Below are 229277 nucleotides of genomic sequence, written 5' to 3' on the forward strand. Positions count from 1 at the left end.
GAGCAGGCGCTGGACGTCTACCGCGGCTACGCCGGCACCCAGCAGCGCAGCTACATCGATCCCGACCTGGTCAGCAGCGTGACCGTCGACAAGGGTCCCTCGACCCGCTCGGGCGCGATCGGCGGCAGCGTGGAAATGCGCACCATCGGCGTCAAGGACATCCTGGTGGACGGTAAGGACCTCGGCGTGCGCTTCACCGGCAACGTCTGGAACAACGGCGTCGCCCCGCAGCACCGCAGCGCCAGTTCGAAGACCGAGAATCTCAGCAGCGTGCCGCACGATGACCGCGGCAGCCTGTTCGGCTCCCAGGCCAAGTCCGGCAGCGCCGCCTTCGCCTACCGCAACGAGCATCTGGACCTGGTCGCCGCCTATGCGCAGCGCAACCAGGGCAACTACTTTTCCGGCAAGAAAGGCCAGGACCGCTATCGCGTCTACAACCGCTACGGTCGCGAGGAAAGCAGCGTAGCCAAGGTCTACAACGCAGGAGAGGAAGTGCTCAACTCGTCGTCGGAGACCGAGTCCTACCTGCTCAAGGCGACCTGGCGCATCGCCGACGAGCACACCCTGGACCTCGGCTATCGTCGCTACGACGGGCGCACCGGGGAGATCATGCCGTCGGACATCTTCCGTTTCGGCACCGCCGGCATCTACCAGTACCCATTGAGCGAAGTGAAGATCGACACCTACACCGCACGCTACCGTTACCTGCCCGAGAACAATCCGCTGGTGGACCTCAGCACCGGCCTGTGGATGACCGAGGCGAAGAGCGACATGCTGACCTCGGTGCTGGCACCGCGCTCCCAGGCCTATCGCTCCGACCGCAACTGGACGCGCCAGGACAACCGGCGCATCGGCGGCGACCTGAACAACGTGGCGCGCTTCGAAACCGACTTCGGCGATTTCAAGCTCGACCTCGGCGGCTCGTTCCAGGTCGAAGACATCCAGCCGCAGAAAAGCGTGGTCACCACCCTCCACGACATCAACGCCAACCGTACCCTGAGGGACGCCACCCGCCAGGAATACGGCCTCAACGGCAAGCTCGAGTTCAAGCCGGTCGAGCGCCTGACGCTATGGGGCGGCGGCCGCTACAGCCACTTCAACAGCAAGGACAACGGCATCTCCGCCTCGCCGCGGCGCGAGGATCGCGACATGCGCTTCATCACGGTGAGCAGGCCCGGCTACTACGGCTCGATGATGTGGTTCCCCGACCAGAACGGCCAGTACACCGACGCCACCGATCCGCGCCTCAACAACGGCATCGTCACCAACAACACCAACAATCCGTTCGAAGGCATTCCCTTCGACGAGTTCGGCCCGGCCAACGTGACGGTCCATCCCTCGCGGGTCACCAACGTGGTCACCGGCTACAACTACAGCAAGAAGGGCAGCAGCCGCGGCGGCGGTTTCTCGCCGGCATTCGGGATCAATTTCGAGCTGGCCCCGGATACCTTCGTCTACGCCTCCTACACCGAAGGCCTGCGTCTGCCGTCGCTGTTCGAGACCAGCCAGGGCACCCTCCAGGTCGAGCCGGGCAAGGACCTCAAGCCCGAGCGTTCGCGCAGCTGGGAGATCGGTGCCAGCGCGCTGCGCGACAGCCTGTTGGCCGACGGCGACTCGGCGGCGATCAAGCTGGCCTACTTCAACAACACCATCAAGAACTACATCACCCGCTATTACGATCCGGGCCAGATGGGCCTGATGACCTTCAGCAACACCGACAGCTACCGCACCAGCGGTCTCGAATTGCAATCGCACTACGACGCAGGGCGGGTGTTCGCCGACCTGTCGGCGACCTACTACCTGAAGACCGAGACCTGCGACGCCGCCTTCGCCGCCAGGCTGCGCGCCGGCGCCAACCGCTACCAGCGCACCGAGAACACGCCGAACTGCACGCCGGGCAGCTTCATGGGCTCCTATACCAACACGCAGAACCCGCCGCGGCTGGCGACCAACCTGACCGCCGGCCTGCGCTTCTTCGACCAGGCCCTGACCCTGGGCGGACGCATGACCTATACCTCCGGCCCCACCGCCACGGCGGACAAGCCCTGGCAGGTCGGCGCCACCACACCGCAGATCGAGTACCGCTCGGTGCAGTTGTTCGACCTGTTCCTCAAGTACAAGCTGTTCGAGCACACCGAACTGAATGCCTCGCTGCAGAACCTCACCGACCGCTATTACCTCGACCCGCTGGCACAGAGTTTCATGCCCGCGCCCGGGCGTACCCTGCGGGTGGGGATGCAGGCGAAGTTCTGAGCCGCCCTCTCCCCCTCCAGGCGTTGTCGGCGGAGCGCCGCTCCGGTAGGGCGGATAACCGCCCAGCGGTTATCCGCCGAAGCACCGGGCCTCCCGCTCCCCGTCCCTCCGGAACTGTCCGGAGGAGCGGCGAGACAGCGTCCGTCACCACGACAACGGATAACTCACCACCAGCCGCGTCTGGTCGAAGTCGCTGTTGAAGCTGCGTCGGTTGCTGGCGTGGTTGAGGCGCACGTTGAGCCGCGCCAGCGGACCGCTCTGCACGGTGTAGCCGAGCTCGACATCGCGCTCCCATTCCTTGCCGCCGCTACCGGCCTTGGTGGTGGCGTTCGAGCCATGGCCGTAGCGGACCATGCCGATCAGGCCGGGCCAGCCGAGGCCGACGAAATCGTAGTCGTAGCGCACCTGCCAGGAGCGTTCGTCGGCGTTGGTGAAGTTGCCGTTGAACATGTCGTTGCCCATGCTCCGCCCACTGCTGCCGTAGACCGATTGCCAGCCGCTGTCGCCGCCGACCTTCTGCAGGCCAAGGTAGAAGGTATGCAGGCCGATGCCGGCGGAAAACAGGCCGTAGAGGGTATGGCTGTCGATCTCTCCGGCGCGCGCGGCGCCGTCGTCGCGGTCGACGAACAGGCCGAGGTTGGCGCCCAGGGTCCAGTCGCCGACACGCTGCTTGTGCAGCAGGTTGGCGTAGCTCTGCCGGTAGACGTCCTCCAGTTGCCCGTGCCACAGGCCCAGTTGGGTGCGCTCGCGGTTGAAGCGGTACTCAGCGCCGGCATAGTTGAAACCGTCCGATTTCTGCGTCGGCGCGCTCCAGGCCGATAGGTCCTGCATGTCCGCCGAATTGCGCAGGCTCACCGCGTCGAAGCGTCCGGCCTGCAGAGCCAGGCCCGGCAGCTCGCGGGAAACCACGGCGAAACCGCGGAACGTCTGCGGCAGCAGGCGTCCGTCGTCGTAGCGCAACAGCGGAATGTCCGGGAGCATCTCGCCGATCTTCAGTTCGCTGGCCGAAACGCGCAGCTTGGCGGCCACGCCGACGCGCCCATAGTTGTCCGCCGCGCGACCGTCATCGTGCAACGGAAGAAGCTCGGAATTGCTGGTGCCACGTCCGCTGTTCAGCTTCACGCCGAACAGGCCGATGGCGTCGAGGCCGACGCCGACCGTGCCCGGGGTATAGCCGGAACTGAACTTGAGGATGAAGCCCTGCGCCCACTCGTCCACCAGGCTCTTGCCGGCATCGTGGTCGCGGAAATCGCGGTTGAAGTAATAGTTGCGCAGGACCAGGTCGGTCTTCGCATCCTCCAGGAAGCCGCCCTCGGCAGCTTGCGCGGCAAGACAGGCGAGCATCGGCAGGACCGCCCCTGCATTGCGCGGGACTGCGGTTTTACGACGGATTTTCATTGTTATTGTGCTCCGTTTTTCAGGGACGACCGAGCCCCGGCAGCCTCTGCGGGCCACCTGGCGACGACGGTCGGGTCAGCAGCGGGGCGCGGGCCCCGCCGCCAGGGTCAGAACGGGTACTGGCGCGGCGCGTGCTGCACGCTGATCCAGTGGTCGGTGGTGAATTCCTCGATGGCCCAGTCGCCGTTGAAGCGGCCAAGTCCGGAGTTCTTCTCGCCGCCGAAGGGCGCGTTGGCCTCGTCGTTCACCGGAATGTCGTTGACGTGGGTCATCCCCGCGCGAAGCTGGCGGGCAAAGCGCACCGCGCGTTCCAGGTCGCGGCTGAACACCGCGCTGGACAGCCCGTATTCGCTGGCGTTGGCCAACTCCAGCGCATGCGCCTCGTCGCGCGCGCGGAGCAGGCCGACCAGCGGGCCGAAGATTTCATCGCGGGCGATCTCCATCGTCGCGGTGACCTCGCCGAATACGTGCGGAGCCAGCAACTGCCCATCGACGCCGCCCTCGTACAGCGGCTTGGCGCCTTCCTGGCGGGCCAGGCGGATCTTTTCCAGCAGGCCTTCGAGCTGGCGCGCGTTGACGATCGGCCCGACCGCGGTATCGGCGCGCTGCGGATCGCCGACCCGGAGGCCCTTGACCCGCTCGACGAAGCGCGCGGCGAAAGCGTCGTAGAGGCTGTCCTCGACGATGATGCGGTTGATCGCCATGCAGATCTGCCCCTGGTGGAGGAACTTGCCGAACACCGCGGCATTCACCGCCTGCTCCAGGTCGGCGTCGCCGAGCACCACGAACGGACTGTTGCCGCCAAGCTCCAGCGCCACGTGCTTGAGATGCGCGCCGCCGCTGGCGATGCGGCCGATGTTGCGGCCCACCGGGGTCGATCCGGTGAAGGTCACCAGGCCCGGCACCGGGTGCTCGACGAAGGCGTCGCCGATCTCGCTGCCGGGGCCGACCACCACGCTGAACAGCCCGGCCGGCAGCCCGGCCTCTTCGAAGATCCGCGCCAGCAGCAGTCCGCCGCAGACCGGCGTGTCGCTGGCCGGCTTGACCACCACCGCGTTGCCCAGCGCCAGGGCCGGGGCGATGGAACGCTGGGTCAGGTGCAGCGGGAAGTTCCACGGGCTGATCACCCCGACCACGCCGATGGCGCTGCGGTAGACCCGGCTTTCCTTGCCCGGCACGTCGGACTCGACGATGCGCCCGTGCACCCGTGCCGGGAACGACGCCGACTCCAGGGTGATCGCGCGCGCCGCGCCCCATTCGATCTCGGCCTTCAGGCGGGTGCTGCCGGACTCGCGGATGATCCAGTCGACGATCTCCTCGTGGCGGCGGTCGAACACCTCCACCGCCTTGTACAGTACCGCCGCGCGTGCCGAGGGCCCGAGCGCGGCCCATGCCGGCTGGACCTCGGCGGCCTTGGCGTAGGCGGCATCGAGGTCGTCGCGGTCGGCCTGCTCGATCTCCAGCAGCAGGCTGCCGTCGAACGGGTTGCTCACCTTCAGCCGGCGGCCGGCCCGGCCGTGGCGCCACTCGCCGGCCAGGGGCTGGAGACCGAGGTCGGTATAACGGGAATCGCTCATCGCTCTTCTCCTCTTTCGAAAATCACAGGGGTTTCTTCGCCGTCGCGTCGACGGACGCTTCCGCCGGCACGCGCGGCCGCAGGTGGATGCAGGCGATCGCCAGCGCGCCGATCACGCCGGGCGCGGCGAAGGCCAGGAAGTTCTGCTGGAACGGCAGCTCCAGGGCCAGCAGGCTGCCGCCGAGCATCGGCCCGGCGATGGCGCCGAGGCGGCCGACGCCGGCGGCCCAGCCGACCCCGGTGGAGCGCACCCAGGCCGGATAGAACTGCGCGGCGTAGGCATGGATCACCGCCAGGGTGCCGATGGTGGTGGCGCCGGCCACCACCAGCAGGCCGTTGAGCAGCCAGGGGCCTGGCCCCAGGCCGAGGGCCGCCAGGGAGGCCGCGGCCAGGGCGAAGAACAGCACCAGGGTGCGGCCGGCGCCGAGGCGGTCGGCCAGCCAGCCGCCGAACAACGCACCGAGGGTCGCCCCGACATTCAGGGTGACGAGGAACGCCAGACTCGAACCGAGGGCGTAGCCGCCGCCGGCCATCAGTTTCGGCAACCAGGTGTTGAGCCCGTAGCTCATCAGCATGCACATGGCGAAGGCCACCCACAGCAGCAGGGTGCCCACTGCCTGGCGCCCCTCGAACAACTGGGCGACCCGTCCGCTCGGCGCTTCGGCCGCGACAGCGTTCGCCCGCTCGGCGCCGGGCCGGTAGTCGGGATCGACCTTGCGCAGCAGCGCGTCCAGTTCGGCGCGGCGGCCCTTGAGTTCGAGGAACGCCGCTGACTCCGGCAACCAGCGCAACATCAGCGGCACCGCCAGTACCGGCAGCACCGCCACGTAGAACACCGATTGCCAGCCCCAGGCGGGGATCATGGCGATCGCCAGTAGCGCCGAGAGCACCGCGCCCACCGAGTAGAAGGCCGACATCACCGTGACCAGGGTGCTGCGCCGCCCGGCCGGGGCGAATTCGCTGATCAGGTTGATCGCGCTGGGCACCAGCGCGCCCAGTGCCAGGCCGGTGAAGAAGCGTCCGGCGCCCAGTTCCAGCGGGTCGCGGGCGTGCCCGGTGAGGAAGGCGGCGAGGCTCGCCAGCAGGGTGGTGGCGATCACCAGGCGGCGCCGGCCGAAACGGTCCGCCAGCGGCGCCAGCAGGGTGCCGCCGAAGAGCATGCCGAACAGCGCGCAACTGCCGAGGGTGCCGGCCTGCACCGGGCTCAGCTGCCACTCCTGCATCAGGCGTGGCACCACCGAGCCGTAGATGACCATGTCGTAGCCGTCGAACAGCATGATGAAACACCCCCAGCCGAGGATCAGCCAGTGAGTACGGTTAAAGCGGGCAGCGTCGATCACCGCCGCAGCGGATTGCCTGTTCATACCAACCTCTCTCTTGTTCTTGTTATGGGCGCACGCGGGCGTCGGTCGGCACCGCCCACTCTGGCATGGGGCGGCGCCGTGGAACATCAGGGTTCGATGGTTTGCGTCGGCACCTCGATCAAAACCGGGCGATCAGCGGCCAGGGCATGCTTCAAGGCACCTTCCAGCTCTTCGCGGGTGGCTGCGTGGAGCGCCTCGACGCCATAGCCGCGGGCGATCGCGCAGAAGTCCAGGCCGGGCACGTCGAGCCCCGGCGCATCGGGCACCTCGAGCACCCCGGCGAACCAGCGCAGGGCGCCGTAGGTACCGTTCTTGAGGATGATGAACACCGCCGGCACGCGGTATTGCGCGGCACTCCAGAGCGCGGTGATGCCGTAGTTGGCCGAGCCGTCGCCGATGATCCCGATCACCTGCCGCCGCGGCTGCGCCAGTTGCGCGCCGACCGCCGCCGGCAGGCCGAAGCCGAGGCCGCCGGCGGCCGGGAAGAAGTAGCTGCCCGGCTCGCGCATCTCCACGCGCTGCCAGAAGGCGGTCACGGTGGAAGTCGACTCCTTGACGAAGATGGCGTCGCGCGGCGCCAGCGCATCGATCACGTCGAACACGGTTTCCGGACGCAGCGGTCCGCCCTCCTCGGCCAGCGCCGGCGGTCGCGGCAGCGCCTCGGGCAACGGCCGCGCACTGGGGCGGACCTGTTCGAGCAGTGCCTCGAGGGTCAGCGCGATGTCGCCGACCAACGCGTCGCCCATCGGCGCCCGTGCCGCTTCGCCGGGATCGCAGGTGACCTGCACCAGCTCGGCGCCGGCCGGCAGGTAATCGCCGGGGGCGAACTGGTGATAGCGGAACACCGGCGCGCCGACCACCAGGATCAGGTCGTGGCCGTCCAGCAGCCGGCTGATCCCGGCGATGGCCGCCGGCAGCACGCCGCGGAAGCAGGCATGGCGGGTGGGGAACGGACAACGCGAGGCCGACGGCGCGACCCAGGCCGGCATCCGCAGCTTCTCCGCCAGTTCCACGGCCAGGCCGTTGGCATTCGCCCCGTCGACGTCCGGACCGAGCACCAGCACCGGGTTGCGCGAGCGCGACAGGCGCTCGCCGAGTTCGGCCAGCAATGCCGGCGCGGGCAGCGCGGCGCCGCTGACCTGGCGCGCAGCCAGGTGTTCGACGCCGGCCGGCGCCGGTTGCGCCCAGTCGTCGTAGGGAATCGACAGGTACACCGGCGCCCGCGGCGGCAGGCTGGCGGTCTGGATCGCCTGGCTCAGCGCGCGCGGTACATCCTGGGCGCAGGCCGGCTCGTGGCTCCATTTCACCAGCGGCTTGGGCAGTTGTCCGGCATCGACGTTGGCGAGCATCGCCTCGACCCCGATCATCGAGCGCACCTGCTGCCCGGCGGTGATGACCAGGGGGCTATGGGAGTACCAGGCGTTGGTCAGGGCACCCATACCGTTGCCGGTGCCCGCCGCCGCATGCAGGTTGACGAAGGCCGGGCGGCCGCTGGCCAGGGCGAAGCCATCGGCCATGCCGACCACCGCGCCCTCGTGCAGGCCGAGGATGTAGCGGAAATCCTCGGGGAAGTCCTTGAGGAACGGCAGCTCGTTGGAGCCGGGGTTGCCGAAGACGGTGGTCAGGCCGTGGCGACGGAGGATCTCGTAAGACGCGGAATGGACGGTTTTCATGCAGGCCTTCAAGCTCGTTTCCTGGATTTGCGCTACTGTTGCAGCCGCTCGATAATCAATCAAATCGATACTCTTTCTATAAAAAATAGAGCTGATCTATATGAGTCCGATCGATCTCAACCTGATCCGCACCTTCGTCACCCTCTACGAAGCCGGCAGCGTGACCCTCGCCGCGGAGCGCCTGTTCGTCACCCAGCCATCGGTGAGCTACGCCCTGGCGCGCCTGCGCGAACTGTTCGACGACGCGTTGTTCACCCGCACCCGCGACGGCATCCAGCCGACCTTCGTCGCCGAGCAGCTCTACGGCACCTTCCGCGAGTCGCTGACGCGCATCGAGGGCGCGGTACAGAGCGTTCGCCACTTCGATCCGGCGACCACCGAGCGACGTTTCCGCATCGCCCTCACCGATCTCGGCGAAGTGGGTTTCCTCTCGCTGATCCTCGAACGCCTGACCCGCGACGCGCCGTTCGCCGAAGTGGAAGTGCTGCCGCTGCAGGTGGACGAGGTCGGCGCCTGGCTGAGCAGCGCCAAGGTCGACGCGGCGATTTGCCGCCAGCCGGTGCCCGGCGCGCGCAGCCAGCGGGTCCTGCACGAGCGCTACGTGTGCCTGCTCAGCGACCGCCACCCGCGGATCGGCGACAGCCTGAGCCTGGAGCAGTACCTGGCCGAGCGGCACATCGTGGTGACCCGTACCTCCGGCCACGGCATCGCCGAGGACGTGCTCGAGGCCATGCAGGTGCAGCGCCGCATCAGCCTGCGGGTGCCGCACTTCTCGGTGCTGCCGAAGATCATTCCCGGTACCGAGCTGCTGACCATCCTGCCGGCGCAGATCGCCTATCGCTTCGTCGCCGAAGGCGGCATGCGCATGCTCGAACTGCCCTTCACCCTGCCGCCGTTCGACGTCTCCCTGCACTGGCACGAGAGCAGCGAACGCTCGGCGGCGCTGAACTGGTTCCGCACCACCATCGCCGAGGCGATCATCGCCGCCCAACGCTGAAACGCCGGCGGCCCTCACGCAGCGTCTCCCAGCGTCGGCGAGCGCTCGCGACGCCGCGCACCGAGCAGCGGCAACACGGCGGCCGCGACGACGAACACCGCCGCGAACGCCCCATAGAGGGACAGCGGCTGCCAGCCGTCGTCGAGCAGGAGCCCGGCCACCAGCGGCGAGAGGATCGCCCCGCCGCGACCGACGCCGATCCCCCAGCCGACCCCGGTGGCGCGCACCGAAGCGTCGTAGAGGCTCGGCGCCAGGGCATACAGGCCGGCCACGCAGGCGTTGGCGCAAAGCCCGATCAGCAGTCCCAGCGGCAAGGCCGCGCCGGGCAGCCCGGCGCTCAGCGAGAACAGCGCGAGCAGAGCGGCGGTAAGCAGCATGAACAGCGCCAGCACCCGTTCCAGGCGAAAGCGCGCGGCAAGCCCGCCGAGCAAGGCGGCACCGAAGATCCCGCCGATGCTCAGCAGGGTGCCGCCGGTGATGCCCTGGGCGGTGGACAGGCCGGCGGCGACCAGCAGCTTCGGCGTCCAGCTCATGATGAAGTAGAAGCCGAACATCACCAGGAAAAACAGCGCCCAGAGCAGCAGCGTGGTACGTCGCTGAGCAACGCAGAGCAACCGGGCGAGGCGGCTACCGTGCTCCGCTCCGCCGCCGGGCGGGCTCGGCAGTTCGGCGAGCGCCGCGCGGCCCAGGCGCCGGGCCAGCGCGTTGACCCGTTGCAACGCCCGCGGCGGCCGGCGCGCCAGGAGGAAGTCCAGCGACTCCGGCAGGCACAGGCAGACCAGCGGGATCACCGCCAGGGTCAGGCCAGCGCCGAAGACGAACACCGAGCGCCAGCCCCAGGCGCCGATCAGCCATACCGCGAGCAGTCCGCCAAGGGTCGCGCCGAGCGCGTAGCCGGTGGACTGCAGGCTTACCGCCAGGCCGCGCCAGCGGCGCGAGGCGTACTCGCTGGCGATCACGTTGCTGCTGGCGAGGATGCCGCCGATACCCAGTCCGGTCAGCCCGCGCAGCAACGCCAGTTGCCAGGCCGCCTGGCTCAGCGCCGAGGCGAGCATGCCCAGGCCCGACAGCGCCAGGCAGGCGAGGATCAGCGGGCGGCGCCCCCAGCGGTCGGCCCAGGGCGCGATGAACAGCGAGCCGGCGGCCATGCCGAAGAGGCCGGCGCTGAGCAGCAGGCCGATCTCGGCGCCGCCAAGGTTCCATTCGGCGGCCACCGAGGATGCGGTGAAGGCCATCACCAGCACGTCGAAGCCATCGATCAGGTTGAGCACGATGCACACAGCCACCGCCAGCCACTGGACCGGACGCATCGGTTCGTCGTCGAGAGCGCGGCGCAAGTCCCGGTTCATGGGCGGCCCTCCCCGAGCGGACAGGAAAGAAGCGACGGCGGGCGGGAGCGAGGCGCGGGAATGCAGGAATCCATCATCGGGAAGACCCTTTTTCTTGTTGTTGTAGGCACGGCAAGCGCAGGCACCCTGGCACCGTTGCGTCGATGCCGCAATCCTATTGGATCCATTTTGGCGACAAGAAAATGGATGGCCAGCGGATATCCCACTGTCAGCGAAATCCGAGAAAGGCTCTGGAACGAGATAATTTGGCAATTTATTCCTGAAGTTTTTTATGTGCGACTATCGAACAGATTATTTTTTGTACAGAAGCGGTTGACTTGGAAAAGTTGCCTCGCGAATCATTGGATCCAATTACAAAAACAACGAGAGGATCCGACGATGTTTCCGAAGAACGCCTGGTACGTGGCCTGCACCCCCGACGAACTGGCCGGCAAGCCGCTCGGCCGACGCATCTGCGACGAGCCGATGGTTTTCTACCGAGGCGAGGACGGCCGCGTGGCGGCCCTCGAGGATTTCTGCCCGCACCGTGGCGCGCCGCTGTCGCTGGGCTTCGTCGAGGACGGCGTGCTGGTCTGCGGCTACCACGGCCTGGCAATGGGCGAGGACGGTCGCACCCGCGCGATGCCCGGCCAGCGGGTCCGCGGCTTCCCCTGCATCCGTCGCTTCCCGGTGCAGGAACGGCACGGCTTCGTCTGGGTCTGGCCGGGCGCGGAAGAACAGGCCGACGCCGCGCTGATACCCCGCCTGGAATGGGCGGAAAGCCCCGATTGGGCCTATGGCGGCGGGCTGTACCACATCCACTGCGACTATCGTCTGATGATCGATAACCTGATGGACCTGACCCACGAGACCTATGTCCATGCGTCCAGCATCGGCCAGAAGGAAATCGACGAGGCCGCGCCAACCACGCGGGTGGAAGGCGACGAGGTGATCACCAGCCGCCACATGCAGAATGTCATGGCCCCGCCGTTCTGGCGCATGGCTCTGCGCGGCAACGGCCTGGCCGACGACGTGGCGGTGGACCGCTGGCAGATCTGCCGCTTCACGCCGCCCAGCCACGTGCTGATCGAGGTCGGCGTGGCCCACGCCGGCCACGGCGGCTACCAGGCGCCGGCGGAGCGCAAGGCGGCGAGCATCGTGGTCGACTTCATCACCCCGGAGAGCGCCACTTCCATCTGGTACTTCTGGGGCATGGCGCGCAACTTCCAGGCCCACGACCAGGCGCTCACCGAGAGCATTCGCGAAGGCCAGGGAAGGATCTTCGGCGAAGACCTGGAAATGCTCGAAAGCCAGCAGCGCAACCTGCTGCGCCATCCACGGCGCGACCTGCTGAAACTGAACATCGACGCCGGCGGCGTGCAGGCCCGGCGCATCATCGAGCGCCTGCTGGCGGACGAGCGCCAGGCCGCCGCCCCCAACCGCGCCCAGGCCTGACGGGAGCCTTCGCCATGATCGAGGTCATCGTCGGCGCCATCCGCCTGGAGGCGCAGGATATCCACAGCTTCGAACTGTTCCGGGCCGACGGGGCGGCCCTGCCGTCCTTCGAGCCGGGCGCACACATCGACCTGCACCTGCCCAACGGCCTGGTCCGCCAGTACTCCCTCTGCGGCCCCGCCGAACGGCCGCGCCACTACCGTATCGCCGTACTCCGCTGCCGCGACTCGCGCGGCGGCTCGGCCACGCTGCACGCCGAACTGCGGGTCGGCCAGCGGCTGCGCATCGGCGAGCCGCGCAATCTCTTCCCGCTGTCGCCGGAGCCCGGTCCGCGTCTGCTGTTCGCCGGCGGCATCGGCATCACGCCGCTGCTGGCGATGGCCGAACGCCTGGCCCGCGATGGCGCCGACTTCCAGTTGCACTACTGCGCGCATTCCGCCGAGCGCGCGGCCTTCGTCGACTACCTTGGCCGGTGCGCCTTCGCCGACCGCGTGCACTGCCACTTCGACCACGGCGAAAGCAGCCGGCGCGCGGACCTTCGCGCCCTGCTGGCGACCAGTCCGCGCGACGCCCAGCTATACCTTTGCGGGCCGGCGGGCTTCATGCAGTGGATCGAAGAAAGCGCCCGCGAACTGGGCTGGGAAGCAAGCCGCTTGCATCGCGAGCACTTCGCCGCCGCGCCACGAGACGCCAGTGCGGACGGCACCTTCGAAGTGCAGTTGGCGAGCAACGGAGCGCTGATCCGGGTCGCCGCCGGGCAGACCGTGCTGGCGGCCCTGCGCGAAGCCGGGGTGGACCTGCCGGCCTCCTGCGAGCAGGGCATCTGCGGCACCTGCCTGACCCGCGTGCTGGACGGCGAGCCGGAGCATCGCGACCTCTACCTCAGCGAAGAGGAGCAGGCCGCCAACGATTGCTTCACGCCCTGCTGTTCGCGTTCGCGCAGCCCACGGCTGGTGCTGGATCTCTAGTCGGCGGCGACGTCGCCGTGAAGCACGGTGACACCCTGCCGCGCCGGATCGAAGTAGTCGGCGTAGCGCAGGGTCGCGTTGGCGTGCTCGCGCATGATCGCCTCGGCGCGCGCCCCCTGGCCGTTGACCAGCGCGTCGACCACCGCGTGGTGCTGCATGTGGGCGAAGTTGAAACGGCGGAATTCCTGCTCGAGATTGTCGCGATCCACCGCCAGGGCGCTCACCGAGGCGAACGGCAGGTGGTCGTTGCGCGCCAGCGCCACGGCGATCGCCGGGTTGCCGCTGGCCTCGATGATGGTGCGGTGGAAACGCATGTTCATGCGCTGGTAGCGCTCCAGCTCCTCCAGCAGGACCTGGCCGTTGGCGAACAATCGGTCGCCCTCGGCCAGGCATTCCTCCAGGGTCGCCCGTGCCTCGGCGGACAGCCCGCGCTCGGCCGCCTGGCGTGCCGCCAGGCCTTCCAGAACGCCGCGCACCTCGACCGCGCCGGCGATATCCTCGCGGGTCACCGCGCGCACCCTGTAGCCGCGCCCGGTCTTGCACAGCAGGCCTTCCTGCTCGAGGGTACGCAGGGCGATGCGCACCGGCATGCGCGAGACCTGCAGGCGTTCGGCGGTGGGAATCTCGACGATGCGCTCGCCGGCGGCGAGTTCGCCGGAAGCGATCAGCTTGCGTAGCTCGGCCAGCACGCGTTGGCCCGGTTTGCTCATGGAATTCGCTTATTCGATCGGGACGACCGGGGCATCATAGCGTGCCCCGGCCGCCTCCGCCGGTCAGCTTTCGCGGTGGATGGCGAAGCCGGCCCAGGACTGGCTCACCGGCATGATCTCGAGGCTGTTGATGTTCAGGTGGGCGGGCTGGTTCATGATCCAGAAGATGGTCTCGGCGATGTCTTCCGGCTGGATCGGATGGGCTCCGGCGTAAGTCTTGTCGTAGCGCGCCTGGTCGCCGCCGAAGCGGACCAGGGAGAACTCGCTCTCGCACAACCCCGGCTCGAGGTTGGTCACGCGCACCCCGGTGCCCTGCAGGTCGCAACGCAGGTTCAGGGAGAATTGCTCGACGAAAGCCTTGGTGCCGCCGTAGACATGGCTACCCGGATAGGGCCACTTGCCGGCCACCGAACCCAGGTTGACGATGCTCGCCCCGACGCCGTGGGCGATCAGCCGCGGCAGCAGCAGGCGCGTGCTGTAGAGCAGGCCCTTGATGTTGGTGTCGACCATGGTGTCCCAGTCGTCCAGGTCGCAGGACTGCGCCGGGTCGGTGCCCAGCGCCAGGCCGGCGTTGTTGATCAGGCCGCGCAGGGTGGCGAACTCTTCCGGCAGGTTGTCCACGGCCGCGCTCATCGCCGCGCGGTCGCGCACGTCCAGGGTCAGCGGCAACACCCGGGTCTTCGCCGAAAGCTCACCGGCCAGGGCTTGCAGACGCTCCTCGCGACGGCCGGTGAGCACCAGCGACCAGCCGGCCTCGGCGAAACGACGGGCGCAGGCTTCGCCGAAGCCTGAGGTGGCGCCGGTGATGAACAGGGTGGACGACATGGGCATCTCCTCGTACGGGGCGGAAAAACGATGTCCGGGGATTCTAGAGCCTCGCCGTGCCCGGTTGGCCATACAGTTGCGCACGAGTTTGCCGAGGCGTCTGCTCAAAAAACGACCAACCTCGCGGAACCCGCACCGTGCCTGGGCCGCAGCGAACAGCCACCAACTTGTCCACAGGGCGTCGCACAGTTTTCCTGAACAACTGTGGCAGCGGGATGACCACGCGTTGGGGATAAGTACCTGGCGCGAGCGCTGTTCATTTTCTGACCAGCCACGCATAACCCTCGCCGATTCAGGGGTTTGGCGGTTCTTACCCACCTTATCCACAAGCCCCCGCACAGAAATCCTGAACAACCTCAGGCGGCGTTATCCACAACCCGGCGCGCGGCGACCAGGTCCTCCAGCGCATAACCCACCGACTTGAACAGGGTGATTTCCCCGGGATCGCCGCGCCGCCCTGCCCCGCTCAGCAAGTCGCGCAGTTCGGTGGATATCGCCTCGCGCCCGATGGCGCCTTCGGCGATCGCCTGCAACAGGTCGCCGGCCTCTTCCAGCGCGCCTGCGCGGGTATCCACCACGACCCGCGCGCGCGCCACCGCCAGGGCGTCGGTCTCGCGCATGGACGGCAGGAAGGCGCCGACCAGGTCGAGATGGACGCCCGGCTTCAGCCATGCGCCGCGCACCAGCGCTTCGCGGGAGGTGGTAACGCAACTGACGCAGTCGGCCGCCTCCACCGCCGCGCGCAACCCGTCGGCCGCTCGCGCCGGGTAGCCCTCCTCGCGCAGCCGGGCGGCCAGCGCGGCGGCCTTGGCCGGATCGCGGCCCCAGATGTCGATGTGGCGATAGTCGCGCACGCAGGCGTGGGCCCGCACCATGTGCGCAGCCAGGGTTCCGCAGCCGACCACCAGCAGGCGCCGCGCATCGTCCCGCGCCAGGTAGTCGGCGGCCAGCGCCGAGCTGCAGGCGGTACGCCGGGCGGTCAGCTCCGAAGCCTCCAGCAACGCCAGTGGGCGACCGTCTTCGCCGTCGAACAGAGCGAACACCGCGGCCACCGCCGGCAGGCCACGCGCCCCATTGCCAGGGAACACCGTCACCAGTTTCACGCCGATCCCCGCGCCGGCTTGCCACACCGGCATCTGTAGCAGCGAGGCCTGCGCCGGCAAGGCATGGCAGTTGCGCAGCGGCGCGCTGCAAGGCTTGGCCAGGCCGATGCGCAACGCCTCGATCAGTTGTGGATAAGCCAGGCGCTCGGCGACCTCGGCGTTGCTGAAAAAGCGCAGGCTGTGCATAAGTCGAGTTTCCTCCGTGGCTCCAGGGCAGCGCCCGCCCCGGCGGCCAGGCAGCCGGGGCGGGGCGTGCTCAATGTCCGCCGAGATAGGCGTTGCGCACCTCCTGGTTGCCGAGCAGTTCTTCGCCGCTGCCGCTCATGCGGATTTCCCCGGTGACCATCACGTAGGCGCGGTCGGAGAGCTTCAGCGCATGGTTGGCGTTCTGCTCGACGAGGAAGATGGTCATGCCGCTCCTGGCCAGCTCGCGCAGGGTCTGGAAGATCTGCTTGACCACGATCGGCGCCAGGCCCAGGGAGGGCTCGTCGAGCAACAGCAACTTCGGCCGGCTCATCAGCGCGCGGGCGATGGCGAGCATCTGCTGCTCGCCGCCGGACATGGTCATGGCGCGCTGGTTGCGCCGCTCCTTCAGGCGCGGGAACAGCTCGAACATGCGCTGCATGTCCTCCTCGGCGTGGTCCATGCCGATGGGAATGGTACCCATCAGCAGGTTTTCCTCGACGCTCATGTCGGGGAACACCCGGCGTCCTTCCGGCGACTGCGCGATGCCGTTGGACGCCACGTAGTGCGCCGACTTCTGGCGGATGTCCTGGCCGCGATAGAGGATCTGCCCGGCCGCCGCGCGCGGCTGGCCGAAGATCGACATCAACAGCGTCGACTTGCCCGCGCCGTTGGCGCCGATCAGGCTCACCGTCTCGCCCTCGTTGACCTGCAGCGAGACCTTCTTCAGCGCCTGGATCGGCCCGTAGAACACGTCCACCTCACGGAATTCCAGCAACGCCGCGCTCATGACAGCTCCTCTTCGTCGGCACCGAGATAGGCGGCGATCACCTTCTCGTCATGGCGGATCTGTTCGGGGTTGCCACGGGCGATCACGTCGCCGTGGTCGAGTACGATGATGTGGTCGGAGATGTTCATCACCATGCCCATGTCATGCTCGATCAGCAGTACGGTGATCCCGTGGTGGTCGCGCAGGTAGCGGACGATGTTGCTCAGGGCGTGGGTCTCGGCCGGGTTGAGGCCGGCGGCCGGTTCGTCCAGGCAGATGAGTTCCGGCCGCGTGCACATGGCCCGGGCGATCTCCAGGCGCCGCTGCTGGCCGTAGGACATCTCGCCGGCCAGGCGGTTGGCGCAGTCCACCAGGTCGACCACCTCCAGCCAGTAGAACGCGTGGTCCAGCGCCTCGCTCTCGGCGCGGCGATAGCCGGGAGTGTTGAGGATGCCGGCGAGCAGGTTGCGGTTGACGAACATGTGCTGCGCCACCAGCAGGTTCTCCACCACCGACATGTCCTTGAACAGGCGGATGTTCTGGAAGGTCCGCGCCAGCCCGGCGCGGTTCACCAGGTGGGTGCCGCCGAACATCTTGTAGTAGAGGCGACTGCCCAGTTGCGGCGGCTTGACGAAGTCGTCCAGCTGGAACGGCTCGCCGAGCACCTGGATGACGTCCGTGGTGCGCCCCTGGGTGTTGAGCAGGATGTTGCCGCCGGTGGCCTTGTAGAAGCCGGTGAGACAGTTGAACACGGTGGTCTTGCCGGCGCCGTTGGGGCCGATCAGCGCGGTGATCGAACCGCGCTCGACGTCGAGGTTGACGTCGTTGAGCGCCTTGATGCCGCCGAAGTGCATCATCAGGTGCTCGACGCTGAGGATCTTGTCGCTCATGGCGCCACCCCCTTGCGCGGGGCGAAGCCCACCCGGCTGATGCGGATCAGCCCGCGCGGCCGCCAGATCATCATCACCACCATGAGTATCCCGAGCAGCAGCACGCGGATGTCGGCGAAGCTGCGCAGCAGCTCCGGCGCCACGGTGAGGACGAAGGCGGCGATCACCACCCCGACCGTCGAGCCCATGCCGCCGAGCACGACGATGGCGAGGATCAGCGCCGACTCGAAGAAGTTGAACGAGGACGGGTTGACGAAGCCCTGGTAGCTGGCGAAGAACACCCCGGCCAGTCCCGCGGTGGAGGCGCCGAGCATGAACGCCGAGAGTTTCACCAGCACATGGTTGAGGCCCATCGCGCGACAGGCGATCTCGTCCTCGCGCAGCGCCTCCCAGGCGCGCCCGACCGGCATCCGGGTCAGCCGGTGCTTGATGTAGAGCACCAGCAGCACGACCAGGAACAGCACCACGTAGATGAACAGGAACTTCATGTTGGGGTTGTAGGCGATGCCGAGGAACTCGTGGATCGGCACCCCGCCATCCTTGGCCCGGCGGCCGAACTCCAGGCCGAGGAAGGTCGGCGCCGGCGCCGGCATGCCGTTCGGCCCGCCGGTGAAGGACAGCCAGTTGTTCAGTACCAGGCGGATGATCTCGCCGAAGCCCAGGGTGACGATCGCCAGGTAGTCGCCATGCATGCGCAACACCGGGAAGCCGAGGATCGCCCCGGCCACCGCGGCGGTCAGCGCGGCCAGCGGCAGGACGGTCCAGAAGCCCAGGCCGAGGTACTGGTAGCCCAGCGCCAGGCCATAGGCGCCAATGGCGTAGAAGGCCACGTAGCCGAGGTCGAGCAGCCCGGCGAGGCCGACCACGATGTTCAGGCCCAGGCCCAGCAGCACGTAGATCAGGCCGAGGATGACCACCGCCAGCAGGTACTTGCTGGCGAAGAACGGGAAGATCACCGCGGCCACCAGGATCAGCGGCACGATCCAGCGCAAGCGGGTCTTGTAGCCCGGCGGCAGGACGTGGACGCCGCTGCCAGCCCCCTCGAAGCGCTCCAGCACGGCGCGCCCGCCGCGGGTCTGCAGGTAGAGGCTGAGCAGGAAGCGCCCGGCCATCACGATCGCGATGATCCAGCCGACCCGCTCGTAATGCAGGTTGAAGCCGTAGCCGTCGAGGACCACGCCGACGATGGGGCCGAACACCACCAGGGCGATCAACCCGGAGAGCACGGCATCGAGGACGCACTGCTTGAGATCGATGGAAGTCTCGTTGCTCATCGTCGTCCCCTTACACCTTGGCGATCTGCGGGCGGCCGAGCAGGCCCTGGGGACGGAAGATCAGGATCAGTACCAGCAACGAGAAGGCGAACACGTCCTTGTAGTCGGTGTTGACCATCCCCGAGAACTGCGCCTCGGCCACTCCCAGCACCAGGCCGCCGAGCATCGCCCCGGGCAGCGAGCCGATGCCGCCGAGCACCGCCGCGGTGAACGCCTTGATGCCGATGATGAAGCCGGCGTAGAAGTCGAAGGTGCCGTAGTTCATGGTGATCAGCACCCCGGCCAGGGCGGCCATCGCCGCGCCGATGACGAACACGTAGGAGATCACCCGGTCGGTGTTGATCCCCAGGATCGAAGCCATCTTGCGGTCCTGCTGGGTCGCCCGGCACATGCGCCCGAGCTTGGTGTAGCGGATCACGTAGGTCAGCACCGCCATGCCGATCAGCGAAGCGATCAGGATGAACAGCTTGGTGTAGGTGAGCTGGACGAAACCGTCGCCGACGTGGAATTTCAGGGCGCCGTCGAGCAGGGTCGGGATCCCCTGCTGGCGCGGTCCCTGCGCCACCTGCACGTAGTTCTGCAGGATCAGCGACATGCCGATCGCCGAGATCAGCGGCGCCAGGCGCGTGGAGTTGCGCAGCGGCTTGTAGGCGATGCGCTCGATCACCCAGCCGTAGGTGCAGGTCACCAGCACGGTGAACAGCAAGGTGCCGAGGATCAGCAGCGGGAAGTTCTGCAGGCCGAAGAAGGCCAGCAGGGCAAGGGCGATGGCCGACAGGTAGGCGGAGATCATGTACACCTCGCCGTGGGCGAAGTTGATCATGCCGATGATGCCGTAGACCATGGTGTAGCCGATGGCGATGAGGCCGTAGACCGAGCCGAGGGTCAGCCCGTTGATCATTTGCTGGAGGAAGATGCCGTCCATTTTTCAGTCTCTTCAGGGCGAATCGCGACGGCCTTTGTAAGGCGCGCCGGCGCTCGCCGGTGAAAGCGGACGGGTGCTACTGAAACGGCCCCGGATCGCGGGACTCCAGACCGACCACACGCAGACGTCTTCGGTGAATCCGCACTACGGCGGCAAGCACGGGCGAGCACTTCAGCAGCTCCCGGACTTACCCATGCGCCGGGCCTGTGCCCGGCGCATGGCGGTCGAGCGCGATCAGGGCAACTGGTGGTACTTGCCCTTGTCGTCCCACTCGTAGACCACGTAGTCGGAGACTTTCAGGTCGCCCTTCTTGTCCCATTCCTTCTTGCCCATCACGGTCTGCACCGGATGCGACTTCAGCCACTCGGCGGCCTTGGCCGGATCGTTGGCGCCGGCGCCGTTGAAGGCCGCCGCCAGGGACTGGATCGAGGCGTAGGAGTAGAGGGTGTAGCCTTCCGGCTCGAAACCGCCGGCACGGAATTTCTCCACCACCGCCTTGCCGTCGGGGATCAGCCGCGGGTCGGCGCCGAAGGTCATCAGCACGCCCTTGACGTACTGCGGACCGCCGGCGGTGGTCGCCAGTTCGTCGGTGACCACGCCGTCGTCGGACATGAACTTGGCGGTCAGTCCCTGTTCGCGCATCTGCCGTACCAGCGGACCGGCTTCCGGATGCAGGCCGCCGAAGTAGACGACCTCGGCACCGGAGGCGCGGATCTTGGTGACCAGCGCGTTGAAGTCCTTCTCGCCGCGAGTCAGGCCCTCGTAGAGAACCTCTTTCACGCCGAGCTTGTTCAGTTGCGCCCTGGTGGCGTCCGCCAGGCCCTGGCCGTAGGTGTCCTTGTCATGGATCACCGCGACCTTCTTGGCCTTGAGCACGTTGACGATATAGTCGCCGGCGACCACGCCCTGCTGGTCGTCGCGGCCGCACATGCGGAACATCCCGGAGAGTCCGCGCTCGGTGACCTGCGGGTTGGTGGAACCGGGGGTGATGGCGATGATCCCGGCCTCGTCGTAGACCTCGGATGCGGGGATGGTCGAAGAAGAGCAGAAATGGCCGACCACGGCGATGGCCTTGTCCTGGTCCACCAGGCGGTTGGCCACGGCCACGGCCTGCTTCGGTTCGCAGGCGTCGTCGGCCTTGACCAGCTTGATCTTCTCGCCGTTGATCCCACCCGCCGCGTTGATGTCTTCCGCCGCCTGGGACGCGCCGCGCCAGTATTGCTCGCCGAAGGAGGCGTTGGCGCCGGTATGCGGTCCGGCCACGCCGATCACGACGTCGGCCAGCGCATGCGTGGAAAGACCCATCACGGACGAAACCGCGAGAGCCAGGATGCCTTTTCTGAACAGCTTCTTGGACATGGGGTGTTGCTCCTGAGGATGATGTTGGCGCTCGTAACTACGATGTTGTTGTTGTGTTTCGCTCAACAGGCAGAGCAAGCGGCGTGCCATTCGTTTTTTTCCTGAGTGGCCGGCCACAAGAACTTTAGCCCTCCTTTCCGTTTTTATCTTTGTTATTGGAAATCAGTCATTTAGGCATTTCTCCGAATCCCCTTCGGAGAGCTACAGCCCAGGCCTCACAAGGCCTGAACCGATCCTAGGAATAACTCTACAACGATATTGAAGCGGTTAGAAACTGCACGTCACTGGTGCGCTGCACGCACTAATTGAGGTCCTCTTTTTCAATGAAAGTGCAGGACAGAGCGGTTTTTAAAATTAATATGAACATGAACTTCCCGGGATTCGGTACTTGGCGGAAAAAGTCGATTCGAATACGACATGGACATATCCGTGAGCGACGCCACGTTCGGCGCAAAGCGCTGTGACGGATTCGTCATAAGCCAGCGAATGCTCTATCGCGAGACTTGCCGGCAGTAATAAGCGTCGCGCGGCACTCCGGCAAGCGAGCTTTCCTCCCCACGTCATTCCGTTTATTCATATAACGCGTTCCGCCCGCTCCACCCGCGCCAGGAAACCCGCCATGCTGAACAAACGCCGCCTGCCGTCGATGACCGCCCTGCAATGCTTCGAAGCGGTAGCCCGGCACCTGAGCTTCACCCGCGCCGCCGAAGAGTTGAGCCTGACCCAGAGCGCCATGAGCAAGCAGGTCGCGCAACTCGAGGAGCAACTGCAGCACGCCCTGTTCCGCCGGGTGCGCAAGCGCTTGCAACTGACCCCGGCCGGCGAGCTGTACCTGGCCGAGGTACGACGCATCCTGCAACAGGTAGAGCTGTCCACCCGCTTCCTGCTTTCCTACGGCGGCGAGACCGAAGTGCTGCGAGTGGCGACCCCGCCGACCTTCGGCGCGCGCTGGCTGATCCCGCAACTGAACGGCTGGCGCCACCGCCACCCGAACATCCACCTCGACCTGCGCCAGGAACTGGAACCGGACGACCTGCGCCAGGGCCATTGCGACCTGGCGTTCTTCTTCGGCCCCGGCACCCTGCCGGGCGCCGAGTGCATCCGCCTGTTCGGCGAACAACTGGTGGCGGTCTGCGCGCCATCCCTGCTGCCGGCCGGCGGACTGGACGAACCGACCCAACTGGCGGGGCTGGTGCTGCTGCAGAACGCCAGCCGCGCGGAGGCCTGGCACGACTGGTTCGCCAGCCTGGAGCGAAATTGCCAGGGTTGCTACCACGGTCCACGCTTCGACACCTTCTACATGTGCATCCGCGCCGCCCAGGCCGGTTGCGGGGTAGCCCTGCTACCGCGCTTCCTGGTCGAGGAGGAACTCGCCGAAGGCAAGCTGGCGATCGCCTGGCCGCACGCCCTGCCCAGCCAGGAGGCCTACTACCTGGCCTATCCCGAGCATGCCGCGGAAGTCCCCAAGGTGCGCCATTTCATCGAGTGGATGGTAGAGCGCCTGGAGCAGGAGCAACCCTCAGCGGGCCCCCGCCAGACGCGCCACGGCCCGGTTTGACGTTTCCGCTGCGCGGAACCATCTTTACTCTCACTCGGTTCACCTCGGAACGTCCCATGCTCACTGGCGTCACGGTTCGAATCCGCCTGCTGGTCCTGGCGCTGCTACCGCTGACGATGCTCGTCACGGTCATCGCGATGGCGCTGGCCAACGCCAGTCGACTCGATGCCAGCTTCCAGGACCTTTTCAACAACCGGATGAAGCCCATCAGCCAGCTCAAGATCGTCGCCGACGCCGTTGCGGTCAGCGTGGTCGACGCCCTGCACAAGTACCGTGCGGGGGTCTTCGATGAAGAGCGCCTGCAGCAGGAGTTGAGTGGGGCGCTGTCGCGCATCGAGAAGTCGTGGGCCGACTATTCCGCAGACCACCGGACTGCCGCCGAGAAGGAAATCATCGAGTCGCTGGTCCCCACCCTGGAACGGGTCAAGCGGATGACCCTGGCATACGGCGAGCAGGCCAGGGCCGGAAGCCTGCGAAACGTCGAGGCCGGCACGTTCAATCGCGAGATGTATGGTGCGTTCGATCCGCTGGGAACCGCGCTGTCGACGCTGATCGACCTGCAGCTCAGTGAAGGCGCCAAGCTCAACGAGCAGATGGAGAAACGCTACGACTCCATGCGCACCACCTTCCTGCTCATCGGCGCCGCAGCCCTGGTCCTCATCGTCGCCGCGGCCTGGTTCATCAGCCTGTCGATCATGCGCCCGCTTTCCGATCTGCGCGGGGTGATCCGCCGCGTGCAGGACTCCTCGAATCTCACGCTCCGCGCCGATGCGCGCGGGCGCGACGAAGTGTCCGATACGGCGCGCGCCTTCAATATGATGCTGGAAAGCCAGCAGGCGCTGCTTCGGCATCTCGCCGAGACAGCCAGGAAGCTCACCATCACCTCGGACGAGATGAGTGCCATCAGCAACCAGGTCAGCCATGTCGCCACGTCCCAGGGCGACCAGACCGACATGGTCGCCACGGCGGTACACCAGATGAGCATGGCGGTCCAGGACGTGGCGCGGAACGCCCAGGCCGCCGCAGCCAGCGCGGAATCGGCGAACAGCGAGGCGCACACCGGAACCGGACTCGTGCATGCGAACCTCGACGCCATCCAGGGCCTGTCGGTCATGGTCGGAGAGGCGGGAGCCGTCATCGACACGCTACGCAACAAGACCGAGGAAATCAGCACCGTTCTGGAAGTCATCCAGAACATCGCCCAGCAAACCAACCTGCTCGCCCTCAATGCCGCGATAGAAGCCGCACGGGCGGGCGAGGCCGGACGCGGGTTCGCGGTGGTCGCCGATGAAGTGCGCAGCCTGGCCACCAATACGCACAAGGCCACCGAAACCATCCGCGAGATGATCGAAGCCCTGCAGGCAGGCGCCAGCAGCGCGGTCAGCGTGATGCAGCAGTCACGCGAGCAGGCCCAGGTCAGCGTCCAGCGCGCCCACGAGGCGGGAAAGGCGCTCGGTCTCATCGCCCAGGCGGTCGAAGGTATCGCCCAGAGCAACGCGCAGATATCCACGGCGACGGAAGAACAGACCGCCACCGCGAGCGAGGTCAGCCAGAACATCGACTCGCTCAATGCCAGCATCGGCGAAGTCGCCGAGGGCGCGGTGAAGACCTCCACCTCCAGTGTCGAGCTGGCGAAGCTGGCAAACGGACTGGAGCAGCAGATCCAGCGCTTCACCGTCTAGCAAGCGCGGCAGGGAGCGGCCTCACCGGCCCTGCCGCACCCGTTTGTCAGGACGCCAGCAGGCTGCGGTCGAAAACGAAGGCGCCGCCCGGCTTCGGGGTGAAATGCAGGACGTGTTGCGGGCGCCCCATGGGCGGACGCTGGCGTTCGCCGGTGTCCTCGACCCAGCCAGCCTCCTTCATCCGCTCCAGGCGCCCGCGCAGGCTGGAATGCTGGACTTCCTGGCCGATGGCGCACTCGAAGGCCTTCAGCGCCTCGGCCACGGTGAAGCGCGGCGCCAGCAGGAACAGCGGCAGGGCGCTGTACACCGACTTGCTCGCCAGGCGCTCGCAGGCCTGCTGTACCAGTTGGGCGTGGTCGAACGGCAGGGCGAAGCGCTCGCTGCGAACGTCGCGCAGCGGCACGAAGTCGAGGTCGTCGTCCTCCACCCGGGTGTCCGGACCGACCAGCACCAGGTAGAACACGCTCAGCGACCAGCCGCGCGGGTCGCGTACCGCGTTGCCGACCGTGGCCACCTGCTCGATGTAGGCCGGCTCCAGCCGCGCCTTGTCGCGCAGGGCGCGCACCGCCGCGTCGTCGAGGCTGTGGTCGGCGCTGCGGCCGTTGACCAGCACGCCGGGCAAGGCCCACTGGCCGGCGAAAGGCGCCTGGGCGCGGCGGATCAGCAACAGCTCCAGTCCGTGCCCGGGGTTCAGGCGCAACGCCACGATATCCACGCTGGCCAATACTTCCGCTGAACTCATCGTCACTCCTCTCTTCAGCCCGCCTGGCGTTCGCCGCCATAGCAGTGCAGTTCGTCCTTCACTTCCGGCAGGCACCAGGCCTCCGGTACCGCCAGCCCTTCACGCAGGCGCTGGCGGATCATCGAGCTGTGCAGCGGCAGCCGCTCCTCCGCCACCAGCCGGCCGAAGCGCCAGCACAATTCGGCGGCGCGTTCGAAGCGCGGCAGCTCCGCCTCGTTGTCGGCGCCGATCAGCAGGGCGATCCGCGGTGACGCCAGGCCGCTACGCGCGGCCAGCGCTTCCAGCAGGTCGATGCTGTAGACCGCCGGACGATCAGGCATCAATCCTGCTTCGATCGGTTCGCAATACACCCGCCGCGGATCGATCCGCCGGGCCAGCCGCGCCAGCCAGCGGCAGCGCAGCTCGAAATCGCCCATGCGCTTGCCGAAGGCGTGGCGGTGGCTCGGCACCAGGGCGACCCGTTCGGCGCAAAGCAGCGCCCGGCGGATCACCGACTCATGGCCGGGGTGCGGCGGGTCGAACGCCCCACCGTAGACCGCGAGGGCGAAGTCGGGGGCGCGTCCGCCGCTCATCCCGGCAGGCAGTCGGCGAATCCGGGAACTTATTTCATCACGCATAGAAAATACCTTCCACTGCGAAATTTTGTAGTACAAGTGCTTGACGACTTATTTCACGTGATGAATTATGTACCCACATTCAGCCCCAACCCGTCAAGCGGAGGCTTCCATGAATCGTCCCAGCAAGATCGCCAGCTTCGATGTCGACGCCCAGAAAGGCTTCACCCCGCTGTGCCCGGACGAACTGCCGGTGCCCGGCGGCGACGCCATCGGCGCCGCCCTCAACCAACTGGCCAGCCGCGCCGCGCTGCGCCTGGGCAGCAAGGACGCGCACAGCCCGAAGGCTGCCTGGGTAGTGGAAAGCGCCGAGCAGATGCTGCGGCCGCTGGCCTATCCGGATGCCGACCTGACCTGGGTGAGCCACTGCGTACCGGGTACGCCGGGTTTCGAGCTGCTCGACGAACTGCCGCGGCCGATCGACTACGACTTCTTCGTCTGGAAGGGCGTGGAGCCGGACCTGCATCCCTACGGCGCCTGCTACCACGATCTGGCGGAACGCCGCAGCACCGGGGTCATCGAATACCTGAGGCAGAATGGCGTGAGCCATGTGCTGGTGGGTGGCCTGGCGCTGGACTACTGCGTGAAGAACACCGCCCTGCAACTGCGCCGCGCCGGTTTCGAGGTGCTGCTCTACCTGCCCGCCTGCCGGGCCATCGCCGAGGACACCGCGCAGCGGGCCTGCGACGAGATGCGCGACGCCGGGGTGATCCTCTGCGCCGACCTGGAACGACTGGATAGCGCCCTCGCCGGCGCCGACAAGGAGAAGTGAACATGGCCGAAAGCGTCTTTGCCGAGCGCATCGTGCAGAACCTGCTCGATACCGATTTCTACAAGCTGACCATGATGCAGGCGGTGCTGCACAACTACCCCAACGCCGAAGTGGAGTGGGAATTCCGCTGCCGCAACGCCGAGGACCTGCGTCCGTACCTGGCGGAGATCCGCTACCAGATCGAGCGCCTCGCCGAAGTCGAGGTAACCGCCGACCAGCTCGCCTTCCTCGAACGCATCCCGTTCATGAAGCCGGACTTCATCCGCTTCCTCAGCCTGTTCCGCTTCAACCTGCGCTACGTGCACACCGGCATCGAGGATGGCCAACTGGCAATCCGCCTGCGCGGCCCATGGCTGCACGTGATCCTCTTCGAGGTGCCGCTGCTGGCCATCGTCAGCGAGGTGCGCAACCGTTATCGCTACCGCGAGGTGGTCCTGGAACAGGTCGGCGAGCAGCTCTATCGCAAGCTCGACTGGCTCTCCGCCCAGGCCAGCAGCGAGGAACTCGCGGAATTCCAGGTCGCCGACTTCGGCACCCGCCGGCGCTTCTCCTACCGCACCCAGGAGGAAGTGGTGCATATCCTCAAGCGCGACTTCCCCGGGCGCTTCGTCGGCACCAGCAACGTGCACCTGGCCCGCGAGTACGACCTCAAGCCGATCGGCACCATGGCCCACGAATGGCTGATGGCCCATCAGCAACTCGGCCCGCGGCTGGTCGACAGCCAGCAAGCGGCGCTGGACTGCTGGGTCCGCGAGTACCGCGGACAGCTCGGCATAGCCCTGACCGACTGCATTACCATGGATGCCTTCCTCGACGACTTCGACCTGTACTTCGCCAAGCTCTTCGACGGCCTGCGCCACGATTCGGGCGACCCGCTGGCCTGGGCGGAGAAAGCCATCGCCCACTACCGCCGCCTGGGTATCGACCCGCTGAGCAAGACCCTGGTGTTCTCCGACGGGCTGGACATGCCCAAGGCGTTGCAGCTGTTCCGCGCGCTACGTGGCAAGATCAACGTCAGCTTCGGCATCGGCACCAACCTGACCTGCGACATCCCGGGGGTCGAGCCGATGAACATCGTCCTGAAGATGACGGCCTGCAACGGCCATCCGGTGGCGAAGTTATCCGACGCCCCGGGCAAGACCCAATGCCGCGACGAGAACTTCGTCGCCTACCTCCGCCACGTCTTCAACGTGCCGGCCTAATCCTTTCGCACCTAACGGGAGCCCGAACATGCAACAGATCCAACGCGACATCGCCCAAGCCCTGCAGGTCCAGCCGCCGTTCCAGTCGGAGGCCGACGTGCAGGCGCAGATCGCCCGGCGCATCGCCTTCATCCAGCAGTGCCTGAAGGATTCCGGGCTGAAGACCCTGGTGCTGGGGATCAGCGGCGGCGTCGACTCGCTCACCGCCGGCCTGCTGGCCCAGCGCGCCGTCGAGCAACTGCGCGAGCAGACCGGCGACCAGGCCTACCGCTTCATCGCCGTGCGCCTGCCCTACCAGGTGCAGCAGGACGAGGCCGATGCCCAGGCCTCGCTGGCGACCATCCGCGCCGACGAAGAGCAGACCGTCAACATCGGTCCGTCGGTGAAAGCCCTGGCGGAACAGCTGGAGGCCCTGGAAGGACTCGAGCCGGCGAAGAGCGACTTCGTCATCGGCAATATCAAGGCGCGCATCCGCATGGTCGCCCAGTACGCCATCGCCGGCGCCCGCGGCGGCCTGGTGATCGGCACCGACCATGCTGCCGAGGCGGTCATGGGGTTCTTCACCAAGTTCGGCGACGGCGCCTGCGACCTGGCTCCGCTCAGCGGCCTGGCCAAGCATCAGGTACGCGCCCTCGCCCGCGCCCTCGGCGCTCCGGAGAACCTGGTGGAGAAGATCCCCACCGCCGACCTCGAGGACCTGCGCCCCGGCCATCCGGACGAGGCTTCCCACGGCGTCACCTATGCCGAGATCGACGCCTTCCTGCACGGCCAGCCGCTGCGCGAGGAAGCTGCGCGGGTGATCGTCGACACCTACCACAAGACCCAGCACAAGCGCGAACTGCCGAAGGCGCCCTGAGCCTCCCGGTCCGTGCGGCAGGCCCGTCGTCGACGGGCCTTTGTCGCGGGCGGGAATGTGCCTGTCGCAACCAGGTCTTCAAGTCCGCGCGGCGGCGCGCTAGAAGGAAGCTGTATCCCTGCGAAGGCCAGCCATGCGCACCCGTCTCCCCGCCCTGCTCCTCGGTGTCCTGCTGGCCGGCCAGGCCTGCGGACACACATCCCCGCTGCTCGCGCCGGTACGGCAGATCCACGCCTTCGGCGACAGCTATTCGGACAACGGCGAAAGCCAGCGACTGACCCGCGAGATGCTCGCCAAGGGCATCGCCGGCGCCCAGGCATTGCCCGGCGAAGTCTACTGGCAGGGCCGCTGGAGCAACGGCCCGACCGCCGTCGAGGTGCTCGCCCGCCAGCTTGGTGCGCAACTGGCCGACCATGCGGTGGGCGGCGCCAAGAGCGGAGCGGACAACTACTACGGCTGGATGAGCGCCTACCGCCATACCGGCCTCGCCGGCCAGGTCGACGCCTACCTCGCCACGCTGGACGGCAAGCCGGTCGATGGCCAGGCGCTGCACTTCATCTTCGTCTCCGCCAACGATTTCTTCGAGCACGAGGATTTCGCCGGCGAGCAGCCCCTGGAACAACTGGCCGGCAGCAGCGTGGCGAACATCCGCGCCGCGGTGCAGCGTCTCGGAGAGGCCGGCGCACGACGCTTCCTGGTGGTCAGTTCGACCGACCTGAGCGTGGTCCCGGCGGTGGTCGCCGGTAACCGGGTCGAGCGGGCGCAGCGCTACCTGCAGGCAGTCAACGCCAGCCTGCCGATCCAGCTCGCCGCCCTGCGCAAGACCCGCGGCCTGGAGCTGAGCTGGTTCGACCATCTCACCTTCAGCCGCCACTTGCGGCGCAACCCGGCGCGCTATGGCCTGGTGGAGCTGGACGCGCCCTGCCAGCCGACCCAGCCCAGCGTCCGCCCGGCCTGCTCCAACCCGGACCAGTACTACTTCTGGGATGAGTGGCATCCGACCCGGCGCGTGCACCAACTGGCCGGCGAGGCGATGGCGGCACGCTACGCGCGCTGAGCCCGGCGCGCGCCCATGAAAAAGCCCGGCAGCGGCCGGGCTTTTTCATGCAGCGGATCGCTCGCGCATCACTTCAGGGTCAGGGTGCCCTTCATCAGCGCGGAGTGGCCCGGGAAGGTGCAGAAGAACATGTACTGCTCGCCTTCCTTCAGCTTGGAGACGTCGAAGGTCACCGAGTCCTTCTCGCCCGAGCCGATCAGCTTGGTGTGGGCGATGACACGGCTGTCGTCGGGCTTCAGGTAATCCTTGTCCAGGCCGGAAGCCATGCCGTCGGTGACCACGCCCTGCATGTCGGCGGCGGTGCTCAGTACCCAGTTGTGGCCCATGACGTTCTTCGGCAGGTTGCCGGGGTGGGACAGGTTGACGGTGAACTGCTTGCAGCTCTTGTCGACGGTGATGGCATTGGTGTTGAACTGCATCTGGTCGTTACCCTGGATGTCCACCGAGCACTCGGCAGCCAGCAGCGGCGCACTGAGCAGGGACAGCAGGGATACCGCAGCGAGTTTACGTAGCATGGAGCAGCCTCCTAGGCAGGTTGGGCGATGAATCCTGAAAGAGCAGACTGCCCGATCGGGCACCGAGTTCCACTGATTCAGGTCAAACCCGAACCGGACGTGGCGGGGCATCGAGCGGGATCTGCCCGGCGTTTACTACGGGGAACTCCTGTTTTAGCACAGATGTGCCGCTTCGCGCCTGCGACGCAACGTCCGGCAACGCTTCGCACGGCTTGGTCGAAGCGCTCCCAGCCGCTACCCTGTGCGCCTTTTTCCACCCCCGACAGGAGTCGATCATGACCTTGCGTTCCGTCTGCGTATTCTGTGGCGCCAGCCCCGGCGCTTCCCCGGTCTACCAGGAAGCCGCCGTGGCCCTCGGCCGGCACCTGGCCGAGCGCGGCCTGACCCTGGTCTACGGTGGCGGCGCGGTCGGTCTGATGGGCACCGTGGCGGACGCCGCATTGGCCGCCGGCGGCGAAGTGATCGGGATCATCCCGCAGAGCCTGCAGGAGGCCGAGATCGGCCACAAGGGCCTGACCCGCCTGGAAGTGGTAGACGGCATGCACGCGCGCAAGGCACGCATGGCCGAACTGGCCGACGCCTTCATCGCCCTGCCTGGCGGGCTCGGCACCCTGGAAGAGCTGTTCGAGGTCTGGACCTGGGGCCAACTGGGCTACCACGCCAAGCCGCTGGGCCTGCTCGAAGTGAACGGTTTCTACGACCCGCTGCTGACTTTCCTCGACCACCTGGTCGACGAACGTTTCGTCCGCGCCGAACACCGCGGCATGCTGCAGCGCGGCGCCAGCCCGGCGGCGCTGCTCGATGCCCTCGCCGCCTGGACGCCGAGCGTGGCGCCGAAGTGGGTCGACCGCACCCCGCAGTGATCCGCTCCTCTCTCAGGACGGCGGCAGCAGGCTCAGCGGGTCGAGCGGCCGGCCGTTCTGGCGGATCTCGAAGTACAGCTGCACCCGGTCGGCATCCGAGGAACCGGCCTCGGCGATCTTCTGGCCCTTGCCGACCATCTGCCCCTCCTTCACCAGCAAGCGGCTGTTGTGCGCGTAGGTGCTGGTGTACGAGGTACCGTGCTGGATGATCACCAGGTTGCCGTAGCCACGCATGTTGTTCACCGCGAACACCACCTTGCCGGCCAGCGAGGCCTGCACCGGCTGGCCCAGGGTGCCGGCGATGCGGATGCCCTTGTTGAGCTTGTCGGAACTGGAGAAGCGGCGGATCACCGGCCCCTTCATCGGCCACTGCCAGCCGCGCAGGGTCACCGACGGCGGCGGAGGCGGCGGCTTGCGCGCACGGGTGCTCGACGAGGAGCGGCTGCTGGCGACGTAGGTCGACTTGCGCCCGTCGAAGCGCACCACCTGGCCGACCTTGACCGCGTAGGGCGGGCGGATGCCGTTGGCGCGCGCCAGGTCCTTGTAGTTCCAGCCGTGCCGGGTGGCGATCGAATAGAGGGTGTCGCCGCGCTTGACGCGATACTCGCCGCGCATGACCTTCGGCACCGACGCCCCCGGGCCGGGAGCCTTGGAGCTGCACGCGGATACCGCCAGCAGGACGGCGATCAAGAGCAATCTGAAGAACACACGGAATCCTTTTCCCGATGAAACCCGGCCGGCTGCGGCGACGGTTGCAGGCCCGCACTATACCTTGTTCGCCGGGGTGCCCGTTGGACTCGCCGATGGCCCGTTTTCTCCGCGCGGCCCGCCACCCGGTCCGCGCACAAACGCCAACGCCCCGCAGGACGGGGCGTCGGTGCCGAGCGGGAAACGTCAGGCGCCGGCGGACTGCTGCACGATCACCGTCTGCGCCGGCATCGGTGCCGGGAAGTCGGCGCCGAGGGCGTCCTTGATCACCTTGTTGGTATCGAAATAGACCTGCCAGTAATGGTCGTTGTGGCAATACGGGCGCACCGCCAGCACCGGCCCGACCAGGTTGAACTCGAGGATTTCCACGTCCACCGGCGGCTCGCCGAGCACGTTGGGAATCGCCGCGACGCGCTGCCTGAGCAGGGCGATGGCCGCCTGGTAGTCGGCGGCACCGGAAAGCTGCGCCTTCAACTCGACCCGGCGGAACGGATTGTGGGTGAAGTTCTGGATGTTGTCGCCGAATATCTTGTTGTTGCCGACCATGGTCAGCACGTTGTCCGGAGTGTTGATCGCCGTGGTGAACAGGCCGATCTCCTTGACCGTGCCGGTCACTCCGCCGGCGCAGATGAAGTCGCCGACCTTGAACGGCCGCAGGACGATGATGAAGCCGCCGGCCGCCAGGTTCGCCAGCAATCCCGACCAGGCCATGCCAATGGCCAGGCCGACCGCCGCGATCAGCGCCGCCAGGCTGGTGGTCTGGATGCCGAAGAAACCGAGGATGCCCACCACCAGCAGCACGTTCAGGGTCACCGTGATGAACGAACCCACGTAGCGCAGCACGGTGGGATCGACCTTTTGCCGCTCGAGGGATTTCTGCACCATGCCGACGGCGAAGCCGATCAGCCAGCGGCCGATCACCCAGAAGGCGATGGCCGCGAGAATCTTGATGCCGAAGGCGAAGGCGTACTGGGACACCGTCGCCCAGAGCGCGTTGATCTTCTCGGTACCTACGTTGACGATCGTCGTGTCATCCATATCGCTCACCGTGCGCAAGGAAGGAGTCTGGCTCCGTACGAGAACCGCCCCTGGCACCGGAAAGGCAGGCTCCGGCCCTTGGCCCGACAACGTCCGTAGCGGATTCTGGAAAAGCTAGCACGGCGCCGCGAATTTGCCGGAGCACCGCTTCGTTGTCCCCAAACGGCGTGGGCGAGGCTGTGGACAACCTGGGTGAAAAGGTCCGGGAGTCCCGGGCGGCAGGGCCTCCGCGGGACCGATCACTTTTTGATCAGCCGGCTGTTTCCTGTAGCGGCAGCACCGTCACCCGCACCTCCGGGTCATGGCTACCGCCACCGAGGATCACCCCGCGCAACGGCGACACATCGGAAAAATCCCGCCCCCAGGCCAGGGTGATGTGCTCCAGGTCGGGCAACAGGTCGTTGGTCGGGTCGAAATCCACCCAGCCGTTCTCCGGGCAATACAGCGAGACCCAGGCATGCGAGGCGTCGGCACCGATCAGTCGCGCCTGTCCGGGCGGCGGGCGGGTCAGCAGGTAGCCGCTGACGTAGCGCGCCGCCAGTCCGCGCGCGCGCAGGCAGGCGAGCATCAGGTGGGCGAAGTCCTGGCAGACCCCGCGACGGCGCTCCAGCACTTCGTCCAGCGGCGTCGCCACCTGGGTGGCCTGCGCATCGAAGGCGAACTCGCGGAAGATCTTCTCCATCAGTGCCGCCGCCGCCACCAGCAACGGCCGTCCGGGCGGGAAGCAGTCGGCGGCGAACTCGGCGAATCGCCGCTGGATGCGCACATAGGGCGACTCGACGCGATAGCGGCAGGCTTCCAGCTCGGCGGCGGACAGCGCCCGCCCGGAAAATGCCAGCCCGGCGGCGACGGTTTCCCATGCCGGCGACGCGGTCAGTTGCGCCGGCGCATGGGCGAACACTTCGACCTGCAGTCGCGCACTGACCCGCAGCGCCTCGTGAGGACGCTCGAAGGCCAGCCGGCTCAGCGGATTGCCGAATGCGTCGTGGCCATCCTCGCGCCGGCTCGGCCCCGGCTCGATCAGCAGTGCCCGCTCATGACAGGCCTGCCAGGCGCATTCGCGCGGCCAGAGATGCGCCAGTTGCCGCGACAGCGAGACCGGCGTCGCATAGCGGTAATGGGTGTCGTGCAGCACCTGGTAGCGGGCGCCCTGGAGCGGAACGGAGCGAAGCGCGGGTGCGGACATCAGGTGGATACCGTTCTCTGGCTGACATCGTCGACATGGGCGAAATAGCGCAAGCCTAGCCGATCGGAGACCTGTCCGGCGCAGGCGGCGATGTCGCGCAGCAGTCGCGCCAGCCCGACGAGCACCTCGTCGAGTCCTGCCGCGCCGAAAAGCGGGCTTTCCAGGGCCGCCAGATCGAAGCTGCGCAGGCGTTCGCCCAGGGTCCTGAGTTCCCGCTCGCGTGGCGCGCCGAACTCCTCGTGCAGGCGCTCCAGCGAACGCTCCAGGGCCTGCAACTGGAAGCGCAGCGAGTGCGGGTTCTGCTCGTGCAACAGGAGCAGGTCGAGCACCGGGACCAGCTGCGGCGACGCCAGGTAGCGCGAGCGGTAGGTGATGCCGCTGTTACCCAGCTCCAGCAGCCACTCCAGCGCGCCGGCGTCCCAGGCGCTACCACCGTCGAGGAAGGCGGCGATGCTCTCGGCGAAGAAGCGCACGCGCTCGATGCGCCGGCCGATCATCAGGAAACGCCAGCCGTCGTCGCGGGTCATGTCATCGAGGGCGAAACCGGACAACGCGGCCAGGGACATCACTAGCCGGTTGAGGAAGTCCAGCGCTTCGCCGAGGTCGGTGCGTGCCGGATCGAGCGCCTGCATGTCGCGTTGCAGCTCCAGCAAGGCCAGCCAGTTCTCCCCGGACAAGCGCCCGCGCACCTGCGCCGCCGCCCAGTGCAGGCGCCGCAGGTTGGCGCACAGGCTCGCCGGCCAGTGCTCGTCGAGCAACGCCCGCAACAGGCACCTTTCCAACGGCTCGCCATCCCCGGGCAGCAGGCCGATGCCGCCGGCCAGGGCCAGGGCGCTGCGCAACGCCTCTTCGTCGCCATCGGCATCCACGTAGCGCGACAGCACCACCCGCAACAGGCGCGCATGGTCATCGCAACGCTCGGCATAGCGGCCGTACCAGAACAGGTTCTCCACCACCCGCGACGGCAGGTAGGGGTCTTCGCGGACCAGGTCGCGCACGCCGAGCCGGCGCGGTCGCAACGGCTCGCCGCCGACTGCTCGCTCGGCCAGCACCCAGGTGTCCTTGCTCGCCCCGCCGCGCTGCATCGACACCACTTCGGCGTCCGCCGCCGAGGCTACGCGGGTCAGGCCGCCGGGCATCACCCAGTAGCGGCCGTCGCTGGCGGCGACGGCGAATACGCGCATGCCGATGGCCCGCGACTGCAGGCCGACGCCGGCCTTGCCGTCGCGCCAGACCGGTGCCTGGGACAACTGCGCCAGGCGTTGCGCCACGTAGGCCTGCGGGCGCTCGCGCAAGCACTCGCCGAGGGATGCCAGGCCGGCACTGTCGAGGGCGTGGCCGAACAGAGGTTCGCAGCGCTGGCCGGGAAAGGCCGGCTTGATCACCAGGTCGGGCAGTGCCGCGAGTATCGCCTCGAGGGCTTGCGGCTCGCCGCACCAGCGGGTGTCGAGCGAGGGCAGCGCCAGTTCCTCGCCAAGCAGGCGGCGACAAGCCTGCGGCAGGAAGCCGAGCAGGCCGGGCGACTCCAGCACTCCGCTGCCCAGTGCGTTGGCCACCAGCACGCGTCCCTGGCGTACCGCCTCGAGCAGGCCGGGAATGCCCAGCGCCGAGTCGGTACGTAATTCCAGTGGGTCGCAGAAATCGTCATCGAGGCGCCGCAATACCGCGTGCACCCGTTTCAGGCCGCCGAGGGTCTTGAGATAGAGGGTGGCGTCGCGCACCGTCAGGTCGTGCCCCTCGACCAGCGGAAAACCGAGCTGGCGCGCCAGGTAGAGATGCTCGAAGTAGGTTTCGTTGAAACGTCCGGGAGTCAGCAGCACCACCAGCGGCGTCTCGCCGTCGCCGGCGGCCTGGCTGGCGAGGGTCTCCTGCAGGGTGCGGAAGTACCCGGCGAGATGCTGCACGCGCAGGTCGCGATAGAGTTCCGGCAAGGCCCGCGAGACGATCTGCCGGTTCTCCAGCGCATAGCCCGCGCCGGACGGAGCCTGGGTGCGGTCGGCAAGGACCTGCCAGCGTCCGTCGGCATCGCGCGCCAGGTCCACGGCATAGCTGTGCAGGAAAATCCCGCCGGGCGGCCGGATGCCGAGCGCAGGCCAGAGGAAGTTCGGATGGCCGAAGACCAGTTCGCTGGGCAGCAGCCCTTCGGCGAGCAGACGCTGGTCGCCGTACAGGTCGGCCAGCAGCGCATTGAGCAGCCGAGCACGCTGCGCCACACCAGCGGCGATCGGCTGCCACTCGGCGGCGGACAGCAGGTTCGGCAGAAGGTCCAGCGCCCAGGGGCGGTCGGTGCCCTTGGGATCGGCGTAAACGTTGTAGGTGACGCCGTTCTCCTGGATCTGCCGTTCCACCAGGGCCTGGCGCTGGCGCAATTGCTCAGGGCTGCTGCGCTCCAGTTGGCGGAACAGCCGCTGCCAATGGGGACGCACGCCGCCCTGGCGATCGAGCAACTCGTGGTAGGCCGTATCGGTGAACGGATAGTGGGCAAGCAGCTCGGGCATCGAAGGCTCGCGGGGCTGGGGTTGCGGTCACTGTAGCGGAGTCGGCGGCGCGACGCCGGAGCGAAGCGACGAGGCGTTGCCGGGTCCGCCACGACGGTTCTTCGTGAAGACCGGGATGCCCCGGAAGCGCAAGACTTGTGCCAGCGCCGTCAGGCCCGGGCGGCCAGGAGGTCGTGCCGCGGCAATGCACTGCGACGGTGCGCGACCGCAGGCAAGGTTGCAGCCGCGCACGCTTTGCGGGCGGCAGGGCCGCCCCGGCGATCAGCGCGGGATGTTCGGCTGGCGCGACTTCTTCTTGCCCTTGGCGAAGGCCGTCGCCTTGTTCTGCTGGCCCTTGCTCCACGGCTTGCCGCCGTCGCTGGCGCGTGGCGGCAGGCCGGTATGCTGGGTCAGCAGCTTGCCGGCCTTCTTGCTGCCGGCCGGCGTCGAGTTCTTCCGCCGGGCGCTCTGGTATTCGCCGGTATCCGGCTGGTAGGTCGGGACCAGGTGGTGCTTGCCATTGCCGATCAGGTCGGCGCGCCCCATCCGCTCCAGCGCCTCGCGCAGCAGCGGCCAGCCTTTCGGGTCGTGGTAGCGCAGGAAGGCCTTGTGCAGGCGCCGCTGCTGGTCGCTCTTGACGATGGTCACGCCATCGCTCTTGTAGGTGACCTTGCGCAGCGGGTTCTTGCCCGAGTGATACATAGCGGTGGCAGTGGCCATCGGCGAAGGATAGAACGCCTGGACCTGGTCGGCGCGGAAGCCGTTGCGCTTGAGCCACAGGGCCAGGTTCATCATGTCTTCGTCGGTGGTCCCGGGATGGGCGGCGATGAAGTACGGGATCAGATACTGCTCCTTGCCGGCTTCCTTCGAGAACTTCTCGAACATCTGCTTGAAGCGGTCGTAGGTGCCGATCCCCGGCTTCATCATCTTGTCCAGCGGACCGCGCTCGGTGTGCTCCGGGGCGATCTTCAGGTAGCCGCCGACGTGGTGGGTCACCAGTTCCTTGACGTACTCGGGCGACTCGACGGCGAGGTCGTAGCGCAGGCCGGAGGCGATCAGGATCTTCTTCACCCCCGGCAGCGCCCGGGCCTTGCGGTACAGCTCGATCAGCGAGCTGTGGTCGGTATCGAGGTTCTCGCAGATGCCGGGGAACACGCAGGATGGCTTGCGGCAGTGCCGCTCGATGTCCGGGCTCTTGCAGGCGATGCGGTACATGTTCGCCGTCGGTCCGCCAAGGTCGGAGACCACGCCGGTGAAGCCGGGCACCTTGTCGCGCATCTCCTCGATCTCGCGGATGATCGAGTCGTGCGAGCGGTTCTGGATGATCCGTCCCTCATGCTCGGTGATCGAGCAGAAGGTGCAGCCGCCGAAGCAGCCACGCATGATGTTCACCGAGAAGCGGATCATCTCGTAGGCGGGAATCTTCGCCTTGCCGTAGGCCGGGTGCGGCACGCGGGCATAGGGCATGCCGAACACGTAGTCCATTTCCTCGGTGCTCATCGGAATGGGCGGCGGGTTGAACCAGACATCCACTTCGCCGTGCTTCTGCACCAGGGCACGGGCGTTGCCCGGGTTGGTCTCCAGGTGCAGCACGCGGTTGGCGTGGGCATAGAGCACCGGGTCGTTGCGCACCTTCTCGAAAGACGGCAGGCGGATCACGGTCTTCTCCCGGGTCAGCCTGGGGTTCGCCAGCAACTGCACGACCTTGGCTTCCTGCGGGTCCTCCTGCGCGCCCTTTTCCTGCTCGATGGCGCAGGCGGCGGTGTCCTGGGTGTTCACGTAGGGATTGATGATCTTGTCGATCTTGCCCGGCCGGTCGATCCGCGTGGAATCGATCTCGAACCAGCCCTCCGGGGTGTCGCGACGGACGAAGGCGGTGCCGCGCACGTCGGTGATCGCGCTCACCAGTTCGCCCTGGGCCAGGCGCTGGGCGATTTCCACCACCGCACGCTCGGCGTTGCCGTAGAGCAGGATGTCGGCCGTGGCGTCCATCAGGATCGAGCGGCGGACCTTGTCCTGCCAGTAGTCGTAATGGGCGATGCGCCGCAACGAGGCCTCGATCCCGCCGAGGATCACCGGCACATGGCTGTAGGCCTCCTTGCAGCGCTGGCTGTAGACCAGGCTGGCGCGGTCCGGGCGCTTGCCGGCCAGGCCGCCGGGGGTGTAGGCGTCGTCGGAACGGACCTTCTTGTCCGCGGTGTAGCGGTTGATCATCGAGTCCATGTTGCCGGCCGCCACGCCGAAGAACAGGTTCGGCTCGCCGAGCTTCATGAAGTCGTCCTTCGACTGCCAGTCCGGCTGGGCGATGATGCCGACGCGGAACCCCTGGGCCTCCAGCAGGCGGCCGATGATGGCCATGCCGAAGGACGGGTGGTCGACGTAGGCATCGCCGGTGACGATGATGATGTCGCAGGAGTCCCAGCCGAGCTGATCCATCTCTTCTCTACTCATAGGCAGGAAGGGCGCCGGACCGAAACACTCGGCCCAGTACTTGGGATAGTCGAACAGCGGCTTGGCGGCTTGCATCACGGGCACCAGGGGGTATCTCTAGGAATGGGGGGTCGCGAAAACGCGGGGCGCGGAATATAGCACAAAAAATGAGCAATTCCGACGTTTTCACTGGGTATTGCCTGTCGTCGGCCGGCTTCGAAAAAATGCCATCATTTAGCCATCTTGTTTCTATACTCCATTCATCGTCATCTCACCCGGCCTCTAAGGCAGGCCCCCGGGAGAGTCATCGTGCGCCATCCTCTTGCCCTGCTCGCGGTCATCTTCCTGCTACTGGCCAGCGCCGTTTCGCGCGCCGCGCCGGAGTTTCCGGCGCCTCCGGCCAGCGGCGCCTGGTTGAACGGCTCGCTGGACCTGCTCGAAGACCCCGATGGCAACCTGGCGGTGGAGGACCTCGAACAAGCGGAGCAGGCCGGCCGCTTCGTCGCCGCCGCCGGCCGCACCAGCGTCGGCCTCAGCCGCAGCGCCTGGTGGCTGCGCCTCGACCTGCCGAGACGCGAGGCGGTATCCGGCGGCTGGTGGCTGGAAGTCGCCAGCGCCAGCCTGCACGACCTGCGCCTGTACCTCCCCGACGAGCGCGGCGGGTTCCGTGAACATCGCAGCGGCGAAGCGGTGCCCTTCGCCGAGGGCCGCGACCACGCCTATCGTCATCCGCTGTTCCGGATCCCTCCCGGCGATGGGCCGTTGCGCGTCTACCTGCGCAGCTACGATCCCGGCGGCAACACCTTTCCGCTGAGGCTCTGGAGCCACGACGAACTGCTGGAATACCGCAGCCAGGGCAACCTGCTGTTCGGCATGGCCTACGGGCTGATCCTCGCCCTGCTGCTGTACAACCTGTTCCTCTTCACCAGCCTGCGCGATCGTGCCTATTTCTGGTACGTGCTGACCGCTGCCAGCGCGCTGGTGCTGACCCTGAGCATCAGCGGCCATGGTTTCGAGTATTTCTGGCCCGAGCGGGCGGTGCCCTGGTGGCTTGACCGCCTGGCGCTGCTGGCGATCTGGGGCATCTGCGTGATCCGCTTCAGCCAGAACCTGCTGCAAAGCCGGCAGCACGCACGCTGGGCCCATCACCTGCTGAACGCCTGTTGCCTGCTGTTCCTTGCCTGCCTGGCGTTCAACGCCGCCGGCTGGCGCTGGCAGGCGGCCGGCGTGCTGGCGCTGACCCTGCTGGCCAACCTGCCGATCGCCATCGGCCTGGCAGTGCAGCGCTGGCGCCAGGGTTCGGCCACGGCGCGCCTGTACCTGGTCGGCTTCGGCCTGGTGCTCGGCAGCGTCAGCCTTGGCGTGATGCGCGCCACCGCGCTGGTCCAGCCGACCTCGGCCAACGCCATGGTCTTCCCGCTGGCGCTGACCCTGGAGGCCCTGCTGTTCTCCCTGGCGCTCGCCTCGCGCATCCAGGATCTGAAGCAGGAAAGGGCCCTGGCCCTGGACCAGGCCGACCAGGAAAAGAACGCGCGCCTGGCCCTGCTGCACAGCGCCCAGCGCGACCTGGCACGCGCCGTGGAAGTCCGTACCAACGAGTTGAGCGAGGCCAATCGCCAGTTGCAGATGCGCGAAGCGCAACTGCAGTACGCCGCCCATCACGACCCGCTGACCGGGCTTGGCAACCGCAGGCACCTGATGGAGTTCGCCGAAAGCGCCCTGGACGACGCGCGCCGCCACGGCAACAGCATGGCGCTGCTGCTGATCGACCTGGATCACTTCAAGCCGATCAACGATACCCATGGCCACGATGCCGGCGACTTCGTCCTGCAGAACGTGGCCCAGCGGCTGCGCCATTGCGTGCGCACCGAGGATTGCGTGGCGCGCCTCGGCGGCGACGAATTCGCCGTGCTGGTCGGCGGGTCGAATGCCGAGCAGCATGCCCGCGACATCGCCGAACGCCTGCTGCGAGAACTGGCGAAACCGGTGGAGTTCGCCAAGCAGTGGCTGGTGATCACACCGAGCATCGGCGTCGCCCTGTTTCCCGGCGACGCCCTGCAGTTCGGCAAACTCTACAAGGCCGCCGACCAGGCGCTGTACCGGGTCAAGGGCGCCGGGCGCGCCGGCTATGCGATGGCTGCCGACGATGAACGCGAGACCGCGCCGGCGCTCCCCTGGCCGACCGCCCTGGCACCGGAGCGTATCTCCTGAATCAGTGGCTGTAGCGTCGCGGAACCCGAGCCGTGACCTTGCTCAGAAGCTCGTAGCCAAGGGTGCCGCAGGCACGGGCGACCTCGTCCACCGACAACCCGGCGCCCCACAACTCCACCGGGTCGCCAACGCGAGCCTCCGGCAGGTCGGAGAGGTCGACCGCCAGCATGTCCATCGAGACCCGCCCGGCCAGGGTCGCGCGGCGTCCCCCGACCAGTACCGGAGTCCCGGCTGGCGCGGTACGCGGATAGCCGTCGGCGTAGCCGCAACTGACCGTGCCGATCCGCGCCGGCCGCTCGGCGATCCAGGTGGCGCCGTAGCCGACGCTCTCGCCCACGGCCACCTCGCGCAGTGAAATCAACTGCGCGCCCAGGCTCATGGCCGGCCTCAGGCCCAGTTCGGCGGCGCTCAGGTCGGCCAGCGGGGTCGACCCGTAGAGCATGATTCCCGGCCGCAGCCAGTCCATGTGGGCGGCCGGGATAGTCAGCACCGCCGCCGAATTGGCCAGGCTGCGCTGGTCGAAATCCAGGTCGAGCAGGCCGAGGAAACTCTCCAGCTGCTGCTCGGTGAGCGGATGGTTGCGTTCGTCGGCGCAGGCGAAATGGCTGATCAGGTTCAGCTCGCGCACACCAGGATGGTTGCGCAGGCGCGCATGCCAGGCGCGCAGCGCGGCAGGATCGAAGCCCAGGCGGTGCATGCCGGAGTCGAGCTTGAGCCAGACGTTGAGTGGAATATCCAGGCCGGCGGCGAGGAACGCCTCGCCCTGTTCCGCGCCCTGGATCACCAGGTCCAGGCGCAATTGCCCGGCGAGGGCGTATTCGCTCGCCTCGAAGCAGCCTTCCAGCAACAGGATGCGCGCGCTGGCGTGCAAGGCGCGGACTTCCGCGGCCTCCTCCAGGCAGGCCACGGCGAAGCCATCGGCATCGTCGTGCAACGCGGTAACCACTTCGCGCGCACCGTGGCCATAGGCGTTCGCCTTGACCACCGCGAACGCCTGGCGCTGCGGCGCGCAGCGCTTGGCCAGGGCATAGTTGTGGCGAATGGCGGAAAGGTCGACGGTGGCAACGAGGGGACGCATGGCATCGGGTCCTGCAACTGAAACGGGTGCCTATGGTAAGGCGCCCGCCGGGCAAGACCCAAGCCGGGTCATTCGTCCTCGAAGTTGTACATGCCGGCGGCAAGGTTCTCGAAGCGCGTGTATTTGCCGATGAAGGCCAGGCGCACCGTACCGATCGGACCGTTACGCTGCTTGCCGATGATGATTTCGGCGACGCCCTTGAACTCGGTCTCCGGGTGGTACACCTCGTCGCGGTAGACGAACATGATCACGTCGGCGTCCTGCTCGATCGCCCCGGATTCGCGCAAGTCGGAGTTCACCGGGCGCTTGTTGGGTCGCTGCTCCAGGGAGCGGTTGAGCTGCGACAGGGCAATCACCGGGCAGTTGAATTCCTTCGCCAGGGCCTTCAGCGAGCGGGAAATCTCGGAAATCTCGTTGGTCCGGTTGTCGCCGCTGGAGCCGGGTATCTGCATCAGTTGCAGGTAGTCGATCATGATCAGCGCCAGGTCGCCGTGCTCGCGCACCAGGCGACGGGTCCGCGCGCGCATTTCCGAGGGACTGATGCCAGCGGTATCGTCGATGAACAGCTTCTTGTCGTTGAGCAGGTTGATCGCCGAAGTCAGGCGCGGCCAGTCCTCGTCGTCGAGCTTGCCGGAACGCACCTTGGTCTGGTCGATACGCCCGAGCGACGAGAGCATACGCATCACGATCGAGTCGGAGGGCATCTCCAGGGAGTACACCAACACGGCCTTGTCGGTGCGCATCACCGCGTTCTCGACCAGGTTCATGGCGAAGGTGGTCTTACCCATCGACGGACGCCCGGCGACGATGATCAGGTCGGCCGGCTGCAGGCCGCTGGTCTTCTCGTCGAGGTCGGTGAAACCGGTGGACACCCCGGTCAGCGCCTCGGTGGTGTTGAACAGGTAGTCGATGCGGTCGATGGTCTTGACCAGGATATCGCTGATCCCTACCGGCCCGCCGGTCTTCGGTCGCGCTTCGGCGATCTCGAAGATCTTCCGCTCGGCCTCGTCGAGGATCTCGTTGGCGCCGCGCCCTTCCGGGTGGAAGGCGCTGTCGGCGATCTCGTTGCTGATGCCGATCAGTTGGCGCAGGGTGGCGCGCTCGCGGATGATCTGCGCGTAGGCCTTGATGTTGGCGACCGAGGGAATGTTCTTCGCCAGTTCGCCGAGATAGGCCAGGCCGCCGACCTGGGCCAGTTGTCCTTCCTTCTCCAACTGCTCGGAGAGGGTCACCACGTCGATCGGCTGGTTGGCCTCGGCCAGCTTGTAGATGGCGCGGAAGATCAGGCGATGGTCATGGCGGTAGAAATCGCCGTCGGACACCGAATCCGACACACGCTCCCAGGCGTTGTTGTCCAGCATCAGGCCACCCAGCACGGCCTGCTCGGCCTCGATCGAGTGCGGCGGCACCTTCAGGGCTGTGGTTTCCAGGTCGTATTGCTCGGGGCTGGTGATCTCGTTCATAGACTCGACGCAAGAAAAAGGAACAGCGGAAAAAACAACGGGCACGGTGCCGTTGCCGGTACCGTGCCCGATGTTAGCGGACTGCCGCGGACACGCATATGCCCGCCCAGCCCTACCGATCGGATCGCTTACTCAGCGACGATGATCAGCTTCAGAGTGGTTTCCACGTCGGTGTGCAGGTGCACGGCGACGTCGAACTCACCGGTGTTGCGCAGCGCGCCGTTGGGCAGGCGAACTTCGGCTTTTTCCAGCGGGTAACCGGCAGCGGAAACGGCTTCGGCGATGTCGCGGGTGCCGATCGAACCGAACAGCTTGCCTTCGTCGCCAGCGTGGGCGCCGAGGGTTACCACCAGCTCGGAGAGCTGGGCAGCACGGGCTTCGGCAGCGGCCTTCTTCTCGGCGGCAGCCTTTTCCAGCTCGGCGCGGCGTGCTTCGAACGCAGCGACGTTCTCGGCGGTGGCGACGGTGGCCTTGCCCTGCGGCAGCAGGAAGTTACGGGCGTAACCGCCCTTGATGTTCACCTTGTCGCCCAGGTTGCCCAGGTTGGCGACTTTTTCCAGCAGGATGACTTCCATTTGAGTCTTACCTCTTAACTTTTAACCTTCACCGTTCGTGGAACCCTGGCGCCGGGCCAGGCGTCCACGAAAATCAAACAGACTGTCGACAACCGCCAAAAGACAGATCAGGTTCCCCAGCAGCAATACAGCCAGGTACAGGCCCACCAGCCAACCACCCGCGAGGCGCTTCAGGGCGATCAGGCCATGCCCGAGCGCCACGCCGGCGATGATCAGCGGCACGCTGCACAACGGACCGAGCACCGCGGCCTGCACTTCCAGCGCCGGGACCACGACGGCCCCCAGCAGCAGGATCACGGCAACCGCCGGCGCCAGCCGCAAACTCCGGAATTCGCGGCCGAAGCCGCCCGGGTTGTACAGCGAAGCCTGCCAGTACCGCGCGAGCATCAGGCAGAGCAGGCAGGTCACCTGCAGCGAGGAAGCCATGACCCCGGTCAGGGTCGGCACCAGCGCCACCTGCAACTTGTCCAGCTCTTCGCCCGACAGCTGGGACTCCCCGCGAAGCTGGGTCAGGACCTTGGTGACTTCCGTCGCCAGGGCGCCGATCAGCTCGCTGGAGGTATGCCCCAGCACCAGCGCGAATACCACGCCAACTGCAACACTGCCCAGCAGCACATGGCTCCAGGACGTGCTGGCGCGCAGGATCTGCGCCAGCGTCAGGGTACCGAGCAGGACCAGAAGGATGCTCGGATCGCCCAGGTACCACCAGAACATCGCCGGTAGCACCGCCCAGGCCAGGACGCCGAAGGCGTCGCCGAATCCGCGCCGCAGCAGCACCAGGCTACCGGCGGCGGCACTCAGCCAGAACAACAGTGGAACAACCGCGGAGCCTGCCACGGCGAGCGTGGCCTGCATGCGGCCGCGCATGGTGAACTCAGCCAGTGCGCGCATGCGATCTATCCCTTACCAGCGTTCGACTGCCCGATCTCAACGGCCGTGGCTGTCGGTGTAAGGAAGCAGGGCCAGGTAGCGGGCGCGCTTGATAGCGGTCGCCAGCTGACGCTGGTACTTGGCCTTGGTGCCGGTGATACGGCTCGGAACGATCTTGCCGGTTTCGGAAACGTAGGCCTTCAGGGTGTTGAGATCCTTGTAATCGATCTCTTTCACGCCTTCGGCGGTGAAGCGGCAGAACTTACGACGACGGAAGAAACGTGCCATGTGATTGGCTCCTCAATACTGGTCCGGAATTACTCGTCAGCGTTATCGCTATCGCTGTTGTCGTCGCCATCGGCGCCTTCAGCGTTATCGTTCGGACGCTCACGACGCTCGCGACGCTCGTTGCGGCTTTCTTCAGCCTTGAGCATCTCGGACTGCTCGGTGACAGCTTCGTCGCGACGCATGACCAGGTTACGGATCACGGCATCGTTGTAACGGAAGTTGTCTTCCAGCTCAGCCAGGGCCTTGGCGCTGCACTCGACGTTCATCAGAACGTAGTGGGCCTTGTGCACGTTGTTGATGGCGTAGGCCAGCTGACGACGGCCCCAGTCTTCCAGACGGTGGATCTTGCCGCCGTCTTCTTCGATGGCCTTGGTGTAACGCTCGACCATGCCACCGACTTGTTCGCTCTGGTCCGGGTGAACCAGGAACACGATTTCGTAATGACGCATAAATGCTCCTTACGGGTTGCAGCCTGCCGCAGAACGGTCAGGCAAGGAGTGAATGTTTTCTTGGCTTGCCTGGTGGAGAGGCGAACGAACGCCTGCCCGCGCGGCAAGGGGCGACATTCTAGAGAAGGGCAACCGGCGAAGCAAGGAAGATTGGCGAATATTTGTACAGCGGATGGAATGGCGCGGGGCCGCGCCGCGGCGGCCCCGCACGCGCTCACTCCAGCGGGGTGCGCTGGCGGAGGATCTCGAACAGGCAGACACCGGTGGCGACCGAGACGTTCAGGCTGCTGACGCTGCCGGCCATCGGCAACCTGGCGAGGAAGTCGCAGTGCTCGCGGGTCAGCCGGCGCATGCCCTTGCCTTCCGCGCCCATCACCAGCACGGTCGGCCCCTTGAGGTCGAGCTGGTAGAGGGTCTTGTCCGCCTCGCCAGCGGTGCCGACCACCCACAGGCCGCGCTGCTGGAGCTTTTCCAGGGTACGCGCGAGGTTGGTCACCGCCACCAGCGGGATCACCTCGGCGGCGCCGCAAGCGACCTTGCGCACGGTGGCGTTGAGGGTCGCGGACTTGTCCTTGGGCACGATCACCGCCTGCACCCCCGCCGCATCGGCGGTACGCAGGCAGGCGCCGAGGTTGTGCGGATCGGTGACGCCATCCAGGGCCAGCAGGAGCGGCACGCCCTCGCTCCGCTCGAGCAGTTCCTCGAGCATGTTTTCGCCCCAGACCTGGCTGGGGCTGACTTCCGCGACCACGCCCTGGTGGACGCCTTCCGCCCACTCGTCGAGTTCGCGCCGATCGCGCTGCCCTACCGGAATACGGAACCCGGCGGCCAGCTCGGTGAGCACCTGGACCCGCGGATCATGCCGCCCCTCGGCCAGCCACAACTGCTTGACCCGCTTCGGGTGATGACGCAACAACGCTTCCACGGCATGCACGCCGTAGACCTTTTCCCACTGACTCATGACTTGGCCTTACGTTTGCGCGCCCCGGTGGCGGCCGGAGCGTTGTCGGCCTTCGGCTTGGAAGGCCCCTTGCGATGCTTGGTCGGCTTGCCCGGCTTGGCGGCAGCGGCGGGCTTGCCGTCCTTGGCCTTGCCCTTCGCGCTCTTGCCCGCAGGAACGACCTTGCCCTTCTTCCCGCCCTTGTCCTTGCCGCCGACACGCGCCTCGGCGAGCAGCGCCTGCTTCACCTCGCGACTCTTGCGCACGTCGGTGTTGCCGAGCATCTCCGCGGCCTGCGCCAGCAGCTCCGGCGCGACCGGCGGCAGCGCCTGCACCTTGCCGGCCTTGCGCCGCGGCACCACCGCGGCGTCGGGACTGGCCAGCGCCGGCTCCAGGTCGACCTCGGGCACGGATGCGCCCTTGCGCCCCTTCGGCGCCTTGCCGGCGTTCGCCGACTTGTCGCCGTTGCGCTTCTTGCGTCCGATCGGCGCGCTCAGCACGTTTCCGGCCAGCTCGAAATCGATCTTCCGCTCGTCCAGGTCGACCCGCGCCACAACCACTTCCGTGGTGTCGCCGAGACGGAAGCTGCGCCCGGTGCGTTCGCCGCTGAGGCGATGGTGCACGGCGTCGAAATGATAGTAGTCGCCGGGCAGCGCGGTCACATGGACCAGGCCTTCGACGAAGATGTCGGTCAGCTCGACGAACAGACCGAAACCGGTGACCGCAGTGATTACGCCAGGGAAGGTCTCGCCGACCCGCTCGCGCATGTATTCGCACTTCAGCCAGTTGGTCACGTCGCGGGTGGCCTCGTCGGCACGCCGCTCGGTCATCGAGCACTGCTCGCCCAACTGGTCCAGGCGCAATTCGTCGTACGGATAGATACGCGCCTTGGGCATGCTCGCCGCGCCGGCCCGCTGCACGTGCGGAGTCTCCGCCTTGGAGCGGATCACACTGCGGATCGCACGATGCACCAGCAGGTCCGGGTAGCGCCGGATCGGCGAGGTGAAGTGGGTGTAGGCGTCGTAGTTGAGGCCGAAGTGGCCATTGTTGTCCGGGCTGTACACCGCCTGGCTGAGCGAACGCAGCATGACCGTCTGGATCAGGCGGAAGTCGGCGCGGTCGTGGATCTTCTCCAGCAACTCCTGGTAGTCGCCCGGGGTCGGCGCGGCCTTGCCGCGGCCGAGGCTCAACCCCAGCTCGCCGAGGAACTGGCGCAGGTTGTTGAGTTTCTCCTGCGGCGGGCCGTCATGCACCCGGTACAACGCCGGGATGGCGTGCTTCTGCAGGAAGCGTGCGGTCGCCACGTTGGCGCAGAGCATGCACTCTTCGATCAGGCGGTGCGCATCGTTGCGCTGGGTCGGGCGGATTTCCGAGATCTTCCGGTCGGCGCCGAAGACGATGCGGGTTTCCTGGGTCTCGAAATCGATCGCGCCGCGGACATGGCGGCCGGCCAGCAGCGCTTTATACAACGCATACAGCTGCTGCAGGTGCGGCACCACGCCGGGCAACTGCTGGCGCAGGTTCTCGGCCTCGACGCTGTCGGGATGCTCGAGCAACTGGCTGACCTTGGTGTAGGTCAGGCGGGCATGGGAGTGGATCACCGCTTCGTAGAACTGGTAGCCGGTCAGCTTGCCAGCCTTGGACAGGGTCATCTCGCAGACCATGGCCAGCCGGTCGACCAGCGGATTCAGCGAGCAGAGACCATTGGACAGCACCTCCGGCAGCATCGGGATCACCCGCTCGGGGAAATACACCGAGTTGCCGCGCCTGGCCGCCTCTTCGTCCAGCGCCGAACCGACCTTCACGTAGTGCGAGACATCGGCGATCGCCACGAACAGGCGCCAGCCGCCGCCGCGCTTGGCCTCGGCGTACACCGCGTCGTCGAAGTCGCGGGCATCCTCGCCGTCGATGGTGACGAAGGGCACCTGGCGCAGGTCGATACGCTTTTCCTTGTCCTTCTCCGCCACTTCCGGCTTGAGCTTGGCCGCTTCCTTCTCCACCGCGGCCGGCCAGACGTGGGGGATATCGTAGCTGCGCAGGGCGACTTCGATCTCCATCCCCGGCGCCATGTAGTCGCCGAGCACCTCGACGATCTCGCCCTGGGCCTGGCGGTGGATGCTCGGCCATTGCTCGATGCGCACCTGGACGAACTGGTTGTGCCTGGCCTTGCCGGCCTTGCCCGGCGGGATCAGGACTTCCTGCTGGATCTTCGGGTTGTCCGCGACCACCACGCCGATGCCGCTTTCCTCGAAGTAGCGGCCGACCACGATCTCGTGGGCCCGCTCGATCACCTCGACCAGCTGGCCTTCGCGGCGTCCGCGCCGGTCATGGCCGGACACCCGGGCCAGGGCGCGGTCGCCGTCGAACACCAGGCGCATCTGGGTGGGACTGAGGAACAGGTCGTCGCTGCCATCGTCGGGGATCAGGAAGCCGAAGCCGTCGCGGTGCCCGCTGATGCGGCCGCGGATCAGGTCCAGCTTGTCCACCGGCGCATAGGCGCCACGACGCGTATAGATAAGCTGCCCGTCGCGCTCCATGGCGCGCAGGCGACGACGCAAGGCCTCTTCCGGCTCCTCGCCGGCGAGCCCGAACTCGTCGAGCAACTGGGAGCGAGTCGCCGGAGCGCCCCGCTCGGATAGGTGAGCCAGGATCAGTTCCCGGCTGGGGATGGGGTTTTCGTACTTTTCCGCTTCGCGAGCGGCCTCGGGATCGAGGTTTTGCCAATCGGCCATTAGAGGTAGGTCACCTTTTCTTCTTTAGCGTTTGCTGCCATTGCTCTATTGAAGCGCGAAAACGCTTCGTCGGTCAGCTTCGGCAACAGAATAATTTTTATCGCATCAGGGGTTTACAAGCAGAATACGTACTCGTATAGTTCGCGCCCACAACGTTGCTGAGACGTTGTAACACGGAAACGATGAGCGATCATCGACTCCAGTGCCCAGGTGGCGGAATTGGTAGACGCACTAGGTTCAGGTCCTAGCGGTGGCAACACCGTGGAAGTTCGAGTCTTCTCCTGGGCACCATATTTCAGACAAAGCCGGTCATTAGACCGTTTTTGTTTCAGCAGTTCAGCCACTACCAGGCATTGAAACTGCGACAAGGTTTGCAACACCCAAGTCGATGAGCGATCATCGCACAATGCTGAAAAGCATGCCCAGGTGGCGGAATTGGTAGACGCACTAGGTTCAGGTCCTAGCGGTGGCAACACCGTGGAAGTTCGAGTCTTCTCCTGGGCACCATCTTCAAGACAAACAGCCGAGCATCGCTCGGCTTTTTGTTGTCCGCGATTTTCCCTTCGAGCCACGCCACCCTCCCCCGCTCACCGCGGCGCCGACCCCGGAAATGAAAACGGGCCGCATGCGCAGCCCGTTCCGTCATCGCCCCGCTATCCGCCTCAGGCGAATGGATGGCGCAGGATGATGGTTTCGTTGCGGTCCGGACCGGTGGAGATGATATCGATCGGCGCACCCACCAGCTCTTCCACGCGCTTGATGTAGGCGCGGGCGTTGGCCGGCAACTCTTCCAGGGTCTTCGCGCCCACGGTCGACTCGCTCCAGCCGGGCATTTCCTCGTAGACCGGCTGCAGGCCGATGTAGCTGTCGGCATCGGTCGGCGCTTCCAGCACATCGCCATCGGCATTCTTGTAGCCGACGCACAGGCGCACCACATCCAGGCCATCGAGCACGTCGAGCTTGGTCAGGCACAGGCCGGAGATGCTGTTGATCTCGATAGCGCGGCGCAGGATCACGGCATCGAACCAGCCGCAGCGACGAGCGCGACCGGTGGTGGCGCCGAACTCGTGGCCGCGCTTGGCCAGGTAGGCGCCGACGTCGTCGAACAGCTCGGTCGGGAACGGACCGGAGCCGACGCGAGTGGTATAGGCCTTGGTGATACCCAGTACGTAGTCCAGGTACAGCGGGCCGAAGCCGGAACCGGTGGCGGTACCGCCAGCGGTGGTGTTGGAACTGGTCACGTAGGGATAGGTGCCATGGTCGATGTCCAGCAGCGATCCCTGGGCGCCTTCGAACATGATGTCCTTGCCGTGCTTGCGCAGGTCGTGCAGGGTCGCAGCGACATCGGCCATCATCGGCTTGAGCAGCTCGGCATACTCCATCGCCTCGTCCAGGGTCTTCTGGAAGTCGATGGCCGGCTCCTTGTAGTAGTGCTGCAGGACGAAGTTATGGTAGTCCAGCAGCTCGCCCAGCTTGGCGGCGAAGCGCTCGCGGTGGAACAGGTCGCCGACGCGCAGGCCGCGACGTGCCACCTTGTCCTCGTATGCCGGGCCGATACCGCGACCGGTGGTGCCGATCTTGGCTTCGCCGCGGGCCTTCTCGCGCGCCTGGTCGAGGGCGACGTGATAGGACAGGATCAGCGGACAGGAAGGACTGATGCGCAGGCGCTCGCGCACCGGCACGCCCTTCTCTTCCAGCTTGGTGATTTCGCGCAGCAGCGCATCCGGCGCCAGCACCACGCCATTGCCGATCAGGCACTGCACGCCTTCGCGCAGGATGCCCGATGGAATCAGGTGCAGGACGGTTTTCTCGCCATCGATCACCAGGGTGTGGCCAGCGTTGTGACCACCCTGGTAGCGAACTACGGCAGCCGCCTGCTCGGTGAGCAGGTCGACGATCTTGCCCTTGCCCTCATCACCCCATTGGGTGCCCAGGACTACGACATTCTTACCCATAACACTTGTCCCCATCGTGGAAGTTCGATGCCGGCCGCGGCCGGCGGAATCTCAGGACGCCAGCGGCGCCACCTGCCAATTGCCATCGCGCAGCGCCAGCTGCCGGTCGCAGCCCGCCTCGCGCGCAGAAGCCGCATCCTGCCCGGGCAGAGCCTGGACGACACGCTGCCCGTCGCGGCGCAGTCGTTGCACCGCCTGCCAGAGCCCGACCCCTTCGGCCGGCGCCCAGATACCCGATACAGCCTGGTCCAACCGGGCCTGGCCGAGAGTGACCAGGCTTTTCAGATCGGTGGAGAAACCGGTGGCCGGGCGGGCGCGCCCGAAATCGGCACCGATATCATCATAGCGACCGCCCTGGGCGATGGACTGGCCAACGCCGGGCACGAAGGCCGCAAACACCACGCCGGTGTGATAGTGATAGCCACGCAGCTCGCCGAGGTCGAAATACAGCGGCAAGCCGGGGAAGCGCCCGGCCAGCGAATCGGCGATCTCGATCAGCTCGTTCAGCGCCACCTGGACATCGGCCGGCGCCGCCGCCAGACGGGCACGGCCCTGCTCCAGCGCATCGCGGCCGCCACATAGCTCGGCCAGCGCACGCAACATGCCGCGCAGCTCGGCAGGCAGGTCTGCAGTCAGCGCCTCGACCTCGTCCACCGCCTTGCGCTGCAAGGCATCGAACAACTGCTGCTCGACTTCGCCGGACAGCCCTGCCGCGCGCGCCAGGCCGCGGTAGATACCGACATGGCCGAGGTCCATGTGCACGTCCGGCACTTCCGCCATCTCGAGCATTTCCAGCATCAGGCTGATCACCTCGACATCGCTGGCAGGGCTCGGATCGCCGTACAGCTCGGCGCCCAGCTGGATCGGACTACGCGAAGTGGACAGCGCGCGCGGCTGCGCATGCAGCACGCTGCCGGCATAGCATAGGCGGCTCGGTCCCTCGCGGCGCAGGCTGTGCGCATCCATCCGCGCCACTTGCGGCGTAATGTCGGCACGGAAACCCATGAGCCGGCCGGACGCCGGGTCGGTCACCTTGAAGGTGCGCAGGTCAAGATCCTGTCCCGCGCCGGTGAGCAGCGACTCCAGGTATTCGATATGCGGGGTCACGACGAACTCGTAACCCCAGCGGTGGAACAGATCCAGCACCTGACGGCGGGCTGCTTCGATGCGCGCCGCCTCCGGGGGCAGCACCTCTTCGATCCCATCTGGCAGCAGCCAGCGGTCTACCGTTGCCATTTCGCCTCTCCCCTTTCAGCCGGGCGGCACATCATCAGTGAATCCAGTAAAGAAGCAGGGTGCCGAGCAGCATGCTGCCCAGCCCCACGAGACGCAGGTGACGGTCGCTCAGCCGGCCGATGCCGGTGACCGCCTCGCGCCATTGTCGCGGACACAGGAACGGCAGGATGCCTTCCAGCACCAGCACGAGACAAAAAGCGATGCCGAATTCCTGCCACATGATTCTCGCGGACGCAAAAAAGCCGGGATTTCCCGGCTGGCTCATCATAACACGATTTCTCCGGCGGGCGCTGCCGCCCGCCGGAGAACCGAGTATTACTTGTTGGCCTTGTTCAGATAGCGGAAGAACTCGCTGCTCGGATCGAGCACCAGTACGTCGCGCTTCTCGGCGAAGCTTTCGCGATACGCCTTCAGGCTACGGTAGAAGGAATAGAACTCCGGATCCTGGTTGTAGGCCTTGGCATAGATCGCGGCAGCCTTGGAGTCGCCGTCACCGCGGGTCTCTTCCGACTCGCGGTAGGCTTCGGCAACGATTACCCGGCGCTGGCGATCGGCGTCGGCACGAATGCCTTCGGCCAGTTCGCGACCCTTGGCGCGGTGCTCGCGGGCCTCGCGTTCACGCTCGGTGCTCATCCGCTCGAAGACGCTGCGGTTGACTTCCTTCGGCAGGTCGATGGCCTTGACCCGCACGTCGATCACCTCGATACCCAGCTCCTTCTGCGCCATGCGGTTCAGCGAAGCGGTGATGTCGCCCATCAGCGCGTCGCGCTCGCCCGATACCACTTCATGCAGGGTACGCTTGCCGAACTGGTCGCGCAGACCCGCTTCGAGACGCCGCGACAGGCGTTCGTCGGCGATCTGCTTGAGGCCCGAGGTAGCGGTGTAGAAGCGCTCGGCATCCGCCACCCGCCACTTGGCATAGGCATCCACCATCACCGCTTTCTTTTCCAGGGTCAGGAAGCGCTGGGTCGGGGCATCCAGGGTCAGCAGGCGAGCGTCGAACTTGCGCACCTGGTTGACGTACGGGATCTTGAAGTGCAGGCCCGGCTTGACGTCGGACTCGACCACCCGGCCGAAGCGCAACATGACCGCGCGCTCGGTCTGCTGGACTACGTAGACGCTGTTCCACAGGACGATGGCGGCGACGACACCGACGATCAGAGCGATCAAAGACTTGTTGCCCATCAGCGGCTCTCCCTCGTACGCGCGTCTTGCTGGCGCAGGTCGTTGACGATCCGCGACCCCAGGTCGGAAGCGCTGGCGCTGCCACCACCGGCGGAAGCACCGGCACCCGTAGCGGGCGCGGCGTTACGACCATCGATCATCTTGTCCAGCGGCAGGTAGAGCAGGTTGTTCTGCCCTTGCTGACCGGTCACCAGCACCTTGCTGGTCTGGCTGAAGACTTCCTGCATGGTGTCCAGGTACAGACGCTCGCGCGTCACTTCCGGAGCCTTGCGATATTCCACCAGCAGCTTGGAGAAGCGATCCGCCTCACCCTGGGCGCGCGAAATCACCTCGTCGCGGTAACCGTTGGCTTCTTCGATGATGCGCTGGGCCTGGCCACGCGCCTCCGGCACCACGCCGTTGGCATAGGCTTCGGCCTGGTTCTTCTCGCGCTGCTCGTCCTCGCGGGCCCGGATCACGTCGTCGAACGCTTCCTGCACCTCACGCGGGGCCTGGGCGCTCTGGATGTTCACCTGGGTCACGGTGATACCGGTCCTGTAGGTATCCAGGAAGCGTTGCAGGCGCTCGCGCACCTCGGTCGCCATCTGCTCGCGGCCTTCGGTGAGGATCCGGTCCATGGTGGTGGAGCCGGCGACATGCCGCAGCGCGCTCTCGGTCGCCTGCTGCAGGCTGACCTCGGGCTGGTCGACGTTGAGCACGAAGTCCTGCAGGTTGCTGATCTTGTACTGCACGGTCAGCGGCACTTCGACGATGTTCTCGTCCTCGGTGAGCATCTGCCCCTGCTTGCTGTACGCACGCTCGCGGGTGACGTTCTCCTGGAAGCGCTTGTCGATCGGCGGGAAGTAGAAGTTCAGGCCGGGACCGACCGTCTCGTAATACTTGCCGAAGCGCAGGATGACCGCCTGCTCCTGCTCGTCCACCACATAGATGGCGTTGTACAGCCAGAGCACGGCGAGGATCGCCAGGCCGATGCCGAACAGGCCCAGGCCACCGCCCTTGCCGCCGGAACCGGAGCCGGAACCGTTGCCACTGCGTTTTTTTCCACCGAACAGCCCGTTCAGGCTGTCCTGAAGCTTGCGGAAAGCCTCATCCAGGTCGGGCGGCCCCTTGCGGTCACCACCGCCGCCACCACCACCGCGGCGGCCTCCCCACGGGTCTCGATCGTTGTTGTTCGAGTTGTCACCCGGCTCGTTCCAAGCCATAGCGCTCTCCATCTAGTAACGCGAAACGCGCCTGCGGCGCGGCCACCCATGCTACCGAATGCCCTGCCCGCTGCCAAAAGCAGCGATACGGGCTTTATTGCAAAGTGTGTTGCGCAACGAACTCCGCCGGCTGCCAGCCAGCGCGGCTCGCCAGGCGGTTCAACTCGGCCCGCGGCAGGCGCACCTGCAGCAGGGTACAACCCTCCTCATCGTGCGCCTCGGACTGCACCGCGCCCAGTTCGAACAACTGGGCGCGCAGGCGCCCGAGCCGCTGGGGCAGACGCAAGGTTCCGACGAACAGGTCCTCGCCGAGCAGCTCGGCGATGGCCTGGCGCAACAGGTCGAGGCCTTCGCCGGTCTGCGCCGACAGCCAGACGCGCACCGGCTTGCCGGAGTCGTCGCGCTGGATGTGCGGCTCGACCGAGGGTAGCAGGTCAACCTTGTTATAGACCTCGAGCATCGGCAATTCGTTGGCGCCGATCTCGCCGAGCACCGCCAGCACCTGCTCGACCTGCGCATCCCGTTCGGGCTCGTAGGCGTCGATCACGTGCAGCAGGAGGTCGGCGTTGCTCGACTCTTCCAGCGTAGCGCGGAAGGCCTCCACCAACTTGTGCGGCAGGTGGCGGATGAAGCCCACCGTGTCGGCCAGCACCACCGGCCCGAGATCGTCCAGTTGCAGGCGACGCAGGGTGGGGTCGAGGGTGGCGAACAACTGGTTGGCGGCATACACCTCGGAGGCGGTGAGCGCATTGAACAGGGTCGATTTGCCGGCGTTGGTATAGCCGACCAGGGAGACCGCCGGGATATCCGCGCGCTTGCGCCCGCGTCGAGCCTGCTCGCGCTGGCTGCGGACCTTCTCCAGGCGCTGCTTGATCTGGCGGATGCGCACGCGCAGCAGGCGTCGGTCGGTTTCCAGCTGGGTCTCGCCCGGACCGCGCAGACCGATACCGCCTTTCTGCCGTTCGAGGTGGGTCCAGCCGCGTACCAGCCGCGTACTCATGTGCTCCAGTTGCGCCAGTTCCACCTGCAACTTGCCTTCGTGGGTACGTGCGCGCTGGGCGAAGATGTCGAGGATCAGCCCGGTCCGGTCGAGTACGCGGCACTCGAACGCACGCTCGAGGTTGCGCTCCTGGCTGGGCGTCAAGGTGTGGTTGAAAATCACCAGCTCGACGTTTTCGGCCTTGACCAGGTCGTGCAACTCCTCGACCTTGCCACTGCCGATAAGATATTTGGCGCTCGGCTGGTGGCGGGAGACGCTGACGAATGCCACCGTTTCCGCGCCGGCCGAACGCACCAGCTCCTGGAACTCCTGCGGGTCTTCACGCGCCTCGGGGTTCTGCCCTTCCAGATGCACCAGAACAGCCTGTTCCCCACCACCTGGGCGCTCAAAGAACAAAGCGGACTCCCGTCAAGCGTTGCCCGGCTCGGCCGGCTGGTCACCGCTCGGCAGACGCACCGGACGGCTCGGTACCACGGTGGAGATCGCGTGCTTGTAAACCATCTGGCTGACGGTGTTCTTCAGCAGGATGACAAACTGGTCGAAAGACTCGATCTGGCCTTGCAGCTTGATGCCGTTGACCAGATAGATGGAAACCGGGACGCGTTCTTTCCGCAGGGTATTGAGGTAAGGGTCTTGTAGCGAATGCCCTTTTGACATGTGCCGCACTCCTTTAAGGATCGTAGTTTGAAGTAGTCGAATAGGGTGACTTGGCGCCGTCCAAACTCCGGAGTCGTTCCGGAAACAGACGGACAAATTAAGGTCTCAGGCCAATATGGAGACCGTTTTCAGGTATTTCAAGGCACGCGGCAGATTGTCACCTGCTAGGCTGTCCATCCAGTGTAGATGGCTCCAGCTTCGCAGCCAGGTGAACTGGCGCTTGGCCAACTGGCGGGTAGCGATGATGCCGCGCTCGGTCATTTCAGCGTAGGACAGCTTGCCATCCAGGTAATCCCACACCTGACGGTAACCCACGGCTCTAATAGACGGTAATCCTGCATGCAAGTCACTTCTGGCATGCAGTGCTTCGACCTCGGCGATGAAACCCTGTTCCAGCATCTGGCGAAAACGCTGCGCAATCCGCGCGTGCAACACCTGGCGCTGCTCGGGAGCAATCGCCAGCTGAGCGACAGTATACGGCAATTGATTCCTGCCTGACGCGTCAAAATCCGCCTTTTCAGCGCTTTGCCGGCGACGCAGGTCGCTCATCGACACCCCGCCGAGGCGATACACCTCGAGCGCCCGCATCAGTCGCTGCGGGTCGTTGGGGTGGATGCGCGCAGCCGATTCCGGGTCGACCTCGGCGAGTTGCCGGTGCAGCGCCTCCCAACCTTCGGCCTGGGCCTCGGCCTCGATCGCCGCGCGCACCTCGGGATCGGCGCCGGGCATGTCGGCCAGGCCCTCGAGCAACGCCTTGTAATAGAGCATGGTGCCCCCCACCAGCAGGGGAATCCTGCCGCGCGCGGTGGCCTCGGCCATCGCCGCCAGGGCGTCGGCGCGAAACTCCGCGGCCGAATAGCTCTCCGCCGGGTCGCGGATATCGATCAGGCGGTGCGGATAGCGCGCCAGCAGCTCCCGGGAAGGCTTGGCCGTACCGATATCCATGCCGCGGTAGATCAGCGCCGAGTCGACGCTGATCAGCTCGCAGGGCAGCGCATCGGCCAGCGCCATCGCCAGGTCGGTCTTGCCGGCGGCGGTCGGCCCCATGAGAAAGATGGCGGGAGGCAGGGAAGACATCGGAACGCTCTTGGACAAAGCGCATAGCTTCGGGCTTTGCGCCCGAAGCTGCAAGGCTCAGCGTCCGCGCAGGAAGAGCTTGTCCAGCTCGTCCAGGCCCAGTTGGGTCCAGGTCGGACGCCCATGGTTGCACTGGCCGCTGCGCTCGGTGATTTCCATGTCGCGCAACAGGGCGTTCATTTCCGGCAGGGTCAGGCGCCGGTTGGCGCGCACCGCACCATGGCAGGCCATGGTGCCGAGCAACTCGTTCAGGTGCGCCTGGATACGGTCACTGGTGCCGTATTCCAGCAGGTCGGCGATGACATCGCGTACCAACTGGGTCGCCTCCGCCTGCTTGAGCAGCGCAGGGATCTGCCGGATCGCCAGGCTTTCCGGCCCCAGGCGCTGCAGCTCGAAGCCCAGGCGCTGGAACCAGCTGGAATGCTCTTCCGCGCAATCCGCCTCGCGCTCGCTGACCGCGATCGACTCCGGCACCAGCAACGGCTGCCCACGCAAGCCTTCGCTGGCCATCGCCACCTTGAGGCGCTCGTAGGTGATCCGCTCGTGGGCCGCGTGCATGTCCACCAGCACCAGGCCGTGGGCGTTCTCGGCGAGAATGTAGATGCCCTTGAGCTGCGCCAGGGCGTAACCCAGCGGCGGGATGTCCTGGGCGCTCTCGGGCAACGCGGCTGGCGCCTCGCCCGCGGGTAACGGCGCGAAGTAGGCCTTGTAGGCGCCACCGGCCTCGGCCAGAGAGGGCGGCGCCTCCGGCCGGGTATAGGCGGAATAGCCGGAGGAGCCGCCGGAGGCCGATGAGCCGCCACTCCAGCCCACCCGTGCCGCCGGACTCTCCAGCACGCTCTCGGCCAGGCGCATCTCGCCCTGCGGGCCGAACTCGCCGGCGGCAGCGCCGGTCGGACGCGGCTCGGTCAGGCTGGTCGCCCCGGGCGGCGCGAGCTGGTCGTCGGGACGGACCTCGCCCAGCGCACGATGCAGGGTGCCATAGAGGAAGTCATGGACCATCCGGCTGTCACGGAAGCGAACTTCGTGCTTGGTCGGGTGCACGTTGACGTCCACCACCGCCGGATCGACTTCGAAGAACAGCACGAAGGTCGGATGCCGGCCGTTGTACAGCACGTCGCGATAAGCCTGGCGCACCGCGTGGGCGACCAGCTTGTCGCGCACCATGCGCCCGTTCACATAGAAGTACTGCAGGTCCGGCTGGCTGCGGGAGAAGGTCGGCAAGCCGACCCAGCCCCACAGGTGCAGGCCGTTGCGCTCGACCTCGATCGGCAGCGCCTGCTCGAGGAATGCCTGGCCGCACACCGCGCCGACCCGGCGCGCGCGGGCCAGCTCGTCTCGCGCCTCGTGCAGGGCGAAGATGGTCTTGCCGTTGTGGCGCAGGTGGAAAGCCACGTCGAAGCGGGCCAGCGCCAGGCGCTTGATGACCTCCTGCAGATGGTCGAACTCGGTCTTCTCGGCACGCAGGAACTTGCGCCGCGCCGGGGTGTTGAAGAACAGGTCGCGAACCTCGACGCTGGTCCCCACCGGGTGCGCCGCCGGCTGTACCCGCGGCTGCATGTCGCGGCCCTCGGTTTCCACCTGCCAGGCTTCGCCGGCGTCGGCGGTACGCGAGGTCATGGTCAGGCGCGCTACCGAGCTGATCGAGGCCAGCGCCTCGCCACGGAAGCCGAGGCTCATCACCCGCTCCAGGTCTTCCAGCTCGCGGATCTTGCTGGTGGCGTGGCGAGCCAGGGCCAGCGGCAGGTCGTCGGCGGGGATGCCGCGACCGTCGTCGCGCACTCGCAGCAACTTGATGCCGCCCTGCTCGACCTCCACATCAATGCGCCGGGAACCGGCGTCAAGGCTGTTTTCCAGGAGTTCCTTGGCCACCGAGGCGGGACGCTCGACCACCTCACCGGCGGCGATCTGGTTCGCCAGCCGCGGACTCAGCAGCTGGATACGCGGTGCTTCACTCATCACTGGGCCGCCAGGGCGGTGCTCGGGATGGACAGGGCCTGGCCGACTTTCAGGTTGTCGCTGGACAGGCTGTTGCTGCTACGCAGCGCGGCCATGCTCACTTCATAGCGCTGGGCGATCATCGCCAGGGTCTCTCCGGGCCGCACCACGTGCTCGCGCGGCCCCATGGAGAGCTTGCCCTGGGCGCGCAAAGAGGCGATGTAGGTACCGGGCGGCGGGCTCTGCTGGAAATACTGGCGGATGCCGCTGGTGATCGAACGCGCCAAGGCCTGCTGATGGCTGGCGCTGGCCAGCTTGCGCGACTCGTTGACGTTCGAGATGAAGCCGGTTTCCACCAGGATCGACGGGATGTCGGGCGACTTCAGCACCATGAACCCGGCCTGCTCGACACGACGCTTGTGCAGCGAAGTGATGCGGCCGACATTGGTCAGTACCTTGTGGCCGACATCCAGGCTCGACGAGAGGGTGGCGGTCATCGACAGGTCGAGCAGCACGCCGGCGAGCATCTGGTCCTTGTCGCCGAGGCTGACGCTGCCATCGCCGCCGATCAGGTCGGAACGGTTCTCGCTGTCGGCCAGCCAGCGCGCGGTTTCCGAAGTGGCGCCGCGGTCGGACAGGGCGAACACCGAGGCACCGAAGGCGCTGCGGCTCGGCGCGGCGTCGGCATGGATCGAGACGAACAGGTCGGCGCCCTTCTTGCGGGCGATCTCGGTGCGCTTGCGCAGCGGGATGAAATAGTCGCCGGTACGGGTCAGCTCGGCCCGGTAACCGCGCACCTGGTTGATCTGGCGTTGCAGCTCGCGAGCGATCGACAGGGTGATGTTCTTCTCGTGCAACCCGCCCGGGCCAAGGGCGCCAGGGTCTTCACCGCCGTGGCCGGCGTCGATGGCGATGACGATATCGCGGGTGCCACCCTTGGTTGGCAGCGGCAGCTTGGCCACCGGCTGGGTCGGCGTCACCGGAGTGACCGGCACGCTCGGGGTCGGCGTCGCGGGTACGTCCGGGGTCAGGTCGGCGCCCTGGTCGTAGAGATCGACCACCAGGCGGTTGCCGTATTGCTGGTTGGGCGGCAGGACGAAACTTTTCGGGGTGACCTGCGCCGACAGGTCGAGGACCATGCGCAGGTCGTTGGGCGTGCGCTGGGCGGAGCGCACCGCGGTGATCGGGGTGTTGCCGAGCTTGAGACCGTTGAGCTGGGTCGCCAGCTGGGCGCCGCTGACGTCGATGACGATACGGTTGGGCGCGGCCAGGGTGAACAGGCTGTGCTGCACCGGACCGGAGAGATCGAAGACCAGACGGGTGTTGTCCGGAGCGCGCCAGATCCGCACGCTCTTGATTTGCGCGGCGGCCAGAACCTCGCCGACCTGGCAGGCCAGCAGAATCATCACCCCAGTCAACAACGTCCGCAGACGCAAGCCCCAACCCATCGTTTTTCTCATGCTCCCATGGTCAGGGTGGCACACCAGGCTTCGCCCCGCGCACCGTGCGGTACCAGGCGCAGTGTCCGTCCACCCGCTTGGGCAGTAATGGTAATGTCCAGATCGGCGGTTGGCAAAACGCCCGCACCGCGCTCGGGCCACTCGATCAGACAGAGTGCGCTGCCGTCGAAATAGTCGCGGATGCCGAAGAACTCCAATTCCTCCGCATCGGCGAGCCGGTACAGGTCGAAATGGTAGGCGCGCAGCTCGCCGATTTCGTAAGGCTCGACCAGGGTAAAGGTCGGGCTTTTCACCGAGCCGGCATGGCCGAGGCCGCGCAGGATGCCGCGCGAGAGGGTGGTCTTGCCGGCGCCGAGGTCGCCATGCAGGTAGATCACCCCCTGCCCCCCGCTGGCCCGGGCGATGCGCCCGCCCAGTTCGAGCATCGCGTCTTCCCCTTCGGCGGACAGGATCACTTCAGACACGGACTGCACTCCTCGAGCAACTGACGAACGGTAGGTATGAGATCGGTCGCCGCCAGCCCACGACCCTGGGCGCCGAGCCGCTCACCGGCGGCGGCATGCAGCCAGACCGCCAGGCAGGCCGCCTCGAACGCCTCCACGCGCTGGGCCAGCAAGGCACCGGTGATGCCCGACAGCACGTCACCCAGGCCGGCACCAGCCATCGCCGGATGCCCCTGGGAACAGACGGCAAGTCGTCCGTCGGGCGCGGCGACCAGGCTGCCGGCGCCCTTCAGCACCACCACCGCCTGGTAGCGACGCGCCAGTTCCAGCGCCGCCGCCGGGCGGTCCGCCTGCACCTCGGCGGTCGAGCGACCCAACAGGCGCGCGGCCTCGCCGGGATGCGGCGTCAGAATCCATGTCCGCGGCCCTGCTCCGACCGGTTCCAGGGCCAGCAGGTTCAACGCGTCGGCATCCCAGACCTGCGGCAACGGTCGCGACCGGACAGCGCTCAGCAGGCTACGCCCCCAGGCGCGCTGGCCAAGACCGGGACCGAGCATCAGCACGCTGGCGCGTTCGGCAAGGGCCAGCAGTTGGTTCGCCGACGCCACGCCATGGGCCATGACCTCGGGACAACGGCTCAGCAACGCCGGCACATGTTCGACGCGGGTCGCCGCCGAGACCAGCCCGGCGCCGCAGCGCAGGGCGCTTTCCGCGGCCAGTAGCACGGCCCCGCCCATGCCGGTGTCGCCGCCGACCACCAACAGGTGGCCGAACAGCCCCTTGTGCGCGGTCCGCGGCCGCGCTGCCAGACTCGGCAGGGCATTTCGTGCCAAACGGTGGGCCCGGGGCTGGAGCCCTTGCAACACGACGGCGTCGCTGCCGAGTTCGTCGAACACCAGCTCGCCGACCCGTGCCGGCGCCTCGCCAGTGAACAGCCCGATCTTCAGGCCGATGAAAGTCACTGTCAGATCCGCCCTGATCGCTTCCCCCAATACCGCACCGGTGTCGGCGCTCAAGCCGGAAGGAATATCCACCGCCAGCACCGGCAGGTCGGCGGCGTTGGCCAGGCGGATGGCCTGCGCAAAGGGCTCGCGCACGGCACCTGCCAGGCCGGTGCCGAGCAATGCATCCACTACTACGCCCTCGAGCACGGCGCACTCGCTCCAGGGCTCCACCACGACCCCGGTCGCCAGCGCGGCGGCATGCGCCTGCGCCGCGTCGCCGGCAAGCCGCTGCGGCGCCGCGACCGCCAGCACCCGGACTCGCCAACCCGCACGTTGCGCCAGCGCCGCGATCAGGTAGCCGTCGCCGGCATTGTTGCCGTGCCCGGCGAGCACCGTCAGCGCCGCGGCCTCCGGCCAACGGCGGCGCAAGGCACGCCAGGCGGCGTGGGCGGCGCGCTGCATGAGTTCGAAGCCCGGCGTGCCGGCGGCGATCAGGCGCGCATCGAGGTCGCGCACCTGGGCGGCGGAATAGAGGGCGAGTGGCAGGTCGTCGTGCTGGAAGGTCATGGTCATCGGATCGATTCGGCGTCAGGCGCGCAGTCTGGCAGAATTATACCTATCCCATTTCGCTTTCCCTCGTCTTCGTTGCCTCCCATGACTCCCCAGCCTCTGGCCGACAACCTTTCCCCGCCGGACCCCGCCCGCCTCGCCCAGTCCATCAAGGACTGGGGCCGCGAGCTGGGGTTCCAGCAGGTCGGTATCAGCGACGTCGAGCTGGGCGAGCACGAAGCGCACCTGCAGCGCTGGCTGGAGGCCGGCTACCACGGCGAGATGGACTACATGGCGGCGCACGGCAGCAAGCGCTCGCGACCTGCCGAGCTGGTTCCCGGCACGCTGCGGGTGATCTCTCTGCGCATGGATTACCTGCCCGGCGACACGCGCATGGCGCAGGTCCTCGCGACGCCGGAAAAAGCCTACGTCTCGCGCTACGCCCTCGGCCGCGACTACCACAAGCTGATCCGCAAGCGTCTGCAACAACTGGCCGAGCGCATCCAGGCCGAAGTCGGCCCGTTCGGTTTCCGCGCCTTCGTTGACAGCGCGCCGGTGCTGGAAAAGGCCATCGCCGAACAGGCCGGCCTCGGCTGGATCGGCAAGAACACGCTGGTGCTCAACCGCAAGGCCGGCAGCTACTTCTTCCTCGGCGAGCTGTTCGTCGACATGCCGCTACCCGTCGACCCGGCGATGGACAGCGAGCATTGCGGACGCTGCTCGGCCTGCCTGGACATCTGCCCGACCGCGGCCTTCGTCGGCCCCTACCGGCTGGACGCGCGACGCTGCATCTCCTACCTGACCATCGAGTACAAGGGCGCGATTCCGCTGGAGCTGCGACCACTGATCGGCAACCGGGTATTCGGCTGCGACGACTGCCAGATCGTCTGCCCATGGAATCGCTTCGCCCGCCCCACCGGGCAGGGCGACTTCCAGCCGCGCCACAGCCTGGACAACGCCGAACTCGCCGAACTGTTCCTCTGGAGCGAGGAGGAGTTCCTCGGCCGCACCGAGGGTTCGCCGCTGCGCCGCGCCGGCTACGAGCGCTGGTTGCGCAACCTGGCGGTGGGGCTGGGCAACGCGCCCTCGACCATCCCGGTGCTGGAGGCGCTGAAGGCGCGCCGCGGGTTCCCTTCGGAGCTGGTCCGCGAGCACGTGGAATGGGCCCTGCGGCGCCACGGGGAAACCTAGCCCGGCCGGCGCCTGCCGCCCGGTCCGGACGGATCAGAGCTTGATGAAGTGGTCGCGGTAGTGGCGCAGCTCGGCGATCGACTCGCGGATATCGTCCAGCGCCAGGTGGGTGTTGCCCTTCTTGAAGCTCTCGCGGACCTGCGGCGCCCAGCGCGCGGCCAGCTCCTTGAGGGTGGAGACGTCGAGGTTGCGGTAGTGGAAGTAGCCTTCCAGCCTGGGCATGTGCCTATAGAGGAAGCGGCGGTCCTGGCAGATGCTGTTGCCGCAGATCGGCGAGCTGCGCTTGGGCACCCACTGCTCGAGGAAGGCCAGGGTCTGCGCCTCGGCCTCGGCCATGCTCACGGTACTTTCCCGAACCCTCTGGGTCAGGCCGGACTGGCCGTGCTGGCGGGTATTCCACTCGTCCATGCCGGCGAGGATTTCCTCTGGCTGGTGGATGGCGATCACCGGTCCTTCGGCCAGGGTGTTGAGGTCACTGTCGGTGACGATGGTGGCCATCTCGATGATGACGTCCCGGTCCGGATCGAGGCCGGTCATCTCCAGGTCGATCCAGATAAGGTTCTGCGGGTTCTGCATGGGGAGTCGCTCCAGTCGCTATGCCGTGCATTCTAGCGTGGAACGCCGCCGCGCGAATGATGGCGGCGCGCCCATGTTAAACTCGCCGCCGATTTTTCATGCGGACGCATCATGGCCAAACGCCACTTGACCCGCCGGCAGAGCTGGCGCATCGAAAAGATCCAGGAAGAACGCGCGGCCCGGGCGGCCCGTCGCGAGTCGCGTGCAGTGGAAGAGCTGGAGGGCGGCGACCTGGGACCGGAGCAGACCGGCCAGGTGATCGCTCATTTCGGGGTTCAGGTAGAGGTCGAGTCCGCCGACGGCCAGGTTTCCCGCTGTCACCTGCGCGCCAACCTGCCGGCACTGGTGACTGGCGACCAGGTGGTCTGGCGCGCCGGCAACCAGGGCATCGGCGTGATCGTCGCGCAATTGCCGCGCCGCTCCGAGCTGTGCCGCCCGGACATGCGCGGGCTGCTCAAGCCGGTGGCGGCCAACGTCGACCGCATCGTCATCGTCTTCGCCCCGCGTCCCGAACCGCACGCCAACCTGATCGACCGTTACCTGATCGCCGCCGAACATGCCGGCATCCAGCCGCTGCTGCTGCTGAACAAGGCCGATCTGGTCGACGAGAGCAATGCCGAAGGCATCGATGCGCTGCTGAATGTCTACCGCACCCTGGGTTACCCGCTGATCGAGGTGTCGGCCTTCAATGGCCTGGCGATGGACGAACTGCGCGGCGCGCTGGACGGTCACGTGAGCGTCTTCGTCGGGCAGTCCGGGGTGGGCAAGTCGTCGCTGGTGAATGCCTTGTTGCCAGGTGTCGACACACGTGTCGGCGACCTCTCCACGGTGACCGGCAAGGGCACCCATACCACCACCACCGCGCGACTGTTCCATTTTCCCGGCGGCGGCGACCTGATCGACTCGCCCGGCATCCGTGAGTTCGGCCTGGGGCACGTGTCGCGAGACGATGTCGAGGCCGGTTTCATCGAATTCCGCGACCTGCTCGGGCATTGCCGCTTCCGCGACTGCAAGCACGACCGTGAACCAGGTTGCGCCCTGCTCCAGGCCTTGGAGGACGGGCGCATTATGCCGCAACGCATGGCCAGCTACCGGCACATTCTGGCAAGCATGCCGGAAACGGACTACTGAACCTCAGTCGCCCTTGATCTGCTCCAGCTTCAGGCTGCCGCCGTCGTCGAACAGGTTGAGCTTCTTCTGCACCTCGTCCGCCGGTAGCGAAGGTTGCGCGCCCGCCGCCGGTGCCTCGGCAGCCGGCTTCGGCTGCTCGCCCGGGGCAGCCGCAGGGGCGCTGGCTTCGGGAGCGCCGGTCTCGCCTTCGATGGCCTTCTGCGCCTTGCGGGTCAGGACCACGATGTCGATCCGCCGGTTCACCGGGTTCAGCGGGTCCTTGTCGTCGAACAGGCGTGCCGAGGCATAGCCGACAACCTGGGCGATCTGCCCTTCCGGATAGCCGCCGGCGACCAGCGCACGGCGCGCGGCGTTGGCGCGATTGGCCGATAGCTCCCAGTTGCCGAAGTCGCCGTTGCCGGCATAGGGCTTGGCGTCGGTGTGGCCGCTGATGCTGATCTTGTTCGGCACCTGGCGGATGGTCTCGGCCATGGCCAGCAGGATGTCCTCGAAATACGGCTGCAGGCGCGCGCTGCCGAGGTCGAACATCGGCCGGTTGGCGGCGTCGACGATCTGGATGCGCAGGCCGTCGCGGGTGATCTCGAAGTGGATCTGGTCCTTGAAGTCCTTGAGCATCGGATTTTCGTCGACCTTGTTCTGCAACTCCTGCAGCAGCAGCGCCAGGCGCTCTCGCTCAACCTGCTCGGCGAGGTTCTCGGCCTGGTCGGCGTTGACCTGGTGGTCCTGCTCGGGGCTGATCCGGCTTTCGTTGGAGTCCGGCTGGGCCTGGACCTGCGGATTGAGGGTCTTGTCCGGCGCCGGCGTCGGCGTGCCGCCGAGGTCGATGACGTAGGGGCTGGCGCTTTCGCTGAAACCGATGGGGTCCTGGAAGTATCCGGAAATCGCCTTCTTCTGCTCCGGGGTGGCCGAAGACAGCAGCCAGAGCACCAGGAAGAACGCCATCATCGCCGTGGCGAAGTCGGCGAAGGCGATCTTCCACGAGCCGCCGTGGTGGCCGGCGGCATAGCGCTTGACGCGCTTGACGATGATCGGCTGGTTATTGTCCATCTATCGACAGTGCCTCCACTCAGCGGCCACGCACGGCCTGCTCGAGCTCGGCGAAGGTCGGCCGATGGGCGGGCAGCAGCACCTTGCGGCCGAACTCGACGGCCAGCGAAGGCGGCATGCCGGAAGCGGAAGCGACCAGGCAGGCCTTGATCGCCTCGAACAGGTTCAACTCTTCCTTGGCATCGTGCTCCAGCGCGACGGCCAGCGGGCCGACGAAGCCGTAGGCGGCGAGAATCCCGAGGAAGGTACCCACCAGGGCGGCGGCGACGTGGTGGCCGATCTCCGCCTGGCTGCCTTCGCCAAGCAACGCCATGGTGATGACAATGCCGAGTACCGCGGCGACGATACCGAAGCCCGGCAGGGCGTCGGCGACCTTGGTCACCGCGTGGGACGGATGCTCCAGGTCCTCCTTGAGACTGGACAGCTCCATGTCGAACAGGCCTTCCAGCTCGTGCGGCGCCATGTTGCCGGAGGACATGATGCGCAGGTAGTCACAGACATAGGCGGTCATCCGCTCGTCCTTCAGCACGCCGGGGTACTTGCTGAAGATGGGACTGGCCGCGGGGTCCTCGATGTCCGCCTCGATCGCCATCATCCCTTCGCGCCGGCTCTTGTTGAGGATCTCGTAGAGCATGCCCAGCACCTCGAGGTAGTAGGTCTGGGTAAAGCGGTTGCTGAACATCTTCGGCGCTTTCTTCAGCACCACCATGAACGTGCTGCCCGGGTTGGACTGGAGGAACGCCCCCAGTGCCGCGCCACCGATGATCAGGACCTCGAAGGGCTGGATGATGGCGCCGATCTTGCCGCCGGAGAGCAGGAAGCCCCCGAGGACACTGGCGAAAACGACGATGATGCCGATGATTTTTGACATGAGGACCGGACGTGCGAAATGAACAGGATAAGGAGGGGGACTGCTAGGCTCCCTCTTGTTATCGGTTGCTAGCCGCAAGACTATAGTCCGAATACTCGAAAAGCCAGTTCGCCGCCTCGCCGACACCGAGCCCGACACCCATGACAGACCGCCTCGCCGCCTGGCTCGAAGAGCTCGACCGGCAACCCCTGCCGATCCCCGCCAGCCACTATGCCGGCCTGCACGCCGCGCTGAGCGACAGCCGTCGCTCGCTGCGCGAGATCGCCGACCAGTTGCAGGGCAGCCCGACACTGGCTTTGTCCATCCTGCGCGAGGCCAATCGCGCCGAGAGCGCCCGCGACAACCCCGCGGAAAGCCTGGAGGTGGCCCTCAGCCGCCTCGGCCTGGCGCGCGCGAGCCAACTTCTGAAGACCCTGCCGAGCATCCAGGATGCGGAGATGCCCAGGGTCCTCGGGCAGATGCTGCTGATCAGCCAGCACGCCATGCAGCAGGCCAGCGGCCTGTTCGGCGCGCGCCTGGCCAGGCTCTGGCAGGAAATCCACTGGGGCAGCCTGCTGACCATGGCTCCGGTCTGGGCGCTGGCCAACGCCCGCCCGCAGCTGCTGGAGCAATGGCAGCAACGCGTGCTGGTACAGGGCGAACCGACCCTGCGAGTGGAGCGCGAACTGCTCGGCATGCGCCTGCTGCCGATCTGCCTGGCGCTGGCCGAACGCTGGCGGCTACCGCAGTGGGTCATCCAGGGCTATCGCCTGCTCGCCTGCGACCGTCGCCTGCTGGTTCGAGCCCTGCGTATCGCCCGCGACCATCAGTCGCCCCTGCTCCAGCAACAGCAACTCGATGCCCAGCCCGATCTCGCCCGCTGGCTGACCCAGCCGGCCAACTGCACTCTCCTCGCCAATGGCCTGGCCATCGCCGCGCACCAGAGCTGGGACGGGCCGCACATGCTGCGCTGGCAGCGCCTGACCGGCCTGTACCTGGGCCAGCCGCTGACCGAAGTCCAGCAGCAGGTGCACATGCTCGCCGCGCAAAGCGCGCGCCTGCACGCCCGGCCGCCGCTGTGGCATCCGGCGGTGGCCTTGATCTGGCCCTGGCAGGCCAGCCGCTGGCGTGCCGAAGCGGCACCCCCGCCGCCGCCCTCGGCGGAAGCCCTGGCCGAGTGGCGGCAGCATTGCGCCGAGTTGCTCCGCGAGCCCAGCCCGTTCAGCAACGTGGTGCAGCTCACCGCCTGTGCCCGCGATGCGCTGCGCGCCTGCGGCCTGCAAAGGATGCTGCTGCTGGTGGCCGATCGCACCCAGGTACACGTGCTGGCGCAGCAGAGCGCCGGACTCGAGCCGGGCCAGGAGAAATTGCAACTGGAGATTGCCGGCAGCCCGCTGCTGAAGAAACTGTTCCAGCAACCCGCCCTGCTGCGCATCGGCCCGAACAACCAGGACCAGTTGCTGCCGGCCCTCGGCGAACCCTTGCGCCAACTGTTCCCCGGGCCTCACCTGCTGCTGCGCTCGCTGGGCAACGGCTCGCGGGTGGTGATGCTGGTCCTGGCCGACCTCGGCGGCCAGCCGTTCAGCGACCTGCATGCCCAGGCCTTCGCCAAGACCGCCCAGTGCACCGAGCGCGCGATCCAGCAGTTCGGCCGCCAGCGCCGCACGGAATGAGGGACATGCCCGGCACACTGGTCGGGCGCGCTTTCCGTTAAACTGCTGCCCTTCTTCAACCCGGGGGTACTCGCATGTCCGTTTTCTCCGACCTGCCATTGGTGATCGAGCCCAGCGACCTCGCGCCGCGCCTGGGCGCGCCCGAGCTGATCCTGGTCGACCTGACCAGTGCCGCCCGCTACGCCGAAGGGCATATCCCCGGCGCGCGTTTCGTCGACCCCAAACGCACCCAGTGGGGACAACCCCCGGCACCCGGCCTGCTACCGGCGAAGGCCGACCTGGAAGCCCTGTTCGGCGAGCTGGGCCACCGCCCGGAGGCGACCTACGTGGTCTACGACGACGAAGGCGGCGGCTGGGCGGGCCGCTTCATCTGGCTGCTGGACGTGATCGGCCACCACCACTACCACTATCTCAACGGCGGCCTGCCGGCCTGGATCGCCGACGCCCAGGCGCTCGACCGCGAGGTCCCGGCGCCTGTCGGCGGCCCGCTGCCGCTGACGTTGCACGACGAGCCCAGCGCGACCCGCGAATACCTGCAAAGCCGCCTCGGCGCCGCCGACCTGGCGGTATGGGATGCGCGCAACCCCAGCGAATACGCCGGTACCAAGGTGCTCGCCGCGAAGGCCGGGCATGTGCCCGGCGCGATCAATTTCGAATGGACCGCCGGCATGGACCCGGCTCGCGCCCTGCGCATCCGCGCGGATATCGCCGAAGTCCTGGAGGACCTCGGCATCACGCCGGACAAGGAAGTGATCACCCACTGCCAGACCCACCATCGCTCCGGCTTCACCTACCTGGTGGCCAAGGCGCTGGGCTACCCGCGGGTCAAAGGCTACGCCGGCTCCTGGTCGGAATGGGGCAACCACCCCGATACCCCTGTAGAGGTTTGAGGAATGTCGTTCAAAGATCGTCTGTTCATCTGCAGCCAGTACCTGCTGCCGCACCACCTGCTGTCCCGGCTGATCGGCTTCGCCGCCGACTGCCGGGCGACCTGGTTCAAGGACCGCCTGATCGCCTGGTTCGCCCGGCGCTACCAGGTCGACATGCGCGAAGCGCAGGTCGAGGACCTGCAGGCCTATGAACATTTCAATGCCTTCTTCACCCGCGCCCTGAAGGATGGCGCCCGCCCGCTGGCCCAGGAGCCCGGCGCGGTGCTCTGCCCGGCCGATGGCGCGATCAGCCAGCTCGGCCCGATCGAGCACGGGCGGATCTTCCAGGCCAAAGGCCACAGCTACAGCCTGGCCGAACTGCTCGGCGGCGACGCCGAACTGGCCGCGCCCTTCATGGGCGGCGACTTCGCCACCGTCTACCTGTCCCCCCGGGACTACCACCGCGTGCACATGCCGCTGGCCGGCACCCTGCGCGAGATGGTCTACGTTCCCGGCCGGCTGTTCTCGGTGAACCAGACCACCGCGGAAAACGTTCCCGAGCTGTTCGCCCGCAACGAGCGGGTGGTCTGCCTGTTCGACACCGAGCGCGGTCCGATGGCCGTGGTGCTGGTAGGCGCGATGATCGTAGCCTCCATCGAAACCGTCTGGGCCGGCCTGGTTACGCCGCCGAAGCGCGAACTGAAGACCTTCCGCTACGACGAAGCCGCCCGTGCGCCGATCCGCCTGGAAAAAGGCGCCGAGCTCGGTCGCTTCAAGCTGGGCTCCACCGCCATCGTCCTGTTCGGCCCGCAGCAGGTCGCGTTCAACGACGGCCTCGGGGCAGCGAGCCCGGTGCGCATGGGAGAATGCCTGGCCCTGCCGAAACAGTCCTGACCTCGCCGGGACGGAGCGCCCCGAGCGTCTCCGTCCCATCTCTCCCCGCCGCCGGGACCTCCCGGCGGGATCGTGGCGTCCGAAGGCTGCGGGTCCATTTCGATGCTGCTAGAGTTCGGAAAGGTCCTATCGAGCCTGTGCCGACCCCTCGGTCAGGAAAGCGGACTGCCGCACAGTTCCTGTCCTGGCCACGACGATGAACCCGCCTCCCGTGTTAAGAAAGAGGAGGCGCAGCCGCGGCGATCGGAAGTCCGGCACCTCTCCGGGGCTTCATCCCCCCGTAGAGCCTTTTCAGTAGCGGAGCCGTCTAACCCCCCATGGAAAACCAGAGCCCCCACCTCTCGTTGCGCGTCCCCACTCCGACGCAGCAGAACCTGAGCTTCTGCGACGCCACCCCGAAGGACATCAAGTACTGGCTGGCGCACCTGCCCAAGGCCAACCTCGGGGAAACCGCGCGCCAGCTCTACCAGGGCCTGATCGAACTCAACCAGTTGGTGCTGCCCGTCGAGGCCCGCCTGCAACTGCTCGAACTGTTCCGTCCAGAGGTGCATTTCGTCTGCGCCCACCTGGAACGGCACTTCCTCAACCAGGCCATCGTCCTCGACGAACGGCCGCGCAAGATCGCCAACCTCTGCCAGGCCCTGCAGAACCACCTGGCCATCGGCTACAAGCTGATCGTGGTCCAGGAAGCGCCGCGCAACAGCCGCGACCGCGCGCAGCTGTTCGCGGTCGGCATCCAGCGGGCGATCCGCAGCCTGTGCGGGCCGCTGATCCGCGCCAGCCAGTTGTACTGCCCGGTCCCCGAGGGGCTTTGGCTGGAACTCCACCAGCTCTACCAGTTGGCCAGCCAGCGCGGCGTGCATCGTCTCGCGGTGCGCGACGAACTGGCCAAGCACACCCCCGGCCTGAGCGTCGAGCAGGCCTACCTGATTCCGCTGCTGCTCGGCTGCGCGCGCTGCAACCAGATGCGCCAGAACAACATTGCACGGCTCGCCGAGGTGCTCGAACCCTGGAGCCAGCTGCTGTCGATACAGAGCGCGACGCTGCCCGGCTCGCTGTTCATCGCCGTGCCGCAGATCGACGGCCCGCCGCGCTACCGTTCGCTGTACCCGGAGACCCAACTGGCCAATGCCCTGGGCATCGACACCCAGCCGCTGGTCGAGCTGATCCGCGAATACCTGCTGCAGCCCGAGGCCGAACGCGCGAAAGCACGCCTGCCGCTGATCGAAGGGGTGACCCTGGACCTGCTGCAACATCTCTCCTCGGCCTGGGGTGACATCGCCGAACGTACCTTCCAGCGCACCCAGGGCCAGGGCCAGTTGACCCTGTGCATCGGCATGAGCGCCCTGCACTACTTCCTCGCCGGGCGCCGCCCGTTCAACGAGGTCCTGCAGATCCAGGAAGCGCCCGAGGCGCCTCGCTTCAAGGCCGACGTCCAGGACGCCTGGGCCGGCGCCTTCGATGCACAGAAGGTCACCGACTGGCAGCCCGGCATGCCGCTGGAGGAAATCGAATACCGCCCGCATCAGTCGCCCCGCAGTGTGCAACCCGGGCACCCGCAGGCCTACGCACAGGCTGACGCCACCGAGGACTACCCGACCTACGCCCTGCCCATCGTCAACCACAGCCCCGGCGGCTATTGCCTGAGCTGGCCGAAGGAGGTGCCCGCCCAACTGCAGGCGGGCGAACTGGTCGGCCTGCAGGACCTTCCAGGCCAGGCGTGGAGCATCGCGGTGGTGCGCTGGATCCGCCAGGTACGCAATGGCGGCACGCAGATGGGCATCGAGATGATCGCCCCGGCGGCACAGCCCTGCGGCCTGCAACTGCTGCGCAAGACCGAGCAGAGCAGTCACTACCTGCGCGCCCTGCTGCTGCCGGCGATCGCCGCGATCTCGCGGCCGGCGACGGTGATCACCCCGCGCCTGCCGTTCCAGGAGGGCAGCCGGGTGCAGATCAACCTGCACGGCGAGGAGCGGCGCGCGGTGCTGAATCGCCGGCAGGCCTCGACCAGCAGCTTCAGCCAGTTCGAATACCGCTCGGCGGAACCGGTGAACACCCCGAGCGATAAGCCGGTCACAGCGCCAGTGGCCCGGCCGCCTGCGGGGGAGGAAGATTTTGACTCGCTCTGGAAGTCTCTGTAGATTGCCCCGACACCTCCATTCGCCGTCTTTTCGCGCCTGCCCGGACGCGGACTGAGCCCTTTCCATGGCCATCGAAAAGAAAACCATCCGCCTGCTGATTCTGGAAGACTCGCAGAACGAAGCCGAACGCCTGGTCAGTCTGTTCCGCAATGCCGGCCACGCGACCCGCGTACATCGACTGACCTCTCCCGAGGACCTCGCCGAAACCCTCCAGCAAAGCTGGGACCTGCTGATCGCCGCGCCGACCAGCGAGTGTCTCGAGCCCGGCGAGGCGCTCGCCACCTTGCGCCGCCAGTCACGCGACATCCCGTTCATCCAGCTGGTGGCCGACAACAGCTCCGACGCCATCACCGACGCCTTGATGCTCGGCGCCCAGGACGCCCTGCCGCAAGGCGAGGACGAGCGCCTGGTGCTGGTCGCCAACCGCGAGCTGGCCGGCCTCGCCGAACGCCGCGCGCGCCGCGCCGCCGAACTCGCCCTGCGCGAGGCGGAAAAACGCTGCCAGTTGCTGCTCGACAGCTCGGTCGACGCCATCACCTACGTCCACGACGGCATGCACATCTACGCCAACCGCTCCTACATGGCGCTGTTCGGCTACGAGGACGCCGAGGAACTGGAAGGCCTGCCGGTCATCGACCTGATCGCCTCCTGCGACCAGGGCGCCTTCAAGGATTTCCTCAAGGGCTACCAGAACGACCAGCGCCAGACCGAACTGGTTTGCACCGGGGTCAAGCTCGACGGCCAGGAATTCAAGGCGCGCATCAGCCTCTCCGCCGCCACGTACGACGGCGAACCCTGCATCCAGGTGGTGATCCGCGGCGAGGTCGACAACGCCGAGCTGGAAGAAAAGCTCCGCGAAGTCAGCAGCCAGGACCCGGTCACCGGTCTCTACAACCGCAGCCACTTCCTCGACCTGATGGATGCCGCCGTGCAGCAGGCGGTGACCGCCCGCAAGCCGTCGACCCTGGCCTATATCCATCTCAACGGCTACCCCTCTCTCCAGGCCGACCACGGGCTTTCCGGGATCGACCTGCTGCTCGGCCAGTTGGCCGGACTGATGCGTGAACAGTTCGGCGAGGAAGCCGACCTGGCGCGTTTCGGCGATTCGATCTTCGCCGCCCTGTTCAAGGGCAAGACTCCCGAGCAGGCGCAAGCGGCGCTGCAACGACTGCTGAAGAAAGTCGAGAACCACCTTTTCGAGCTGAACGGCCGCAGCGCCCAGGCCACCCTCAGCATCGGCGTCGCCGGTCTCGACGAGAAGACCGCCAAGGCCCAGGACGTGATGAACCGTGCGCATCGCTGCGCCGATGACGCGGCACGCAAGGGCGGGTCGCAGATCAAGCAGTACAACCCGGCGGAAGAGCTTGCCGCCGCCGCCCAGCGCGGCGACGTCATCGCGATCCTCCAGCAGGCGCTGGAGACCAACAGCTTCCGCCTGCTGTTCCAGCCAGTCATCAGCCTGCGCGGCGACAGCCACGAGAACTACGAGGTGCTCCTGCGCCTGCTCAATCCGCAGGGCCAGGAAGTGCCGCCGGCGGAGTTCCTGCATGCCGCCAAGGAAGCCGGGCTGGCGGAGAAGATCGACCGCTGGGTGATCCTCAATTCGATCAAGCTGCTCGCCGAGCATCGCGCCAAGGGGCACCAGACCAAGCTGTTCGTCCACCTGTCCAGCGCGAGCCTGCAAGACCCCGGCCTGCTGCCCTGGCTCGGGGTGGCGCTGAAGGCCGCGCGCCTGCCGCCGGAGTCGCTGGTGTTCCAGATCAGCGAAGCCGACGCCACCAGCTATCTGAAGCAGGCCAAGCAACTGACCCAGGGCCTGGCCACCCTGCATTGCCAGGCGGCGATCAGCCAGTTCGGCTGCTCGCTGAACCCGTTCAACGCGCTGAAGCACCTGACCGTGCAGTTCATCAAGATCGATGGTTCCTTCGTCCAGGACCTCAACCAGGTGGAAAACCAGGAGATCCTCAAGGGCCTGATCGCCGAACTGCACGAACAGCAGAAGCTCAGCATCGTCCCCTTCGTCGAGAGCGCCAGCGTCCTCGCCACCCTGTGGCAAGCCGGCGCCACCTACATCCAGGGCTACTACCTGCAGGGGCCGAGCCAGGCGATGGACTACGACTTCTCCTCGGGAGACGAATGAAGAACGGGCGCCCTGGGCGCCCGTTGCTTTTCCGCTCTACCGACCTGGTTCGTGGCTGCCGGGCCGGCAAGAGACGCCCGCCGGCCTCAGGCTCGTCCTTCGCGGTCGCGGTAGCCGAGCAGGTAGAGGATGCCGTCCAGGCCCAGGGTCGAGATCGCCTGCTTGGCCGACTGCTTGACCAGCGGCTTGGCGCGGAACGCCACGCCCAGGCCGGCCAGGCCGAGCATCGGCAGGTCGTTGGCGCCGTCGCCGACGGCGATGGTCTGCTCCAGGCTCAGGCCTTCCTTCGCCGCCAGTTCGCGCAGCAGGTCGGCCTTGCGCTGGGCATCGACGATCGGCTCGACCGCCACCCCGGTGACCTTGCCGTCGACGATCTGCAACTCGTTGGCGAACACGTAGTCGATCCCCAGCTTCGCCTGCAATTGACGGGCGAAATAGGTGAAGCCGCCGGACAGGATGGCGGTCTTGTAACCCAGGCGCTTGAGTTCGGCGAACAGGGTTTCCGCACCCTCGGTCAGACGCAGCGAGGCGCCGATCTCCTCCAGCACGTCTTCCGACAGCCCCTGCAGCAGCGCCAGGCGCTCCTTGAAGCTGGCGCGGAAGTCCAGTTCACCGCGCATCGCCCGCTCGGTGATCGCGGCGACCTTCTCGCCGACGCCGGCGGCTTTGGCCAGTTCGTCGATGACTTCCGCCTCGATCAGCGTCGAATCCATGTCGAACACCGCCAGCCGGCGGTTGCGGCGGAACACGCTGTCCTGCTGGAAAGCGATGTCGACGTTCAATTCCTGGGCGACGCTGAGGAATTCCGCACGCAGCGCCGCCGGATCGGCCGGTTCGCCGCGTACCGAGAACTCGATGCAGCCCTTGCCCTGGTCGGCGGGCATGTCCAGCGGCATACGCCCGGAGAGACGGTCGATGTGGTCGATGTTCAGCGCGTACTTGGCGGTGATCGAGCTGACCCTCTGCAGTTGCTCGGCAGTCACCCGGCGGGTGAGCAGGGTCACGATGTGCCGCGCCTTGCCCTGGCCGTCGACCCATTGCCGGTAGTCCTCTTCCGAGACCGGGGTGAAGCGCACCTGCTGGTCCAGCTTGTAGGCGGTGAACAGCACGTCCTTGAGGACCGAGGAACCGGCCTCGGTATCCGGGATTTCCACCAGGATGCCGAACGACAGGGTGTCGTGGATCACCGCCTGGCCGATGTCGAGGATGTTCACCCCGCCCTGGGCCAGTACGCCGGTGATGGCAGCGGTGAGACCGGGGCGGTCTTCCCCGGTGATGTTGATCAGGACAATTTCGCGCAAGGCGTAAGCTCCGCCAGGTAAAAGACGCCATTCTACCCGCTTTCCCGCACACCCGAGAGACGCAGAGCCGGGCATTTGCCATCACCACCGGTCGGAACCGACCGGGAAAACCCGCGAAACCGCCGCGCGGCGGCCTGGAAAGCGCGTCAACGGCCCTTTGCCCCTCGGGGGGCGCTGGTTATACTGCGCGATACCTCTATTTCAGAAGACCGAGCCCCCTGTGACCCGGCCCACGTCCGTCAAGCCCGACAATTTCTTCCTCCTGCTGTTTCGTGCCTTGCGCCAGCGCCGCGTCCCGATCGCCCTGCGGCTCGCCAGCCATAGCCTGATCCTGGTGGCCCTGGCCCTGCTGATCTACGCCTGGGTCATGGGCATGCAGTTTCGCCAGGCCATGCAACAGCAGGCCGATGCCCTGGGCCAGAGCCTGATCACCCAGACCGCCGCGTCCGCCACCGAGTTGCTGGTGTCCAACGACATCCTCAGCCTCAACGTGCTGCTGAACAACCTGGTGAAGAACCCGCTGGTGGCCCATGCGGCGATCTACAGCGTCGACCAGCGCATCCTCGCCGAGGCCGGCAGCCGTCCGAAGCAGAGCCTGCTCGGTGCCACCGAAGGCCTGTACTCGACGCCGATCACCTTCCAGGAAGTGATCGCCGGGCACCTGCGCATCAGCCTGGACATGCAGCAGTTCCAGCAGCCGATGATGATCAGCCTGCAGAGCATGGGCCTGATCAGCCTGATCCTGCTGATCCTCGCCCTGTATTTCAGCCTGCGCCTGGGGCGGCAGATTTCCACACCCTTGTTGCAATTGCGTGTCTGGTTGCGCGATCCGGACAATCCGGCCCCCGGCGCCGAACTGCAGAACGAGCTGGGCGACCTGGCGCGCGACCTGGAAGAGCGCCTGGTGCCGGAGAAGCCGCCGGCGCCGGAGCCGGAAGAAGCACCGCTGCCGCAGAACTTCGACGACATCCTGCTGGAAGACGACGAAGCCGACCTGCGCAGCCGCAAGGTCGAGGCCTCGGCCTTCGAGGAAGACGACATTCCGCTGGGCGACGCCCTGCTGGACGAGACCAAGCCGGTGGAATTCACCTCCATCGACGAAGACCCGCTGGACCAGGACGCCTTCGACGAGAACGGAGCCGAAGCCGGGGAACAGCCCGCAGCGCCCGCCGCTGCGCGCGAACCGCAACACAGTGCGGTGCTGGCGATCCAGCTCGGCGCTCAGGAACAGTTGCGCCGGTTGCCGCGCAGCCGCCTGGTGGATCTCCTGCAACGCTATCGCGACTGCCTGGAACAGGCCGCCCGCCAGTACAAGGGCAGCCTGCACACGCTCAGCGACGGCGGCAGCCTGATTCTCTTCCACAGCCGCGACAACCGCGCCGACTACCTGACCAACGCGCTCTGCTGCGGTGAACTGATGCGTGCGCTCGGCCATGCCCTGCAGATCGAGGTCGCCGACAGCGGCATCACCTTGCAACTGCAACTGGGCCTGAGCCTCGGCGAAGACCTCAGCGAACAGACCCAGGCCGACCTGCTGCTCAACGAAACCGTGCAGAACGCCCTCGCCCTCAACCAGCACAGCCGCAACCTGCTGCTGGTCGAACGCAGCATCGCCGACGACGCGGTGGTCCGCGAGCGCGCCCGTATCCGCGCCATCGCCAGTCCGGAAGGAGCCTGCTGCGTCGAGCGTCTGCTGGAGCCGTATCCGTCGATGCTCGAGCGCCAACTGGCGCGCATGCACGACCGCGCCCGCCCGTGACCACCCTGATCACCCACCCGCTGCCGGTCCTGGCGGTGGGACTGGCCCTTGGCAGCCGGGTGATCCCGCCACACCTGCTGCTGGCAGGCATGCTCGCCGCCTGCCTGCCGGACTTCGACGTAGTCGCCTTCAAGCTCGGCATCGCCTATCACGATGCCTTCGGCCATCGCGGCTTCAGCCATTCGCTATTGTTCGCCGCGATCCTCGGCGCGCTCGCCGCCCTCGCCTGCCGGCCGCTGCATAGCGGACCGCTGAAAGCCGGGCTGTGGGTAGCGCTGGCCACCGCCTCGCACAGCCTGCTGGACGCGATGACCAATGGCGGGCTGGGCGTCGCCTGGTTCTGGCCCTGGAGCGACGCCCGCTACTTCATGCCGTTCCATCCGATCGCCGTGTCGCCGATCGGTCTGTCGCGCTTCCTCAGCGAACGCGGATTGCTGGTGCTGCAATCGGAGGCGCGCTGGGTCTGGCTGCCCTGCCTGCTGCTGGCGCTCGCCGGCATGGCCCTGCGCTTCCTGTTGCGCCGCTCACGCTGACGCCGAAACGAAAAAGCCCCGCTTCGGCGGGGCTTTCTCCTAGTCGGCTATCGACAATCAGAACCGATAGACCTCGGCGTCGGTGCGAATCGGCACCACCAGTGGCATTTTCGGACCTTCCTCTTCCTTGACCTTCGGCTTGGCCACCGGCTTGCGCGCGGTCGCCGGCGGCGGCGCCTCGGCCGCCACGGCGATCGGCTTGACGTCCTTGGCCAACTGCGCCGCCAGGCGCTTGAGCAGGTCGCTCTGGGCACGGATCTGGTCGCCGATGCTGCCCTGATGCTGTTCTTCCTCGTGGAACACCCGGCTGTCCTTCAGGTCGCCCTTCTGGTCCAACAGGCGCCAGCGCGCCTCGATCACTGCCGGCTGCTTGGGGCCGGAGTCGAGGCGACTGATGGTCAGCATCACCTGGACCTGGGGGGTGAAACCGGGTTTTTCCGGGAACAGCGCCAGGCGGCTGCTGCCCAGCTCGCTGGACATCTGCCGCAGCAGTTGCTGGCTGACATTGGTCTCCAGGTTGCCGGCCCAGCGCGCTTCGGTGGACAGACTGAGAATACCATCGGCCTGCCGCTGCACCATCACATCGCGCTTGAGATAGTCGGCCAGTTGTACCGGCCCGAGCAGGACGGCCGCACCGCCGTCCTTTTTCGGTACCGCAGCGGCACCGACGTCCAACTGGTAGAGCTGGGCCGGCGGATGGACCGCACAACCCGTCAGCCCGAGCAGGCTGACGAGGGAAAGACATGCGAAGACGCGCCACGCGCTCATCGAGAACCACCGTATTTCGCCGAAGATCGGCACTACTGATGCAAGACTTGAATTCTACTGGCCACCCGCCATCGGAAACGGCGGCCGAAGGGGCGTATCATCCCCTAACCAGCGCCATAGCTCCAGAGGCAGAGCGTATTCCGAAACCGGTTTCGGACCACCTGCGTCAGGGGAAAACCCGGCGGAACCCGCCAGGGAGACGACATTCCCCCGGAAAGCCGGCCTCGGAAGAGGCCGCTTTCGCCATTCCCTTGCGGATATGCGAGAGATCGGAGACCGGTAACGGCTCATTTCAATCCTGTGGCGGAATATCCACCAGCAGGCTGTCGACGCGCTGGAAACCGCGCGGCAGCTTGTTGCCTCGCCGGCCTCGCTCCCCCTTGTAGTGTTCCAGGTCGTCGCCCTTGAGCGACAGGGTACGCTTTCCGGCCTGCAGGACCAACGTCGCCCCGGCTGGCAGAACAGCCAGGTCGGTGAGGTATTCCTCGCGGCTGGCCACGCGTTCGCCGGGGATGCCGATGATCTTGTTGCCCTTGCCCTTGCCGAGCTGCGGCAGGTCGGAGACCTTGAACAATAGCAGACGGCCCTCGGTCGTCACGGCCGCCAGCCAATCCTGCTCCACATCGCGCACCGGGCGCGGCGCCACCACGGCGGAGCCGTTGGGCAGGCTGAGCAGGGCCTTGCCGGCCTTGTTCTTGGCCTGCAGGTCCTCGCCCTTGACCACGAAACCATAGCCGGCGTCGGAAGCGATCACGAACAGCGCATCGTCGTCCGGCAGCAGCACGCATTCGAAGCTGGCCCCCGGCGGCGGCGTCAGCCGGCCGCTGAGCGGCTCGCCCTGGCCCCGCGCGGACGGCAGGCTGTGGGCCGGCAGCGAGTAGCTGCGCCCGGTGGAGTCGATGAACACCGCATACTGGTTCGAGCGTCCCGGCGCGGCGGCCTTGAAGCCGTCGCCGGCCTTGTAGGAAAGGCCGGCGGCGTCGATGTCGTGGCCCTTGGCGCAACGCACCCAGCCTTTTTCCGAGAGCACCACGGTCACCGGTTCGGTGGGCATCAGCTCGGTTTCCGACAGCGCGCGGGCCTCGGCGCGGGCGACGATCGGCGAACGGCGGTCGTCGCCGTAGGTCTCGGCATCCTTGATCAGCTCCTCGCGCACCAGCTTCTTCAGCTTGGCCTCGCTGCCGAGCAGGGTCTGCAGGCGCTTCTGCTCCTTCAGCAACTCTTCCTGCTCGCCGCGGATCTTCATCTCTTCCAGGCGCGCCAACTGGCGCAGGCGGGTGTCGAGGATGTAGTCGGCCTGCACCTCGCTGAGTTCGAAGCGCTCCATCAGCACCGCCTTGGGCTGGTCCTCGGTGCGGATGATGTGGATCACCTCGTCGAGGTTGAGGAAGGCGATCAGCAAGCCATCCAGCAGATGCAGGCGGCGCTCGACCTTGTCCAGGCGGAACTGCAGGCGTCGACGCACGGTGCCGATGCGGAACTGCAACCACTCCGAGAGCAACTGGCGCAGGTCCTTGACCTGCGGCTTGCCGTCGAGGCCGATGATGTTCAGGTTGACCCGGTAGCTGGTTTCCAGGTCGGTGGTGGCGAACAGATGGGTCATCAGCTCTTCGACATCGACCCGGTTCGAACGCGGGATGATGACGATGCGGGTCGGGTTCTCGTGGTCCGACTCGTCGCGCAGGTCGGCCACCATCGGCAGCTTCTTGGCCTGCATCTGCCCGGCGATCTGTTCCAGCACCTTGGAACCGGACACCTGGTGCGGCAGGGCGTGGATGACGATGTCGCCGTCCTCGACGCGGTACACCGCGCGCATGCGCACCGAACCGCGGCCGGTCTCGTAGACCTTCTGCAGGTCGGCGCGCGGGGTGATGATCTCGGCTTCGGTGGGGAAGTCCGGGCCCGGCACGTGTTCGCACAATTCGGCGACCGTCGCGCCCGGCTGGTCGAGCAGGCGCACGCAGGCCGACGCGACTTCCCGCAGGTTGTGCGGCGGCACGTCGGTGGCCATGCCCACCGCGATGCCGGTGGTGCCGTTGAGCAGCAGGTTGGGCAGGCGGGCCGGCAGCACGGCCGGCTCGTCGAGGGTGCCGTCGAAGTTCGGTACCCAGTCCACGGTACCCTGGCCCAGTTCGCTGAGCAGCACCTCGGAATAGCGCGACAGGCGCGCCTCGGTATAACGCATGGCGGCGAAGGACTTGGGATCGTCCGGAGCCCCCCAGTTGCCCTGGCCGTCCACCAGCGGATAGCGATAGGAGAACGGCTGCGCCATCAGCACCATGGCCTCGTAGCAGGCCGAGTCGCCGTGCGGGTGGAACTTGCCGAGCACGTCGCCGACGGTGCGCGCCGACTTCTTGTGCTTGGAATCGGCATCCAGCCCCAGTTCGCTCATGGCGTAGACGATGCGTCGCTGCACCGGTTTCAGGCCGTCGCCGATATGCGGCAGGGCGCGGTCCATGATCACGTACATGGAATAGTTCAGATAGGCCTGCTCGGTGAACTCGGCCAACGACCGGCGTTCGACCCCTTCCAGGCTCAGATCGAGGGATTCGCTCATGCGTACCTCACGGAGAAGTGTTTTGGCGCAGCACCAGGGTGCCGTCGCGCTGGGTGAATTCGAGTTGTTTCAGGGCGCTCATGCCGAGTAGCACCTCATCGCCGTCCATGCCCGGCGCAATCAGCGCCGCGACCCCGGACAGGCGGATATCGCCGAGTTGCAGCTGGTCCAGCCGCGTGCGCCAGCCCGTGGCGCGGCCGTTGGCCGTGCTCAGGGTGATCGGCGCGCCGCGCTCCAGCGCGAGTCTTGCCGCCAGGGCTTCCGGCACCGCCACCTGGGTCGCCCCGGTATCGAGCAGGAAGGTCACGCCCTGGCCGTTGATCTGCCCGTTCAGCAGGTAATGGCCCTGGCGGCTGCTGACCAGGCGCAACTCGACGTAGCCGTCGCCATGGATCGATTGCGGCGCCTGGTTCGGGTTGCGCTGTCGATCTTCCCAGACGCCGAAATAGCGCGTCGCCAGCGCCAGCCCGGCGACCCAGGCCAGCACCAGCATGATCCGTCCCAGCCGCTGACCGGGCACCTGTTGCGTCACTTGTCCCCCAACCAGCCGCCGGCGGGCGCGGCGAAGCGCAGGACGAAGGGCCGCACATCGCCATCGGCGCGCGCATGGTCGCCATTGTCGATGCCCAGCCAGGCGCCCTTGTCGTCCAGCGACAGGGCTTCCGCGACGCCATAAGGCAGCTCGTAGCGACGCTCCGGCGCCAGGACCGCCGAGGCGAACGACCAGCAGCGCTCGACCTTGGCCTGGGCCAGGTCGCGGCGGCAGATCTGATGCGCCAGGCGCTCCAGGGTGAACAGCTTGCCGCGGTAGAAGGCGAGGTCGGAGAAATCCTTCGGCAGCTTGCGCGCGCTGCCCAGTTCCGGCGGCGGCTCGATCTTGCCGCCCTCGGCGAGCAGTACGCAGCTGCCCTCGCAGCGCCAGGCACTGTTGTCGCGGTGGGCCACCAGCAGGCCGCGGCGCTCGCGCTCGGCAGCCAGCCAGAGGCGCTTGCCCTCGGGGTCGACGGCGATCCCTTCGAACAGCGCGTTGAAATTCATCAGCATGCCGCTGGCCCGCGCTTGCGGCAGCAGGCCGGGCGGCAGGCGCAGCCAGTTCGGCGTGCCGCTCACCGGCAGTTGCAGGACCGCCGCGTGCGCCTCGCTGACCAGGTAGCGATTGCCGGCGGCATCGCAGGCGATGCCTTCGAAGTCGAGGTTGCCGCCGCGCACCAGGCCACTGAGCCAGACCCGCGTGCTCATGCCCCAGGGCAACCCGCTGTCCGGCGGGGTCGGAGCGATGAAACTCTCGGCCTCGGCCTGCCAGGGCTGGTCGGAGCCTTCGGCCGAGGGTTGCAGGCGATACAGGCGGTCATCGTCGCGGTCGGAAACCGTCCACAGCGCGCCGCCACACCAGGCCAGCCCGGAGAGGTTGCCGCCGCGCATGCCCTCCACCGCATGTTCGGAGATGAAGCTCAAGGCTGCCGGAACCGGTGGCTCTGGCGGCGCCTCGGCCGCCTGGACCAGGCCCCCGAACAGGCCGAGGATGGCCAGCAGGCGGCGCATCAGACCAGCACCTCGGCCAGGTTGCCCTTGCTTTCCAGCCAGGACTTGCGGTCACCGGCGCGCTTCTTGGCCAGCAGCATGTCCATGATCTCCAGGGTTCCGGTGGCGTCCTCCAGGGTGAGCTGGACCAGCCGCCGGGTATTCGGATCCATGGTGGTCTCGCGCAGTTGCAACGGATTCATTTCGCCAAGGCCCTTGAAGCGGGTGACCTGCGGCTTGCCGCGCTTCTTCTCAGCGGCCAGGCGCTCGAGGATGCCGTCGCGCTCGGCTTCGTCGAGGGCGTAGTAGATGTCCTTGCCGAGGTCGATGCGGTACAGCGGCGGCATCGCCACGTAGACGTGGCCGGCTTCCACCAGCGGGCGGAAATGGCGGACGAACAGCGCGCAGAGCAGCGTGGCGATGTGCAGCCCGTCGGAGTCGGCATCCGCGAGGATACAGATCTTGCCGTAGCGCAGCTGGGCCAGGTCACTGGCACCCGGATCGACGCCGATGGCCACCGCGATGTCGTGGACCTCCTGGCTGGCGAGCACCTCGCCGCCGTCCACTTCCCAGGTGTTCAGGATCTTTCCGCGCAGCGGCATGATCGCCTGGAATTCCTTGTCCCGCGCCTGCTTCGCCGAGCCGCCGGCGGAGTCGCCCTCGACCAGGAACAGTTCCGCGCGCATCGGTTCCTGTCCGGCGCAGTCGGCCAGTTTGCCGGGCAGCGCCGGCCCCTGGGTGATCTTCTTGCGCTCGACCTTCTTGCCCGCCTTGAGGCGACGCCCGGCGTTGCTGATCGCCAGTTCCGCCAGTTGCAGGCCGATTTCGGCGTGCTCGTTGAGCCACAGGCTGAAGGCGTCCTTCACCACGCCCGAGACGAACGCCGCCGCCTCGCGGGACGACAGGCGCTCCTTGGTCTGCCCGGAGAACTGCGGCTCCTGCATCTTCATCGAGAGGACGAAGGCGATCCGCTCCCAGACGTCCTCGGGCGCCAGCTTGACGCCGCGCGGCAACAGGTTGCGGAACTCGCAGAACTCGCGCATGGCGTCGAGCAGGCCCTGGCGCAGGCCGTTCACATGGGTGCCGCCCTGGGCCGTGGGAATCAGGTTGACGTAGCTTTCCTGCACCGACTCACCGCCCTCGGGCAGCCACAGCAGGGCCCAGCTCACCGCTTCCTTGGAACCTTCGAGGTTGCCGCAGAAGGGTTCATCGGGCAGGCGCGGCAGCTCGGCGACCGCGTCGGTCAGGTAGGAGCGCAGGCCGTCCTCGAAGTGCCACTCGACGCGCTCGCCGGTGTTCTTGTCCTCGAACACCACGCTCAGGCCCGGGCACAGCACCGCCTTGGCCTTGAGCACATGCTTGAGGCGGCTGACCGAGAACTTCGCCGAATCGAAATACTTCGGATCCGGCCAGAAATGCACGCTGGTACCGGTATTGCGCTTGCCGACCGTGCCGATGACTTCCAGATCGCTGTCCTTGAAGCCGTCGGCGAAGGTCATCCGGTACTCGTTGGCGTCGCGCTTGACGCGTACCTCGACCCGGGTCGAGAGCGCGTTCACCACCGAGATGCCGACCCCGTGCAAGCCGCCGGAGAACTGGTAGTTCTTGTTCGAGAACTTGCCGCCGGCATGCAGCTTGGTAAGGATCAGCTCGACGCCCGGCACGCCCTCTTCCGGGTGGATGTCCACCGGCATGCCGCGGCCATCGTCGATGACTTCCAGCGAGTTGTCCTGGTGCAGGATCACCTGCACGCTCTTCGCGTGGCCGGCCAGGGCTTCGTCGACGCTGTTGTCGATGACTTCCTGGGCCAGGTGGTTGGGGCGGGTGGTGTCGGTGTACATCCCCGGGCGCTTGCGCACCGGGTCGAGGCCGGAAAGGACTTCGATGGCGTCTGCGTTGTAAGTAGCCATGGGGTCTCTATTCAGTCAAAAGTCGAAAAATCGGTGTCGCGCCATAGCGCCGACGGGTAGCCGGCGAACGCCAGCAGCGCCGGCAGGTGCCGGGCGAAGCCCTGGAAACCGTGGTCGCCGCCGGCCTGGATACGTAGCGCGCAGGCTCGGTAGAAGGCCTGCGCGACGCGATAATCGAGGGTTTCGTCGGCGGTCTGCAGCCATACCTGGTAGCGTTCGGGACGTTGCAGGTGCGTGACTTCCAGTTCGGCCAACGCCGCCACGTGGTCCTCGGTGAGTTCCCAGGTCTCGCCGCTGTAGTGGTTGGTCTGCGCACCCAGGTAGCCGTCGAAGGAGCGATGCGGGGCGACCGCCGGATTGACCAGGATCGCCGCCAGGCCATGGCGCTCCGCCAAATGGGTCGCATAGTAGCCACCCAGGGAGCTGCCGACCAGCACCGGTCGCCCGAGCTCGGCGATGGCCCGCTCCAACTGGGCGATAGCCTGCCGTGGGTGATGGTGCAGGGCCGGGACGCGCAGGCCTTCGGCCAGGCCCAAGTGGCCGAAGGCCGCCTGCAGCTGACGCGCCTTGTGCGATTCGGGCGAACTGTTGAAGCCGTGGATATACAGCAGGGATGGGCTGGTCGCGGTCATCGGGAACGGGCTAATGGGCTTCAACTCGGTAGGGAAAGCCGAACGGTAACAGCTTCCAGGCTTCATCTTCCAGCCTGCGCGCCGATCGGCAACGACGCACGTGGCCGCGGTATCCCGCGACCGGGGGCATGTCAGTATCCGGCGGTGTCGTAGTCCACTTCGAAGACGACGTCATCGACCCGCGAGATCCCCGTTTCCAGGCGCCCGTCGTCGTGCAGGCGCAACCAGCGGTAGCCCGGCGCCAGGCGGTCGAGGGTGAAGTCGCTGCTGCCGGGGGCGAACTGCACGCAGGTGGACGGCGAAGCCAGCAGGCGCAGCGGGCCGCGCTGGCGGTCGAACTCCTGGTGAATGTGCCCCCACAGCAGGCAGCGCACCTGCGGATAGGGTGCCAGCAGGTCGAACAGCGCCTGCGGGTTGCGCAGGCCGATGGGGTCCATCCAGTCGCTGCCGATCGGCACCGGGTGGTGATGGAAGGAAACCAGCAGGAAGCGTTCGCCGGCGCTGTCGATGGCGCGCCGCAGCAGCTCCAGCTGATCCTCCTCGAGATAGCCCGGCACCGCGCCGGGAATGCTCGAGTCGAGCAACACCACGCGCCAGTTGCCGACGTCGACGACCTGCTCCAGCAGGTCGCTGCCCTCGGTCGCCCGCTGCATCGGCTCGCGTTCGTCGTGGTTACCGGCGAACCAGCGCAACGGCGCGTCCAGGGGGGCGCTCAACCTGCGGAAGCGTGTGTAGGAATCGAGGCTGCCGTCCTGGGAGACGTCGCCGGTGGCGAGAATCAGGTCGATCCGCGGCTGCTCCCGGGCGACCCGCTCGACCACCTTCTCCAGGCTATGGGCGGTATCCATGCCAAGCAGGCGCGCGCCATCCTCGGCGAACAGGTGGCTGTCCGAAAGCTGCACCAGCAGTACGGAGGCGTCGGTGGCGGGAGTGTTCGAATGGCGTGACAAGGGGCCGTCTCCTGAAGGCGAGGCGTCCGCGGTGAAAGGGATGATTATGGTGACCGACGAAAGTGGCGGCAAACCCGGAAAGCGGAACAGATCACAGTTGCGAGGACTACTTTTGGCTTGATGTCATTCAACTGGCCTTTTGCCTGCAACCGCTCAGCGCTGGGCCACCGGCTCCATTTCGTGGCCGCAGGCCAGGCAATGGGCGAGCCACTCGCCGAGGAACAGGTTGAGCTGGTTCTTCTCGTCGGGCTGGTGCATCGCCTGGTTCGGGTAGGGATAGATCGCCATCAGCCGCCGCGCCTGTTCGGCGCCGATCACCTCGGCCATCCGCGCATCGTGGTAGACCCGCACTTCCAGCCGCGGCGCCGGCAACCAGGGCAGGCCCAGTTCCTGGCGCACCTGAAGGGTGGTGGTGTAGGGGCAGGCCTCGGTCACTTCCAGCGCAAGTACGCCGAGCAGCCGCTCCCCTTCGCTCAGCGCGACCCGGCGCGAGGCCTGCGCCTCGCGCATGTCCGGGAGCAGGCGCATGAGCCGCGCGTAGTTCGCTTCGCAGGTCGCCTGCAGGCTGGCCAGGTCGACCCGGTAGCGCTCGCGCAGCAGGTTCAGGCCCATAGCCCACGCACCTCGGCCCGGTTCAGGGCCAGCCACTGCAGGGCGATGATGCTCGCCGCGTTGTTGATCCGCCCGTCGCGCACGGCCTGCAGCGCATCTTCCAACGGCCAGACGTGGACGCGGATGTCCTCGCCCTCCTCCGGCAAGCCATGCACGCCGCCGACGCCTTCGCTGTCGCAACGGCCGACGAACAGGTGCACCACTTCGTCGGTGCCGCCCGGCGACGGCAGGTACTGGGTTATCGGCCAGAGCGCACCGAGAGTCAGCCCGGCCTCCTCCATCGCCTCGCGATGGGCCACTTCCTCCGGTTGCTCGTCCTTGTCGATCAGGCCGGCGACCAGCTCCAGCAGCCAGGGGTTGGCGAGCTTCTGCATCGCCCCGACGCGGAATTGCTCGATGAGCACCACGCAATCGCGCTGCGGGTCGTAGGGCAGCACGCAGACCGCGTCATGGCGGACGAACAGTTCCCGACTGATTTCCCGGCCCATGCTGCCGTCGAACTGGCGATGCCGCAGGCGCAGGCGATCGAGACGATAGAAGCCGCGGAAGCATTCCTCGCGCTGCACGAGCTCGACGTCACCGGGGGCGGGTTTGAAGGTTTCGGACATCCTCGACTCACTTCACTCGGGTATGTGGGTTTCGCGCCATCCTATCGCGGCCCGGCGCAGGGCGCAGCCACTTTCAGGACAGCTCGGGAAAACTTCGTGGCGCTCGCCGCACGGGCGTGTTTCCCGGCCACGGCTAGGCCATACTTGGGGTTTGCGCGGGCCGAACTCAAGCGCGACGCCAGGGTCGAAACGGACTGGTCGACGCTTCGAGCCCGCCCATCCACCGTCGCAAAAGGAATCCCATGCGCCTTCTGAAATTCGCCGCCCTCGGCAGCCTGGTCGTTCTGCTGAGCGCCTGCCAGAGCCTCTTCAAGCCCGGCCTCGACGACCCGCTGCCCACCGAGCGCCTCGCCAGCGAGCACCTGAAGCCCGGCTGTCAGGGCGAACAGTGTCCCTTGGTAAACATCGACACCTTGAAGTTCCCCGACGAACCGCAGTTGGACCCGATCGTCGAGCGCGCCCTGCTGGAAATGACCCGGGAAAACAACGAAACGCCCCTGCCGGCATCGCTGGCGGCCTACGAGCGGCAGTTCCTGGACAGCGCCGAGCCGGGCTGGAGCAGCTACCTGCAAGCCAAGGTGCGCGAACAACATGACGGTCTGGTGATCATCGAGCTTTCCAGCTACCTGTTCACCGGCGGCGCCCACGGCATGCCCGGTCGCGGCTTCATCAACTACGACCGCAGGCAGCACAAGGTGCTGAGCCTGCAGGGCATGCTGGTTCCCGGCCAGGAAGAAGCCTTCTGGAAACAGGCCGAGCTGGCGCACAAGGCCTGGCTGCTGGCCAACAAGCTCGACCAGGACGCCGATTTCCAGAAGACCTGGCCGTTCCAGCGCACCCCGCACGTGGCATTGACCTTCGGCGCGGTGACGCTGAAGTACGACGCCTACTCCATCGCGCCGTATTCCTATGCCCACCCCGAACTGAAGATCCCGTATCCGCGCCTGAACGGCATCGTCAAGCCGAACCTGTTCCCCGGCCGCGGCTGACGCTTCCGACGCTCCGCAGCCCCTCGCCACGGCGAGGGGCCCCGTGGCGCGGCCTAGACCTGCCTGTAGATCACCGATCCTTCGTCCTTGAAGCGCGCCGCCTGCTCCTGGAAGCCAGCCTCGATGGCCTTGCTCTCGTCGGACAGGCCGTTCTCCTTGGCGTAGTCGCGGACTTCCTGGGTGATCTTCATCGAGCAGAACTTCGGTCCGCACATGGAGCAGAAGTGCGCGACCTTGGCCGAGTCCTTCGGCAGGGTCTCGTCATGGAACGCCCGCGCGGTGTCCGGGTCCAGGCCAAGGTTGAACTGGTCCTCCCAACGGAACTCGAAGCGCGCCTTGGACAGCGCGTTGTCGCGGATCTGCGCGCCCGGGTGGCCCTTGGCGAGGTCGGCGGCATGGGCGGCGATCTTGTAGGTGATGATCCCGGTCTTCACATCATCCTTGTTCGGCAGACCCAGGTGCTCCTTGGGCGTGACGTAGCAGAGCATGGCGCAGCCGAACCAGCCGATCATCGCCGCGCCGATGCCGGAGGTGATGTGGTCGTAGCCGGGGGCGATGTCGGTGGTCAGCGGGCCGAGGGTGTAGAACGGCGCCTCGTCACAGCACTCCAGCTGCTTGTCCATGTTTTCCTTGATCAATTGCATCGGCACGTGGCCGGGACCTTCGATCATCACCTGCACGTCGTGCTTCCAGGCGATCTTGGTCAGCTCGCCGAGGGTTTCCAGCTCGCCGAACTGGGCGGCGTCGTTGGCGTCGGCCACCGAGCCCGGACGCAGGCCATCGCCCAGCGAGAAGCTGACGTCGTAGGCCTTCATGATTTCGCAGATCTCTTCGAAATGCGTGTAGAGGAAGTTCTCCTGGTGGTGCGCCAGGCACCACTTGGCCATGATCGAGCCGCCGCGGGAAACGATGCCGGTGACCCGCTTGGCGGTCAGCGGCACATAGCGCAGCAGCACGCCGGCGTGGATGGTGAAGTAGTCGACGCCCTGCTCGGCCTGTTCGATCAGGGTGTCGCGGAAGATTTCCCAGGTCAGGTCCTCGGCGACGCCGTTGACCTTCTCCAGCGCCTGGTAGATCGGTACGGTGCCGATCGGTACCGGGCTGTTGCGCAGGATCCACTCGCGGGTTTCATGGATGTGCTTGCCGGTGGACAGGTCCATCACCGTGTCGGCGCCCCAGCGGATGCCCCAGGTGAGCTTCTCCACCTCTTCCTCGATCGACGAGCCCAGCGCGCTGTTGCCGATGTTGCCGTTGATCTTCACCAGGAAGTTGCGGCCGATGATCATCGGCTCAAGCTCGGTGTGGTTGATGTTCGCCGGAATGATCGCGCGGCCGCGGGCGACTTCCTCGCGGACGAACTCGGGGGTGATTTCCTTCGGGATATTGGCGCCGAAGCTGTGCCCCGGGTGCTGCTGGTCGAGCAGGCCGGCGGCCCGGGCTTCCTGCAGCTTCATGTTCTCGCGGATGGCGATGTATTCCATCTCCGGGGTGATGATGCCTTTCTTCGCGTAGTGCATCTGCGAGACGTTGGCGCCCGGCTTGGCCCGGCGCGGCGTGCGCACGTGGGCGAAGCGCAGGGCGTCGAGGCTGGCGTCGGCCAGGCGGGCCTGGCCGAACTCGGAGGTCAGGCCGGGGAGGATCTCGGTGTCGCCGCGCTCGTCGATCCAGCGCGAACGCACGTCAGGCAGGCCCTTGCGCAGGTCGATGCGGACCTCAGGGTCGGTATACGGGCCGGAGGTGTCGTAGACGAACACCGGCGGGTTTTTTTCGCCGCCGAAGGCGGTGGGGGTGTCGGCGAGGGAGATTTCCCGCACCGGGACGCGGATGTCCGGGCGCGAGCCGGTCAGGTAGACCTTGCGCGAGTTCGGGAAAGGCTGCGTCGACTGGCGGTCGAGCTGCTCAAGGCGGGTGATGTTGTTCTTCTGCGTTGCGCTCATCGATGGCTCTCCTGGGTGATTGTCGGGAGAACCTGGCACGCGGGGCCACCGGGACTGGTGGCGAGAAGGACGCGCCGGCAAGGCAGGCATGGCGCGGACATCTTGTTCCCTACGCGGGTTGCTGCGGTCCGCGCGAGGCGGAACCGGACGCTAGCCCGATCAGGTTCAACGGGATCCGGAACTATCCGATCTCAGCCCCTCGTATAGGGCACCCCGACAAGAACCCCGGCAGTCTAATCAACACCGGCGGGATACGCCAACGGGAAAACGCCCCGCCCGACCGGCAGTCATGGTCCGGTCCGGCGCCCTCTCGCCAGGGAAGACGCAGATCCCCGCACGTTCGCCGGCACATCGATCCGGACTGGCTCTTCGATCAGTTGCCGCGCAGGTGCCTTGACCGCCACCGGTAGCGACCTTAGCCTTGCCCCACCTCGCATCTTTTCCAGGACGAACGAATGCTGCGCAGACTCTCCCTGGCGGCCGCCGTGGCCGCTGCTACCGGTGTCGCCTGGGCCGCCCAGCCGACCCCGCTGCCGACCAAGACCGACCTGATCAGCGTCTACAAGGAAGCCGTCGACAACAACGCCGACCTCGCCGCCGCCCAGGCCGACTACCTGGCGCGCAAGGAAGTGGTGCCCCAGGCCCGCGCCGGCCTGCTGCCGCAGCTCGGCGCCGGCGCCCGCGTCGGAGACACCCGGATCGCATTCGACGAGCGTCCGGCGACCGTCAAGCGCAACAGCCAGGTCGTCCAGGCCACCCTCAGCCAGCCGTTGTTCCGCGCCGACCGCTGGTTCCAGTGGCAGGCCGCCAAGGAAACCAGCGACCAGGCCCGGCTGGAATTCTCCGCGACCCAGCAGGACCTGATCCTGCGCAGCGCCGAGACCTACTTCACGGTGCTCCGCGCCCAGGACAACCTGGCCACCAGCAAGGCCGAGGAAGCCGCCTTCAAGCGCCAGCTGGACCAGGCCAACGAGCGCTTCGACGTGGGCCTTTCCGACAAGACCGACGTGCTCGAGGCCCAGGCCAGCTACGACACCGCCCGCGCCAACCGGTTGATCGCCGAACAGCGCGTGGACGATGCCTTCCAGGCCCTGGTGACCCTGACCAACCGCGACTACAGCGCCATCGAGGGCATGCGCCACACCCTGCCGGTGGTGCCGCCGGCGCCGAACGACGCCAAGGCCTGGGTCGACACCGCGGTGCAGCAGAACCTGCGCCTGCTGGCCAGCAACTACGCGGTCAACGCCGCCGAGGAAACCCTCCGCCAGCGCAAGGCCGGGCACCTGCCGACCCTCGATGCCGTGGCCCAGTACCAGAAGGGCGACAACGACGCCCTCGGCTTCGCCAACAGCGCCGCCAATCCGCTGGTGCACTATGGCAAGTATGTCGACGAGCGCAGCATTGGCCTGGAACTGAACATCCCGATCTACAGCGGCGGCCTGACCTCCTCCCAGGTCCGCGAGTCCTACCAGCGCCTCAACCAGAGCGAGCAATCCCGCGAAGGCCAGCGCCGCCAGGTGGTGCAGGATACCCGCAACCTGCACCGCGCGGTGAATACCGACGTCGAGCAGGTCCAGGCGCGGCGCCAGGCGATCATCTCCAACCAGAGTTCGCTGGAAGCCACCGAGATCGGCTACCAGGTCGGCACCCGTAACATCGTCGACGTGCTCAACGCCCAGCGCCAGCTGTACGCCGCCGTGCGCGACTACAACAACAGCCGCTACGACTACATCCTCGATACCCTGCGCCTGAAGCAGGCGGCCGGCACCCTCAGCCCGGCCGACCTGGAGGCGCTCAGCGCCTACCTGAAGCAGGACTACGATCCGGACAAGGACTTCCTCCCGCCGGACCTGGCCAAGGCCGCCGCCGAGCAGTTACAGAGCAAGCCGCGCCAGCAGTACTAGCACGAGCCAAGACGCCCCCGGTCGGGGGCGTCTTCGCTTGACTGGCCTGGCGCGCGTCGCCCGGGTCAGCGCGCCAGCGGCTGGAGCAGCGCGTCGAACTGCTCCAGCCGCGGGAACCGCAGGGGTACATCCTGCTCGAGATTTTCCAGCCGCGCCCGGTAGGCGCGCAGGAAGTTGCCGCGCGCTTCCTCGCTGATGTATGGCACGTGCCAGGCGACGAAGGGCTCCAGCACCTGCATGCCGACATAGGCCAGGGTGCCGCGCAGGATCGGCCGCAGCATGTCCTCCAGCGGTCCGTGGATGGCACCCTCGCCGAACATGTGCTGGCGCCCGCCCAGGGTCAGGCTGACCAGCGCCTTCTTGCCGGCCAGGCCACCCTGGTCGTAGAAGCGCTTGCCGCCATAGCAGACCCCGGACACCAGTACCCGGTCGAACCACCCCTTGAGGATCGCCGGCACCGAGAACCAGTAGATCGGAAAGTTGAGGATCAGCAGGTCGGCCCACAGCAGCTTGTCCAGCTCGGCCTGGATGTCGGCGGCCAGGCTCTGGCGCTTGACGCTCTCGCGCTGCTCCAGGGCGTACACCAGGTAGTCGGGATCGGCGCGCTCGGCGAAGTCGGCGGCACTGGCCACCGGATTCCAGTTCATCGCGTAGAGATCCGAGACCTGCACCGCGTGGCCCTGGCCTGCCAGGGTCTCGCATGCCTGGTCACAGAGCGCGCGGGTGAAGGATTGCGGTTCGTTGTGGGCGTGGACGATCAGTACGTTCATCGTGGTTTCCGAATCGTGGTGACCGGCCGCATCGCTCGCGGCCGAGGGGTTCAGGCCTGGCCGAGCAACTCGGCGGCGCACAGCGCAATGCGCCGACAGGCTTCGCGCAGCGGTTCGGCGCCCAACACCAGGCCGAGGCGGATGTGACCGGCGGCGCTCGGGCCGAAGGCTTCGCCGGCGAGCACCGATACGCCATGGCGGTCCAGCAGGCGGTCGGCGAAGGCCTGGGCGGAAAGTCCGGTGGGACGGATGTCGACCATCACGAACATGCCGCCGTCCGGGCGCAGTGGACGCAGGCCGGGGCTGTCGGCCAGGCACTCGATTACCAGGTCGCGGCGGCGGCGGTAGGCCTCGCGCATCGCCTCCAACTCCGGCAGCGGCGCTTCCAGCGCGGTGCAGGCGGCATCCTGGATGAATTCCGGCGAGCCATAGAGCATGCACAGGGCGAGGTTCTCCAGGTGCGCGCAGAGTGCTGCGGGACCGACCACCCAGCCGACCCGCCAGCCGGTCATGGCGTGGGATTTCGACAGGCTGTTGAGGGTCGCGGTACGGTCGGCCATCCCCGGCAGGCTGGCCGGGCTGACATGCTCGCCGTCGAACAGCAGTTCGCTGTAGACCTCGTCGGAGATCATCCACAGGTCATGGGCCATGCACAGCTCGGCCAGGGCTTCCCAGGTGGCCCGCGGCAGGCTGGCGCCGGACGGGTTGTGCGGGCTGTTCAGCGCCATCGCGCGCGTGCGCGGGGTGATCAGTGCGGCGACCTCCTCGGCCTGCACGCGGAAGCCATTCTCGGAGCGCACCGGCACCGGCACCACCCGCGCGCCACAGGCGCCGAACACCGCTTCGTAGGTGACGTACATCGGCTCGGCGACTATCACCTCGTCGCCCGGATTCAGCAGGCACTGCACCACCGCGTACAGCGCGCATTGGGCACCTGCCAGCACCACCACCTGCTCCGCGTCCACCGCCTGGCCGCTGCGCCGCCGGTGGCGCTCGGCGATGCGCTGGCGCAGGGCGCGCTTGCCGCGCACGTCGGCGTAGTGGGTATTGCCGGCCAGCAGGCTGTCGATGGCCGCCTGGACGATGGGCGCCGGGGTATCGAAGTCGGGGTCGCCGACCGACAGCAGGAGGATTTCCTCGCCCTGCTCGACCCGCGCCAGCGCGCGATAGTGGATGTCCCAGGCAGCGGCGCCGTCGCCGGCGATACGTTGAGTGAAGTCGGAATAGCGCATGGATGCTCTCCTTGTCCGGCGGTCAGCGCGCGCAGGCGTGCCGCAGTTCGATCAGGGTCACGCCGGGCTGCCCGAAGCCGGCGCGCAGGTCGCGCTCCAGTTCGTCCAGGTCCTGCGGCTGGCGCACCGCGCAACCGTAGGCGCGGCCCAGCAGGGCGAAGTCGGGGTTGCGCGGCAGCACGCCGACCGGCTCGATGTCCAGGCCGAGCATGTCGTCGCGGATCTGGCCGAGCGCGTCGTTGTTCCACAGTAGCACCACCAGCGGACTGTCCAGTTCCTCGCTGGCGGTGGCCAGTTCCTGCGCGGTGTAGAGGAAGCCGCCATCGCCGACCAGCACCAGGCCCGGGCGCTGCGGGGCGCCGAGCTTGGCGCCGATGCCGGCCGGCAGGCCGTAGCCGAGGGTGCCGTAGCCGGTGGGATGCAGCCAGCTGCGCGGCGCTCGGCTGGCGAACGCGTAGTTGCCGGTATAGGCCAGTTGGGTCATGTCGGTGCTGACGAAAGCATCGGCCGGCAGCGCGGCGGCGATCCGGTCGAGGATCGCCTGGTGCAGCGCCTGCAGCGGCGCGTGTGCCGCGCGGATCTCCGCGCGCAGGCGCGCCACCCTCGCGGCGGCCGGCGCGGCGTCGCGGGCCTCCTGCGGCAGGCGCGCCAGCAGCGCCTCAAGGGTCTGCCGGGCATCGCCCCTGAGCGCTACGGCAGAGGGATAGAAGTCGTTGAACTTGCGCGGGTCGATATCGACGCGGATCAGTTCGCCGGACAGCGGCAGGCGTTCGCGCCAGAAGTCGGTGTCGGCCATCTCGGTGCCCACCGCCAGCACCAGGTCGGCCTCGGCGATCATCTCCCAGCCCGGCGCTACGCACAGGCTGGCCCCGGCGTTGAGCGGCGCGTCCGGCGGCAGCAGGCCCTTGCCGGCGACGCTGGTGAACAGCGGCGCGGCCAGGCGCTCGCTCAGCGCGGCAAGCGCATCGCCGGCCGCCAGCGCGCCGCCGCCGGCGATGAGCATTGGTCGCCGGGCCGCAGCCAGGCGCTCCGCCGCCGCCCGCAATGCCTCGGTGCACGGCACACCACGACCAGGGCGGCGCGCCACGGCAGCGCTCCAGTCATGGGCCACCGGCGCGGCAAGCACGTCGAGCGGGATCGAGATATGCACCGGGCGCGGACGCTCGCTGTCGAACACCGCGTAGGCCCGGGCGATCAGTTCGGGCAGCTGTTCCGGGCTCAAGGCCAGGGCGGAGAAGGCAGTGATCGGCGCGGTCATGGCACGCTGATCCTGGGTCTCGTGCAGGCAGCCCCAGCCCTTGCCCAGGCTGGCGCTGTGGTTGACGCTGGAAATCACCAGCAGCGGCACCGAGTCGGCGTAGGCCTGGCCGATGGCGGTGGCGACGTTGGTCACGCCCGGCCCGGTGATGACGAAGCACACTCCCGGCTTGCCGCTGACCCGCGCATAACCGTCGGCCATGAAGCCGGCGCCCTGCTCGTGGCGGGTCAGCACGTGGCGGATGCCGCTGCCCGGAAGTCCGCGGTACAGCTCCAGGGTATGCACGCCGGGGATGCCGAAAACGGTATCCACGCCGTAGTTGGCCAGCAAGCGGACCAGGGCCTGGCCGGCGGTGAGGGTCTTCTGTGGTTGCATGGGCAATATCCTCGTCCAGTTCGGCGACCATCGGAGTCGCCGCTCGCGCCGCAGCGCTCTTGCTCCCATTCCCACAAGCGGGAGGGGGAGCCGTCGTGTCCGCCCGGGCCTTCAGCCATTGGCGAGCCGGATCAACGCATCCACCGCCAGCGCTCCCTCGGCATCCGCCAGCAATGGGTTGACGTCCAGCTCCAGCAAGCGCTCGGCATGTTCGCAGGCGAATTCGGCGACCGCGCGGATCGCCGCCACCAGGGCCTCCATGGATACCGCCGGGCGACCGCGGAAGCCGCTGAGCAACGGCGCGCTGCGCAGGCTCAGCAGGGCATCGCGGATCGCCGCGTCGGTGGTCGGCAGGAGCAGGCTGCGACTGTCGCGCAGCAGCTCCACGAGTATCCCGCCGGCACCGATCACCAATGCCAGGCCGAAGCCCTCCTCGCGCTTGACCCCGACGATCAGCTCGGCCAGCGGCGCGCCTGCCATGCGCTCCAGCAACACACGCTCGAAGACCAGTTGCGGCGCGTGCCGGGCCAGGCTTTCGCGCATGTCGAACAATGCCGCCTCCAGCGCCGCCTCGTTGCGCAGGCCGAGCGCCACGCCGCCGGCCTCGGTCTTGTGCGGCAGCGCGGCGCTGACCGCCTTGAGCACCAGCGGGAAGCCGAGGTCGAGGGCCGCTTCGCGGGCCTGCCCGGGGGTGCTCAGCACCCCCGGGGGCAGTGGCAGGCCGAAGGGTTTCAGCGCCTGCTTGGATTGCCACTCGTCGAGCAGGTAGCCGTCGCCCGCCAGCGGCCCTGGGCAGATCGGCACCAACGCCGCCTCGCCGCGCTCCAGCAGCGCCGCGCGGCGCTGGCGGTAGCGGGCGATCCGTCCCCAGGCGGCGAGACCATCCTCGACGCCCTGCAGCGCGGCGACGCCCTCGCCGTGCAACAGCTCGCGGGCCCGGGCCGGCAGCAGTTCCGGGAACGCCGAGGCGATGAAGCCGACTTTGCCGTGGCGCTTCAGCGCGGCGCAGTAGCGTTGCAGAAGCAGGTCGCACTGCGGCCGCTCGCCGGTTTCCTCGCCCGGATAGTCGAGCACCAGCAGGGCGGCGTCGGCAGGGCTGCGCAAAGCGCTGTCGAGCATTTCCTCCAGGGCCGCGGCATCGCCCCAGATGGCGGTGGTGAAGTCCAGCGGGTTGGCGATGTTGGCGTAGTCGGGCAGCACCCCGGCCAGTTCGTCGCGCTGTCCGGCGTCGAAAGACGGCAACCCCAGGCCGTTGCGCTCGGCGTAATCGGCGATCAACCCGGCGTCGCCGCCGGAACAGGCCAGCGCGACCAGGCTCGGCCCGCCAGGCAGGTGGCCGCAGGCGGCGGCCTTGAGGGTTTCGACGAAGCTCACCGGGCCGCTCACGCGGATCACCCCGAGGCGCTCGAACAGGCTGTCGTAGAGCGCGTCGGAACCGGCCAGGGAACTGGTGTGGCTGAGCGCGAGGGCCGCGCCGATCTTCGACACCCCGGTCTTCAGGGCGATCACCGGCACGCCTTTCTGCAACGCCTTGTAGGCCGCGCGGGCGAACCCCGGGACGTTCTTCAGCCCTTCCAGATGCAGGCCGATGGCAGTCACCCGCGGCTCGTCGAGCAGCACGTCCATCAGCTCGGCGATGCCCAGCTGCGCCTGGTTGCCCACCGATGCCATATAGGCCACCGGCAGCGAACGGTCGCTCATCGACAGGTTGTAGGCGAAGTTGCCACTCTGCGTCAGTACCGCGACGCCCCGCTCCACCTGCCGACCGCCATGTGCCACCGGCCATAGCGCGGCGCCGTGCAGGTAGTCGAGCAAGCCGTAGCAGTTCGGGCCGAGCAGCGCCATTTCGCCGGCGGCGGCCAGCAGCCGGCGTTGCACGGCCAGGCCCTGTTCGCCGGTTTCGGCGAAGCCGGAGGCATAGCAGATCGCCCCGCCGGCGCCTTTGGCGGCGAGCGCGGCGACCGCGTCGAGGGTCAGTTCGCGGTTGGTGGCGACGAACGCCGCGTCCGGGCCGCACGGCAGGTCGGCGACGCTGGCCACGCAGGGTACGCCTTCGAGTTCGGCGTGCTGCGGATTGACCAGCCACAACTGGCCGGCGAAACCGCCTTCGGCACAGCGTTTCAGGGCACGCGCCATGCCACGGCCGCCAATGAAGGCGAGATGCCTGGGTGCCAGCAGGCGCTTGAGGTTTTCACGATTCATGTCGGTTCTCGATTCGGAACATGGCAGCCTTCCCCTCTCCCCTGGAGGAAGAGGGGAGCCAGGACTTCAACGCAGCAACGGCCGCAGCAGTTCGCGGGAAACGATGTGCCGCTGGATTTCCGAAGTGCCCTCCCAGATCCGTTCGATCCGCGCGTTGCGCCAGATGCGCTCGACCGGTCCTTCATCCATCAGGCCCATGCCGCCGAAGATCTGCACCGCTTCGTCGGCGACCTTGCCGAGGGTCTCGCTGGCGAACAGCTTGGCCATGCCGGCCTCGCCGTCGGTCATGGTGCCCTGGTCCATCTTCCAGGCGGTGTGCAGGGTCATCAGCTCGGCGGCACGGATCTGCGTGGCCATGTCGGCGAGCTTGAAGGAAACGCCCTGGTAGCTGCCGATCGGCTGGCCGAACTGCTTGCGATCGGCCGCCCAGCGCAGCGACAGGTCGAGGGCGCGCTGGGCCTGGCCGACACAGTTGGCGGCGACCATCACCCGTCCGGCGGTGAGCCAGGCGTTGGCCACTTCCCAGCCCTTGCCGACCTCGCCGAGCACCTTGGAGGCCGGCACCCGGCAATCGTCGAAGAAGATCTCGTAGGTGTGGTAGCCACGGTTGCTCACGCATTTCGGCCCGCGGCGCACGGTCATCCCGGGCGTGCCCTTGTCCACCAGGAAGGCGGTCACCGCGTTGCGCTTGCGGCCGTTGTGCTCGTAGCTGTCGGTGACGGCGAAGACGATGGCGAAGTCGGCGTGCCCGGCGTGGCTGATGAAGTGCTTGCTACCGTTGATCACGAAGGCGTCGCCGTCGCGCACCGCGCGGGTCTTGATCGAATTGGCGTCGGAGCCGGCGCCCGGCTCGGTGAGGGCGAAGCAATCGGTCTTTTCGCCCTGCACGCAGGGCAACAGGTAGTCGCCGAGCTGTTCTCCGGTGCAGGCCATGAGGATCTTCGAGGGCCGCGCGACGAATACGTGGAGGGCCCAGGAGACCTTCGACAGCTCGCGTTCGACCAGCGCCTGGGACAGGTAGTCGAGGCCGCCGCCACCCACTTCCTCGGGCATGTTGAAGGCATAGAAACCGGCGGCGAGGGCCTTGCCGCGAATCTGTGCGGCCAGCTCCGGCGACACCGCGTCGGCGCGGTCGACATCGTCCTCGTGGGGCAGCAGTTCCTTCTCGACGAAGCTGCGCACCGCCTCGACCAGCATGTCCTGTTCCTGGGTCAGCCTGAAATCCATGGGAATCACCTGCTCGGCGCCTAGCGCCCGCTGAATTGAGGGGAACGTTTCTCGGCCACGGCGCGCAGCGCCTCGGCGGCATCCTCGCTGCGCCCGCAGAGCAGCCCGGCGGCCTGCTCGGCACGCAACTGCTCGGCCAGCGAGCGCCCGGCGCCGTCGCGCAGCAGGCGCTTGGTCTGGGAGAAGGCGAAGGTCGGGCCGCTGGCGAGACGCGCAGCGAAGGCGACGACCGTCTCAACCAGGCGCTCGTCGGCGACCACCTCGCCGACCAGTCCGGCGCCCAGGGCGCGCTCCGCGCTCCAGGCTTCGTCGAGGAACAGCAGGCGCTTGGCCGCCTCGCTGCCAAGCAGCCGTGGCAGATGCCAACTGGCGCCGGCGTCCGGGCAGTAGGCCATGCCGGTGTAGCCGGCCTTGAAGCGCGCCGAGGCGGCGGCGATGCGGAAATCGCAGCACAGCGCCAGGTCCATGCCAGCGCCCACGGCGCTGCCGTTGACGGCGGCGACTGTGGGTTTGTCGAGGGCGTGCAGGCGCCCCATCAGGGCGTGGGCGGCCTCGGTCCAGCCATAGCTTTCCAGCTCGCCACGGGCTTCAGCCGCCGCCCATTCGGCGAGATCGGCCCCGGCGCAGAAGCTGCGTCCGCTGCCGCCGAGGACCACGGCGCGCACTGCCGGGTCGCGCTCGCAGGCATCGAGTCGGACGTGCAGGGCCTCCAGGGTGGGGATATCCAGTGCATTGCGCTGTTGCGGACGATTCAGGACGAGCCAGGCGATCCCGGCTTCGACCCGCGTCTGCAATGGGGAAAGGTCAGTCATGCGGCCCTCGTTCTTATTGTTGGTTGATGGCGATCGCGGCTTTCAGGCAATACTAAACACTCGTTCAACAAGACCACAATCCACCCATTCGGGTGTATGTAACGGCCCTGCGGCAGGCGCAAAGCCACACGCCATGCGATCCGCCGAAAAGCGGCGAAGGCCCGCGCGAGCCGGCTGTTACAACTTCGAACAAACCAACCAGGCGAAAACGAAAACGCCCGCCGGATGCGGCGGGCGTCGGGTCCTGCGAATGGCCGTTCAGCCGGCCCGTCCCAGGGCGGGGTCGCCCAGTCCCTGCGGCTGCCGGCGACGAACCACGTAATAGGCCAGGTAGCAGGCGGCGATGAAGCCGAAGCCCCAGTACAAGGACGGCCGCTGGGTGGGATCGAGGGCGAGGAAGACGAACAGCGAGCAGCACACGGCGATGCAGGCCAGCGGCACCAGCGGGAACAGCGGCGCGGCATATTTCAGCTCGGCGACCGTGCCGCCGCTGGCCATGTACTCGCGGCGGAAGCGGTATTGGGCGTAGGCGATGACGATCCAGGTGACGGTGCCGGACATCCCGCTCACCGCCATCAGCACCATGAACAGGGTGTCGGCGGCGACCACGCTGGTCAGCAACGAGAGCAGGGCGAAGCACAGGGTGATCAGCAACGCGTAGAGCGGCACGCCGCGCGCGCTGAGCTTCGACAGGCCGCGCGGGGCCATGCCGGTCCTGGACATCGCCCAGAGGATCCGCGTCGAGGCGTACAGGCCCGAGTTGCCTACCGAGAGGATGGCGGTGAGGATGACGAAGTTCATCAGGTCCGCCGCGTAGGGAATCCCGACCATGTCGAACACCTGCACGAACGGGCTTTCCATCAGCCCGGCCTGTTGCCAGGGAATGATGGCGGAAAGCACGACGATGGCCAGCACGTAGAAGATCAGTACGCGGAACACCACGTTGCGCACCGCCCGCGGGATGCTCTTCTCCGGTCGCTCGGTCTCGCCGGCGGCGACGCCCATGATCTCGCAACCCTGGAAGGCATAGACCACCGTCATCATCACCGCGAACACCGCCGACAGGCCGTTGGGGAACAGCCGCTCGCCGACCAGGTTGGAGAACATCGGCGCCGGCGCACCGCTCTTCAGTTCGATACCGCCGAAGATCACCAGCCCCCCGACCACGATGAACACCAGGATCGCCGCCACCTTGATCCCGGCGAACCAGTACTCGGCCTCGCCGAAGGCGCGGGTCGCCAGGGCATTGAGGGAGAACAGCACGACCACGAAGAAACCCGACCATAGCCACACGGGCACCTCCGGGAACCAGCGGGTCATGAGCATCCCGGCCGCGGTGAATTCCAGGCCTACCGTGGAGGCCCAGCTCATCCAGTAGACCCAGCCGATCATGAAGCCAGTCGCCGGGCCGATGAAACGCGTCGCGTGGGCCTGGAACGAACCGGAGACCGGCATCTGCACCGACAGCTCGCCGAGGCAGACCATCACCAGGTACATCAGCACCCCGGCCACCAGGTAGGCCAGCACCGCGCCGGCCGGGCCGCCCTGGTTGATGGTCACGCCGGAGCCCATGAACAGCCCGGTGCCGATCACCCCGCCGAGGGACAGCATGAAGATGTGGCGGCTCGCCAGGGCCCGGGTGAGTTGCAGCCTTTCCTTGCCGTCAGCCATGGCGCACCTCCGGATGAGGGTACGCACAGGGGTCTTCGAGATGGCTCATTATTCTTGTCTCCACTCTGTCAGAGGCCGTGTCTTGCGCACGGATGAGCGGATTATTGGCGGCGGATGTAAGACGCCGTTGAACGCGCGGATCGAAGATGTAAAAAGCTGTAAGGAAGTTGTTCGCCGCGCCGCTCAACCGGCCGCTGAGTCGGCTTCGCCGAGGAAGCCGGCGCGGCGCAGGGCTTCGGCGCCGTCGCGGCGCAGGCTACCCAGGCGTGCGCCCCAGGCTCGCGGGTCGACCCCGGCCGCGCCCAGGGCCTCGCGCTCCAGCTCGCCCAGGCCGGCGCCGAGCGCCACCAGGCCCATGGAGTGGCAGCTTCCGGACAGGCGATGGGCGATGTTCGCCGCCTCGGCCAGGTCCGCCTGGTCCAGGGCTTCGGCCAGCAGCGGCAACTGCTCGTCCAGGCTTCCCAGCAGGTTGCCCAGCAGTCCGGCGAGCTTGTGCCGCCCCAGCAGGCGGCGGTGGGTCTCGAGCATTTGCCGGTCCAGCGCGGCGTCCACCGCAAGCGCAGGCACGCTGGTGCCGACCTCGCCCAGCGCGCGGCGCAGCTCGTCCATCCGCAGGGGCTTGCCGAGCACGCCCTGCATACCCGCGGCGAAGTACCGACGCACCATGTCCGGCTGGATGCTGGCGGTGAAGGCGAAGATCGGCGTGGCGCGGTTCAGGCCGTCGAGCTGCCGGCGAATCCCGGCGCAAAGCTCGAGGCCAGCCATCCCCGGCAGGTGCATGTCCAGCAGGATCAGGTCGAAGCGCCGCTGCCGGCACAACGCCAGGGCCGGCCCCGCGTCCTCGGCCAGCATCACCCGGTGGCCGTCCCGCTCGAGCAGGCCCTGGGCCACCTCGCGGTTGAGCGCCACGTCCTCCACCAGCAGCACCTCCAGCGCAGACACCGATGCCGCCGGCGGCGTCGCGCCGGACAAGCTCGCCAGCGCCAGCTCGATCTCGAACCAGAACGTGCTGCCCTGGCCGACCCGGCTTTCCACGCCGATCCGCCCGCCCAGCGCTTCCACCAGCCGCTTGCTGATCGCCAGGCCCAGGCCGGTTCCGCCGTAACGGCGGGTCACGGCGTCGCCGCCCTGGGTGAAGCGTTCGAAGATGCGTTCGCGCATTTCCTCGGGAATGCCGATTCCATCGTCCGCGACGCTCAGCCGCAGTCGCTCGCTTCCTGCGCTGCGCACCAGCCGCTCGACGCGAACGCGCACCTCGCCGGCCTCGGTGAACTTCACCGCGTTGCCCAGCAGGTTGGTCAACACCTGGCGCAGGAACTGCTCGGCGCCGCGATGGCCGTCATGAACCTGCGGGTCCAGCCACAGGTCCAGCCGCGTGGCGTTCTCCCGCGCCCGCGGTTCGAGCAGGGTGAGGACGTCCTCGAGCAGGCTTCGCAAGGAAAAGTCCACCGCTTCCGGCACATCCGGCGCTTCCTCCAGCCGGGCGAAGTGGAGGACCTCGTTGAGGATCGCCAGCAGTCCCTCCCCCGCTGTCGCCAGTGCCCGCAGGCGCTGGCGGTCACGCTCGCCGAGCGATGCCTCGCGCAGCAGCTCGGCCATGCCCAGGATGCCGTTCAGCGGGGTACGGATCTCATGGCTCATGGTCGCGAGGAAACGGCTCTTCGCGCGGTCGGCGGCTTCCGCCTGGTCCTTCGCCCGACGCAGGCTGGCGGTGCGTCGCTCGACCTGTCGGCGCAACTCGTCGCGATCGGCATCGCGCCGGCGGCGGTCGGTGCGCAGGGCCTGGCGCATGTCTTCCAGGGCGGCGGCGACGGCGTCGATCTCATCGCGCTCGCGGTCCACCTTGTCCAGTCGCAGCGGCTGTTGCAGGTCGCCTTCGGCGATATGCCCGGCGAACTCGGACATGCGCCACAGATGGCGAGTGACCAGGCTATGGAACAGCCAACTGAGGGCCACCGCCAGGCCGCAAAGGAAACTGCCCATCCACAAGAGGCTGGCCAGGCCGCCGGAAACCAGCCGGCGATAGACCGCCGCCAGGTCGATGGCGATCTCCAGCTCGCCCAGTTGCCGACGCTCGCCCCCCGGCGGCTGGTAGCTCAAGGGAAAGCGCTCGACCCGCAGCATGCCGCGTGGACGCTGGTCGCCCTGCAACAGGTTGAAGTCGGCGCTTTGCAGGCTGACACGGGCGATGTCGGGGAAATCCCCGAGGCCGCGCAACTGCACGTTCAACTGCTCCTGGTTGAGATCCCACAGGCTGCGCTCGAAGCTGGCCAGGTAGCCGCTGCGGATCAGTTCCAGGCGCGCCTCGATCTCGCGCATTTCGCGGCGGTATTCGAAGAACAGCTGCACGGCGCCGGCGAGGACGGTGAAACACAGGCTGAACAGCAGCACCCGCCACAGCAGGCGCTGCGCCAACACTCCGCCGTGGCCGCTCACCAGGCGTCCGCGCGGTTGCCGGCGAGGCGCCGATAGTCGCGCACGCTGTCGTCCAGCCAACGCTGGATGCTGCCGTCGTCGCGATAGCCACGCAGGGCCCGGTCGATCTCGTCCATCTTCGCCGCCAGCGGCGAGTGCCGCGAGACCGCCACCCGCAGGTAGTCCACCGTCAGCGGTTCGGGCAGCGCACGGATGTTCTCGCCGCCGGCCAGGCGCTCGGCGAACAGCGTGCCGGTGCGCCGTTCGTGGGCGATGTAGTCGATGCGCTGGCGCACCAGCTTGCCGAAGTTCTGTCGGCTGTCGGAAACCCATTCGACGTTGCCGTGGCGGCCGACGAAGCGGTCGAAGTCCGCCCCGTAGCTTTCGCCGAACAACAGCCCGCCGCGATAGCCGGCGAGGTCGCCGAGGGATTGGATGCGCACCGGCCGCTGGCGGTTGTAGAAGATCGCCACCTCCTCGCGCAGCACCGGCTCGGCGGAAAACGCCAGGTCGCGATCGCGCGCGGGCGTGCGGTAGGCCAGTATCAGGTCGACCCGTCCGGCGGCGGCGTCGAGCAGGCAGCGCCGCCAGTTGCCCAGCACCACCACCTCGACCCGGTAGCCCAGCGCGCCGAACAGCCGCTTCACCAGCTCCGGCGCCAGCCCCCGGACCTGCTGGCCGTCGCTCCAGGAGATCGGCGGGTATACCGGATAGTCGCAATAGCGGATGGTCTCCGCAGCCTGTGCCAGGCCGCCCAGCAGCCATCCGCAGAGCGCCAGCCAGCAGGCCTGCATGGCTCAGGCGTCGCTGGCCGCGGCGGTGAACAGGTAGCCGGCGCCGTGGATGGTGATGATCAGTTGCGGTTCGGCCGGGTCGTCGCGCAGCTTGCGACGCAGGCGGCCGACCAGCACGTCGATGGAGCGATCGCTGGGCAGCCACTCGCGGTTGCGGATCTGGTCCATCAACTGGTCGCGGCTCAGGGTATGCCCGCTGTTGCGCAGGAAAGCGCCGAGCAATTGGAATTCGCCATGGGTGAGCAGGGTTTCGTTGCCCGCGTGGTCGATCAGGCGGCGCCGGTCGGCGTCCAGCAGCCAGTCGCCGAACTGCCTGAGGGCCTGCCGGGCGGGGCCGGCGCTGGCCTGGGCATGGCGCACCCGGCGGATCAGGTTCTTCGCCCGCGACACCAGTTCGCGCGGGTTCAGCGGCTTGATCACGTAATCGTCGGCGCCGCACTCCAGGCCGACGATGCGATCGATCTCGTCGTTGCGCCCGGTGATCAGGATGATCCCCACCTCGGAGCGCACCCGCAGCTCGCGGGTCAGGGTCAGGCCGTCCTTGCCGGGCAGGCGGATGTCCAGCAGCACCAGCTCGACCGGCTGGCCGAGATGGGCGCACTCGGCAAGGCAGGCTTCCGCCTGCTCGGCGTTGCCGGCGCAGAGGACGTCATAGCCCTCCTCGCCGAGATAGGCCTGGAGAAGCTCACGAATCACCGGGTCGTCGTCGACCACCAATACGCGCGGAACCATCGCCATCACCTTGCGCCTCCGGCGGGCCGGGGCGTTTCTTGTTCTGGGTTGTCGGACGGTGGGCGGAAGGGGCCGGGGCGCCTTCCGCTGCCAGCAGCAGCCTATCCACTACTGAACGGACGATCAACAAGCTTCCATCGCACGCCGGAAGCGGCGATGGGCGCCCGCCTCCAGGCCATCCACCCAGGCCTCGCAAATCTGCACGCCCTGCCGCGGCGTGAAGGTCGCGGGATTCAGCCCAGACTCCAGCCACAGCCCGTCGAGCAGGGCGCTGAGGCTGATGGCCGCCAGTTCCGCGTCGAAGTCCGCCCAGCCGCCCTCCTCCGCCAGTTGCCGCAGCACGCCGACCAGCAGCGCCCGGTACTCGCCATAGGAATGGTCGTGGACCCGCCCGATCGCTTCGATGCTGCCCACCGCACCCCAGAACGCCAGCCAGGCGTCGAGCAATTGCGGATCGAGCAGCTCGGCGGAGAAGGATGCCTCGAAGAACGCCGAGAGCCGCGGGCGGGCGCCGCCCGGCGCGGTGTCGATGGCACCGCGGAGCAGGCGCATGACGCGTCCGGTGACCGCCAGGTAGGCCTCGGCCACCAGCGCGTCCTTGCCATCGTAGTGGTGATTGATCAGGCCCACCGATACCCCGGCCTCGGCGCAGATCTTGCGCACCGAGGCGCCCTGGAAGCCATGCCGCTTCAGGCAGGCCAGGGTCGCCTCGATCAGCAGCGCCTTGCGCTGCTCTGGCTCCAGACGGGAAAAGCGCACTTCCTGGTTCATCCTTTCGCGGCTCCTGCTCGTCGCCCGCGACCACCGGCGGGCAGCCCCGATGATCGCAGGTTACGTGGCGCCCGTCTCACTGGCTGGCCCAGGCGTTGAAGCGCTCCTCCAGCTCCTCGCCGTGCTCGACCCAGAATTCGTCGTCCATCGCCAGGCCCTGCTCCAGGTTCGCCGGCGCGGTCGGCACCCAGCTCGCCAGTTGCGCGGGCAGGCGCTGGGCGGCCTGGCGGTTGGTCGGCCCGTAGGGAATGTTCTCGACGTAGCGCACCTGGGCATCCGGGGCATTGGCGAAGGCGATGAAGCGACGCGCCTCGGCGCCGCGCTTCGAACCCTTGACCACCGCCCAGTAGTCCATGCCGTACAGGCTGCCCGGCCATACCAGGGCCAGGTTGCGCCCCGCGCGGTGGGCGTCGGCGATGCGCCCGGTGTAGGTGGACGTCATCACCACGTCGCCGGCGGCCAGCCACTGCGCCGGCTGCGCTCCCGCCTCCCACCACTGGATGTAGGGCTTGAGCTGGCCCAGCTTGGCGAAGGCACGGTCGGCACCGGCGCGGGTCGCCAGCAGCGGATAGACCTGCTCGCGTGGCACGCCGTCGGCGAGCAGGGCGAACTCCAGGTTGTAGATCGCCCGCTTGCGCAGGCCGCGCTTGCCGGGGAAGCGCTGGACGTCCCAGAAGTCGGCCCAGGACGCCGGCGGCTGTTGCAGCCGGTCGGCGTCGTAGCCGATCGCCACGCCCCAGACCAGCGCGGCGGAACCGCATTCCTGGGCGGCATTGGCGATCAACTGCTGCTTGCCGCCGATGGCCTGCCAGTCCAGACGCTCGAACAGGCCGTCGTCGCAACCGCGCGCCAGATCCGGCCCCTCGACCTGGACCAGGTCCCAGTCGGCGTGACCGGTATCGGCCATCACCTTGATCCGGGCCATCTCGCCGTTGTACTCGCTCTGCACTACGGGAATCCCGGTCTGCTGCGTGAACGGCTGGAAGAACGCCACCTCCTGGGCCTTCTGTCCGGCGCCGCCGTAGCCGACCACCACCAGGCCATCATCGGCCTGGACCGGCGCGAGGCCGCCGAACGCCAGCAGGACGGCGCCGAGCAGGACGCGGCAAGGAAAAACCGGATGCGGACGGGCGCTGGCCGCGCGGCGCAATGGAAAGGAACGGTTCATGTGCGTCTCCTCTTGTTCTTGTTGTGGAGTGGATCGCAGCGAGCCGCCGGGAAGCGGCCACGGGACAGAAACTATCCAGTCGATTTTAAAAAAACAAGTTGATTTTTTACTTATGGTAAATTCATATCCTGTTTCTGAAGCGCGCCGCGAGAACAACAAGAAGGACGCCAACCGTGAATTTCCCGCACCTGTTTAGCCCCCTGGAAATCCGGGGCAAACGCCTGAAAAACCGCATCATGTCGAGCGGCCACGACACGTCGATGCCTACCGACAACCTGGTCAACGAGCCACTCGTCGCCTATCACCGCGCCCGGGCCCGCGGCGGCGCCGGACTGATCGTCATGCAGGTGGCCGGGGTCCACGACAGCGCGCGCTACACCTCGCACGTGCTGATGGCCACCGACGATGCCTGCATCCCCGGCTACCGGCGGGTCGCCGAGGCCTGCCACGCCGAAGGCTGCGTGGTGCTGTCGCAGATCTTCCATCCCGGGCGCGAGATCATGGAGTCCGCCGACGGCCTGCTGGCGGTGGCCTATTCCGCCTCGGCCTCGCCCAACGAACGGTTCCGGGTGATGCCACGCGAACTCGACCAGCCGCTGATCGACGAGATCGTCGCCGGCTACGCCGCCGCCGCGCGCCGCCTGCACCAGGCAGGACTGGACGGGGTGGAGGTGGTCGCCAGCCACGGCTACCTGCCGGCGCAATTCCTCAACCCGCGGGTGAACCGCCGCAAGGATGGCTACAACGGCGACCTCGATGCCCGCCTGCGTTTCCTCCGCGAAGTGCTGGCAGCGGTGCGCGCGGCCACCTCCGAGGACTTCATCGTCGGCCTGCGCCTGTCCGCCGACGAGCGCGACCCCGAGGGTCTCAGCGAAAGCGAGTCGCTGCAGGCGGCCGAGGCGGTCCAGGGCGAGCTGGACTACCTGCACATCGTCGCCGGCACTTCGGCCTCCCTCGGCGGCGCCATCCATATCGTCCCGCCGATGGCCATCGAGCCGGCCTACCTGGCCCGCGAAGCCGGTACCTTCAAGGCGCGCCTGGCGATCCCGCTGTTCGTCACCGGGCGCATCAACCAGCCCCAGGAGGCCGAGGCCATCCTCGCCCGAGGCCAGGCCGACGTCTGCGGCATGACCCGCGCGCTGATCTGCGACCCGCAGATGCCGAACAAGGCCGAGGCCGGGCGCAGCGACGACGTGCGCGCCTGCATCGCCTGCAACCAGGCCTGCATCGGACATTTCCACCGAGGCTATCCGATCTCCTGCATCCAGCACCCGGAAACCGGCCGCGAGCTGACCTACGCAACGCCCAATCCGGCCTCGCGGCGCAAGCGCGTGCTGGTCGCCGGCGGCGGCCCGGCGGGGATGAAGGCGGCGGCGGTGGCGGCACAGCGCGGCCACGAGGTAGTGCTCTGCGAGGCCGGCGCCCAGCTCGGCGGCCAGGTCAACCTGGCGCAACTGCTGCCGCGCCGCGCGGAATTCGGCGGCGCCTCCACCAACCTGCAACGGGAGATGCAACTGGCCGGCGTCGAGGTACGCCGCAACACGCCGGTCGACCGCGCGCTGGTGGAGCGCGAACGGCCGGACCTGGTGATCGTCGCTACCGGCGCCGAACCCTATTGGCCGCCTTTCGAGCGCGGCGGCGAGCTGCAGGTGGTGGATGCCTGGCAGGTGCTGCGCGGCGAGGTGCGGGTCGGTCGTTCGGTGCTGGTCACCGACTGGCGGGGCGACTGGATCGGCCCCGGTATCGCGGAAAAGCTTGTACGCGAGGGCCACCAGGTGCGCCTGGCGGTGAACGGCACCCACTGCGGCGAGAGCCTGCCGCTGTATGTGCGCGACCAGTTGGCCGGCGAGCTGCACCGCCTGGGTATCCCGGTCACGCCCTACGCCCGCCTGTACGGCTGCGACGATACCACGGTGTACATGCAGCACAGCGCCAGCGGCGAGGCGATGCTGTTCGAGGAGGTCGATACCCTGGTGCTATGCCAGGGCCACCAGCCGGTGGACCGCCTGGCCGACAGCCTGCACGGCCTGGCGGAGGTGTTGCGGATCGGCGACTGCCTGGCCCCCCGCACCGCCGAGGAGGCGATCTACGAAGGGCTCAAGGCCGCCTGGAGCATCTGAGCGGCGCGGCCGCGGCTCCCTCGACGGGTCCCGGCCCAGCCCCTAGAATGCCGCAAACGCAGCCAGGACCCCGCCGCATGCCCCGCCCGTCACCGCCGGACGCCACCGACACGCCGCGCAGCGAAACGCACTTCCTCGGCACCCGCATCCGCGGCCTGCGCAAGCGCCGCGGCCTGACCCTGGCCGAGCTGGCCGCACAGAGCGAACTCACCGCCGGCTACATCAGCCAGTTGGAACGCAACCTGGCGTATCCGTCGATTCCGGCGCTGTTCAACATCGCCCGCAGCCTCGGCGTGACCATCCAGTGGTTCTTCGCCAGCGAGGCCGCGGTGGACCCGGCGGACGCCGGCTACGTGGTGCGGCGCAACACGCGCATGAGCGTGCATTACGAAGACGGCATCATCGACGAACTGCTCACCCCGCAGCCCAGCCGCCAGTTGGAGATCCTCCACTCGCGTTTCCCGCCGGGCACCTACAGCCAGCAGAGCTACAGCCATGAGGGCGAGGAAGCCGGCTACATCCTCAGCGGAATCTTCGAACTCTGGGTCGGCGACCGCCATTTCCAGCTCCGCGAGGGCGACAGCTTCAGCTACTCCAGCCAGGAACCGCATCGCTACGGCAACCCGGGCGACAGCGATACCCTGGTGCTCTGGGTGATCACCCCGCCGACGTTCTGAAACGCCCTGTCGCGATGCAGGGCCAGGGGAGGGCCGACGGGGCGAGCGCTACCCGCCGCGCCCGAGCAACCGCGCCAACCCCGCCAGCAGCCGCTCCAGGGCGCCCTGGTTGTTGCGCAGCACCTTCTCTCCGGCAGTGGCCATGGCCGTCGCGACCTCCGGCTGCGCCCACAGGCGCGCGAGGCCGTCGCACAGCTCGCCGGCATCCGTCACCTCGAGCAGCGCCCCGGCGTCGCGCAATTGCGCGGCGATGTCGAGGAAGTTGAACAGGTGCGGACCGGCGAACACCGGCTTGCCCAGGGCCGCCGGCTCCAGCAGGTTGTGCCCGCCGTTGGGCACCAGGCTGCCGCCGACGAAAGCGATGTCGGCCAGGGCATAGAGGAACAGCAGCTCGCCCATGGTATCGCCGAGCAGCACCTGGGTCGCGCGTGCCACTGGCTCGCCGCCGGAGCGCCGGACCGTGGCGAAGCCTTCGCGGCGGCATAGCTCGTGGACGCCGGCGAAGCGTTCCGGATGGCGCGGCACCAGGATCAGCAACGCGTCGGGACGCGTTTCCAGCAGGCGCCGGTGGGCTGCCAGGACGATCTCGTCCTCGCCGGCATGGGTGCTGGCGGCGATCCACAGCGGTCGCGCCGTCGCGTCCCATTCCTCGCGCAGGGCGGCAGCGGCCAGCGGCAGCTGCGGGTCGATGCGCAGGTCGAACTTGATCGAGCCGGTCACGCTGACGCACTCAGGACGCGCGCCGAGACGACGGAAGCGCTCGGCCTCGGCCTCGGTCTGCACGGCGATCCAGGACAGCTCGGCGAGCATCGGCCGGGTCAGCCCGGCGAAGCGCGCGTAGCCACGCGCCGAGCGCTCGGACAGGCGCGCATTGGCCAGCGCCACCGGGATCCCGCGCACGGCGCAGGCATGGATATGGTTGGGCCACAGCTCGGTTTCCATGATCACCGCCAGGCGCGGCCGCACCCGGTCGAGGAAGCGCGCCGCCGCCCAGGGCAGGTCGTAGGGCAGGTAGCAGTGCCGGACCTGCTCGCCGAACAATGCGCGGATGCGCTCCGAGCCGGTCGGGGTCATGCAGGTGACGGTGACCGGCAACTGCGGATGGCGCTCCAGCAGCGCCCGCACCATCGGCGCGGCGGCGATGCTCTCGCCCACCGAGACGGCGTGCACCCAGATGCCGCCGGGCGGCACCTCGGGCAAGGACAGGGAAAAACGCTCGCCGATGCGCTTGGCATAGGCCGGCGCCTGGCGCGCGCGCCACCACAGGCGCAACGCCACCAGCGGCAAGCCGAGGTGGAACAGCAGAGTATAGAGGGTACGGTTCATGGGCGCGCAGCTTAGCAAAACTCCCGCCGACCGGCTCAGCCGATGGCGCGCAGGTGGCGGGTGAAGGTTTCGCCGAGCCAGGCCGCCGCCGGGCCGAGCACCTCGTTGCGCCGCCAGACCAGTTCGACCACCAGCGCCGGCGGCGTCCAGTCGCTGGTCAGCTCCACCATCAGCCGGTCGTAGGTGGGGTACTGCACCACGTGCCGCGGTAGCCAGGCCCAGCCGAGGTTGCGCATCAGCAGCTCGGCCATGGAATAGAAGCTGTCCAGCCGCCAGACCTGCGGGCTGATCTGCTCGCCGCCCGGATAGCCGCTCTGCTGGGGCACGATCAAAAGTTGCCGGTGCTGTGCCAGCTCGCGGCGACTGACCCGTTGCAGCCCGGCCAGCGGGTGGCCGGCACCGCACACCGTGACCATCTCGACGCTGCCGAGGCGCCGCCGCTCCAGCGACTCAGGCATGCGCTCATGGTGGAACAGCAGGCCGAGGTCAGCCTGCTCCTCGAGCAAACGACGGGTGACGTCACCCTGGCCGCCGCTGGACACCTGCACCTCCAGACTGGGAAAGCGCTGCGCCAGCGCTTCCAGGCTGTCCAGCACCGGCTGGTAGGGCATCGCCTCGTCCTGGGCCAGGCGCAGCCGCGGCTCCTCGCCGCGCGCCAGCCCCAGCGCGCGCCCCTGCAGGCGCTCGCACTGGCGCAGCACCTCGCGCGCCTCCGCCAGCAGCACCCGGCCCTCGTCGGTCAGGCGCGGCTGGCGTCCGCTGCTGCGTTCGAACAGGGTGACGCCGAGGTCCGCCTCCAGCAGCGCGATGCCGTTGCTCACCGCCGATTGCACCCGCTTCAGTTCGCGGGCGGCGGCAGAGAACGACTGGCGCTCGGCGACGCTGACGAACAGGCGGATCTGCTCCAGGTTCCACTGCATAACCTATCTCCAATAAAGATAGGTAACGACTTTATCCCATCCGCCGGCTCCCTAGAATGGCCGCAGTTTCCGGAGGACCCCGCCATGACCAACTATCTCTACCTCGCCATCGCCATCGCCGCCGAAGTGGTCGCCACCACCTCGCTGAAAGCCGTCGCCGGATTCAGCAAGCCACTGCCGCTGCTGCTGGTGGTGGGCGGCTACGTGCTCGCCTTCAGCATGCTCGTGCTGGTCATGCGCACCCTGCCGGTCGGCGTGGTCTACGCCATCTGGTCCGGACTGGGCATCGTCCTGGTCAGCCTGGTGGCGATGTTCGTCTACGGCCAGCGCCTGGACCCCGCCGCCCTCCTCGGCATCGGCCTGATCATCGCCGGCGTGCTGGTGATCCAGTTGTTCTCCCGCGCTTCGGGGCACTGAACGACCGTCGCGGGCGCAGGTTGTATACTGCGCCCTTTCCGTTCCCGATAAGGCAGCCCCATGCCCCAAGCCCTTTCCACCGACATCCTCATCGTTGGCGGCGGTATCGCCGGCCTCTGGCTGAACGCCCGCTTGCGCCGGGCCGGCTACGCCACCGTGCTGGTGGAAAGCGCCAGCCTCGGCGGCGGACAGAGCGTGAAGTCGCAGGGGATCATCCACGGCGGCGCCAAGTACGCCCTGCATGGTGCCCTGACCGGCGCCTCCGAAGCCATCGCCGACATGCCGCGGCGCTGGCGCGCCTGTCTCGGCAGCGACGGCGAACTCGACCTGCGGGGCGTGCGCCTGCTTTCCGAGGCGCACTACCTGTGGTCGCCGGGCGGCCTGGCCGGCAGCCTTACCAGCTTCTTCGCCAGCAAGGCTGTGCGCAGTCGGGTCGAGCAGGCCAAGGGCGAGGATTTGCCTCCGGCGCTGCGCGACAAGGGGTTCAAGGGCAAGGCCTACCGCCTCACGGAAATCGTCTTCGACGTCCCCGACCTGATTCGCCGCCTGGCGGAACTGGCCGGCGACAGCCTGCTCGCCGGCGAGCGCATCGAACCGCTGCGCGAAGGCCGGGAACTGGCCGGCCTGTGCGTCGACGGCCGGGAGATCCGTGCCCAGCGCGTGGTGCTCAGCGCCGGTGCCGGCAACGAGGCACTGCTCCGCGAACTGGGCCTGGAACAACCGGCCATGCAGCGGCGGCCGCTGCACATGGTGATGGTCAAGGCGGCGACCCTGAAACCGCTGTACGCCCACTGCCTGGGGGCCGGGCCGAAGCCACGAATCACCGTGACCACCCATCCGACCCGCGACGGCCAGTCGGTCTGGTACCTCGGCGGCGACATCGCCGAAGCCGATGGCGTGGCCCGCGACGAAGCCGCGCAGATCGCCGAAGCGCGTCGCGAACTGGCAAAGCTGCTGCCCTGGATCGACCTCGGCCAGGCGCAGTGGGCCACCTTGCGGGTGGATCGCGCCGAGCCGGCACAGTCCAACCTGTTGCGTCCGGACAACGCCTTCCTCGCCGAACAGGGACGCCTGCTGGTCGGCTGGCCGACCAAGCTGGCGCTGGCCCCTGACTTCGCCGACCGGGTCTGCGCCCGCCTGGAAGAAGACGGCATCCGCCCCAGCGAACATGCCGCGCTGCCGCAACTGCCGCGTCCGCCGCTCGCCGAACCGGCCTGGGAGGTAGCCTTCGCATGATCAGGGATACCCTCCACGACCTGCACCGCCCGCTGGGCGACACCGGCCTGGCCGTTTCGCCGCTGGGCCTGGGCACCGTCAAGTTCGGCCGCGACCAGGGAGTGAAGTACCCTTCCGGCTTCACCATCCCCGACGACCGCGAAGCCGCCGACCTGCTGGCCCTGGCCCGCGACCTCGGCATCAACCTGATCGACACCGCCCCGGCCTACGGCCGCAGCGAGGAACGCCTCGGCCCGCTGCTGCGCGGCCAGCGCGAACATTGGGTGATCGTCAGCAAGGTCGGCGAAGAGTTCGTCGACGGCCAGTCAGTCTTCGACTTCTCCGCCGCGCATACCCGGCGCTCCGTCGAGCGCAGCCTGAAGCGCCTGGAGACTGACCGGATCGAGCTGGTGCTGGTGCATTCCGATGGCAACGACCTGGATATCCTCGAGAACAGCGAGGTCTACCCGACTCTCGCCGCGCTCAAGCGCGAGGGCCTGATCGGCGCCTACGGACTCTCCGGCAAGACCGTCGAAGGTGGCCTGCGCGCCCTGCGCGAGGGCGATTGCGCGATGGTCACCTACAACCTGAACGAGCGCGCCGAGCGCCCGGTCATCGAGTACGCCGCGGCCCATGCCAAGGGCATCCTGGTGAAGAAGGCGCTGGCCAGCGGGCATGCCTGCCTGGGCGCCGGACAGGACCCGGTGCGTGCCAGCTTCGAACTGGTCTTCGACCAGCCGGGCGTCGCCGCCGCCATCGTCGGCACCATCAATCCGCTGCACCTGGCCCATAATGTCGCGATGGCCGCGCAAGCCCTGAAAAAGGCCTGAACCATACATCGGCTGCAACATCCGCGGGTTGACACCCGCGGTGCATTCCGCTGCCATGTTCCTCCCGAACGAGCCGTATCCTGCCTGCCGCCCTCGCCTCCGGTGGCCGGTGCATCGAACGTGAGCCTCCGTCCCGCCCCGGCGCGATGACCCGACAAGGAGCCCCGTATGCCCCGTATGCTCGCCCGCAAGGATCCGTCCGCCTTCAAGACCCTGCCGCTGCTGGTGGAGGCCTCCCCGGACGGGCTGGTCTACCAGGCCCTCGGCCTGCCGCTGAACTTCCAGCAGATGCTCGTACGCCGCCGCCGCATGGAGGTAGCCGACCCGCAGCGCTTCGTCGCCGAGCTGGCCAACCTGGGGGTCTCGGTGCGCTTGACCCTGAACTGGCAGGGCCGCGACTACTGGGTGCTGGTCCGTCAGCGCCGGCTGGACCGCGGCGATACCGTGCTCAAGCTGATCTCCGGCTACGTACCGGCCCACGAACTGAACCTGCCGCTGCTCACGGCGATCCAGGAAGTCGCCGAGGAATGCCTGGTGGAGACCGCCGGCGGCTGGCTCGGCGGGCGCTTCGGCGACACCTGGCTGCCGACGCCCTACCAGGGTTCGCTGCGCTACCGGGAGAACAGCCACTTCGTCCTCACCCCGCTGTCCGGCGCCGCCCGTCCGGTGCAAGCCGGCAGCCTGCGCTTGCTGGAGCGCCCACGCGCCTACGTACACCTGCCCACGGCCTCGCTGCAACTGGTCTACGACATGCGCCTGGAGCTGCCGCGCGATGCGCGCGAGCCGAGCCTCTACCATGTCGACGAGCGGCTCGAGAGCGGTCCGCTGGTGGCGCGTCTGGACCGTCGGCGCCCCGATCTCTACCTGCTGCCGCTGGACCAGGGGCGCCCCACCGGCGACCTGTTCACCCTGCGCAAGGGCCAGTTGCGCCCTGCGGCCACCCGCGGCCTGTGGTTGGCCGAGAGCTTTGCCGTACAGGACGGCTGGCTGGTGCATGAGGAACGCATCCGTTTCCGCGACTGGCTGGCACTGTGGCCATCCAGCAACGGCGACCAGGCCGGCGGTGGGCGCGACCGCGCCAGCGCCTGAACCGGGCGGGCTTTGCCGCCCTTTCTACTTCAACTGGCTGGAAGACTTGCCGAGCAGGCGGCGAGCGACGATGAGCAGCTGGATCTGCTGGGTGCCCTCGAAGATGTCGAGGATCTTCGAGTCCCGCGCCCACTTCTCCAACAGCTCATCCTCGGCGTAGCCGAGGGCGCCAGCCAGCTCCACGCACTTCAGGGTGATCTCGTTGGCCACCCGTCCAGCCTTGGCCTTGGCGATGGACGCTTCCTTCGAGTTGGGCAGCTTGTTGTCGGCCATCCATGCCGCCTTCAAGGTCAACAGGCGCGCTGCCTCCCACTCCGCCTCCAGGCGATAGAGAGTGGCCTCGGCGTGGCTGACGGTGAGCAGCGGTTTCCTGTAGTCGAACTTGCAGCCAGCCTTCTTCAGCAATTCGCGGGTCCGGTCCAGCGCCGCCTTGGCCACCCCGACGGCCATGCCGGCCACCAGCGGGCGGGTATTGTCGAAGGTCTCCATGACCCCGGCGAAACCCTTCTGCACGTCGACCTCGGCGTTGCCCAGCAGGTTCGCGGCCGGCACCCGGCAATCATTGAAACTGATCGAAGCGGTATCCGAAGCCTTGATCCCGAGCTTCTTCTCCAGGCGCGTCACGGTCATCCCCGGCGTGCCCTTCTCGACCACGAAGGACTTGATCGCCGCCCGCCCCAGGTTGCGGTTCAGGGTGGCCCAGACCACCACGGCATCGGCCCGCTCGCCGGAAGTGACGAAAATCTTCTCGCCGTTCAGTACATAGTGGTCGCCATCCTGGGTCGCGGTGGTGCGGATCGCCGCCGAGTCCGAGCCGCAGCCCGGCTCGGTGATCGCCATTGCCGCCCAGGTGCCGCCGAAGCGCTGCAACTGCTCCTCGTTGGCCACCGCGGCGATCGCCGCATTGCCCAGCCCCTGGCGCGGCATGGCCAGGAGCAGGCCGACGTCGCCCCAGCACAGTTCCATCACGCCGAGCAACGCCGACAGGTTGCCGCCGTTCTTGATGCCCTCCTCTACCTGCTTGCCGGCGCGCTTGCTCGCCGAGGTCGCACCGACAGCCTCGGGCGAGCCGCTGTTCATGCCGTCCAGCAAGGCCGCGAGCAGGTCCAGCTCCTTCGGATAGGCGTGTTCGGCCTTGTCGTACTTGCGCGAGATCGGCCGGAAATAGTTTTCCGCGACCTGATGCGCCTGGTTGGCCAGGCTGCGGAATTTCTTCGGGGTTTCCAGGTACATGTCGATTCCTCGTTCACTCGTCGCGGCGGACCGCGCACTCGCTCGGGTTCACAGGTGCAGGCCGCCGGCCATCAGCGCTACCGCGCGCAGGTCGCGGTACCAGCGCTCGGCTGGATGCTCCTTGGTGAAGCCGTGGCCACCGAGCAGCTGCACCGCGTCGGTGCCGATCTTCATCGCCTTCTCGGCGCACAGCAGCCGCGCCAGGTAAGCCTCGCGCTGGAACGGCTGGCCGCGCTCGGCCAGGGCGCAGGCGCGCCAGACCATCAGGCGCATGGCGTCCAGTTCGATGGCGATGTCGGCGACCATGAAGGCGACCCCCTGGCGATGGCTGATCGGCTCGCCGAAGGCCTCACGCTCGTTGCAGTAGGCGATCACGTAGTCCAGCGCCGCCTGTCCGGTGCCCAGCGCCAGGGCACACCAGGCCAGGGACGCGTGATCGAGGAAGGCCCGGTAGTCGAAATGCTCGGCGGCCAGGCGGTTGTCCGCCGGCACCTTGACGCTCTTCAGGCGCAACCGGGCGGTGCCGCCGGCCTTCAGTCCCATCGCCGGCTCGGCACGTCGCTCGACGCCCTTGGCGGAGGCTTCCACCAGGAACAGCGCAGGCCCCTCGTCGGTCTTCGCCGCGACGATCAGGCGGCTGGCCTCCAGGCCGCGCAGGACCAGGCATTTCTCTCCGGAAAGCAGGTAGTGACTGCCCTTGCGCCGGGCGCGGGTCGCCAGTTTCTGCGGGTCGAACAGCAGACTCGGCTCGTTGACCGCGATGGCGGTGAGCGGCGCCCCCTCTTCGCTGACGAACGCCGGCAGCCACTGCGCCTGCTGCGAGGGGCTGCCCCAGCGGCGGATGCAGTTGGCCGCCGACAACGGCACCAGCAGGGCCGCCGCCAGCGTCAGGTCGCCCTTGGCCAGGGCCTCGGCGATAAGGGCCGTGGTCACCGTGGTGCGCTCACCGGCCATGCCGCCGTGCACCTCGCCGACCCCATAGTGGGTCAGGCCCAGCTCCAGCGCCTGGTTGAGCAGTTCCGCCGGCAGGCTGGCCTCGGCATCCGCGTCATGAGCCAGCGGACGCAACACCTCCAGGGCGAAGCCTTCGAGCATGTCCACCAGCATCTGCTGGTCGTCGGAGAACGACAGGTCGAACAACCCGTCCGGATCGGCCTTGCGCGGTCCCTTCGCCTGCTTCGCCGAACGCTCGCTGGCCAGGCGGAAGCCGGTACGGCTGCCGCTGTAGAGCAGTTTCTCGAAGGGTTTGCGAAGATTGAAGCGATCCGGCCAGTCGGCCTGGGCGACACGGTTCAGTACAGCCAGGGCACGGCCCTGTACATCGGTGCTCATGGGCATCTTGCTCCACGCAGGATGGGATGCCCGGATCATGCGCCGCCGCATGGGCAGCGCCTATGACCGTCTCGCCGAAGGGAGTTGTCAGGCCAGCCAGTCATCCGCCAGGGGCGACCGACCGGGGAAAGGCTCAGCCTTTCTGGCGGATCTTCTCGACGATGGCGGTGGTGGAGCTGTTCTCCACCAGGCCGAGCACCCGTACCTCGCCGCCGTAGGCCTTGACGATCTGCGCGCCGACCACCTGCTCGACGCCGTAATCGCCGCCCTTGACCAGCACGTCCGGACGCACCTGCTCGAGCAGGCGCTCAGGAGTGTCTTCGGCGAAGCTCACCACCCAGTCCACCGCGCCGAGCCCGGCGAGTACCGCCATGCGCCGGTCCACCGAGTTGATCGGCCGGCCAACGCCCTTCAGGCGAGTGACCGAGGCGTCGTCGTTGACCCCGACGATCAGGCGGTCGCCCTGGGCGCGCGCCTGTTCGAGGTAGGTCACGTGGCCGGCGTGAAGGATGTCGAAGCAGCCATTGGTGAAGACGATCTTCTCGCCGTGGGCGCGGGCGTCTTCGATTGCCAGCAGCAATTGCTCCAGGCCCAGCACGCCACGCTCGGAACCCTGCTCGCGCTGCACCGCGCGACGCAGTTCGGGCGCGCTGATCGCCGCGGTACCCAGCTTGCCGACCACGATGCCGGCGGCCAGGTTGGCCAGGCCCACCGCGGACGGCAGCTCCTCGCCGGCGGCAAGCGCCGCGGCCAGGGTGGAGATGACCGTATCGCCGGCACCGGTGACGTCGAACACTTCCCGCGCCCGCGCCGGCAGGTGCAGGGCCGGCTGGCCATGGCGGAGCAGGGTCATGCCATGCTCGCCGCGGGTCACCAGCAAGGCACCGAGGTCGAGTTCGCTCATCAGCGCCTGGCCCTTGGCGACCAGTTCGGCTTCGTCGGCGCAACGGCCGACGATGGTCTCGAATTCGGACAGGTTCGGGGTGATCAGGCTGGCGCCGCGATAGATGGCGAAGTCCTTGCCCTTGGGATCGGCCAGTACCGGAATGTTGCGCGCCCGCGCCGCCTGGATCAGCACCTGGTGGTTCTGTAGCGCGCCCTTGCCGTAGTCGGACAGCACCAGCACCTTGACCTTGGCCAGCAGCGACTCGACGTCCACGGCCAGGGCCGCCGCGTCGGTGCGGAACGGTTCCTCGAAGTCGACCCGCAGCAGTTGCTGGTGGCGACTCATGACCCGCAGCTTGACGATGGTCGGCTGGCTATCGATGCGCTGGAAGCGCGCGTCCACTCCAGCGGCCTTGAGGCTGTTGGCCAGGCTGTCGGCGGCCTCGTCGCGGCCGGTGACGCCGACCAGCAAGGCCTGCGCGCCCAGCGCGGCGATGTTCAGCGCGACGTTGGCGGCGCCGCCGGGGCGGTCCTCGTGCTGTTCGACGCGGACCACCGGCACCGGGGCCTCCGGCGAAATGCGCGAAGTCGCGCCATGCCAGTAGCGGTCGAGCATCACATCACCGACCACCAACACCGGGGCCTGGTCGAAACGGGGCATGGACAACTTCATGGGAACTCCAAACAACCTCTCGGGGCAGACGCCCAGTTTATCAGCCGACAGGCGCCGGCGCCTGCTCATCCAGTCCCATCGCGTGCAGCCGCGCATAATGGCCGTTCTGCGCCAGCAGCTCGGCGTGGCTGCCGCGCTCGACGATCTGCCCCTGGTCCATCACCAGGATCAGGTCGGCCTTCTCGATGGTCGACAGGCGGTGGGCGATCACCAGGGTGGTGCGCCCCTTCATCACTTCGTCCAGCGCCGCCTGGATATGCCGCTCCGACTCGGTGTCCAGCGCCGAGGTCGCCTCGTCGAGGATCAGCAGGGGCGCGTCCTTGAGCAGCGCCCGGGCGATCGCCAGACGCTGGCGCTGGCCGCCGGAAAGCAGCACGCCATTCTCGCCGACCTCGGTGTCGAAGCCTTGCGGCAGGTTGTCGATGAACTCCTTGGCGTTGGCAGCCTTCGCCGCCCGCTCGATTTCCTCGCGCGGCGCGCCAGCCAGGTCGCCGTAGGCGATGTTGTTGGCGACGCTGTCGTTGAACAGCGTGACCTGCTGGGTCACCAGGGCGATGTGGCGGCGCAGGTTACGCAGGCGATAATCCTCGACCTCAACGCCATCAAGCATGATCTTGCCGTCATTGTGCTGATAAAAGCGCGGAACCAGGTTGGCCAGGGTCGACTTGCCGCTACCGGAACGGCCGACCAGGGCGATCATCTGCCCGGGCTCGGCGATGAAACTGATGTCATCCAGCACCTGCTTGTCGGTTCCGGGATAACGGAAGCTCAGGTTGCGCACTTCCAGGCGCCCGCTGACCCGCTCCTTCTCGACGGTACCCTGGTCTTCCTCCGCCGCTTCGTCGAGCTGCTCGAAGATGCTCTCGGCGCCGGCGACGCCGCGCTGGACCGTGGAACTGACCTCGGAAAGCTGGCGGATCGGCTTGGGCAACAGGCCCGCCGCGGTGATATAGGCCACCAGGTCGCCGGCCGAGGCGTCCCCGCGCAGCCACAGCACGAGGAACATCAGTATCGCCATGGCGACGTAGATCACCAATTGCAGCATCGGCGTGTAGACCGCGCCGGTCTTGGTCATCCGCAACTGCTTGTCGGTATTGCTCTGGCTGGCGTCGAGGAAGCGCTTCTCTTCATAGGCTTCGCCGCCGAAGCTGCGCACTACCCGGTAGCCCTGGATGGTTTCCGAGGCGACGTGGGTGACGTCGCCCATGGCCACCTGGATCTTCTTGCTCTGCTTGCGGAACTTGCGGCTGGCGGTAGTCACCATTACCGCGATGACCGGCAGGATCGCCAGCATCACCAGGGTCAGCTTCCAGTTCATCCACAGCAGGTAGAGGAACAGGAAGACCACGGTCAGGCCCTCACGGATCACCACCTTGATGGCATCCGTGGCCGCTCCGGTGACCATGGTCACGTTGAAGGTGATGCGCGAGATCAGGTGGCCGGAGCTGTGCGTGTCGAAATAGCGGTTCGGCAGCACCAGCAGCTTGTTGAACAGGGCGACCCGCAGGTCATGCACCAGCCCCAGGGAAACCTTGGCGAGGAAGAAGTTGCCGAGGAACGAGCCCAGCCCCTGCCAGGCAGCGATCAGGATGATCAGCAACGGCACCGCGTAGACCAGGTGCAAGTCGCGCAACCAGGGCCACTGCACATTCGGAAACAATGCCGCGTCAGGATTGGAGAGGCCGTCGACGAAATACTTGAGGATGCCCGCCAGCATCGGCTGGGTCGAGGCGAAGATCAGGAAACCGACGATGCTGAGTAGGAACATTCCGATGTAGGGCTTCACGTAGCCCAACAGGCGGAAATAGATCTTGAGACTGGAAGGTCCGGGATTCTGAGGACTATCGCTCATGGTTTCTTACATGCTGAAAAGGTCCCGGAGTGTAGCACAGGACCTCCATCACTCTGCCTGGAAGGCGTGTTGGGGTAAGATGGCGGGCCGTTCGTTCAGGAGCTCGCATGCGAGTCATAGACTACCCCTCCTACTTGCAGTTGCGTGACAACGCAGAAGTGCTGGAAGCCGATGGTCATGGGGACAAGGTACTGCGTCTGCGCGACGGGTCCTTCCTCAAGCTGTTTCGCCGCAAGCGCCTGATTTCCTCCGCAGCCCTGTTCCCCTATGCGGAGCGCTTCGCCCGCAATGCCAGCGAACTGGCGCGGCGCGGCATCGTCTGCCCGAAGGTGCTGGACGTACTGCGGATCCCACATATCCAGCGCGACGCGGTGCACTACGAGCCGCTACCGGGGCAGACCCTCCGCCAACTCGACCGCAACGACCCGGAGTGCGGCGATACAGTCCGGACGCAACTGGGCGAGCTGATCGCCGCGCTGCACGCCAAGGGGGTGTACTTCCGCTCGCTGCACCTGGGCAACGTGGTGCGCACGCCGGAAGGCCGGATGGGCCTGATCGACATCGCCGACCTGCGGGTCCAGCGCTCGGCGCTCAGCGCCGCCCAGCGCATTCGCAATTTCAAGCACCTGCTGCGCTACGAACAGGATCGAACCTGGTTCCTCGACGACAGCGAGCACCTGGTGCTCAAGTCCTATCTCCGCAGCAGCCAGGTCCACTGGACACTCGAGCAGCTCCTCAAGCAACTGCAACTGGATTGAGCAAGGAATGTTCGCAGCTACCCGACTGACCCGTCTTCGCCACGATACCAGCCGCATCCTCAGCCACTGGATCCTGCCGCTGGGCTGGCTGGCCCTGCTCACCGGAATGTTCTGGGTCGGCGACCGTTCCGACTATCACCGGCTTTTCTATATCTTGCTGGCTGCACCGACGCTGCTGTACGTGATACTGCAACCGCGTCTGCTTCGCCCGCTAACGGGCTCGCCGCTGTTCATCGCCTTCCTCGCCTTCAGCAGCTACATGATGCTGAGCCTGTCCTGGTCGACCCCCGAGAACTCCACCGGCTCGCTGCTCAAGCGCCCCCTGTACATCGCCCTCCTGTTCTTCTGCGCCGCCATCCTGGCGCTCGAAGCTCCCCTCCGCCTCAAGACCGCGACCTGGCTGGCAGCCCTTGGCGCGGTGATCTCCGCGGCAGCCACCTTGCTGCAATACTACTGGGACGCCAACCCGCTGCGCCTTACCGGTTATGGCGCTCTCTATAACCCATTACTGAGCGCCCATGTCTATGGCGCCTTCACGGCACTCTGGCTGGCCTATTGGATGCAATCCCGCCCCATCCTGGCCCCCTTGCCACTGATATCTCTGGCGCTGCTCGGTGGCCTTCTCATCGCGACCGGTTCACGTACTCCCCTGGTAGGGCTCACAGCGGCCCTTATGTGGCTGGTCCTGGCCGGAGACAGGAAAAAAGCCCTCATCGCCCTGGCACTCGCCCTGGCTGGAGCGCTACTGGGCTACATCCTGTACCCGGAAGTGATCACCCAGAGAGGGGCATCGTTCCGCCCGGAAATCTGGGCCGACGCCCTACGCCAGATCAGCGAGCATCCATGGCTCGGACACGGCTACGATCATCCGATGCGAATCGTCCTGAGCAACGGCATGCTGCTCGCCGACCCGCACAACATCGAACTGGGTGTGCTTTTCGCTGGAGGGATCATCGGGCTCCTGCTGTGGGTGGCGATCTACGCACTGGCCTTCGGCTTCTCCTGGAAAAACCGGAAGTCTCCAGCCGTTCTGCTAGCCTCGACCTGGCTGGTGTTCGGCCTGGCAGCCGGACTCACGGAGGGCAACGCCTTCCTGCCCCGTCCCAAGGAACACTGGTTCCTGATCTGGATTCCCATGGCGCTGCTGTATGCGCTGTGGATCCAGCAAAGGTTCGCCGCCAGCAGGCGCGGTGAGGATATCGCCGCGCCTTGAGTGCGGCGATATCAGCGATCAGGAGAAAAACAGCCGCGCAATGCCGCGGAAGGTCTTCTCGTTCCAGTACTTCAGCGGCAAGCCGGAGAGCAGCTCCCGGGCCAGTACCTTGTCCCGGTTCGAGCACTTGAGGAACATCGAATTGCGGAAGCGCATGATCACCTGCTCGTAATCGGGGTGATCGCTGAACTGGCTGTACGTCTTGAATACGTTGTCCACCATGAAACGGGCGTTCTTGTACGTATTGGTGGGATGCTTGCGGTACTGGGCGAGGACCTCGCCAAGAATGTCGATGACGTAGCCAGCCTTGGTCACCGCCAGTTCGATATAGACATCTTCCAGGCGTATGTCCGGATCGAAACCGCCGACCTTCTCCAGGGCTTCCCGCCGGAACATCAGGGTGGGCGCCATCGGGCCCGGCTTGCGGTCCAGGAACAGGTCATCGAAGTCGAGACGGCGGAAAGGCAGGTCGCGTTTGCGCTGCTCCTTTCCCGGCATGACCCGGCCATTGGAGTCGATGATCTCGATATTGCCCGCGCAGATACCTACCTCGGGCTTGTCCCACATGTGTGCCACCTGTTTCTCCAGGCGTTGCGGCAACATGATGTCGTCCGAACCGAAAGGCACGATGAGATTTCCCCGGGCCCTGGCGATCGCCTCGTTGAGCGTTCTCGACAGTCCCTGGTTCTGCTGGACCCTGAGGTCGAAGCCGTACTTCGCCTGGAGCCCGCGCAAAAGCTCGACGCTGCCATCGCTGGAACCATCGTCCACCACCAGCAGTTCCACGTTGCGGTATGTCTGCGCAGCCACGCTGGCAATGCTCGCTTCTATGTACTTTTCGTGGTTATAGGAAGCGATGATCACGGAAACCAATGGCTGCGAACCATCATCGACGAGCGCCATAACTACAACCTTACCTGTCCTTCACGTCCCCATTCAAAGCGCCAGACATGCATGAGCGATCCTGCGATCTTCATCGGTCCTACACCTCCCCCCAGCCCGGAAAAACAAGCTGAACAATAGCAAACACGCCTGAAGCCCCAGCTCTTTTCGGCTGCTACTCTCAGGTAAAAATACGTCGCCAGGTCTTCTCCAGCCATCCGGGACGCTCCGGCTCGCGCAACGCGGGCCGCATGGCCTCGACGATACTCTGACCGACAGCGGCGAAGCTGAATCGTTCGATGGCCAGCGCCTGGCCGCTTCGCGCGATCCGCTCGGCGAGAGCCGTATCGAGGCGCAGGATCGCGAGCTTTTCCTGGATGTCCGCCACCGAGCGATACAGCACGATATTCTCCATGTCCCGGAAACCCAAGGCCTCGTTTTCCCGCTCGCCCTGGTCGTAGGCCAGCAGTACGCAACCGCAGGCCATCGCCTCGAAATTCTTGATCATGTATTCGCCCATGCCGACATCCGCGCTGACGAAGAAACGGATGCGGTTGAGCGTACGCAGGTACTCCTCGCCGGACTTGGTCTTGGTCACCAGCAGGTTCTCCACTCCGCCCAACTCGTCGAGCAGCGCCTTGCGTCCACTGTAAGCCACGCTGCCGGTACTGCCGACGAAGCCCAGCTCGATATCGCGCGCCAGGCCCAGGTCATGCAACAGGGTCTGGTCGTAGCCCTTGGGCACGAATACCGCGTCGAATCCCTCCTGGCGCAGGCGTTCGCTGACCGTATGGCCCGAACTGATCACCCGTGCCCAGGGCAGGCGCCGGTAATGGGCGCTGAACTTGCCGGTGTACTTGCAGGGAATGTAGTTCTGGTAGGCATCGTGCTCGAGGATCACCAGGTTGGGCACGCTGCGGATGAAGCGGACCTGGCGCATTTCCTTCTTGAAACGGAGGAAGAACAGGATGCGGTCGTAGCGCGAGACATCCACGTGCTTGCGGAAGTAGCCGCGCAGGTCGGCCTGCTCCTCGCTGCTCAGCCAGCGGGTATCGCACTCGCAATGGGCGGCGATGCCGTCGTACAGGCGATCCAGGATCGCGCGCTGCTCTTTCTGGACCAGAAACAGAACTTTCATCAGACCTTCATCCTCGCGGCTTCTCCGAAGCAGCATGGCGGCTCGAACCTTGCCGAACGCTCGACCCAAGCATCACGCCTCCCCATCCAGCGACTCCACCCAGAACAACTCGTGCCGACGCACCGACTTGCGCATGAACTCGTCCTCGCCGTAAGCCGGCCAGCGACGCCCGGCGAGCCAGCCCTGCAGACGGCGGCGCAGACGGCGCTTGAACGGCGGCCTGGGTTGCAGGTCGTGCATCATGCCCAAGGCCATGGCCTTGTCCACCTGGCGCGTGCGCTCCAGCGCCAGCGTCCATGGCAGCAACGGCGAGCATTCTTCGGTCAGCGGTGGCAGGCTGACCCCCATGTGCGCATCGCCCATCGGCCAGCGATCGTTGTCGTGCAGGTGATTGGCATAGTGCAACAATGCCTGCGGCTGCCAGTCCAGGCCCTGGAGCGCCTCGCGCACAGCCTCCTGGGCGCGGACATGGTCCGGGTGCGGATCGAAATGCGGATGAGGCAGGACGATGACCTCGGGACGTGCCAGCAGGATCAGCTCGCGGAGATCGGCCAGCAGATTGTTCCAGGTCGACAGGCCGTCGGCATCGCTGGCCAGGCGCAGGCGGTTGAACTGGCGGAACGGACGGATATCGGCGAGATCGGCCTCACGGGACGGCACCACCTCGCCCGGGTTCGCCTGCATGGCAGGCAATTGCAGGCAGAAATAACCCAGTTGCACGCAGCGCTCGGCCGGCACCCCACCCCACGCCGGCACGGCCTGGCTATCCCAGGCGCGCAGGCGGCCCTTCAGGCGCGCCGCAGCTATTCCGTCGAGGCCCATGCGGCGGTAATGCTCGGTTTCGATCTCGCCGGCGGTCAGGGTCACGATCCAGGCCTCGCGTGCCTGGCTGTAGAGGCCGAAGGCGGCCAGCTCGGCGTCGTCGGCATGCGGAGCGATGACCATCACCCGCCGGTCACGGTAGTCGGGATGGCGCGCACGCCACAGGGTCGGTTCGCCGACCAGCCGGCAATGCCGGCCGCGCAGGCGAATCCGGCCCTCGCCCAGCGGCCCGGCCAGTCCCGTCAGGTTCAGGTAGCGCAAGCCGTTCACCCCACGTTCGAAAGCCTGGGCATCGGTCTCTGCGCCACCTTCCAGCAGCACCGAGGGTTCGAGGAAGCGCCCCAGCCAGCCAGCGCGCACGCCGATGCCAAGCACCAGCGTATCGCCTTCGCGCAGCTCGCCGTCGACTCGCAGACGGCCATCCGCCAGGCGTACCGGCAGCGACTCGACCCCTTCCGCGAAACGGTAGCGGTAGTCCTCGCCCGGCGAATAGAACAGGTGATCGGCGAACCAGGCTTCATGGGCGACCCACAGGGCCACGAGGAGGATCGGCAACAACCAGGGGCTGACCAGCAGACCGACGGCCAGCAATGCCAGCAGCGCAACCAGTAGGCCGATCCGCTTGTTGCGTCGATGACGCTTGAGCAACTGCTGCTTGCGTGCGCTCATGCTTCAGACCTGGAAGACCGGAGAAGGATGGCACCAGCGATCCTTGTATTCGCGGTCGGCGCGACCGAACGAATAGCGCAGGGGTTTGCCCAGCGCCCGCGCATCCTCCCAGGCGGCCTGGGTGTTCAGGTAACTGAGCACGCTGCCAGGGCTGAACTCGCGGGTCTGCGGATCGACGCCGCCGTTGATGTACTCGACGCTGAGCCAGCCCGGCGCTTCGGCGCGATACAGTACCTGGACCGCGATGGGCTGGTCGTTGAGCAGCAGGACCGAGCCGCGCAGCAATTCGCGCAGCCGCTCGAAGACCTCGGCCATGCGCTCCGCGCCGGTGGCCGGGAAACCCCAGCGACGCTGGAACAGTTCAAGATAGATGGCGGCGAACTCGGCCGGGGCGAAGCTGTCTGCCTGGCGCACCTGGCCACCAGCCTCCTCCACCAGGCGCACTTCGCGCCGCTGGTTATAGCGGAACTTCTTGGAGAAATCCTCGGGGGCGCGAGCGAAAGCCAGTTGCTCGGTCTGAGGGCGCAGCGTGACGATGTTCCGCTCATGCAGCGCCGACAGGTAGCGTCCCGCATGGCGGAGGGCGATGCGGGCATCGTCGGCCACCGGCAGGATCAGTTCGGCGTTGCCCAGGTCGTACAGGCCCTTCTTGCCGCGCCGCTTGAGCACGTCCTTGGACAACGCCAGGTGGCGGCCCCAGGTCGGGATCGCCGCAACCAGTTCGCCAGCGCTCTCCCAACCCAGGTAACGCACCGGGATTCCGGCCATTTCGGCGAGTTGCTCGACCACCAGCGGGTGGGTCGCGACGCTGCCGCCGAAACGCTGCCAGGCCTGGGCGTAGGTCAGCGCATCCACTTCGCGCCAACCGCGTTCGCGGAAGGCGCGCAACCTGTTCAGCATGCAGACTCCGAAGCGAAGCCGGCAATCGTCGGCAGGCGCCAGAATTCGCGGCGCACCGCGGCGTCGGAGAAGCGTGTCTCCAGGCGCTCGAGCATGAGCCGCGCACAGGCCTCGCGCTGGCGGCGGTCAAGCGCCGCCAGGTGGGTCAGGCCCTCGGCCAGGGCCGTCTCGTCGCCCAGCGGGAAGAGGATGCCGACCCCTTCCACCACTTCGCGGGCGCCGCCACAGGCGGTGGCGATCAGCGGTACACCGGCGACCATGGCCTCCAGCAGGACCATGCCGAACGGCTCGTGGTCGGAACTCAGGGCGAAGGCGTCGAACGCCTTGAAGTAGCGCCGTGCCTCTTCGACCTGGCCGAGGAACAGCACGCGCTCGCCGATACCCAGTTCGCAGGCCAGGTCCTTGAGCTGCTCTTCCAGGCGGCCGCTGCCGAGGATCGCCAGCAGGCTGTTCTGCGGCAGGCGCGGCAGCGCGGCGGCGAAGCCGCGCAGCAGGGTAGCCTGGTCCTTGTCCGGATGCAGGCGGCCGACGTTGCCGACCACCCAGGCCTCGTCGGGCAGGCGCAGTTGCCGGCGCGCACTCAGGCGCTCGACCTGCTCGGCCTGCAGCGCAGCGACGTCGATGCGGTTGTAGAGCGTCTCGATCCGCTCCGCCGGCCACTTCGGCAGGCAACGGCGGATATCGTCGCGCACCGCGTCGGACACCGCCAGCAGGCTCAGGCGCTTGCTCATCAGGCCGGCGAAGACCTTGCGCGACAACCGCTGGTAATCGCCGAAGGCGTGGTGCACGCCAACGATCGGCAGACGAGTGGCCAGGCTGGCGATCCAGATCGGCTTGAAGCGGTGCGCGATGCAGAAGCGGAAGTCGCGCGAACGGGCGATCTCGCGCAAGTCGCGGATCGCCTTCAGCTTGAGGCCACGGATGTCCCTGGAGCCGTACTCGAGGAACAGTACCTCGTCGGAGGCGCAACGCGCCGCCACCTCAGGATCGGAACGCCCGGTGAGGAACACCGTGGTGACCTTGTACGGGGTTCCGGCGAACAGGCTGGCGTACTGACGGGCACAGTCGAGGAAAGGCCCGTCGTAGCCGTGACAGAACTGCAGGACGCGAGGTTCAGCCGACCGAGTCATACCAGTCCACGCCCTCCTTCACGACCAGGATGTCCTCCATGATCAGGTACTGCAGATCGGAGCCGAAGAACATGTTCAGGGCGTCGGTCGGCGAGCAGATCATCGGTTCGCCACGGCGATTGAGCGAAGTGTTCAGGGCCACGCCGTTGCCGGTGAGGTTCTCCAGTTCCTTCATCAGGTCGTAGTAGCGCGGGTTGTACTCGCGCTTCAGCACCTGGGCGCGGGAGGTACCGTCTTCGTGCACCACTTCCGGCACACGCTCCTTCCACTCTTCGTTGACTTCGAAGGTGAAGGTCATGAACGGGGCCGGGTGGTCGATCTTGAACATCTGCGGGCCGACGGTATCCAGCATCGACGGGCAGAAGGGCCGCCAGCGCTCGCGGAACTTGATCTGCGCATTGATCCGGTCGGCCACGCCCGGCACGCTCGGGCAGCCGAGAATGGAGCGGCCACCGAGGGCACGCGGACCGAACTCCATGCGTCCCTGGAACCAGGCCACCGGGTTGCCGTCGGCAAGGATCCTGCCGATACGCCGGCTGCGGTTGTCGATCTTCTGCCACTGCGGCCTGGCCTCGTGACGGGCGCAGGCGGCGATGACGTCCTCGTTGGAATACTCCGGGCCGAGGTAGACGTGCTCCATCTTCTCCACCGGCACGCCGCGCTGGTGCGACACGTAGGCCGCCGCGCCGACCGCGGTGCCGGCGTCGCTGGCCGCCGGCTGGACGAACAGCTCCTTCACTTCGGGGCGCGAGATGATCTTCTGGTTGAGCTTGACGTTCAGCGCGCAGCCGCCGGCGAAAGCGACCTTGCCGGTCTCGCGGATGATATCGCCGAGGTAGTAGTCCATCATCTCCAGCGCGAGCTTCTCGAACAGCGCCTGGATGCTCGCGGCGTAATGGATGTAGGGATCGTCAGCGATGTCGCCTTCGCGCTTGGGCCCCAGCCACTCGATCAGCTTGGGCGAGAAGTAGTAGCCCTTGCCTTTCTCCTTGTAGCGGCGGAAGCCGATGACGTTGGCATAATCGGTGTTGATCACCAGTTCGCCGTTCTCGAACTTGGCGAGACGGGAGAAATCGTACTTGCTGGCGTCACCGTAGGGCGCCATGCCCATGACCTTGAACTCGCCGTCGAGCATGTCGAAGCCGAGGTACTCGGTGATCGCGCCGTACAGGCCGCCCAGCGAATCCGGATCGTAGAACTCCTTGATCTTGTGGATCCGACCGTTCTCGCCCCAGCCGAAGAAAGTGGTGGCGTATTCGCCCTTGCCGTCGATGCCGAGGATCGCGGTCTTTTCCTTGAACCCCGAGCAATGGTAGGCACTGGAGGCGTGGGCAAGGTGGTGCTCGACCGGCTGGATCTTGATTTTCTTCAGGTCGAAGCCGAGTTGTTGCAGGCACCACTCGATGCGCTTGTAGTAACGCTTGTAGCGGCGGTTGCCGAGCAGGATCGCATCCAGCGCGCGATCCGGCGCGTAGGCGTAGCGCTTGGCGTAGTGCCAGCGGGCCTTTTCCATGATGCTGATGGGAGCGAAGGGAATCGCTACCACGTCGACATCGGCCGGCTCGATCCCTGCCTGCTCCAGGCAGAACTTCGCCGATTCGTAGGGCATGCGGTTCTTCGCGTGCTTGTCGCGCACGAAGCGCTCTTCCTCGACGGCCGCGACCAGCTTGCCGTCGATGTACAGGGCGGCGGACGGGTCATGGCTTACGGCGCCAGACAGGCCTAGGACGGTCAATGCCACGGTAGAACCTCTTCAAAGCAGCTCGCGGTTGCGGAGTGGGACCGACAACCGCGGCTTTCGTTTAACTCGTCGACCGCCGCAGGCGGTGGTCGTCGCTTGTCGTTCAAGCCCCGGCGGCGTCGCCGAGGCGGGGAATCCGTTGCTCCAGCAGCCGGTAGAGGCCGCTGTCCTGCGGCCAGTTGCGCAGGAAGCGCGCGCGGTCGCGGGCGTAGGCGCGGGCAAAGGACGCCTGGCTGTGATGCTTGCGCATCGCGTCCAGGTCGATCAGCGCCCATTCGCCGCCTTGTTCATGGGCCTGCCAGAACAGGTTGTGTCCCTTCAGGTCGCCGTGGCTGATGCGTTCGCGGATCAACGTCGAAAACAGCCGATCCAGTGCCGCCAACTCGGCTTCCGGTGGCGAAACGGCGCCATCGGGCATGTCCAGGCAAGGCTTAAAACGAGCGATTATATCCTGACCGCCGAGATAATCGGTAATCAGGTAGGCGCGCCCGCGCAGCCAGCACCAGCGCCGCTCCAGCATCGCCAGCGGACGGGCGGTGGCGATGCCGAGGAATTCCAGGCGGTTGCCTTCGCGCCAGGAGGCCCAGGCCCGGCTCGGCCGCCAGAAGCGCTTCAGCCAATGGACCCAGCCCTTGATGTTGTAGCGCTTGATGATCAGCGTGCGGCCGTTCGCTTCGACCCGGGCGACGGTGGCCGCGCCGCCGTCCTTGTAGACGTGGCCGGCGGCGATCAGGCGGTCCGCGTCCGCCAGCAGGGGCGCCATCGTCTCGGCCTCGCTGCGGCGAGCGGCGAACAGGCGGAACGGACCGCGCACGACGCTGAACAGGCTACAGTCGCGACCGACCTTCCTCAGCAGGTCGCGCACCCGCCAGCGGCGAACCTTGGCGATTTCCTTCTGCAAGGCTTCCAGCGGCAGCGCATGCTCGCCGTTGGCCAGCAGGTAATGCACCAGCAACTCCTCCAGGAAAGGATCGAGGAGCGCCGGCAACTGGGCGAAGAACACCCCGAGGTTTTCCAGCACTTTCTGTCGCGACAGCGGCTGGCCGGGAGTTTCCGCACGCACGCCGCCACCGTCGATGAGATACAGGCGGCCGGCGTGGCGCAACAGGTTGTCCAGGTGCAGGTCGTCCTGCCAGAGGCCCTTTGCATGCAGCTCGCCAATGGCTGCCAGGGCTTCGCCGAGCACCGCTTGCTGGGCATCGCCCAGCGGCGCCTGGGCCTCCACCGCACGCCAGGCGTCACCGAGGCTCTGCGCCGCGTCGAGGTAGTCGAACAGCAGCCAGCCGCCCTCGCCCTGCTGCAGCCCGTCGGCCAGCAGCGCCGGGGTGGTCAGCCCCTGGGCCGCGAGCAGACGCGCCCCTTCCAGTTCGCGCTGGAAATGCCGTGCGGCCTTGCCGCCCACCAGCAGCTTGGCCAGCACCTTGCGCCCACGCCATTCGCCGGCACCGACGTAGCGCTGCCCGGGCAGCACCCGCAGCAGACTGTCCAGGCGCAGTTCGGCAGCGCCAGCGCCATCCGCCAGGGTCACCCGCAATGGCAGTTGCGGGTGGCGCCCGGCGGCTTGCAGTTCGGCCAGTCTCATCGGCGCGACTCCTTGCGCCGACGGCGCTGGTCGAGAAGGCGATACCACTGCTCGACCTCGGCCGAGTCGAGGGGTTCGTCGACATAGGCGGAGATGAATTCGTGCACGTCCGCTTCGCTCCAGTCCGGGGCACGGCGCAGCATCGGCTCCAGGTCCTTGACCTGGTCGCGGCGGCCGAACCAGATCGGGCGGGTCTTCTCCAGGTCGATCAGGCAGGCCTCGAAGACACCATCGGCCCCCTCGCGGAGGAATACATGCTTGGGATAGAAGCAACCATGCATCTGTCCGGCGGCGTGCAGCTGGCGCGCCAGCCTGCCAACCGCCCGGAGAATCGCCCGGCGCCGCTCTTCGGCCAGGTCGTGCCAGGACGCCAGCCAGGTGTCCAGGTCCTGCCAACCGTCCAGGGCACGGGTCAGGAGGATCGCCTGGCGCTCTCCGCCGACCGCCTGCTGGGCGAAGAACGCCGCCTGCAGGGCGGGAATGCCCAGCGCCCGGTAGCGCTCGATGTTGCGGAACTCGCGGGCGAAGGTCGGCTCGCCCAGCGGATGGCGCAGGCTGCGGGTCAGGTGGTTGCTCTGGCGCTTCAGGTAGTAGGCGGAGTCGCCCAGGTCGAGGCGGTAGACGCTGCTCCAGCCACCCCGCTCGGTATTCGGTTCGTCCACGGCGTCCAGCTGCAAGGCCCACAGGGCGTCGAAGCTGTCCAGACGGTTGCGCTGGAGCAGGTCGTGGTCCTGCGCGGCGATGAAAACGCTCATTCGCGCCCCTCGAAGAAAGCCACCACCTGGCGAATACGCTTCTTGTCGGATTCGTTCAGGTGCCGGCGACGGCGATATTGCAGGTAGAAGCGCAGGCGCTGGGTGCGCGACAGGTGGTACTTGGCCACCTTGTCCAGGCAGGCCAGGTCCTTGGTGATCCGATAGCGCAGCATGAAGCTCCACCAGAACGCGCCGTTCGGGCAGTCGATGAAATACACCAGCGGCTGGTCGTCCACCAGCAGGTTGCGCCACTTCAGGTCGTTATGGGTGAAATGCTGGTCATGCATCAGGCGCGTAGCCTTGGCGATCTGCCGGCTGACGCCGTCCACCCAGCGCGGGTCCTTCAGGCGCGGATCCCGGTTGCAGGCGAGCACCGACAAGTCCTCGGTGCCCGGCAGCTCGCGGGTGATCATGGCGCCGCGCTGGAAGGCGCCGGCCTTGCGTTCCAGCCCCCAGGCGACCACTTCGGCGGTGGGAATGCCCCACTTCTCGAAGCGCTTGAGGTTCTGCCACTCGGCCTTGATCCGCGGTCGCGCCAGGTAGCGGCGCAGGCCCTTGCCGGCGCTGCGGTAGCGCTTGACGTAGTAACGCACGCCGTCGCGCTCGATGCGGATGACTTCGGACAACGGGTCGCGGGTCAGGCGCTCGCCCTCCAGGGCGAACACGCTATCGAGGCTACCGAAGTCGGCGGCCAGGTGACGGTAATCGGGTTCGAGGGTCCACCCCGCCATCAGAGCAGGTCTCCGTAACGCTGCTTGCGTTCGTAGAGTTTTTCCGCCTTGCGTTCCATCCAGGCCAGCAGGCCGGCCTCGTCGCGCAGTATCTCGCGCAACGGCCGGCGGAAATAGGTGCGCAGGAAGCGTAGCTTGTCGCGACGCGTCAGTCCGATGTCCAGCGCAGAGAAATACAATGCCGCCAGATCCTTGTTACGCCAGCGTTTCGGCGTGGCGTCGCGGGTCTGGGCACGGTGCAGATCGATCACCGAGAGGCGGAAATCGTCCGCGCTCACCGGCTTGTCGGTGTGCAACAGGAAATGACAGATGTAGCAGTCGCGATGGTTGACTCCGGCACGGTGCATGTCGCCGACCATCCGCGCCACCGCCTCGACCAGCGCGCGCTTGAGCCGCGGCGGTGGAGGACGTTCGCGCCAGTCCTGGGAGAACACCTCGAGGTCCACGGTCGGCGCCAGTTCCTCGGTGACGATGAAGGAATGCTGCCGCGCCGGATCGCTGCCGCGCTCGCCGTAGGCGACCGCGGTCATGGTCGCTACGCCGGCCTCGTGCAGGCGCCGGATGGCCTGCCACTCCTGGCGCGCGCCGAGCACCGGGAGCTTGGCGGTGAGCAGGTTCTTGGCGATCTCGCCCCAGCCGATGCCACGGTGGATCTTGACGAAGTAGCCACGCCCGTCGACCTCGGTGCGCAGGGTGCGGCGCCCTTCCAGTTCGCGGTAGACCTTGCCTTGCAGCGCCTCCACCGCCTCGAACGGGTCGCGCCCGTTCCACAGGCGCTTGAACGGCTCTTCCAGCACCAGCCTCATGAGGCCTCCCCGAGGATCAGATCGGCGGCGCGCTGCGGCATGCTGTAGAGGTCGGCGTGATCGGCGTAGGCCAGGCCATTGCGCGACCAGGCGGCGCGCGCCGGAGCGTCCTCCAGCATTTCCGCGAGCAGGCGGTTGAGACTGTCCTGCTCGAAGGGACTCGGCAGCACCCGCCCGGCGTCGGCCTCGGCGATGTAGTGGGCATAGCCGCAGACATCGGTCACCAACACCGGCAGGCCGGAGACCAGCGCCTCCAGCAGCACCGTACCGGTGTTCTCGTTGTAGGCCGGGTGGATCAGCAGGTCGGCGCCGAGCAGGAAGCGCGGGATATCGCTGCGCCCCTTGAGGATCTGTACCTGGTCGTTGAGACCGAGGGCGGCGATCTGTAGCAGGAACGGCTTGGGATCGTCCTGGCCGATGGCGATCAGCCGGGTACGCCTGCGCAACGCCTTGGGCAGCGCGGACAGCGCCTTCAGGCTGCGATCCAGGCCCTTGGTCTTGAAGCCGGAACCGATCTGCACCAGCAGCAGGTCGTCCTCCTCCAGGCCGAACTCGCGGCGGAATTCCGCACGCACGTCCGCGGCGTTGGCCGGCGCCCGGCGATCCTGGCTGATCCCCGGCGGCAGCAGATGGAAACGCTCGGCCTGGGTGCCGTAGTGCTTGACGAAGAGCGGCTGCTGCACCTCGGAGATCATCAGGATCTCGGTCTTCGAGGCCGGGTCGAACACTGCCCGTTCGTAGCCGGCGAAGTGGCGGTAGCGGCCCCACTGGCGGTACAGCGGGTTGCGCAAGGTCTGGGCCTTTTCCTCGAAACAGGCGTCGGCGGCGTAGTAGACATCCAGTCCGGGCATCTTGTTGAAGCCGATCACCCGCTGCACCGGGCGCCTGTCCAGGTCGGCGCGGACCCACGCGGTGAACTTCTCGTTGCGCCGGTGGTTGAAGATCGAGCGCACCGGGGCCACCAGCACTTCGAAGCCGTCCGGCACGTCGCCCTCCCAGATCAGGGTATAGACGCGGATGTCGTGCCCGCGCCGCTGGCATTCCAGGGCGATGCGCATGAAGTCACGCTGCAGGCCGCCGAAGGGGAAGTATTTGTAGAGGATGAACGCCAGGGTCATCGGAGGGTCTCCGGGGCCAGCAGCATGGCCTCCAGCTGGGTGGCCACGCGCTGGGGATTCAGCCGGGTGAAGCACAGCGGCTGCTCACGCTTGAGATCGAACAGTTTGCGATCCTCTTCGGTCGGCTGGTAGGTACAGGTCTTCTTCAGGCACGGCGCACAGGGGAAGTCGCTGCCCAGGTGGACCTGGGAACGCCCGTAGGCGCCGGTGAAGCCAGGATTGGTCGGGCCGAACAGCGACAGCGTCGGCACGTCCAGCGCCGCCGCCAGGTGACCGAGGCCGGTATCCACCGCCACGCAGGCGCGCGCGCCGGCAAGCACCTTGGCCATGCCGGCCAGGGATAATCTGGGGAGTACCGCGGCATTTTCCAACCCCGCCGCCAGGCGCCCGGCCCGCTCCCGCTCGGCGGCGCTGCCCCAGGGCAGGCGCACCGACCAGCCGCGCTCGCACATGCGCTCGGCCAGTTCGCGCCAGTAGGCTTCCGGCCAATGCTTGGTGTCCCAGGTAGTACCGTGCAGGAACACCAGGTACGGCGCGCCAGGGTCGGCATCGGCCAACTGCTCGCGGTCCAGGCCATAGTCACCGACCGACTCGGGCAACGGGTAGTCCAGCGCCTGGGCGAACAACTGGCGCGTGCGCTCCACCGCATGCTGTCCCCAGGCGACCGGATAGGCACGGCGATAGAAGCGGCTGGCGAGCGGCTCGCGCGCCGAGTCGCGATCGAGACCGGCGACCGGCGTCTTGCCCACGTAGCGGGTCAGCCAGGCACTCTTCAGCAGCCCCTGGGCGTCGATCACCAGGTCATAGTCGACTTCCTTCAGGCGCTGCTTGAAGCGCCGCCATTCGCCGTTGCGCAGGGTCTGCCAGAGGTTCTTGCGCCAGCGCCGGATCGCCACCGGGATCACCCGCGCCACCGCCGGATGCCAGGCGGGAATCTCGGCGAAACCTTCCTCCACCACCCAGTCGAACTGGATGCCGGGAATCGCCCGGGCGGCGTCGGTAAGCGCCGGCAGGGTGTGGATCACGTCGCCGAGGGACGAGGTCTTGACCAGCAGTACCCTCATCCGGCGACCTCGGCAGGGTCGCCGACCAGCCGCTCCAGGGCTTGCAATACCAGGCCAGGCGGCAGCTCGCGGAGGCAATTGTAGTGGCCGAAGCGACAGGTGCGCTCGAAGCACGGGCTGCACTCGAGACCGAGGCGGACGATCTCCACCCGGTCCGCCAGCGGCGGGGTGAACTGCGGCGAGGTGGAGCCATAGACGCCCACCAGCGGGCGATCCAGCGCGGCCGCCACGTGCATCAGGCCGGAATCGTTGGACACCACCGCGCCAGCGCAGGACATCAGGTCGATGGCCTCGGCCAGCGAAGTCTCCCCGGCAAGATTGAAGGACTCCTCGCGCAACCCCGGAATCAGGCGCTGGCGAATCTCCTCTCCACCGGGATGGTCGTTCTTCGAGCCGAACAGCCAGACCTGCCAGCCGGCACGGATCTTCGCCTCGGCGACCGCGGCGTAGTGTTCCGCCGGCCAGCGCTTGGCCTCGCCGAACTCGGCGCCGGGACAGAGCGCCAGCACCGGGCGGTCCAGGCTCAGGGCGAACTTGTCGAGCGCCGCCTGGCGGCTGCCGTCGTCGATCCGCAGGCGCGGCTGCGGATAGGGCTTCGGCAACTCCACGCCCGGCTCGAAGGCCAGGGCCATGAAGCGTTCGATCATCAGCGGATAGCGCTGCTTGTCGAGCTTGCGGATGTCATTGAGCAGCCCGTAGCGCATCTCGCCGCGCCAGCCGGTGCGCTTCGGTATTCCGGCGAACCAGGGCACCAGCGCCGACTTCAGCGAGTTGGGCAGCAGGATCGCCTGCTCGTACTGACCGCGCAGGCCGCGTCCGATCCGGCGCCGTGTGGCGACGTCCATCACCCCGTGGCCGAGCGGGAAGCTCAGGGCCTGGCGCACCTCGGGCATGCGCTCGAGGATCGGTCGGCTCCACTCGGGCGCCAGCACGTCGATCACGCACTCGGGATGCCGCTGGCGCAGACACTGGAACAGGGTCTGCGCCATCACCATGTCCCCCACCCAGGAGGGACCTACGATCAGAATTCTCATTCAGGCTCCGGAAATGATCAGGGAGGCTTTCGCCTCCCTGTCACACCCTTCTTCGGTGCTTACTTGACCAGGGTACGCCACTCGGCGTGGGCCTCGGTCTTGCCGCTGACCAGGTCGAAATAGGCTTTCTGCAGCTTTTCGGTGACCGGGCCACGGCGGCCGGCGCCGATCTTGCGACCGTCCACTTCGCGGATCGGCGTGACTTCCGCGGCAGTGCCAGTGAAGAAGGCCTCGTCGGCGATGTACACCTCGTCGCGGGTGATGCGCTTCTCGACCAGTTTAAAACCGTGTTCGGCGGCCAGGGTCAGGATAGTGTTACGAGTGATGCCGTTCAGGCAGGCGGTGACTTCCGGGGTGTAGATCACGCCATCCTTGATGATGAAGATGTTCTCGCCGGAGCCTTCGGCCACGTAGCCTTCCGGATCTAGCATCATGGCCTCGTCGGCGCCGCCGGAGATCGCTTCCTGGAGGGCCAGCATCGAGTTGATGTAGGCGCCGTTGGACTTGGCGCGGGTCATCGAGATGTTGACGTGGTGGCGGGTGAAGGAACTGGTGCGCACCTTGATGCCTTGCTGCAGGGCTTCCTCGCCCATGTAGGCGCCCCAGCTCCACGCGGCGATGATCACATGGACCTTCAGGCCGCTGGCGCGCAGGCCCATGCCTTCGCTTCCGTAGAACACCATCGGGCGGATATAGGCGCTTTCCAGGTTGTTCTCGCGCACGGCGGCGCGGGTCGCCTCGTTGATCTCGTCGCGGCTGTACGGGATCTGCATGTTCATGATGTGCGCGGAGTCGAACAGCCGGTCGGTATGCGCCTGCAGGCGGAAGATCGCCGTGCCCTGCGGGGTGTCGTAGGCGCGCACGCCCTCGAACACGCCCATTCCATAGTGCAGGGTATGGGTCAGCACGTGCGTGGTCGCGTCGCGCCACTGCACCAGTTCACCGTCATACCAGATCACGCCATCACGATCGGCCATCGACATAGTTGCCAGCTCCTTCAGATATTCGTTACGTACTTGCGTTACGTGCCTGAGTGGATCAGCCGAGCCGCAGCTCGCGCCAGATCCTGATCACTTCTCGCCGCTCCGTCTGGAAGTGCTCGCCGCTCACGACCCCGGCCTCCTTCTGTAGTGCCAGGCGGTGTGCGGCTGCGCGATAGGCCTTGTAGGCCTCCTGCAGGAGACGGACGTCCTCGCTGGCGATCAGGCCAGCCCGTTCCAGTCCTTCCAGAATGCGGATGTTATCGGTGAATTCGAGCAGCGCCGGGTGTTCTCCGGACCAAGCTAGAACCGCATATTGCACCATAAATTCGATATCGACGATACCACCGGCATCGTGCTTGAGATCGAAGGCTGCCGTGGCCTCGAAGGCATTCGAGGCGGTACCGGCGGCGGTCGCGCGGGTTCCCAGGTTGTCGCGCATCTTGGCGCGCATTTCGCTGACTTCGGTGCGCAACGCGTCGAGATCGCGCGGCCTCGCCAGCACCTCGGCACGTACCGCCTCGAAGCTCGCCTGCACCCGCCGGCAACCGGCCAGCACCCGGGCGCGGACCAACGCCTGGTGCTCCCAGGTCCAGGCCTCCTGCTCCTGGTAGCGCTGGAAGGCGCCCAGCGAACTCACCAGCAGGCCGGCCGCGCCGCTCGGACGCAGGCGCATGTCGACCTCGTAGAGGGTGCCGGATGGCGTCTGCGCGGTGAGGAAATGGATGATCTTCTGCCCCAGGCGGGTAAAGAACTGCGCGCCATCGATGGATTTGCCGCCATCGGTCTCGCACTGGGGGTCGCCGTCATGGATGAACACCAGGTCGAGGTCCGAGCCATGGCCGAACTCCAGCCCGCCGACCTTGCCGTAGCCGACGATGACGAAGTCCGGATCGCACGGCGTGCCGTCGGCGCGCAACGGCCGGCCATGACGCTGCACCAACTGCCGCCAGGCCAGTTCGAGGACCTCGACGAGGATCGCCTCGGCCAGCCAGGTCAGGTAGTCGCTGACCTTCATCAACGGCAGCGTGCCGGCGATCTCCGAGGCCGCCACCCGCAGCCCGTGGGCCAGCTTGAAGTGACGAAGGGTCTCCATTTGCTGCTCGAGGTCGTCCTCGGGAATCCGCATCAGCCGTTCGCGCAGCTCGGCGGCCAGCTCGGCGGCCTGTGGAGGACGGAACAGGCGCCCCTCGTTGAGCAGCTCGTCGAGCAGGATCGGGAACCGCGCGATCTGCTCGGCAACCATCGGGCTGGCCGCGCAGAGGGTCAGCAGGCGCTCCAGCGCGCCGGGGTTCTCGGTCAGCAACACCAGGTAGGCGGAACGCCGCGCCACCGCTTCCACCAGCGGCAGGACCCGCTCCAGCACCAGGTCCGGTTGGGGGTTTTCCACGGTCATCGCCAGCAGGCGCGGAACGAAGGCATCCAGGCGCTCCCGGCCGAGACGCTGCATCGCTCGTACCTGGGGGCCGTGGCGCAGATCGCTGAGACGCTTCCAGGCCGCCTCGGCATCGACGAAACCAGCGTCGGCCAGTTGCCGGCTGGCCGACTCCTCGTCCAGCGCCTCCTCCCACAGCGGGATCCACTCGGCGCCGACGCTGCCGCAGGCCGCCTCGCCGCTTTCGTCCTCGTCCGGGTCGGCGATCACCTGGCGGAAGTGCCAGTCGATGCGCGCCCGCCAGTGGCTCAGGCGCTCGTGGAATGCGGCCCAACTGGCGAAACCCATGATGAAGGCCACGCGGATGCGGTCGTATTCGTCGCTGGGCAGCATTTGCGTCTGCCGGTCGGCCAGCGCCTGGATGGCATGCTCGGCGTAGCGCAGGAACTCGTAGCCGCCGCGCAGCTCCTCGACCACCGCCGGCGGCAGGTAGCCCTGCCCCTCCAGGGTCGCCAGCACCTTCAGCAGCGGCCGTTGCTGCAAGCTCAGGTCGCGCCCGCCATGGATCAACTGGAAGGCCTGGGCGATGAACTCCACCTCGCGGATACCGCCTTCGCCCAGCTTGATGTTTTCCGACATCCCCTTGCGCCGGACCTCCTGCTGGATCAGCTGCTTCATGGTGCGCAGCGCCTCGATGGCGGAAAAGTCCAGGTAGCGCCGATAGACGAACGGCCGCAGCATGCCGAGCAGTTGCTCGCCTGCCTGCTGGTCGCCGCCGACCACCCGCGCCTTGATCATCGCGTAGCGCTCCCAGTCGCGCCCCTGGTCCTGGTAGTACTGCTCCAGCGCGGCGAAGCTGTAGACCAGCGGTCCGCTGGAGCCGTAGGGACGCAGGCGCATGTCGACGCGGAAGACGAAGCCGTCGACGGTGATCGCATCCAGCGCCTTGATCAGCTTCTGCCCCAGGCGGGTGAAGAACTCCTGGTTGTCCAGCGAACGCTTCGCCCCCTCGGTCTCGCCGCCCTCCGGGTAACCGAAGATCAGGTCGATGTCCGACGACAGGTTGAGTTCCACCGCGCCCAGCTTGCCCATGCCGAGGACCACCATCCGCTGCGGTTCGCCGGAGCGCCGGCCGATCGGCGTGCCGAACTGCTCGCACTGGCGCCGATGGAGCCACTCGCAAGCCAGGTCGATGCAGGCGTCGGCCAGGGCCGACAGGTCGCGACAGGTTTCCGCCAGCGCGGCGCGGCGGGTCAGGTCGCGCCAGATGATGCGCAGTTGCTGGCGTGTGCGGAAACGTCGCAGGCGCCGACCGAGTTCGTCCTCGTCGGCGCAATCCTCCAGCCGCGCCTGCAACTGACTGCGCAGTTCGCCGGGCGCCTGGGGGTTCTCCAGCTCGCCGCGTTCGGCCAGTTCCAGCAGCATCGCCGGGTCGCGCACTGCCTGCTCGGCGACGAAATCGCTGGCCGCGGCGACCCGTCGGAAATCCTCCAGGCGCTCCTCGGGCCAGGCCTCCAGGCGGGCCAGGGCGGCGGCATCGAGGGCGGCGACAGCGGAGCGGAGGGCAGTCCCGGCGCGTTCGGCGGCGGGCAGCAGGGTGGCCGGCAGATTCGCCAGCGAAGGCAGGCTCATGGTCTATCCTGTTTGGGCTTCCGACCGAAGACAGGCTCGACGCACAACGTCGAAAAGGCTCTACATCGGGCCTTATAGCCTGACAGCGACAATCGAAATGTAGTTTTACTACTAAAAATTGTATCCAGAGGGCTGTTTCTCAGACTGATCTGTAGTAAAACTACAAGTCGCCGGGTACACCCCCGGAGAACATCCAAGAATTAGCTGCGGTCGCCCACGAGGCCGGCCGCTCACCTATGGCATCCGATTCTGGAAGCCTTTCCGCCCTGGAGCAAGCCATGCAAGACCTCGATCCCGTCGAAACCCAGGAATGGCTGGACGCCCTGGAGTCCGTACTCGACCGCGAAGGTGAAGACCGCGCTCATTACCTGATGACCCGCATGGGCGAGCTGGCCAGCCGTAGCGGCACCCAACTGCCCTACGCGATCACCACGCCCTATCGCAACACCATTCCGGTAACCCACGAAGCACGCATGCCCGGCGACCTGTTCATGGAGCGCCGGATCCGCTCCCTGGTGCGCTGGAACGCCCTGGCGATGGTGATGCGGGCGAACAAGCACGACCCGGACCTGGGCGGCCACATCTCCACCTTCGCCTCCTCGGCGACCCTCTACGACATCGGCTTCAACTATTTCTTCCAGGCTCCCACCGACGAACACGGCGGCGACCTGGTGTTCTTCCAGGGCCACGCGTCCCCCGGCGTCTACGCCCGGGCCTTCCTCGAAGGCCGCATCAGCGAGGAACAACTGGAGAACTTCCGCCAGGAAGTGGACGGCAACGGCCTGTCCTCCTATCCGCACCCCTGGCTGATGCCAGACTTCTGGCAGTTCCCCACCGTATCCATGGGCCTTGGCCCGATCCAGGCGATCTACCAGGCACGCTTCATGAAGTACCTGGAAAGCCGCGGCTTCATCCCCGCCGGCAAGCAGAAGGTCTGGTGCTTCATGGGCGACGGCGAGTGCGACGAGCCGGAATCCCTCGGCGCGATCTCCCTGGCCGGCCGCGAGAAACTCGACAACCTGATCTTCGTCATCAACTGCAACCTGCAGCGCCTCGACGGCCCGGTCCGCGGCAACGCCAAGATCATCCAGGAACTGGAAGGCGTGTTCCGCGGCGCCGAGTGGAACGTCAACAAGGTCATCTGGGGTCGCTTCTGGGACCCGCTGTTCGCCAAGGACACCGCCGGCCTGCTGCAGCAGCGCATGGACGAGGTCATCGACGGCGAATACCAGAACTACAAGGCGAAAGACGGCGCCTACGTGCGCGAGCACTTCTTCGGCGCGCGTCCGGAACTGCTGGAAATGGTCAAGGACCTTTCCGACGAGGAAATCTGGAAGCTCAACCGCGGCGGCCACGACCCCTACAAGGTCTATGCGGCCTACCACCAGGCGGTCAACCACAAGGGCCAGCCGACCGTCATCCTGGCCAAGACCATCAAGGGCTACGGCACCGGCAGCGGCGAAGCGAAGAACATCGCGCACAACGTGAAGAAGGTCGACGTCGACAGCCTGCGCGCGTTCCGCGACAAGTTCGACATCCCGGTCAAGGACGCCGACCTGGAGAAGCTGCCGTTCTACAAGCCTGAAGAAGGCAGCGCCGAGGCCAAGTACCTGGCCGAGCGCCGCGCCGCGCTGGGCGGCTTCATGCCGGTGCGCCGGCAGAAGAGCATGAGCGTGCCGGTTCCGCCGCTGGAAACCCTGAAGGCCATGCTCGACGGCTCCGGCGATCGCGAGATCTCCACCACCATGGCCTTCGTGCGGATCATCTCGCAGCTGGTCAAGGACAAGGAACTCGGCCCGCGCATCGTCCCGATCGTCCCGGACGAGGCCCGTACCTTCGGCATGGAAGGCATGTTCCGCCAGCTCGGCATCTACTCCTCGGTCGGCCAGCTCTACGAGCCGGTGGACAAGGACCAGGTGATGTTCTACCGCGAGGACAAGAAGGGCCAGATCCTCGAGGAAGGCATCAACGAGGCCGGCGCCATGTCCAGCTGGATTGCCGCCGGTACCTCCTACAGCACCCACAACCAGCCGATGCTGCCGTTCTACATCTTCTATTCGATGTTCGGCTTCCAGCGCATCGGCGACCTGGCCTGGGCCGCCGGCGACAGCCGCGCGCACGGCTTCCTGATCGGCGGCACCGCCGGTCGCACCACGCTGAACGGCGAAGGCCTGCAGCACGAGGACGGCCACAGCCACCTGCTGGCCTCGACCATCCCGAACTGCCGCACCTACGATCCGACCTACGCCTACGAACTGGCGGTGATCATCCGCGAAGGCTCGCGGCAGATGATCGAAGAGCAGCAGGACATCTTCTACTACATCACCGTGATGAACGAGAACTACGTCCAGCCGGCCATGCCGAAGGGCGCAGAGGAAGGCATCATCAAGGGCATGTACCTCCTCGAGGAGGACAAGAAGGAAGCCGCTCACCACGTGCAACTGCTGGGCTCCGGCACCATCCTGCGCGAAGTCGAGGAAGCGGCCAAGCTGCTGCGCAACGACTTCGGCATCGGCGCCGACGTCTGGAGCGTGCCGAGCTTCAACGAGCTGCGTCGCGACGGCCTTGCCGTCGAGCGCTGGAACCGCCTGCATCCGGGCCAGAAGCCGAAGCAGAGCTACGTCGAGGAGTGCCTGGGCGGCCGTCGCGGCCCGGTGATCGCCTCCACCGACTACATGAAGCTCTACGCCGAGCAGATCCGCCAGTGGGTTCCCTCCAAGGAGTACAAGGTGCTCGGCACCGACGGCTTCGGCCGCAGCGACAGCCGCAAGAAGCTGCGCAACTTCTTCGAAGTGGATCGTCACTGGGTGGTGCTGGCCGCGCTCGAAGCGCTGGCCGATCGCGGCGATATCGAGCCGAAAGTGGTGGCCGAGGCCATCGCCAAGTACGGTATCGATCCGGAGAAGCGCAACCCGCTGGATTGCTAATTCGCTCCATACTCCCCTCGGCAGCGAGGGGTTTCGAGCACGCCGGCGCCGCCAACGGGCGGCGCCGGCTCACAACGAACCAAGGACCAAAAGTCTTTGTTTTGCGCGCCGCACAGCGGTGGTGGCACGTAAAAGGAGAGGAATGTGAGCGAACTCATTCGCGTACCCGACATCGGCAACGGTGAGGGTGAAGTCATCGAGCTGCTGGTCAAGCCCGGCGACAAGGTCGAGGCCGATCAGAGCCTGCTGACCCTGGAATCCGACAAGGCCAGCATGGAAATCCCCAGTCCCAAGGCCGGGGTAGTGAAAAGCATCAAGGCGAAGGTCGGCGACACCTTGAAAGAAGGTGACGAAATCCTCGAGCTGGAAGTGGAAGGCGGCGAACAGCCTGCCGAAGCCAAGGCCGAGGCAGCGCCCGCCCAACCGGAAGCGCCGAAAGCCGAAGCGCCTGCTCCCGCCCCGAGCGAGAGCAAGCCGGCCGCCCCCGCCGCGGCCAGCGTCCAGGACATCAAGGTCCCGGACATCGGCTCGGCCGGCAAGGCCAACGTCATCGAAGTGATGGTCAAGGCCGGCGACACGGTCGAGGCCGACCAGTCGCTGATCACCCTGGAATCCGACAAGGCCAGCATGGAGATTCCCTCGCCGGCCTCCGGGGTGGTGGAAAGCGTCTCGATCAAGGTCGGTGACGAAGTCGGCACCGGCGACCTGATCCTCAAGCTGAAGGTGGAAGGCGCCGCTCCGGCAGCCGAAGAGCAACCGGCAGCCGCTCCGGCCCAGGCCGCGGCGCCCGCCGCCGAGCAGAAGCCCGCCGCGGCGGCCCCTGCGCCAGCCAAGGCCGATACCCCGGCTCCGGTCGGCGCACCCAGCCGCGACGGCGCCAAGGTCCACGCCGGCCCGGCGGTGCGCATGCTGGCGCGCGAGTTCGGCGTCGAGCTGAGCGAAGTGAAAGCCAGCGGTCCCAAGGGTCGCATCCTCAAGGAAGACGTCCAGGTCTTCGTCAAGGAGCAACTGCAGCGCGCCAAGTCCGGCGGTGCCGGCGCCACCGGCGGAGCCGGCATCCCGCCGATCCCGGAAGTCGACTTCAGCAAGTTCGGCGAAGTGGAAGAAGTGGCGATGACCCGCCTGATGCAGGTCGGCGCCGCCAACCTGCATCGCAGCTGGCTGAACGTGCCGCACGTGACCCAGTTCGACCAGTCGGACATCACCGACATGGAAGCCTTCCGCGTTGCCCAGAAGGCCGCGGCGGAGAAGGCCGGGGTCAAGCTGACCGTACTGCCGATCCTGCTCAAGGCCTGCGCCCACCTGCTCAAGGAACTGCCGGACTTCAACAGTTCGCTGGCCCCCAGCGGCAAGGCGCTGATCCGCAAGAAGTACGTACACATCGGCTTCGCCGTGGACACTCCGGACGGCCTGCTGGTCCCGGTGATCCGCGATGTCGACCGGAAGAGCCTCCTGCAACTGGCCGCCGAGGCCGCCGACCTGGCCGACAAGGCCCGCAACAAGAAGCTCTCGGCCGATGCCATGCAGGGCGCCTGCTTCACCATCTCCAGTCTCGGCCACATCGGCGGCACCGGCTTCACGCCGATCGTCAACGCGCCGGAAGTGGCGATCCTCGGTGTGTCCAAGGCGACCATGCAGCCGGTATGGGACGGCAAGGCCTTCCAGCCGCGCCTGATGCTGCCGCTGTCGCTGTCCTACGACCATCGCGTGATCAACGGTGCCGCCGCGGCGCGCTTCACCAAGCGCCTGGGCGAGCTGCTGGCGGACATCCGCACCCTGCTCCTGTAATACCTGCGCCGCTCCCCACGGAGCGGCCAGCCCCTCTCGCGAGCATGCCACGCTCGTCTCTCGGCCCCACCGGATGGTGGGGCTTTTTTTGCCCGCCTGACGGCTCGGCGAAACTGCGTCCCGTCGTACCGCCAGCGAATGCCACAGGACCCGCAGGCGCGAGTTCGGCGCGCACGATGACAGGCGCTCGACGCCAACCCTCCCGGCGAAGCCAACCCTACGAAAAACAGGGCTTTTCCAGCGGCACCGCAGACCTCCGACCGTCCAGCGGTTTTTTCCCGGATACGCTTAACTTGGGCCCTGCCGGGCCGATACAGAGTTACTTGTCAGACCAATCGGCATAATGCACCCTTTGCCTGCACCCCATCGAAACGGGTCGAGGCCTCCCCCTCGCTCAGTACCTGGAATCAGCCTCGCATGAAAAGTCATCCCGATGCCGCCAGCCGTTCGGCGGCCGAGGTTGTCACGCAGCTACCCGTGCCGTCGCGGCTCGGGCTGCTGCGTTTCGAGCGGCTGAACGAGCCGAGCTGGGCACTGCTGTTCCTCGATCCTGCCTGCGAGCGCCAGCTCGGGCTGCCGGCGACTACCCTCTGCGCACTGCTCGATGCGCCTTACGCCAGCCTGATGGAACCCGAGGCCCGCCACCGCCTGCACGAGCAGATCCAGCAGCAACTGGTGAAGCGCCCGCACTACCAGGTGAGCTACAAGCTGCACACACCCAACGGCGTGCTGACCATGCTGGAGTTCGGCGAAGCCTTCCAGCAGCATGGCCGCCAGTTGCTGCACGGCTACCTGATGGTCGAGGAGCGAGCGGAGAGCGCCGAGCGCAGCGAACAGTTGCTCGACCTGGAATCGCAGAACCTGCGCCTGAAGGCGTCCCTGGACCTCTACCAGCGCTCCCAGGACGACCACCTGCAACACCTGCTGCGCTCGCGCACCCAGCAGAACCTGATCGTCCGCCTGGCCCGCCATCGCTACCTGTCCAGCGACCCGCTGCTGGAGGCTGCGCAACTGATCACCCAGGCCGCCTGCGAAGCCTACGGCACCGCGCGAGCCGGCATCTGGCGGCTGCTCGACGACCAGCGCCTGGAAGCGGTGACCGTCTACCGCCGCGACCTCGACCAGTACGAGAAGCCCCAGAGCATCGACGCCAGCCGCTACCCCGCCTACCTCGAGGCGGTACACAGCGGGCGCGCCATCGACGCCCACAACGCCCAGCGCGACCCACGCACCCAGGAACTCTACAAGGACTACCTGAGGCCGCTGGGCGTCAACGCCCTGCTCGACGCCACCATCCGCATCGGCGGCGAGGTGGTCGGCGTGCTGTGCCTGGAACACGCCGGCGAGAACCGCATGTGGCAGAGCGACGAGATCGCCTTCGCCGGGGAACTCGCCGACCAGTACGCGCAGGTCCTGATGAACCACGAGCGACGCAATGTCTCCAGCGCCCTGCACCTGTTCCAGCGCGCGGTGGAACAGAGCGCCAGCGCCTTCCTGCTGATCGACCGCGACGGCGTGGTGGAATACGTCAATCCGAGCTTCACCTCGATCACCCAGTACAGCGCCGACGAAGTGCGTAACCGACGCCTGTCCGAGCTTCCGGCGCTGGAGAACCTCAGCGAGCTGCTGTTCGACGCGCGTTCCGCGCTGACCCAGCAGAACAGCTGGCAGGGCGAGTTCCGCAGCCGCCGCAAGAACCACGAGCCTTACTGGGGCCAGTTGTCGCTGTCGAAGGTCTACGACGATCTCGGCGAGCTGACCCACTACATCGGCATCTACGAAGACATCACGCAGAACAAGCTGGCCCAGCAGCACATCGAGAAACTCGCCTACCGCGACAACCTCACCGGCCTGGCCAACCGGCACTATTTCATCGGCGCCCTCGAGGAACGCCTGGAAAGCAGCGGCGACCGCCCGCTCAGCCTGCTGCTGGTGGACATCGACAACTTCAAGCGGATCAATGACAGCCTCGGCCACCAGACCGGCGACAAGCTGCTGGTCAGCCTGGCCCGGCGCTTGCGCAGTTGCCTCGGCGACGGCGCCACCCTGGCGCGCTTCGCCAGCAACGAGTTCGCCGTGCTGCTCGACGACACCGCGGTGGAAAAGGGCGAAAGCATTGCCGCGCAGGTCCTGCACATGCTCGACAAGCCGCTGTTCGTCGACAACCAGTTGATCAACATCACCGGCTCCATCGGCCTGGCCAGCGCCCCGCAGCACGGCTGCGACCCGCAGACCCTAATGAAGTACGCCGGCCTGGCGCTGCACAAGGCCAAGGCCAACGGCAAGCACCAGGTCCAGGTGTTCACCGAGGCGCTGACCGCCGAGGCCAGCTACAAGCTGTTCGTCGAGAGCAACTTGCGCCGCGCCCTGGCGCAGAACGAACTGGCGGTGCACTACCAGCCCAAGCTGTGCCTGCGCAGCGGCCAGTTGCTCGGCCTGGAAGCCCTGCTGCGCTGGCAGCATCCGGAAAAAGGCATGATCCGCCCGGACCGCTTCATCAGCGTGGCCGAGGAAACCGGGCTGATCGTGCCGATCGGCAAGTGGGTGATCCGCGAAGCCTGTCGCCAGGCCCGCGAGCTGGCCGAGGCCGGGCTGGGCGAGCTGCAGATCGCCATCAACCTGTCGCCCAAGCAGTTCACCGACCCGGACCTGGTCGGCTCGATCGCGGCGATCCTCCACGAAGAGAACATCCCGGCCAGCCAGCTGGAACTGGAGCTCACCGAAAGCCTGCTGCTGGACGCCACCGACGATACCCGCCAGCAACTCGAACGCCTGAAGAGCCTCGGCCTGACCCTGGCGATGGACGACTTCGGCACCGGCTACTCGTCACTGAGCTACCTGAAGAAATTCCCCATCGACGTGATCAAGATCGACCGCAGCTTCATCAAGGACATCCCGGACAGCCAGGACGACATGGAAATCACCTCGGCGGTGATCGCCATGGCCCACAACCTCAAGCTCAAGGTAGTCGCCGAAGGCGTGGAGAGCGCCGAGCAACTGGCCTTCCTCCGGCGCAACCGCTGCGACATCGGCCAGGGCTACCTGTTCGACCGGCCGATCCCCAGCGACCTGCTCAATACCAGTCTGCTGCGCTATCCCTGCCGCACCCTGCACTGATCGCCCAGGCCTCCCCCGCCGGCGCGGAAAGGCTGTACTCTCTGTGCTCATCCGCGAGTCATTCGCCTACCCCCTGAGCAGGAGACGAGAGCCATGGTTCTGCGTTCTGAAATCCTCACCAAGAAAAGCGAGCTGCCCACGCCGGACCAGGCCCTGCCGGGTCGCGAAAGCGCCATGCCGGTGCCCGAAGCGCACTTCGTCAACGGCCGCCCGCTGACCGCGCCGTTCCCCGCCGGCCTGCAACAGGTGCTGTTCGGCATGGGCTGCTTCTGGGGCGCCGAGCGTCGCCTCTGGCAGCAACCGGGTGTCTGGGTGACCGCGGTGGGTTATGCCGGCGGCTACACGCCGAACCCGACCTACGACGAAGTCTGCTCCGGCCTGACCGGCCACAGCGAGGTCGTGCTGGTGGTCTACAACCCGCAGGAGACCAGCTTCGAACAGCTGCTCAAGGTATTCTGGGAAGCCCACGACCCGACCCAGGGCATGCGCCAGGGCGGCGACATCGGCACCCAGTACCGCTCGGTGATCTACACCTTCGACGCGGCCCAGAAGGCCGCGGCCTTGGCCAGCCGGGAGAGCTTCCAGGCCGAACTGGCGAAAGCCGGCTACGACCGCATCACCACCGAGATCGCCGACGTCCCGCCCTTCTACTACGCCGAGGCCTACCACCAGCAGTACCTGGCGAAGAACCCCAACGGCTACTGCGGCCTGGGCGGCACCGGGGTGTGCCTGCCGGCCTGACGACTATTCCGCCACCAGCCAGTCGAGACGCCAGCCGCCCTGGCTCTGGGCCATGACCTCGGCCAGCCAGGGCAGCAGGTCGCGCAGTTCGTCCTCCAGCGGCCACGGCGGATTGACGATGGCCAGCCCGGAGCCGTTGAAACGCTCGGCGTCGTCGATCGGATGCACGTGCAGCTCGGCACGCAGCAGCTTCGGCGCGACGCTACGTTCCAGGGCCTGGTAGAAGCGCTTGAGCTGGCGCTCGTCCTTGATCGGATACCAGATCACCACCACCGTCTGGCGCATCCGCCCGATCGCCTCGTCGAGCGCAGCGACACAACGCTGCAATTCGTCGGCCTGCTCGAACGGCGGATCGATCAGCAGCACCGCGCGCTTTTCCGGCGCCGGCAGGAACGCCCGCGGCAGCAGCCAACCGTCGCCCTGGTGCACGGCGACCCGCCGTTCGCCAGCCATGTTGGCCTTGAGCAGGCGGCCGTCCTCGGGATGCAATTCGTTGAGCAGCACGCGGTCCTGGGCGCGGGTCAGGCGCCGCGCCAGTTCCGGCGAGCCCGGGTAGTAGCGCAGGGAGCCGTCCGGATTCAGGTGACGGATCACGTCCAGGTAATCGTCCAGTTGCTCGGGCAGGCCTTCGCGCTCCCACAGGCGGGCGATGCCCTGCTCCCACTCGCCGGTGCGGCTGGCCTCGTCACCCTGCAGGTCGTAGAGGCCGACCCCGGAATGGCTGTCCAGGTAGGCGTACGGCGTGTCCTTGCGCCCCAGTAGGGCGAAGATCCGCGCCAGCACCAGGTGCTTGAAGACATCGGCATGGTTGCCGGCGTGGTAAGCGTGACGATAGTTCATGATGACTGCTCCTTGGACAGCGCCAGGCAGCGCTGCTAGCCGGACCGCCCGGCCCCGGCGGATTCGCGCCGACCCCGCGTCGGCACAGGCCCTCGCCCATGGGCGAGGGGCGCGGATTCTACCAGCCTCCCGAGGCTTCGGCAGCGGTCTCGCCGTCGCAGGTTTGGCCCTTGTATCACGCATATCGATGTTGGTTGGCGACCTTCATTCACCAGCCTAGACTCGCTGGCACCCTGGCACCGCCTGCGACGGTCGATGCCTTCGCCGCGCCGCCCCACGATCCCCTTTCGCCGAGGTCGTCATGTCCGAAACCCTGCTCAGTTCCCGCAACCTAGCGTTCGAGCTGTACGAAGTCCTCGATGCCGAAGCCCTGACCCAGCGCCCGCGCTTCGCCGAACATAGCCGCGAAACCTTCGATGCCGCCCTCGGCACCGCGCGGAGCCTGGCGGAAAAGCTGTTCGCCCCGCACAACCGCAAGGGCGACGAACACGAGCCGCTCTATGAGAATGGCTCAGCCACGCTGATTCCGGAAGTGAAGCCGGCAGTGGATGCCTTCCTCGACGCCGGCTTCCTCAACGCCACCCGCAGCTTCGAGCAAGGCGGCATGCAGTTGCCGACCCTGCTGTCGCAGGCCTGCTTCGCCCACTTCCAGGCGGCCAACGTCGGTAGCTCGGCCTATCCGTTCCTGACCATGGGTGCCGCCAACCTGATCGAGAGCTTCGGCAGCGAGGAGCAGAAGCAGCGCTTCCTGCAACCGATGATCGAGGGCCGCTTCTTCGGCACCATGGCCCTCACCGAACCGCACGCCGGCTCCTCCCTCTCCGACATCCGCACCCGCGCCGAACCGGCCGCCGACGGCAGCTATCGGATCAAGGGCAACAAGATCTTCATCTCCGGCGGCGACCACCCGCTCTCCGAGAACATCGTGCATATGGTCCTGGCCAAGCTGCCGGATGCACCGCCGGGGGTGAAAGGCATCTCGCTGTTCATCGTGCCGAAGTTCCTGGTCAACGCCGACGGCAGCCTCGGGCCGCGCAACGACGTGATCCTCGCCGGCCTGTTCCACAAGATGGGTTATCGCGGCACCACCTCCACCGCGCTGAACTTCGGCGACAACGGCGCCTGCGTCGGCTACCTGGTGGGCAAGCCGCACCACGGCCTGGCCTACATGTTCCAGATGATGAACGAGGCGCGCATCGGCGTCGGCATGGGCGCGGTGATGCTTGGCTATGCCGGTTACCTCTATTCGCTGGAGTACGCCCGCGAACGCCCGCAGGGCCGCCTGCCGGACGGCAAGGACCCGAGCGCGCCACAGGTGGCGATCATCCGCCACGCCGACGTGCGGCGCATGCTGCTGACCCAGAAGGCCTATGTCGAAGGCGCCTTCGACCTGGGCCTGTACGCCGCGCGCCTGTTCGACGACAGCCAGACCCTGGAAGACGACGAACAGCGCCGCCAGGCCCACGACCTGCTCGACCTGCTGACCCCGATCGTCAAGTCCTGGCCCTCGGAGTTCTGCCTGAAGGCCAACGAGCTGGCGATCCAGATCCTCGGCGGCCACGGCTACACCCGCGAATACCCGGTGGAACAGTACTACCGCGACAATCGCCTGAACCCGATCCACGAAGGCACCCACGGCATCCAGTCCCTCGACCTGCTGGGACGCAAGGTCGGGCAGAACAATGGCGCCGGCCTGCGCCAGCTGACCCGCCTGATCCAGGACGCCTGCCGGCGCGCCGAAGCCCACCCATCCCTGGTCGCCCTGCGCCAGCCGCTGGAACGGCTGGTGGCGCGGCTGTCCGAGGTGACCCTGGCACTGCTCGGCGACCTGATGCAGGGCCAGGTCAACCAGGGCCTGGCCAACTCGGCGCTGTACCTGAAAGTGTTCGGCCATGCGGTGATCGGCTGGCGCTGGCTGGAGCAGGCGATCCGCGCCGAGGAAGGGCTGGCTCGCGGCGACTGCGCCGACGCCGACTTCTATCGCGGCAAGTTGCAGGCCGCACGCTACTTCCTGACCTGGGAAGTGCCTGGCTGCCACCACGAACTGGCGCTGCTGGAGGCCCGCGACGACGTGTGTTCGAGCATGCAGGAAGAATGGTTCTGATCCTGCCTGCCCTTTCCCGCCCCGGTCACGTCCGGGGCTTTTTTATGTCCGGGCATGGACGCCGGGTTGCCGTTGCCTGGCGGCCACGCCGGCGAGTCCGCGCGCACTCGCCCGGACAACGCGAAAGCCTTGGAATTCCTTCGAAAAAAACCGCAGCCGCCCCTTTACAGTCCGCCAAATCCGCAGGTTAGAATCACTTGGCATGCGGCCTGCATCCTGTCTACGTAATTCCCCTACGTAAAACCGACCCGTAGCGTCGCCTTCCCCCTGTCCCGCCGCGAGGAGGCCGACCTTGGACGCCGTCACCGTCAATAATTTCTTCCTGATCGGGGCGGTGCTGGTCGGCATGAGCATCCTCGTCAGCTCGCTGTCCTCCCGCCTGGGCATCCCGATCCTGGTGATCTTCCTCGCCGTCGGCATGATCGCCGGCAACGACGGGGTCGGCGGCATCGTCTTCGACAACTATCCGATGGCCTACCTGGTGGGCAACCTGGCGCTCGCCGTGATCCTCCTCGACGGCGGCCTGCGCACCCGCGTCTCCAGCTTCCGCGTGGCGCTCTGGCCGGCATTGTCGCTGGCCACCCTGGGCGTGCTGGTGACCACCGGCCTGACCGGCATCGCGGCAGCCTGGCTGTTCGACCTGCACTGGATGGAAGGCCTGCTGATCGGCGCCATCGTCGGCTCCACCGATGCCGCCGCGGTGTTCTCCCTGCTCGGCGGCAAAGGTCTCAACGAGCGGGTCACCGCGACCCTGGAAATCGAATCGGGCAGCAACGACCCAATGGCGGTGTTCCTCACCGTGACCCTGATCGAGATGCTCGCCAGCGGCCAGACCGGCCTCAGCTGGGGCTTCGCCCTGCACCTGGTGCAGCAGTTCGGTCTCGGCGCCCTGCTCGGTCTTGGCGGCGGCTGGTTGCTGCTGCAACTGATCAACCGCATGCACCTGGCCGGCGGCCTCTACCCGTTGCTGGTGATCAGCGGTGGCCTGCTGGTGTTCGCCCTGGCCAACGCCGTCGGCGGCAGCGGCATCCTCGCCATCTACCTGTGCGGCCTGCTCCTCGGCAACCGCCCGATCCGCAGCCGCCACGGCATCCTGCACATGCTCGACGGCATGGCCTGGCTGGCGCAGATCGGCATGTTCCTGGTCCTCGGCCTGCTGGTCACACCCCACGACCTGTGGCCGATCGCCCTGCCGGCACTGGCCCTGGCGCTGTGGATGATCCTGGTGGCACGACCGCTGTCGGTACTGATCGGACTGATCCCGTTCCGCGCCTTCCACGACCGCGAGAAAGCCTTCATCGCCTGGGTCGGCCTGCGCGGCGCGGTGCCGATCATCCTCGCGGTGTTCCCGCTGATGGCCGGCCTGCCGAACGCCCAGCTGTTCTTCAACGTGGCCTTCTTCATCGTCCTGGTCTCACTGCTGGTGCAGGGCACCAGCCTGCCCTGGGCGGCCAGGCTGCTGCGGGTGGTGGTGCCGCCGGACCCGGCACCGATATCCCGCGCCGGCCTGGAGATCCACCCGACCAGCGAGTGGGAGCTGTTCGTCTACCACCTGAACAAGGAAAAGTGGTGCATCGGCGCCGCCCTGCGCGAGCTGAAGATGCCCGGCGGGACCCGGATCGCCGCGCTGTTCCGCGGCACCGAACTGCTCCACCCGTCGGGCAGCACCATCCTCGAGGCCGACGACATTCTCTGCGTGATCGGCCACGAACACGACCTGCCGGCCCTCGGCAAGCTGTTCAGCCAGGCGCCCGACCGGGGCCTCGGCGCGCGCTTCTTCGGCGACTTCGTGCTGGAAGGCGATGCCCAGCTGTCGGCGGTGGCCTCGCTCTACGGCCTGAAGCTCGACGGCATCGACGGCGAGCAAGCGCTGGGCCGCTTCATCGCCCACGAGATCGGCGGCGAAGCGGTGATCGGCGACCAGGTGGAGTGGAACGGCCTGACCTGGACCGTGGCCGCCCTGGAAGGCAACCGTATCCGCAAGGTCGGCGTGAAGTTTCCGGAAGGCCGCCCAGGGCCCGGACTTTTCCTCTGATTTCCTGTCGAATTCCCGTTCCGAGGCGCCTTGCGGCGCCTCGGAGCCACCACTAACCTGCATTCACCCTTCTTCGAGTCTCTTCTCGACCATGCCTGCCCTTCGCTCCCTGATCGCTATTCTTTTCCTCGGCCTCTGCCTTGCCAGTCCGCCGCTCCTCGCCCAGTCCGAGCCGCCCTCGGCCGAGGCCGTCCAGCAAAGCCTCGACAAGCTGGCCGAGCGCAAGCTCGCCGAAGCCGACCAGAAGGTCGCCAAGGCCAGCCTCGAACAGACCCTCAAGTTCCTCGCCGCGCGCGACGAAGCGCTGCAGAGCCTGGAGGACCTGAAAAAGCGCCTGAGCGACGCGCCCCGGCAGATCGAGGAAAACCAGCGCGAACTGGAGCACCTGAAGAAGACCAAAGAACGTCCGGTCAGCGAACGCTACAGCGGCGAGAGCGCGGCCCGCCTGGAAATGCTGCTCAACGACCGCACCACCCAGCAGGCCGAGTGGCAGAAAGCCCTGGGCGAGGCCAACAGCCTGTCGATCACCGCCGAGACCCGTCCGGAACGAGCCCAGGCCGGCATCAGCAGCATGCAGGCACGGATCCTGGAAATCGGCTCGCTGCTCAAGGCCGGCAAGGAAAGCGGCAAGACGATCAACGCCGACCGTCGCGGCGAGCTGCTCGCCGAGCAGGCCGCATTGACCGTGCAGAGCCAGCTGTTGCGCCAGGAGCTGGCCGGCAACAACCTGCTGCAGGACCTCGGCAAGAGCCAGCACGATCTGCTCACCGAGAAGATCTCGCGCCTGGAAAAGGAAACCCTCGACCTGCAGGCGCTGATCAGCGAGAAGCGCCGCGAGCAGTCGGAAAAGACCGTCGCCGAGCTGTCCAAGGAAGGCGCCCAGGGGGCCGGCACCGACAGCCTGCTGAGCCAGGAGAACGCCAAGAACCTGCGTCTCTCCGACTACCTCCTGCGTGCCACCGACCGCCTCAACGTGCTCACCCGACGCAACCTCGAGACCAAGCAGCAACTGGACAACCTGACCCAGTCCAACCAGGCCCTCGAGGAACAGATCAACGTCCTGCGCGGCAGCCTGCTGCTGTCGCGCATCCTCTACAAGCAGAAACAGGCGCTGCCCAAGATCAAGGCCGACCAGAGCCTGGCCGACGAGATCGCCGACCTGCGCCTCGGCCAGTTCGAACTGAACCAGGAACGCGACAAGCTGGCGACCCCGCAGCAATACCTGGACGACCTGCTCGCCCAGCAGCCCAGCGAGCAGGTCACGCCGGAACTGCGCAAGGATCTCGACACCCTGTTGGCAACCCGTTCCGAGTTGCTCGAACGGCTCAACCACGAACTCAACGCGCTGCTCAACGAAGCGATCACCTTGCAGTTGAACCAGAAACAGTTGCTTTCCACCAGCGAGAGCCTGCGCACCACCCTCGACGAGCAGATGTTCTGGATTCCCAGCAACCAGCCGCTCGACCTGTCCTGGTTCAAGATGACCCCGACCCTGCTGAAGAACCAGCTCACCGAGATCCCCTGGGGCTCCGGGGTGCGTGAACTGGGCGAAGGCCTGGTCGATCGGCCGCTGCTGTTCCTGCCGCTGTTCCTGCTGATCGCCGCGCTGCTGTGGAAACGCCGCTACCTGTACGACAAGCTGGCGGAGCTGAACGACGACATCGGCCACTTCAAGCGCGACAGCCAGTTGCATACCCCGCTGGCGATCCTGATCACCATCCTCCTCGCCCTGCCCGGCACCCTGACCTTCGCCGTCGCCGGGCTGGCCCTGCTGCTGGACGCCCGCGGCCAGAACGCCACCCTCGGCAGCGCCCTGCTGGAAATGGCCCAGGTCTGGCTGCTGTTCTACACCGCCCATCGCATCCTCACCCCGGGCGGCATCGCCGAGCGGCATTTCCACTGGAGCCGCGAACAGGTCGGCTTCCTCGACCGGCACCTGGTCCGCCTCGGCGTTGTGGTCCTGGCGCTGGTCGGCGTGGTGACGGTGGCCGAGCACCAGCCGGCGAGTCTGGCCGACGACGTGATCGGCATCGCCGTGGTCCTGCTCGGCTACGCGGCCATGGCCTGGCTGCTCAGCCGCCTGCTGTTCAGCAGCCCCGGCGACGAACGTCCGTCGCTGATCAAGATGATCGTCGGCATCCTCTTCACCGCGCTGCCGCTGGTGCTCTTCGTCGCGGTCTGCTTCGGCTACTACTACACCTCGCTGAAGCTCACCGACCGTCTCATCGATACCCTTTACCTGCTGCTGCTCTGGTTCGTCATCGAAGCCGCCTTCGTCCGCGGCCTGGGCGTGGCGGCCCGGCGCCTGGCCTACGCCCGGGCCCTGGCGAAACGGCAGAACGCGGCGAAGGAAGGCGTCGACGGCGAGACCAACGTCGAGGAGCCGACCCTCGGCATCGAGCAGATCAACCAGCAATCGCTGCGGCTGATCCGCCTGGCTCTGCTGATCGGCTTCATCGTCTGCCTGTACTGGGTCTGGGCCGACCTGATCAGCGTGATCTCCTACCTCGACAACGTCACCCTGTACCAGTACACCGCCGGCACCGGCGAAGCGGCCACCAGCGTGCCGATCAGCCTGCGCGACTTCCTCGCGGCGCTGGCCATCGCGGTGGTCACCGTGGCCCTGGCGCGCAACCTGCCCGGCCTGCTGGAAGTCCTGGTACTGCAGCGCCTGACCCTGGCCCAGGGCAGCGCCTACGCCACCACCACCCTGCTTTCCTACGCCATCAGCGGCATCGGCATCGTCAGCGCCCTGTCCACCCTCGGGGTCAGCTGGGACAAGCTGCAATGGCTGGTGGCGGCGCTCTCGGTAGGCCTCGGTTTCGGCCTGCAGGCGATCTTCTCCAACTTCGTCTCCGGCCTGATCATCCTTTTCGAGCGTCCGGTGCGAATCGGCGACGTGGTGACCATCGGCAACCTGTCCGGCACGGTCAGTCGGATCCGCATCCGCGCCACCACCATCACCGATTTCGACCGCAAGGAGATCATCGTCCCGAACCAGACCTTCATCACCGGGCAGTTGGTGAACTGGTCGCTGAGCGATACCGTGACCCGGGTCACCATCAAGATCGGCCTGGCCTACGAGACCGACCTGCCGCTGGCGCGCAAGCTGATGATGCAGGCGGTCAAGGAAAACCCGCGGGTACTGCGCGACCCGGAGCCGCTGCTGTACTTCCTGACCATCAGCGCCAGCACCTTCGACTACGAGCTGCGCTTCCACGTCCGCGAACTGGGCGACCGCAACCCCTCCACCGACGAGATCCTGACGAAGATCGCCACCAGCTTCCGCGAACACAAGATCGACATGGCTTTCAACCAGGTCGATGTGTTCGTCAAGAACCTCCAGGGCCAGCAGGTCCAGCTGTTCGTCGGCGAGCCGCAGCACAGCGGCGTCGGCAATCCGCCCGCGCTCAAGGGCCAGGACGGTCCCGCCGAACCGACCCGCTGAACCTCCGGGCCTGGACGCCCTCCGGCAATTCCCAGCACAATGCTCGGGAATTGCCGGAGGCCTCTCTTGAAATCACTCGACGACCTCGACTTCGACAACCGCTTCGCCCGCCTGGGCGACGCCTTCTCCACCGAAGTCCTGCCCGACCCCATCGCCGAGCCGCGCCTGGTGGTAGCCAGCCCCGCCGCCCTGGCGCTGCTCGACCTGCCAGCGGAAACCAGCGACGAAGCGCTGTTCGCCGAACTGTTCGGCGGGCACAAGCTGTGGTCGGAGGCCGAGCCGCGGGCGATGGTGTATTCCGGCCACCAGTTCGGCTCCTATAACCCGCGCCTGGGCGACGGCCGCGGCCTGCTGCTCGGCGAGGTGATCAACCAGGCCGGCGAGCACTGGGACCTGCACCTCAAGGGCGCCGGCCAGACCCCCTACTCGCGGATGGGCGACGGGCGCGCCGTGCTGCGCTCGTCGATCCGCGAGTTCCTCGCCTCCGAAGCCCTTCCGGCACTGGGCATTCCCAGCAGCCGGGCGCTCTGCGTGATCGGTTCGAGCACGCCGGTCTGGCGCGAGAAGAAGGAAAGCGCGGCGACGCTGCTGCGCCTGGCGCCCAGCCACGTGCGCTTCGGTCACTTCGAATACTTCTACTACACCCGCCAGCACGACCAGTTGAAACAGTTGGCGGCGTTCGTTCTGGAACACCACTTCGCCGACTGCAACGCAGCCGAGCGGCCATACGCGGCGATGTTCCGCCAGGTCGTCGAGCGCAACGCCGAACTCATCGCCCGCTGGCAGGCCTATGGCTTCTGCCACGGGGTGATGAACACCGACAACATGTCGATCCTCGGCATTACCTTCGACTACGGGCCCTACGCCTTCCTCGACGATTTCGACGCCAATCACATCTGCAATCACTCCGACGACGCCGGCCGCTACTCCTTCAGCAACCAGGTACCGATCGCCCATTGGAACCTGGCCACCCTGGCCCAGGCGCTGACGCCACTGGTGGAAGTGGACGAACTGCGCGCCAGCCTCGACCTGTTCCTGCCCCTCTACCAGGCCCACTACCTCGACCTGATGCGCCGGCGCCTGGGCCTGGGCGTCGCCGCGGAGAACGACCAGGCCCTGGTCCAGGAACTGTTGCAGCGCATGCAGGGCAGCGCGGTGGATTACTCGCTGTTCTTCCGCCGACTCGGCGAAGAGACTCCGGAGCGGGCGCTGGCCAGCCTGCGCGACGACTTCGTCGACCGCGAGGCCTTCGACCGCTGGGCCGAGGCCTACCGCCGGCGCGTCGAGGAAGAAGGCGGAGACCAGGAGTCGCGGCGCCGGCGCATGCACGCGGTCAATCCGCTCTATGTGCTGCGCAACTACCTGGCACAGCAGGCCATCGAAGCGGCCGAGCAGGGCGACTACACGGAAGTCCGCTTGCTGCACCAGGTACTGAGTCGCCCGTTCGAGGAACAGCCGGGCATGGAGCGCTTCACTCGGCGCCCGCCGGACTGGGGGCGGCACCTGGAAATCAGTTGCTCCTCCTGACGGGATACCCTGACAGAACGGCGGCCGATAATGCCGCAATGGAATAAATACCTTCGGAAAACTTCTTAGACGCACTAAGAAAAGCCGATTATCTTCGCCGCCACACTTATTCCAGCCTGTTCTACCACCTCCTGTCAGGCGCCTTGCCGCATGAAGATACGCGACCTCGATCTCAGCCAGAGTTCGATCAACACCGAACACCAGGCGCTAGGTCTGCCTCCTGTCGAAGATTTCGTCACCCATCCGGACGACCACCCGGTACTGCGCGCCGCCATGTGGGCGGCGGTGCTGATCCTGGTCGGCCTGCTCGCCTTCCTGGCCTGGCGCCTGTTCTTCGACAACGGCGGCAGCAGCGGCTTCGAGATCATCGAGCAGGCCCTGACCAGCCGAGGTTTCTGGAGCGCGGTGGCGGTGGGCTTCTTCGCCCAGGTGATCGACGGTGCGCTGGGCATGGCCTACGGCATTACTGCCACCACCTTCCTGCTCAGCGCTGGCGCCACGCCGGCCGCCGCCAGCGCCAGCGTGCACATCGCCGAAGTGTTCACCACCGGCTTTTCCGGGATTTCCCACGTCAAGCTCGGCAACGTCAACAAGTCACTCTTCCTCCGCCTGCTGCTGCCGGGAATGATCGGCGCGGTGCTCGGCGCCGTGCTGATCACCCGCTTCGACGGCCACCAGCTCAAGCCCTTCATCTCCGCCTACCTGCTGCTGATGGGCCTGTACATCCTGAGCAAGGCCTACCGCCACGTGATCACGCGCCGGGCACCGCGCCACGTGGCCAAGCTGGCACTCTTCGGCGGCTTCGTCGATGCCGCCGGCGGCGGCGGCTGGGGCCCGGTGGTCACCAGCAGCCTGATCGGCTCGGGTAGCGACCCGCGCACCACCATCGGCTCGGTGAACTTCGCCGAGTTCTTCCTGACCATCGCCAGCGCCACCTCCTTCATCCTCCTCGCCGGCCAGCCGGACACCTGGAAGATGGTCGCCGGACTGGTCTTCGGCGGCCTGTTCGCCGCGCCGTTCGCCGCCCTGCTGTGCAAGAAGCTTTCGCCGCGCACCCTGCTGGTCATCGTCGGCACCCTGATCACCCTGATCAGCGCCTACAACATCTACATCGGCCTGCGCTGACAGGCATAAGCGGCGAACACAACGGTCTAACCAGGCACGCTTTTCCTTGCCCGGGCGCATTGACCCGCCCGGCGCGCTTTCCCATGCTGCGTCCTTCCAATCTGCCCGAAGGAACGCTGCATGAAACTGGAAACCCTGGCCGTCCACGCCGGCTACAGCCCTGACCCGTCCACCCGCGCGGTGGCGGTGCCGATCTACCAGACCACCTCCTACGCTTTCGACGACACCCAGCATGGCGCCGACCTGTTCGACCTGAAGGTACCGGGCAACATCTACACACGGATCATGAACCCCACCAACGATGTACTGGAACAGCGCGTCGCGGCGCTGGAAGGCGGGGTCGGGGCGCTGGCGGTGGCCTCGGGGATGGCGGCCATCACCTACGCGATCCAGACCGTCGCCGAGGCCGGCGACAACATCGTCTCGGTGGCCAAGCTCTACGGCGGCACCTACAACCTGCTGGCCCACACCCTGCCACGCATCGGCATCCAGGCGCGCTTCGCCGCCCACGACGACATCGCCGCCCTGGAAGCGCTGATCGACGAGCGGACCAAGGCCGTGTTCTGCGAAACCATCGGCAACCCGGCGGGCAACATCATCGACCTGCAGGCACTGGCCGACGCCGCTCACCGCCACGGCGTACCGCTGATCGTCGACAACACGGTAGCCACCCCGGTGCTCTGCCGGCCGTTCGAGCACGGTGCCGACATCATCGTGCACTCGCTGACCAAGTACATGGGCGGCCACGGCACCAGCATCGGCGGGATCGTGGTCGACTCCGGCAAATTCGACTGGGCGGCGAACAAGTCGCGCTTCCCGCTGCTGAACACGCCCGATCCGTCCTACCACGGCGTCACCTACACCGAGGCCTTCGGACCCGCCGCCTTCATCGGCCGCTGCCGGGTGGTACCGCTGCGCAACATGGGCGCGGCGCTCTCGCCGTTCAACGCCTTCCTCATCCTCCAAGGCCTGGAGACCCTGGCGCTGCGCATGGAGCGCCACTGCGACAACGCCCTCGCCGTAGCCCGCTACCTGCAACAACATCCGCAGGTGGCCTGGGTGAAATACGCCGGCCTCGCCGACAACCCCGAGCACGCCCTGGCCCGGCGCTACCTGGGGGGCCGCCCGGCGGCGATCCTGTCCTTCGGCATCCAGGGCGGCAGCGCCGCCGGCGCGCGCTTCATCGACGCCTTGAGGCTGGTGGTGCGGCTGGTCAACATCGGCGACGCCAAGTCCCTGGCCTGCCACCCGGCGAGCACCACCCACCGCCAGTTGAACGCGGAGGAACTGGCCCGCGCCGGAGTCTCCGACGACATGGTGCGGCTGTCGATCGGCATCGAGCACATCGACGACATCCTCGCCGACCTCGACCAGGCCCTGGCCGCCGCCGCACGCTGAGCGGATCGGTCAGTCCGGGCGAGCGTTTCGGTCCTTGCCCGGCCTGGCCGGCCGGCTAGTCTGGCTGGGATCCCCGACATGGAGAGCGCCATGCCACTGCCCACCGAACTCGCCAGGCACCTGACCGAAGAAAAGATCGCCTTCGTCCAGCGCAGCGGACTCAGGGCGGAAGTCCTCGAACCCGGCTACGTGCGCCTGCGCATGCCGGGCGCCGGCAACGAGAACCACATCGGCAGCATGTACGCCGGGGCGCTCTTCACCCTCGCCGAAATTCCCGGTGGCGCGCTGTTCCTGACCAGCTTCGACAGCGCCCGCTTCTATCCCATCGTCAAGGAGATGACCTTGCGCTTCCGCCGCCCGGCCAAGGGCGACATACGCGTCGAGGCACGCCTGGATGCCGAGCGCATCCGCCAACTGGAAACCGAGGCTGGAGAGCGCGGCAAGGCCGAATACAGCCTCGAACTGCAACTCACCGACGAGCAGGGGGAGGTGGTGGCGGAAAGCACCGCGTTGTACCAGCTACGCAGCCACGCGCGGCCCTGACTGGCAGATTTCGCAGGGCACGGCGAAGGTTTTTTCTGCCATGGATCAAGGTCCGTAGCGAGCTGCGGCGCGACAGTGGAGAAGCCAGCGTAGCCATCCCACGGAGTCCGCCATGATCCGCCACCTCCTGGTCGCCCACGACCTCACCCCGGAAGCCGACGTCGCCCTCGCCCGCGCCGCCCAACTGGCCCGCCAGCACGATGCGCGGGTCAGCCTGCTGCACGTGTACGACCCGGGGCTATCGGCGTCGGCGGTGAAGACCGTCAGCGCCATGCTGCAGCTCAAGCGCAAGGAGGCCGGCCTCGACGAGGACAGCGCCATCCACCTGTTCAGGGGCCAGCCGATCGACGGCATCCTGCAGCAGACCCGGGCGCTCGAACCGGACCTGCTGCTGATGGGCGCACACCACCAGAAGACCTTCGAACGCTTCGGCAACACCACCCTCGACCAGGTGGTGCGGCGCAGCCGGGTGCCGGTGCTGCTCGCCGTGCGCGAGGCGGACGAACCCTACCGCCAGGCGCTCAGCGCCCTGGACTTTTCCCAGTGCGCCTGTACCGCGCTGCGCCAGGCCTACCGCCTGCTGCCGGTGGAAGCCGACCTGCACGCCCTGCACGTGTTCGAGTCCCCCGACGACGGCGTGCTCGGCCTGCCCAGGCAGAATGCCGCGCACCTGGCCACCCAGGCCGGGCTGATCGAACAATTGCTGAGCGACGAGCAGGAGCGCCTGCCGGGCGTCGGGCCGCAGCTGAGCCACGAAGTGGTTCCCGGCGTGCTGCCGTACAGCCTGGACGCCGCGTTGAAGCAGCGCCAGCCGGAGCTGCTCGCCCTCGGCCGGCACAGCCGCAACGCGCTGATGCAGGCGCTGCTCGGCAACCTGGCGCAACGTTACCTGCGCCAGCCGAGCTGCGACGTCCTGGTTACCTCGTAGAAGCGCTGCCGCAGAGGCTGCTCAGCTTTCGAGCAGCCCGTGCAACTCGACGAACTGCTGGGTCAACTTGTGCCGCGGTTCGAGGAAGATCAGCGGGGTACAAGCCTGGTGCGACTCGCGCATCTTCACCGAACTCATCAGGTACACCGGCAGCACCGGCAGTTCCTCCGCCACCAGCTCGTCGAGCAGTTGCTGCGGCAGGCTGGCGCGCGGCTGGAACTGGTTGACCACGATGCCCTCGACCTGCAGGTCTTCGTTGTGGTCGTCACGCAGTTCCTCGATCTCCTGGAGAAGGCCATACAGCGCCTGGCGGGAGAAGCTGTCGCAATCGAAGGGAATCAGGCAGCGATCGGCAGCGATCAGCGCAGATACCGTGTAGAAATTCAGTGCCGGCGGGGTATCCAGGTAGATCCGGTCGTAGTCTTCGTCCAGTTCGTCCAGCAGTTTGCGCAGCTTGTTGATCTTGTGCTTCGACTCCAGCTTCGGCTGCAGGTCGGCCAGTTCGGGGCTGGAGGTGACGATGTGCAGGTTGTCGAACGGCGTCTCGTAGATCTCGACCCTGCCCTTCTTGCTGAAGGGCCCGGAAGACAAGGTCTGCTTGAAGAAGTCGGCGATCCCCACCGGCAGGTCCTCGCCGGTCAGTCCGGTCAGGTAGTTCGTGGAGTTGGCCTGGGCGTCCAGGTCCACCAGCAGGGTGCGATAGCCCTCCGCCGCGCTGACCGCCGCCAGGTTGCAGGCGATGCTGGACTTGCCTACCCCGCCTTTCTGATTGAACACCACGCGCCGCATGGGAAATCTCCGTGAGCCGAGCCTGATCCCGGATGATAGGCAAAGCCGCGGGCAAGCGCGAGCGCCGTCTCGGTCCTGACGTAGAGCGGTTCAGCGCCGGCGCAGGCTGGCCGCCTCACGGGTCACCAGGTCGATGAAGGACAGCGCCAGCGGCGAGCCCTCGTTCTGCCGACGGACCAGCCATACCGCAGTCGTCGCCTCGGGATCGCTCAGGGTGCGGTAGACCACGCCGTCGACCCGGGTGCGGCGGAACGACGCCGGCAGGATCGACACCCCCAGTCCAGCCGAGACCAGGCCGATGATGGTCATCGCCTCGCTGGCCTCCTGGGCGATGCGCGGGCTGAAGCCGGCCTGTCGGGTCAGGGCGATGACCTGGTCGTAGAGCCCGGTGCCGTAGCTGCGCGGGAAGAACACGAAGGGCTCCTCGGCCAGGGCGGCGATGGCCAGGCCATCCTCGCTGCCGGCCGCCAGCGGATGGTCGGCCCGCAGCACCGCCACCAGCGGTTCGCGGAACAACTCCACCCAATGCACCGCATCCGGCAGCGCCAGCGGGCGGATCACGCCCACCTGCAGGCTTTCCTCGAGCAGCGCCTTGAGTACCTGGCGGCTGCTCATTTCCTGCAGGTCGAGGTGTACGTCCGGATAGGCCTTGCGGAAGGCATGGATGCTGCTGGGTATGGTCGAGGTGAAGGGTGCCGAGGAAGTGAAACCGATCTTCAGCTCGCCCAGTTCCCCCAGGTGGGCCCGACGCGCCAGCAGCACCGCCTTGTCTACCTGGGCCAGCACCTGGCGGGACTCGTCGAGGAACAGCCGGCCGGCGTCGGTGAGTTCGACGCGGCGGTTGGTGCGCTCGAACAGGCGCGCACCGATTTCCTCCTCCAGCGCCTGGATCTGCTGGCTCAACGGCGGCTGGGAGATCCCCAGGCGCTCGGCGGCGCGGCCGAAGTGCAGCTCCTCGGCGACGGCGATGAAATAGCGCAGGTGCCTGAGTTCCACGCGGATCCTCCGATTAGGTCTTTTTAAATATCAATCGTGTCGATCAATATATTGGAAATCATATAAACCTATCTATATCCTTTGCCACATAACCTCCAACAACGACCCCTTGTCCCTGAAATCCAGGTGGCGCGGCCTCGTTGTGCCTGCTCGCCACCGACCCCAGAGGTGCCCCGTGAGCAATCCGCAAGTCCGGCCACAGGCCGAAGAAGAACCCGCGTTAATCGAGGCGGCCCGCGAAGCAGCCAACGAGGTGCTGGAAGCCGCCACCGAAGTCGAACGCTATATCGAGAAAGGCACCCCGCAGTTCATGCGCACCTCCCTGGCGCTGTTCTCCGGCGGTTTCGCCACCTTTGCCCTGCTCTACTGCATCCAGCCGATGATGCCGGTGCTGTCCAAGGCGTTTTCCATCAGCGCCGCGGAAAGCAGCCTGGCATTGTCCGTCGCCACCGCCATGCTCGCCCTTGGCCTGCTGGTCACCGGCCCGATCTCCGACGCGATCGGTCGCAAGCCGGTGATGGTCGTCTCGCTGCTGGCCGCCGCGCTGTTCACCCTCGGCAGCGCGGTGATGCCCACCTGGCATGGCGTGCTGCTGATGCGCGCGCTGGTCGGGCTGTCCTTGAGCGGCCTGGCCGCGGTGGCGATGACCTATCTCAGCGAAGAGATCCATCCGCAGCACATCGGCCTGTCGATGGGCCTGTACATCGGCGGCAACGCCATCGGCGGGATGAGCGGACGCCTGATCAGCGGCGTCCTGGTCGATTTCATCTCCTGGCATGCCGCACTGGCGGTCCTCGGCGGCCTGGCCCTGGTCGCCGCGCTGGTGTTCTGGCGCGTGCTGCCCGAATCGAAACACTTCCGGCCGGCACCGCTGAAGCCGGCGACCCTGCTCAACGGCTACCGCCTGCACTTCCGCGACGCCGGACTGCCCTGGCTGTTCCTGATCGGCTTCCTGCTGATGGGCAGCTTCGTCACCCTGTTCAACTACATCGGCTACCGCCTGCTGGCCGAGCCCTACCACATGAGCCAGGCGGTGGTCGGCGTGCTCTCGGTGGTTTACCTCTCGGGCATCTACAGCTCGGCCTGGGTCGGTTCGCTGGCCGACAAGCTGGGGCGACGCAAGGTGCTCTGGGCGGTCATCCTGCTGATGCTCGGCGGCCTGCTGCTGACCCTGTTCGAGCCGATCCCGCTGATGCTCGCCGGCCTGCTGCTGTTCACCTTCGGCTTCTTCGGCGCGCACTCGGTGGCGAGCAGCTGGATCGGGCGCCGCGCCCTGCGCGCCAAGGGCCAGGCCTCGTCGCTCTACCTGTTCAGCTACTACGTCGGCTCAAGCCTGGCCGGCACCCTCGGCGGGGTGTTCTGGCATTACTACGGCTGGAACGGCATCGGGCTGTTCATCGGCTCGCTGCTGGTGGTCGCGGTATTGGTCTCGCTGCACCTGGCGCGCCTGCCGGCCCTGCCTGGCAACACCCTGGCGCAGGCCGCCCACTGAGTTCGAGCGCCGGTCTCCCGGCGCCTTCACTCCGACCAGAAGCGTACTCCGGTCAGTTCCTCCGATCGCGCCCACAGCCGCGCGGCCAGCCCCAGGTCGCGCGCATTCCGCGGAATCCGCGCCGCCGCCGGATAACCGCGGGTTTCCAACCAGCGATCCGGGCCGACATAGGCGCCGCCATACCAGCGCTGTTCGGTCAGCGCGGAAAGTGCCGGCAACGCCCCCATCTCCGCCGATTGCGCGAACGCTCCGTTGGCCACCTTCATCGCCCAGCGTCCCAGGCGCGAACCGGACATCGCCGGCGCCGCGTACTGCAGGTTGGTCGCCGCGTAGCCCGGATGCGCCGCCAGGCTCTGCAGAAGCACGCCCCGCTGGCCGGCGCGGCGCTGCAACTCCAGGCTGAACAGCAGATTGGCCTGCTTGCTGTGGCAATAGGCGAGATAGCGGTTGTAGCCGCGCTCGGCGTTGAGGTCGTCGAGCGGCAGCCGGCCGAACTGGTTGAAACCGCTGGTCATGCCCACCACCCTGGGCCGTGGAGCGGCCAGCAACGACTCCAGCAGCAGTCCCGTAAGGGCGAAGTGGCCGAGGTGATTGGTGCCCATCTGCATCTCGAAACCGTCGCGGGTACGCCGCAGGGGCAGGAACATCACTCCGGCGTTGTTGAACAAGAGATCGAGGCGTTCGTGGCGCTGACGGAAACCGGCGGCGCAGGCGCGGATCGAGGCGAGGTCGGCCAGGTCGAGATCGGCCAGCTCCAGGCGTGCCTGGGGATACTCGTCGAGGATCGCCCGCCGCGCCCGCTCCGCCTGTTCGCGATTGCGGCAGGCCATCACCACGGTCGCCCCTTTGCCGGCCAGCGTGCGCGCCGCCTGCCAACCCAGGCCGCTGTTGGCGCCGGTGACCAGCGCCAGGCGCCCGGCCAGTTGTGGAATGTTGCGTCGTGCCCAGGGATGCATCGCTCGTTCTCCGCTTGACTGCGTTGCCGGGCAGTATCGCGGCACCAGCCAATGCAGCGGCAGACGCGCTCGCGCCAGACTGCCGATCATTTCGGGCCAGGACACGCCAGCATGAGCCGCCGCACGGACTCCGACGCACCGACCATCACCGCTGCCTACCCCCGCCTGCTGCTCGGCCTGCTGGAGGAGCGCGGCCTGGACGGACGCGCGCTGCTACGGGAAATCGGTCTGTCGACGCTGCGACTGGAAGAGCCGGAAGCACGCGTCACATCGCAGCAGTACCAGGCGATCGCCGCCGCGGCGCTCGCGCTGAGCGGCGACCCCGGCCTCGGCGCACAGCTCGCCTTGCGCACGCCTCCCACCGCCCATGGCAGCCTGGGCTACGCGATGATGGCCTCGGCGACGCTCGGCGATGCCTTGTGCCTGGCGCTGCGCTACATGCCGCTGCTGCAGGGCAACGTCGAAATCAGCCTGCTGCGCGAGGACGAGCAGGTGATCCTGCGCATGCTGCCAGGCCCCGCGCTCCCGCCGGCACTGCACCGGTACTTCAGCGAAGCCCTGCTGATCGGCCTGTATCGCTCCGGCGCCTGGCTGCTCGGCGAACCGGCCCTGGTCGGCAGGCTCGACTTCGACTATCCCGAACCTGCCGTGCCTGTGCCGCTGCCGCAGTGCCGCTACGACCAGGCCCACGTCCAGCTGGTGTTCCCCGCCATCCTGCTCGCCCGCTCGCTACCGATGGCCGATCCGGCTGCGTTGCGCCGCGCCCGCGAACACTGCGAGCGCGAACTGGCGCTGCTCGATGCCGGCCGCCGGGACATCTGCGCCCGCGTGCGGCTGGAGCTGGAACGCCAGGAACAGCGCTTCCCCAACCTGGAGGAAGTAGCCGCGCGCCTGCACCTGTCCAGCCGCAGCCTCAAGCGGCATCTGCATGACGCCGGCACCAGCTTTCGCCAGTTGCTCGGTCAGGCTCGCCAGCGCCAGGCCTTGCGATTGCTGCGGCGTCCCGAGGTGTCGTTGCAGCGTATCGCCCTGTACCTGGGTTACAGCGATCCAACCAACTTCACCCGCGCCTTCAAGCGCTGGACCGGCGAGCCGCCGAGCGACACCCGCGCCCGCCTGCTGGGCGGGCAACCAGTTTCACGAACAAATGCCAAGCGCTCGACAAATCCCTCGCGTTTCCCTTGAGCGCGGCAAGCGCTGTTCTATGCTGCTGCGGCCGGCATCCGGCCGGCCTCGACAGCGATATGAAAGGGACTTTATGAAACCAGCGATCAAGCGCGCCTGCCTGCTCGGCACGGCACTGTTCTCCCTCTGCGCCAGCGCAGCCCAGGCGGCCGGCGTTCTGGTAGGAACCTGGGACCTGCGGGGCAACGGCCAGCTCGCCGCGGTCTACCGCGACGGCGCCAACCTGCAGGTGGTGGAAGGCGGCAGCACCCGCAACTACAGCTTCGGCAACGTGGTCTGGTCGGTCTTCGGCGCCACCGATACCGACGGCCAGCCCGGCGCGGAAATCCTGGTCAAGGCCGGTCCCGACCTGGTGATCGTTTCCCACGCCAGCACCACCCAGCGCAAGTACCCGGTAGGCAACGTCTCCTGGGCGATCATGCGCGCCACCGACGTCGACAACGTCGCCGGCGACGAAGTCATCCTCAGCATCGGCAACGGCGTGCGCACCGTATTCGATCGCACCCGTACGCAACGCGACGCCACCTTCAGCTACAACGGCACCTGGGGCCTGTTCGACGTCGCCGACGTGGACGGCGCGCCGGGCAAGGAACTGGTGCTGAACATGGGCAACGGCGTCAAGGTCATCGACCCGCGCACCAGTGGCGCCAAGGACTTCACCTTCAGCGGCTACCACGCGCTCGCACAGATCGCCGACCTCGACGGCCAGCCCGGCGCGGAGATCATCGGCCGCACCAGCACCGGCATCTACGTGATCAGCAACGCCAGTTCCCGCAAGGAATACAACATCGGCGCCAGCGCCTGGGCACTCTATGGCGGCACCGCGGACACCGACGGCAAGCCGGGCAACGAGCTGATCGTGGTGATGCAGGGCAAGGTGCGGGTCATCCACCACGCCAGCGGCGCCAGCAGCGACTACCGCATCGGCGACGTCAACTACAGCATCGATTCGGTGGCCGACATGGATGGCCAGCCGGGCGCGGAAATCCTCGTGCGCGACGCCAACGGCAAGCTGTTCGTGATCAACGACCGCACCGGCAAGGTAAGCAGTTGAGCCGGGCGGGTTGCGTAGAGCGGGTACGCCACCGGCGCGACCCCGCCAGCCAACGCGCCGGAGGGCCGTCGGCCCGCGCATGAAAAAAGGGGAGCCTCGGCTCCCCTTCTTTCGTTCCGGCTCAGCCGTGGTACTGCGCCGACAGCTCGTGCACCGCCTCGAAGAAGGCGCCGGCATGGGCCGGGTCGACTTCCGGAGTGATGCCGTGGCCAAGATTGAACACATGCCCCGTACCCTTGCCGTAGGCCGCCAGGATCCGCGCGACTTCGGCGCGGATCGCCGCCGGATTGGCGTAGAGCACCGAGGGATCCATGTTGCCTTGCAGGGCTACGCGCTCACCGACACGGGCCCGGGCGCTGCCGATGTCGCAGGTCCAGTCCAGGCCCAGCGCCTCGGCGCCGACCTCGGCCATCGACTCCAGCCACAGGCCGCCTCCCTTGGTGAAGAGGATCACCGGCACCCGGCGTCCGTCGTGCTCGCGGATCAATCCATCGACGATCTTGCGCATGTAGGTCAGGGAGAACTCCTGGTAGGCCGCCGCCGACAAGCTGCCGCCCCATGAGTCGAAGATCTGCACCGCCTGGGCGCCGGCGTGGATCTGCCCGTTGAGGTAGCTGGTCACCGATTGCGCCAGCTTGTCCAGCAGAGCGTGCATGGCCTGAGGGTTGTCGTAGAGCATCGCCTTGGACTTGCGGAAGTCCTTGCTCGAGCCGCCCTCGACCATGTAGGTGGCGAGGGTCCAGGGGCTGCCGGAGAAGCCGATCAGCGGTACGCGGCCGTTCAGCTCGCGGCGGATGGTGCGCACGGCATCCATCACATAGCCCAGGTCCTGTTCCGGATCGGGAACCGGCAGCGCCTCGATGTCGGCCAGCGACGAGACCACCTTGCGGAAGCGCGGGCCTTCGCCGGTCTCGAAGTACAGGCCCTGGCCCATGGCATCGGGAATGGTCAGGATATCGGAGAAGAGGATCGCGGCGTCCAGCTGCGGGTAACGGTCCAGCGGCTGCAGGGTCACTTCGCAGGCCAGCTCCGGGTTCATGCACAGGCTCATGAAATCGCCGGCCTTGGCACGGGTGGCACGGTATTCCGGCAGGTAACGACCGGCCTGGCGCATCATCCAGACGGGGGTGACATCGACGGGCTGCTTGAGCAGGGCGCGGAGGAAGCGGTCGTTCTTCAGGGCAGTCATAACGGCATCCGATCAAAGGCTGCTGGCTTCACGCGGGCGCGTGCGGAAGGGGGTTATCCACAGGCCGGCGGGCGAAAAGGGCCGCTATTGTCGCAAAGCACAAAACAAAAGGCACGGCGGGGGCCGTGCCTTTTGTCTATCGCGGTGATTTGTCGCAGCGCCGGTGGCGCCGCGGGTCAGACGCCAAGGTAGTCGAGGATGCCTTCGGCCGCGGTACGTCCTTCGAAGATCGCCGTCACCACCAGGTCGGAACCACGGACCATGTCGCCACCGGCGAAGATCTTCGGGTTGCTGGTCTGGTGCTTGAACTGCGCCTGCGCCGGAGCCACCACGCGGCCCTGGCTGTCGGTGGCGATCTCGAAGCGCTCGAACCACGGCGCCGGACTCGGCCGGAAGCCGAAGGCGATCAGCACGGCTTCCGCCGGGATGATCTCCTCGGAACCGGGGATCGGTTCGGGGCTGCGGCGGCCGCGGGCGTCCGGCTCGCCGAGACGGGTCTCGACCACCTTCACGCCTTCCACCCGGTCCTCGCCGACGATGGCGATGGGCTGGCGGTTGAAGAGGAACTTCACGCCCTCTTCCTTGGCGTTCTTCACTTCCTTGCGCGAGCCCGGCATGTTTTCTTCGTCACGGCGATAGGCACAGGTCACCGACTTGGCGCCCTGGCGGATCGAAGTGCGGTTGCAGTCCATCGCGGTGTCGCCGCCGCCCAGGACCACCACGCGCTTGCCCTTCATGTCGACGAAGTCCTCGGCCGACTTCTCGAAGCCGAGGTTGCGGTTCACGTTGGCGATCAGGAAGTCCAGGGCGTCGTGTACGCCCGGCAGGTCCTCGCCGGGGAAACCGCCCTTCATGTAGGTGTAGGTGCCCATCCCCATGAACACGGCATCGTACTCATCGAGCAACTGCTCCATGGTCACGTCCTTGCCGATCTCGGTGTTCAGGCGAAACTCGATGCCCATGCCGGTGAACACCTCGCGGCGACGGCTGAGGACGTGCTTCTCCAGCTTGAACTCGGGAATGCCGAAGGTCAGCAGGCCGCCGATCTCCGGGTTGCGGTCGAACACCACCGGGGTCACGCCGTTGCGCACCAGCACGTCGGCGCAGCCGAGGCCGGCCGGGCCGGCGCCGATCACCGCGACGCGCCTGCCGGTCGGCTTGACCTTGGACAGGTCCGGACGCCAGCCCATGGCGAAGGCCGTATCGGTGATGTACTTCTCCACCGAGCCGATGGTCACCGCGCCAAAACCGTCGTTGAGGGTGCAGGCGCCCTCGCAGAGGCGATCCTGCGGGCAGACCCGGCCGCAGACTTCCGGCAGGGTGTTGGTCTGGTGCGACAGTTCGGCGGCGGCCAGGATGTTGCCTTCGGAAACCAGCTTCAGCCAGTTAGGGATGAAGTTGTGCACCGGGCATTTCCACTCGCAGTACGGGTTGCCGCAGCCCAGGCAGCGGTGGGCCTGGTCGGCGGCCTGCTGCGGCTTGAACAGGTCGTGGATCTCCACGAACTCGCGCTTGCGCTGGCGCAGCAGCTTCTTCTTCGGGTCCTTGCGCCCGACTTCGATGAACTGGAAGTCGTTGTTCAGGCGGTCGGAATTCAGACGTTCAGACATATCGAAACCTCATCACAACTTCGGGCGCTTATTGCGGGTTGGCACGGGTGCTGGTCAGCAGCGAACCGAGGCTGGCCGCCTTCGGTTTCACCAGCCAGAACCGACGCAGGTAGTCATCCAGGTTTTCCAGGATGTTCGCGCCCCACTCGCTTGCCGTTTCGTTCACGTACTCGACCAGGACCTTGCGCAGGTGGCTGCGATAGGCCTCCATCGCCTCGCCGCTGATCCGCTGGATTTCCACCAGCTCGTGGTTCACGCGGTCGACGAAAGTGTTGTCCATGTCGAGGACGTAGGCGAAGCCCCCGGTCATGCCGGAGCCGAAGTTGTAGCCGGTCTTGCCCAGCACGCAGACGAAACCGCCGGTCATGTATTCGCAGCAGTGGTCGCCGGTACCTTCCACCACCGCATGGGAACCGGAGTTGCGCACGGCGAAGCGCTCGCCGGCGGTTCCGGCGGCGAACAGCTTGCCGCCGGTGGCGCCGTACAGGCAGGTGTTGCCGACGATGGCCGATTCCTGGGTCTTGAACGGACTGCCCTTGGGCGGGGTGATCACCAGCTTGCCGCCGGTCATGCCCTTGCCTACGTAGTCGTTGGCGTCGCCTTCCAGGTACAGGTGCAGGCCACCGGCGTTCCACACGCCGAAGCTCTGTCCCGCGGTGCCCTTGAAACGGAACACCACCGGTGCCTTGGCCATGCCCTGGTTGCCGTGCAGGCGGGCGATCTCGCCGGATACCCGCGCGCCGATGGATCGGTCGCAGTTGCAGATGTCCAGCTCGTACTCGCCGCCGCTCAGGCCTTCGATGGCGGCCTTCGACAGCTCGACCATCTTCTCGGCCAGCAGGCCCTGGTCGAACGGCGGGTTTTTCTCCACCTCGCAGAACTGCGGCTTGTCGGCCGGGATCAGCTCACTGCCCAGCAACGGAGCGAGATCCAGATTCTGCTGCTTGGCGGTCTCGCCGGGGAGGATCTCCAGCAGGTCGGTGCGGCCGATCAGCTCGCCCAGGCTGCGCACGCCGAGGCGCGCCAGCCACTCGCGGGTTTCCGTGGCGATGAAGGTGAAGAAGTTGATCACCATCGCGGTGGTGCCGATGAAGTGGTCCTTGCGCAACTTGTCGTTCTGCGTCGCCACGCCGGTGGCGCAGTTGTTCAGGTGGCAGATGCGCAGGTACTTGCAGCCCAGGGCGATCATCGGCGCGGTGCCGAAGCCGAAGCTCTCGGCGCCGAGAATGGCCGCCTTGATCACGTCCAGGCCGGTCTTCAGGCCGCCATCGGTCTGCACCCGGACCTTGCCGCGCAGGTCGTTGCCGCGCAGGGTCTGGTGGGTTTCCGCCAGGCCCAGTTCCCAGGGCGAGCCGGCGTACTTGATCGAGGTGATCGGCGAGGCGCCGGTACCGCCGTCGTAGCCGGAGATGGTGATCAGGTCCGCATAGGCCTTGGCCACGCCGGCGGCGATGGTGCCGACGCCCGGCTCGGATACCAGCTTCACCGATACCAGCGCCTGCGGGTTGACCTGCTTGAGGTCGAAGATCAGCTGCGCCAGGTCTTCGATGGAGTAGATGTCGTGGTGCGGCGGCGGCGAGATCAGGGTCACGCCGGGCACCGCATAGCGCAGGCGGGCGATCAGGCCGTTGACCTTGCCGCCCGGCAACTGGCCGCCCTCGCCGGGCTTGGCGCCCTGGGCCACCTTGATCTGCAGGACCTCGGCGTTGACCAGGTATTCCGGGGTCACGCCGAAGCGGCCGGTAGCCACCTGCTTGATCTTCGAACTCTTCAGCGTGCCGTAGCGCGCCGGGTCCTCGCCGCCCTCGCCGGAGTTGGAGCGACCGCCCAGGGTGTTCATCGCCTCGGCCAGCGCCTCGTGGGCCTCCGGCGACAGCGCGCCGAGGGAAATCCCGGCGGCATCGAAGCGCTTGAAGATGGCTTCCAGCGGCTCCACCTCGTCGAGCGCCAGCGGCTGCGCGGCGGTCTTCACCTGCAACAGGTCGCGGATCATCGACACTGGGCGCTGGTCCACCAGCGCGGTGTATTCCTTGAACTTCTCGTAGTCGCCCTGCTGCACGGCAGCCTGCAGGGTATTCACCACATCCGGGTTGTAGGCGTGGTATTCGCCGCCATAGACGAACTTCAGCAAGCCGCCCTGCTGGATCGGCTTGCGGTTGCTCCAGGCCTCGGCGGCCAGGAGCTTCTGCTCGTTCTCGATATCGACGAAGCGCGCGCCCTGGATGCGGCTGGCGACTCCGGTGAAGCACAGGTCGGTGACCTCGTCGGACAGGCCCACCGCCTCGAACAGCTGCGCGCCACGGTAGGACGCGACGGTGGAGATGCCCATCTTCGAGAGAATCTTCATCAGGCCCTTGGAGATCCCCTTGCGGTAGTACTTGAACACCTCGTAGAGGTCGCCCAGCACTTCACCGGTGCGGATCAGGTCGGCCAGCACCTCGTAGGCGAGGAACGGATAGACCGCCGAGGCGCCGAAGCCGATCAGCACCGCGAAATGGTGCGGATCGCGGGCGGTGGCGGTCTCCACCAGGATGTTGGAGTCGCAGCGCAGCCCGGTCTGCACCAGGCGGTGATGCACCGCACCGACGGCCAGGGCAGCATGCACCGGCAGTTTGCCGGGAGCGATATGGCGGTCGCTGAGGATCAGCAGCACCTTGCCGCCGCGCACGGCCTCCTCGGCCTGGTCGGCGATGTTGCGCACCGCGGCCTCCAGGCCCATCGACTCGTCGTAGTTGAGGTCGATGAAGTGGCGGTCGAAGCCCGGGCGGTCCAGGGTCATGATGGTCCGCCACTTCGCCGGCGAGATCACCGGAGTGGTGAGGATCGCCTGGTTGGCATGGTGCGGGGCTTCCTCGAAGATGTTCTGCTCGACGCCCAGGCAGGTTTCCAGGGACATCACGATGGCTTCGCGCAGCGGGTCGATCGGCGGGTTGGTGACCTGGGCGAATTGCTGGCGGAAGTAATCGTACGGAGAGCGGATGCGCCGGGAGAGGATCGCCATCGGCGTATCGTCGCCCATGGAGCCCACCGCTTCCTGGCCCTGCTCGCCGAGCGGACGCAGCACCTGGTCACGCTCCTCGAAGGTGACCTGGAACATCTTCATGAATTGCTTGAGCTGGTCGGCGTCGTAGCTGGCCACGCCATGGTCGTCGTCCAGGGTCGCCTGGATGCGCAGGGCATTCTGCCGCAGCCACTGCTTGTAGGGATGGCGCGACTTCAGGCGGTTGTCGATGTCGTCGCTGTGCAGGACCTGGCCGGTCTCGGTGTCCACCGCGAGGATCTGCCCCGGGCCGACGCGACCCTTGGCGATGACGTCCTCGGGCTTGTAGTCCCAGACGCCGATTTCCGAGGCCAGGGTGATGTAGCCGTTCTTCGTGGTGACCCAGCGCGACGGGCGCAGGCCATTGCGGTCGAGCAGGCAGACGGCATAGCGACCGTCGGTCAGCACGACGCCGGCGGGGCCATCCCAGGGCTCCATGTGCAGCGAGTTGTACTCGTAGAACGCGCGCAGGTCGGCGTCCATGGTTTCGACGTTCTGCCAGGCCGGCGGGATGATCATGCGCAGGCCGCGGAACAGGTCCATGCCGCCGGTGACCATCAGTTCGAGCATGTTGTCCATGCTCGACGAGTCGGAGCCGACGCGGTTCACCAGCGGGCCTAGCTCTTCCAGGTCGGGGATCAGTTCGTTGGTGAACTTGGTCCGCCGCGCCTGGGCCCAGTTGCGGTTGCCGGTGATGGTGTTGATCTCGCCGTTGTGGGCGAGGAAGCGGAAAGGCTGCGCCAGCGGCCATTTCGGCAGGGTGTTGGTGGAGAAGCGCTGGTGGAATACGCAGATCGCGGTCTGCAGGCGCTCGTCGCCAAGGTCCGGATAGAAGGCGGCCAGGTCGGCCGGCATCATCAGGCCCTTGTAGATGATGGTCTTGTGCGAAAAGCTGCAGATGTAGTGGTCGCTGTCGGCGGCGTTGGCCACCGACGAGCGGCGCCGTGCGCTGAACAGCTTGATGGCGAAGTCCTGGTCGCTCAGGCCGGCGCCGCCGATGAACACCTGTTCGATCTGCGGCAGGCGCTCCAGCGCCAGGCGGCCGAGAACGCTGGTATCGATCGGCACCTTGCGCCAGCCGACCAGCTCCAGTCCGGCGGCGACGATCTCGCGATTCATGTTCTCGCGTGCCGCCTCGGCTTTCACCGGGTCCTGGTTGAAGAACACCATGCCCACCGCGTATTGCTCGGGCAGGTCGACAGAAAAGGCTTCCCTGGCGACGGCACGCAGGAACAGGTCGGGCTTCTGGATCAGCAGCCCGCAGCCGTCCCCGGTCTTGCCATCGGCATTGATCCCACCGCGGTGGGTCATGCAGGTCAGTGCTTCGATTGCGGTTTGCAGAAGTTGATGGCTCGGCTCGCCCTGCATATGGGCGATCAGGCCAAATCCGCAGTTATCCTTGAACGTTTCAGGATGGTACAGACCTGCTTTCATAAGGAACTCTCACCGGCAAAACTTTTTTAGTCATCTACTTCGCCTGTCACCCGCTCATGCGGCGAGTTTTCGACAGGCAAAGGGAGGCCATTGTACATAGGTGCACAAGGCCTCACAAATTTTGCGGCGAGAAAATGAAATTCAATGTCGCCAAAATGAAAGACGAAACCCGCCGGTCATGCTAACGACTAGCGAGTTTCGTCAAGAGGCGACGGCAGGTCGGATCAATGCGCCTGGCCGATCTCCTGCTGGATGCTGGCGAAGGTACGCGGCCACGGCTTGCCGGCCTGCACCTTGGACGGCAGTTTTTTCACTGCGGCCAGGGCGGCGGCACGGTTCGGGAAGCTGCCATAGGTGACGACGTAGAACGGCTTGCCTTGCAGGGTTTTCTTGAAGTAGCGGAAATCGCCGCCGCCCTGCTGGCGAATGAACGCCTGGGCATTGGCTTCGGAGCCGGTACCGAGGATCTGCAGGGCGAAGTTACCACCAGACTGGTTGCGATACCACTGACTTCCCGCACCGCCACCGCTGGCCGGCTTGGCGGCCGGAGCCGGGGCCGGCTTCGCCGCGGCGGTGGTGGCCGGCTTGCTCGCCGCCGGCTTGGCCGGAGCCGGGGCCGGCTTGCTGGCCGGGGCGCTGGCGACCGGCGCGGCCGGTGCCGGGGTCTGCGCCGGAGTCGGGGTCGCCGCAGGCGCGGTCGGTTCGGTCGGCGCCGGCGGCACCGGATGCATCGGCGTGACGCCGTTGTTGGCCAGCGGCGTCACCGGAGGAGCCGAGCTGGAAACGGTAGGCGGCACCGCGGCGGACGGCAGGCCGCCTTCGTCGTCGCCACCTTGCCCGGCGGCCTGGGCCAGCGGCTCGCGAATGACCGGCTGCGACTCGCCGACCAACGGTAGCGGCAACGGCTGGCTGGAGCCGTTGAACTCCACGGCCGGGCCGCTGCCCGGCTGCTGGGCCTGGGCCGGCGTACCACCATTCATGGACAATTCGGTAGAGGCGGTCTGCGGCGCCTCCGGCTTGCTCTTGCCTTGCATGAACCAGGCGGCGATCACGCCGATGGCCACGACCGCAAGAATCACCAGATGCTTCTTGGGCAAGTTGAAAGACCCTCCGGTTGCCTTGCGCGCTGCGCCACGATTGGCCAGCATCGCTTCGATCAGGGCATCGCGGGCGACCTGGTTGATCGCTCCCGGCCAGCCTTCCGACTGCTCGTGGATGTCCACCAGCAGGTCATTGGAAATCAGCTCGATGCCCTGCCCGGCGCCCTCGAGACGCTGGGCCAGGTAGTCGCGGGTTTCCTCTTCGCTGTATGGCTGCAATTCGATGGCATGGAAGCGCTCCTCACCCTCGGAAAACACCTCCAGGCGCGGCAGCAACGACGGCTCACCGAACAGGAATACATGCAGGCGTCCCTCGTTGGTGCCGGAAGCCAGCAGCAACAGCACTTCCAGCGCGCTGTCCTGGAGCTGTTCGGCATCGTCCACCATCAGGTAGACGTCCTGCCCGGTGATCGCCAGCTGCGCCACCTTGGTCAGGATCGCCTCCAGGCTCGCCTGGTTGATGCTCAGGCCCTGCGCCACCTGGCGCAGCAACGAAGTCTCGTCGGCGGCGGTGCGCGCCGAGATCACCACGCTGAGGACCGCATCCTTGTTGGTGCTGGCCACCAGCGCCTGGCGCAGCAGGGTCTTGCCGCTGCCCAGGGGCCCGGTGACCAGCAGCAGGAGCTGGCTGTAGCGGGCCAGATGGTGCAACTGGCCGAGCACCGGCTTGCGCTGCGCCGGGAAGAACTTGAAACCCGGAACGCGCGGCGCGAACGGGTCGTGACTGAATTGGTAGTGGCCCAGGAAGGCCTCATCGGCATGCAAGCTGGTCATGGGACCTCATTCATCTCCAAGCTGGTCGGCCAAGGCCCGATAGTCGGTGCGCAGGGTCGCGTCCAAGATCTCACGGGGAAAATCGCCGGTGACCACGGCATTCCCCAGTCCTTGCAGCAAAACCAGACGCAGGCGGCCATCGAGCACCTTCTTGTCGACGGCCATGTGTTCCATAAAATCTTCCGCCGTCATCTCGGCCGGCGGTACCACGGGCAGGCCAGCCCGGCGCAGCAGGCGGGTACCGCGATCGCGCTCGGCGGCGCTCAGCCAACCCAACCGATGCGACATCTCGAGTGCCATCACGGTTCCCGCCCCTACCGCTTCGCCGTGCAACCAGACGCCGTAACCCTGCTGGGTCTCGATCGCGTGACCGAAGGTATGGCCGAGGTTCAGCGTGGCACGCACGCCCGACTCGCGCTCGTCGGCGCCCACCACGCGGGCCTTCGCCGCGCAAGAGCGCTCGATGGCCTCGGTGACAACGGTCGGCTCCAGTGCCAGCAAGGCATCCATGTGCTCTTCCAGCCAGGTGATGAACGGTTCGTCGCAAATGAAACCGTACTTGATCACCTCCGCCAGCCCGGCGGACAGCTCGCGGGACGGCAGCGTCTTCAGCGACGCGGTGTCGATGACCACCGCCTGGGGCTGGTAGAACGCACCGATCATATTCTTGCCCAACGGATGGTTGATCCCGGTCTTGCCGCCCACCGAGGAGTCGACCTGGGACAACAGGGTGGTCGGCACCTGGATGAAGTTGACCCCACGCTGGTAGCAGGCCGCGGCGAAACCGGCCATGTCACCGATGACGCCGCCGCCCAGGGCGATCAGGGTAGTCTTGCGGTCATGCCGCTCCTTCAGCAGAGCATCGAAGATCAGTTGCAGGGTTTCCCACTGCTTGTAGGCCTCGCCGTCGGGCAGCACCACAGGGGTGACATCGTGGCCTTGCAGTGCCTTGAGCAGGGTTTCCAGATAGAGAGGAGCGACCGTTTCGTTGCTGATCACCGCGACCCGGCGACCGACGATATGCGGCGCGAACCAGCGGGCGTCGCCCAGCAGGTTTTCACCGATGTAAATGGGATAGCTACGCTCGCCTAGATCGACGTGAAGTGTGCGCATGAGGCCCCCAGACAGGAAAGGGCAATAGGATAACGCAATTCGCCGCGCCTCAGCGGGGCGGCAACTTGCGCAGGCGTTCGAGAATTTCCTGGACGACCAGACGCGGCGGCCTTTCGTCGGTCTCCACCACCACATCGGCGATTTCGCGGTAGAGCGGATCGCGCAGCGCCATCAGGTCGCGGAGGATCTGTCCCGGGTTGGGCTTCTGCAACAAGGGGCGGTTGCGGTCCCGCGCCGTGCGCGCGATCTGGTGCTCGACCGAGGCATGCAGGTACACAACCCGGCCACCGGCGCGCAGCACCTGGCGGTTACCGTCGCGCATCACCGCCCCGCCGCCGGTGGCGATCACCATGCCGTCGGCGGCGCAGAGTTCGGTGAGCATGGCCTGCTCGCGCTCGCGGAAACCGACCTCGCCCTCGACATCGAAGATCCATGGGATATTCGCGCCGCACCGCTGTTCGATCTCCTTGTCGGAGTCCTTGAACGCGAGATGCAGCTCCTTGGCGAGCAGGCGCCCGATGGTGCTCTTTCCAGCACCCATCGGGCCGACGAGGATCAGGTTGACCACGTTGTTCGATATCAGCGACCGATTGCGATGGCCTGATTATTCATGATCCGCGGTGTCAGGAAAACCAGAAGTTCGTTTTTCACGTCCGAGACCGTATCGCGCCGGAACAGCCGCCCCAGGTAAGGCAGGTCGCCGAGGAACGGCACCTTGTCCACCGACTTGCTCTGGGTGTTGCTGAACACGCCGCCGATGACGATGGTCTCGCCGTCGTTGACCAGGATCTTGGCGTTCACCTCGTTCTTGTTGATCGGCGGTACGCCGTTCAGTGCGCGATCGAAGTCCGGCGCATCCTTGGTCACCTTCACTTCGACGATGATCCGGTTGTCCGGGGTGATCTGCGGGGTCACCTCGAGGGACAGCGCGGCCTCCTTGAACGAGGTGCTGGTAGCGCCACTGGAGCTGGCCTCCTGGTAGGGTACTTCCTGGCCCTTGAGGATCTTCGCGGTTTCCTTGTCCGAGGTCACGACCTTGGGCTGGGAGACGATCTCGCCGTTGCCGGTCTTTTCCATCGCCGACAGTTGCAGGTCGAGGATGATATTGTCGGTGATGAAGCCGATGCCGATTCCGGAGGTGGCATCCTTGGCGCCGATGTCGACGAACGGCGACGGCGACTTGCTGGTTCCCGTGGTGGGGAAAGTACAGTTGCCGGCGATCGGGCCGCAGTTCATGCCGTCCTCGTCCTTGATCCCGATATTGCCGTCCTTGCCGTAGCCTCTCCAGTTGCCCTTGTGATAAGCGCCGCCCCAGCGCACACCGAGACTCTTGTCGTAACCGACGTTGGCCTCGACGATGCGTGCCTCGATCATCACCTGGCGCACCGGAATATCCAGCTGCGAAACGATCCGCCGCAGTTCGTCCAGTCGCTCCTGGGGCTGATAGGCGATGATGCTGTTGGTGCGGTCGTCGACGGTGATCGAGCCGCGCCCGCCTTCCTTGCCTTCCTGGCCACCATCGCTGGTCACCGACTGGAACAGCTTGGCGATGTCCGCGGCCTTGGCGTAGTTCACCTGGATCAGTTCCCGGCGCAGTGGCGCCAACTCGGCGATCTGCTTCTGCGCTTCCAGCTCCTGGCGCTCACGGGCGGCGATCTCGTCGGCCGGGGCCACCAGCAGTACGTTGCCGAGCTTGCGCTTGTCCAGGCCCTTGGTCTTCAGTACCAGGTCCAGCGCCTGGTCCCACGGCACGTTCTGCAGGCGCAGGGTGATATTGCCCTGCACGGTATCCGAGGCCACCAGATTCAGGTCGGTGAAGTCGGCGATCAGTTGCAGTACCGAACGCACGTCGATGTCCTGGAAGTTCAGCGACAGTTTCTCGCCGGTATAGGCGAAATTGTCCTTCTTGCGCCGCTCGGCATCTTCCGTGGTCATCGGCTTGATGCTGACGGTCAGGCGATTGTCGGTCTGGTAGACCAGATAGTCGTAGAGCCCGCTCGGCTCGATGGTGATGCTGGTACGGTCGGATTGCGCGCTGGCGTTGACGAACTGCACCGGCGTGGCGAAGTCCTTGACGTCCAGGCGAACCCGCAGCGCATCCGGCAGCTGGGTCTTGGCGAAGTCCAGGCGGATCTTGCCGCCCTGCTCCTGGATATCCGGGCTCAAGGTCGGGTCGGACAGGTCGATGACCACGTTGCCCTCGCCCTTTTCGCCACGCTGGAAATCGATGTTGCGAATGGCACGACCCGCCGGCACGTACGGCTTGGGCTTGATCGGCTGGGCATAGCTGGCCGGAGCCGGGCTAGCCTTGACCGGAGCGGCGGAAGCGACGCTGGCGCCGGCCGGCGAATTGCCGACCACCACGAAGAGGTTGTTGCCTTCCACCCGGGTGGTGTAGGACGACAACGTGGTCAGGTTGATGATCAACCGTGTGCGATCCTTCGCCTCGACCACCGTGACGCTGCGCGTATTGCCCACGCTCAGCTCCCGGTTCTTGGTGCCGAGCTTGTTCTGTACCCCCGGCAGATCGAGGGCGATTCGCGCCGGCTGCTCGATGGTATAGCCACGCGGCGCGGCGACGGGCTCGTCGAACTGCAGCTTTAGCTCGACCCGGTCGCCAGGCAATGCCGCCACGTCGAGTTTCTCCAGGTCCGCGGCGAGCAATGCCGGCGCGAACATGGCGGCCAGCAAAGCGATCCCGAGGCGCGAGAGGCCACTGTTCATCGTCCGACTCCGTTGTACAGACTGCTGTTGGTTATGCATGTTTTTCCCCGCCCTCAGGAGCGTTCCTTGAGAGTCAGGCTGCGCGGACGCTCCAGCCAGTTCCCCTCTCCGTCAGGAACGATTTCGATCACGTCTATTTTTCCTTCGCTGATGCCGACGACCTTGCCGTCGTTGCGCCCCAGGTAGTCCCCGACCCTCACCCGGTGCACGCCACCCGCGCCCTTCACCAGGGCGAAGGTGCCCTGGGCGTTGGACAGGGTGCCGACCATCTCGAAGGTCTCGATGTTGAAGCCTTCCAGGAACTGCTTGACCCGCGTCTCGTCGGGCTTGATCACCTTGTTGCCCTTCTGCCGCACGGTCAGGTCGATCTTCACCGGCGGCTGGAACGGGCTGCGTAGCGACGCGGCGCTATAGGTGAAGGCCTCGTACGGCTGGAACTTCGGCAACGGCTCGATAGTGCCCTTGGGCCGGGCGCGAACCTCGTCCATGTAGGACTGCAGATCGGCGAAATCGGAACCGCCGCCGCATCCGGCCAGGCTGGCGAGCAGCAGGCTGCTCAGAATCAGGCGGGCTCTCATTTCTTCAGCCCCTTGTCGTTGTAGCGATAGGTCTTGGCCAGGATGCTCATGCGCAGCTTGGACGTGCTGCCGGGCGCGACCGGCTTGATCTCGAAGTCATGCAGGGTGACGATCCGCGGCAGGCTGGACACGCCGCTGACGAAGGTCGCCAGGTCGTGGTAGCCGCCGACCACGCTGATCTGGATCGGCAGCTCGATGTAGAACTGCTGGGCAACCTCGGGAAGCAGCTTGATTTCCTCGAACTCCAGGCCGCTGCCCAGGCCGGTACGAGTGATGTCCTCGAGCAGCCCGGGTACCTCGGTGTCGCTGGGCAACTGCCGCAGCAAGGCGCCAAAGGACTCTTCCATCTCCTTCATCTGTGCCTTGTAGGCTTCCAGGTTCGCGGCCTGGAAGGCCTTGGTGGAGAACTGCTGCTTGAGCGTCTCCTCTTCCGCGGCCTGCTGTTCGAGCTGAGCCTGCATGTCACTCAGATGGAAGTTGTAGCCCAGCGCCAGGACCGCCGCGGTCAGCAGCACGCAGACGATGACCTTGACCGCCGCCGGCCAGGAACCGATGTTGTTCAGGTCGAGATCGTTGATATCGATCTTGCGCAGACTTTCCAGGGAACTGGCCAGACTCATTTCTTGGCTCCTTGCGCAACCCCATGCTTCGCCTTGGCGTCTTCCTCGCCGGGCTGCGTCTGCTGCACGGTCAGTTGGAACACGTTGGCCTGGTCCACCGCGCCCTGGGTCACCGCCTTGACCTCGTTCAGGGTCGGGGCGGTCAGCCACTCGGACGCGTCCATGTTGCGCATGAGATTGGAAACGCGGTTGTTGGACTCGGCCGCGCCGGCGATGGCGATGTTCTTGCCGGTCATCTTCAGGTCGGTGAAATACACGCCGTCGGGCAAGGTCCGCACGAGCTGGTCGAACACCCGTCCGATGATGGGACGGTTGCCCTGCAGGTCCTGGATGATCTTCATCCGCTCGAGCAATTGCTGGCGCCGCGACTTCAGTTCGCTGATTTCCTTGATCCGGGCGTCGAGTACGACGATTTCCTTGCGCAGGAAGTCGTTGCGGGCGTTCTGGTTCTCGATGGCCGCGGTGAAGTACTGGTCGCCAAGGAATACCAGTGCAGCCGATGCCACCAGGACGCCGCCAAGAATCACCAGGAACTGCTGCTTGCGCTGCTCGCGCAGCTCTTCGCGCCAGGGTAGAAGGTTGATCCGTGCCATCAGTCGAAACTCCTCAACGCCAGGCCGCAGGCGATCATCAACGCCGGAGCGTCGCTGGCCAGGGCGCCGGCATTCACCTTGCCGTTCAGCGCCATGTCGGCGAACGGGTTGGCGACCAGGGTCGGGGTGCCGATCTTCTGCTGGATCAACCGATCGAGATCCTGGATAGACGCCGTACCGCCCGCCAGGACGATGTAGTCGACGTCGTTGAACTGTCCGGCGGCGAAGAAGAACTGCAGCGAGCGGGAAACCTGCTGCACCACGGCGTCCTTGAACGGACGCAGAACTTCGCTGTCGTAGTCATCCGGAAGACCGCCCTGCTTCTTGGCGAGACCGGCTTCCTCCACCGAGAGTCCGTAACGCCGCTGGATCTCCTCGGTGAGCTGGCGACCGCCGAACAGCTGTTCGCGGGTATAGATGGTGCGTCCGTTGTGCAGGACGCTCAGGGTGGTCATGGTCGCGCCGATGTCCACTACCGCCACGGTCAACTGGTCGGTGTCGGCACCCAGCTGGCTGCTCAGCAGCGCATAGGAGCGCTCCAGCGCGTAGGCCTCGACGTCGACCACCTTGGCGGTCAGGCCGGCCAGCGCCAGGGCCGCTTCGCGAACCTCGACGTTTTCTTTCCGACAGGCGGCCAGGAGTACGTCCACGCGCTCGGGATTGCGCGCGGAGAGCCCCTGGACCTCGAAGTCGATGGCGACTTCCTCCAGCGGATAGGGGATGTACTGGTCGGCCTCGATCTTCAGCTGGTTTTCCAGTTCATCCTCGGAAAGCCCGGCCTCCATCTCGATGGTCTTGGTGATCACCGCCGAACCGGCGACGGCGACCACGGCCGACTTCAGGTTGGTTTTCGCCTTGACCAGCACCCGTGACAACGCCTGGCCGACCCCTTCCAGCTCGACGATGTTCTTTTCCACGACTGCATTCGGCGGAAGCGGCTCGACGGCATAGGCCTCCACTTTGTAGCGGCCTCCGGAGCGGCTCAACTCAAGGAGCTTTACCGAGGTCGAGCTGATGTCGATCCCCAGCAAGGTGTTCGCTTTCTTCTTTATGAGCCCTAGCACGACCAATTCCCTATTAGCGTTCAATACTTACGAACGATTCTTCTTTTTTCACATTAGATACCAGAGCCGAAGGCCAGGCAAATGGCTAGGTCACAGAAAAATTGCTTATAATGTGAACAGCTTTTGCCTTTTTCCTGTCCTATTCGCTTAACTCTTTCTTTTTCCTGGAAATCCGAATCTACCCATGCGCCTGCTGAAGTTCCTGTGGTGGACTTGCGTCACCCTGATTTGTGGAGTGCTGCTCAGTTTCAGCGGCGCCTATCTCTATCTGAGTCCCAGCCTGCCCTCGGTGGAAGCTCTGCGTAACGTCCAGCTGCAGATCCCCCTCAAGGTCTACAGCGAGGACGGCAAGCTCATCTCCGAGTTCGGCGAGATGCGCCGGACGCCGATCCGCTTCGCCGACATCCCGCAGGACTTCATCCATGCCCTGCTGTCCGCCGAGGACGACAATTTCGCCAACCATTATGGCGTCGATGTGAAAAGCCTAATGCGCGCCGCCGCGCAATTATTGAAAAGCGGTCACATCCAGACTGGCGGCAGCACCATCACCATGCAGGTAGCGAAGAACTACTTCCTTACCAATGAAAGAAGCTTCTCGCGAAAGATCAATGAAATCCTCCTGGCCCTGCAGATCGAGCGACAGCTGACCAAGGACGAGATCCTCGAGCTCTACGTCAACAAGATCTACCTGGGCAACCGTGCCTATGGCATCGAGGCTGCCGCACAGGTCTATTACGGCAAGCCGATCAAAGACTTGAGCCTGGCCGAGATGGCGATGATCGCCGGCCTGCCGAAAGCGCCCTCGCGCTACAACCCGCTGGTCAACCCGACCCGCAGTACGGAGCGGCGCAACTGGATCCTCGAGCGCATGCTCAAGCTCGGCTTCATCGACCAGCAACGCTACCAGGCCGCCGTCGAGGAGCCGATCAACGCCTCCTACCACGTGCAGACCCCCGAACTGAATGCGCCCTACATCGCCGAGATGGCCCGTGCCGAGATGGTCGGCCGCTACGGCAGCGAGGCCTATACCGAGGGCTACAAGGTCATCACCACGGTCCGCAGCGACCTGCAGAACGCCGCCAGCCAATCGGTCCGCGACGGCCTCATCGACTATGACCAGCGCCACGGCTACCGCGGCCCGGAGACCCGCCTGCCGGGCCAGACCCGCGACGCCTGGCTCAAGCACCTGGGCCAGCAGCGCAGCATCGGCGGCCTGGAGCCGGCGATCGTCACCCAGGTGGAAAAGAGCGGGATCATGGTGATGACCCGCGACGGCAAGGAAGAAGCCGTGACCTGGGACAGCATGAAATGGGCACACCCCTTCCTCAGCAACAACAGCATGGGCCCGATGCCGCGCCAGCCCGCCGACGTGGCCCAGGCCGGCGACCAGATCCGCGTGCAGCGCCAGGAAGACGGCACCCTGCGCTTCGTACAGATTCCCGCCGCACAGAGCGCGCTGATCTCCCTCGACCCGAAGGACGGGGCGATCCGCTCGCTGGTCGGCGGCTTCTCCTTCGAGCAGAGCAACTACAACCGCGCGATCCAGGCCAAGCGCCAGCCGGGCTCCAGTTTCAAGCCGTTCATCTACAGCGCGGCCCTGGACAACGGCTTCACCGCCGCCAGCCTGGTCAACGATGCGCCGATCGTGTTCGTCGACGAGTACCTGGACAAGGTCTGGCGACCGAAGAACGACACCAATACCTTCCTCGGCCCGATCCCGCTGCGCGAAGCCCTGTACAAGTCCCGCAACATGGTCTCGATCCGCGTCCTGCAGGGCCTGGGCATCGAGCGGGCGATCAGCTACATCACCAAGTTCGGCTTCCAGCGCGACGAACTGCCGCGCAACTTCTCCCTGGCCCTGGGTACCGCGACAGTCACACCGATGGAAATCGCCGGCGCCTGGAGCGTATTCGCCAACGGCGGCTACAAGGTCAATCCGTACGTCATCGAACGCATCGAGAGCCGCGACGGACAGGTGCTGTACCAGGCCAATCCGCCCCGCGTGCCGGTGGAAGAACAGGTCGCTGCGCCGGATGCGGAAGACGCCGGGAATCCTGGTGACCCCGAGCATCCGGAGAGCGCCGAAGGCGAAGGTTCGATCGAAGCCCAGCAAGTCGCCGCCAAGGCCCAGACCACCTTCGAGCCGACCCCGGCCGAGCGGATCATCGATGCCCGTACCGCCTATATCATGACCAGCATGCTGCAGGACGTGATCAAGCGCGGTACCGGGCGTCGCGCCCTGGCGCTGAAGCGCACCGACCTAGCCGGCAAGACCGGCACCACCAACGATTCCAAGGATGGCTGGTTCTCCGGCTACAACTCCGACTACGTGACCAGCGTCTGGGTCGGCTTCGACCAGCCGGAGACCCTGGGTCGCCGCGAGTACGGCGGTACCGTCGCGCTGCCGATCTGGATCAGGTACATGGGCTTCGCCCTCAAGGACAAGCCGATGCACACCATGGCCGAGCCGCCAGGCATCGTCAGCCTGCGCATCGACCCGGTGACCGGCCGTTCGGCCGCGCCGGGCACTCCCGGCGCCTATTTCGAGATGTTCAAGAACGAGGATACCCCGCCCTCGGTCAATGAACTGCCGCCAGGCAGCTTCCCTGGCAGCCCGCTGCCGGATGACGAAGGCGCGCCGATCGACCTGTTCTGAACCGGCCGGCGCCTGCGCTTCGTTGGCGACGACGGGAGCGCGAGGCGCAGGCAAAAAGAAACCCCGCCAAGGCGGGGTTTCTTTTTATCCGGCGGATCGATCGATCAGCCGTTGAAGACGTCGTCCACCGATTTCAGCGGATAGTTCTTCGGATACGGCAGGGTAGCCACGCCGGTCTCGATGGCAGCCTTGGCCACGGCATCGGAAACCACGGTGATCAGGCGCTTGTCCATCGGCTTCGGAATGATGTACTCGCGGCCGAATTCCAGCTTGTCCACGCCATAGGCGGCGCAGACGTCTTCCGGGACCGGCTGCTTGGCCAGGTCGCGCAGGGCCAGGGCGGCGGCGATCTTCATCTCTTCGTTGATGCGCGTGGCACGTACGTCCAGGGCACCACGGAAGATGAAGGGGAAACCGAGCACGTTGTTGACCTGGTTCGGATAGTCGGAACGACCGGTAGCCATGATCACGTCGTTACGGGTGGCATGGGCCAGTTCCGGCTTGATCTCCGGGTCCGGGTTCGAGCAGGCGAACACGATCGGGTTCGGCGCCATGCGCTTGAGGTCTTCCGGCTCCAGCAGGTTGGCGCCGGACAGGCCGACGAACACGTCGGCGCCCTCCAGGGCGTCGGCCAGGGTGCGCTTGTCGGTCTCGGTGGCGAACACCGACTTGTACTGGTTCAGGTCGTCGCGACCGGCGTGGATCACGCCCTTGCGGTCGATCATGTAGATGTTCTCGACCTTGGCGCCCATGCTCACCAGCAGCTTCATGCAGGAGATGGCGGCAGCGCCGGCGCCGAGGCAGACGATCTTCGCTTCTTCCAGCTTCTTGCCGGCCAGTTCCAGCGCGTTGAGCATGCCCGCCGCGGTAACGATGGCGGTGCCGTGCTGGTCATCGTGGAACACCGGGATGTCGCACTGTTCGATCAGCGCGCGCTCGATCTCGAAACACTCGGGAGCCTTGATGTCCTCGAGGTTGATACCGCCGAAGGTGATGGAAATACGCTTGACGGTATCGATGAAAGCCTGCGGGCTCTCGGCGTCGACCTCGATGTCGAACACGTCGATGCCGGCGAAGCGCTTGAACAGCACACCCTTGCCTTCCATCACCGGCTTGGAGGCCAGCGGGCCGAGGTTACCCAGGCCGAGAATCGCGGTGCCGTCGGAAATCACTGCCACCAGGTTGCCCTTGCCGGTGTACTGGTAGGCCAGCTCGGCATCGCGGGCGATTTCACGCACCGGCTCGGCGACACCCGGGCTGTAGGCCAGGGACAGGTCCCGGGCGGTAGCGGTGGGTTTGGTCAGCTCGACACTCAGTTTTCCCGGACGGGGTTGTGCGTGATATTCGAGGGCAGCGGTTTTAAGATCGGACATTTGGGCACTTCCGCTTTATTGCTTGTTGGACAGACGGGGCGACCGAGCATACGCAAGAAGACGACGCCCCACAAGATCGTCAGGACCCGGCTGTCAAGACCTCTAGCGTACGACTTTAAGCCAATCGCCCGGACGGGGTTCACCGCTCGGATAAAGGTCATTCAGCAGACGCAGACGAGCCACGGAGTCACTCAATGACCCCTCGCCGCCAGCCGCCAATTGCTCCAGCGTCTGCCCCGCCTTGACCTGCACCAGGTGCAGGCGTCGCGGCTGCGCCAGGGCCCGCTCCTTGTCGCGCAGCGGACGGAAGCTGCGGATCACGCTGAGGAAGCGGTCGTCCTGGGTCTCCAGGGAACCGACCTTGACCACGCCGACGAACAGGTAGGCGCGGTCGCCCTGGTAGATCACAGCAACCCGTCGCGCCGGGTTGCCTGGCACCACCGCCGTGTAGCCGTTCAGTCCTGCCTGCTTCAGCGACTCTTCCTGGGCCAGCCGTTGCCCGGCGTTCTTGCGCAGGAACTCCGCGGGCGTCAGGCGGGAATCATGGGGCACCAGCTTCATGCCGATGAACGACTGCTCGTCCGCCGGATAGCCAAGCAGGGCACTGGGCTGGTTGAGGATCTTCCAGCCCGCCGGATAGCTCAGGGTGAAGTCCAGCTCGGCATGGTAGAAGTTCTGCCCGCGACGCACCCCGGCCGATGCCGAGTCGCCGAACGGCATGCCTTCCAGATGGCGAAGAAAGACCTCGCGCCCCACTTCCTGCTGTCCGTTGGCCAGTTGCCGGGCCGGGCCGACCACTTCCTGCAGACGCCGGTCGTTGTCCGGATGGGTATCGAACAACCCGTGGTAGCCGCCGGCCTGTACCGCCTGGCCACTGCGCGCAGCCTCTTCGCGAGCGAAGTCCTCCTGGTTCTTCAGCACCCGCACCACCTGGATCATCGCCGTCGGATCGTAGCCGGCGCGGGCCAGGTACTGAGCGCCGAGACCATCGGCTTCCAGTTCCATGTCACGCCCGTAGCCGCGGACGAAGGCCGTGCCGAGCACGTTGGCCAGGTCGCCGGCGGCACCGACCCCGGTGCCGATCGCCACCGCCTGGCCAAGGATGTTCCAGGCGCTGGCCTGGCTCTGCTGGCGCACGCTGTGGCGCGCCGTGACGTGGCCGACCTCATGACCGAGCACCGCGGCCAGTTCGGCCTCGGAGCCAAGGTAGGCGATCAGTCCGCGATGGATATAGATGTAGCCGCCCGGCAGGGCGAAGGCGTTGATGTCCGGCGAATCGATGACGGTGAAATGATATTGCAGATTGCTGCGGTGGCTGCTGCGGGCGACCCGCTCGCCTACCCGTTGCACGTAGGCCTGGAGCTTTTCATCGTTGTAGCGGGGGAACTGCTTGAGGATTTCCTGGTTGTAGCGAGCGCCCATGCCGAGTTCCTGCTGCTCGCTCATCATCACGAAATCGCTCTTGCCGGTGGCCGGGTTCACCGCGCAGCCGCCCAGCGCGCCGACTCCCAGCAACAGCAGCAGGAGCCAGGCGGTCTTCATGGCAACCATTCCAGCATCGCCGGATCGGTCACCGACATCTGCCAGCGCGCCTTGCCGGCCGGCACAGCGCCACGGCGGGAACGATCGACCACCCAGCCACGCACTTCCAGCGAACGTCCCGCCATCTGCATCACCCGTTTCGCATCGAACGCCTTGAGCACCTTCGGCTCGATCCGCAGGACCAGCGGACCGTCCATCTCCAGCCAGATACCGCCCCGGTTGCGTTCGACCTCGAGCACCCGCCCGCGGACCACGGCGAAGCCGCTCTGCGCCAGTCGATCGAGCGAAAGCACCGGCGAACGCTTCCATACACCCAGATTAGCCGAACGCGCTGCACGTTCCGCCGCTTGCTGACAGGCCGTCAGCTCGGTGTTCGGCGCGACCGCCACCAGGTAGCCCAGGCCCTCGCCGAGCAGGCGCGCCTCGAGGTTGGCGCCGCTGGCATCGAACAGGTGCGCCAGGGTCCGCCCGTAGTGATCGCGGGCCTGGCGGCCCGGCTGCAGGGCGAGACGCCCGTCGCTGGCCGATACCAGCGCCTGCAGTCGCTGCTTCGCGGCTTCGGCGAAGGGCTCGGTGGTGCGACCGTTGTGCGCCAGCTCAGGCGCGTTGATACCGATCAGCCGCACGCTGCGGCCATCGCGCAGGCGCACGGTATCGCCGTCCACCACCCGCGCCACCTCGACGTTCTGCAAGGCGCCGGTAGGCCGGCAGGCCTCCGCCGCACCGGCGAAGGCGGAAACCACGGACATGAAAAAGGCGCCCACCAGGGACGCCTTTCTCGGTACAGCGACAAGTAGCATTGCGCGCGTTCGCGGCAAGCGGCTTACTTGGTGGCGCCGAATACGCCGAAACGCTGCTTGAAGCGGTCGATACGGCCGCCGGTGTCCAGCACCTTCTGCTTGCCGGTGTAGAACGGGTGGCATTCGGAGCACACGTCCAGATGGATCGGCTTGCACAGGGTGGAACGGGTCTTGATGACGTTACCGCAGCTGCAGGTAGCTTCGATAGCTTCGTAAGTCGGATGGATGTCCGCTTTCATGATTCAATCCTCGAGGCGTTGTGTGCCGCCACCCAGCGCGTTTACCAGGCACCGCACGTAATTAAGGGCGTGGATCATACCAGACCGATTCATCTATGCAAGCGACCCCGCCCGCCGGTCGTCTGCTAACATCGCCGGCCCAGTCCTCGTTTCCTTCATCCCCGGAAGCCGCTGAGTGTCAGACCTGATCCTACGCCTAGCCCTGCCTTCGCCACTCCGCCGCCTGTTCGACTACCGCGCGCCCCGCGGCATTCCGCGCAGCGCCCTACAGCCGGGGATTCGCCTGCTGCTGCCGTTCGGGCGCCGGGAGCTGGTTGGCGTTCTGATAGAGGTGACGGACCGTTCCGAAGTACCCGAAGACAAGCTCAAGCCTGCCCTCAGGGTACTCGACGCCAAGCCGCCGATGCCGGCGCACCTGCTCGAACTCTGTCGCTGGACCGCCCAGTACTACCAGCACAGCCTCGGCGACACCCTGTCCTGGGCGCTGCCCAACCTGTTGCGCCAGGGCGAGCCGGCCGAGGCGCGCCAGCAGCGCTTCTGGCATGCCACCGCGCAATCCAGCCTCGACGATCCGCGCCTGGCCCGGGCGCCGCGCCAGCGCCAGGCCCTGGCGATTCTCAAGCAGCATCCGCACGGGGTGTCCCATGAGTTGCTGAACCAGTTGCAGATAAACAAGGACAGCCTCGACCTGCTCAAGGAAAAAGGCTTGGTCGAACTGGAGGTGCGGCGCCACAGCACCCCGCCGCGCGAAGGCGGCTGGCTGGCCCAGGCGGAGTTGCCGCTGAACCCCGAGCAGCGCGCCGCCTTCGAGGCGGTTCGCGCCAGCCACGGCGGTTTCCATTGCTTCCTGCTGGCCGGGGTCACCGGCAGCGGCAAGACCGAGGTCTACCTGCAACTGATCCGCGAAACCCTGGCCGCAGGCCGCCAGGCCCTGGTGCTGATTCCCGAGATCAACCTGGGGCCGCAGACCCTGGCGCGTTTCGAACGCCGCTTCAACGCGCGCATCGCCCTGCTGCATTCGGCCCTGACCGACCGCGAGCGCCTCGACGCCTGGCTCGCCGCCCGGGATGGCGAGGCCGACATCGTCATCGGCACCCGTTCGGCACTGTTCACTCCATTGAAGCGGCCGGGACTGATCATCGTCGACGAGGAACACGACGCCTCCTATAAACAGCAGGACGGCCTGCGCTACCACGCCCGCGACCTGGCACTGGTACGCGCACGCCTGGAGAACGTGCCGATCCTGCTCGGTTCGGCCACGCCCGCCCTGGAAAGCCTGCACAACGCCCAGGCCGGCCGCTACGGCCTGCTGCGCCTGACCCAGCGCGCCGGTGGCGCGCACCCGCCGAAATTCATCCGCCTCGACGTGAAGAGCATGCCGCTCGACGCCGGCCTTTCCCGCCCGCTGCAACAGGCCATCGGCGATACCCTGGCGGCCGGCCAGCAGGTCCTGGTGTTCCTCAACCGCCGCGGCTTCGCTCCGACCCTGCTTTGCCACGACTGCGGCTGGATCAGCCAATGCCCGCGCTGCGACGCGCGGATGACCGTGCACCAGGGCAGCGGCGAGTTGCGCTGCCACCACTGCGACCACCGCCAGCGGCCGCCGATGAACTGCCCGCAGTGCGGCAAGCTCGACCTGCGTCCGGTAGGCGCCGGCACCGAGCGCGCCGAGGAACGCCTGCGGATTCTCTTCCCGAACCATCCGGTGCTGCGCATCGACCGCGACAGCACCTCGCGCAAGCACGCCATGCGCGACCTCTTCGCCACCATCAACAGCGGTGAGCCATGCATCCTGGTCGGCACCCAGATGCTCGCCAAGGGGCACCACTTCCCACGGGTCACCCTGGTGGCGATCCTCGATGCCGATGGCGGCCTGTTTTCCGCCGACTTCCGCGCCAGCGAACGCATGGCCCAGCAGATCGTCCAGGTCGCCGGCCGCGCAGGACGCGCCGAGGAGCCCGGACGGGTACTGATCCAGACCCACCTGGCCGATCACCCGCTGCTGGTCCAGCTCACCGAGGACGGCTACTTCGCCTTTGCCGAACAGGCCCTCAGCGAACGCCGCGCCGCCGGCCTGCCGCCCTTCGCCCACCTCGCCCTGCTGCGCGCCGAAGCGCACAAGCCGGGCCAGGCGGAAGCCTTCCTCGACAGCGCCTGCAGTGCCGCCGAGCAATTGCTCGAGCAGATGGGCGGACCGGAGGTGGAACTGCTCGGGCCGGTGCCCGCGCCCATGGAGCGGCGTGCCGGCAAGCACCGCGCGCAACTGCTGCTGCAGTGCATGAGCCGGGCGCCGCTGCATCGCCTGCTGACGCCCTGGCTGCAGAGCCTCGAACAGTTGCCCGGCGGGCGCCAGGTGCGCTGGTCGCTCGATATCGATCCGATCGACCTGTTCTGAGCGCCTTCCAGGAAGACGCCCCGCTTGACTGGGGTCAGCCGGAATCCGCGATGTCCGGCGCAAACTGTCGGCTAATCGCCGCAACGGTTGGCAACGCCTGTCCGCCCACGGATAATGCGCGGTTCTGAGCCTCGACCGGCCACCCCGCGCACATCGCGGGGAGTGAACTTCGGAGCGCCGCATCCGCCGGCCCTTCCCCTGCCCGACCGTCGCGCGCCGCCCCTCTGCCCGCGAGCACGGAGAAAAACGATGAAAGACACGATTCGCCAGCTGATCCAGCAAGCCCTCGACCAACTGACCGCGGACGGCACCCTGCCCGCCGGCCTGACCCCGGACATCCAGGTGGAGAACACCAAGGACCGTAGCCACGGCGATTTCGCCAGCAACATCGCCATGATGCTGGCCAAGCCGGCCGGGATGAAGCCGCGCGACCTGGCCGCCAGGCTGGTCGAGGCAATCCCCACCCACGAGCAACTGGCCAAGGTGGAGATCGCCGGCCCCGGCTTCCTCAACTTCTTCCAGGATCACGTCTGGCTCGCCGCCAGCCTCGACCGCGCACTCGCCGACGAACGTCTCGGCGTGCGCAAGGCAGGCCCGGCGCAGCGCGTGGTGATCGACCTGTCCTCGCCGAACCTGGCCAAGGAGATGCACGTCGGCCACCTGCGTTCGACCATCATCGGCGACGCCGTCGCGCGCGTCCTCGAGTTCCTCGGCGACACGGTGATCCGGCAGAACCATGTCGGCGACTGGGGCACCCAGTTCGGCATGCTGCTCGCCTACCTGGAAGAGCAACCGGTCGACGCCGAGGCCGAGCTGCACGACCTGGAGGTCTTCTACCGCGCGGCGAAGAAACGCTTCGACGAGTCTCCCGAATTCGCCGACCGCGCCCGCGAACTGGTAGTCAAGCTGCAGGCCGGCGACCCCGACTGCCTGCGCCTGTGGACCCGCTTCAACGAGATTTCCCTGTCGCACTGCCAGAAGGTCTACGACCGTCTCGGCGTGAAGCTGAGCATGGCCGACGTCATGGGCGAGAGCGCCTACAACGACGACCTCGCCCAGGTGGTCGCCGACCTGACCGCCAAGGGCCTGCTCACCGAAGACAACGGCGCGTTGTGCGTCTTCCTCGAAGAGTTCAAGAACGCCGAGGGCAATCCGCTCCCGGTGATCGTGCAGAAGGCCGGCGGCGGCTACCTCTACGCCACCACCGACCTCGCCGCCATGCGTTATCGGCACAACGTGCTGCACGCCGACCGCGTGCTGTACTTCGTCGACCAGCGCCAGGCCCTGCACTTCCAGCAGGTCTTCGAAGTGGCGCGGCGCGCCGGTTTCGTTCCGGCCGGCATGGAGCTGGAGCATATGGGCTTCGGCACCATGAACGGCGCCGACGGCCGTCCGTTCAAGACCCGCGACGGCGGTACGGTGAAGCTGATCGACCTGCTGGAAGAGGCCGAGAGCCGCGCCTATGCGCTGGTCAAGGAACGCAACGAGCAGCGCGCCGAGCGTGGCGAGGAGCCGTTCGACGAGGTCCAGCTGCGCGAGATCGGCCGGGTGGTGGGGATCGACTCGGTGAAGTACGCCGACCTGTCCAAGCACCGCACCAGCGACTACAGCTTCAACTTCGAACTGATGCTGAGCTTCGAAGGCAACACCGCACCCTACCTGCTCTACGCCTGCACCCGCGTGGCCAGCGTCTTCCGCAAGCTCGGCCAGGGCCGCGAGCAACTGGGCGGGAAGATCGTCCTCGAGCAGCCCCAGGAGCTGGCCCTGGCCGCACAGCTGGCGCAGTTCGGCGACCTGATCAACAACGTCGCGCTCAAGGGCGTGCCGCACCTGCTCTGCGCCTACCTGTACGAGTTGGCCGGGCTGTTCTCCAGCTTCTACGAGCATTGCCCGATCCTCACCGCCGAGGACCCGGCGCAGAAGGACAGCCGCCTGCGTCTCGCCGCGCTGACCGGCCGTACCCTGGAACAGGGCCTGGAGCTGCTCGGTCTGAAGACTCTGGAACGCATGTAATCGAACCCGCCCGAACAGGAGTCCGGGAACCCCCATGGCAAAGAAGAAACCCGCCCCCAAGCGCGGCGCCAGCCGCTACCAGGCGCCCGCCGCGAAGAACGGCGTTCCCGGCTGGGTCTGGCTGGTCGCCGGCCTGGCCATCGGCGGCTTCATCATGTTCCTGATGAAGCTCGAACCCGGGCGCAAGGACGTCCAGCGCGAACGCCCGGACGCCCAGCGCCCGGCCGCCGTGCAGGGCAAGCAGCCGCAGCAGAACGGCCAGGCCCAGCAGCCCGCGCAAACGCAGACGCCGGCCCAGGCCAAGCCGAAGTACGAGTTCTACACCCTGCTGCCGGAGTCCGAGGTCGTGGTGCCGCCGGAAGCGGTACCGGAGAAGGCCCCGCCGCCGCCCACCCCCGCCGAACTGGCCAAGGCCGACGAAGCGCGGGCCAAGGCCGCACTCGCCGGGCAGGTGCCACCGCCGCTGCCGAAAGCGGTGGTCGCCGCCAGCACGCAGTTCTTCCTGCAGGCCGGCTCGTTCCGCAAGCAGTCCGACGCCGACCGCGTGCGCGCGCAGATCATCCTGCTCGGGCAGTCGGTGAACGTCGAGGCCGGCAACGTCCGCGACGAGACCTGGTACCGGGTGATGGTCGGCCCGTTCAACAGCCGCGACCAGTTGTCCCAGGCGCAGAAGACACTGTCCTCCAACGGCTTCAGCAACCTGCTGTTACAGCAACGCAAGGCCCGCTGAACGCGGGCCACGCCGTGCGTTCCGACGCACGGCGGTGCGTGCGGTTGAAAAGCCGCGGATCGCCCCTATATCTCCCAGCATTCCGGGCATTCGGCCCCGCAGTGTGGAGATTTCCCCCTTGACCACCATCGTATCTGTCCGCCGCAACGGCAAAGTCGTCATGGGCGGCGACGGCCAGGTTTCCCTGGGCAACACCGTGATGAAAGGCAACGCCAAGAAGGTCCGGCGCCTGTATCACGGTCAGGTACTGGCCGGTTTCGCCGGCGCCACCGCCGATGCCTTCACCCTGTTCGAGCGCTTCGAGCAGCAACTGGAGAAACACCAGGGGCACCTGGTCCGCGCCGCCGTCGAACTGGCCAAGGACTGGCGCACCGACCGCTCCCTGAGCCGCCTCGAAGCCATGCTCGCGGTCGCCAACAAGGATGCCTCGCTGATCATCACCGGCAACGGCGACGTGGTCGAACCCGAACACGGCCTGATCGCCATGGGCTCCGGCGGCGGCTTCGCCCAGGCCGCGGCCCTGGCCCTGCTGCAGCACAACGCCGAGCTGAGCGCTCGGGAAGTCGCCGAGACCGCGCTGAACATCGCCGGCTCGATCTGCGTCTTCACCAACCAGAACCTGACCATCGAGGAGCTGGACAGCGCCGTCTGAAGCGCTCGTCCCCCGCTGGAGTAAACGAATGTCCATGACGCCCCGCGAGATCGTCCACGAACTCAACCGCCACATCATCGGCCAGGACGACGCCAAGCGCGCCGTCGCCATCGCCCTGCGCAACCGCTGGCGACGCATGCAACTGCCGGCCGAGCTGCGCGCCGAGGTAACACCGAAGAACATCCTCATGATCGGCCCCACCGGCGTCGGCAAGACCGAGATCGCCCGCCGCCTGGCGCGCCTGGCGAACGCGCCGTTCATCAAGGTCGAGGCGACCAAGTTCACCGAGGTCGGCTATGTCGGACGCGACGTCGAATCGATCATCCGCGATCTCGCCGACGCCGCGGTGAAGATGCTCCGCGAACAGGAGATCCAGAAGGTCAAGTATCGCGCCGAGGACGCCGCCGAAGAGCGCATCCTCGATGCCCTGCTGCCGGCCGCGCGTCCCGCCATGGGCTTCGGCGACGAGCCGGCACGCGAGGACAGCAACACCCGCCAGCTGTTCCGCAAGCGCCTGCGCGAAGGCCAGCTGGACGACAAGGAAATCGACATCGAGGTGGCCGACAACCCGGCCGGCGTGGAGATCATGGCCCCGCCCGGCATGGAGGAGATGACCAACCAGTTGCAGAACCTGTTCTCCGGCATGAGCAAGGGCAAGAAGAAGACCCGCAAGCTGAAGGTCGCCGAGGCCCTGAAGCTGATCCGCGACGAAGAGGCGGTGCGCCTGGTCAACGAGGAAGAGCTCAAGGCACGCGCCCTGGAGGCGGTCGAGCAGCACGGCATCGTCTTCATCGACGAGATCGACAAGATCGCCAAGCGCGCCAACGCCGGCGGCGCCGACGTCTCCCGCGAGGGCGTACAGCGCGACCTGCTGCCGCTGATCGAGGGCTGCACGGTGAACACCAAGCTGGGCATGGTCAAGACCGACCACATCCTGTTCATCGCCTCCGGCGCCTTCCACCTGAGCAAGCCGAGCGACCTGGTTCCCGAGCTGCAGGGCCGCCTGCCGATCCGCGTGGAGCTCAAGGCCCTCAGTCCGAACGATTTCGAGCGCATCCTCACCGAGCCGCATGCCTCGCTCACCGAGCAGTACCGCGAGTTGCTGAAGACCGAGGGGCTGGCCATCGAGTTCGCCGAGGACGGCATCAAGCGCCTTGCCGAGATCGCCTGGCAGGTCAACGAGAAGACCGAGAACATCGGTGCCCGCCGCCTGCATACGCTGCTCGAGCGGCTGCTGGAAGAGGTCTCGTTCAGCGCCGCCGACCTGGCCAGCGAGCATAGCGACAAGCCGATCCTGATCGATGCCGGCTACGTCAACAGCCACCTCGGCGAGCTGGCCGAGGACGAGGACCTGTCCCGCTACATCCTTTGACCACCGCCGCCGCCACGGCCAACACCGTGGCGGCGGGCCGCGCGGTCCCGAACCGGGGTATCCTTGTACTCCGCCCTTCCGCGAGTCCGATGCGATGCGTATCCCTTCCGCCATCCAGCTGCACAAAGCCTCGAAGACCCTGACCCTGCGCTACGGCGAGGATAGCTACGACCTGCCTGCCGAGTTCCTCCGCGTGCATTCGCCCTCGGCCGAGGTCCAGGGCCACGGCAACCCGGTATTGCAGTACGGCAAGCTGAACGTCGGCCTGGTCGGCGTCGAACCCGCCGGCCAGTACGCACTGAAGCTGAGCTTCGACGACGGCCACGACAGCGGCCTGTTCACCTGGGACTACCTGTACGAGCTGGCGACCCGCAAGGACCAGCTATGGGCCGACTACCTGGCGGAGCTGGCCAGCGCCGGCAAGTCGCGCGACCCCGACGAGTCGGTCGTCAAGCTGATGCTCTGAAGCGCCGGGCCGAGTGCCCCTTCGCGGCACACGGCATCCAGGCGATTTTTCTCCGCTGCCCCGAACGAGGGCACGTCATTTGCAACATTCGCCCCGCAGACTGCCAGGCCAGACATCCGGTCGGCGCGGTCGCCACGGCGAATGTCCTACCCTGCACGGCAGCAACGCTCTAGTCCGCAGGTCGGCCGCGCGCCGGGCCAGCCACGCCGGCCACCGATGCTTCTGCCAGCTTGCACGCCAGCGGAAACTCGCGTAACCAAGACGGTGCAGCCCCTTGTCCGGGTTCCCTTCCCTGACGTGCGTCCGCCCCGCCCTGAAACGTGCGGGTGGGCTGGTAGTCGAGCAGTAGCCGGCCGGACACCTGGTCCCCGGTTTCGTTGCGGTCCCCTGTTTCGCCTCGAACAATGGAGCGTTGCCGATGAGTCAGAAGAACAATAACGAGCTTCCCAAGCAAGCCGCGGAAAACACGCTGAACCTGAATCCGGTGATCGGCATCCGGGGCAAGGACCTGCTCACCTCCGCGCGCATGGTCCTGCTCCAGGCGGTGCGCCAGCCGCTGCACAGCGCCAGGCACGTGGCGCATTTCAGCCTGGAGCTGAAGAACGTCCTGCTCGGCCAGTCGGAGCTACGCCCAGGCGATGACGACCGACGCTTTTCCGATCCGGCCTGGAGCCAGAATCCGCTGTACAAGCGCTACATGCAGACCTACCTGGCCTGGCGCAAGGAGCTGCACAGCTGGATCAGCCACAGCGACCTGTCGCCGCAGGACATCAGTCGTGGCCAGTTCGTCATCAACCTGCTGACCGAGGCGATGTCGCCGACCAACAGCCTGAGCAACCCGGCGGCGGTCAAGCGCTTCTTCGAGACCGGCGGCAAGAGCCTGCTGGACGGCCTCGGCCACCTGGCCAAGGACCTGGTGAACAACGGCGGGATGCCGAGCCAGGTGGACATGGACGCCTTCGAGGTGGGCAAGAACCTGGCCACCACCGAGGGCGCCGTGGTGTTCCGCAACGACGTGCTGGAACTGATCCAGTACCGGCCGATCACCGAGTCGGTGCACGAACGCCCGCTGCTGGTGGTGCCGCCGCAGATCAACAAGTTCTACGTCTTCGACCTGTCGCCGGACAAGAGCCTGGCGCGCTTCTGCCTGCGCAACGGAGTGCAGACCTTCATCGTCAGTTGGCGCAACCCGACCAAGTCGCAGCGCGAATGGGGCCTGACCACCTATATCGAGGCGCTCAAGGAGGCCATCGAGGTAGTCCTGTCGATCACCGGCAGCAAGGACCTCAACCTCCTCGGCGCCTGCTCCGGCGGGATCACCACCGCGACCCTGGTCGGCCACTACGTGGCCAGCGGCGAGAAGAAGGTCAACGCCTTCACCCAACTGGTCAGCGTGCTCGACTTCGAACTGAATACCCAGGTCGCGCTGTTCGCCGACGAGAAGACTCTGGAGGCCGCCAAGCGTCGTTCCTACCAGTCCGGCGTGCTGGAGGGCAAGGACATGGCCAAGGTGTTCGCCTGGATGCGCCCCAACGACCTGATCTGGAACTACTGGGTCAACAACTACCTGCTCGGCAACCAGCCGCCGGCGTTCGACATCCTCTACTGGAACAACGACACCACGCGCCTGCCCGCCGCGCTGCACGGCGAGTTCGTCGAACTGTTCAAGAGCAACCCGCTGAACCGCCCCGGCGCCCTGGAGGTCTCCGGCACGCCCATCGACCTGAAGCAGGTGACTTGCGACTTCTACTGTGTCGCCGGTCTGAACGACCACATCACCCCCTGGGAGTCGTGCTACAAGTCGGCCAGGCTGCTGGGTGGCAAGTGCGAGTTCATCCTCTCCAACAGCGGTCACATCCAGAGCATCCTCAACCCACCGGGCAACCCCAAGGCACGCTTCATGACCAATCCGGAACTGCCCGCCGAGCCCAAGGCCTGGCTGGAACAGGCCGGCAAGCACGCCGACTCGTGGTGGTTGCACTGGCAGCAATGGCTGGCCGAACGCTCCGGCAAGACCCGCAAGGCGCCCGCCAACCTGGGCAACAAGACCTATCCGGCCGGCGAAGCCGCGCCCGGAACCTACGTGCATGAACGATGAAAAGCGACCAGCCTGAAGAACAGCCGCAGGAGCGATCCGCGGCCTCCGCCGACGAAACCCCGCCAGCGCCTCCGGCGCGGCCCCGTGCCGCGCGGAAGCCGGCCAGGCCCCGTATCGCCGAGCCCGCGGCTGCGCCGCCGAGGACCCCGAGCATGCCCCAGCCCTTCGTCTTCCGGACCATCGACCTCGACGGCCAGACCATCCGCACCGCAGTGCGGCCGGGCAAGGAAGGAAGCACTCCGCTGCTGATCTTCAACGGCATAGGCGCCAACCTGGAACTGGTGTTCCCCTTCGTCCAGGCGCTCGACCCGGAACTGGAGGTGATCGCCTTCGACGTTCCCGGCGTCGGCGGTTCCTCGACGCCCAGCGTGCCCTACCGCTTTCCCGGCCTGGCCAAGCTGGCGGCGCGGATGCTCGACTACCTGGACTACGGCCAGGTCAACGCGATCGGCGTGTCCTGGGGCGGCGCGCTGGCCCAGCAGTTCGCCCACGACTATCCGGAACGCTGCAAGAAGCTGATCCTCGCCGCCACTTCGGCTGGCGCGGTGATGGTGCCGGGCAAGCCGAAGGTACTGATGCGCATGGCCAGCCCGCGGCGCTACATCCAGCCCTCCTATGGCGTACACATCGCCCCGGACATCTACGGCGGGGCCTTCCGCCGCGACCCCAAGCTGGCCATGGCGCATGCCAGCAAGGTGCGTTCGTCGGGCAAGCTGGGCTACTACTGGCAACTGTTCGCCGGGCTCGGCTGGACCAGCATCCACTGGCTGCATAGGATCCGCCAGCCGACCCTGGTGCTGGCCGGCGACGACGACCCGATCATCCCGCTGATCAACATGCGTGTGCTGGCCTGGCGCATTCCCAACGCCGAACTGCACGTGATCGACGACGGCCACCTGTTCCTGGTGACCCGCGCCGAATCGGTGGCGCCGATCATCATGAAGTTCCTCGCCGAGGAGCGCCGCCGCGCCGTCATGCACCCTCGTCCGTTCCTGCCCAAGACCGGCTGAACTGCTGCACGGGCAACACCAGGGCAGCAGACACTGCTTCGTCATGGTGCAGGTGCATAGTCAATGTTCCGCAACGGCGCATGGCGCCTGGCTTCGCCGCGACAGCGCAAGCTCTGCGACGCCCCTCCCGGCGTTGTGGTACAGCGCTTGCTGCCCCACTGTCGGGCGGCATCCTCCCTGTTCAGGCAGGTGTGCGGTTCTGCCCCGGGTGAAACGGAATTCACAGGCTATAACTGAGTATTCCGAGCCAGGGGACGATCGCCCGTGGCATCCAGACTGTGGTCCTACGACGGAGTGTGGTCCATGCGAGAAAAGCAGGAATCGGGTAGCGTGCCGGTGCCCGCCGAGTTCATGAGTGCACAGAGCGCCATCGTCGGCCTGCGCGGCAAGGACCTGCTGACGACGGTCCGCAGCCTGGCTGTCCACGGCCTGCGCCAGCCGCTGCACAGTGCGCGGCACCTGGTCGCCTTCGGAGGCCAGTTGGGCAAGGTGCTGCTGGGCGACACCCTGCACCAGCCGAACCCACAGGACGCCCGCTTCCAGGATCCATCCTGGCGCCTCAATCCCTTCTACCGGCGCACCCTGCAGGCCTACCTGGCGTGGCAGAAGCAACTGCTCGCCTGGATCGACGAAAGCAACCTGGACTGCGACGATCGCGCCCGCGCCCGCTTCCTCGTCGCCTTGCTCTCCGACGCCGTGGCACCCAGCAACAGCCTGATCAATCCACTGGCGGTAAAGGAACTGTTCAATACCGGCGGGATCAGCCTGCTCAATGGCGTCCGCCACCTGCTCGAAGACCTGGTGCACAACGGCGGCATGCCCAGCCAGGTGAACAAGACCGCCTTCGAGATCGGTCGCAACCTCGCCACCACGCAAGGCGCGGTGGTGTTCCGCAACGAGGTGCTGGAGCTGATCCAGTACAAGCCGCTGGGCGAACGCCAGTACGCCAAGCCCCTGCTGATCGTGCCGCCGCAGATCAACAAGTACTACATCTTCGACCTGTCGCCGGAAAAGAGCTTCGTCCAGTACGCCCTGAAGAACAACCTGCAGGTCTTCGTCATCAGTTGGCGCAACCCCGACGCCCAGCACCGCGAATGGGGCCTGAGCACCTATGTCGAGGCCCTCGACCAGGCCATCGAGGTCAGCCGCGAGATCACCGGCAGCCGCAGCGTGAACCTGGCCGGCGCCTGCGCCGGCGGGCTCACCGTGGCCGCCTTGCTCGGCCACCTGCAGGTGCGCCGGCAACTGCGCAAGGTCAGTAGCGTCACCTACCTGGTCAGCCTGCTCGACAGCCAGATGGAAAGCCCGGCGATGCTCTTCGCCGACGAGCAGACCCTGGAGAGCAGCAAGCGCCGCTCCTACCAGCATGGCGTGCTGGACGGGCGCGACATGGCCAAGGTGTTCGCCTGGATGCGCCCCAACGACCTGATCTGGAACTACTGGGTCAACAACTACCTGCTCGGCAGGCAGCCGCCGGCGTTCGACATCCTCTACTGGAACAACGACAACACGCGGCTGCCCGCGGCGTTCCACGGCGAACTGCTCGACCTGTTCAAGCACAACCCGCTGACCCGCCCGGGCGCGCTGGAGGTCAGCGGGACCGCGGTGGACCTGGGCAAGGTGGCGATCGACAGCTTCCACGTCGCCGGCATCACCGACCACATCACGCCCTGGGACGCGGTCTATCGCTCGGCCCTCCTGCTGGGCGGCCAGCGCCGCTTCATCCTGTCCAACAGCGGGCACATCCAGAGCATCCTCAACCCTCCCGGAAACCCCAAGGCCTGCTACTTCGAGAACGACAAGCTGAGCAGCGATCCACGCGCCTGGTACTACGACGCCAAGCGCGAAGAGGGCAGCTGGTGGCCGGTCTGGCTGGGCTGGCTGCAGGAGCGCTCGGGCGAGCTGGGCAACCCTGACTTCAACCTTGGCAGCGCCGCGCATCCGCCCCTCGAAGCGGCCCCGGGCACCTACGTGCATATACGCTGAAAGATCCGGCCCGGGCGCCTGGAGCCGGGCACCTCCATCCCCAGAAGAAGTCCGGATGAAGACACGCGACCGAATCCTCGAATGCTCGCTGTTGCTGTTCAACGAACAGGGCGAGCCCAACGTCTCGACACTGGAGATCGCCAACGAACTGGGCATCAGCCCGGGCAATCTCTACTACCACTTCCATGGCAAGGAACCGCTGGTGATGGCGCTGTTCGAGCGGTTCCAGGCCGAGTTGGCGCCGCTGCTCGATCCGCCCGAGGAGGTGCGCCTGGGCGCGGAGGACTACTGGCTGTTCCTGCACCTGATCGTCGAGCGCCTCGCCCACTACCGCTTCCTGTTCCAGGACCTGTCCAACCTGACCGGGCGCCTGCCACGGCTGGCTCGCGGCATCCGTACCTGGCTCGGCGCGCTGAAGCGGACCCTGGCCACCCTGCTGGCCCGCCTCAAGGCCGACCGGCAGTTGCGCAGCGACGCGCCGGCACTCGGGCAACTGGTCGAACAGATCACCCTGACCCTGCTGTTCTCCCTGGATTACCAGCGGGTACTGGGCAGCAAGGGCGAGGTGCGCACGGTGGTCTACCAGATCATGATGCTGGTCGCCCCGCATCTGCGCAGCGAGGCCCAACGCTCGGCGGAAAGCCTGGCGCAGCGCTACCTGGGACCGGAATGAAAAACGCCCGGCGAGTGCCGGGCGTGTGCCTTGCCGCCAGGACTCAGCCCTGGCTGCTCGGCGTCGCCGGAGCGTTCGCTGCCGGAGCGCTGGCAGCCGGTGTGGCGGCGGGGGCAGCGGGCGCGCTCGAAGACGCGGCGGGAGCGGCCGGTTTCGCCGCGGCGGGCTTGGCTGCCGGCTTCTTCGCCGCAGGCTTTTTCGCAGCCGGCTTGGCGGCAGGTTTCGCCGCGGGCTTGGCGGCGGTCGCAGCGGCCGGCTTGGCTGCCGGCTTCGCGGCAGGCTTGGCTGCGGCAGGTTTCGCAGCAGGCTTCGCCGCGGCCTTGGCTGCCGGCTTGGTCGCCGGTTTCGCTGCGGCCTTCGCAGTCGGTTTGGCGGCGGGCTTGGCTGCCGGCTTGGCGGCCGCGGTTTTCGCCGCGGTTTTTTTCGCCGCGGGTTTCGCCGCAGGCTTGGCGGCGGCCTTGGCTGCCGGTTTAGCTGCCGGCTTGGCCGCTGCGGTTTTCGCCGCGGGCTTGGCAGCCGGTTTCGCCGCAGGCTTGGCCGCTGCCTTCGCCGCCGGCTTGACGCTGACGCCGGTGAGTTTCTCGATCTGCTTGGTCAACGTATCGACCTTGCTGTGCAGCTCCTTCACCTCGTTGCGGCTCGGCACGCCGAGACGCGAGATGGCGCTGTTCAGGCGCTTGTCGAAAGCTTCCTCGAGCTCGCTCCACTTGCCGAGCGCACGGTCCCGAACCTCGTCGACCTTGCTCTTCGCAGAGCGGGCGGAAGCCTTCGCCGCACCGACCTGCGCGTCCACATCGGACTTCGCTTCTTTTTCAGCCTTCTCGCCGTCTTTCACCAAGGTCTCGAACAGCTTGCTGCCGTCCTTGCTGACCTTCGAGTAGGCCCCCAGACCAGCCAGCCAGATCTGCCGCGAGTATTTCTCGATCTCGCCGATCCAACTGGACTCTTTTTCGCTCTTCTTCTTGCCAGCCATCCTGCTCTCCTTATTGGGTTCTCGCGACACGCTCGAGCACTGCGCTCAGCTCATCCAGCTTAGCAGAGAGTGCTTCGACATCGTTCCGGGAAGGTATGCCTATCCGGTTCAACGTGCTAGCGACACGGCTGTCGAATGCCTGCTCGATCCTGTCGAGCTGGTCTTCGACTTTTCCCTTCACCGAAGAGAGGCCGGTCTTGACACTGTCATTGGCCGAATCGACCTGACTTGTGACCAGCGATTTGCCTTTTTTCTCCAGGGCTTCGCCAGCTTTCACCAATTCCTTGAAGTAGTCGCTGCCTTCGGTGCCCAGGCGGGAATACGCACCCAGGCCGGCAAGCCAGATCTGGCGGGCATAGTGGCGGATCTCGGAGACCAGGGAAGTGGATTCGGAAACGGTCTTTTTCTTCAGGGCAATCTTGGCCATGGGGCACCTCACGCTCGTTGGGTTGAAGAAACCGCAGGCGCCGCCGGAACGCTGGCAGCGTGAGAGCAAGGTATCGGGGAAAATTAGAAACCGCATACTAAGCGGAAGATGGGCGCCGCCAGGACGGCGAACGCCCGGCGGATCAGGCCAGCGCCTTGTCCAGCGCCTTCTCGATCTCGCCCTTGAGCAGGCCGCTCATGGCCGACAGCATCAGGCCGAGCTTGACGTCCACCGCGACCTTGTCCGCCCCCACCGCGATCCTGCCGTCGACGCCACTGCGTTTGAAGGTCAGCTCGTCGCCCTGCCATTCGCACTGCACGCCGTGCTCCTTCGCCAGACGTTCGGCCAGTTTCTCCGCCTTGGCCCGTGCGGCGTCCAGCCCCAGGCTGTGCGGACGTTCGATGTGGATACGCGACATGGATCGACTCCTGATTGCAGATCGGAAAACTATACGCGGCCAGACAAAACACCGCACCCGCGCCGTCGGACGGCGGCACAGCACTTTCCCCACATCCTGTTAGAATGCCCGGCATTCTTTCCAGGTGAGAACGTCATGAACGATCCCCGCAAAGGCGCCGACGCCGAACCCACCACCCACTTCGGCTACCAGAACGTTCCGGAAAGCCAGAAGGCGAAGAAGGTCGCCGAGGTATTTCACTCGGTGGCAGCCAAGTACGACCTGATGAACGACCTGATGTCCGGTGGCATCCATCGCCTGTGGAAGCGCTTCACCATCGAGCTGTCCGGCGTGCGCAGCGGGAACCGCGTGCTCGACATCGCCGGCGGCACCGGCGACCTGACCCGGCAGTTCTCGCGCCTGGTCGGCCCGACCGGCGAGGTGGTGCTGGCCGACATCAACGCCTCGATGCTCAAGGTCGGCCGCGACAAGCTGCTCGACAAGGGCGTCTCCGGCAACGTCAGCTTCGTCCAGGCGGACGCCGAGAAGCTGCCCTTCCCGGACAACCACTTCGACTGCGTGACCATCGCCTTCGGCCTGCGCAACGTCACCCACAAGGACGAAGCGATCCGCTCCATGCTGCGCGTGCTCAAGCCCGGTGGCCGCCTGCTGGTGCTGGAGTTCTCCAAGCCGAGCAGCAACCTGCTGTCCAAGGCCTACGACGCCTATTCGTTCAGCCTGCTGCCGCTGATGGGCAAGCTGGTCACCAACGACTCCGAGAGCTATCGCTACCTGGCCGAGTCGATCCGCATGCACCCCGACCAGGAAACCCTGAAGGCGATGATGGTGGAAGCCGGCTTCGACCGCGTGACCTACCACAACATGACCGGCGGCATCGTCGCCCTGCACCGCGGTATCAAGCCTTAACCGAGGGCGCGCCGATGAGCTCGCTGCTGATCCAGGCCGTGCTGGCCGCCGCCGAAACCGGCATCAATCGCGTCCTGCGCCTCGACGGGACAGCGCTGCCGCGCCTGCGCAGGCTTTCCGCCAAGGTCATCGAGGTCGACTGCCTGAGCCCGCCGCTGCGGGTCTTCATCCTGCCCGCCGGCGACGGCCTGCACTTCGCCGCGCAGCATGAGGCGGAGGTCGACTGCACCCTGCGTGCGCCGGCCGGCAACCTCCTGCACCTGGCCCTGGCGCGCGACAAGACCCGCGTCCTGCACAGCCCGGAAGTCAGCATGGACGGCGACAGCGCGGCCCTGCTGGAACTGGCCGGCATCCTGCAGAGCCTGGAGCTGGACTGGGAGTACGAACTGTCGCGCTGGCTCGGCCCGCTCGCCACCCAGGTGCTCGGCAGCAGCCTGCGCGACGCTTCGCGCTGGAGCGCGCAGAGCCTGCACAGCCTGCGCCTGAACCTGGCCGACTACCTTGCCGAGGAAAGCCGTACGCTGGTCGGCCAGCACGAAGCCGAAGCCCGCTTCGCCGAACTGGACCAGCTGAAGCTGGCCCTCGATCGTCTCGACGCGCGCGTCGGACGCCTCAGCCAAAAGACCAAGCCCGACGCATGAAGCTCCTCGCTGTCCGCCGCCTCCTGCGCATCCAGCGCGTCGTCATCCGCTACCGCCTGGACGACCTGATCCTCGAACTGCCGATGCTGCCCTGGTGGCTGCGCCTGCTCGGTGCCACCCTGCCCTGGCGCTGGCTGCCGCGGCGCAAGCTGGAACTGACCCGCGGCGCGCGCCTGCGCCTGGCACTGCAGGACCTCGGACCGATCTTCATCAAGTTCGGCCAGATTCTCTCCACCCGCCGCGACCTGCTGCCCGACGACATCGCCAACGAACTGGCCTGGCTGCAGGACAAGGTGCCGCCCTTCCCGCCGGAGCTGGCGGTCAAGCGCATCGAGGAACAGCTGGGCGCGAAGATCGAACAGGTCTTCGCCCGCTTCGAACGCGAACCGCTGGCCTCCGCCTCGGTGGCCCAGGTCCACGCCGCGCGCCTGAAGAGCGGCGAGGAAGTGGTGGTGAAGGTGATCCGGCCGAACCTGGAACCGGTGATCCGCTCCGACATCGCCTGGCTGTTCATCCTCGCCCGCCTCGCCGAGCGGGTCTCCAGCGAGGCGCGGCGCCTGCACCCGGTGGAAGTGGTCAGCGACTACGAGAAGACCATCGTCGACGAACTCGACCTGCTCCGCGAGGCGGCCAACGCCTCGCAGCTGCGACGCAACTTCGAAGGCTCGCCGCTGCTCTACGTGCCACAGGTCTACTGGGACTGGTGCCGGCCCAAGGTGCTGGTGATGGAGCGCATCTACGGCATCCCGGTGACCGACCTGGAAACCCTGCGCGACCAGCGCACCGACTTCAAGGCACTGGCCGAGCGCGGCGTGGAGATCTTCTTCACCCAGGTGTTCCGCGACAGCTTTTTCCATGCCGACATGCACCCCGGCAACATCTTCGTCAGCACCCGCGCGCCCTGGAGCCCGCAATACATCGCGGTGGACTGCGGCATCGTCGGCAGCCTGACCGACGAGGACCAGGACTACCTGGCGCGCAACCTGATCGCCTTCTTCAAGCGCGACTACCGCAAGGTCGCCCAACTGCATATCGACTCCGGCTGGGTACCGGCGGAAACCAAGGTCAACGACTTCGAGGCGGCGATCCGCACCGTCTGCGAACCGATCTTCGAGAAGCCGCTGAAGGACATCTCCTTCGGCCAGGTCCTGCTGCGCCTGTTCCAGACCGCGCGTCGTTTCAACATGGAGATCCAGCCGCAACTGGTGCTGCTGCAGAAGACCCTGCTGAACATCGAAGGCCTCGGCCGCCAGCTCTACCCGGAACTCGACCTGTGGGCCACCGCCCAGCCGTTCCTGGAGCGCTGGATGCGCGAACGGGTCAGCCCGAAGCAGTTGCTGCGCAATTTCCAGCAACAGGTCGAGCAGGTGCCGCACCTGTCGCAAATGGCCCGCGACACCCTCGAACGCCTGTCACAACCGCACGCCCACAATGCGCCGCCGCCGGAGTGGAAAGGTTCCCGCCACGACTGGCTCGGGCGCCTGGTGGGCGCGGTGCTGCTGGTCGGCGCCGCCGAGGTCGGCCTGGGTCAGCAGTTGGAAGCCTGGCCGGCGTGGGTGATGCTGGCCGGCGGGGTGTTCCTGATCCTGCGCCGCTAGCGCCGCGCACGGCCACTAGGCCCGCGCCGATAGCCAGTCGCGCTCCCGGCTGGCACACTACTCCCATTTCCGCCGGAAACGCGCGCAACGTACCGGCAACGAACGTGGAAAGACCATGAAAGACTGGCTGGATGAGATTCACTGGAACGCCGACGGCCTGGTCCCGGCGATCGCCCAGGATCACGAGACCGGGCGCGTGCTGATGATGGCCTGGATGAACCGCGAGGCGCTGGCCCTGACCGCCAGCGAGAACCGTGCAATCTATTGGTCGCGTTCGCGTGGCAAGCTGTGGCGCAAGGGCGAGGAGTCCGGGCATGTGCAGAAGCTGCACGAACTGCGTCTGGACTGCGACGCCGACGTGGTCATCCTGATGGTCGAGCAGGTCGGCGGGATCGCCTGCCATACCGGCCGGGAAAGCTGTTTCTACCGCGTCTTCGAGAACGGCGCCTGGAAGACCGTCGATCCGGTGCTGAAGGACCCGGACGCTATCTACGAACACGCAGGACACCACCATGAGTGACACCCTGACCCGCCTGGCGGCGGTGCTCGAGGAGCGCAAGAACGCCGCGCCCGACAGCTCCTATGTGGCCAGTCTGTACCACAAGGGCCTGAACAAGATCCTGGAGAAGGTCGGCGAGGAGTCGGTGGAAACCATCATCGCCGCCAAGGATGCCGCGGCCAGCGGCGACTGCCAGGACCTGATCTACGAAACCGCCGACCTCTGGTTCCACTCGCTGGTGATGCTCTCGGCCCTCGGCCAGCATCCGCAAGCCGTGCTGGACGAACTGGAGCGCCGCTTCGGCCTTTCCGGCCACGCCGAGAAAGCCGCCCGCCAACCATCGGCCTGAACCTACACATTGCGAGGAATACGACATGGGCATTTTTGACTGGAAACACTGGATCGTCATCCTGATCGTCGTGGTACTGGTGTTCGGCACCAAGCGCCTGAAGAACCTCGGTTCCGACGTCGGCGAAGCGATCAAGGGCTTCCGCAAGGCGGTGAACACCGAGGAAGACGACAAGAAGGACCAGCCCGCCGCCCAGCCGGCCCAACCGCTGAACCAGCCGCACACCATCGACGCCCAGGCGCAGAAGGTCGAAGAGCCGGCGCGCAAGGACTGACGGGTAGCCATCGATGTTCGGAATCAGCTTCAGCGAACTGTTGCTGGTCGGGCTGGTCGCCCTGCTGGTGCTCGGCCCCGAGCGCCTGCCGGGCGCCGCACGTACCGCCGGCCTGTGGATCGGCCGCCTGAAGCGCAGTTTCAATACCATCAAGCAGGAAGTGGAACGGGAAATCGGCGCGGACGAGATTCGCCGGCAACTGCACAACGAGCACATCCTCTCGATGGAGCGCGAAGCGCAGAAGCTGCTGGCCCCGCTGACCGGCCAGAATCCCCCGCAGGAAACCCCGCCGCCGGCGGCCGAGAGCCCGGCGCCGAGCGTACCCACGCCGCCGCCGACCAGCACGCCTGCGGTTCCGCCCGCGGACGCCGCGGCACCGCCGGCAGTCGCTGCCTCCACTCCCCCTTCGCCACCGTCCGAGACGCCGCGTAATCCATGAGCGCCGATAAACCCGAGCAGCCCGAGCACGACCAGGAAATGCCCCTGGTCTCGCACCTGACCGAACTGCGTACGCGCCTGCTGCGCAGCGTGGCGGCGATCTTCCTGATCTTCGCCGGCCTGTTCTACTTCTCGCAGAAGATCTACACCCTGGTCTCCGAGCCGTTGCGCCGCTTCCTTCCGGAAGGCACCAGCATGATCGCCACCGACGTCGCCTCGCCGTTCCTCGCGCCGTTCAAGCTGACCATGGTGGTGGCGCTGTTCCTCGCCATGCCGGTGATCCTCGCGCAGGTCTGGGGCTTCATCGCGCCCGGCCTGTACAAGCACGAGAAGCGCGTGGCGCTGCCGCTGCTGGTGTCCAGCATCATCCTGTTCTACGCCGGGATGGCCTTCGCCTACTTCCTGGTGTTCCCGATGATCTTCCACTTCTTCGCCAGCGTGACGCCCGAGGGCGTGGCGATGATGACGGACATCAACAGCTACCTGGACTTCGTCCTGACTCTGTTCTTCGCCTTCGGCGTCGCCTTCGAGATCCCGGTGGCCACGGTGCTGCTGATCTGGATCGGAGTGGTCGACGTCGATTACCTGAAGAAGATCCGCCCGTACGTGATCATCGGCTGTTTCGTGGTCGGCATGGTCCTGACCCCGCCGGACATCTTCTCCCAGACCATGCTCGCGGTGCCGATGTGGCTGCTGTTCGAGATCGGCCTGCTGTTCGGCCGCCTGGTACGCAAGCGCGGCGAGCATCCGGACGACCAACCGGCCAGCGACGGCGACCAGCCTCCGGCCACCCGCCAGTGAACCTGCTGCTCCTCGACGACGCCGACTTCGTGTCGGCGGATCGTGCGGTCCTGCACGATCGCCGCCTCAAGCACCTGCACGAAGTGCACCGCGCCGAGAACGGCGACACCCTGCGGGTCGGCCGCCTCGGCGGCTGGATGGGCGAAGGTCGCCTGCTGAAGCTCGACGCCAGCGAGGCGACCCTGGAAGTGCGCTTCGACCAGCCGCCGCCGGCCAAGCTGCCGATCACCCTGCTGCTGGCCTTGCCGCGACCGAAGATGCTCCGCCGGGTGTTGCAGACCATCGCCGCGATGGGCGTACCGAAGCTGGTGCTGCTGAACAGCTACCGCGTGGAAAAGAGCTTCTGGCAGACCCCGTTCCTCGACCCGGCGGCGATCCGCGAGAACCTGGTCCTCGGCCTGGAGCAGGCCCGCGATACGGTGCTGCCGGAAATCATCGTCGAGAAGCGCTTCAAACCCTTCGTCGAAGACCGCCTGCCGGCCCTGGCCGCCGGCAGCCTCGGCCTGGTCGGCCATCCCGGTCCCTGGCCGGCCTGTCCGCGCGCGGTGGAGAAGCCGGTGACCCTGGCGATCGGCCCGGAAGGCGGCTGGATTCCCTACGAGGTCGACAAGCTGCGCGAAGCCGGACTGCATCCGGTGCAGCTCGGCGAACGCATCCTGCGCGTGGAAACCGCGGTCAGCGCCCTGCTTGCGCGGTTGTTCTGAAAAAACTCCGGTAAAAGACTGAAGGTTTTCCCCGCCCGGCCGACATCCTCTGTCGCGCAGGGCTCCGCACGACAACCATAAGACCTCGCCCGCCGGCCACGTACCGGCCCTCCGCGCCCGCACGCCGGACGCGACGACGCTGAGCCATTACCTGTTCCGCCACGCCATGGGGCTGCCAACCCAGGGTGTCGCACTGCCTGGAGTAATGACGATGTACGATTGGTGGGTTCTCCAACTGGCCAAGCTGAGCGTCAGCCGCAAGCTGATGGTCGGTTTCGGTGTCCTCCTCGCGCTGCTTCTGCTGGTGGTGATCAGCAGCAACCGCACCCTCACGCACCAGACCGCCCTCAGCGAGCAGCTCGCCGAAGTCGCCAGCCTGATGGAACAGACCCAGCAAGCCGAACAAGGCCGCCTGGCATTCGAAGCCGGCAGCGACCCGCGCCAGGCCGAGCAGGTCCGCCAGACCCTGGCCGGGATGCTCCAGCGCCTGCAGGCGCTGCGCGACAGCGAGCTCGACCCGGCCGCCCTGGCCCACCAGGCCGAAGCCATCGAAGCCTACCGCAAGGCCTTCGACGACCTCGCCGCAGCCGATCAGCAACGCAGCGCCGCCCGTGGTGTGCTGGTGGGCACTGCACAGCAGGCGCTGGACAGCTTCGCCCGCCTCGAGGAACTGATGGACGCCAGCCTCGCGCAACAGGCCGGCGACCCGCAGGCGTTGCAACGTAGCCGTGCGGTGGCCGACCTGCACCAACAGTTGCTCATGGTGCGTTACCAGGTGCGCGGCTACGTCTTCGAACGCAGCGACAAGGCCGAGCAGGCCGCGTTCGCCGCGTTCGACGCCCTCCGCCAGGCCGCCACGACGCTGCGTGGCCAGTTGCCCGGCGAGGCCGATGCGGCGCTGGAACAGGCCATGGGCAGCCTCCAGGGCTATCGTGGCGGGATCGAGCAGTTCCGTGCCGGCGTCATCCGCACGCGCCAGGCGCAGCAAGCGATGCAAAGCAGCACCCAGGATATGGCCCGGGCCGGCCGGACCCTCACCGAAGCCGGTCGCCAATTGCGCGAGAGCACCGCCAGCCGCGACCGCGCCAGCCTCTGGCTGATCGCCGCGCTGGCCCTGGCCTTCGGCTGCGTCGCCGGCTGGGCGATCAACCGGCAGATCGTCCGGCCGCTGGACGAAGCCCTCGCGCAGGCCGAGGCCATCGCCGCCGGCGACCTCGGCAAGCGTCCGCAGAATCCCCTGACCCTCCAGCGCCGCGACGAACTGGGCCAGTTGCAGCGAGTCATGCAGCGCATGGGCGACAGCCTGCGCGAGCTGGTCGGGCGGATCGGCGACGGCGTCAGCCAGTTGGCCAGCTCCGCCGAGGAACTCTCGGCGGTCACCGAGCAGACCCGCGCCGGGGTCAACAGCCAGAAAGTGGAGACCGACCAGGTCGCCACCGCCATGCACGAGATGGCCGCCACCGTGCAGGACGTCGCGCGCAACGCCGAACTGGCTTCCCAGGCCGCTCGCCAGGCCGACGAAGAGGCGCGCCAGGGCGACGCGGTGGTCGACCAGGCGGTGACCCGCATCGAGCGCCTGGCTAGCGAAATGGACGTTTCCAGCGAAGCCATGGCGCGCCTGAAGAACGACAGCGAGCAGATCGGCAGCGTCCTCGACGTGATCAAGTCGGTGGCCGAGCAAACCAACCTGCTGGCGCTCAACGCAGCCATCGAAGCGGCACGCGCCGGCGACGCCGGACGCGGCTTCGCGGTGGTCGCCGACGAGGTCCGCGGCCTGGCCCAGCGCACCCAGCAGTCCACCGCCGAGATCGAGGGCCTGATCCAGCGTCTCCAGCAGGGCGCCGGCGAAGCCGCCGAACGCCTGGAGAACAGCCGCTCGCTGACCGCCAGCACGGTGGAACTGGCGCGCCGCGCGGGCGCCGCGCTGGACAGCATCACCCGCACCGTCTCCGACATCCAGAACATGAACCTGCAGATCGCCACTGCCGCGGAGCAACAGAGCACGGTGGCCGAGGAGATCAACCGCAGCGTCCTCAGCGTACGCGACGTCGCCGAGCAGTCGGCCGCCGCCAGCGAGCAGACCGCCGCCTCCAGCGGCGAGCTGGCGCGCCTGGGCACGCAGTTGCAGGCACAGGTGGGACGCTTCCGCCTGTAACATCCCGAGAGGATCCTCCTTGCATCGGCAGCCCCTCCCGTCCATCGAAAGCGGACAGGAGGGGCACCTTTGCGTAGGATCAGGCTTTCGCCTTTTGGGAGATGACGCCATGCGCCCGATGACCATCGATATCGACGAACTGGCCTTCGCCCTGGATACCCCGGGAATCGACCACTACCTCGACCTGTACAGCGGCAAGGTGCTGCTGATCTCCGCCGAGGCGCCCGATCCCGAACTGGACGCATTGCTGGAAAACGAGCCGGAACGCCTGCTGCTGATCGACCCGCTGAGCACCACCCAGTCGCTGGGACTGATGCAGGATTTCCTCCGCGAGGTGGAAGAGCCGCACGCCTATGCGACGCTCGCCAACGCGCTGCAGAGCCGCAAGCCGTTCAAGGCCTTCAAGCACTCTCTGATGGAGTACCCGGAACTGTTGCAGGACTGGTACCGCTACCAGAACGAGCGCCTGCGCGAATGGGCGCTGGACTGGCTGGAGGACAACGATATCCAGCCGGCCGCGCGGCAGAGTCCGACGTCGCTCCTGCCGCCGCCGGGCAAGCCGTTCGCCTAGCGCGGTACTAGAGGACCTGGCGGAGGAAGGCCTGGGCCCGCGGGTCCTGCGGATTGTCGAAGAACTGCGCCGGCGGCGCGTCCTCCAGCAGCTTGCCGTGGTCGAAGAACAGCACGCGGTCGGCCACTTCGCGGGCAAAGCCCATCTCGTGGGTCACGCAGACCATGGTCATGCCTTCCACGGCCAGGGTCTTCATGACGTCGAGGACTTCGCCGACCATCTCCGGATCGAGCGCCGAGGTCGGTTCGTCGAACAGCATCACCTTGGGGTCCATGCACAACGCGCGAGCGATCGCCACGCGCTGCTGCTGGCCGCCGGACAGGCGCGAGGGATATTCGTCGGCCTTCTGCCCGATACCGACCTTGGCCAGCAGCGCCCGCGCCTTGGCCTCGCGCTCGGCCTTGCCGCGCTTGCGCACCACGCGCTGGGCCAGGCAGAGGTTCTCGAGCACGGTCATGTGCGGGAACAGGTTGAAATGCTGGAACACCATGCCGACTTCGCGGCGGTAGGCATTGATGTCGGTCCTCGGGTCGGCCAGGTCGACGCCGTCGATGCTCACCGAGCCTTCGTCGAACTCCTCCAGGCCGTTCAGGCAGCGCAGGAAGGTCGACTTGCCGGAACCGGACGGACCGATCACCACCAGTACCTCGCCCCTGGCCACGCGGGTACTCACGTCGTCCACCGCGCGCACTACCTGGCCGCGGGTATCGAAGACCTTCAGCAGGTTGCGTACTTCAATCACTTTGTCCGAGCCTCCGCTCCAGTCGGGATGCCATGTGCGAAAGGGGCAGGTTCAACAGCAGGTACAACGCGGCGACGCAGAACCAGATCTCGAAGGTGGAGAACGAGGTGGTGATCGCCTCGCGGCCGCTCTTGGTCAGTTCGGTGATGGCGATCACCGAGACCAGCGAGGTGTCCTTGACCAGGCTGATGAACTGCCCGGCCAGCGGCGGCAGCACGCGCTTGAAGGCCTGCGGCAGGATCACGTAGCGCATCGACTGGCCGGCGTTCAGGCCCAGGGAGCGGGCGGCCTCGTTCTGTCCGCGGGCGATGGACTGCACGCCGGCCCGGATGATCTCGGCCACGTAGGCGCCGGTGAACAGCGCCAGCGCCGCGACCCCGGCGAACTCGCGGGACAGGTTGAGCACGGTGCCGATGAAGAAGTAGAAGATGAAGATCTGCACCAGCAACGGCGTGCCGCGCACCAGCTCGACGTAGATCGTCGACAGGTCGTGCAGGGTCGGGTTCTTCGACAGCCGGCAGAGGCCGGCGACCAGGCCGATAGCCAGACCGATGGCACCGGACACCAGCGATAGCCAGAGGGTGGTCCACAGGCCCCAGAGCAGTGGGCCGGCGGCCCAGTGGCGGGTCACCCCGACCGCGTCGCCCTCGGCCACGTCGTCGCCTTCGGAGAATTGCAGGCTGTCCTGGGCGACGGTCACGACCTGCTTCTCGCCGCTCTCGCCAAGCAGCGTGACGCGCGCGTCCCTGCCCTGTTCCTCGATAGCCTCGACCCGGCCGATCTCGTTGGCCCGTAACGGCTCCTCGGCCTGGTAGGCGAAGTACTGCGGAACGCGGTTCCAGCGCCATTCATAGGAAATCAGCGAGGTGGAGAACCACAGCGCCCAGGCCAGGACCAGCAGGATCAGCCCGGTCAGCAGGTGCCAGGGCCAGACGGAACGTTTCTTCTTGGTCACGGAAACTCTCTCGAACGATGGAATGCGCAGGTACGACGGCCCCCTTCGCGGGGGCCGTCAGCGGTTCATTCCATTTCCTTCAGCCACTCGGTGTTCTTGAACCACTTGTCGTGGATGCGCTGATAGGTGCCGTCTTCGCGGATCTGATGGAGGAAGTTGTTGATGAAATTGATGCTGTCGTAGTCGCCTTTCTTCAGGCCGAACGCCAGCGGCTCGTAGGTGAACGGCTGGTCGAGGTAGACCAGCTTGCCGGCGCCGAACTTGCTCACCGCCACCACGTTGTAGGGCGAGTCGTAGATGAAGGCGTCAGCCTTGCCGTTGACCACGTCCATCACCGCTTCCGGCTCGTTGTCGAAGCCATGGTACTTGGCCTTGCTGATCAGCTTGCGGGCAACGATCTCACCGGTGGTGCCGATCTTCGAGGTGATGCTGTACTGCGGATCGTTCAGGTCCTTGTAGGACTTGATCTTGCCTTCCAGTTCCTTGCGCACCAGCAGGGTCTGGCCGACCACAATGAAGGGCTCGGAGAAGTTCAGGCGCAGGTTGCGCTCCTGGGTCAGGGTCATGCCCGAGCCGATCATGTCGAACTTGTCGGTCAGCAGCGCCGGGATGATGCCGTCGTAGCTGGTGGAGACCAGCTCCAGCTTGACGCCCATGGACTTGGCCATGGCCTTGAGCAGGTCGACTTCGAAGCCGATGATCTGGCCACGCTTGTTGGTCATCTCGAACGGCATGTAGGTCGGGTCCATGCCGACCCGCAGGGTGCCGCGCTTGACCGCGTCCTCCACCGCGCCGGCCGCCTGGACCGAAGCCACGCCCACCAGGGCGCAGACGCCCAGAACCAATGAAGCAAGATACTTTTTCATTCCCCAATCCCCAGCAGTCTTAGAAACACAGTCGTCGAACGGATGCTCTCGTCGTGTCGCCGTCCCGGGCGGGCAGCAGGCCATGACCGGCTGCGCAAAAGGCGGCCGATAGTACCTCAGCTGGCGAACGATACGAGACTTTCTGGATTGCCGGCGCAGGGTAACAGCAGCGCCGCACGGGGAAAACAGGCAAGAAACAGACCATGCCCCCGGCGGCGCTCCGCCGGGGGCATGGGATCAGGACTGGGCGGCGGGCAGCAGGCCGGCGTCGCCGGGCACTACCTGGGCCAGCGGTACGCTGGCGGCGTGGGGGTCGTCCGCCTCGGCCTTGCGCCAGCGGCCGAGCCAGTCGTCGCGGTCCTCTTCCCAGACCCGCGTATGCAGGCGCGAAAGTGCTACCGGGTCACTCAACAGAGCCAGGCGCGTGGCGCCGTCGAGCTGTTCCGGGCCCTTATCGATGGCCTTGCCGATACGCTCGCCGCGCACCGTCTCGATGGCTTGCGCACGGTTGTGGCGAGCCGTGCCCATGGCGCAGGCCAGGGCGTTGAGCAACGGATCGACGGCGGCCTTGAGGAAGCCATCCTTGAGCGCATGCCAGCGGTTCTCGTAGGTGTACTCGTCGGTGGCGCGCAGCTCGCGCGGCGTGTCGTACTCCTCCGGGATCAGGAACAGCTTTTCGTCGCGGGCGCGCAGGCCCAGCTTCACCCGGCTGGAGATCACCGATACCGGGATCGACAGGATCAGCGAACCGACGATCGGCGACAGCCACCACAGGAAGCGCGGGTTGAGCCAGGCCACCAGCAGGGTCCAGGCGATACCCAGCAGGGTCTGCATGCCGTGCCGGCGGATCGCCTCGCTCCAGGGCGTGGCGTCGTCGTCGCGCTGCGGCGAGTTCCACTGCACCGACCAGCCGAGGAAGGCGGCCAGCACGAAGCGGGTGTGGAAGAGCATGCGCACCGGCGCCAGCAGCACCGAGAAGAACATCTCCAGGAGCATGCTCAGGGTCACCCGGATCACCCCGCCGAAACCCTTGGCGCCCTTGGCCCAGATCAGCATTACGCTGAGCAGCTTGGGCAGGAACAACAGGGTCAGGGTGGTGGAGAACAACGCGATGGCCTTCTCCGGATGCCACTGCGGCCAGATCGGGAACAGCTGCCGCGGTTCCAGGAAGTACTGCGGCTCCATCAGTTGGTGCACCGCCAGCAGCGCGGTGGAAAGCACCAGGAAGAAGAACCACAACGGCGCCGACAGGTAGGACATGACCCCGGTGAGGAACACCGCGCGGTGCACCGGGTGCATGCCCTTGACCAGGAACAGGCGGAAGTTCATCAGGTTGCCGTGGCACCAGCGGCGGTCGCGCTTGAGTTCGTCGAGCAGGTTCGGCGGCAGTTCTTCGTAGCTGCCGTCGAGGTCGTAGGCGATCCACACGCCCCAGCCGGCACGGCGCATCAACGCAGCCTCGACGAAGTCGTGGGACAGGATCGCGCCGGCGAACGAGCCCTTGCCCGGCAACGGCGCCAGGGCGCAGTGGTCGATGAAGGGCTGCATGCGGATGATCGCGTTGTGGCCCCAGTAGTGCGACTCGCCGAGTTGCCAGAAGTGCAGGCCGGCGGTGAACAGCGGGCCGTAGACGCGGGTGGCGAACTGCTGCATGCGCGCATACAGGGTGTCCATGCCGGACGCCTTCGGCGCGGTCTGGATGATCCCCGCCTCAGGATTGGCCTCCATCAGGCGTACCAGCTTGGCCAGGCAGTCGCCGCTCATCACGCTGTCGGCGTCCATCACCACCATGTAGCGGTAGTCGCCGCCCCAGCGCCGGCAGAAGTCGTCGATGTTGCCGCTCTTGCGCTTCACCCGACGCCGGCGGCGACGGTAGAAGATCTTGCCGAAGCCCTTGGTCTCGCGGCACAGCTCGAGCCAGGCCTGCTGCTCGGCGACGGCGATATCCGGGTCGTTGGTGTCGCTGAGGACGAAGAAGTCGAAGCGCTCCATCTCGCCGGTGGCGGCCATCGACTCGACGGTCGCCCGCAGGCCGGCGAATACCCGCGGCACGTCTTCGTTGCAGATCGGCATGACGATCGCCGTGCGGGCGTCGGCGGCGATCGGCTCGCTGCCGGCGCTGCTGCCGGAGATCCGGTAGCGGTCACGCCCGGTGAGCAGCTCCCAGAAGCCCATCAGCGCGGTCCAGAAGCCGGCCGAGACCCAGCAGAAGAGGATCGCGAAGAGCGCCAGGATGCCGAACTGGATGACATAGGGCAGCACCTGCTGGACGGTATCCAGCAGGCTCTGCTGGGCCAGCTCCTCCAGGTCGACGAAGGCCCAGCCCTGGTAGGGCAGGATGCCTTTCATGTAGTAGGTGGCGACCGAGGTCTGCGCCAGCATCAACAACAGCAGGATGAACCGGCGCAGCGAGCCGACCCGCTGCCAGCGGGCCCGCGGCAGGGCACGCTTGGGCTTGGGCGGGTTGCTGCGTCCGGTCAGCCGACGCCAGCCGCGCACCAGGATGTTGGTGCGCCAGGGCTCGGGAATCACCTTGGTACGGCGGATCGGCGGGGAAATCTTGAGGAAGGTGCGACCCTGGGCGTCGACGCCGAACATCTCGGCGTCGTCCAGCTCAGGGGTGCCCAGCTGCAGGCGGGCGCGTACCGAGGCCAGGGCGGGATCGCCCCCGGCATCGGCAGCGGCGCCTTCCGCTCCCGCCAGGCGAGCGTGCAGCTCGGAGAAGGAAGCGGACTCGCCAAGCCGCTCCCGCTCCTCTTCCGCCAGGGGAAGATGAGCGAGGTAGTCGGCCAGCGGTGCTTTCGTAGTGGATGGGTTATTCATCGGCAGGCAGCTGATAGCTCCAGGTTTCGCTCAGTGGCTTCTGCGCCTCGTCGACCAGCGCCGCGCGCATTTCCACCGGCTTCTTCGGATCCTTGACCTTGATCCGCAGCGTCAGGCGCCAGCCTTTCAGGACCGGGTTGTAACGCAGGCTGTTCTCCACCACCTCGGCGTTGCTGTCGGTGCTGACCTGGGTGGTCACCGGCGCGTCCGGCGCCAGGTCCTTCAGGGCCGGCCCTTCGAAGTCGACGACCAGGGCGGTGCTGCCGTCCTGCTGGCGGATCAGGTTCTTCTGCTTCACGTCGCCGACCGAGCGCATGGTCTGCTTGACCCAGGAGGATTTCGGGTCGTGCAGCTCGTCTTCATCCATGGTCCAGTGCAGGCGGTAGGCGAAGTCCAGCGGCTTTCCGACCTCAGGCTGGGTCTCGGGGTTCCAGAACGCGACGATATTGTCGTTGGTTTCGTCCGGGGTCGGGATTTCCACCAGTTCCACGGTGCCCTTGCCCCAGTCGCCCTTCGGCTCGATCCAGGCACTCGGACGCAGGTCGTAGCGGTCATCCAGGTCTTCGTAGCGGGAGAACTCGCGGCCGCGCTGGAGCAGGCCGAAGCCTTTCGGGTTCTCCACGCTGAAGGTGCTCACCGACAGGTGCTTCGGATTGTTCAGCGGACGCCACAGCCACTCGCCGTTGCCGGCATGGATCTGCAGGCCGCTGGAGTCATGCAGCTCGGGCCGGAAGTTGTGCTGCTCGGACGGCTGGTTGGAGCCGAACAGGTACATGCTGGTCAGCGGCGCCAGGCCCAGCTTGCTGACCTTGTCGCGGAGGAACACGCGGGCCTGGACATCCATCACCGCATCCTTGCCCGGACGCAGCACGAAGCGGTAGGCGCCGGTGGCCCGCGGCGAGTCGAGCAGGGCGTAGATCACCAGTTGCTTGTCCTGCGCCTTCGGCCGCTCGATCCAGAATTCGCGGAAGCGCGGGAACTCTTCGCCCGAAGGCAGCGCGGTATCGATCGCCAGGCCGCGCGCCGACAGACCGTAGACCTGGCCCTTGCCGACCACGCGGAAGTAGCTCGCGCCAAGGAAGGTGGCGATCTCGTCCTGCTTGTCGGCCTTGTTGATCGGATAGAGCACGCGGAAACCGGCATAGCCGAGATCCTTGGTGGCATTCTCGTCGAACTTCAGGGATCCGAAATCGAACTTGGTGCGATCGTACTTGACCGGCTTGACCGTGGTAGCGGTCACCTCGTTGATCTTCACCGGCGTGTCGAAGTGCATGCCCTGGTGATAGAAGCTCAGCTTGAACGGCGTCTTCAGCTTGCCCCAGTAGGCGCGCTCGTTGATGAAACGGATCTGCTGGTAATCGGCGAATTTCATTTCGCTGAATTCCGATGGCAGGTTGCTGGTCGGCGCGGAATACTTGTCGCCGGCCAGGTCCTTGGCCTTGCTCGCCACGTCGTCGATGCTGAACGCCCATACCGGGGCGGCGACGAATGCCAGCGCGGTCGAGCCGGCAAGCAGCAGGGTGCGCACGCGGGCGCGGAAATCGGTGTTTGAAACGGAACGGAAAATCACGAGGCCCCCTCGTCCGTGAACATGAATTACTGAAGACGCCCTGACCGTTCAGGGGTCTCCGACGGCACCGGAGTGCCGGTCGAACATGGTTTCGCCACATTCGCTGCCAAACCCGATAGATAGCCAGATTTGGCGCGATCTGACAAAAAGAATGCCTGTTTCCAGTCATTCGCGTTACGTGCACCGGGCCTGGAAGACCAGGGGGCATGCCGCTCGTCGGCTAGCGACCCCAGAGGTTCCGACCCTGCCCGGGCGGAATGATTCCCGTCCATTGGGTTGCAGGACGCCCCGCCCGGCATCGGGATGCCGGCCGGCCTGTCCTGTACAGCATGAAATCGGCGTGCGGATGATGCACCGAGGTTGTGACAAAAGGCCATGTATCTGTCACAAAAATTCACCGTTCCGGCCCCGCCATCCCTCCCTGAAGCACCTTGGGGAAAATCCCCTCGACGCCGATCAACTCTCCAGCAGGAAGGTCACCGGCCCGTCGTTGACCAGGTGCACCTGCATGTCGGCGCCGAAACGCCCGGTCGCCACCTGCGGATAGGCCTCCCGCGCCAGTTTCACCAGGTGCTCGAACACCGCCTCTCCTTGCGCCGGCGGCGCCGCGCTGGAGAAGCTCGGACGCAGTCCGCTGCGGGTGTTCGCCGCCAGGGTGAATTGCGAGACCAGCAGCAAGCCGCCCTGCACGTCCAGCAAGGACCGGTTCATCTTGCCCTCGTCGTCGCCGAACACCCTGTAGTTGAGCAGCTTGTGCAGCATCTTCGCCGCGCAACGCTCGCCATCCTCGGGCTCGACCCCGACCAGCACCAGCAGGCCGCGATCGATGGAGCCGACGATTTCGCCGCCAACCTCCACCCGCGCCGCGCCGACGCGCTGCAGCAATGCCTTCATTCGGCCTCCGGCGGCAGGTCGAGCAGTCGCCGGCCGATCTCGTTGGTGGCGCGCACCAGCGCATCGACTATCCCCGGCTCGCTGGCGGTATGCCCGGCGTCGCGGATGATCTGCAGTTCGCTGTTCGGCCAGGCCTGGTGCAAGGCCCAGGCATTGTCCAGGGGACAGATGGCGTCGTAGCGGCCATGCACGATCACGCCAGGCAGATGGGCGATGCGGTGCATGTCCTCGAGCAACTGGTTGGGCCTGAGGAAGCCCTGGTTGACGAAGAAGTGGTTCTCGATGCGCGAGATCGACAGCGCCCTGCCCGGCTCGGTGAAGCGGTCCACCACCATGGGGTTGGGGCGCAGCGTGGCGGTGCGGCCCTCCCAGGTCGACCAGGCCTTGGCAGCGTGCATCTGGGCGATCTGGTCGCTACCGGTCAGGCGCTTGTGGAAGGCCGCCAGCAGGTCGCCGCGCTCTTCCGGCGGGATCGGCGCGACATAGTCTTCCCAATAGTCGGGGAACAGGCGGCTGGCGCCTTCCTGGTAGAACCAGTGGATGTCCTGCGGACGGCAGAGGAAGATGCCGCGCAGGATCAGCGCATGGACCCGCTCGGGATGGGTCTGCGCGTAGGCCAGCGACAGGGTCGAGCCCCAGGAACCGCCGAACAGCACCCACTTCTCGATACCCAGGTGCTCGCGCAGGCGCTCCATGTCCGCCACCAGCTCCCAGGTGCTGTTCTTCTCCAGGCTGGCGTGGGGCGTGGAACGGCCGCAACCGCGCTGGTCGAAGGTGACGATACGGTAGAGGTTGGGATCGAAGAAGCGACGCGACAGGGCATCGCAACCGGAGCCGGGGCCGCCGTGGACGAAGACGACCGGCAGTCCGTCCGGCGAACCGCTTTCGTCGGCATACAGCACATGCGGTTCGTCGACGGCCAGCTCGTGGCGAGCGTAGGGTTTAATTTCCGGATACAGAACTAGCATGATGCGCTCCCGAGGCGATGTGTTCGGCCCCCGGCGCAAACGTCGACAGCGGGGCCCGTCCTTTGCTCTGCCGCGCATGATACTTCGGCGCCGGGAAAAAAACCGAGCGGCTTTCATGTCCGCCCCGGTAGAGGGGAAACCATCAATCCAAGCAACGGCGCCTGGCGCCGGGAGAACGAGCATGGCCGAGGCCTTGCGACACCGTATCCGCGCCGCCGGCCTGCTGGTGGTGGAGCAACGCATCCTGCTGGTCCGCCACGAGGTCGGCGGCGACATCTACTGGATTCCGCCCGGCGGCGGCTTCGAGTCGGAATGCGACGAATCGACGAAGGATACCGTCCGGCGCGAGTTTTTCGAGGAGACCGGCCTGCGGGTGGACGTCGGCCCGCTGGTCTACGTGCGCGAATTCGCCGAACCCGCCGCCGGGCGCTTCCACATGGAGCTGTTCTACCGCATCGACGCCTGGCGTGGCGAGCCGACCCTGGCCAACCTGAAGGGCCTGGGCGGCGACGAGTTCGATATCCGCGAGGTCGGCTGGATCGCCCGCGACGAACTGCCTGGCCTGCCGTCGTTCTATCCGGCCGAACTGGCCGACGACGTCTGGTCGCGCCTGGACGCGCCGACGCCGTCGATCCGCCACCTCGGCCTGCAGCGCTAGACGCTCACTGCACCGGATCGCTGGTGGGGTTCTCGAGGATCGCCTTCAGCTCCGCGGTCATGGGAAACTCCAGGTTCAACCCCTTGGGCGGGATCGGCTGCTGGAACCAGCGCTGGTAGATGCCCTGTATCTCGCCCGAGCGATACAGCCCGGCCAGGGTCTCGTTGACCAGGGCAAGGAACTGCGGGTCGTCCTTGCGCACCATGCAGCTGTAGATCTCCCGCGATTGCGGCTCGCCGACCACCACCCAGTCGTGCGGCTGGCGCGCCTTGGCGCGTTCGCCGTAGAGCAGCGCATCGTCCATGTAGAAGGCCACCGCGCGACCCGATTGCAGCATCTGGAAGGCTTCGCCGTGGTCCTTGGCGCTGACCACGTTCATCCCCAGCTTG

188 protein-coding genes, 2 tRNA genes, 1 pseudogene and 1 riboswitch (2 of these 192 running past the window's edge) are annotated in these 229277 nt (G+C 66.8%); of the genes and pseudogenes, 73 read left to right on the top strand and 118 right to left on the bottom strand.

From position 1 onward, the window contains the following. A protein-coding gene (locus ACYAF3_RS07805) for a TonB-dependent receptor (protein ID WP_277882987.1) crosses the window boundary here: on the top strand, window positions 1–2253 show its 3' portion. The gene continues 684 nt to the left of window position 1, outside the view; only the last 2253 of its 2937 coding nucleotides appear in the window; its start codon lies beyond the left edge, outside the window; the stop codon is at window positions 2251–2253. Between the two features lie 144 nt (window positions 2254–2397). Here ACYAF3_RS07805 and ACYAF3_RS07810 read toward each other — a convergent pair whose 3' ends face one another. From ACYAF3_RS07810 to mdlC, 4 genes are all read right to left on the bottom strand, one after another. After that, window positions 2398–3651 (bottom strand): OprD family porin, encoded by a 1254-nt coding sequence (locus ACYAF3_RS07810; RefSeq protein ID WP_003123555.1) that lies wholly within the window; start codon window positions 3649–3651, stop codon window positions 2398–2400. Window positions 3652–3758: 107 nt separating this feature from the next. Beyond that, window positions 3759–5228, bottom strand: a complete 1470-nt coding sequence (locus ACYAF3_RS07815) for an aldehyde dehydrogenase family protein (RefSeq protein ID WP_003107137.1) — start codon at window positions 5226–5228, stop codon at window positions 3759–3761. A 22-nt stretch (window positions 5229–5250) separates the two neighbouring features. Then, window positions 5251–6591: an MFS transporter gene (locus tag ACYAF3_RS07820; protein ID WP_003112299.1), complete on the bottom strand. Its 1341-nt coding sequence runs from the start codon at window positions 6589–6591 to the stop codon at window positions 5251–5253. Window positions 6592–6677: 86 nt separating this feature from the next. Next, complete coding sequence (gene mdlC / locus ACYAF3_RS07825) at window positions 6678–8264, bottom strand: benzoylformate decarboxylase (protein ID WP_003099962.1); 1587 nt, start codon at window positions 8262–8264, stop codon at window positions 6678–6680. A 100-nt stretch (window positions 8265–8364) separates the two neighbouring features. On the opposite strand from mdlC, the gene ACYAF3_RS07830 reads away from it, so the two are divergent. After that, a complete protein-coding gene (locus tag ACYAF3_RS07830) occupies window positions 8365–9261 on the top strand; it encodes a LysR family transcriptional regulator (protein WP_003095545.1) in 897 nt (298 codons plus the stop codon). Window positions 9262–9275: 14 nt separating this feature from the next. On the opposite strand, the gene ACYAF3_RS07835 is transcribed toward ACYAF3_RS07830, so the two are convergent. Continuing rightward, window positions 9276–10610 carry an MFS transporter gene (locus tag ACYAF3_RS07835; RefSeq protein ID WP_014834148.1) on the bottom strand — a complete coding sequence of 445 codons (1335 nt, stop codon included), beginning with the start codon at window positions 10608–10610 and terminating at the stop codon, window positions 9276–9278. A gap of 378 nt (window positions 10611–10988) precedes the next feature. Between ACYAF3_RS07835 and ACYAF3_RS07840 the strand changes: the two genes are divergently transcribed. Further along, entirely contained in the window at window positions 10989–12044 is a 1056-nt protein-coding gene (locus ACYAF3_RS07840) for an aromatic ring-hydroxylating oxygenase subunit alpha (protein WP_003146261.1), read from the top strand. A gap of 14 nt (window positions 12045–12058) precedes the next feature. Next, complete coding sequence (locus tag ACYAF3_RS07845) at window positions 12059–13012, top strand: PDR/VanB family oxidoreductase (RefSeq protein WP_017001998.1); 954 nt, start codon at window positions 12059–12061, stop codon at window positions 13010–13012. Here the strand turns inward: ACYAF3_RS07845 and ACYAF3_RS07850 are convergent. From ACYAF3_RS07850 to ACYAF3_RS07885, 8 genes are all read right to left on the bottom strand, one after another. Then, on the bottom strand, window positions 13009–13722 hold the full coding sequence (locus ACYAF3_RS07850; protein ID WP_003099978.1) for a GntR family transcriptional regulator: 714 nt from the start codon (window positions 13720–13722) through the stop codon (window positions 13009–13011). The genes ACYAF3_RS07845 and ACYAF3_RS07850 overlap by 4 nt on opposite strands. A gap of 63 nt (window positions 13723–13785) precedes the next feature. Then, window positions 13786–14547: an SDR family oxidoreductase gene (locus ACYAF3_RS07855; protein WP_079744067.1), complete on the bottom strand. Its 762-nt coding sequence runs from the start codon at window positions 14545–14547 to the stop codon at window positions 13786–13788. Between the two features lie 356 nt (window positions 14548–14903). After that, window positions 14904–15836 (bottom strand): bifunctional Delta(1)-pyrroline-2-carboxylate/Delta(1)-piperideine-2-carboxylate reductase, encoded by a 933-nt coding sequence (gene lhpI, locus ACYAF3_RS07860; RefSeq protein ID WP_003116180.1) that lies wholly within the window; start codon window positions 15834–15836, stop codon window positions 14904–14906. A gap of 70 nt (window positions 15837–15906) precedes the next feature. After that, window positions 15907–16623, bottom strand: a complete 717-nt coding sequence (locus tag ACYAF3_RS07865; RefSeq protein ID WP_003095563.1) for an ABC transporter ATP-binding protein — start codon at window positions 16621–16623, stop codon at window positions 15907–15909. After that, a complete protein-coding gene (locus ACYAF3_RS07870) occupies window positions 16620–17492 on the bottom strand; it encodes an ATP-binding cassette domain-containing protein (RefSeq protein ID WP_003095566.1) in 873 nt (290 codons plus the stop codon). The genes ACYAF3_RS07865 and ACYAF3_RS07870 overlap by 4 nt, the downstream gene beginning before the upstream one ends. Beyond that, window positions 17489–18766 (bottom strand): high-affinity branched-chain amino acid ABC transporter permease LivM, encoded by a 1278-nt coding sequence (gene livM, locus ACYAF3_RS07875; RefSeq protein ID WP_003099983.1) that lies wholly within the window; start codon window positions 18764–18766, stop codon window positions 17489–17491. Before livM ends, ACYAF3_RS07870 begins: the two co-directional genes overlap by 4 nt. A 10-nt stretch (window positions 18767–18776) precedes the next feature. Next, the gene (locus tag ACYAF3_RS07880; RefSeq protein ID WP_003095571.1) at window positions 18777–19691 is read right to left on the bottom strand and encodes an ABC transporter permease subunit; all 915 of its coding nucleotides are present in this window, start codon (window positions 19689–19691) and stop codon (window positions 18777–18779) included. Between the two features lie 234 nt (window positions 19692–19925). Further along, window positions 19926–21050 carry a branched-chain amino acid ABC transporter substrate-binding protein gene (locus ACYAF3_RS07885; protein WP_003116179.1) on the bottom strand — a complete coding sequence of 375 codons (1125 nt, stop codon included), beginning with the start codon at window positions 21048–21050 and terminating at the stop codon, window positions 19926–19928. A gap of 619 nt (window positions 21051–21669) precedes the next feature. On the opposite strand from ACYAF3_RS07885, the gene ACYAF3_RS07890 reads away from it, so the two are divergent. Continuing rightward, entirely contained in the window at window positions 21670–22608 is a 939-nt protein-coding gene (locus tag ACYAF3_RS07890; protein WP_003095575.1) for a LysR substrate-binding domain-containing protein, read from the top strand. Window positions 22609–22664: 56 nt separating this feature from the next. Continuing rightward, on the top strand, window positions 22665–24290 hold the full coding sequence (locus tag ACYAF3_RS07895) for a methyl-accepting chemotaxis protein (protein ID WP_003099990.1): 1626 nt from the start codon (window positions 22665–22667) through the stop codon (window positions 24288–24290). A 46-nt stretch (window positions 24291–24336) separates the two neighbouring features. On the opposite strand, the gene ACYAF3_RS07900 is transcribed toward ACYAF3_RS07895, so the two are convergent. Next, complete coding sequence (locus tag ACYAF3_RS07900) at window positions 24337–25032, bottom strand: NUDIX domain-containing protein (RefSeq protein ID WP_003095579.1); 696 nt, start codon at window positions 25030–25032, stop codon at window positions 24337–24339. A gap of 14 nt (window positions 25033–25046) precedes the next feature. After that, window positions 25047–25649: an adenylyltransferase/cytidyltransferase family protein gene (locus ACYAF3_RS07905; RefSeq protein WP_003123559.1), complete on the bottom strand. Its 603-nt coding sequence runs from the start codon at window positions 25647–25649 to the stop codon at window positions 25047–25049. A gap of 109 nt (window positions 25650–25758) precedes the next feature. Between ACYAF3_RS07905 and ACYAF3_RS07910 the strand changes: the two genes are divergently transcribed. The 4 genes from ACYAF3_RS07910 (at window position 25759) to choE (ending at window position 29533) form a co-directional block, all read left to right on the top strand. After that, window positions 25759–26418, top strand: coding sequence for a nicotinamidase (locus ACYAF3_RS07910; RefSeq protein ID WP_003095584.1), 660 nt, complete (start codon window positions 25759–25761; stop codon window positions 26416–26418). A 2-nt stretch (window positions 26419–26420) separates the two neighbouring features. Further along, a complete protein-coding gene (pncB, locus tag ACYAF3_RS07915; RefSeq protein WP_016852194.1) occupies window positions 26421–27620 on the top strand; it encodes a nicotinate phosphoribosyltransferase in 1200 nt (399 codons plus the stop codon). Window positions 27621–27648: 28 nt separating this feature from the next. Continuing rightward, window positions 27649–28476 carry an ammonia-dependent NAD(+) synthetase gene (gene nadE / locus ACYAF3_RS07920; protein WP_003099998.1) on the top strand — a complete coding sequence of 276 codons (828 nt, stop codon included), beginning with the start codon at window positions 27649–27651 and terminating at the stop codon, window positions 28474–28476. 133 nt (window positions 28477–28609) lie between these two features. After that, a complete protein-coding gene (choE, locus tag ACYAF3_RS07925; RefSeq protein ID WP_015503740.1) occupies window positions 28610–29533 on the top strand; it encodes a cholinesterase ChoE in 924 nt (307 codons plus the stop codon). Between the two features lie 68 nt (window positions 29534–29601). Here the strand turns inward: choE and azu are convergent, their stop codons facing one another. Next, window positions 29602–30048 (bottom strand): azurin, encoded by a 447-nt coding sequence (gene azu / locus ACYAF3_RS07930; RefSeq protein ID WP_003095591.1) that lies wholly within the window; start codon window positions 30046–30048, stop codon window positions 29602–29604. 275 nt (window positions 30049–30323) lie between these two features. Between azu and ACYAF3_RS07935 the strand changes: the two genes are divergently transcribed. Continuing rightward, complete coding sequence (locus tag ACYAF3_RS07935; RefSeq protein WP_003123561.1) at window positions 30324–30911, top strand: LOG family protein; 588 nt, start codon at window positions 30324–30326, stop codon at window positions 30909–30911. A gap of 12 nt (window positions 30912–30923) precedes the next feature. Here ACYAF3_RS07935 and ACYAF3_RS07940 read toward each other — a convergent pair whose 3' ends face one another. From ACYAF3_RS07940 to ACYAF3_RS07960, 5 genes are all read right to left on the bottom strand, one after another. Next, window positions 30924–31619 (bottom strand): peptidoglycan DD-metalloendopeptidase family protein, encoded by a 696-nt coding sequence (locus ACYAF3_RS07940; protein WP_057392676.1) that lies wholly within the window; start codon window positions 31617–31619, stop codon window positions 30924–30926. A gap of 186 nt (window positions 31620–31805) precedes the next feature. Then, on the bottom strand, window positions 31806–32657 hold the full coding sequence (locus ACYAF3_RS07945; protein WP_003457447.1) for a mechanosensitive ion channel family protein: 852 nt from the start codon (window positions 32655–32657) through the stop codon (window positions 31806–31808). Between the two features lie 250 nt (window positions 32658–32907). Then, window positions 32908–33843: a transglutaminase family protein gene (locus tag ACYAF3_RS07950; protein ID WP_003100003.1), complete on the bottom strand. Its 936-nt coding sequence runs from the start codon at window positions 33841–33843 to the stop codon at window positions 32908–32910. Next, on the bottom strand, window positions 33843–36341 hold the full coding sequence (locus tag ACYAF3_RS07955) for a circularly permuted type 2 ATP-grasp protein (protein ID WP_003100005.1): 2499 nt from the start codon (window positions 36339–36341) through the stop codon (window positions 33843–33845). Before ACYAF3_RS07955 ends, ACYAF3_RS07950 begins: the two co-directional genes overlap by 1 nt. A 261-nt stretch (window positions 36342–36602) precedes the next feature. Beyond that, window positions 36603–38846 (bottom strand): YgiQ family radical SAM protein, encoded by a 2244-nt coding sequence (locus ACYAF3_RS07960; protein WP_003100007.1) that lies wholly within the window; start codon window positions 38844–38846, stop codon window positions 36603–36605. Window positions 38847–39059: 213 nt separating this feature from the next. Between ACYAF3_RS07960 and ACYAF3_RS07965 the strand changes: the two genes are divergently transcribed. Next, window positions 39060–40961, top strand: a complete 1902-nt coding sequence (locus ACYAF3_RS07965; protein WP_057392677.1) for a diguanylate cyclase — start codon at window positions 39060–39062, stop codon at window positions 40959–40961. A gap of 1 nt (window position 40962) precedes the next feature. Here the strand turns inward: ACYAF3_RS07965 and alr are convergent, their stop codons facing one another. The 8 genes from alr to rnr form a co-directional block, all read right to left on the bottom strand. Continuing rightward, complete coding sequence (alr, locus tag ACYAF3_RS07970; protein WP_003100010.1) at window positions 40963–42039, bottom strand: alanine racemase; 1077 nt, start codon at window positions 42037–42039, stop codon at window positions 40963–40965. A 68-nt stretch (window positions 42040–42107) separates the two neighbouring features. Then, window positions 42108–43502, bottom strand: a complete 1395-nt coding sequence (gene dnaB, locus ACYAF3_RS07975; protein ID WP_003100012.1) for a replicative DNA helicase — start codon at window positions 43500–43502, stop codon at window positions 42108–42110. A 128-nt stretch (window positions 43503–43630) separates the two neighbouring features. Next, window positions 43631–44077: a 50S ribosomal protein L9 gene (rplI, locus tag ACYAF3_RS07980; RefSeq protein ID WP_003095627.1), complete on the bottom strand. Its 447-nt coding sequence runs from the start codon at window positions 44075–44077 to the stop codon at window positions 43631–43633. Window positions 44078–44098: 21 nt separating this feature from the next. After that, complete coding sequence (locus tag ACYAF3_RS07985) at window positions 44099–44968, bottom strand: hypothetical protein (protein ID WP_003095630.1); 870 nt, start codon at window positions 44966–44968, stop codon at window positions 44099–44101. 36 nt (window positions 44969–45004) lie between these two features. Continuing rightward, window positions 45005–45235: a 30S ribosomal protein S18 gene (gene rpsR / locus ACYAF3_RS07990; RefSeq protein ID WP_003095634.1), complete on the bottom strand. Its 231-nt coding sequence runs from the start codon at window positions 45233–45235 to the stop codon at window positions 45005–45007. A 29-nt stretch (window positions 45236–45264) separates the two neighbouring features. Continuing rightward, window positions 45265–45684, bottom strand: coding sequence for a 30S ribosomal protein S6 (gene rpsF / locus ACYAF3_RS07995; protein ID WP_003095636.1), 420 nt, complete (start codon window positions 45682–45684; stop codon window positions 45265–45267). 214 nt (window positions 45685–45898) lie between these two features. Continuing rightward, window positions 45899–46645 (bottom strand): 23S rRNA (guanosine(2251)-2'-O)-methyltransferase RlmB, encoded by a 747-nt coding sequence (gene rlmB / locus ACYAF3_RS08000; RefSeq protein WP_003095638.1) that lies wholly within the window; start codon window positions 46643–46645, stop codon window positions 45899–45901. Next, a complete protein-coding gene (gene rnr, locus ACYAF3_RS08005) occupies window positions 46642–49356 on the bottom strand; it encodes a ribonuclease R (protein WP_003100016.1) in 2715 nt (904 codons plus the stop codon). The genes rlmB and rnr overlap by 4 nt, the downstream gene beginning before the upstream one ends. 204 nt (window positions 49357–49560) lie before the next feature. Here rnr and ACYAF3_RS08010 point away from each other — a divergent pair. Next, a tRNA-Leu gene (locus tag ACYAF3_RS08010) sits at window positions 49561–49647 on the top strand. A gap of 129 nt (window positions 49648–49776) precedes the next feature. Then, window positions 49777–49863, top strand: a tRNA-Leu gene (locus ACYAF3_RS08015). A gap of 155 nt (window positions 49864–50018) precedes the next feature. On the opposite strand, the gene ACYAF3_RS08020 is transcribed toward ACYAF3_RS08015, so the two are convergent. The 12 genes from ACYAF3_RS08020 to ACYAF3_RS08075 all read right to left on the bottom strand — a co-directional run bounded on the left by ACYAF3_RS08020 (window position 50019) and on the right by ACYAF3_RS08075 (window position 63026). After that, the gene (locus ACYAF3_RS08020; RefSeq protein WP_003095642.1) at window positions 50019–51311 is read right to left on the bottom strand and encodes an adenylosuccinate synthase; all 1293 of its coding nucleotides are present in this window, start codon (window positions 51309–51311) and stop codon (window positions 50019–50021) included. A gap of 51 nt (window positions 51312–51362) precedes the next feature. Then, window positions 51363–52547 (bottom strand): ATP phosphoribosyltransferase regulatory subunit, encoded by a 1185-nt coding sequence (locus ACYAF3_RS08025; protein ID WP_003100018.1) that lies wholly within the window; start codon window positions 52545–52547, stop codon window positions 51363–51365. Window positions 52548–52581: 34 nt separating this feature from the next. Continuing rightward, a complete protein-coding gene (locus tag ACYAF3_RS08030) occupies window positions 52582–52767 on the bottom strand; it encodes a DUF2065 domain-containing protein (protein ID WP_003095647.1) in 186 nt (61 codons plus the stop codon). A gap of 95 nt (window positions 52768–52862) precedes the next feature. After that, entirely contained in the window at window positions 52863–53732 is an 870-nt protein-coding gene (gene hflC / locus ACYAF3_RS08035; RefSeq protein ID WP_003106429.1) for a protease modulator HflC, read from the bottom strand. After that, on the bottom strand, window positions 53732–54934 hold the full coding sequence (gene hflK, locus ACYAF3_RS08040) for an FtsH protease activity modulator HflK (RefSeq protein ID WP_003106427.1): 1203 nt from the start codon (window positions 54932–54934) through the stop codon (window positions 53732–53734). The genes hflC and hflK overlap by 1 nt, the downstream gene beginning before the upstream one ends. Before the next feature lie 94 nt (window positions 54935–55028). Continuing rightward, window positions 55029–56330, bottom strand: coding sequence for a ribosome rescue GTPase HflX (gene hflX, locus ACYAF3_RS08045; RefSeq protein WP_003095652.1), 1302 nt, complete (start codon window positions 56328–56330; stop codon window positions 55029–55031). Between the two features lie 12 nt (window positions 56331–56342). Beyond that, window positions 56343–56591 carry an RNA chaperone Hfq gene (gene hfq / locus ACYAF3_RS08050; RefSeq protein ID WP_003095657.1) on the bottom strand — a complete coding sequence of 83 codons (249 nt, stop codon included), beginning with the start codon at window positions 56589–56591 and terminating at the stop codon, window positions 56343–56345. A 105-nt stretch (window positions 56592–56696) separates the two neighbouring features. Continuing rightward, the gene (miaA, locus tag ACYAF3_RS08055) at window positions 56697–57668 is read right to left on the bottom strand and encodes a tRNA (adenosine(37)-N6)-dimethylallyltransferase MiaA (RefSeq protein WP_003106415.1); all 972 of its coding nucleotides are present in this window, start codon (window positions 57666–57668) and stop codon (window positions 56697–56699) included. A gap of 57 nt (window positions 57669–57725) precedes the next feature. After that, a complete protein-coding gene (gene mutL / locus ACYAF3_RS08060; protein ID WP_003106411.1) occupies window positions 57726–59627 on the bottom strand; it encodes a DNA mismatch repair endonuclease MutL in 1902 nt (633 codons plus the stop codon). Beyond that, complete coding sequence (gene amiB, locus ACYAF3_RS08065) at window positions 59627–61054, bottom strand: N-acetylmuramoyl-L-alanine amidase AmiB (protein ID WP_003123571.1); 1428 nt, start codon at window positions 61052–61054, stop codon at window positions 59627–59629. Before amiB ends, mutL begins: the two co-directional genes overlap by 1 nt. An 8-nt stretch (window positions 61055–61062) precedes the next feature. Further along, the gene (gene tsaE / locus ACYAF3_RS08070; protein ID WP_003106408.1) at window positions 61063–61530 is read right to left on the bottom strand and encodes a tRNA (adenosine(37)-N6)-threonylcarbamoyltransferase complex ATPase subunit type 1 TsaE; all 468 of its coding nucleotides are present in this window, start codon (window positions 61528–61530) and stop codon (window positions 61063–61065) included. Beyond that, window positions 61518–63026: a bifunctional ADP-dependent NAD(P)H-hydrate dehydratase/NAD(P)H-hydrate epimerase gene (locus ACYAF3_RS08075; RefSeq protein ID WP_074231357.1), complete on the bottom strand. Its 1509-nt coding sequence runs from the start codon at window positions 63024–63026 to the stop codon at window positions 61518–61520. Before ACYAF3_RS08075 ends, tsaE begins: the two co-directional genes overlap by 13 nt. A gap of 81 nt (window positions 63027–63107) precedes the next feature. Here ACYAF3_RS08075 and queG point away from each other — a divergent pair, with 81 nt between their 5' ends. Beyond that, entirely contained in the window at window positions 63108–64193 is a 1086-nt protein-coding gene (gene queG, locus ACYAF3_RS08080; RefSeq protein WP_003110324.1) for a tRNA epoxyqueuosine(34) reductase QueG, read from the top strand. A 33-nt stretch (window positions 64194–64226) separates the two neighbouring features. Here queG and orn read toward each other — a convergent pair whose 3' ends face one another. Further along, window positions 64227–64769, bottom strand: a complete 543-nt coding sequence (gene orn / locus ACYAF3_RS08085) for an oligoribonuclease (RefSeq protein ID WP_003095671.1) — start codon at window positions 64767–64769, stop codon at window positions 64227–64229. A gap of 111 nt (window positions 64770–64880) precedes the next feature. Here orn and rsgA point away from each other — a divergent pair, with 111 nt between their 5' ends. Further along, the gene (gene rsgA / locus ACYAF3_RS08090; protein WP_003113927.1) at window positions 64881–65900 is read left to right on the top strand and encodes a small ribosomal subunit biogenesis GTPase RsgA; all 1020 of its coding nucleotides are present in this window, start codon (window positions 64881–64883) and stop codon (window positions 65898–65900) included. Window positions 65901–65903: 3 nt separating this feature from the next. On the opposite strand, the gene motB is transcribed toward rsgA, so the two are convergent. Both motB and motA read right to left on the bottom strand, forming a co-directional pair. Then, window positions 65904–66947: a flagellar motor protein MotB gene (motB, locus tag ACYAF3_RS08095; protein ID WP_003095673.1), complete on the bottom strand. Its 1044-nt coding sequence runs from the start codon at window positions 66945–66947 to the stop codon at window positions 65904–65906. A 19-nt stretch (window positions 66948–66966) separates the two neighbouring features. Beyond that, complete coding sequence (gene motA / locus ACYAF3_RS08100; protein WP_031756333.1) at window positions 66967–67818, bottom strand: flagellar motor stator protein MotA; 852 nt, start codon at window positions 67816–67818, stop codon at window positions 66967–66969. 140 nt (window positions 67819–67958) lie between these two features. Between motA and ACYAF3_RS08105 the strand changes: the two genes are divergently transcribed. The 5 genes from ACYAF3_RS08105 to fimX all read left to right on the top strand — a co-directional run bounded on the left by ACYAF3_RS08105 (window position 67959) and on the right by fimX (window position 75514). After that, a complete protein-coding gene (locus ACYAF3_RS08105) occupies window positions 67959–69470 on the top strand; it encodes an HDOD domain-containing protein (RefSeq protein ID WP_023088637.1) in 1512 nt (503 codons plus the stop codon). 74 nt (window positions 69471–69544) lie between these two features. Then, window positions 69545–70360, top strand: a complete 816-nt coding sequence (rhdA, locus tag ACYAF3_RS08110) for a thiosulfate sulfurtransferase (protein WP_003113925.1) — start codon at window positions 69545–69547, stop codon at window positions 70358–70360. 3 nt (window positions 70361–70363) lie between these two features. Further along, on the top strand, window positions 70364–71233 hold the full coding sequence (gene asd / locus ACYAF3_RS08115) for an archaetidylserine decarboxylase (RefSeq protein WP_003095677.1): 870 nt from the start codon (window positions 70364–70366) through the stop codon (window positions 71231–71233). A 317-nt stretch (window positions 71234–71550) separates the two neighbouring features. Further along, window positions 71551–73374, top strand: coding sequence for a cyclic-di-GMP receptor FimW (gene fimW / locus ACYAF3_RS08120; RefSeq protein ID WP_148111727.1), 1824 nt, complete (start codon window positions 71551–71553; stop codon window positions 73372–73374). A gap of 64 nt (window positions 73375–73438) precedes the next feature. After that, window positions 73439–75514, top strand: coding sequence for a cyclic di-GMP-binding protein FimX (gene fimX / locus ACYAF3_RS08125; RefSeq protein WP_003095680.1), 2076 nt, complete (start codon window positions 73439–73441; stop codon window positions 75512–75514). 86 nt (window positions 75515–75600) lie between these two features. Here fimX and serB read toward each other — a convergent pair whose 3' ends face one another. Beyond that, window positions 75601–76815, bottom strand: coding sequence for a phosphoserine phosphatase SerB (serB, locus tag ACYAF3_RS08130; RefSeq protein ID WP_003095681.1), 1215 nt, complete (start codon window positions 76813–76815; stop codon window positions 75601–75603). A 220-nt stretch (window positions 76816–77035) separates the two neighbouring features. On the opposite strand from serB, the gene ACYAF3_RS08135 reads away from it, so the two are divergent. Both ACYAF3_RS08135 and ACYAF3_RS08140 read left to right on the top strand, forming a co-directional pair. After that, the gene (locus ACYAF3_RS08135) at window positions 77036–78574 is read left to right on the top strand and encodes an AhpA/YtjB family protein (protein ID WP_003102052.1); all 1539 of its coding nucleotides are present in this window, start codon (window positions 77036–77038) and stop codon (window positions 78572–78574) included. Continuing rightward, entirely contained in the window at window positions 78571–79107 is a 537-nt protein-coding gene (locus ACYAF3_RS08140; RefSeq protein ID WP_003161586.1) for a metal-dependent hydrolase, read from the top strand. The genes ACYAF3_RS08135 and ACYAF3_RS08140 overlap by 4 nt, the downstream gene beginning before the upstream one ends. 57 nt (window positions 79108–79164) lie before the next feature. On the opposite strand, the gene ACYAF3_RS08145 is transcribed toward ACYAF3_RS08140, so the two are convergent. The 9 genes from ACYAF3_RS08145 to ACYAF3_RS08185 all read right to left on the bottom strand — a co-directional run bounded on the left by ACYAF3_RS08145 (window position 79165) and on the right by ACYAF3_RS08185 (window position 88665). After that, window positions 79165–79875, bottom strand: a complete 711-nt coding sequence (locus tag ACYAF3_RS08145) for a PqiC family protein (protein WP_003102054.1) — start codon at window positions 79873–79875, stop codon at window positions 79165–79167. Between the two features lie 292 nt (window positions 79876–80167). After that, window positions 80168–82432: a DNA topoisomerase IV subunit A gene (gene parC, locus ACYAF3_RS08150; RefSeq protein ID WP_003095687.1), complete on the bottom strand. Its 2265-nt coding sequence runs from the start codon at window positions 82430–82432 to the stop codon at window positions 80168–80170. Between the two features lie 7 nt (window positions 82433–82439). Continuing rightward, window positions 82440–82964 carry a retropepsin-like aspartic protease family protein gene (locus tag ACYAF3_RS08155; RefSeq protein ID WP_031756329.1) on the bottom strand — a complete coding sequence of 175 codons (525 nt, stop codon included), beginning with the start codon at window positions 82962–82964 and terminating at the stop codon, window positions 82440–82442. Then, window positions 82961–83974 carry an esterase-like activity of phytase family protein gene (locus ACYAF3_RS08160; RefSeq protein WP_003102060.1) on the bottom strand — a complete coding sequence of 338 codons (1014 nt, stop codon included), beginning with the start codon at window positions 83972–83974 and terminating at the stop codon, window positions 82961–82963. Before ACYAF3_RS08160 ends, ACYAF3_RS08155 begins: the two co-directional genes overlap by 4 nt. Next, complete coding sequence (gene parE, locus ACYAF3_RS08165; RefSeq protein ID WP_003102062.1) at window positions 83974–85863, bottom strand: DNA topoisomerase IV subunit B; 1890 nt, start codon at window positions 85861–85863, stop codon at window positions 83974–83976. The genes ACYAF3_RS08160 and parE overlap by 1 nt, the downstream gene beginning before the upstream one ends. 11 nt (window positions 85864–85874) lie before the next feature. Continuing rightward, window positions 85875–86495 (bottom strand): YqiA/YcfP family alpha/beta fold hydrolase, encoded by a 621-nt coding sequence (locus tag ACYAF3_RS08170; protein ID WP_003102064.1) that lies wholly within the window; start codon window positions 86493–86495, stop codon window positions 85875–85877. A gap of 131 nt (window positions 86496–86626) precedes the next feature. Next, on the bottom strand, window positions 86627–87445 hold the full coding sequence (gene cpdA, locus ACYAF3_RS08175; protein ID WP_003102066.1) for a 3',5'-cyclic-AMP phosphodiesterase: 819 nt from the start codon (window positions 87443–87445) through the stop codon (window positions 86627–86629). A gap of 153 nt (window positions 87446–87598) precedes the next feature. Further along, window positions 87599–88057 (bottom strand): DUF1249 domain-containing protein, encoded by a 459-nt coding sequence (locus tag ACYAF3_RS08180; RefSeq protein WP_003102067.1) that lies wholly within the window; start codon window positions 88055–88057, stop codon window positions 87599–87601. Next, window positions 88048–88665: an NUDIX domain-containing protein gene (locus ACYAF3_RS08185; protein WP_003095694.1), complete on the bottom strand. Its 618-nt coding sequence runs from the start codon at window positions 88663–88665 to the stop codon at window positions 88048–88050. Before ACYAF3_RS08185 ends, ACYAF3_RS08180 begins: the two co-directional genes overlap by 10 nt. 242 nt (window positions 88666–88907) lie before the next feature. Between ACYAF3_RS08185 and ACYAF3_RS08190 the strand changes: the two genes are divergently transcribed. After that, window positions 88908–89654 (top strand): RsiV family protein, encoded by a 747-nt coding sequence (locus tag ACYAF3_RS08190; RefSeq protein WP_031756327.1) that lies wholly within the window; start codon window positions 88908–88910, stop codon window positions 89652–89654. Between the two features lie 53 nt (window positions 89655–89707). Here ACYAF3_RS08190 and thiC read toward each other — a convergent pair whose 3' ends face one another. Next, on the bottom strand, window positions 89708–91591 hold the full coding sequence (gene thiC, locus ACYAF3_RS08195; RefSeq protein ID WP_003095696.1) for a phosphomethylpyrimidine synthase ThiC: 1884 nt from the start codon (window positions 91589–91591) through the stop codon (window positions 89708–89710). A gap of 89 nt (window positions 91592–91680) precedes the next feature. Next, a riboswitch (TPP riboswitch) is annotated at window positions 91681–91817 on the bottom strand. A gap of 229 nt (window positions 91818–92046) precedes the next feature. On the opposite strand from thiC, the gene opmH reads away from it, so the two are divergent. Beyond that, window positions 92047–93495: an efflux transporter outer membrane subunit OpmH gene (gene opmH, locus ACYAF3_RS08200; RefSeq protein WP_003095699.1), complete on the top strand. Its 1449-nt coding sequence runs from the start codon at window positions 92047–92049 to the stop codon at window positions 93493–93495. A gap of 65 nt (window positions 93496–93560) precedes the next feature. Here opmH and ACYAF3_RS08205 read toward each other — a convergent pair whose 3' ends face one another. The 12 genes from ACYAF3_RS08205 to ACYAF3_RS08260 all read right to left on the bottom strand — a co-directional run bounded on the left by ACYAF3_RS08205 (window position 93561) and on the right by ACYAF3_RS08260 (window position 108922). After that, the gene (locus ACYAF3_RS08205; protein WP_003102071.1) at window positions 93561–94265 is read right to left on the bottom strand and encodes an NAD(P)H-dependent oxidoreductase; all 705 of its coding nucleotides are present in this window, start codon (window positions 94263–94265) and stop codon (window positions 93561–93563) included. Window positions 94266–94315: 50 nt separating this feature from the next. Then, window positions 94316–95497, bottom strand: coding sequence for an arginine--pyruvate transaminase AruH (aruH, locus tag ACYAF3_RS08210; protein ID WP_003102073.1), 1182 nt, complete (start codon window positions 95495–95497; stop codon window positions 94316–94318). A 22-nt stretch (window positions 95498–95519) separates the two neighbouring features. After that, entirely contained in the window at window positions 95520–97199 is a 1680-nt protein-coding gene (locus ACYAF3_RS08215) for a 5-guanidino-2-oxopentanoate decarboxylase (RefSeq protein WP_004347641.1), read from the bottom strand. Window positions 97200–97241: 42 nt separating this feature from the next. After that, window positions 97242–99332 (bottom strand): acetate--CoA ligase family protein, encoded by a 2091-nt coding sequence (locus ACYAF3_RS08220; RefSeq protein WP_003158378.1) that lies wholly within the window; start codon window positions 99330–99332, stop codon window positions 97242–97244. A gap of 66 nt (window positions 99333–99398) precedes the next feature. After that, complete coding sequence (locus ACYAF3_RS08225) at window positions 99399–100559, bottom strand: acyl-CoA dehydrogenase family protein (protein WP_003095708.1); 1161 nt, start codon at window positions 100557–100559, stop codon at window positions 99399–99401. 20 nt (window positions 100560–100579) lie between these two features. Beyond that, window positions 100580–101371 carry an enoyl-CoA hydratase/isomerase family protein gene (locus ACYAF3_RS08230; protein ID WP_012614620.1) on the bottom strand — a complete coding sequence of 264 codons (792 nt, stop codon included), beginning with the start codon at window positions 101369–101371 and terminating at the stop codon, window positions 100580–100582. Window positions 101372–101629: 258 nt separating this feature from the next. After that, on the bottom strand, window positions 101630–103042 hold the full coding sequence (locus ACYAF3_RS08235) for an amino acid permease (RefSeq protein ID WP_003116157.1): 1413 nt from the start codon (window positions 103040–103042) through the stop codon (window positions 101630–101632). Between the two features lie 183 nt (window positions 103043–103225). Further along, window positions 103226–105478 (bottom strand): ATP-binding protein, encoded by a 2253-nt coding sequence (locus ACYAF3_RS08240; protein ID WP_023088642.1) that lies wholly within the window; start codon window positions 105476–105478, stop codon window positions 103226–103228. Continuing rightward, the gene (locus ACYAF3_RS08245; protein ID WP_003114534.1) at window positions 105475–106251 is read right to left on the bottom strand and encodes a substrate-binding periplasmic protein; all 777 of its coding nucleotides are present in this window, start codon (window positions 106249–106251) and stop codon (window positions 105475–105477) included. Before ACYAF3_RS08245 ends, ACYAF3_RS08240 begins: the two co-directional genes overlap by 4 nt. 3 nt (window positions 106252–106254) lie before the next feature. Next, window positions 106255–106989: a two-component system response regulator AruR gene (aruR, locus tag ACYAF3_RS08250; protein WP_003095718.1), complete on the bottom strand. Its 735-nt coding sequence runs from the start codon at window positions 106987–106989 to the stop codon at window positions 106255–106257. Between the two features lie 117 nt (window positions 106990–107106). Continuing rightward, window positions 107107–107754 (bottom strand): TetR family transcriptional regulator C-terminal domain-containing protein, encoded by a 648-nt coding sequence (locus ACYAF3_RS08255; RefSeq protein WP_003114535.1) that lies wholly within the window; start codon window positions 107752–107754, stop codon window positions 107107–107109. 76 nt (window positions 107755–107830) lie between these two features. Beyond that, window positions 107831–108922, bottom strand: a complete 1092-nt coding sequence (locus ACYAF3_RS08260) for an ABC transporter substrate-binding protein (protein WP_003095722.1) — start codon at window positions 108920–108922, stop codon at window positions 107831–107833. Between ACYAF3_RS08260 and ACYAF3_RS08265 the strand changes: the two genes are divergently transcribed. The 3 genes from ACYAF3_RS08265 to ACYAF3_RS08275 all read left to right on the top strand — a co-directional run bounded on the left by ACYAF3_RS08265 (window position 108921) and on the right by ACYAF3_RS08275 (window position 111719). Then, the gene (locus tag ACYAF3_RS08265) at window positions 108921–109118 is read left to right on the top strand and encodes a hypothetical protein (RefSeq protein WP_153519013.1); all 198 of its coding nucleotides are present in this window, start codon (window positions 108921–108923) and stop codon (window positions 109116–109118) included. The genes ACYAF3_RS08260 and ACYAF3_RS08265 overlap by 2 nt on opposite strands. Beyond that, on the top strand, window positions 109096–111042 hold the full coding sequence (locus ACYAF3_RS08270) for an oxidoreductase (RefSeq protein ID WP_003158381.1): 1947 nt from the start codon (window positions 109096–109098) through the stop codon (window positions 111040–111042). The genes ACYAF3_RS08265 and ACYAF3_RS08270 overlap by 23 nt, the downstream gene beginning before the upstream one ends. A gap of 77 nt (window positions 111043–111119) precedes the next feature. Further along, window positions 111120–111719, top strand: a complete 600-nt coding sequence (locus ACYAF3_RS08275; protein ID WP_003095727.1) for a helix-turn-helix domain-containing protein — start codon at window positions 111120–111122, stop codon at window positions 111717–111719. Window positions 111720–111767: 48 nt separating this feature from the next. Here ACYAF3_RS08275 and waaA read toward each other — a convergent pair whose 3' ends face one another. Continuing rightward, entirely contained in the window at window positions 111768–113045 is a 1278-nt protein-coding gene (gene waaA, locus ACYAF3_RS08280; protein WP_003114538.1) for a lipid IV(A) 3-deoxy-D-manno-octulosonic acid transferase, read from the bottom strand. Window positions 113046–113080: 35 nt separating this feature from the next. Beyond that, window positions 113081–113965 (bottom strand): LysR family transcriptional regulator, encoded by an 885-nt coding sequence (locus ACYAF3_RS08285; protein ID WP_003114539.1) that lies wholly within the window; start codon window positions 113963–113965, stop codon window positions 113081–113083. An 84-nt stretch (window positions 113966–114049) separates the two neighbouring features. Here ACYAF3_RS08285 and ACYAF3_RS08290 point away from each other — a divergent pair, with 84 nt between their 5' ends. The 4 genes from ACYAF3_RS08290 (at window position 114050) to ACYAF3_RS08305 (ending at window position 117516) form a co-directional block, all read left to right on the top strand. After that, window positions 114050–114382 carry a DMT family transporter gene (locus ACYAF3_RS08290; RefSeq protein ID WP_003095735.1) on the top strand — a complete coding sequence of 111 codons (333 nt, stop codon included), beginning with the start codon at window positions 114050–114052 and terminating at the stop codon, window positions 114380–114382. Between the two features lie 60 nt (window positions 114383–114442). After that, entirely contained in the window at window positions 114443–115618 is a 1176-nt protein-coding gene (locus ACYAF3_RS08295; RefSeq protein WP_003109889.1) for an NAD(P)/FAD-dependent oxidoreductase, read from the top strand. Next, window positions 115615–116427: an aldo/keto reductase gene (locus ACYAF3_RS08300; RefSeq protein ID WP_003114541.1), complete on the top strand. Its 813-nt coding sequence runs from the start codon at window positions 115615–115617 to the stop codon at window positions 116425–116427. Before ACYAF3_RS08295 ends, ACYAF3_RS08300 begins: the two co-directional genes overlap by 4 nt. Window positions 116428–116595: 168 nt before the next feature. After that, window positions 116596–117516: a hypothetical protein gene (locus tag ACYAF3_RS08305; protein WP_003114542.1), complete on the top strand. Its 921-nt coding sequence runs from the start codon at window positions 116596–116598 to the stop codon at window positions 117514–117516. Between the two features lie 24 nt (window positions 117517–117540). Here ACYAF3_RS08305 and ACYAF3_RS08310 read toward each other — a convergent pair whose 3' ends face one another. From ACYAF3_RS08310 to msbA, 4 genes are all read right to left on the bottom strand, one after another. After that, the gene (locus ACYAF3_RS08310) at window positions 117541–118749 is read right to left on the bottom strand and encodes an acyl-CoA dehydrogenase family protein (RefSeq protein WP_003095742.1); all 1209 of its coding nucleotides are present in this window, start codon (window positions 118747–118749) and stop codon (window positions 117541–117543) included. Between the two features lie 48 nt (window positions 118750–118797). Beyond that, complete coding sequence (locus ACYAF3_RS08315) at window positions 118798–120087, bottom strand: acyl-CoA dehydrogenase family protein (protein ID WP_003123588.1); 1290 nt, start codon at window positions 120085–120087, stop codon at window positions 118798–118800. Between the two features lie 127 nt (window positions 120088–120214). Further along, a complete protein-coding gene (gene hldE / locus ACYAF3_RS08320) occupies window positions 120215–121639 on the bottom strand; it encodes a bifunctional D-glycero-beta-D-manno-heptose-7-phosphate kinase/D-glycero-beta-D-manno-heptose 1-phosphate adenylyltransferase HldE (RefSeq protein ID WP_003095747.1) in 1425 nt (474 codons plus the stop codon). 40 nt (window positions 121640–121679) lie between these two features. Next, complete coding sequence (gene msbA / locus ACYAF3_RS08325; protein ID WP_003158382.1) at window positions 121680–123491, bottom strand: lipid A export permease/ATP-binding protein MsbA; 1812 nt, start codon at window positions 123489–123491, stop codon at window positions 121680–121682. A 107-nt stretch (window positions 123492–123598) separates the two neighbouring features. Between msbA and ACYAF3_RS08330 the strand changes: the two genes are divergently transcribed. Further along, window positions 123599–124249 carry a BUD32 family EKC/KEOPS complex subunit gene (locus ACYAF3_RS08330; RefSeq protein WP_003158383.1) on the top strand — a complete coding sequence of 217 codons (651 nt, stop codon included), beginning with the start codon at window positions 123599–123601 and terminating at the stop codon, window positions 124247–124249. Window positions 124250–124256: 7 nt separating this feature from the next. Next, a complete protein-coding gene (gene waaL / locus ACYAF3_RS08335) occupies window positions 124257–125462 on the top strand; it encodes an O-antigen ligase WaaL (protein WP_003123592.1) in 1206 nt (401 codons plus the stop codon). 18 nt (window positions 125463–125480) lie between these two features. On the opposite strand, the gene wapR is transcribed toward waaL, so the two are convergent. From wapR to glnE, 15 genes are all read right to left on the bottom strand, one after another. Beyond that, window positions 125481–126365 carry an alpha-1,3-rhamnosyltransferase gene (gene wapR / locus ACYAF3_RS08340; protein ID WP_003116152.1) on the bottom strand — a complete coding sequence of 295 codons (885 nt, stop codon included), beginning with the start codon at window positions 126363–126365 and terminating at the stop codon, window positions 125481–125483. A gap of 160 nt (window positions 126366–126525) precedes the next feature. Next, window positions 126526–127482 (bottom strand): glycosyltransferase family protein, encoded by a 957-nt coding sequence (locus ACYAF3_RS08345; protein ID WP_003114548.1) that lies wholly within the window; start codon window positions 127480–127482, stop codon window positions 126526–126528. 72 nt (window positions 127483–127554) lie between these two features. Next, entirely contained in the window at window positions 127555–128973 is a 1419-nt protein-coding gene (locus tag ACYAF3_RS08350; protein WP_003116151.1) for a PIG-L deacetylase family protein, read from the bottom strand. A 3-nt stretch (window positions 128974–128976) separates the two neighbouring features. Further along, entirely contained in the window at window positions 128977–129873 is an 897-nt protein-coding gene (locus tag ACYAF3_RS08355) for an antimicrobial resistance protein Mig-14 (protein ID WP_003158384.1), read from the bottom strand. Further along, window positions 129867–131003, bottom strand: a complete 1137-nt coding sequence (locus ACYAF3_RS08360) for a glycosyltransferase (protein ID WP_003109898.1) — start codon at window positions 131001–131003, stop codon at window positions 129867–129869. Before ACYAF3_RS08360 ends, ACYAF3_RS08355 begins: the two co-directional genes overlap by 7 nt. Then, window positions 130987–132744 carry a carbamoyltransferase family protein gene (locus tag ACYAF3_RS08365; protein WP_003095766.1) on the bottom strand — a complete coding sequence of 586 codons (1758 nt, stop codon included), beginning with the start codon at window positions 132742–132744 and terminating at the stop codon, window positions 130987–130989. Before ACYAF3_RS08365 ends, ACYAF3_RS08360 begins: the two co-directional genes overlap by 17 nt. Before the next feature lie 103 nt (window positions 132745–132847). Continuing rightward, the gene (locus tag ACYAF3_RS08370) at window positions 132848–134326 is read right to left on the bottom strand and encodes a lipopolysaccharide kinase InaA family protein (protein WP_003123597.1); all 1479 of its coding nucleotides are present in this window, start codon (window positions 134324–134326) and stop codon (window positions 132848–132850) included. Continuing rightward, window positions 134323–135081 (bottom strand): lipopolysaccharide kinase InaA family protein, encoded by a 759-nt coding sequence (locus ACYAF3_RS08375; RefSeq protein ID WP_003095770.1) that lies wholly within the window; start codon window positions 135079–135081, stop codon window positions 134323–134325. Before ACYAF3_RS08375 ends, ACYAF3_RS08370 begins: the two co-directional genes overlap by 4 nt. Beyond that, window positions 135078–135812 (bottom strand): lipopolysaccharide kinase InaA family protein, encoded by a 735-nt coding sequence (locus ACYAF3_RS08380; protein ID WP_003095773.1) that lies wholly within the window; start codon window positions 135810–135812, stop codon window positions 135078–135080. The genes ACYAF3_RS08375 and ACYAF3_RS08380 overlap by 4 nt, the downstream gene beginning before the upstream one ends. Then, complete coding sequence (rfaP, locus tag ACYAF3_RS08385) at window positions 135812–136618, bottom strand: lipopolysaccharide core heptose(I) kinase RfaP (protein ID WP_003114553.1); 807 nt, start codon at window positions 136616–136618, stop codon at window positions 135812–135814. Before rfaP ends, ACYAF3_RS08380 begins: the two co-directional genes overlap by 1 nt. After that, the gene (locus ACYAF3_RS08390; RefSeq protein WP_003114554.1) at window positions 136615–137736 is read right to left on the bottom strand and encodes a glycosyltransferase family 4 protein; all 1122 of its coding nucleotides are present in this window, start codon (window positions 137734–137736) and stop codon (window positions 136615–136617) included. The genes rfaP and ACYAF3_RS08390 overlap by 4 nt, the downstream gene beginning before the upstream one ends. Next, the gene (waaC, locus tag ACYAF3_RS08395) at window positions 137733–138800 is read right to left on the bottom strand and encodes a lipopolysaccharide heptosyltransferase I (RefSeq protein WP_003116147.1); all 1068 of its coding nucleotides are present in this window, start codon (window positions 138798–138800) and stop codon (window positions 137733–137735) included. The genes ACYAF3_RS08390 and waaC overlap by 4 nt, the downstream gene beginning before the upstream one ends. Next, entirely contained in the window at window positions 138797–139834 is a 1038-nt protein-coding gene (waaF, locus tag ACYAF3_RS08400; protein WP_003109905.1) for a lipopolysaccharide heptosyltransferase II, read from the bottom strand. The genes waaC and waaF overlap by 4 nt, the downstream gene beginning before the upstream one ends. A 59-nt stretch (window positions 139835–139893) precedes the next feature. Next, window positions 139894–140817: a branched-chain-amino-acid transaminase gene (gene ilvE / locus ACYAF3_RS08405; RefSeq protein ID WP_003095783.1), complete on the bottom strand. Its 924-nt coding sequence runs from the start codon at window positions 140815–140817 to the stop codon at window positions 139894–139896. A gap of 55 nt (window positions 140818–140872) precedes the next feature. Continuing rightward, a complete protein-coding gene (gene glnE, locus ACYAF3_RS08410; RefSeq protein WP_004347608.1) occupies window positions 140873–143821 on the bottom strand; it encodes a bifunctional [glutamate--ammonia ligase]-adenylyl-L-tyrosine phosphorylase/[glutamate--ammonia-ligase] adenylyltransferase in 2949 nt (982 codons plus the stop codon). Between the two features lie 278 nt (window positions 143822–144099). Here glnE and aceE point away from each other — a divergent pair, with 278 nt between their 5' ends. The 4 genes from aceE (at window position 144100) to msrA (ending at window position 152394) form a co-directional block, all read left to right on the top strand. Beyond that, window positions 144100–146748: a pyruvate dehydrogenase (acetyl-transferring), homodimeric type gene (gene aceE / locus ACYAF3_RS08415; protein WP_003114556.1), complete on the top strand. Its 2649-nt coding sequence runs from the start codon at window positions 144100–144102 to the stop codon at window positions 146746–146748. A 144-nt stretch (window positions 146749–146892) separates the two neighbouring features. Then, on the top strand, window positions 146893–148536 hold the full coding sequence (aceF, locus tag ACYAF3_RS08420) for a dihydrolipoyllysine-residue acetyltransferase (RefSeq protein ID WP_003115359.1): 1644 nt from the start codon (window positions 146893–146895) through the stop codon (window positions 148534–148536). Window positions 148537–148953: 417 nt separating this feature from the next. Continuing rightward, on the top strand, window positions 148954–151653 hold the full coding sequence (gene dipA / locus ACYAF3_RS08425) for a phosphodiesterase DipA (protein ID WP_003114559.1): 2700 nt from the start codon (window positions 148954–148956) through the stop codon (window positions 151651–151653). A gap of 93 nt (window positions 151654–151746) precedes the next feature. Further along, window positions 151747–152394, top strand: a complete 648-nt coding sequence (gene msrA, locus ACYAF3_RS08430; protein WP_003116145.1) for a peptide-methionine (S)-S-oxide reductase MsrA — start codon at window positions 151747–151749, stop codon at window positions 152392–152394. A gap of 3 nt (window positions 152395–152397) precedes the next feature. Here the strand turns inward: msrA and ACYAF3_RS08435 are convergent, their stop codons facing one another. Further along, window positions 152398–153234 carry a 23S rRNA (adenine(2030)-N(6))-methyltransferase RlmJ gene (locus ACYAF3_RS08435; protein ID WP_003095790.1) on the bottom strand — a complete coding sequence of 279 codons (837 nt, stop codon included), beginning with the start codon at window positions 153232–153234 and terminating at the stop codon, window positions 152398–152400. A gap of 301 nt (window positions 153235–153535) precedes the next feature. Between ACYAF3_RS08435 and ACYAF3_RS08440 the strand changes: the two genes are divergently transcribed. The 8 genes from ACYAF3_RS08440 (at window position 153536) to ACYAF3_RS08475 (ending at window position 166342) form a co-directional block, all read left to right on the top strand. Next, a complete protein-coding gene (locus ACYAF3_RS08440) occupies window positions 153536–155338 on the top strand; it encodes an acyl-CoA dehydrogenase (RefSeq protein ID WP_003114561.1) in 1803 nt (600 codons plus the stop codon). Between the two features lie 292 nt (window positions 155339–155630). Beyond that, window positions 155631–157373: a potassium/proton antiporter gene (locus tag ACYAF3_RS08445; RefSeq protein WP_003114562.1), complete on the top strand. Its 1743-nt coding sequence runs from the start codon at window positions 155631–155633 to the stop codon at window positions 157371–157373. 91 nt (window positions 157374–157464) lie between these two features. Continuing rightward, a complete protein-coding gene (mscK, locus tag ACYAF3_RS08450) occupies window positions 157465–160821 on the top strand; it encodes a mechanosensitive channel MscK (protein ID WP_033957900.1) in 3357 nt (1118 codons plus the stop codon). Window positions 160822–160887: 66 nt separating this feature from the next. Beyond that, window positions 160888–162348, top strand: coding sequence for a protein adenylyltransferase SelO (gene selO / locus ACYAF3_RS08455; protein WP_033957898.1), 1461 nt, complete (start codon window positions 160888–160890; stop codon window positions 162346–162348). A 150-nt stretch (window positions 162349–162498) separates the two neighbouring features. After that, window positions 162499–163473 carry a sulfite exporter TauE/SafE family protein gene (locus ACYAF3_RS08460; RefSeq protein WP_014603373.1) on the top strand — a complete coding sequence of 325 codons (975 nt, stop codon included), beginning with the start codon at window positions 162499–162501 and terminating at the stop codon, window positions 163471–163473. A gap of 120 nt (window positions 163474–163593) precedes the next feature. Next, complete coding sequence (locus ACYAF3_RS08465; RefSeq protein ID WP_033957890.1) at window positions 163594–164871, top strand: bifunctional O-acetylhomoserine aminocarboxypropyltransferase/cysteine synthase; 1278 nt, start codon at window positions 163594–163596, stop codon at window positions 164869–164871. Between the two features lie 90 nt (window positions 164872–164961). After that, the gene (locus tag ACYAF3_RS08470; RefSeq protein ID WP_003116142.1) at window positions 164962–165414 is read left to right on the top strand and encodes a YiiD C-terminal domain-containing protein; all 453 of its coding nucleotides are present in this window, start codon (window positions 164962–164964) and stop codon (window positions 165412–165414) included. Window positions 165415–165526: 112 nt separating this feature from the next. Then, the gene (locus ACYAF3_RS08475; RefSeq protein ID WP_003095811.1) at window positions 165527–166342 is read left to right on the top strand and encodes a universal stress protein; all 816 of its coding nucleotides are present in this window, start codon (window positions 165527–165529) and stop codon (window positions 166340–166342) included. A gap of 21 nt (window positions 166343–166363) precedes the next feature. Here ACYAF3_RS08475 and ACYAF3_RS08480 read toward each other — a convergent pair whose 3' ends face one another. Then, window positions 166364–167131: a ParA family protein gene (locus ACYAF3_RS08480; protein ID WP_033876889.1), complete on the bottom strand. Its 768-nt coding sequence runs from the start codon at window positions 167129–167131 to the stop codon at window positions 166364–166366. 90 nt (window positions 167132–167221) lie between these two features. Beyond that, window positions 167222–168127 (bottom strand): LysR family transcriptional regulator, encoded by a 906-nt coding sequence (locus tag ACYAF3_RS08485; RefSeq protein ID WP_003095817.1) that lies wholly within the window; start codon window positions 168125–168127, stop codon window positions 167222–167224. A gap of 175 nt (window positions 168128–168302) precedes the next feature. Between ACYAF3_RS08485 and ACYAF3_RS08490 the strand changes: the two genes are divergently transcribed. Continuing rightward, window positions 168303–169619, top strand: coding sequence for an MFS transporter (locus ACYAF3_RS08490; protein WP_003103690.1), 1317 nt, complete (start codon window positions 168303–168305; stop codon window positions 169617–169619). 26 nt (window positions 169620–169645) lie between these two features. Here the strand turns inward: ACYAF3_RS08490 and ACYAF3_RS08495 are convergent, their stop codons facing one another. Next, window positions 169646–170575, bottom strand: coding sequence for an oxidoreductase (locus ACYAF3_RS08495; RefSeq protein ID WP_023085812.1), 930 nt, complete (start codon window positions 170573–170575; stop codon window positions 169646–169648). A gap of 111 nt (window positions 170576–170686) precedes the next feature. Between ACYAF3_RS08495 and ACYAF3_RS08500 the strand changes: the two genes are divergently transcribed. Next, window positions 170687–171760: an AraC family transcriptional regulator gene (locus tag ACYAF3_RS08500; RefSeq protein ID WP_003121195.1), complete on the top strand. Its 1074-nt coding sequence runs from the start codon at window positions 170687–170689 to the stop codon at window positions 171758–171760. 73 nt (window positions 171761–171833) lie between these two features. Then, window positions 171834–172814 carry a PA5033 family protein gene (locus tag ACYAF3_RS08505; protein ID WP_003103696.1) on the top strand — a complete coding sequence of 327 codons (981 nt, stop codon included), beginning with the start codon at window positions 171834–171836 and terminating at the stop codon, window positions 172812–172814. A 121-nt stretch (window positions 172815–172935) separates the two neighbouring features. Here the strand turns inward: ACYAF3_RS08505 and hemE are convergent, their stop codons facing one another. The 11 genes from hemE to pilM form a co-directional block, all read right to left on the bottom strand. Next, window positions 172936–174003 (bottom strand): uroporphyrinogen decarboxylase, encoded by a 1068-nt coding sequence (hemE, locus tag ACYAF3_RS08510; protein WP_003103698.1) that lies wholly within the window; start codon window positions 174001–174003, stop codon window positions 172936–172938. Between the two features lie 176 nt (window positions 174004–174179). Beyond that, window positions 174180–175613, bottom strand: a complete 1434-nt coding sequence (locus tag ACYAF3_RS08515) for an FAD-dependent oxidoreductase (RefSeq protein ID WP_003095829.1) — start codon at window positions 175611–175613, stop codon at window positions 174180–174182. Between the two features lie 28 nt (window positions 175614–175641). Then, window positions 175642–180087, bottom strand: a complete 4446-nt coding sequence (gene gltB, locus ACYAF3_RS08520) for a glutamate synthase large subunit (RefSeq protein WP_003103700.1) — start codon at window positions 180085–180087, stop codon at window positions 175642–175644. A 224-nt stretch (window positions 180088–180311) separates the two neighbouring features. Beyond that, a complete protein-coding gene (locus tag ACYAF3_RS08525; RefSeq protein ID WP_003116139.1) occupies window positions 180312–181961 on the bottom strand; it encodes an AAA family ATPase in 1650 nt (549 codons plus the stop codon). Window positions 181962–181967: 6 nt separating this feature from the next. Beyond that, window positions 181968–183074 (bottom strand): 3-dehydroquinate synthase, encoded by a 1107-nt coding sequence (gene aroB, locus ACYAF3_RS08530; protein ID WP_003116138.1) that lies wholly within the window; start codon window positions 183072–183074, stop codon window positions 181968–181970. 49 nt (window positions 183075–183123) lie between these two features. Continuing rightward, the gene (aroK, locus tag ACYAF3_RS08535; protein ID WP_003095833.1) at window positions 183124–183642 is read right to left on the bottom strand and encodes a shikimate kinase AroK; all 519 of its coding nucleotides are present in this window, start codon (window positions 183640–183642) and stop codon (window positions 183124–183126) included. 11 nt (window positions 183643–183653) lie between these two features. Continuing rightward, a complete protein-coding gene (pilQ, locus tag ACYAF3_RS08540) occupies window positions 183654–185798 on the bottom strand; it encodes a type 4a pilus secretin PilQ (protein ID WP_003123619.1) in 2145 nt (714 codons plus the stop codon). A 53-nt stretch (window positions 185799–185851) separates the two neighbouring features. Further along, window positions 185852–186376 carry a type 4a pilus biogenesis lipoprotein PilP gene (gene pilP / locus ACYAF3_RS08545; RefSeq protein WP_003095836.1) on the bottom strand — a complete coding sequence of 175 codons (525 nt, stop codon included), beginning with the start codon at window positions 186374–186376 and terminating at the stop codon, window positions 185852–185854. Beyond that, window positions 186373–186996, bottom strand: a complete 624-nt coding sequence (gene pilO / locus ACYAF3_RS08550; RefSeq protein WP_003103268.1) for a type 4a pilus biogenesis protein PilO — start codon at window positions 186994–186996, stop codon at window positions 186373–186375. Before pilO ends, pilP begins: the two co-directional genes overlap by 4 nt. Then, window positions 186993–187589 (bottom strand): type 4a pilus biogenesis protein PilN, encoded by a 597-nt coding sequence (gene pilN, locus ACYAF3_RS08555; protein ID WP_003095839.1) that lies wholly within the window; start codon window positions 187587–187589, stop codon window positions 186993–186995. Before pilN ends, pilO begins: the two co-directional genes overlap by 4 nt. Further along, window positions 187589–188653 carry a type IV pilus assembly protein PilM gene (gene pilM, locus ACYAF3_RS08560; protein WP_003110888.1) on the bottom strand — a complete coding sequence of 355 codons (1065 nt, stop codon included), beginning with the start codon at window positions 188651–188653 and terminating at the stop codon, window positions 187589–187591. Before pilM ends, pilN begins: the two co-directional genes overlap by 1 nt. A gap of 184 nt (window positions 188654–188837) precedes the next feature. On the opposite strand from pilM, the gene ACYAF3_RS08565 reads away from it, so the two are divergent. After that, window positions 188838–191309, top strand: a complete 2472-nt coding sequence (locus ACYAF3_RS08565) for a penicillin-binding protein 1A (RefSeq protein WP_031756300.1) — start codon at window positions 188838–188840, stop codon at window positions 191307–191309. Between the two features lie 104 nt (window positions 191310–191413). Here the strand turns inward: ACYAF3_RS08565 and ACYAF3_RS08570 are convergent, their stop codons facing one another. From ACYAF3_RS08570 to rpmE, 4 genes are all read right to left on the bottom strand, one after another. Beyond that, a complete protein-coding gene (locus ACYAF3_RS08570; protein WP_003103278.1) occupies window positions 191414–192682 on the bottom strand; it encodes a malic enzyme in 1269 nt (422 codons plus the stop codon). A gap of 102 nt (window positions 192683–192784) precedes the next feature. Further along, window positions 192785–194224 carry a M48 family metalloprotease gene (locus ACYAF3_RS08575; protein WP_128669360.1) on the bottom strand — a complete coding sequence of 480 codons (1440 nt, stop codon included), beginning with the start codon at window positions 194222–194224 and terminating at the stop codon, window positions 192785–192787. Continuing rightward, complete coding sequence (locus ACYAF3_RS08580) at window positions 194221–194973, bottom strand: thermonuclease family protein (RefSeq protein ID WP_009877201.1); 753 nt, start codon at window positions 194971–194973, stop codon at window positions 194221–194223. The genes ACYAF3_RS08575 and ACYAF3_RS08580 overlap by 4 nt, the downstream gene beginning before the upstream one ends. Window positions 194974–195047: 74 nt before the next feature. Then, complete coding sequence (rpmE, locus tag ACYAF3_RS08585; protein ID WP_003095846.1) at window positions 195048–195263, bottom strand: 50S ribosomal protein L31; 216 nt, start codon at window positions 195261–195263, stop codon at window positions 195048–195050. A gap of 175 nt (window positions 195264–195438) precedes the next feature. On the opposite strand from rpmE, the gene ACYAF3_RS08590 reads away from it, so the two are divergent. The 10 genes from ACYAF3_RS08590 (at window position 195439) to ACYAF3_RS08635 (ending at window position 208658) form a co-directional block, all read left to right on the top strand. Beyond that, complete coding sequence (locus tag ACYAF3_RS08590; protein ID WP_003103282.1) at window positions 195439–197658, top strand: primosomal protein N'; 2220 nt, start codon at window positions 195439–195441, stop codon at window positions 197656–197658. Between the two features lie 249 nt (window positions 197659–197907). Beyond that, entirely contained in the window at window positions 197908–199671 is a 1764-nt protein-coding gene (argS, locus tag ACYAF3_RS08595; RefSeq protein ID WP_003103285.1) for an arginine--tRNA ligase, read from the top strand. Window positions 199672–199705: 34 nt separating this feature from the next. Then, a complete protein-coding gene (locus tag ACYAF3_RS08600) occupies window positions 199706–200401 on the top strand; it encodes an SPOR domain-containing protein (protein WP_003095850.1) in 696 nt (231 codons plus the stop codon). A 118-nt stretch (window positions 200402–200519) separates the two neighbouring features. Continuing rightward, window positions 200520–201053 carry an ATP-dependent protease subunit HslV gene (hslV, locus tag ACYAF3_RS08605; protein WP_003095852.1) on the top strand — a complete coding sequence of 178 codons (534 nt, stop codon included), beginning with the start codon at window positions 200520–200522 and terminating at the stop codon, window positions 201051–201053. A 28-nt stretch (window positions 201054–201081) separates the two neighbouring features. Then, complete coding sequence (gene hslU / locus ACYAF3_RS08610; protein WP_003095854.1) at window positions 201082–202425, top strand: ATP-dependent protease ATPase subunit HslU; 1344 nt, start codon at window positions 201082–201084, stop codon at window positions 202423–202425. A 94-nt stretch (window positions 202426–202519) separates the two neighbouring features. Further along, window positions 202520–202891, top strand: coding sequence for a gamma-butyrobetaine hydroxylase family protein (locus tag ACYAF3_RS08615; RefSeq protein ID WP_003095857.1), 372 nt, complete (start codon window positions 202520–202522; stop codon window positions 202889–202891). A 418-nt stretch (window positions 202892–203309) separates the two neighbouring features. After that, window positions 203310–204989 (top strand): class II poly(R)-hydroxyalkanoic acid synthase, encoded by a 1680-nt coding sequence (gene phaC / locus ACYAF3_RS08620; RefSeq protein ID WP_003161244.1) that lies wholly within the window; start codon window positions 203310–203312, stop codon window positions 204987–204989. Between the two features lie 152 nt (window positions 204990–205141). Then, window positions 205142–205999: a poly(3-hydroxyalkanoate) depolymerase gene (phaZ, locus tag ACYAF3_RS08625; RefSeq protein ID WP_003095866.1), complete on the top strand. Its 858-nt coding sequence runs from the start codon at window positions 205142–205144 to the stop codon at window positions 205997–205999. 303 nt (window positions 206000–206302) lie between these two features. Beyond that, the gene (gene phaC / locus ACYAF3_RS08630) at window positions 206303–207985 is read left to right on the top strand and encodes a class II poly(R)-hydroxyalkanoic acid synthase (RefSeq protein ID WP_003103289.1); all 1683 of its coding nucleotides are present in this window, start codon (window positions 206303–206305) and stop codon (window positions 207983–207985) included. Between the two features lie 55 nt (window positions 207986–208040). Next, window positions 208041–208658, top strand: coding sequence for a TetR/AcrR family transcriptional regulator (locus ACYAF3_RS08635; RefSeq protein ID WP_003103292.1), 618 nt, complete (start codon window positions 208041–208043; stop codon window positions 208656–208658). Between the two features lie 43 nt (window positions 208659–208701). Here the strand turns inward: ACYAF3_RS08635 and ACYAF3_RS08640 are convergent, their stop codons facing one another. The 3 genes from ACYAF3_RS08640 to ACYAF3_RS08650 all read right to left on the bottom strand — a co-directional run bounded on the left by ACYAF3_RS08640 (window position 208702) and on the right by ACYAF3_RS08650 (window position 210476). Beyond that, window positions 208702–209631 (bottom strand): phasin family protein, encoded by a 930-nt coding sequence (locus ACYAF3_RS08640; protein WP_003146415.1) that lies wholly within the window; start codon window positions 209629–209631, stop codon window positions 208702–208704. Between the two features lie 10 nt (window positions 209632–209641). Then, complete coding sequence (locus ACYAF3_RS08645) at window positions 209642–210058, bottom strand: phasin family protein (protein ID WP_003103463.1); 417 nt, start codon at window positions 210056–210058, stop codon at window positions 209642–209644. Between the two features lie 142 nt (window positions 210059–210200). Further along, entirely contained in the window at window positions 210201–210476 is a 276-nt protein-coding gene (locus tag ACYAF3_RS08650; protein ID WP_003095874.1) for a polyhydroxyalkanoic acid system family protein, read from the bottom strand. Between the two features lie 135 nt (window positions 210477–210611). Here ACYAF3_RS08650 and ubiE point away from each other — a divergent pair, with 135 nt between their 5' ends. The 12 genes and pseudogenes from ubiE (at window position 210612) to ACYAF3_RS08710 (ending at window position 219412) form a co-directional block, all read left to right on the top strand. Then, the gene (gene ubiE / locus ACYAF3_RS08655) at window positions 210612–211382 is read left to right on the top strand and encodes a bifunctional demethylmenaquinone methyltransferase/2-methoxy-6-polyprenyl-1,4-benzoquinol methylase UbiE (protein WP_003103462.1); all 771 of its coding nucleotides are present in this window, start codon (window positions 210612–210614) and stop codon (window positions 211380–211382) included. 14 nt (window positions 211383–211396) lie between these two features. Then, window positions 211397–212023: a ubiquinone biosynthesis accessory factor UbiJ gene (locus ACYAF3_RS08660; RefSeq protein ID WP_023110488.1), complete on the top strand. Its 627-nt coding sequence runs from the start codon at window positions 211397–211399 to the stop codon at window positions 212021–212023. After that, the gene (gene ubiB / locus ACYAF3_RS08665; RefSeq protein WP_003095885.1) at window positions 212020–213621 is read left to right on the top strand and encodes a ubiquinone biosynthesis regulatory protein kinase UbiB; all 1602 of its coding nucleotides are present in this window, start codon (window positions 212020–212022) and stop codon (window positions 213619–213621) included. Before ACYAF3_RS08660 ends, ubiB begins: the two co-directional genes overlap by 4 nt. 115 nt (window positions 213622–213736) lie before the next feature. Further along, a complete protein-coding gene (hisI, locus tag ACYAF3_RS08670; RefSeq protein ID WP_003095888.1) occupies window positions 213737–214141 on the top strand; it encodes a phosphoribosyl-AMP cyclohydrolase in 405 nt (134 codons plus the stop codon). Beyond that, on the top strand, window positions 214134–214469 hold the full coding sequence (locus ACYAF3_RS08675) for a phosphoribosyl-ATP diphosphatase (protein ID WP_003103458.1): 336 nt from the start codon (window positions 214134–214136) through the stop codon (window positions 214467–214469). Before hisI ends, ACYAF3_RS08675 begins: the two co-directional genes overlap by 8 nt. Before the next feature lie 25 nt (window positions 214470–214494). After that, window positions 214495–214743: a twin-arginine translocase TatA/TatE family subunit gene (locus ACYAF3_RS08680; RefSeq protein WP_003095893.1), complete on the top strand. Its 249-nt coding sequence runs from the start codon at window positions 214495–214497 to the stop codon at window positions 214741–214743. Window positions 214744–214756: 13 nt separating this feature from the next. After that, window positions 214757–215182: a Sec-independent protein translocase protein TatB gene (tatB, locus tag ACYAF3_RS08685; RefSeq protein ID WP_003115042.1), complete on the top strand. Its 426-nt coding sequence runs from the start codon at window positions 214757–214759 to the stop codon at window positions 215180–215182. Continuing rightward, the gene (gene tatC / locus ACYAF3_RS08690; RefSeq protein WP_003115041.1) at window positions 215179–215982 is read left to right on the top strand and encodes a twin-arginine translocase subunit TatC; all 804 of its coding nucleotides are present in this window, start codon (window positions 215179–215181) and stop codon (window positions 215980–215982) included. Before tatB ends, tatC begins: the two co-directional genes overlap by 4 nt. Continuing rightward, window positions 215979–216686: a 16S rRNA (uracil(1498)-N(3))-methyltransferase gene (locus ACYAF3_RS08695; RefSeq protein WP_003095898.1), complete on the top strand. Its 708-nt coding sequence runs from the start codon at window positions 215979–215981 to the stop codon at window positions 216684–216686. The genes tatC and ACYAF3_RS08695 overlap by 4 nt, the downstream gene beginning before the upstream one ends. 379 nt (window positions 216687–217065) lie before the next feature. After that, window positions 217066–217938: pseudogene (mcpK, locus tag ACYAF3_RS08700) on the top strand (methyl-accepting chemotaxis protein McpK); the annotation flags it as partial. A gap of 198 nt (window positions 217939–218136) precedes the next feature. After that, complete coding sequence (locus tag ACYAF3_RS08705; protein ID WP_406840196.1) at window positions 218137–218841, top strand: methyl-accepting chemotaxis protein; 705 nt, start codon at window positions 218137–218139, stop codon at window positions 218839–218841. A gap of 109 nt (window positions 218842–218950) precedes the next feature. Further along, complete coding sequence (locus ACYAF3_RS08710; protein WP_003095904.1) at window positions 218951–219412, top strand: UPF0158 family protein; 462 nt, start codon at window positions 218951–218953, stop codon at window positions 219410–219412. Window positions 219413–219419: 7 nt separating this feature from the next. Here the strand turns inward: ACYAF3_RS08710 and ACYAF3_RS08715 are convergent, their stop codons facing one another. The 7 genes from ACYAF3_RS08715 to pip form a co-directional block, all read right to left on the bottom strand. Next, window positions 219420–220154: an amino acid ABC transporter ATP-binding protein gene (locus ACYAF3_RS08715; protein ID WP_003095906.1), complete on the bottom strand. Its 735-nt coding sequence runs from the start codon at window positions 220152–220154 to the stop codon at window positions 219420–219422. Beyond that, the gene (locus tag ACYAF3_RS08720) at window positions 220147–221109 is read right to left on the bottom strand and encodes an amino acid ABC transporter permease (protein ID WP_003103450.1); all 963 of its coding nucleotides are present in this window, start codon (window positions 221107–221109) and stop codon (window positions 220147–220149) included. Before ACYAF3_RS08720 ends, ACYAF3_RS08715 begins: the two co-directional genes overlap by 8 nt. A 65-nt stretch (window positions 221110–221174) precedes the next feature. After that, a complete protein-coding gene (locus tag ACYAF3_RS08725) occupies window positions 221175–221975 on the bottom strand; it encodes a transporter substrate-binding domain-containing protein (RefSeq protein WP_003095910.1) in 801 nt (266 codons plus the stop codon). Between the two features lie 237 nt (window positions 221976–222212). Continuing rightward, complete coding sequence (gene mdoH, locus ACYAF3_RS08730; RefSeq protein WP_003103448.1) at window positions 222213–224798, bottom strand: glucans biosynthesis glucosyltransferase MdoH; 2586 nt, start codon at window positions 224796–224798, stop codon at window positions 222213–222215. Then, window positions 224791–226368 carry a glucan biosynthesis protein G gene (locus ACYAF3_RS08735; protein WP_105579128.1) on the bottom strand — a complete coding sequence of 526 codons (1578 nt, stop codon included), beginning with the start codon at window positions 226366–226368 and terminating at the stop codon, window positions 224791–224793. Before ACYAF3_RS08735 ends, mdoH begins: the two co-directional genes overlap by 8 nt. A gap of 456 nt (window positions 226369–226824) precedes the next feature. Continuing rightward, a complete protein-coding gene (dtd, locus tag ACYAF3_RS08740) occupies window positions 226825–227262 on the bottom strand; it encodes a D-aminoacyl-tRNA deacylase (protein WP_003103447.1) in 438 nt (145 codons plus the stop codon). Next, window positions 227259–228230, bottom strand: coding sequence for a prolyl aminopeptidase (gene pip, locus ACYAF3_RS08745; protein WP_003095918.1), 972 nt, complete (start codon window positions 228228–228230; stop codon window positions 227259–227261). Before pip ends, dtd begins: the two co-directional genes overlap by 4 nt. A gap of 181 nt (window positions 228231–228411) precedes the next feature. Here pip and ACYAF3_RS08750 point away from each other — a divergent pair, with 181 nt between their 5' ends. Further along, on the top strand, window positions 228412–228888 hold the full coding sequence (locus ACYAF3_RS08750) for an NUDIX domain-containing protein (protein ID WP_003095920.1): 477 nt from the start codon (window positions 228412–228414) through the stop codon (window positions 228886–228888). 4 nt (window positions 228889–228892) lie between these two features. Here ACYAF3_RS08750 and ACYAF3_RS08755 read toward each other — a convergent pair whose 3' ends face one another. Further along, window positions 228893–229277: the 3' end of a transporter substrate-binding domain-containing protein gene (locus tag ACYAF3_RS08755; protein WP_003103446.1), read on the bottom strand. Its footprint extends 515 nt past the window's final position; the window shows 385 of its 900 coding nt (coding positions 516–900); the start codon falls outside the window, past its right edge — the gene reads right to left on this strand; its stop codon occupies window positions 228893–228895.

Source organism: Pseudomonas sp. TZ252 (assembly GCF_056110345.1).

What these genes read in the sequence shown, in the direction of transcription:
- pilO (WP_003103268.1), bottom strand. Translation starts at nt 186,996, where the DNA reads ATGAGTCTGGCCAGTTCCCTGGAAAGTCTGCGCAAGATCGATATCAAC.
- ACYAF3_RS08275 (WP_003095727.1), top strand. Translation starts at nt 111,120, where the DNA reads ATGCCCCGCCCGTCACCGCCGGACGCCACCGACACGCCGCGCAGCGAA.
- thiC (WP_003095696.1), bottom strand. Translation starts at nt 91,591, where the DNA reads ATGAGCGCAACGCAGAAGAACAACATCACCCGCCTTGAGCAGCTCGAC.
- ACYAF3_RS08025 (WP_003100018.1), bottom strand. Translation starts at nt 52,547, where the DNA reads ATGGCAACGGTAGACCGCTGGCTGCTGCCAGATGGGATCGAAGAGGTG.
- fimW (WP_148111727.1), top strand. Translation starts at nt 71,551, where the DNA reads ATGGAAAACCAGAGCCCCCACCTCTCGTTGCGCGTCCCCACTCCGACG.
- ACYAF3_RS08220 (WP_003158378.1), bottom strand. Translation starts at nt 99,332, where the DNA reads ATGAATCGTGAAAACCTCAAGCGCCTGCTGGCACCCAGGCATCTCGCC.
- motA (WP_031756333.1), bottom strand. Translation starts at nt 67,818, where the DNA reads ATGTCAAAAATCATCGGCATCATCGTCGTTTTCGCCAGTGTCCTCGGG.
- waaL (WP_003123592.1), top strand. Translation starts at nt 124,257, where the DNA reads ATGTTCGCAGCTACCCGACTGACCCGTCTTCGCCACGATACCAGCCGC.
- parE (WP_003102062.1), bottom strand. Translation starts at nt 85,863, where the DNA reads ATGGCTACTTACAACGCAGACGCCATCGAAGTCCTTTCCGGCCTCGAC.
- rpsR (WP_003095634.1), bottom strand. Translation starts at nt 45,235, where the DNA reads ATGGCACGTTTCTTCCGTCGTCGTAAGTTCTGCCGCTTCACCGCCGAA.
- hldE (WP_003095747.1), bottom strand. Translation starts at nt 121,639, where the DNA reads ATGAAGTTGTCCATGCCCCGTTTCGACCAGGCCCCGGTGTTGGTGGTC.
- ACYAF3_RS07815 (WP_003107137.1), bottom strand. Translation starts at nt 5,228, where the DNA reads ATGAGCGATTCCCGTTATACCGACCTCGGTCTCCAGCCCCTGGCCGGC.
- ACYAF3_RS08495 (WP_023085812.1), bottom strand. Translation starts at nt 170,575, where the DNA reads ATGCATCCCTGGGCACGACGCAACATTCCACAACTGGCCGGGCGCCTG.
- ACYAF3_RS08285 (WP_003114539.1), bottom strand. Translation starts at nt 113,965, where the DNA reads ATGCAGTGGAACCTGGAGCAGATCCGCCTGTTCGTCAGCGTCGCCGAG.
- ACYAF3_RS07870 (WP_003095566.1), bottom strand. Translation starts at nt 17,492, where the DNA reads ATGAGCGACAAGATCCTCAGCGTCGAGCACCTGATGATGCACTTCGGC.
- ACYAF3_RS08435 (WP_003095790.1), bottom strand. Translation starts at nt 153,234, where the DNA reads ATGAACTATCGTCACGCTTACCACGCCGGCAACCATGCCGATGTCTTC.
- nadE (WP_003099998.1), top strand. Translation starts at nt 27,649, where the DNA reads ATGCAACAGATCCAACGCGACATCGCCCAAGCCCTGCAGGTCCAGCCG.
- ACYAF3_RS08505 (WP_003103696.1), top strand. Translation starts at nt 171,834, where the DNA reads ATGAAACCAGCGATCAAGCGCGCCTGCCTGCTCGGCACGGCACTGTTC.
- ACYAF3_RS08215 (WP_004347641.1), bottom strand. Translation starts at nt 97,199, where the DNA reads ATGGGAGCAAGAGCGCTGCGGCGCGAGCGGCGACTCCGATGGTCGCCG.
- hfq (WP_003095657.1), bottom strand. Translation starts at nt 56,591, where the DNA reads ATGTCAAAAGGGCATTCGCTACAAGACCCTTACCTCAATACCCTGCGG.
- rhdA (WP_003113925.1), top strand. Translation starts at nt 69,545, where the DNA reads ATGTCCGTTTTCTCCGACCTGCCATTGGTGATCGAGCCCAGCGACCTC.
- ACYAF3_RS08635 (WP_003103292.1), top strand. Translation starts at nt 208,041, where the DNA reads ATGAAGACACGCGACCGAATCCTCGAATGCTCGCTGTTGCTGTTCAAC.
- ACYAF3_RS08185 (WP_003095694.1), bottom strand. Translation starts at nt 88,665, where the DNA reads ATGTCCGAAACCTTCAAACCCGCCCCCGGTGACGTCGAGCTCGTGCAG.
- aruR (WP_003095718.1), bottom strand. Translation starts at nt 106,989, where the DNA reads ATGGCGATGGTTCCGCGCGTATTGGTGGTCGACGACGACCCGGTGATT.
- ACYAF3_RS08265 (WP_153519013.1), top strand. Translation starts at nt 108,921, where the DNA reads ATGTGCGTCTCCTCTTGTTCTTGTTGTGGAGTGGATCGCAGCGAGCCG.
- ACYAF3_RS08600 (WP_003095850.1), top strand. Translation starts at nt 199,706, where the DNA reads ATGGCAAAGAAGAAACCCGCCCCCAAGCGCGGCGCCAGCCGCTACCAG.
- dipA (WP_003114559.1), top strand. Translation starts at nt 148,954, where the DNA reads ATGAAAAGTCATCCCGATGCCGCCAGCCGTTCGGCGGCCGAGGTTGTC.
- azu (WP_003095591.1), bottom strand. Translation starts at nt 30,048, where the DNA reads ATGCTACGTAAACTCGCTGCGGTATCCCTGCTGTCCCTGCTCAGTGCG.
- ACYAF3_RS08145 (WP_003102054.1), bottom strand. Translation starts at nt 79,875, where the DNA reads ATGAGCGCGTGGCGCGTCTTCGCATGTCTTTCCCTCGTCAGCCTGCTC.
- ACYAF3_RS07895 (WP_003099990.1), top strand. Translation starts at nt 22,665, where the DNA reads ATGCTCACTGGCGTCACGGTTCGAATCCGCCTGCTGGTCCTGGCGCTG.
- msbA (WP_003158382.1), bottom strand. Translation starts at nt 123,491, where the DNA reads ATGAGCGATAGTCCTCAGAATCCCGGACCTTCCAGTCTCAAGATCTAT.
- ACYAF3_RS08580 (WP_009877201.1), bottom strand. Translation starts at nt 194,973, where the DNA reads ATGTCCGTGGTTTCCGCCTTCGCCGGTGCGGCGGAGGCCTGCCGGCCT.
- ubiB (WP_003095885.1), top strand. Translation starts at nt 212,020, where the DNA reads ATGAAGCTCCTCGCTGTCCGCCGCCTCCTGCGCATCCAGCGCGTCGTC.
- ACYAF3_RS07950 (WP_003100003.1), bottom strand. Translation starts at nt 33,843, where the DNA reads ATGTCCGCACCCGCGCTTCGCTCCGTTCCGCTCCAGGGCGCCCGCTAC.
- ACYAF3_RS08350 (WP_003116151.1), bottom strand. Translation starts at nt 128,973, where the DNA reads ATGAGCGCACGCAAGCAGCAGTTGCTCAAGCGTCATCGACGCAACAAG.
- ACYAF3_RS07900 (WP_003095579.1), bottom strand. Translation starts at nt 25,032, where the DNA reads ATGAGTTCAGCGGAAGTATTGGCCAGCGTGGATATCGTGGCGTTGCGC.
- ACYAF3_RS08460 (WP_014603373.1), top strand. Translation starts at nt 162,499, where the DNA reads ATGAAGATACGCGACCTCGATCTCAGCCAGAGTTCGATCAACACCGAA.
- ACYAF3_RS07850 (WP_003099978.1), bottom strand. Translation starts at nt 13,722, where the DNA reads ATGAGCAAACCGGGCCAACGCGTGCTGGCCGAGCTACGCAAGCTGATC.
- waaA (WP_003114538.1), bottom strand. Translation starts at nt 113,045, where the DNA reads ATGAACCGTACCCTCTATACTCTGCTGTTCCACCTCGGCTTGCCGCTG.
- ACYAF3_RS08075 (WP_074231357.1), bottom strand. Translation starts at nt 63,026, where the DNA reads ATGACCATGACCTTCCAGCACGACGACCTGCCACTCGCCCTCTATTCC.
- msrA (WP_003116145.1), top strand. Translation starts at nt 151,747, where the DNA reads ATGGTTCTGCGTTCTGAAATCCTCACCAAGAAAAGCGAGCTGCCCACG.
- ACYAF3_RS08330 (WP_003158383.1), top strand. Translation starts at nt 123,599, where the DNA reads ATGCGAGTCATAGACTACCCCTCCTACTTGCAGTTGCGTGACAACGCA.
- ACYAF3_RS08475 (WP_003095811.1), top strand. Translation starts at nt 165,527, where the DNA reads ATGATCCGCCACCTCCTGGTCGCCCACGACCTCACCCCGGAAGCCGAC.
- ACYAF3_RS08705 (WP_406840196.1), top strand. Translation starts at nt 218,137, where the DNA reads ATGGCCGCCACCGTGCAGGACGTCGCGCGCAACGCCGAACTGGCTTCC.
- parC (WP_003095687.1), bottom strand. Translation starts at nt 82,432, where the DNA reads ATGAGCGAATCCCTCGATCTGAGCCTGGAAGGGGTCGAACGCCGGTCG.
- ACYAF3_RS07885 (WP_003116179.1), bottom strand. Translation starts at nt 21,050, where the DNA reads ATGTCCAAGAAGCTGTTCAGAAAAGGCATCCTGGCTCTCGCGGTTTCG.
- hisI (WP_003095888.1), top strand. Translation starts at nt 213,737, where the DNA reads ATGAAAGACTGGCTGGATGAGATTCACTGGAACGCCGACGGCCTGGTC.
- rsgA (WP_003113927.1), top strand. Translation starts at nt 64,881, where the DNA reads ATGGCCAAACGCCACTTGACCCGCCGGCAGAGCTGGCGCATCGAAAAG.
- motB (WP_003095673.1), bottom strand. Translation starts at nt 66,947, where the DNA reads ATGGACAATAACCAGCCGATCATCGTCAAGCGCGTCAAGCGCTATGCC.
- ACYAF3_RS08565 (WP_031756300.1), top strand. Translation starts at nt 188,838, where the DNA reads ATGCGCCTGCTGAAGTTCCTGTGGTGGACTTGCGTCACCCTGATTTGT.
- rpsF (WP_003095636.1), bottom strand. Translation starts at nt 45,684, where the DNA reads ATGCGTCATTACGAAATCGTGTTCCTGGTTCACCCGGACCAGAGCGAA.
- ACYAF3_RS08345 (WP_003114548.1), bottom strand. Translation starts at nt 127,482, where the DNA reads ATGAAAGTTCTGTTTCTGGTCCAGAAAGAGCAGCGCGCGATCCTGGAT.
- phaC (WP_003103289.1), top strand. Translation starts at nt 206,303, where the DNA reads ATGCGAGAAAAGCAGGAATCGGGTAGCGTGCCGGTGCCCGCCGAGTTC.
- ACYAF3_RS07830 (WP_003095545.1), top strand. Translation starts at nt 8,365, where the DNA reads ATGAGTCCGATCGATCTCAACCTGATCCGCACCTTCGTCACCCTCTAC.
- tatB (WP_003115042.1), top strand. Translation starts at nt 214,757, where the DNA reads ATGTTCGGAATCAGCTTCAGCGAACTGTTGCTGGTCGGGCTGGTCGCC.
- ACYAF3_RS08525 (WP_003116139.1), bottom strand. Translation starts at nt 181,961, where the DNA reads ATGACCAGCTTGCATGCCGATGAGGCCTTCCTGGGCCACTACCAATTC.
- opmH (WP_003095699.1), top strand. Translation starts at nt 92,047, where the DNA reads ATGCTGCGCAGACTCTCCCTGGCGGCCGCCGTGGCCGCTGCTACCGGT.
- ACYAF3_RS08020 (WP_003095642.1), bottom strand. Translation starts at nt 51,311, where the DNA reads ATGGGTAAGAATGTCGTAGTCCTGGGCACCCAATGGGGTGATGAGGGC.
- ACYAF3_RS07945 (WP_003457447.1), bottom strand. Translation starts at nt 32,657, where the DNA reads ATGGATGACACGACGATCGTCAACGTAGGTACCGAGAAGATCAACGCG.
- ACYAF3_RS08235 (WP_003116157.1), bottom strand. Translation starts at nt 103,042, where the DNA reads ATGGCTGACGGCAAGGAAAGGCTGCAACTCACCCGGGCCCTGGCGAGC.
- ACYAF3_RS08180 (WP_003102067.1), bottom strand. Translation starts at nt 88,057, where the DNA reads ATGGGCCTGAACCTGCTGCGCGAGCGCTACCGGGTCGACCTGGCCAGC.
- alr (WP_003100010.1), bottom strand. Translation starts at nt 42,039, where the DNA reads ATGCGTCCCCTCGTTGCCACCGTCGACCTTTCCGCCATTCGCCACAAC.
- glnE (WP_004347608.1), bottom strand. Translation starts at nt 143,821, where the DNA reads ATGAGCCTGCCTTCGCTGGCGAATCTGCCGGCCACCCTGCTGCCCGCC.
- rfaP (WP_003114553.1), bottom strand. Translation starts at nt 136,618, where the DNA reads ATGAGGCTGGTGCTGGAAGAGCCGTTCAAGCGCCTGTGGAACGGGCGC.
- mdlC (WP_003099962.1), bottom strand. Translation starts at nt 8,264, where the DNA reads ATGAAAACCGTCCATTCCGCGTCTTACGAGATCCTCCGTCGCCACGGC.
- ACYAF3_RS08295 (WP_003109889.1), top strand. Translation starts at nt 114,443, where the DNA reads ATGCCCCAAGCCCTTTCCACCGACATCCTCATCGTTGGCGGCGGTATC.
- ACYAF3_RS07890 (WP_003095575.1), top strand. Translation starts at nt 21,670, where the DNA reads ATGCTGAACAAACGCCGCCTGCCGTCGATGACCGCCCTGCAATGCTTC.
- ACYAF3_RS08030 (WP_003095647.1), bottom strand. Translation starts at nt 52,767, where the DNA reads ATGTGGCAGGAATTCGGCATCGCTTTTTGTCTCGTGCTGGTGCTGGAA.
- asd (WP_003095677.1), top strand. Translation starts at nt 70,364, where the DNA reads ATGTCGTTCAAAGATCGTCTGTTCATCTGCAGCCAGTACCTGCTGCCG.
- ACYAF3_RS08680 (WP_003095893.1), top strand. Translation starts at nt 214,495, where the DNA reads ATGGGCATTTTTGACTGGAAACACTGGATCGTCATCCTGATCGTCGTG.
- ACYAF3_RS08465 (WP_033957890.1), top strand. Translation starts at nt 163,594, where the DNA reads ATGAAACTGGAAACCCTGGCCGTCCACGCCGGCTACAGCCCTGACCCG.
- tatC (WP_003115041.1), top strand. Translation starts at nt 215,179, where the DNA reads ATGAGCGCCGATAAACCCGAGCAGCCCGAGCACGACCAGGAAATGCCC.
- ACYAF3_RS08355 (WP_003158384.1), bottom strand. Translation starts at nt 129,873, where the DNA reads ATGCTGAACAGGTTGCGCGCCTTCCGCGAACGCGGTTGGCGCGAAGTG.
- phaC (WP_003161244.1), top strand. Translation starts at nt 203,310, where the DNA reads ATGAGTCAGAAGAACAATAACGAGCTTCCCAAGCAAGCCGCGGAAAAC.
- pip (WP_003095918.1), bottom strand. Translation starts at nt 228,230, where the DNA reads ATGCTAGTTCTGTATCCGGAAATTAAACCCTACGCTCGCCACGAGCTG.
- ACYAF3_RS08380 (WP_003095773.1), bottom strand. Translation starts at nt 135,812, where the DNA reads ATGGCGGGGTGGACCCTCGAACCCGATTACCGTCACCTGGCCGCCGAC.
- ACYAF3_RS08225 (WP_003095708.1), bottom strand. Translation starts at nt 100,559, where the DNA reads ATGGATTTCAGGCTGACCCAGGAACAGGACATGCTGGTCGAGGCGGTG.
- ACYAF3_RS07810 (WP_003123555.1), bottom strand. Translation starts at nt 3,651, where the DNA reads ATGAAAATCCGTCGTAAAACCGCAGTCCCGCGCAATGCAGGGGCGGTC.
- ACYAF3_RS07840 (WP_003146261.1), top strand. Translation starts at nt 10,989, where the DNA reads ATGTTTCCGAAGAACGCCTGGTACGTGGCCTGCACCCCCGACGAACTG.
- ACYAF3_RS08290 (WP_003095735.1), top strand. Translation starts at nt 114,050, where the DNA reads ATGACCAACTATCTCTACCTCGCCATCGCCATCGCCGCCGAAGTGGTC.
- ACYAF3_RS07905 (WP_003123559.1), bottom strand. Translation starts at nt 25,649, where the DNA reads ATGCGTGATGAAATAAGTTCCCGGATTCGCCGACTGCCTGCCGGGATG.
- ACYAF3_RS07820 (WP_003112299.1), bottom strand. Translation starts at nt 6,591, where the DNA reads ATGAACAGGCAATCCGCTGCGGCGGTGATCGACGCTGCCCGCTTTAAC.
- ACYAF3_RS08305 (WP_003114542.1), top strand. Translation starts at nt 116,596, where the DNA reads ATGCCCCGTATGCTCGCCCGCAAGGATCCGTCCGCCTTCAAGACCCTG.
- wapR (WP_003116152.1), bottom strand. Translation starts at nt 126,365, where the DNA reads ATGGCGCTCGTCGATGATGGTTCGCAGCCATTGGTTTCCGTGATCATC.
- ACYAF3_RS08515 (WP_003095829.1), bottom strand. Translation starts at nt 175,613, where the DNA reads ATGTCTGAACGTCTGAATTCCGACCGCCTGAACAACGACTTCCAGTTC.
- ACYAF3_RS07960 (WP_003100007.1), bottom strand. Translation starts at nt 38,846, where the DNA reads ATGCAAGCCGCCAAGCCGCTGTTCGACTATCCCAAGTACTGGGCCGAG.
- ACYAF3_RS08370 (WP_003123597.1), bottom strand. Translation starts at nt 134,326, where the DNA reads ATGAGACTGGCCGAACTGCAAGCCGCCGGGCGCCACCCGCAACTGCCA.
- waaC (WP_003116147.1), bottom strand. Translation starts at nt 138,800, where the DNA reads ATGAGGGTACTGCTGGTCAAGACCTCGTCCCTCGGCGACGTGATCCAC.
- ACYAF3_RS08750 (WP_003095920.1), top strand. Translation starts at nt 228,412, where the DNA reads ATGGCCGAGGCCTTGCGACACCGTATCCGCGCCGCCGGCCTGCTGGTG.
- ACYAF3_RS08105 (WP_023088637.1), top strand. Translation starts at nt 67,959, where the DNA reads ATGACAGACCGCCTCGCCGCCTGGCTCGAAGAGCTCGACCGGCAACCC.
- ACYAF3_RS08375 (WP_003095770.1), bottom strand. Translation starts at nt 135,081, where the DNA reads ATGAGCGTTTTCATCGCCGCGCAGGACCACGACCTGCTCCAGCGCAAC.
- ACYAF3_RS08660 (WP_023110488.1), top strand. Translation starts at nt 211,397, where the DNA reads ATGAGCTCGCTGCTGATCCAGGCCGTGCTGGCCGCCGCCGAAACCGGC.
- ACYAF3_RS07935 (WP_003123561.1), top strand. Translation starts at nt 30,324, where the DNA reads ATGACCTTGCGTTCCGTCTGCGTATTCTGTGGCGCCAGCCCCGGCGCT.
- argS (WP_003103285.1), top strand. Translation starts at nt 197,908, where the DNA reads ATGAAAGACACGATTCGCCAGCTGATCCAGCAAGCCCTCGACCAACTG.
- amiB (WP_003123571.1), bottom strand. Translation starts at nt 61,054, where the DNA reads ATGGGTTGGGGCTTGCGTCTGCGGACGTTGTTGACTGGGGTGATGATT.
- orn (WP_003095671.1), bottom strand. Translation starts at nt 64,769, where the DNA reads ATGCAGAACCCGCAGAACCTTATCTGGATCGACCTGGAGATGACCGGC.
- dnaB (WP_003100012.1), bottom strand. Translation starts at nt 43,502, where the DNA reads ATGAACGAGATCACCAGCCCCGAGCAATACGACCTGGAAACCACAGCC.
- ACYAF3_RS07865 (WP_003095563.1), bottom strand. Translation starts at nt 16,623, where the DNA reads ATGAGCGCGGCGTTGCTGGAATTCCGTGAGGTGGACGTGTTCTACGGG.
- fimX (WP_003095680.1), top strand. Translation starts at nt 73,439, where the DNA reads ATGGCCATCGAAAAGAAAACCATCCGCCTGCTGATTCTGGAAGACTCG.
- livM (WP_003099983.1), bottom strand. Translation starts at nt 18,766, where the DNA reads ATGAGCAACGAGACTTCCATCGATCTCAAGCAGTGCGTCCTCGATGCC.
- rpmE (WP_003095846.1), bottom strand. Translation starts at nt 195,263, where the DNA reads ATGAAAGCGGACATCCATCCGACTTACGAAGCTATCGAAGCTACCTGC.
- ACYAF3_RS08205 (WP_003102071.1), bottom strand. Translation starts at nt 94,265, where the DNA reads ATGAACGTACTGATCGTCCACGCCCACAACGAACCGCAATCCTTCACC.
- ACYAF3_RS07985 (WP_003095630.1), bottom strand. Translation starts at nt 44,968, where the DNA reads ATGCGCGCACTGGCTGAGTTCACCATGCGCGGCCGCATGCAGGCCACG.
- ACYAF3_RS08570 (WP_003103278.1), bottom strand. Translation starts at nt 192,682, where the DNA reads ATGTCCGATCTTAAAACCGCTGCCCTCGAATATCACGCACAACCCCGT.
- hemE (WP_003103698.1), bottom strand. Translation starts at nt 174,003, where the DNA reads ATGACTGCCCTGAAGAACGACCGCTTCCTCCGCGCCCTGCTCAAGCAG.
- ACYAF3_RS08230 (WP_012614620.1), bottom strand. Translation starts at nt 101,371, where the DNA reads ATGACTGACCTTTCCCCATTGCAGACGCGGGTCGAAGCCGGGATCGCC.
- ACYAF3_RS08360 (WP_003109898.1), bottom strand. Translation starts at nt 131,003, where the DNA reads ATGACTCGGTCGGCTGAACCTCGCGTCCTGCAGTTCTGTCACGGCTAC.
- ACYAF3_RS07835 (WP_014834148.1), bottom strand. Translation starts at nt 10,610, where the DNA reads ATGAACCGGGACTTGCGCCGCGCTCTCGACGACGAACCGATGCGTCCG.
- ACYAF3_RS08640 (WP_003146415.1), bottom strand. Translation starts at nt 209,631, where the DNA reads ATGGCTGGCAAGAAGAAGAGCGAAAAAGAGTCCAGTTGGATCGGCGAG.
- hslU (WP_003095854.1), top strand. Translation starts at nt 201,082, where the DNA reads ATGTCCATGACGCCCCGCGAGATCGTCCACGAACTCAACCGCCACATC.
- pncB (WP_016852194.1), top strand. Translation starts at nt 26,421, where the DNA reads ATGGCCGAAAGCGTCTTTGCCGAGCGCATCGTGCAGAACCTGCTCGAT.
- ACYAF3_RS08190 (WP_031756327.1), top strand. Translation starts at nt 88,908, where the DNA reads ATGCGCCTTCTGAAATTCGCCGCCCTCGGCAGCCTGGTCGTTCTGCTG.
- ACYAF3_RS08315 (WP_003123588.1), bottom strand. Translation starts at nt 120,087, where the DNA reads ATGCCCATGAGCACCGATGTACAGGGCCGTGCCCTGGCTGTACTGAAC.
- hflC (WP_003106429.1), bottom strand. Translation starts at nt 53,732, where the DNA reads ATGGGCAACAAGTCTTTGATCGCTCTGATCGTCGGTGTCGTCGCCGCC.
- rlmB (WP_003095638.1), bottom strand. Translation starts at nt 46,645, where the DNA reads ATGAGTCAGTGGGAAAAGGTCTACGGCGTGCATGCCGTGGAAGCGTTG.
- mutL (WP_003106411.1), bottom strand. Translation starts at nt 59,627, where the DNA reads ATGAGTGAAGCACCGCGTATCCAGCTGCTGAGTCCGCGGCTGGCGAAC.
- pilN (WP_003095839.1), bottom strand. Translation starts at nt 187,589, where the DNA reads ATGGCACGGATCAACCTTCTACCCTGGCGCGAAGAGCTGCGCGAGCAG.
- choE (WP_015503740.1), top strand. Translation starts at nt 28,610, where the DNA reads ATGCGCACCCGTCTCCCCGCCCTGCTCCTCGGTGTCCTGCTGGCCGGC.
- pilQ (WP_003123619.1), bottom strand. Translation starts at nt 185,798, where the DNA reads ATGAACAGTGGCCTCTCGCGCCTCGGGATCGCTTTGCTGGCCGCCATG.
- ACYAF3_RS08470 (WP_003116142.1), top strand. Translation starts at nt 164,962, where the DNA reads ATGCCACTGCCCACCGAACTCGCCAGGCACCTGACCGAAGAAAAGATC.
- waaF (WP_003109905.1), bottom strand. Translation starts at nt 139,834, where the DNA reads ATGAGAATTCTGATCGTAGGTCCCTCCTGGGTGGGGGACATGGTGATG.
- ACYAF3_RS07855 (WP_079744067.1), bottom strand. Translation starts at nt 14,547, where the DNA reads ATGTCGTCCACCCTGTTCATCACCGGCGCCACCTCAGGCTTCGGCGAA.
- ACYAF3_RS08440 (WP_003114561.1), top strand. Translation starts at nt 153,536, where the DNA reads ATGTCCGAAACCCTGCTCAGTTCCCGCAACCTAGCGTTCGAGCTGTAC.
- ACYAF3_RS08645 (WP_003103463.1), bottom strand. Translation starts at nt 210,058, where the DNA reads ATGGCCAAGATTGCCCTGAAGAAAAAGACCGTTTCCGAATCCACTTCC.
- ACYAF3_RS07880 (WP_003095571.1), bottom strand. Translation starts at nt 19,691, where the DNA reads ATGGACGGCATCTTCCTCCAGCAAATGATCAACGGGCTGACCCTCGGC.
- ilvE (WP_003095783.1), bottom strand. Translation starts at nt 140,817, where the DNA reads ATGTCGATGGCCGATCGTGATGGCGTGATCTGGTATGACGGTGAACTG.
- mscK (WP_033957900.1), top strand. Translation starts at nt 157,465, where the DNA reads ATGCCTGCCCTTCGCTCCCTGATCGCTATTCTTTTCCTCGGCCTCTGC.
- ACYAF3_RS08390 (WP_003114554.1), bottom strand. Translation starts at nt 137,736, where the DNA reads ATGACCCTGGCGTTCATCCTCTACAAATACTTCCCCTTCGGCGGCCTG.
- ACYAF3_RS08255 (WP_003114535.1), bottom strand. Translation starts at nt 107,754, where the DNA reads ATGAACCAGGAAGTGCGCTTTTCCCGTCTGGAGCCAGAGCAGCGCAAG.
- ACYAF3_RS07955 (WP_003100005.1), bottom strand. Translation starts at nt 36,341, where the DNA reads ATGCCCGAGCTGCTTGCCCACTATCCGTTCACCGATACGGCCTACCAC.
- ACYAF3_RS08170 (WP_003102064.1), bottom strand. Translation starts at nt 86,495, where the DNA reads ATGACCGCGACCAGCCCATCCCTGCTGTATATCCACGGCTTCAACAGT.
- ACYAF3_RS08575 (WP_128669360.1), bottom strand. Translation starts at nt 194,224, where the DNA reads ATGAAGACCGCCTGGCTCCTGCTGCTGTTGCTGGGAGTCGGCGCGCTG.
- ubiE (WP_003103462.1), top strand. Translation starts at nt 210,612, where the DNA reads ATGAACGATCCCCGCAAAGGCGCCGACGCCGAACCCACCACCCACTTC.
- ACYAF3_RS08260 (WP_003095722.1), bottom strand. Translation starts at nt 108,922, where the DNA reads ATGAACCGTTCCTTTCCATTGCGCCGCGCGGCCAGCGCCCGTCCGCAT.
- aceE (WP_003114556.1), top strand. Translation starts at nt 144,100, where the DNA reads ATGCAAGACCTCGATCCCGTCGAAACCCAGGAATGGCTGGACGCCCTG.
- mdoH (WP_003103448.1), bottom strand. Translation starts at nt 224,798, where the DNA reads ATGAATAACCCATCCACTACGAAAGCACCGCTGGCCGACTACCTCGCT.
- ACYAF3_RS08500 (WP_003121195.1), top strand. Translation starts at nt 170,687, where the DNA reads ATGAGCCGCCGCACGGACTCCGACGCACCGACCATCACCGCTGCCTAC.
- rplI (WP_003095627.1), bottom strand. Translation starts at nt 44,077, where the DNA reads ATGGAAGTCATCCTGCTGGAAAAAGTCGCCAACCTGGGCAACCTGGGC.
- aruH (WP_003102073.1), bottom strand. Translation starts at nt 95,497, where the DNA reads ATGCGCTATTCCGACTTCACTCAACGTATCGCCGGCGACGGCGCCGCT.
- miaA (WP_003106415.1), bottom strand. Translation starts at nt 57,668, where the DNA reads ATGTCTTCCCTGCCTCCCGCCATCTTTCTCATGGGGCCGACCGCCGCC.
- phaZ (WP_003095866.1), top strand. Translation starts at nt 205,142, where the DNA reads ATGCCCCAGCCCTTCGTCTTCCGGACCATCGACCTCGACGGCCAGACC.
- ACYAF3_RS08310 (WP_003095742.1), bottom strand. Translation starts at nt 118,749, where the DNA reads ATGTACCTGGAAACCCCGAAGAAATTCCGCAGCCTGGCCAACCAGGCG.
- ACYAF3_RS08675 (WP_003103458.1), top strand. Translation starts at nt 214,134, where the DNA reads ATGAGTGACACCCTGACCCGCCTGGCGGCGGTGCTCGAGGAGCGCAAG.
- hflK (WP_003106427.1), bottom strand. Translation starts at nt 54,934, where the DNA reads ATGGCTTGGAACGAGCCGGGTGACAACTCGAACAACAACGATCGAGAC.
- dtd (WP_003103447.1), bottom strand. Translation starts at nt 227,262, where the DNA reads ATGAAGGCATTGCTGCAGCGCGTCGGCGCGGCGCGGGTGGAGGTTGGC.
- ACYAF3_RS07845 (WP_017001998.1), top strand. Translation starts at nt 12,059, where the DNA reads ATGATCGAGGTCATCGTCGGCGCCATCCGCCTGGAGGCGCAGGATATC.
- ACYAF3_RS08160 (WP_003102060.1), bottom strand. Translation starts at nt 83,974, where the DNA reads ATGCGCCGCCTGCTGGCCATCCTCGGCCTGTTCGGGGGCCTGGTCCAG.
- queG (WP_003110324.1), top strand. Translation starts at nt 63,108, where the DNA reads ATGACTCCCCAGCCTCTGGCCGACAACCTTTCCCCGCCGGACCCCGCC.
- rnr (WP_003100016.1), bottom strand. Translation starts at nt 49,356, where the DNA reads ATGGCCGATTGGCAAAACCTCGATCCCGAGGCCGCTCGCGAAGCGGAA.
- ACYAF3_RS08615 (WP_003095857.1), top strand. Translation starts at nt 202,520, where the DNA reads ATGCGTATCCCTTCCGCCATCCAGCTGCACAAAGCCTCGAAGACCCTG.
- lhpI (WP_003116180.1), bottom strand. Translation starts at nt 15,836, where the DNA reads ATGCACAGCCTGCGCTTTTTCAGCAACGCCGAGGTCGCCGAGCGCCTG.
- pilP (WP_003095836.1), bottom strand. Translation starts at nt 186,376, where the DNA reads ATGAGAGCCCGCCTGATTCTGAGCAGCCTGCTGCTCGCCAGCCTGGCC.
- ACYAF3_RS08300 (WP_003114541.1), top strand. Translation starts at nt 115,615, where the DNA reads ATGATCAGGGATACCCTCCACGACCTGCACCGCCCGCTGGGCGACACC.
- gltB (WP_003103700.1), bottom strand. Translation starts at nt 180,087, where the DNA reads ATGAAAGCAGGTCTGTACCATCCTGAAACGTTCAAGGATAACTGCGGA.
- ACYAF3_RS08480 (WP_033876889.1), bottom strand. Translation starts at nt 167,131, where the DNA reads ATGCGGCGCGTGGTGTTCAATCAGAAAGGCGGGGTAGGCAAGTCCAGC.
- ACYAF3_RS08245 (WP_003114534.1), bottom strand. Translation starts at nt 106,251, where the DNA reads ATGCAGGCCTGCTGGCTGGCGCTCTGCGGATGGCTGCTGGGCGGCCTG.
- ACYAF3_RS08725 (WP_003095910.1), bottom strand. Translation starts at nt 221,975, where the DNA reads ATGAAAAAGTATCTTGCTTCATTGGTTCTGGGCGTCTGCGCCCTGGTG.
- ACYAF3_RS07910 (WP_003095584.1), top strand. Translation starts at nt 25,759, where the DNA reads ATGAATCGTCCCAGCAAGATCGCCAGCTTCGATGTCGACGCCCAGAAA.
- ACYAF3_RS08650 (WP_003095874.1), bottom strand. Translation starts at nt 210,476, where the DNA reads ATGTCGCGTATCCACATCGAACGTCCGCACAGCCTGGGGCTGGACGCC.
- aroB (WP_003116138.1), bottom strand. Translation starts at nt 183,074, where the DNA reads ATGCGCACACTTCACGTCGATCTAGGCGAGCGTAGCTATCCCATTTAC.
- ACYAF3_RS08710 (WP_003095904.1), top strand. Translation starts at nt 218,951, where the DNA reads ATGCGCCCGATGACCATCGATATCGACGAACTGGCCTTCGCCCTGGAT.